A 225643-nucleotide genomic window follows, 5' to 3' on the forward strand; every position below is an offset into this window, starting at 1 on the left:
AGACCGCTTGCGCGACCCAGGGCGCGAAGCGCGGGACGAAGTACTCCTCGTACCCGGCGGCGGCCTCGTCCCAGGCGCGGGCGAGCCGGGCGAGGCGTTCGGCGTTGTCCGACATAGTCATCGAGCGTACCGGCCGCGCAGCAGCGCCGGGCCCGCCCTGGTTCGGGCTATTCGATGAGGAGCACGGTCTTGCCGCGGGCTTTGCCCGCCATCAAGCGCGCCAGGGCGTCCGCGGCCTCCTCGAGCGGGACTGCGAAGTCGATGCGCAGCCGCAGCTGCCCCAGCTCGACCGCCTCGGCGAGGGACTTGAGCGTCGCCGGCCGGGCGTTCGCGTAGAGGTTCGCGCCGCGCAGGCCGAGCGTGGCGAGCACTTCGTCGTCGACCGCGCCGTTGGAGGAGACGATCACCCCGTTCGGCTTGAGCAGCGCCGCGATCGGCTCGATCTCGCCGGGACCGGAGATGAGGTCCACGATGGCGTCGATCCCGTCGGGGTGGGCGCGGCGCACCTGGTCGGCAGCAGGCCCCTGAGTGAAGTCGACGGTCTCGGCCGCGCCGAGCTCGCGCAGGTACCCCGCGGTGTCGGGGTCGGTGGTGCCGATGACCCGCACGCCTTGCGCGGCGGCGAGCTGCACGGCCGCCTGGCCGACACCGCCCGAAGCGCCGTTGACGAGCAGCGTGCAGCCGGGGCCGATCCCGGTGCCCTCCACGAAGTCGTGCGCCGCGGCGCCCGCGGTCGGCAGTGCGGCGGCGGTGTCGAACGGGAGCCCCGCGGGCATCCGGGCGAGCTTGGCGGCCTTGGCGACCGCGTACTCGGCGTAGGAGCCGCGACCGTGCTGCACGTCCATGAACTGGCCGAAGACCCGCTCGCCGGGCGCGAAGTCCGCGCCTTCGCCGACCCGCTCCACCGTGCCGGCGCCGTCCGACCCGAGCACGAGCGGGAAGACGTGCTCGACCGAACCCCGCATCGCGCCTTCGACCACCTTCCAGTCGAAGGGGTTCACCCCGGCCGCGGCGAGGCGCACGAGCACTTCGCCGGGGCCCGGTTCGGGAACGGGAAGCTCGACCAGCCTCGGCTCGGTATCGAAATCGGTGACTACGACGGCACGCATGGACATCCCTTCGGTTCGGCCCGAAACCGCACCGGCCACCGGCGCGGTCCAGGCGGTTCAGGTTTGCGCGCGGGGCCTCGTACACCGCATCTCAGGTACTCTGCTCCCTGGCTCTACACAATAGAGTCCCGCGCCCTGCCCATAGGCCGCAAACCCCGCAAACCCGATCCTGCCCGGAGGAGTTCCCCATGCGCCCATGGATGAACCGCGCCGTGCGCCGCGGGCGCATTCACGGCCGCCTCATGCTGGTCCTCATCGCGGTCGCCGTCCTCGCCTCCGCCGCCGCGATCTGGCAGTTCAGCGCGCTCCGCGACGACCACGACCCCGACCTCGCCCGGTTCGACGACGAGACGACCACCACCGAGGACGCCGCGCCCGTCGCCGAGACCCCTGCGAGCAGCGCCCCGGCGCCGGCCTCCCCCACCGTCTCGGCCTCGCCCTCCGAAGCGGCGTCGAGCAGCGCGGCCGCGAGCGAACCGGCGGCGACCACGGAAGCGGTCCTCAGCGGCCCGCAGTGCACGGCCTCGCTGACGCTCGACAACGAGTGGGACGAGTCGGTCTCGGTCACCGTGACCATCGCCAACACCGGCACCGACCCGGTCGACGGGTGGGAGGTCCTGATCGGGATCGAGCACCTGAGCGTGACCGCGACCTGGGGGCTCGCCCACATCGAGGGCGAGCGCTACGGCGACATCCTGCTCAACGCGGCCCTCGACGCGGGCGACAGCGTCGACGCGAGCTTCCAGGCCGACGTGCAGGGGCGCTACGAGATCCCGGCGACGGTGCCCTGCACGCCGGTCTGATCGTTCATCCGATGTGGATGGTCGCGCGGTGGTGGACCGGGAAGTTCACCGAGTTCGCGATGAAGCAGTCCTTGTTCGCGTCGTGGTGGAGCTCCAGCGCGCGGTCGGCCTTCTGCGGGTCGGCGATCGTCACGACCGGGGCGAGTGTCACCTCGGCGAAGCGCCCACCGTGCCCGTCCTCGACCATGGTGCCGGTCGCGGTGTCCTCGTAGGCGGTGACGACGAGGCGCTCGCGGGCGCACAGCGACAGGTACGTGAGCATGTGGCAGTCGGCGAGGCTCGCCACCAGCAGCTCCTCGGGGTTCCAGCGCTCGGGCTGGCCGCGGAACGCAGGGTCGGCGCTGGCCTGGATCACGGGCTTGCCGGCGGCGGCGAGGTCGTGGTCGCGCCCGTAGGCGCGGTAGTTCGCGGTGCCTTCGCCGGTGTTGCCGGTCCAGCGCATCGTGATCTCGTAGTGGTGCTCGCGGCCGCTCATGGCGGGCTCCTTCCGGTGCGGGGTCGGGGGCGTGGCCGAAATCGTAACCGAGGCGCCAGCAGCACGGTCTCGCCTTCGGGGAGCCGCGGCCACCAGTGGTGGTAGCGGGAGTAGGCGTCGGGGTCGCGGTCGGCGAGGAACGCAGTGAGCGCTGCGGCTTCGGCGGCGAGCCCGGTCCAGTCGTCGCCGGTGAGGGGCCGGAACGCGGTCGCCTCGATGCCGGCGGGGGTGGTGCGCCAGACGCCGGCGGCGCGGCCGTCGACGAGGATCATCGGGAGGACGTCGCCGTTGCTGCGGATCACGGTGGTGCGGAGGTCGGCGGGGATGGTGCGGCTGCGGTCGTGGTGGGCGAGGAAGACGTTGTCCCACATGGCCATCAGGCGCGGCGGCGCGGGGGTCTCGGGGTCGGGAATCGCGGCTTCGGGGAGGTCGTAGAGCACGTCCCCGGCATGCCCGGTGCCGTTCGGTCCGGTGTGTTCGTTGAGGCGGTCGCCGAGGGCTTTGACGGCCTGCTTGACCCTGGCGCGCTGGACCATCGCGAACTGGGCGATGTCGGGGATCGAGGCGGGGCCGAACCCGGCGAGGTAGCGCAGGATGAGGCCCGCGAGGGCGGTGTCGGCGGCGTCCCGGTCGCCGAGGGCGGGTCGGTCGGGTGGGGCGAGGTAGGCGACCTTCTCGTTGAACTGCCAGGGGCCGCCGAGCGGGACGCGCAGGAGCGGCGCGTACTGGCGGATGCCGGGCCAGGCGGCCTTCGCGGTGTCGGGGCCGAGCCGTTCGGCGAGCAGTGCTTCGCAGTCGCGGGCCGTGCGGGGCTCGGTGGCGAAGGCGAGGAGGTCGGCGGCGTGCCGGGCGGCCTCGGCCGCGGTGATGCCGGCTTCGACGATACGGCTGCCGAGTTTCGCGGCGTAGAGGGACGGTTCGGTGGCTTCGCGGAACGGCCGGTAGTCGGCGGCGGCGACGGCGTGCAGGGTCATGCGGACGGGGTTGCCGCGCACGAGGTCGTACGCGGTGAAGGCGACGTCGAGGTCGGCCGGGTCGAAATCCGCGACGCGGTTCCACAGTCCGATGTAGGGGGACGCGGGCGACTGGGCCTGGACGGCGACGGCGGCGCGGACGGCGTCCACGACGCGGTCCGGCTTGCGGCGCAGGAGGGACTGCCGGTCGAGGGTGGCGCGGTTGAGGTGGTCGGCGGTGAGCTGCATGGCCGTTAGCGTCGCAGGTGGCCGCGGGAAGGCCGCACGGGCGTCCCGGCACGGTTCGGCCCCGGCCGCTCGTGCGGCCGGGGCGGTGGGACTCGCAAGGTGCGTGGGCGCGTCGGGGCCGGTTCCTGGTGGGCCGGCCCCGGCGCCTCCGCGGGGATCAGGCTTTCTCGAGGAAGGCGACGCAGGAGTCGAGCAGCATCTGGCTGCCCTCCTTGGCCATGTCGTGCTCCTCCTTGCTGGCGCAGTGCTGCGAGATGGTGAGGCGGGTGCGGTCCCCGCCGAGGTCGACCAGGTCGAGGCGCATGACCTCTTCGCCGCCGCCGGGGGTGTCCATGCCCATCACGAGCAGTTCGTTCTCCACGACCTCGATGTAGCGGCCGGTGATCGGGAACTCCTGGCCGTCGGGGGTGACGACGGTGGAGGTGTAGCGGCCGTTCGGGGTCGGGTCGATCGAGACCGAGCCCGGCTTCGAGTAGCTCCACACCTCGTAGGGGGCGTCTTCGGTCCAGGCGGCCCAGACGGCGCCGATGGGGGCGGCGGCTTCGGCGGTGAGGGTGTAGGAGTTGGCGTTCTCGTCGGTGCTCATGTCGGGGTTCTCCTCAGTCGGTGTCGTTCGGTGTATGCCCGTAGAGACGCCGCTGCCGCGCCGGATTCATCGCCGCCGCGAAGAATAATTCCCGCGGCCGGGGCCGGAGCGCCTCAGGGGCCGTGCGCCCGAAGCGAACTCCGTGCACGCGGGGACTCGGCGGCGAGATATAACTGAGCCCTCAGCGAGGATCGAGGAGCACCCATGCCAGACCTGCACGTCGTCCTCGGCGCCACCGGCGCCATCGGCCGGTCCCTCGTCGCCGAGCTCACCGCCCGCGGCCACGACGTGCGCGCCGTCAGCCGCACTGCCGAAGGACCGCACAGCTTCCGGGCGGACATCACCACCGCCGAGGGCGCCGTCGCGGCCTGCGCGGGCGCGGCCGTGGTCTACCAGTGCGCGCAGCCGCCGTACACCCGGTGGGCCGAGGAGTTCGTCGGCCTCACCGACACCGTCCTCACCGCCGCCGAAAAGGCCGAGGCGCGGCTCGTCATGGCCGACAACCTGTACATGTACGGGCCCGTCGAAGCGGCCCTCCACGAGGACCTGCCGAACGCCGCCGCGTTCCCGAAGGGCCGGACCCGCGCCCGGGTCGCCGAGATGATCCTCAACGCCCACAAGGAGGGCCGGGTCAGGGCGAGCCTCGGGCGCGCCTCCGACTACTTCGGTCCCGGCGGCGTGAACACCATCCTCGGACCCCAGATCTTCGCCGCCGCCATCGCCGGGAAGACCGCCCGCTGGGTCGGCGAACCGGACGAGCCGCACACCGTCGCCTACCTGCCCGACATCGCCGCCGGACTCGCCACCCTCGGCGAGCACCCGAAGGCCGACGGGTACGCGTGGCACCTGCCGGTCGCGCCGCCCGTCACCGGCACCGAGTTCCTCGAGCTCGTCTGGCAGGCCGCCGGCGGGAGGCCGAAGAGCGCTTCGCTCGGCCGCGGCATGCAGCGCCTCATCGGCGCGTTCAACCCGGTCGTCAAAGACCTCGGCGAGACCTGGTACCAGCGCGACCGCGCCTGGATCGTCGACGACACCGCGTTCCGCGCCTCCTTCCCCGAGCACGTCAGGGTCACCCCGCTCGACCAGGCGATCGCCACCACCGTGGCGTGGTTCAAGCAGCACGCCTGATTCCCCCGAAAACGCCTCAGACCGCCTGAACCCCTCCGTAGACTGCGCACACTCACCGTCTGCATTGGAGGCGTCATGACGCAGGAGTACGGACCGGGCGCGCCGGTCGACATGCCCAGGGAGATGAACGGGCTCGCCATCGGCGCGTTCGTGCTCTCCATCGTCGGGCTGTGCAGCCCGCTCGGCATCCTCGCGCTCATCCTCGGCTACGTCGCGAAGAGCCAGATCAAGTCCCGCAACAACTCCGGCAGCGGCCTCGCCACCACGGCGATCATCCTCGGCTGGATCTCCATCCTCGCGGTCGTCGCGTTCATCGTGGCGCTGGCGGTCGGCGGCTGGGACACCTGGACGGACCGCATGGACGAGTACAAGAACGACTACAACAACTGATCTGGCGCGACCGCACCGACGCGACGAACAGAAGAGGTCCACTTGCAGGCCAGACGCACTCTCGCCCGAGCCGCCGCAACCGCCCTCACGGCCGCCGCCGCGGTCGTCTGGGCACCGCACGCCGCCACCGCCGAACCGCCGCAGTACCGGGCCGACCAGATCGCCCAGCGCGAGCCCGCCGACATCACGCTCGCCGCAGGCCGGGCGCAGACGGTCGCACACGCGGGGGCGGCGTTCATCAAGGTCCGAGTCGACCAGGTCGAGCTCGGCCCGCAGGACGCGATCACCGTCGCCGGCCCGGACGGCACGGAGTCCTATGAGTACGGTGCCGCCGATGTCGAGGACGGCGGGCTGTGGGCGCTCTCGGTCGAGGGCGACGCCGCGGAGGTCCTGCTCCATGACGCCGAGGACGGCACGGCCGCATCGGCGCGCGTCGCCGAGTACTCGCGCGGGCTCAACGAGACCGAGCTCGCGAGCCGCCCGGGCGAGGCCCGGGCGGAGAGCGTCTGCGGACGGGACGATTCGCGCAACGCCGTGTGCTACAAGGAGACCGACCCGGTCGCGTACGGTGCGAGCCGTTCGGTCGCGCGCCTCATCATCGGCGGCGAGTCGTACTGCACCGGCTGGATCGCCGCCGAGGACCGGCTCCTCACCAACCAGCACTGCTTCACTTCAAGCGCTCAGGCGCGTGTGACCGAGGTGCAGTTCGGGTACGAGTGCATCAGGTGCGCGGGCGGCGCGACCCGGATCCCGGTCAAGGTAAGCGGGGCCGAGGTCCTCGCGACCGACTGGGAGCTGGACTTCACGCTGTTCACCGTGGCCGATCCGGCCTGGATCGCGCACCTGCCCGCGCTGGAGGTCAGCCCGGCCCCGGTCGGGCTGCACGACAAGATCTACATTCCCGAGCACCCGGGCGGCGGGCCGCTGCGGATCGCGTCCGCCAGCTCGTCCGAGCCCGCCGGGCTCGGCGCGAACTGCCTGGTCGGCGACGCGCGCAGCGGCGGGCGCGGCCAGGACACGGACTTCGCGTACCTGTGCGACACCGAGGGCGGGGCGTCGGGGTCGCCGGTGATCAGCCGCTCGACCGGCCGGGTCGTGGGCCTCCACCACTTCGGAGGGTGCCCGAACCAGGCCGTGCGGATGGACCTGATCTACCCGCTGATAGCGCCCTACCTGATCTGATAGGAGCCGGACGTGAGCGAGGAGACGAGCGAGGCGACCACCGCTGAGGAGGTCGCAGCCGAGCCCGAGCCGCAGCGGCGCAAGGGCGTGCGCCACGTGGTCCGCTGGGTCCTGGCCCTCCTCGCGTGCGTGCTCGCCGTCGTGGCCGTCACCGGTTCGGTGGCGGCCTACTATGCGCGGCTCGAGCTGCTCGACACCGACCGGTTCACCGAGCGGACCGCGGTGATCGCCGAGGACGAGCAGGTGCAGGCCGGGATCGCGGCGCTGATCGCCAGGGAGATCGAGCAGGCGCTGGACGTCGAGCGGATCTCGGCGGAGGCGAACGCGTGGATCGGCAGCGAGGCGGCTCCGGCACTGGTGGAGTCGCTGGTGGCCTCGGCGGTGGAGACCCTGCAGGGCTACATACAGAACGAGGTCGACACGTTCGTGGCGAGCCCGCAGTTCCTCGAGGTCTGGGACGCGTCCGTGCGCGAGGCGCACAGTTCGCTCGTCTCGGCGCTCGAAGGCGAGAACGCGGGCTCGATCCAGGCGGAGGGGAACACCCTCACGCTCGACCTGGGGAGGGTCGTGCAGATCGTCAAGGAGCGCATGGTCGAGGCCGATGTGGCGCTCGCCGAGGACATCCCGGCGGTCGAGGCCGAGTACGTGCTGCTCGACTCCGAGCAGGTGCCGGAGCTGCAGCGCACGGTCGACCGGTTGGACTGGGCGGCCACCTGGCTGCCGTGGATCGCGTTGGGCCTCTTGCTGATCGCGCTGATCCTCATGCCGCGCCGCTGGGTGGGGGTGCTCGTGGTGGGCGCGCTCGGCGCGGTGCTGGCGGGTGCGGCGCTGTGGGCGGTCGCCGAGGGGCGGCCGGTCTTCATCGAGAACGCCGGCGATGCGGCGTTCGCGCCGATCACCTACGACGCCTTCACGAGCGGGCTCCGCGCCACGTACACGCTGATGCTGTGGGTCGGAGTGGCGCTGGCAGTGGTGGCGCTCGTGGTGCTGCTCCTGCGCCGCAGGCGTGCGGCGGTGTAGTACTTCGTAGGCCGCGCCCCCTCGCCCTGGATTGCAGGGCGAGGGGGCGCGGCCGCATCGTTCGTTAAGCGGGGCTGCACTTCGGGGTGATGCCGAACTTGTAGCCCTTCGCGGCCAGCTGCGGCAGCGCGATCTCCAGCGCCTCCACGGTCTGCGAGCGGTCGCCGCCGCCGTCGTGCATCAGCACCACGTCGCCGGGGGTGGCGCCGAGCAGGACGTCGACGATCGCATCGACGCCCGGACGGGACCAGTCACGGGTGTCCTCGTTCCACATCTGCCGCTGGAGTCCGGCGGCGGTGATCGCCTGGTTCACGGTGGTGTTGTGGGCCCCGTACGGCGGGCGGAAGCAGTTCACTTCGGCGCCGAAGCTCTCCAGGAGCGTCTGGGAGCGGCCGATCTGCTCGTCCATCTGCGCGCGGGTCAGGGTGGTCATGTCGGGGTGGTTCCAGGTGTGGTTGCCGAGCGTGTGGCCGGCCGCCAGGACCGCGCGGACGCGGGCGGGGTCGCGCTGGGCGTTCTGGCCGATCATGAAGAACGTCGCCTTGGCGTTGTTCTGCTCGAGGACCTCGAGGATCTGGTCGGTGTAGATGCCGTTAGTGCCGTCGTCGAAGGTGAGGAAGATCTGGCCGTTCCAGGGGTCGTCCGCCGCGACGGCCGCCGGGGCGCTCGGTGCGGTGTCCTGGGCGTTCGCCGCGTTCGCCGCGTTGGCCGGGGCGGTGAGGAAGAGGGAGGCGACGACCGCAGCAGCTGCGGTCACCATGAGGTGAAGACGTTTCATCCCCACATCGTGGCGGGTCTCGCTTTGTCGCGCAACGAGGGAGTTCTCACGAAAGTCGCTTGTGTACCGGGACAACCAACGGGCGGGGCCGGAGCGTATCAGGCCCCGGGGAGCTCGCCGCCCCGCTCGGCCGCGGCGGCGACGGCGGCCCTGATCGCCTCGTCCACATGCGACTCGTCGAGGGAGGCGAGCGCGGCCTCGGTGGTGCCGCCGGGCGTGGCGATCCGCTCCATGAGCGCGGCGGGCGGCTCGTCCGACTCCTGCAGGTGCAGGCACGCGCCGAGGAGCATCTGGTCGACCAGGACGCGGGCGTCGACCGGGTCCATGCCGCCGTCGACCGCGGCGTTCGTCATCGAGTCGGCGAGGTAGTACAGGAACGCGGGACCCGAACCGCCAACGGCCGTAATGAGATCCATCATGGACTCGTCGGCGATCACGGTGACCCCGATGCGGTCGAACAGGTCCTCGATCTCGGTCAGGTCGGTGCCTTCGGGCGCGGCCAACGCGGTGGCCGCCCGGCGGGCGCGGGCGGCGATGTTGGTCATGGCGCGGACGGCCGTGATGCCGGCGGGGAGGCGCTCGGTGAGCTTGGCGAGGGGGACGCCGGCGGCGAGGGAGACGACGATCGCGTCCGGTTCGAGGGAGGGGCCGATCGCGGAGAGGAGGGGCCCGACCGCGACGGGCGGGACGGCGATGAGCACGACGTCGGCTTCGGCGACGGCGCTCGGGTTGTCGGTGCCGACCTCGACGCCGTACGCGTCGGCGAGCCGGGCGGCGCGCTCGGCGGGGAGGGCGGTGGCCCAGATCTGGGCGGGGGGCAGACCGGAGTCGATGAGCCCGGCGAGGACCGCCTCGCCGAGATGGCCGACGCCGAGCAGCGCGATGTCCATGTCCTCACCTCCGTGTCAGCGCTCCACAGTCCGCAATCTACGGGCCGGGTCTCCCGGGTACCGGGAATCAGGGGAAATGCCGCTTATGCGGCATTCTTGCTGCGCTTGCCATCCGTACATCTGTGCTATTGGCGAGGCTACCGAGCCGTGGAGGCGCGCCCTTCGCGGCGCTCCCGATCCGTGAGTTCGCACTCTCGGCGACGCGGGCTGTCAGCGGACGGTGCCGTCAGTCCGCCTCCGGGTTGAGGACCTGGAAGAGCAGGTGGTCCTGCCACCTCCCGGCGATCTTGAGGTAGGCGGGGGCCATGCCGATCGGCTCGAAGCCGTTGCGCTGCAAGACCCTTTGTGAGGCGTGGTTGTCGATGAGGGTTTCGGCCTGCACCCGGTGGAGGCCGAGGACGTCGAACGCGATCCCCTTGGCGAGCCGCACAGCCTCGGTCGCCACGCCGCGCCCGGCCGCGGCCTTCGCGACCCAGTAGCCGACGCTGCACGAGCGGAAGTAGGGGCCGCGCACGATCGAGTTGAGGAAGATCTGGCCGACGACGCGGCCGTCGTCCTCGATCGCGTAGGTGAGCCCGATGCCCGCATCGGCGCGGGCGAACGCGGCCTCGATCTCCGTGCGCACGCCCGCGGTGGTGAACGCGGCCTCGCCGCGGTCCGGTTCCCAGGGCGCGAGGTAGTCGCGGCCGTCGCGCCGCAGCGCCGCGATCGGCTCCGCGTCCTTGAGCGCTATGGGGCGAATGGTGATCATGCCTTGATTCTGCCGGGTCGGGAGCGCGCCAGGGGTACAGGTGCGCATATCGACCGTCCCCGATGGGAGCGCGGTTGCGGCATACTGTTCTGCATCCTCTCCGGATCCACCCTCGGACGACACGGCAACGGAGCCGCCAGTGCCCGCAGCAGAACCCGACCGGACCGAACCCGACGAGACCTCTGAAGCACCGCAACAGGACTCCTCCGACGCGAAGGGCGAGGCCGCGCCCGACGAGGGCGCCATCGCGCGGGCGGTGACCGACGCACTGCGGCGGGCCGCGCCCGCGATCACCGGCATCGGCGTGCTCCTGCTCTGCCTCGAACTGGCCATCGGGGCGGTCCCGCCGCCCTGGCGGACCGCGCTCATCATCGTCGGCATCGCGCTCGCGGCGGGCTCCTGGCTGTGGGACCTGCTCTATCCGAGCGACGGGAAGCGGCGCCGGATGATCGCCGCGATCGTCGGCGTCAGCGTGTTCTTCCTGGTGCTCGGCTACATCCTGCGCCCGGTGGTGCACCGGATGCACCAGGAGCTGCTCGTCGACTGCGCCGACCCTGTCGAGCTCACCGTGCTGACGCCGGTGGACGGCGCCGCCGGGTTCGGGCAGGCCATCGCGGAGTTCAACCGCGCGAACGTGGACGGGAACCGGTGCCGCAAGGCCAACGTGACCGCCTACAGCGCGCCGTGGCCGCAGGTCGAGCAGGCGATGGAGCAGGGCTGGGAGTCGCCCGGTGAGGGCGGCGAGGAGTCCGGGCCGTTCGCCTCGCTGCGCGATGTGGGGCCGCGCCCGCATTTCTGGATCGCCGAATCGCAGACCCAGGTCGACCTCGCGTACGAGGCGCTCGACGCCTCCGAGCTCACCTACGAGGTCTTCCAGACCGACGACGCCGAGCCGATCGGCCGCACCCCGCTGGTGCTGGCCGTGCCCGACACGGTGCTCGAGCAGGGCTTCAACGGTGGCGCGCAGATCACCGACCGGTCGCTGCCGGACCTCATCGCCGAACTCGGCGAGGGCCACGACACCCCGGTGCTCAGGTCCGACCCGGCCGTGACCACCTCGGGCCTGCTGTTCCTGCGGGCGCTGTACGGCCCTGACGCCGAGCCCGGCGGCGTCGGCGCACGCATGGAGAACCTGCTCGCCGATGCGGCTTCGGCCACGGGCATCGCCTTGTCCCCCAGTGATACCGACCTGCTGTGCGACCTCACGCTGGCCCAGGGGGTGAACCCCGACGCGGCGGTGCTCACCACCGAAGTCGCGCTCGCCCGCTACAACGAGGGCCACTCGCTGGGCGACGACTGCGCGCTCACCGAGAGCGGCCGCTCCGGGCTCGCCCCGGTCTACGGCGGCCACTTCGGCTCGCTCGACTACCAGGGCGTGCGCCTCGACTGGAGCGGCGACCCCATGGACGAGGAGCGCGCGGCCGTCGCCGAGGACCTCCAGGACTGGCTCGCGGGCGGGAGCGACGGCTGGAACCCCACGCAGATGGGCATGCGCAACGAGCACTACGACGGCGGCGCGATCGAGGGCGGCAACCAGTTTGACACGGCGTTCGAGGTCGAGGCCGATCCGATCAGCTCCGGCGAGTTCACCGCGCTGCGGGGCGTGTACGGCCAGAACCGGCCCCCCACGACCGTGCTGCTCGCCATCGACCACTCGGCCACCATGGACGCGCCCGTGAGCGGCGGGCGGACCCGCTTCGAGCTCGCGACCGACGGCGTCGCGACCGCCCTGCAGTACCTCGGCGCCAACGATGAGGACCAGGCGGCACTGTGGACGTTCCCGGGCCCCGGCAGCGATTCGCACGGCGTCGTGTTCGGCATGACCTCCGACCCCGGCGGCGACGTGGCGGGGATGCTCGCCGCCACCGAGACCAGTGCGGGCGTCGACCTGCACCAGACCGTGGTCGACGGCGTCGCGGAACTCGAGGCCGCCGGCAATGCGGAGGGCGCCAACGCGATGGTGGTGCTCACCGACGGGGACGACCCCGACACCTCATCGACCACAGTGGAGCAAGTGCGGGCGGCGCTCGCCGAGTCGCAGGCGCGCCTCTACCTGATCGCGGTGGGCGACGTCTCCTGCCGGTCAGCCGCCTTCACCGACCTCGTCGTGGACTCGCGCGTCACCTGCCTGGAAGCCGAGGAGGAGCGGATCACGGTGACCTTCGACAGCCTGTTCAACCAGTTGTGGAGCGGCAATGCCTGAGAAGAAGCTGCGCCGCAAGATGGCCCGCCGCACCGTCCTCGAGGCGATCGGCGGGTTCGTCGCCGCCGGCGCGATCGGCGGCGCCTACCTGCTCGGCGAGCGGGACCCCGACAGGGAGTGGGAGGAGGTCGGCGACCGGCCGCTGCAGCTCTGGGCCTCCCGGGACGCGACCGCCAACGGCCAGCGCCGGCTCCTCATCGACCAGTGGAACGCCTGGCACGGCGCGCACCCCGTGGAGATGGTGGAGCTGCCGCCCATCGCCGACCTGCAGTACAGCGCGATCCACGCCGCGCTCCAGGCCGAGGACCAGGACGTGGACATCGTGGACCTCGACGTGCCGTGGATCGCCGAGTTCGCCGCGGCGGGCCGCCTCGAAGCCGTCGACGACCCCGACACGGACGGATTCCTCAAGCGGCCCTTGGAGGCCGGGCGATTCGACGGCGAACTGTACGCGCTGCCGTTCAACACCAACGTGGGCATGCTCTACTACCGCCGGGGCGGCGAGACCGACCTCGCGAACGGGATCCTCACCCCCGCCGACGCGGAGCGACTGCGCACCTGGGACGACCTGGCCGACGCCATCGGGGGGATCCTCGCCGAGGAGAACGCCTTCGAGGGCGGCATCGCCATGCAGCTGGCGTCCTATGAGGGCTTCACCGTCAACGTCTGGGAGTACCTGCTGGCCAACGGCATCGAGGTCGAGGACGGCACCGGCATGATCGACTTCGGCGGACGCGAGGCACACGGCCTGCTCCGCGACCTCGCCCGGGACCTCCACGAAGAGGTGCAGCCGGGCAAGTACCTCATCCTGCCGGAGGCACTGCAGCACAACGAGGACGAGTCGCTCGCCGCGTTCCAGGCGGGCCGGACCCCGTTCCTGCGGCACTGGCCGCAGGCGGTCCGGACACTGGAGCAGTGCGGGGCGTTCGCGGCCGCGGCCTCGCCCGTCGCGTTCGAGGTCGGCGTCGTGCCGATGCCCGGCGGGGTGCTCGGCGGCGGGAGCCTCGCGGTGAGCGCGTACTCCAAGCGCAAAAATGTCTCCCGCGCGCTGATCGAGTTCCTGACCGGCCCGACGAGCCAGCAGCTCCTGTTCGAGCGCGGCGGCTTCGCGGCCACCCGGCCGGAGCCGTACTTCGACGCGATCGCCCAGCTCAGGAACGGGATCCCGGCCGCGGGCAGCGACTGCGAGTCCGTGGGCGGCCCCCGGAGCGAGGCCGCCGCGATGTACGCGGCGCTCACCGGCGAGGGCCCGGGCCAGCGGCCCGAGGTGCGGCGCTACACGCAGTTCAGCCGCGCGTTCCGCGATGAGCTGCACCCCAAGCTCGGCCAGGACGCCTCCCCCGATCTGGACGGCCTCGCCTCACTGCTCGACAAGGCCATCGAAGGCAAGTGAGCGCCGGGTGCGGCACGCAGCGCCCGACAACGCGGGAGAGCGTCCTTCCGGATTCGCCGAACAGGCCGCAGATCGGCGTTCAGGGCCGCAGGTCGAGCGTGAACCAGTCGAGGACCCGGCCATCGGGTTCGCTGCGGCGCTGCAGGAATGCAAAGCCCGCCCGGGCGGCGACCGCCGCCGAGCGGAGGTTCGCCGGCTCGCAGCGGATCACCGCCTCGGTGCAGCCGATCGCGGCCGCGTACGAGCAGGCGAGGCCCACCGCGCGGGTCGCCAGGCCCCGGCCGCGCCACTGCGCGTAGAGCCCGTACGCCAGGTTGGCCTGGCCCTCGCGCAGGTAGTACTGGCCGGTCTGGACGTCCACGGTCCCGGCGAGCGCGAACTCCGGGCCCACGCGGATGCCGAAGTTGTGGAACGGCCCGCCCTCGCGCCACCAGCGGGCGCAGCAGTCCAGGTAGTCGCGCAGGCCCTCCGGGGTGGCGGGATCGCCGCTGAGCCAGCGCACCAGCTCCTCGTCCTCCCCCGCGTAATGGGCCGCGAAGTCGCCGGGCCCGAGCGGGAGGAGCGTGACCGTGCCGTCGGTGAGCGCCTCGTGCATGCCCCCAGCCTCGCGCACACCGCGCCCTGCCGCAACGGATTCAACGGGTGCGGCGCAGCGCCAACCAGCCGAGGACCGCGACCAGGAGCAGGGCGGCCGTGTTGTGCGCGTACTTCGCGAACGGATCGACCTCGCCGATCGGCGTCGCCAGGAACCCCGTGAGCGCCTGGCAGAGCAGCGCGCCGACCGCGAGCGCGGTCACCTGGCGGCGGCCCCACGCGGTCGAACGCGCGAAGTAGGCGATGCCGAAGCCCATGGCGCACAACACGGCCGCGGTGACCGCGACCCAGGCCCAGGTCTCGGACAGCCCGATCGTGAACACCGTGATCGCCGATGCCGCGATCAGCGCCCACAAGGGAGGGACGCGGCGTTCGACGCGGACGGCCTTCCTGCGGCCGAAGAGGAACGCGAGCGCGATGAGCACCACCGCCACCGCGCCGGCACCGGCGAGCTGGCCGGCCGAGGCGTGGTCGGTCTCGGTCCGGTAGTGCCAGTCGAGGACCACCCAGGCCCCGGCCAGGTACAGCAGCATGGTGACGACCAGCCCGAACGGCCGCAGCCACGGGCGGTCGGCCGACCGCGAGCCGAGCCCTTCGACGAGCGCGATCGGGGCGGCGAAGCTCATGATCATGTGCCCGAGCACGAACGTCAGCGCGGTCGAGGCCGCGAATCCGAACCCGGGAATCCAGGTCGGCCCGACCAGCTCCTGCCAGTAGTCGATGCCGCGGTAGTCCTGGGAGAACATCGACTGGTCGATGATCCCGGCCTGCACGACGCCGAGCGCCGCCGCGATCGCGAGCACACCGCCCCAGCCGAGCCCGAAGCGGCGCGCGGCCTCGCGCAGGAGCACCGCCGGGGCCCCGTAGAGCGGGATGAAGACGATGAGGCCGGCCAGCAGTGCGAGGACGTTCCCGGTGGTGTCGTCGTAGCCGACCAGGCTCTCGGCCGCGATCGGCGAGAACACGAGCAGCGCGAGCACCAAGAGCAGCCGCACCCGGCCGACCCGTTGCGGCGCATGGAGGGAGGTGGTGGTTTCCATGCCTCGACGCTAAGCGCCGGAGCGGGCCCGGCGCATCGGCTCTCGGTCGCGAAAGGCCCGTCCAAGGCATCGCGCCGCGGGTCCGGGCCGCGACCGAGGGACCTTCCGGGCCGACGAAAGTATCGGATCGGGCGGCGGTGCTCGCCGCGCGGGCGCGGGGCGGATAGGTTCGGGCCCATGAGCGGCGAGAGAGCGAGACGCGGCGCGCGCGGTGTGGCGGTGGACCTGGGCGTGTTCGCCATCGGCGTGTTCGCCTACCTGTTCATCGCCGGAGAGCGCTTGGCCTCTGAGATGCCCTCGCCCCCTTGGCTGTTCGACGTCGACATGGCCACCGGGCTGCTGGCGCTGCCGCTGCTGTGGATGCGGCGGCGCTGGCCGACGCAGGCGGCCGTGCCGCTCATCCTCGCCTCGACGTACTCCGAGACCATCGCGTTCCCGCTGCTGGTGATGCTCTACGCGGTGGTCGTGCGCCGGCCACTGCGCACCGCGGCGTGGGTGTACGCCGGGTCGATGGCGTCGGCGGCCGTGTACATGACGCTCAGGCCCGAGGAGCTGGGCCTGGGGGCGTCGATCGCCTTGGGGGTGTCGCTGCACGCCGCCGTCGCCGGATGGGGCCTGTTCTCCCGCTACCGGCGGCAGTTGGAAGCCCGTGCGGCCCAGGCGGAGCAGGACGAGCGCGAGCGGGCCCGCCAGCGGGCGCGCGACGAGCTCGCGCGCGAGCTGCACGACATGCTCGGGCACCGGCTCTCGCTGCTGAGCCTGCACGCGGGCGGCATGGAGTACCGGCCCGACGCCCCGCCCGAGGAGCTGGCCCGCGCGGCCGGGGTCGTGCGCGAGCAGTCGCAGCTGGCGATGCGTGACCTCAGGGAGATCATCGCGATCCTGCGCGCCCCGATCGGCGAGCTGCCGCAGCCGCGCATGTCGGACCTGCGCGAGCTCGTGGAGGAGGCCCGGCCCGCGATGCGGATCGAACTGGCCGAGGACGTGGACGGCGACGTGCCCGAGCGCTCCGGGCGCACCGCCTACCGGATCGTGCAGGAGGCGCTCACCAACGCCCGCAAGCACGCCGAGGACGCACCGGTCATGATCACTGTGGAGGGACGGGCCGAGGACGGGCTCAGCGTCACCGTCGTCAACGGGCCGGGCCGCGACAGCGGGCCCGCCTCCGGATCCGGCCACGGCCTCATCGGCCTCGAGGAGCGGGCCGCGCTTGCGGGCGGGCGGCTCGAGTACGGGTCGACGGCCGACGGCGGCTGGCGGGTGCACGCGTGGCTACCCTGGACCGCATGAGTGAGCTGCCCGTGAAGATCCTGGTCGTGGACGACGATCCCCTGGTGCGCGCCGGACTGCGGATGATCCTCGGCGGCGCCGGGGACCTCGACGTGGTCGGCGAGGCCGGCAGCGGCACCGAGGTGCCTGAGCTGGTGGCGCGGTTGCGTCCGGACGTGGTGCTCATGGACCTGCACATGCCCGGTGTGGACGGTCTGACCGCGACCGAGCGGCTGCGGGCCGCACCGAACGCGCCGGAGGTCCTGGTGCTCACCGCGTTCGAGGCGGACGGGCACGTGCAGCGGGCGCTGCGCGCCGGGGCGGGCGGGTTCCTGCTCAAGGACACGCCGCCGGCCGCGATCGTGGCCGCGGTGCGGCGCGTCGCGGCCGGGGAGCCGGTGCTCTCGCCCGAGGTGACGCGGCGGCTGATCGGCATCGTCGCGGGCGGCGCTCCCGCGGACCGTCGCACTGAGGCCCGGGAGCGCTTGGGCGCGTTGAACAACCGCGAGACCGAGGTCGCCGTGGAGGTCGGCCGGGGCAGCTCGAACGCGGAGATCGCGGCGGCGCTGCACCTGAGCGTGCCCACGGTGAAGACGCACGTCTCGGCCGCGCTGAGCAAGCTGGGGCTCAACAACCGGGTGCAGCTGGCGCTGCTGGTCAACGACGCGGGGCTCGCGGACTAAGACGGCCCGCAGACGGCACAGCGGTCTAGGGACGGCGAGCGGGTCTAGCGACGGCGCAGCCGCACCGCGAGGAACGACGGGCGCACGCTCAGCTTCGCGAACGCCTCAGGGTCGATCGCCTCGAGTTCGGGGACCGGGCGGGGCTCGACGAGCCGCTCGAGGGTGAAGCCCGCGTCGAGCAGTTCGCCCAGGAGCGCTTCGACCGTCATGCGCTGGAAGTGGATCGGCGGCACGCCGTCGCGTACGTGCAGGTCGACCCATGACTCCGAGAAGTACGAGTCGCCGAAGTGCTTCCAGTCGGCCGCCGGGTGCGTGGTCGAGACCAGGAACCGCCCGCCGGGCTTAAGGACGCGGAAGACCTCGGCGAGCAGCCCGGCGCGGTCGCGCAGATGGTGGATGACGAGCGCGCACAGGACCATGTCGAACGAGGCGTCCGCGGCGAAGTCGAGCGGCAGCTCCAGGTCGTGGCGGCGCAGCTCGGCCCGCTCCCCCGCCCGCTCCTTCGCGTGGGCGAGCAGTTCGGCGCTGCCTTCCACGCCCACGACCGCCGCACCGCGCTCGAGCAGCGCCTCCGCGTACAGGCCTGCGCCGCAGCCGAGGTCGAGGACCCGCTGCCCGCTGACGTCCCCGGCGAGGTCGAGCATCGCGGGCCGGTCGATGTAGGCGTTGTACGCGCCGGTGGCGGCGTGTGCGGCGAAGGCGTCGCCGAGCGCGCCGTGATAAGCGGTGTCCCGGGGCATCGGCACAGTATTCCGGGACGGAAGCCGCCGCGCCACTGCTTTCGGGCCGGTCGATCCTCGCGGATCGACCGGCCCTGGTGCGCGGCGCGCCGAGCAGTGCGGACCGGCGCGCCGGGATCACATCAGGATTCGCTGCTGTACCAGATGGTGCAGTCCCATCCGTTCGCGGAGTCCCAGCAGAGGGACCACCTGAACGTGTGGTTCTCCGGGAAGTCCTTGTTGCAGTAGGTCCAGGCCTTGGCCTTCCCGAGGGTGTCGATGCACTCCCCCGAGCGGGTGCCGTCCTGGTCGTACCAGCGGAGCTTGACGCCGTAGCCGTTGGCGATGTTGTCCTTGACCCACAGGTCGTCGCCGTTGGACTGGAAGCAGCCGTCGACGTTCGGGGTGTAGCGGCGGTCGGTGCAGGAACCGGTCCAGTCGGCGTCCACGGCGTAGTTGATCTCAGAGGCGGCCGCCGCCGGGGAGGCGATCCCCAGGACGGCGAGGAGTGAGACGGCGAGCGCGGCCATGACGGCGGCGATTCGACTTCGCAACATTGCGTTCCTTTCTTGACTAAGGCTCCCACTCCGTTCGACTACGGAGTGAGGTGTCGCAGACACACTGCGCAGCAGGGGGATCCGCGTCACACGACGTTGCCGCACTGAGAACGCGCACACGTGTATCGGAGGTTGCCGCGCTGCCGAATATTTTGGTAACGATCCCACGGTGCGCGAGCCTTTAAGAAAGTCCCCTTGACTCCGGGCCTCCGGACTGCTGGAATACATGGCGTTGAAACTTCCATGGAAAGTAGCCCCAAAATGACTGAAACTTTCAGCGACGATCGGATCAGGCAGCACCGGAGCGCCGACGCGCACGTCACGATCACCCTCGACGGCGAGCCGCTCGCCGGGCGCGAGGTCCGGCTCGAGCAGACCCGGCACCGGTTCCTGTTCGGCTGCACCGGGTTCGAGCTGATGGACCACGCCAACGGCACCTCCGCGGACCCCGAGGCCGACGCCCGGAACGCCGAGCTGTGGGAGGGCCTGTTCAACTTCGCCACGCTGCCGTTCTACTGGGGCCGCTTCGAGCCCGAGCGCGGCAAGCCCGCCACCGAGCCGCTCCGCAAGGCCGCGCAGTGGTTCGCCGACCGCGGCCACCCGGTCAAGGGGCACCCGCTCGCGTGGCACACCGTCAGCGCCCCATGGCTGCTCGACCTCGAGAACGAGGAGATCGCCCGCGTCCAGGTCGAGCGCATCAAGCGCGAGGTCGGCGATTTCGCCGGCGTCATCGACATGTGGGACGTCATCAACGAGGTCGTCATCATGCCGATCTTCGACAAGTACGACAACGGCATCACCCGCATCTGCCGCGACATCGGCCGCATCCCCATGGTGCGCATGGTCTTCGACGCCGCCCGCGAGGCCGGGCCGAACGCGGTGCTGCTGCTCAACGACTTCGACATGTCCGCGGCCTACGAATGCCTCATCGAGGGCGTCCTCGAAGCGGGCGTCAAGATCGACGCGCTCGGCCTCCAGAGCCACATGCACCAGGGCTACTGGGGCGAGGAGAAGACCGAGGCGATCCTGGACCGGTTCTCCCGCTACGGGCTGCCGATCCACTTCACCGAGACCACCATCCTCTCCGGCGAGCCCATGCCGCCCGAGATCGAGGACCTGAACGACCACGTCGTCGACTCCTGGCCCTCGACGCCCGAAGGCGAAGCCCGGCAGGCCGACGAGATCGAGCGGCACTACCGGACGCTGCTCGCGCATCCTTCGGTCGAGGCGGTCACCTACTGGGGCATGTTCGACAAGGGCATGTGGCTCGGCGCCCCAGGCGGCTTCGTGCGCCTCGACGGCACCCCCAAGCCCTCGTACGACCGGCTGCACCACCTCGTCAACGAGGAGTGGGGCACCCCCGCCACCACCCTCGCCACGGACCACGAAGGCCGCCTGCGCTTCAACGGCTTCCTCGGCGACTACCGCATCGCGGCCGAAGGGCGCGAGGCCGCGTTCAAGTTGGAGGAGAAGGGCACTGCGAACCTGACCGTCGCGTTGGGTTAGGCGTGCCACCCGCCCCGCGACACGACGCCCTGAGCGGCGCTCGGCGGACCCGTTCGGGACCGGCGAGCGCCGCGATCACTTGGACCCGTTCACCGTTCCCCGGCTGCCGTCGCCGACCGAACCGACGTTGGCGCTCGAGCCGGCGCCCGAGGCGCCGGTCTGGAGCTTGCCGTAGTTGATGACGCCGTTGTTCACGATGGTGTTGGCGCGCTCGTCGAGCTCGCTGACGTCCACATTGTTCGCGCGCAGGTAGTCCAGGAGGGCGTCGAGGATCTGGCGTTCCAGGATCTCGATGTACTTGACCGAGTCGCGGTACTGGAAGTAGTTCTGCTCGACGATGTCCGTGCCGAACTCGCGCACGCTCGCGAGCGCGCCGTGGTCGCCGGCGCCCAGCTTCACGCCGCTCCTCGTGGCACCCGAGGTGCTGCGCCCGAGTTCGCGAATCATGTCGAACGGACTGCGCAGCAACTCGAACGGCAGGGCGGCGATGCCGCGCACGACCGCGAGGAACATCGCCCGCTCCTTGGAGCTGCCGCTGCCGAACACGTGGTACCGCTCCGGCGTCGGGGGGAGCACGCAACTGGTGAACTCGACGTAGAGCGTCTCGCCCTGCAGAGCGCAGTGGAGGAACACGGTGGTGATCAGCTCGCCGCCCCACGAGTCGATCGTGCACCGCAGGTAGTGCCGCACCGGCGTCGTCGGATCGGCCTGGACCTGCTCGACGGTCGCGAAGGGGTAGCCCGAGTGCAGCAGCTCGTGGGCGTGGAACACCGGTGTGGCGGTGTCCCTGCCGGACACGTAGACGTGGTCGCCCAGCGCGAGGCCCGGCAGCCGCCTCGTGATCGGCGAGTCCGCACCGAGCTGCTCGATCCGGGCTTTGACGGTGCGGCCGAGTCCGACCGGATCGATCGTCATCGCCGTCCCTCCCCCGGCCGGCGCGTCGGCCGGGCGCAGCGTCATCGCCAGCTGCCAGGTGGCGAGCGGTATCCCGGCGCCGACGAACGGTGCTCGGCTGGAGTGGTACGTGACCACGGGCGAGCGCTGCGCCATGCCGATGAACCCGGTCCGGGCGTCGACCGGCCCGGCCGGTTCGAGCTCTTCAGGGATGGACATGAGGCTGTGGGCGCGCAACGCGCCGCAGGTCGCCGGAACTGCGGCGATGAGGAACAGGCAGAAGACGAACACCCCCGGCCCGGAGGAGCCCGAGTCTGCGGCGGCCACCGAGGCGCTGCCGGGCCGGTCCTCCTGCACGGCGAGGCCGCCGTTGACCCCGCTCAGCAGCGACTCGGCAAGGAGTGAGTTGAGGTACATGGTGAAGAGGAGCAGGGCCACCAGGACCGCCACCGCGAAGGCGCCGACGCGCACCCAGTTGACCTTGGTGACCACGGCGGCCGAGATCGTGCCCGTCGGCATGGGCGACCGGGCTTCCGCGAGGAGCACGGGCAGGCCGATCAGCGCCCAGATGCACAGCGCGAAGGCCAGGAAGAACCAAATCCAGAAGCCCATGCAGAGCAGGACCAGGAGGATCGCGGCGAGGATGCCCTGCTGGGCGAGGTCGATTGAACGGGCCCTCTTGATGTGCCGCAGGATGGGTACCGCGTCGGTGCCGGGGTTCGGGGCGACGGCCCGGTCGGGGCGGTCGTACACCTCGTCCAGCACCGCGTTGCGAAAGTACCGGTCGAGGTAGGCGGCGGCGCAGAGGTGCTGGGTCGCGGAGTTCTTGCGGGCGGGCTGGCGGGGCGGTACGGCGGTCTGCTGCGGGGGCGGTCCGGGCGGAACGGTGTCGGGCGGCGCTAGTGCCTGGATCGGCCCGGACTGGTGCGGCGGCTGGGGAGTCGGCGGTGTCGACATTGGGGGGTGTCGCCTTTCTCTGCGGGGCGGGGCGGGATCACGTCCGGTATTCGATGTCGATGCGGCCGTGGGCGTTGTCGCCCATGGCGGCCACGTTGGCGTTCGCGCCGTTGCCGACCGCTCCTATGTAGGTGTTGCTGACGCCGCCGGCGAGGCGGCGGATGTCGGCGTGCTTCGGCTTGGAGTGGGCGATGAGGGCGAGGGCGAACGCGGCGGCGTTGCGGGCGGCGAGGGGTTGGCGGAGCTTGTCCGCCTCCTTCGTCTTGTCGCCCAGGAGATCGGAGATGCCGCGGACGACCGTGGCGTCGACGGTCCGGCGGCGGTCGGCGGCGGCCATGGCGCCGTAGCTCTCGGTGTCGACGGCCTGGGCGTCGCCGCTGTGGCGCCGGAGGTGCTCGGCGGCGGCCGAGGCGTTGCCGGTGACCACTTTGGATCCGGAGGCGATGGGGCGGTGGAAGACCCGCGGGCGGGCGTCCAGTGGCCCGGCCCAGGCCGCGTCCTCCGCGAGGAGCTGGGCTCGCTGGTGGAGCGGGAACGAGGTGGAGAGGGACTCGGGGCGAGGGAGCGTCCCGGCGTCGGTGTCCTCGCCGACCTCGTAGCCGTAGACCTTGGTGGCGGCGACGACGTCGCCGATGCGGGCGTCGCGCAGGCCCCCGGCGATGCCGCAGAGGACGAGGATCTGGGGGCGCCAGGCGGCGAGGGCGTGCTCGACGGAGGCGGCGGCGCGCTCGTTGCCGCGGCCGGTCATGGCGAGGACGAGCCGCCAGATCCCTTTGGGCCCTTCGTACTCGGTCTCGCGGTACTGGTGGCCGTCGAGTTCGCGGTCGGTGAACTCGTGCCCGGCGAGGAGGTCGAGCACTGCGCGGCGCTCGAGGTCGATCGGGGTGCAGAGGACGGCGGTCGGCAGGTCGGTCATGGCGCCTCCAAAGAGGTGGCGGGGGCCGCACGGGGCCTGATCGGCGCGGCGGCCTTGCTCGGATCAGTTATTGTTGATACAACAACAAGAGCGAGCGTATATCGCCGCGCCAGTAATTGTCAAGACGTCAATAAGGGGACCACCTTGAGCGACAGCACGATTCCGGGCAGCTTCGTGGCCGCCGACGTGGCGATCCTGACGATCCGCGACGGCGCGCTCTCGGTCCTCCTCATCAGGCGGGCCAACGAGCCGTTCCAGGGGCGGCTCGCGCTGCCGGGCGGGTTCGTCGAGGCCGACGAGACCGTCGAGCAGGCGGCCGCCCGGGAGCTGTTCGAGGAGACCGGGGTCCCCAAGTCCGCCTCGCGCCTGAGCAACATCGGCGTCTACTCGCTGCCCGACCGGGACCCGCGGCGGCGCGTCATCAGCGTCGCCTTCGCGGCCCTCGTCCCGAACCCCGGGCCCGACCGCCCCGGCGGCGACGCGGCCTCGACCCAGTGGCTGCCGGTCGACCGGGCGCTCAAGGAGCCCCTGGCGTTCGACCACGTCCAGATCCTCGAGCACGCGGCCGCCCACGCCCGGCGGCAGCTCGAGTACACGACCGACGCGACCGCCTTCTGCGACACCGAGTTCACCGTCGCCGAACTGCGCCGCGTCTACGAGATCGTCTGGGAGACCAAACTGGACCCCGGCAACTTCCACCGCAAGGTCACCCGCATCGACGGGTTCCTCGAGCCCACCGGCGAGACGACCACCCGCGACGGCGGCCGGCCCGCCGCGCTCTACACGGCGGGCAGCCTCAAACGGCTCCCGCTGCCACTCGCCGCCGGACGCTGATCACTTGCGCGGCAAGGACTCCGCGTAGGCGAGACCGCGCTCGATCCAAGGGCGCAGCAGGTCCGGCGAGGAGCAGGTCGCCGCGTCGAGGCGGATCCAACCCCGCATCGGGCTGCCCTTCATGACCATCTCCTGCGCGCCGGGCTCGCGCAGCAGGTCCTCGTACTCGTCCCTGTCGACGCGGACCATCGCCTCGCCGTCGCCGAGCGCGGCGGCGGCCATGTTGCCGTGCGCGAGCCACGCCAGCCCGCCGAACATCTTCTTCTCCGTCACGTACGGCCGGTTGTCCATGATCTCGCGCACCCGGTCCGCCAGCGCCTCGTCGTAAGCCATGCGGCCAGGCTGCCACAGGCCACCGACAATCGCCGGGAAACCTACGGGGCCTCGCGGATCCACACGGCCATGGTGCCCTTGCCGCGGTTCGCCCAGGCGTAGTACGGGACGGTGCGGATGGCGGTGGGCTCGGCCGCCGTGGGCCGGCTGCTGTAGAGGCCGTCCGCGGCGGGGCCGTCGACGAGGCCTTCGGCGATGACCGCGTCCTGTCCGTCGGCGTGCTCGGTGCGCAGTGCGCCGCCGCGGGCGATGACGAGGCGCGGCACGGGCGCGGCGTTGTCGATCTCCTCGACGCAGTGGACGATCGGGCCGCGCTGGATCGCGACCTTGCCGTGGGCGGCGGTGACGCGGGGGTCGGCGCGGACCAGGACGGGGGCCATCGGCAGCGTGAGTTCGACGCGGTCGCCCCGGGTCCAGGTCCGCTCGACGACCGCGTAGCCGCGTTCGGTCCGGTAGCCGGCGGGTTCGCCGTTGACGTGCACTGCGGCTCCGGGAGCCCATGCGGGCAGGCGCAGGCGCAGCGCCATGTGCAGGGGCGCTTCGGCTTCGGTGATGCGGAGGGTGATGTTCCCGTCCCAGGGGTAGTCGCTCTCCTGGGTCACGGTGACGCGCCGGCCGGCGTGGGCGAGGCGGGCGCTGCCGGTGACGTAGAGGTTCACGTAGAGGCCGTCGGTGTCGGCGACGTACACGTACTGCTCGAGGGAGGTGAGGAGGCGGGCGAGGTTGGGCGGGCAGCAGGCGCAGTCGAACCAGTCGCTGCGTTCGACGGTGCCGTCGCTGGCGAGGGGGTTGCCGTAGAAGTACTTGGTGCCGTCGGCGGAGGCGCCGGAGAGGACGCCGTTGTAGAGGGCGCGTTCGAGGACGTCGACGTACTCGGCCTCGCCGGTGAGGACCATCATGCGGTGGGCCCAGAGGACGAGGCCGATGGCGGCGCAGGTCTCGGCGTAGCCGGTGTGGTCGGGGAGGTCGTAGGGCTTGCCGAAGCCCTCGATGGAGGGGTCGGCGCCGATGCCGCCGGTGACGTAGAGCTTGGTGGTGACGAGGTCGTCCCAGAGGCGTTCGCAGGCGTCGCGCAGGCCCTGGTCGCCGAGTTCGAGGGCGAGGTCGGCCATGGCGCTGTACTGGTACATGGCGCGGACGGCGTGGCCGACGGCCTCGGTCTGCTCGCGCACGGGGGCGTGGGACTGGTTGTACTCGCGGTCGCGGCGGCTGGTGCGGACGTAGGCGCCGCCGGGGCTCCAGTGGCCGCCGAAGTAGCCGGTGTCGCCGCGGCGCTCGGCTTCGGCGTCGAAGTAGAACGGGGCCCGGCCGCGGTTGTCGGTGAGGAGGAGCGCGAGGTCGAGGTAGCGGCGTTCGCCGGTGGCGCGGTGGAGCTTGACGAGGGCGAGTTCGATCTCCTGGTGGCCGTCGTAGCCGCCTTCGCAGAGGCCGCCGGGGCCGAACTCGCGTGCGATGAGGTCGGCGTAGCGGCGCACGATGCCGAGGAGGGTGGTCTTGCCGGTGGCCTCGTAGTGGGCGACGCCGGCTTCGATGAGGTGCCCGGCGCAGTAGAGCTCGTGCGCGTCGCGCAGGTCGGTGAAGCGCTTCCCGGGTTTGACGGCGGTGAAGTAGTTGTTGAGGTAGCCGTCCTCCTGTTGGGCTCCGGCGAGGAGCTCGATCGCCTTGTCAAGGGCCGCATCGAGTTCGGGGTGGTCTCCGGTGGCGAGGACGTAGCTGGCGGCCTCGATCCACTTGGCGACGTCGGACTCCCAGAAGATGGGGAAGCGCTCGCGGTCGTCGCCGTCGTGGCTGCGGGGCTCCAGGAGCAGGGCCGCGAACTGGCCGCCTTCGCGCAGGCGGGTCTCCTGGTGGGGGATGGTGCGGGTGCGCACGGTCTCGCGGCGCGGGGACCAGAACTCGTCGGCGATCGCGACGTCGGCGAGGTGGAGGGAGGTCCGGTGCGGAGCGGGCATGGCGGTTCCTTCAGGGGTAGGAGAACGAAGGGGACGGAAAAGGTTTTCGGTCAGGCTACCCGGGGCCGTCGTTTACCGGTACATGGGTCTCATGCTGCGGAACGCCCCCTCGCCGATGACCCTCCGAAAACGTTTCCGAAACCAGGTGGTGATGCGCAGTCCGGTGCGCAATCCGAGAGCGCTCCTTCATTTTCCGTTCACTTACGGTTGGCGAGCGGGGTACCCGTGGCGCATAGCCTCCGGAATCGGAACGCGTCGATCCGCCGCCCCGAACCGCGCATCGGCGATCCTGTTCCGGACGTACTGCCATAGGAGTCCCAAATGAATCGTCGTGACGCCGCCATGCGGCGCAAGCTGCCGCTGCTGTCCGACCACATCGGCGGCCGGTCGCAGCTGACCTGCCTCTACCGCTGCGGCGACGCCTGCAGCCACCCCGTGCCGAACACCTCGGACAACCCCTACATGGGCGACCTCATCGCCTCGGCCGTCTCGCGCCGCTCCCTGTTCAAGGCCGGTGTCGTCGTGACCGCGGGCGCCGGCGCCGCGGGGGCGCTCGGCAACGCCGCCTACGCCTCCGAGAGCGAGGCGCAGGCCTCCGCGTTCTGGGGCTCGGTGCCGCGCGGCCTGCGCTTCGACGCCGTCGCGCCGAACACCGAAGACGCCGTCGTCATCCCCGACGGGTACGAGCAGCAGGTCGTGATCCGCTGGGGCGACCCGATCCTCGACGACGTCAACGAGTTCGACCCCGAGGGCCAGACCCCCGAGGACGCGGCCGGCCAGTTCGGCTACAACTGCGACTTCCTCGCCCTGCTCGACCTCCCGGGCGAGCGGCGCACCAAGGTGCTCGTGGCCAACCACGAGTACACCAGCGAAGAGATGATGCACTACGGCTACGACTCGGCCGCGCCCACGCGCGAGCAGGTCGAGATCGGCTGGGCCTCGCACGGCCTCTCCGTCGTGGTCCTCAAGGAGGACAAGCGCTCCGGCGACCTCACCCCGGTCGTGGGCCACGAGCTCAACCGCCGCATCACCGCCACCTCCGAGTTCGTCCTCTCCGGACCCGCGGCCGGCAGCGACCTGCTGAAGACCACCGCCGACGCCGAGGGCGCGCTCGCGCTGGGCACCCTGAACAACTGCGCCGGCGGCGTCACCCCCTGGGGCACCATCCTCTCCGGCGAGGAGAACTTCAACCAGTACTTCGCGAACGCCGGGCAGGTCGCGGACCCGACCGCGAAGGCCCGCCTCGCGCGCTACGGCCTCAGCGGCAACGCCAGCGAGCGCAAGTGGGAGCAGTACGACCCGCGCTTCGACGTGCTCCAGGAGCCCAACGAGCCCAACCGCTTCGGCTGGATCGTCGAGCTCGACCCGTACGACCCCGACTGGACCCCGCGCAAGCGCACCGCCCTGGGCCGCTTCAAGCACGAGGGCGCCGGACCGCGCGTGGACCGCCAGGGCCGCGTGGTCGTGTACATGGGCGACGACGAGCGCTTCGACTACATGTACAAGTTCGTCTCCAAGCACAAGATGAAGTCCGGCTCCAGCCGCAGCGCGCGCGAGCACAACCGCAAGCTCCTCGACGAGGGCACGCTCTACGTCGCGAAGTTCACCGGGGACAGCCCGGCCGAGGAGTTCGACGGCAGCGGCGCGCTCCCCGAGGACGGCGCGTTCGACGGCTCCGGCGAGTGGATCAAGCTCGCCAGCGGCGACAAGTCCTTCGTGGACGGCATGACCGCCGAAGAGGTTTACGTGTTCACCCGCCTCGCGGGCGACAAGGTCGGCGCGACCAAGATGGACCGCCCCGAGGACGTCGAGGTGAACCCGAAGACCGGCAAGGTCTACGCGGCCCTCACCAACAACACCCAGCGCGGCACCAGCGGCAAGGCCGCGGCCGACGAGGCCAACCCGCGCAACGGCAACAAGCACGGCCACGTGCTCGAGCTGGAGGAGCGGCACGGCGACGTCGCGGCCGTCAAGTTCGGCTGGAAGCTGCTGCTCGTCTGCGGCGACCCCGAGGACCCGAGCACGTACTTCGCGGGTTACCCGAAGGACAAGGTCAGCCCCATCTCGTGCCCGGACAACGTCGCGTTCGACCCGCAGGGCAACCTGTGGATCTCCACCGACGGCAACGCCCTCGGCACCAACGACGGCCTCTTCGGCGTCTCGCTCACCGGCGCGACCCGCGGCCTGACCAAGCAGTTCCTCACCGTGCCGATCGGCGCGGAGACCTGCGGCCCGGTCATCCAGGACCGCCACATCCTGGTCGCCGTGCAGCACCCGGGCGAGATCGACGGCGCGAGCGCCGAGACCCCCGCCTCGCAGTGGCCCGACGGCCCGGACGGGGCCCTCCCCCGCCCGTCCGTCGTGAACGTGGTGAAGGACCGCTTCGGCAGCATCGGCTGCTAAGCGACGCAACGCAAGACGGGGCGACCAGCGATGGTCGCCCCGTTGTCGTGCGCGGCTTGTTCGGCTGTCGTGCGCGCTCAGGAGCTGCGGCCGTGGACGACCAGGGCCCAGGCGAGGGCCAGGAGCGAGCAGAGCGCCGCCACGCCGCGCACCGTGTTCCAGGCGATCCAACGGGACTCGATGCTCGCGCGCAGCGCGGCCGGGTCGCCGATCGCGGCCGGGTCGCCCGCGGCTTCGAGGCGGTCGTTCATCGGCACGTTCACCGCGATGGTCCCGATGAACATGACCAGGGCCAGCACGAGGGCGAGCAGGATCCACAGGGACGCGGCGCGGTCCCCGGAGAACCAGTTCAGGGCCAGGGCCGCGCCGGTGAAGAGCACCGAACCGAGGAACGCGGTCATGAACCAGCCGTTGAGGATCACCTTGTTGATCTGCTGCATCGCGGTGATCCAGCCGCGGTCGTCGAGGACCTTCAGGCCGGGCATCACCGCGTACGAGAACCCGGTGAAGAGCCCGGCCATGAGGCCGACGCTGAGGACGGAGGCGAGGAGCGCGAGGAGTTGGAGGAGTCGCACGGGGGCTACGCCTTTCGGTAGGTCTGGATCACCGCGCCCGAATCGAAGGCGCGGTTCCCCGTGAGCCTAAAGGCCGCCGGCGCGAAGGCTCCGGCGAACATCGGGATGCCGCCGCCGAAGAGCACCGGGTAGCGCTTGACGATGATCTGGTCGATCTCCGACATCAGCGCCGAGGCGAGGTTCGCGCCGCCGCAGAGCCAGATGCCCTTGCCTTCGCGCGCTTTGAGTACGCGCACGAGCTCGAGCGGGTCGCCGGCGACGAAGTTGACGTCCTTGTCGGTGCCGGCGTCGAGGCTGCGGGTGAAGACGTACTGCTCGAGGTGCGCGTACGGGCTCGTGACGCCCACGGCGAGGCCGGGATCGTAAGTGCGCCTGCCCATGAGGAGGGTGTCGAAGTGGGTGTTCGGCGCGTCGGCGATGCCGAGCGCAGGGCGGATGTGGGTCGGGACGGTCTCGGGCCATTCCTCTTTGATGGCCTCGTGGACGTCGGCGAACGCCATGAGCGGTTCGACCTCGTCGTTCGGGCCGGCGATGTAGCCGTCGAGTGACGTGCCGATGTAGTAGGTCAGTTCGCGGTTCTGCTCGCGCATGCACACTCCGTTTGAAGTACTATGGTTGAAGTGGTTTGAACTTACCACTACACATGAAGTGGTGTCAACCGAAGGAGCGGACCAATGCGCGAGAATCCCGAGCGCCGCACGGCCCTGATCGACGCCGCCATCGAAGTCCTCGCAGATCAAGGGGCGCGAGGGCTCACGTTCCGGGCCGTCGACACGCAGGCGGGTGTGCCGATCGGCACAGCCTCGAACTACTTCCCCAACCGCGATGCGCTCCTGATGCAGGCGGGCCAGCGGGTGTTCCAGCGGCTCGACCCCGGCCCCGCGATCGTGGGCGAGGCGCTCGCGCTGCCGCGCACCCGCGCGTCCGTCGACCGCCTCATGCACGAGATGGTCGAGCGGATCACCGAGTTCCGCTCCGGGTACCTGGCGATGCTGGAGCTGCGGCTCGAGGCCACGCGCCGCCCCGAGCTGCGCGAGGTGCTCACCAAGCAGATCCGCGACAACGTGCAGGAGAACATCGACTTCCACCTGGCCTCGGGCATGCCCGGGGACGCGGACACCGTCGTGATGCTCTACCTCGCGCTGAGCTGGCTCATCCTGGAGCGGCTGACGCTCCCGGACGTGTTCGGCGAGGACCGCGCGGCGGCGCTCATCTCCGCGGCGGTCGACCAGATCGTGCCGCCGCAGTAGGCGGCGTCAGTCCAGCTCCTCCAAGGAGATGTGGGAGCCGTCCGCCCGCTCGTCGCGACCGGTGACCTTGAAGCGGCTGCTCTTGTCGAAGACGACCTCCTGCTGCCACTCCATCTTGGAGTACTTCGTCATGTTGCGCCCGCTCGCGCCGTCGATCGTGAAGAAGGCGCCCTTGTCCTTGAAGAAGGTGCCCGCCACGCCCTCGTCCTTCGAGGTGCTGAGGAAGCCCTTCTCCTCCACCACGTCGCCGACCTTGTACCGGTCCAGGAACGGGCCGCCCGCGGTGCCCCGGTAGGTCGTCCCGGGGTGGACCGGCAGCTTCTCCAAGGCGCTGGAGAGCTTGGCGGCGTCCGCGTCGAGCTCGTCCCGCTGCCGCTGCGACTTGGCGAAGGACGGGTCCCGCAGGTGCTTGTTGATCTCGTCGAACCGCTCGGTCGAGTACTTGCCGATGGCCCCGTGGTCGGTGGCGGTGAACGGCTTGAGGTGCCCGGGGCCGAGCCCCTGGGCCTGGCGCATGCTCCGGCTGCTGTCGACGAGCGTGCCCACGATCCCCGAGCCGCCCCCGCCCTTGGTCTTCTTGGGCATGCGGGGCTAGTCCTGCTCGGGCGGGTCGACGGTGACGCGGCCTTCGCGGATGTCCTCGATCCGGCGGCGCTCCTCGCGGGTGAGCCGGTGGACCGGCGTCCCGTCCTCGTTGAAGCCGAGCGGCTGGGCGTACTTCCAGGCCCGGTCCGGGTCGACCTCCTTGGGCTCGGAGGCCTGCTCCTGCTCGAGGAAGTCGCGGACCCACGCGGGGGGCTCGTCCTCGGCGCCCTGCTCGCGGGGCTGGTCGCTCATCACTGCTCCTTCATGTCGATGAACAGGCGTCCGCCGTGCTCGACGCGGTTCGTCACTTCGTAGCGGGTGCCCCGGTCGAAGGCGACCTCTTCCTCACCCGGGAAATCCGTGTAGTCCTCGATGTAGCGGCCGTTCTTGCCGTCGATCTTAAAGATAGCGCCGTTCGGACCGGCGAATCCCTGGGCGACGCCGGGGTCCTTGGACGAGCTGGAGAACGCCGGCTCCTCGACGACCTCGCCCACCCTGTACCGGTCCAGGAACGGGCCCCGGCCGGTGCCCCGGTAGGTCGTGCCGGGGTCGGGCGGCAGGTGCGAGAGGCCCTGCGAGATCCAGTCGGCCTGGCGGTCGAACTCGGCCCGCTTCGCCGGGTCGGTGACGCTGGAGGGGTCGCGCAGGTAGTTGTTCAAGGGGCGGTAGGCGTCCGTGGTGTAGAAGTGGACGGCCTTCTCGTCGTCCTTGGTGAACGGCGGCCTCGTCGGCGGGGGCGTGGGGGTCGGCGTCGGTGCGGGCACCGCCCGCGCGCCGGGGAGGGTGCCGCCCGGCGGGAACGTCCGCGGGTTGCTCAGCACCCCGGAGACGAGCCGCGCGCCCGCCGCGCCGGCGCCGGGCGTGCGCCTAGCCATTGAGGACCCGGTTGACCGCCATGTCCATCAGCTGCTCGATGATCGTGCCCACGATCTTCTTGAAGATCGGGATCTGCGCCAGCGAGGCCCCGAAGGTCACGGCCGCGAACGCGATCGCCTGCGCGATCTGGATCGCCAGGATCACGAGCTGCACGATGATCTGGATCTTGAGGGCGAGCACCAGGCCCGCGCCGACGGTGAGGCCGATGTTGATCACATTGGACGGATCACCGGCGTCGGCGAGGTTGCGCACGGCCGCCTCCTCACCGTCCCAGCGGGTCTGGAAGGCGTCGATGTCCGCGCCGCTGTTGTGCTCCGGCAGCGTCCGCGCCGCCTGGTCGAGCTGCGCGATGAGCGGTTCGAGCTCGTCGGCCATCGCGGTCCACTCCCCCGCCAGGCGGAACAGCGACTCCTCGTCCGATTCGGGCCAGGTCGAGCCGGTGATGGCGCTGAAGAGCCCCGCGACCTCAGGGGGCAGGTCGAGTCCCATGTCCGTAATGCCTTTCGCCGCAGCGGTAGAGGGGTGGGCCGGTCACTTGCCGAGTTCGCCGAGCAGCTGGTCGAAGATCTTGCCGATCTCCTCGTCGTTCGCCGCGTGCCCGTCGGCCATCTCCCGGATGTTCAGGCCGAACTGGGCGATCTCGTCGATGTTGGTGGTGAAGCACTCGTTGAGGGCCCCGGTGCAGGCCTCGTGGGCGACGCCCAGCAGCGAGCCGATCTCGTCGCCGCCGAACGCGTCCGCGTACTCGGCGACCTTGCCGTTGAACTTGTCGATGAGCGCCTGGATCTGCTCCTTGACCGCGTCCATGTCCGCGGCCGACCGGTGCATCAGCTCCGGGGTGAGGTCGAGCCCGGCCACGGTCAGGAGGCCCGGTTCTGCAGCTTGGCCATCGTCTCGCTGATCTGCTGGCTCATCGCCGCGAAGTTGCGCAGCGAGCGGTCCTGCATCTCCGCGAACCGCTCGTTGATCGCGTTGAGGTCGGGCACCGGCTCGTCCGTCACCGTGTGCTCGCGGTGCTTGTCGAGCGCCTCGTTGACCAGCCGCATGAGTTCGGGGCCGAGGTCGTCGGAGCCGTCGCGGATCGCCCTGGCGCTCACCATGAGCTCCGAGAGGCGCCCGTCCGGGCCGACGGTGATGCGGATGCGGCCCTTCTCGTTCTCCACGGTGACGGGTTCGGGCGGGCCGACCTGGGTCTGGGCGGCGGCGCTCAACTCGGCGCGCGCGGCCGCCAGCTGCTCGGCGATCTTGTCCTCACTGAACAATTGGGACTCCGGCTTCTCTTGCGGTTACTGTTGCGTTGGAATGGCTTGCAGCGGTAGGGGCTACGCGTAGGGGTCTTCTTCCTCGTCCTCGGGACCGCCGCCCCAGACGTCCTCGTCCTCGGCGATCCAGAACTGGCGCTCCATCTCCTTGTCGTCACCGCCCGGACGCTGGCCGCCGCCCGCGACGCCGGGGGCCATCATGCCGCCCGCGCCCGCCGCACCGCGGCCGCCCGCCCCTGCGCCGGCCGCACCGGCACCCGCACCGCCTGCGCCGATGCCGCCGCCCAGGCCGCGACCGCCGCCGGTCCCTGAGCCGAGGCCGCTGCCCCGGCCGCCCGTGGAGCCCGGAGGCGCGCCGCCGCCGCTGGTGCCGCCCAAGCCCTTGCCGGTGAGGCCGCCCGAGGAGCGGCCCGAGTCGAGCTTGCGGGGACCGGTGCCGCCCGTGTTCGGATTGAGTCCCGTGCCGCGGCCGGAGTCCAGCTTGCGCGGTCCCGAGGAGCGCGGCGGCGTGATGCCGCGCGTCCCGCTCGGCGCCGGGGTCGCCATCGGGGGCGGAAGGTGGCTGCTGCCAGGGCCGAGCCCGCTGCCGCCACCGATACTGCTGGGCGGCAGGCCGGTCGGTCCGCCGCCGGCGAGACCGCCCGAGACGTCGTCAGGGTCGGTGGTCGAGTTCCAGGGGTTGTCGTCGAGCCCTTCGAGGCCCGTGCCGCCCGTGTAATCGCCCGGCGGGGCGCCGCCGCCGTTCGGGCCGAAACCGTTGCCGCCCAGGGAGTCGAGGCCGCCGCCGCCGTTGTAGCCCGCGGGGAGGTTCGTGCCGCTCCCGGTGAGGTCGTCGGGGTCGGTGGCCTTGAACGGGTTCTCGTCGTTCAGCGAGCTCAGGTCGCCGGCGCCGTTGACGCCGCCGGGCGGGTTCCCGCCGCCGTTGAAGCCGTTGCCGCCCAGCCCGTTGCCGTTGAGACCGTTCTCGTTCAGGCCGTTCGCGTCCGGGCCGGTGCCCAGCGAGTGCAGGGTCCCGGGCGGGGCCTGGTCGTCGATCCCCGCGCCATTGAGGTCCGGCATGCCGCCGCCGTCCCCCGTGTCGAGCTCCGGCGGGTCGAACTTGTCGGTCTCGCCGTCGTTGAACGTGGTCTGCTCGCCCTTGCGCACGTCCGGCGCGATCTCCTGGACATGGGCCTCGACGTTCGCGTGCCGCTCGGTCACCTCTTCGTTGACCCGCGCGGCCTCCTCTTCAAGCTGGTCGGAGCCCTTCGCGCCCAAGGAGATCAGGCGCTCGTCGGCGTACTCGTCGGCCTTCTTGCGGGCCAGCTCCTCGCCTTTGAGACCGTCCACCTCGTACTCGGGGTTGGCGTTGACGTACTCGATCCACCGGTTGTAGGTGGTCTCGCGGCCCTCCTGGACCTCGTCGATCACCGTCGGGTCGAAGCCCGCGAGCTCGACCGCCTTCGCGATCTCGTCGTTCTTGTGGATCTCGCAGTTCTTGAAGAACGGCGGTCGAATGTGGATCTGGTGCGAGCCGCAGCTGGTGCCCTGCATGTAGAACTTCGGCGCGGGGTAGACGCACGAGGTGCCGCCCTGCTGCTCGAAGATCTCGGCCTGCTTGTCGTCGAGCAGCTTGACCACGCCGCCGTTGCCGTCCTCGCCCGCGATGTCGCCGCTCACCGTCTTGCAGTTCTTGAGGACGGTCTCCGCCTGCTCCTCGAAGGCGTCGAAGTCGTCGCCCTTCCAGAAGCCCGAGAGGCTCGCCAGGCCCTCCTTGAGCTTCGGCGCGATCGACGCGAACGCCTCCTGGAACTCGACCCACTCGTCGCGGATCGTGTCGAGCGCGTAGTCCGCCTCGGGCTGCGGCCGGATCGAGGCGACCATGCTCTGGATCGTCTTGCCCTCGGGGAGCATCATCGTGCCCTCGCGCGAGGCCTTGAGGCTGTCGATCTGGGTCGCCACGGGCACCGCCGACATGAGCTTCACCCAGGCCGGCTCGGCCGGGTCCTCGACGGCGTTGGTGCACGCGTCATGGCTGCACTGCGGGGCCACTTTGAGATCGTTCTGCGCGGTCGTGAAGTCCGCGCTGCTCTGGCCTTCGTTGAGCTTCCCGTAGTCGGTGCGCTCGAATTGGTCCTCTTCGGACATTGGCGGCTACTCGCTCTCTGCCTCAGGGTTCAGGTGTGGGCTGGGGGCGCGGCGCGCTAGAGCAGGCCGGCATAGCCGTCCATCTCGTCCGCGGAGGTCGAGTCGGCCTCCTCGGCGAGGTCGGCGGAGTCGTTGAGGGTCTTGATCATCCCGTGCAGCGCCTCGCGGAGGTCCTGCAGATTGTCCCAAGTGGTCTGATGGAACGCCTGGTAGCCGGTGCGCGCGGTCGCGGAGGCGTCGAGCTGCCCGAACGCGGGCAGGAGGCCGAGGCGCTGGCCGTGCTCCATCCGGGGGATGAGGGATTCGAGGTGGTCCAGCTGCTCGCGGACGAGGGTGCGGTACTCCTCGAGCGCTTCGGTGTCGATTACTCGTTCGGCCATGAGGTCGCCTATCCGTTGGTGAGCGGCGCTCGGTCCCGGTGCCGGGGCAGTGAGCGCTCTCTGGGGCGCACACCCGCTGAGCGGGACTCGGCTGGCGCGCGCGAGGAGCGGAGATGGCGTCAATGATAAGCACACCTTCCCGAATCCCGATGTTCGGCACCGGTCGCACCGAATGTACGTGATCGGATGCATACCAACGGGTTTCGATGTCCTCTGCGTGACTGAGCTGCAGGGACGCCGAGCCGCCCCCCGCTGTGGAGCGGGCGGCGGCGCCGGGAACCGGAAGGGGTGCTTACGGATTCGTTATGCGAAGTTCACATTTGAACGAGTTCGGTTCATCACTGGTTCACTGCTTCACCGCGCCCGCGACGAGACCGGACTGCCAGTACCGCTGCAGGAACAGGAAGGCGATCACCAGCGGGATGATCGACAGCAGCGAACCGGTGATCACCAGCGGGATCAGGTCGCCGCTCGCGCCGCCCGCCGCCGCGGCCTGGCCCTGCCAGCGCGCCAGGCCCACCGTGATCGGGTACAGCTCAGGGTCGTTCAGCATGATCAGCGGCAGGAAGTAGTTGTTCCAGGTGTGCACCAGGGCGAACAGCAGGACCGTGGCGAAGCCGGGCGCGAGGAGGCGCAGCACCACTTGGAAGAAGATCCGCAGTTCGCTCGCGCCGTCGATGCGGGCGGCCTCCAGGAGGCTGTCGGGCACCGCGGCCTCCACATAGACCCGCATGAGGAGGAGTCCGAACGGGTTCACCAGGGAGGGCAGGATGATCGCCCAGGGCGTGTCCGCCAGGCCGATCTCGCTGAAGACCAGGTAGGTCGGGATCGCGAGCGCGGTGGTGGGGACCATGACCGCGCCGAGCACGATCAGGAACATGGTGCGGTTGCCTTTGAAGCGGTACTTGGAGAACCCGTACCCGGCGAGGGCGGCCAGGAGCGCGCCGCCGCCCGCGGCGGTGACCGCGTACAGGAGCGTGTTCCACAGCCAGCGGAGGAAGACGCCGTCGTCCTGGGTCAGCGTGAGCTTGATGTTCTCGAAGAGGTGGAAGTCGCCGGAGAACCAGAGGCCGAAGGTGGAGAACAGGTCCTGGCTGGTCTTGCTGGAGGCGACGACGAGCCAGAACAGCGGCAGGAGGAAGTAGGCCGCGGCGGCGATCATCCCGATGGTGAGGATGGTGCTGCGCGGGGGCTTGCGGCGGCGCGGCTTGGTTGCGGTGGTGGTCATCGCCGGCTCCTGCGGTTGGTGGCGAACATGAACGCGTACGAGCCGACGAGGATGACCAGGCCGAGCACGAATGAGACGGCGGCGGCGTAGTTGTACTCCTGGCCGACGAACGCGAGGTTGTAGGCGTACAGGTTGGGCGTGTAGGCGGCGTCGATCACGGTGGGCGCCAAGGACTGCATGAGCTGCGGTTCGTTGAACAGCTGGAAGCTGCCGATGATGGAGAAGATCATGCAGACGGCGAGCGCGGATCGGAGCGCCGGGATCTTGATGCTCCAGGCGATCCGCCACTGCCCGGCGCCGTCGACGGCGGCGGCCTCGTAGATGTCGGTGGGCACCGAGCGCAGGGCCGCGAAGAGGATCACCATGTTGTAGCCGGTGAACTCCCAGAACACGATGTTGGCGAGCGAGCCGAGCATGAGGTCGGGCCCGAGGAAGTCGGGGGCGCTCATGCCGATCTTCTCGGCGAGCTGCGCGAAGGGCCCGAAGTCGGGTCCGTACAGGAAGCCCCACATGAGGGTCGCGATGACGCCGGGCACGGCGTAGGGCACGAAGATCCCGAGCCGGGTGGTCCGCTTGAGTCGGACGAGGCCGGTGTCGAGCGCGAGCGCGAAGGCGAGCGCGGCGACGAGCATGATCGGCACCTGGATGACGAAGAAGAGGCAGACGCGGCCGATGCCGGTCCACAGCTGCTCGTCGCCGAAGGCGCGGGTGTAGTTCTCGAGGCCGACGAAGACGTTGCCGCCCACGAGCTGCTCGCGGAAGAGGCTGAAGTAGGCGGCGTAGAGGAGCGGGACGAGGAACATCAGGAGGAACACGATCATGAACGGGGCCACGAACATGTATCCGGCGAGGACGCGCCTGCGGGTGCCCTGCTGCCTGCGGGTGGGGGTGCGGGTCTCGGTCGTCGCGGTCATGGCTTCCTCACCGTGAATCCCTGGTACTTCGCGTACTCTTCGGTGCGCTGCTGCCACGCCTCCATGGCGGCGACGGCGTCGGTCTTCTCGGCCACGGCCGTGCCGACGGTGGCGGTGAAGTCGGCGTAGACCTTGTCCTGGAACGGGGCCCACTGGAAGTCGGGGGCGACGGTGGTGCCGATCTCGGCGAAGAGGCCGTTCACTTCCTGGCCGCCGTAGAAGTCGAGCTGCTGGCCGGTGAAGGCGGGGTCCTCGAGGATCGCCTTGGTGGGCGGGTAGAGGAACTGCTCGTTCGCCATGGTCTCGGTCGACTTCGGGTCGGTGTTGATGAACTGGGCGAAGACGGCGGCGGCGATCGGGTTGCGGGTGGTGGCCATGACCGCGGAGGTCGAGCCGCCCCAGTTGGAGGAGACCTGCCGGTCCGCGTCCCATTGCGGGAGCGGGGCGACGCGCCAGAGTCCGGCGGTGGAGGCCGCGGCGGACTGGAGGAAGGTCGGGGCCCAGGCGGGGGCGATCCAGGTGGCGTACTTGCCTTTGTTGAGGGCCTGGTACCACTGGTCGTTGAAGTCGGCGTCGACCGCGATGAGGTCCTGTTCGGACAGGTCGCCCCAGTAGCGGGCCACCTGCTCGGCCTCGGGCGAGGTGAGGTCGACGTTGAGATCGGGGCCTTCGGAGCCGCCGAACGGGTCGGCGCCGGCCTGCCAGAGCATCGCGGCGAAGAACGCGCCCTGGGAGGGCGCGAAGTTCGTCAGGTACACCTCGGGGTCGGCCGCGTGCAGGCGCTGCGCGGCGGCGGCGAAGTCGTCCCAGGTCGCGGGCACTTCGATGCCGTGCGCTTGGAAGATGTCCTCGCGGTAGAGCATGCCCATGGGGCCGGTGTCCTGCGGGATGGCCCAGACCTCGCCGTTGGTGCCGCTGACCTGCGACCACGCGAACTCGACGAACTGGTCGCCGATCTCGGAGGCGCCGTACGGGCCGAGGTCGAGCAGGTCGCCGGTGATGACGAACGACGGGATCATCTGGTATTCGAGCTGGGCCACGTCGGGGGCGCCGTTCCCGGCGCGCAGCGCGGTGCGCAGCTTCGCGTAGTGCGGGTTGCCCTGGCCGGCGTTGACGACGTCGACGGTGATCGCGGGGTAGGCGTTCTGGAAGAGCGCGACCTCCTTCTCGATGCCCGGCACCCAGGTCCAGAAGTTCAGTTCGGTCGGCGTCTGCATCGCCGCGTCGATCTCGGCCTGTGTCACGCTCTTCGGCGGGTCCACAGTGTGCCTGCCGCAGGCCGCGAGCGCCAGCGGGCTCGCCAACGCGGCCGCGAGGCCGGTCCTGCGACTGAAACGGGGAATCATCCGGATCGGTCCTTTCCTGTTGCGCGCCATTGCGAATCAGGATTCGTCCTATGGCGCTACGGCTGGGAGAGGGGTGTCGCGGTGGAGAGGGGCGGTGCGGTCGAGGAGCGGACGACGAGTCGGCGGCGCGGTGCGGCCGCCTTCGCCTCGGGTTCCGGCCCGGCGGCGCCGGGCAGGAGCCGCATGAGGACGTCGAGGGCGTGGGTCGCATCGCCTTCGAAGTCCTGCTGGACGGTGGTCAGCGGGGGTGAGAGGTAGGCCGCGGCGGGGATGTCGTCGAAGCCGACGAGCGAGACGTCCTCGGGGACGCGGCGCCCGGCCTCGTGCAGCGCCCCGGCGAGGCCGATCGCGGTGTCGTCGTTGGCGCAGAACACGGCCGTGGCCTCGGGCGGCAGGGCGAGGCCGGCGGTGTAGCCGCCGCTGGGCGTCCAGTCGCCCTCCAGGTGCGGGGGCGGTTCGATGCCGCGGGCGCGGTGGGCCTCGGCCCAGCCTTCGAGGCGTTCGCGGGCCTCCCACCAGTCGAGCGGCCCGGCAACGTGCCAGACCCGCTCGTGGCCGAGGTCGAGCAGGTGCTCGACGGCTTCGCGGCAGGACGCGGCGGTGCGGCCGCGGGCGAGGGCCACCTGCTCGGCGGGGAGGTCGGCGGCCTGGCCGAGGCTCACGATCGGCACGCCGGGGTCGGGGCGCAGGTGCTGGCCCTCGTCGATGGGCTCGGAGAGGATGACGCCGTCCACGCCTTGGGCGAGCAGCCAGTCGATCGAGTCCTGGATCGCCTCCGGTTGGCCCTCAGGGGTGTTGGCGACCATGAAGGAGAGTCCGGCGGCGCGGGTGGCGCGCTCCAGTGCCACGAGCATGGAGGCAGGGCCGTAGAGGGCGGAGCCGAGCGAGACGACGCCGATGCGCTTGAAGCGGCCGGTGATGAGGGCGCGGGCGGCGGTGTTGGGCCGGAAGCCGAGTTCGGCGGCGGCCTGGAGGACCTTCTCGCGCAGCGCTTCGCTGACGTACCGCTCGTTGTTGACGACGCGGGAGACGGTCTTCTGCGAGACCCCGGCCAAGCGCGCCACATCGGTCATGCCGGGCGGTCGGCGCCGGGCATCGTCGGAGGTCGCATGGGCGGTCATAGGGCTCCAGAATCAATGCTGACTACGTTGTCAGGCGTAACCTACGCCTCGCTCTGGAGCCCTGTCAAGTGAACGGTCCGCCGAGCCGGTCAGATAGTACCCACCAGTGCCGCCAGCGCGCCGTCACGTGCGAATACCGGGATCACGTCGATCGGCGCGGGGGCGTCGATCCACTGCCCGCCCTCGTGCACCGCTCCAGAGTGGAGGTCGGTCCAGGACGCGCCCGCGGGGAGGTAGACGCGGCGGCTCGTCGCCTGCGGCTCGATCACCGGGGCCACGAGCACGTCGGGCCCGAACATGTACTGGTCGGCCAGGTCCCAGCAGACCGCGTCCTGCGGGAACTCGTGGAACATGCCGCGCATGACCGGCTGCCCGGCGGTGTGGGCCTCGTCCATGAGGCGGCGGGTGTACGGGCGCAGGGCCTCGCGGAGCTGCACGTAGCGGACCAGGATCGCGTAGACGTCCTCGCCGAAGCTCCACAGCTCGTTCGGCGCGCCCGAGTTGTTGCGCGGCGAGCCGTCGGCGGCCAGGACCCGCTCGCTCGGCTGGCGGTCGCCGTGCATGCGCATGACCGGGCAGAACGCGCCGAACTGGAACCAGCGGACCAACAGCTCCCGGAACCCCGGATCTTCGATGTTCCCGCCCCCGAAGCCGCCGATGTCGGTGGTGAACCAGGGGATCCCGGCGACGCCCATGTGGACGCCGGCGGTGATCTGGCGGCGGAAGTCGGCCCAGTCGGAGTGGATGTCGCCCGACCACACGAGCGCGCCGTAGCGCTGGCTGCCGGCCCAGGCGCAGCGCACCAGGTTGACGATCTCCTCTTGCCCTGCGGCCCTTTGGCCCTCGAAGAGCATGCGGGAGAACGCCTGCGGGTAGACGTTGCCGACCTCGAGGTTCGGGCCCGCGTGGTAGCGGTAGTTGTCGAAGTCGTAGACCCCGTACTCCGGTTCGGCCTCGTCGAGCCAGAACACTTTGATGCCCAGGTCGTGGTAGTTGCGTTTGAGGATCTGCCAGGCCTGCTCGCGGGTGCGGGGGTTCGTCGTGTCCAGGAACATGCTCGGCCCCTGGAAGCTCATCTGGACGCCGTGGCCGCGCTCGGTGCGGACGAGGAGGTTCTCCTTCTTGAACGCGGCGAAGTTCTCGGACTCGGTCGAGACCTGCGGCCAGACCGAGACCATGAGCTCGACGCCCATCTCCTGGAGCTCTTGCACCATCGCGGCCGGGTCGGGCCAGAACTCCTCTTCGAAGCGGAAGTCGCCCATCTTCGGCCAGTGGAAGAAGTCCGCGACGATCACGTCGAGCGGCAGGCCGCGGCGCTGGTGCTCGCGGGCGACCTCGAGGAGCTGCTCCTGGTTCCAGTACCGCAGCTTGCACTGCCAGTACCCGAGCCCGTATTCGGGCATGACGGGCGCGTGGCCGGTGGCGTTCGCGTAGGCGGCGCTGATCTTCGCGGGAGTGTCGCCGGCGGTGATCCAGTAGTCGAGCTGCTGCGTGGACTCGGCGATCCACTCGGTGCGGTTGGCGGCGAAGGTCGCCGTGCCGATCGCGGGGTTGTGCCAGAAGAACCCGTATCCGGCGCTGGACTGGACGAACGGCACGCTCGCCTGCGAGTTGCGGTGCGCCAGTTCGAAGGTGGAGCCCTTGATGTCGAGGATGTCCTGCTGGTACTGGCCCATGCCGTACAGCTGCTCCCCCGCCGGCGGCTCGAACGCGGCGCGGAGGCGGTGGGAGCCGCCGGCCAGCGGCCGGAACTCGCGGGCGGTGAGCTTGAGCGCCCCGCCGTCGGGGATCTCGCGCAGCAGCGTGCGGCCTGCGGCGTCTTGGAACTCGAGGGTGCACCGGTGGATCGCGTACTCGGTCTGCCAGTCCCAGCCGGCCCACGCGCGCATCACGACGGTGATCGCGCCGTTGACGATCGTCGCGGTGTCGCCGTCCACGGTGATCTCGACGTCGACCGGTTCGGGCTCGAGCAGCGCGAAGTCGGTGTCGATCACGTCCCCGGCGGGGTTGCTGCGCACTCGCAGCGAGTCGCGGCCCCAGGCCTGCACGAGGAGGGTCTCGCCGTCGCCGCGCCAGATGACGGCGTCCTTCGACGTCGCGAACGTGTTCATCCGGTTCACTCTCTTTCAGGGGGTCGGCGGTTCGCGACGAACGTCAGCGAACCGGTTCGCTGCAGATCTTGCCAAGAGCTCGGCCCGGCGTCAAGGCCGGTTCACGCGTTGGGAAGGACGCTCGAACGGCCGTCGAGCCGCGGCACGATGAGCCGCTTCCGCGCAGGCGCGCCCGGCGCCTCGATCCGCTGGCACAGCACGTCGACGGCCGCTTCTGCCACGGCCGCGGGGTCGGATTCGACCGCGGTGTAGGAGAGGACGTACAGCCGCGCGAGCTCGGCCGAGTGCAGCGAGACCACGCTCAGGTCGCCGGGCACCTCGAGGCGGAGGTCGCCGAGGACGAACGGCAGCATGGCGACGGCCGCGTCGTTGTGGATGAGCAGGGTCTTCGGCAGCGCCGGGTCCCGCAGCGCGGTGCGCAGCGTCGCACGCACCTGCTCGGGCCCCACGGGGACCGGGACGGGCACGAGCCGCAGCCCCCGGTCGGCCGCGCGGCGCAGCGCCGCCCGCTCGAAGCGGGTCGCGTACGTGGAGCCGGACTCGTACAGCTCCTCGGGCCAGCGCACGAACATCGCGTCCCGGTGGCCGGCGTCGGCGAGGTGGTCCACGAGGAGGTTCGCGGCGGCGGCGAAATCGAGGTCGACGGCGTCGATGCCGCGCGGGTCCTCGGGGTTGCCCACGAGCACCGCCGGGTAGCCGGAGCGGCTGATCGGCTCCAGGCGCGGGTCGCCGTCGAGCACGTTGAGGAGGATGAGGCCGTCCACCTGGCGGCCCGCGATGACCCGCCGGACCGCTTCGGCCCCATCGGGTTCGGTGAGGAGCATGACCGCGTAGCCGCGTTCGCGCGCGGCGTCCGAGAAGGCCACGAGGTAGGTCGCGAGCGCTGGGCTGAACTCGGCTTCGTGGAAGCGGACGACGACGCCGAAGGTCATGGTCCGGGAGGTCGCGAGCGCGCGGGCGCCGCTGTTGACCGAGTACTCGAGCTTGGCGATGGCCGCTTCGATGCGGGCGCGGGTCTGGGGGGTCACGAACTTGCGCCCTGTCAGGACGGACGAGACGGTGCTGCGCGAGACGCCGGCCTCGCGCGCGACGTCGCCGATCGTCGCCACACCGGCTCCTCTCACTGCGTTCCTTCGCTGGTCTGTCTGGGCGAGTGTATCGGCTCGCCTGGTCGGGGCGGGGGTGTCGGCGGCGGCCGAGGGAGGCTCGGCCGCCGCCGGTCATTCAGTCGGACAGCGGGGTGAGGGTGATCCGGTCGAGGTTCGGCGCGTACTGCGAGCGCAGCAGGACGCCGGGCCAGGCGTCGGAGCTGTAGCTGACCCCGTCGAACTGCGGTTTCTCCTCGCCGCTGACGCCGATCTCGTTCACCCCCTCCTCGAGTTCGACGACTACGGTGAGCTCCCAGAAGTTGTTCTCGTGGAACGAGTGCGGGAAGATCACGCGGATCGGCTCGGCCCCGTTGACGGAGACGAGCGCGTAGCGGGCCACCGGGTCGGGGTTGTAGTGCGTCGCCGGCGACTGCTCCTCATTGGAGTAGCGGAAGGTCAGCGCGTACGTCCCGGCCTCGGGGACCTCGACGGCGTCGAAGGTGAGCGTGTTGCCGTTGCCCGGTTCCCCGCCGATGCCGGTGACGGCCTGCCCGCCGGAGGCGAGGGACAGGTCGGTGGCGGTGGCCGTCCCGGCGAGTACACCGTCCTCGGCTTCGTAGGCGACCGATTCGAGCGCGTCGGACGGCACGACGGTGAGGCGGTCCACCTGGAGCCGCTTGGCGCCCTCGACGACGATCTTGTTGACGCCGCCGAGGAGGAACGCGTTCACGGTGCCGTCCTTGGCCGTGGTGACGCTCTCGCCGTTGACCTCCAGCCGCACTTTGCCGCTGCGGAGGGTGTCGACGTCGAGGAGCGCCGCGGCGTCGGCGGGCGAGTAGACCCAGAAGGTCGCGGTGCCGCCCTTCGGGATCGCGGCGCCGCTGACGTCGCCGTAGACCGGGGTCGCCCCTTCGAGTTCGGCGTACTCGGCCTCGTACACGTCGGCCGTGTGCGCCGGGTTCGGGAGCGAGAGGTCGATCTTGTCGATGAGCACGTCGCCGCTGATCGTGCCGCTGCCGTCGAGGCTCTCGGTGGCCAGGGTGATCACGTGCTCCCCGGCGGTGAGCTCCACTGTGGTGTCAGCGTGGTCCCACACGACCCACTTGTAGCCCAATGGCAGGAAGACCTCCTGCTCCGCTGCGCCGTCGACGCTGAGGAACATGTTGGTCGGGCCTTGGGCCTGCACCTCCGGGTCGGTGTTGAGCGAGCTGGCGAAGACGCTGAGGTCGTACTCGCCGTCCTCGGGGACGTTCACGGTGAACTGGAGCCCGTTGTCGGTGCCGGTGCGCATGCCGCCGACGTTGTAGCCGCCGGAGGTGTAGAACTTCGCGACGTTCGCGGGCGAGCCCTCGGGGCCGTTGACGTTGAGGCCGGTGCCCTGGAACTCGGCGTCCTCGGCCTCATAGGTGGCCTCCCAGGCGGCGCGCGGCTCGGCGGTGCCGCCCGTGTCGGCGCCCGGGGTCACGATGACCTCGTAGGAGGACTCGGCGTCGAGCTCGGGCAGGTCGCCCGCGCCGAAGTGCACGGCCGCATCGGCGGCGGGCACGTCGAGTTCCATGATCGTCTCCGGTTGGGCGCTGTCGCCGATCTGGCCGCTCCAGCCGATCTCGCGCACGGCCACATGCACGGTCTCGCCGAAAACGCTCGTGGGGACGTTGTCGAGCCGCAGCGTGTAGTCGCCGCCCGCGCCGCCGAGGAGCACGCGGCTCTGCCGCAGGTCCTCGTCGAGCGTCGCGACGCCTTGGAGCGTGTAGCTCTGGCCCGGGTGCGGCGGCGTGACCTCCACAGTGGTCCCGCTCATCTGGCTGTAGGCGTTGAGGAGCCACCACTGGCCGTTGGCGCGGTTGGCCTGCACGGCGGAGTCGGAGAGGTTGCCGTCGATGTTCCAGTACGCGATGTCGCCGTACACCTTCTTGTCCTCGAGCGCGGAGATCCACTGGATCATCTGGCCCGGAACGGAGGTGTGGTAGTTGAAGGCGTACTCGGTGATGTTGATCGGGAGCTCGGTGCCCTCGAGTTCAGTACCGGCGAAGAGCTCGGTCTCCCAGGCGCGGTAGCGGTCCACATTGGCGCGGATCTTGGCGGGGTCGGAGAGTTCGTGCCACACCACGGTGTCAGGGACCGTGCCCGCTGCGATGGTGTGCGCCATGAAGCCCTTGACCTGGTTGTACAGGACGCTGGTGTTGGGTCCGCCGATGCGGGCGTCCGGCAGCACGTCGTGGATCACGGCGTAGGCGCGGTCCCAGGCCGCGAAGAAGTCGTCGGGGTCGTTGAGCCAGCTGGTGCCGTTGTAGCTCCACTGGCCGGTGCCGAACATGTTGCCCTCGGGCTCGTTGTACGGCATGAACACCACATTGGACTGCTGCTCGGCGGGAAGGGTCGCGACCTGCTCGGCCTGCAGCTTCAGCTTCTCCATGTAGATGTCGAGTTTCTCCTCCGGGGTGTCGCCCGGCCACTGGTACGGGAAGCCGCGGTGGATGTCGGTCATGTAGATGTACACGTCGCCGTTGGAGGCCTCGACCAGCGGGCCGAGCACTTCGAGCGCGTCCGCGCCCGGGTGCTGCGGGCCGTCCTGGGCCTTCGTGGCCACGGTGGTGAGGTCGATGCCGTCGATGAGGTTCGCGGACGGCAGGCCCTCGTCGTACAGGCCGTACAGCGTGCCGGAGGCCCCGCCGAGGAAATCGCCCGTGGGACTGCCGAGGTCCACGGTGATGGCGTTCTCGATCACCTCCACAGTGGCCGATACGGCGAGATCGTGTCCGATGACCTTGCCGGACACGGTGAACGTGCCGGGCTCGCCGTACTGCTCGGCCGGGATGTCGTCCCAGTCGATGCCCACGTTGCGGCCGATGCCGTCGCTGAACGCGGCCGGGGCCGCGGCGGGCAGTTCGGGCGCTTCGCCGACCACGGTGCGGGCCTCGAACGAGTCCTGCTGCAGCCCTTCGATGACGGGCAGCTCACCGCCGTAGAGCTCGGCGACCTGCGCCGCGTCGAGCGCGAGGTCGTACACCTGGAACTCGTCGATCGCGCCGTCGAAGAACGGGTGCCCGGACCAGAACGCCTTGCCGAGGAAGCCGGAGGTCGCGCCGTTCGGGTCGTGCATGACCGCGTCGAGGTCGAGCTGCGCCTTCGTACGGCCCACTTCGACACCGTTGAGGTAGTAGACGATCGCCTCGCCGTCGATGGCGGTCACCGCCTGGACCCACTCCCCCGTCGGAAGCTTGCCGGTGCCGTCCACGCCGACCTCGCTGCCGCCGTTCACCGGCTTGATCGAGGAGCGGTTGGTGCCGGGGCCCTGGTAGGAGGGGGTCAGGAAGGTGGCGCTGGCGTTGTCCTTGCCGAGGTTGTACGCCCACTGGAAGTCGGCGCCGCCGTCCCAGCGGAGCCAGGCGGCGATCGTCATCGCGTCGCGGCCCTCGAAGAGCCCGTGCGGCACCTCCACATAGGGCGCGGTGGTCGAGTTCGACGCGCCGCCGGTGAGGTCGAGCGCGGCGGTGCCGTCGGCCCGGCCGGGCACAGAAGGCGCCTGCGCGGGGTTGACGACGGTGCCGTCGAGGCCCGAGGGCGACAGGTCGTCCACGATGCCGTTCGCGACCTGCCCCTCCTCGAACGAATAGGAGAGGATCAGGTGCTCGTCCAGGGGATTCGCGGCGGCCGGCACGGCCGCGAGGGGCACTATGGCGATCGCGGCGAGGGCACTCGCCGTGCGCCACAGGGGTGTGCGGGACTTCATGTCGCCTCACTCTCGTCATTGAGAAGGCCGCCGGAGGGATGCGTTCCAGCGAACCGGTTCGCTCACACCGTACCGAGGATGAGCACCACTTGGCAAGAGCCTGGAGAACCGGTTCGCTGACGACTGCGCGGTGCGCCTCGCGGCGGTGCGGCGAAACCGGGCTCCGCCGACCATTGGGCCCCGCCCCGACCGGGTAGCCACCTGCCGAGACCCGCAGGCAAAGGATTGAAGGAGACCGTGCGCCCCATCGACCGGATCTACGCCGCCGCGTTCGTCGTCGCATGGAGCGGCGGCTTCATCGGCATCGAGCTCGGCACCCGCCACGGCTCCGCCTTGAGCCTCCTCACCTGGCGGTTCCTCGTGCTCGCCGTGCCCTCACTCCTCTGGCTGGTACTGCGGCGGGTGCGCTGCGACCGACGCGTCCTCGGCGCGCACTTCGCCATCGGCACGCTCGCGCAGGTCGGCTACCTCAGCGGCGTCGCCCTCGCCGCGCAGTTCGGCGTCGCACCCGGCGTCGTCTCCCTCATCGCGGGCATGCAGCCGATCGTCATGGCCGTGGCCGCCGCACTGCTGCTCGACGAGACCATCCGCCGCCTGCAGATCGTCGGCCTCGGCATCGGCTTCGCCGGCGTCGCACTCGTCGTCTCAGCGGACGGCTTCAACAGCACGGCTCCACTCTGGGCGTTCACGCTGCCGCTCCTGGCCGTGCTCAGCCTGGTCGCGGCCACGGTCATCGAACGCCGCGTCAAGCCGCAAGGGCTCGGCCCGATCGATGCGCTGGCGGTCCAGTTCCTGTTCGCCGCAGTCGTCTTCACCCTCGCCTCGGCCATCGGCGGCGACCTCGCGCCGTCACCGGCCCCCGGTTTCTGGGCGGGCGTCATCTGGACCGTCGTCCTCGCCGGGATCGGCGGATACGGCCTCTACTGGGTCGTGGTCCGCCGCAGCGGCGCCACGACCGCCTCGAGCCTGCTCTACCTGACGCCGCCGACGACCATGCTGTGGGCGTGGCTGATGTTCGGCGACCGTCTGGCGCTCACCTCCTGGATCGGCCTCGCGGTCGCCGCGGTCGGCGTGCTCCTGGCGCTCGACCGCGGCCGGGCCGACTCCCGCGAGGAGGGCCCGACCGGTCGTTCGCCCGATCGCGCCGCCGTCAGGTGAGCCGGAACGTGGCGGCCGAACGCTCCTGCGCGGTGGTCGCCGGCAGGATGTTGGCCAGACCGCCCGAGGCGCGGATGAACCGGCCCGGGAAGTTGTACGACTCGAACGACTCCGCGGCGGCGTCGGCCAGGCCGTCGCGCTGGTGGAAGCTCGCGTCCGCCTTGAACACCGCGGAGCCGTCGTCGGCCTCGACCCACAGCTCGTAGTTGCGGTGCCGCAGGTACCTGCCAGGGAAGTTCGCCGACTCCAGCGACACGGTCCCCGAACCGGTGCGGCCCGGCACGATCCGGAACTGCGAGTCGGCGAGCATCGCCACTGAGGTGCCCGCCCGGACCCGGTAGTCGTAGTGGTTCAGGTACGCCCCGGCCTGGCCGTGCAGCGCGAAGCGGTACGGGGTCGCGCCCGCCGCGACCGGGATGCCGAAGTCCGGCGTGCCGTCCGAGCGCCAGTAGACCTTCTGGATCCTGGTGTGCCGGTTGGGATCGTAGAGCGGGTCGCCGCTGATGGCCTTGTAGGGCCGGGCGTGGTAGACGAGGATGTCGCTCTGCCCGTCCTCGGAGACGGTCCAGCAGTTGTGGCCCGGGCCGTACTGGCTCGTCGCGTCGCTGCTGCGCAGCACCGGCTGCGAGTTCTTGGTCCACGAGGAGGCGCTGAGCAGGTTCGCGCCCGAGGAGGCGGTGAGGAGCCCGACCGCGTAGTTCGCGTCCGTGGCGCTGGCGGAGAACGTCATGAAGATCCGCCCGTTGCGGGCGATGACGGCTGGGCCCTCGTTCACCTTGTGCCCGATGGTCTCCCACGCGAGCGTCGGCTTGCTGATGCGCACCGGCGTGCCGGTGATGGTCCACGGGTTGGTCATCGCGGCCAGGTACAGGCTGGTGCCCGAGCCCAGTTCGGGGTCGCTCTGCGCCCAGCAGAGGAAGCGGGTCGAGCCCTGGGTGAACGTGGTCGCGTCGAGCGAGAACGAGTCGCGCGGCGTGACGATGCGGCCCTTCTCGGTCCAGGTGCCGCTCATCGGGTTCGCGCTCGCGTTCTCGAGCACGTACATGCGGATCGCCCACACGTCGTCGGTGCGCCCGGCGGCGAAGTAGATGTACCACTTGCCGTTCACGTGGTGGATCTCCGGCGCCCAGATGTGCGCGCCCATCTCGCCGCTGGCGTGCTTGGTCCAGATGGTGGCCTCGGCGGCGGTCGCGAGGCCCTGGAGGGTGGTCGCGCGGCGCATGATGATGCGGTCGTAAGCCGGGACGCTGGCGGTGAAGTAGTAGTACCCGTCGGTGTGGCGCCAGATGTGCGGGTCGGCGCGCTGCTGGATGAGCGGGTTGACGTACCGGACGCCGGGGGTGTCGGCGGCCTGGGCCGCGCCGGCGGCGAACCCGACGCCGGCGCTGGACGCGGCGGCGACCCCGGCGGCCTGGAAGAGCCGGCGACGACTGATCGGCGGGAACTGCATGGCGAACTCCTCGAGGGGGAGACCACATGTTGTGATCGATAACAATCCTGCAGTCAGCGTATGCAGACATCCCTCGAAAGTCAACGATATCGATCCACCAATATCGACAACCGCAAATGTCCGGTGCCTCCGGAGAGGCACCGGACACGGCTACCAGCGGTGGTGGACCTGCGCGCGGATCTTCGCGTCGTACAGCTCGCGCACGGCGGCCAGTGTCGACTCCGGCAGCGCCGCGAGGTCGGCCGCGGCGGCGTTCGCCTTGGCCTGCTCGGGATTCCGCGCACCGGGGATCACGGTGGAAACGCCCGGCTGCTGGATGAGCCAGCGCAGGGCGGTCTGCGCCGCGGTCGCGCCTTCCGGCGCAAGGTCCGCGAACTCGGCGGCGGCTTCGACGCCAGTCGCGTAGTCGACCCCGGAGAAGGTCTCGCCCTGGTCGAAGGCCTCGCCGTGCTGGTTGTAGGTGCGGTGGTCGTTCGCGGCGAACACGGTCTCCCGCGTGTACTTGCCCGAGAGGAGGCCCGACGCGAGCGGCACGCGCGCGATGATCCCGACGCCGGCCGCCGCCGCTGCGGGCAGGACCGCTTCAAGGGGCTTGAGCCGGAACGGGTTCAGGATGATCTGCACGCTCGCGGTGCCCGGCCGCGCGATCGCGGTCAGGGCCTCGTCGCAGGTTTCGACGCTCACCCCGTAGGCCGCGATCCGGTCCTCTTCCACGAGGGTGTCGAGCGCGTCGAAGACCGCGTCCGAGGCGTACACGGCCGTGGGCGGGCAGTGGAGCTGGACCAAGTCGAGCCGGTCGACGCCGAGGTTGGCGCGCGACCGGTCGGTCCAGGCCCGGAAGTTGTCGAGGGTGTAGAGCGCGGGGTCGAGGTCGACGCGGCGGCCCATCTTGGTGGCCACCAGGACCCCGGCGTCCGGCCGTTCCTTGAGGAAGCGCCCGATGAGCTGCTCCGAGCGCCCGTCGCCGTACACGTCGGCGGTGTCGAAGAAGGTCACGCCCGCTTCGACGGCCGCGTCGAGGACGGCGAGCGCGTCGGCTTCCCGCACCTCGCCCCAGTCGGCCCCCAGCTGCCAGGTGCCGAGCCCGACCACCGACACCCGCTGGCCGCTCCTGCCGAAAGCGCGCTGCTCCATCGGTCCCCCAAAAAACATCATTCGTCGCGTATCTCGCGGGGCAAGTCTAGGGAGGCGTGCCGGGACGCGGCCAACGGCCTCGGTCAGTTCACGGTGTCCGCGACCTGCACGTCGAGGGAGTACTCGGTGCCGTCGACGGTCTCGAAGGTCACGGTGGTGTCGATCTCCGAGCCGGTCGAGGGATCGGTGAGCAGGCAGGTGACCGACTCCCCCTCGACGACTTCGATGTCCTCTTCGCCGCAGTCGATCTCGGGGCGCTGGCCCACCTGCTCCTCGAGCGCGTCCTCGGCGCCGCGCCCGCCGGTATAGTTCCGTGCGTGCGCTATTTTGTTCAGTTTCCTGCCGGGACCGGCGAATTGGTCGCCGAGTCGATCGGTTCGTACGTCGACCGGCCGGAGATCGTCTACGCCGACGACAGTTCGCTGATCTTCGAGTCGGACACGCCGTATGCGCAAGTGGTGCAGATGCCGTTCGTGAAGAACTCGTTCACGGTGATCGCCGATGTCGTTCGGCGCGACATCGATGCGGGCGTCTTGGAACTGGCGGACAGCCTCCGCGATGACGGGCTCGCCAGCCACGCGGACACGTTCCGGGTGATGTTCCATGTGGACGGTGCGCTCATTCCGGTCAGTCCGCGGGCCAAGCGCGCACTCGAGACGGAGATCAGTGACGCATCGGGCCAGCGCATGGTCGGGCGCGGCTCCGGCGAGGAGTACTGGGTGGTCGGGAGGACCGACTTCGAGTACCTGATGCTGTGCCGGCGCCATATCCGGAGCAAGCGCGCGGAGAAGGCGGCGGGTGCGATCTCGCACGAGTTGTCGTCACTGCTCATCGCGGCGTCGAAGCCGCGGCCCGATGACGTGTTCCTCGATCCGTTCGCGGGTTCGGGCTCGTTCACGAATGCGCGGATGTCGTTCCCGGCGAAGCGCATCGTCTATTCGGATGCCGATCTGGCGCGGCTGCGCGACGATTTCCCGGCTGCGATCCGCGATGGCGGCGCGGTCGAATTCCTCGCCGATGACGCATTGGCGCTCGCGTCCTTCCAGGACCATGAAGTGGACGTGATCGTCACCGATCCGCCGTGGGGCGAGTACGAGGAACTGCCGCTGGCGCTGCCCGAGTTCCTCGACGCCATGGCGCGGTCGTTCGACCGGGTGCTCGAGCCGGGCAGCGGGCGTTTCGTGATCCTCATCGCGCGCATGGCGGCCGAAGAGGCCCAGAAGGCCCTGACCGCCAACCGCCTCGCCGTCGGCTCGGTGCACGAGATCCTGGTGAACGGCCACCCCGCGACGGTGCTCGTGGGCGGCCGCGCAGCGGCGTGAGGCCCGGAGTTCCGCACGCAACGATTCGGGGCCCTGCGCCTGGACGAATGTCCAGGCCAGGGCCCCGCGCGCGTGTCAGGGTCAGGCGCTGGCGGCGTCCTGGACCTCGCCGATGAGCTCCTCGACGATGTCCTCCAGGAACAGCACGCCCGTGGCCGAACCGTCCGCGCCCGTCACGCGGGCCACGTGGGCGCCCTCGGCGCGGATCTGCGCCAGGCCGTCCTCGAGCTCGGCGGCCCCGGCCACCACGGGCAGGTCGCGCAGCCGCTCAGCGGGGATCGGCGCGTCGAGCTCGTCGGGTCCGGTCAGGTCGAGCACGTCCTTGAGGTGCAGGTACGCGCGCGGCGTCCCGTCGGGGTCCTCGATGACGTAACGGGAGAACCCGTTCGCGGAGACCGCGATCTGCACGTCGCGCGGCGTCGGCCGGGGCGGCAGCGTCACGATCTCGTCCAAGGGGACCTCGACGTCGGCCACGGTCTTCTCGGTGAACTCGAACGCGGCCGTCAGCGTCCCCGAGTCGTCCACGAGGGTGCCCTCGCGCTGGGACGCCTCGACGATGGTGGCGACCTCGTCGATCGTGTAGGCGCTCTGGGCCTCGTCCTTCGGCTCGACCCGGAACAGCCGCAGTGCGCCGTTCGCGATCGCGTTCAGCGACCAGATGATCGGGCGCACGACGCGGGAGACGAACACCAGCGGCGGCGCCAGGATCAGCGCCGCCCGGTCGGGGACGGAGAACGCCAGGTTCTTCGGGATCATCTCGCCGAAGACGACATGGAGGAACGTCACCAGCAGCAGCGCCACCGCGAACGCGATCCCCGTGACGGCGGCCGGGGTCAGCCCGGTCCAGCCCAGCGGGTACTCGAGCAGGTGGTGGATGGCCGGTTCGGAGACGTTGAGGATCACCAGCGAGCACACGGTGATGCCCAGCTGGCTCGTGGCCAGCATCAGCGTCGCGTGCTCCATGGCCCACAGGGTCGTCTTCGCGGCGCGGCTGCCCTCGGCGGCGCGCGGCTCGATCTGCGAGCGGCGCGCCGAGATGACGGCGAACTCCGCGCCGACGAAGAAGGCGTTGGCGGCCAGGAGGACCACCAGCCAGACCAGTCCGGGAACGTACTCGCTCATCGACCGGCCTCCTGCTCGAACGTCTCCATGATGCGCTCACGCGTCCCGCCGAAGGCCGGGTCGGTGGCCTTGTCGTCGGGCAGGTAGCGCAGGCGCTCGATGCGCGAACCGGTGAGCCGGTCCACCCGGAGCCGGCCGCGGTCGATGCGGACCTCCTCGCCGGGAGCGGGGATCCGCTCGAGCGCGTCGAGGACGTAGCCCGCGACGGTCTCGTAGTCCTCGCCTTCGGGGATGCGCACGCCCGCGCGCTCCCACAGTTCGTCGGGGCGCAGCGAGCCCGCGATGAGGATCGAGTCGGCCTGCTTGAGGACCTGCCGCTGGATCTTGTCGTGCTCGTCCTGGACCTCGCCGAGCAGTTCCTCCACGAGGTCTTCGAGGGTGACGATGCCGGCGGTCCCGCCGTGCTCGTCGATGACGACCGCGATCTGGAAGCCCCGCCCGCGCAGCGTGCCGAGCAGCGACCCGACACCGGCGGCCTCGGGGACCTTCAGCGGCTCGGACATCAGCTCCGTCACCGGAACCGATCCGCGCCGGTCGAACTCGACGCCGTACGCGGACTTCACGTGGACCACGCCGACCACGTCGTCGACGTCCTCACCGAGGACCGGGAACCGGGAATGGCCGGTCCGGGCCGCTTCGGCGATCACGTCTGCGGCGGTCGCGTCCCGCTCCAGCGTCGTCGTCCGCACGCGCGGGGTCATGACCTCTTCGGCGGTGTGCGTCGAGAACGTGAGCGTCCTGTGCAGGATCGCCGCGTCGTCGCGGTCGAGCGAGCCCTCGGTGGCCGAGCGCCGGATCAGGAAGCTGAGCTCCTCGGCGCTGCGGGCCCCGGAGAGCTCCTCCTTCGGCTCGATGCCCATCGCGCGGATCGTGCGGTTCGCGGTGCCGTTGAACAGCACGATGATCGGTTTGAACACGAAGGTGAACCCGATCTGGAACGGCACCACGAGCTTCGCGGTCGCCAGCGGCACCGCCAGCGCGAAGTTCTTGGGGACCAGCTCGCCGAGGATCATCGAGAACAGCGTCGCCACGGTGATCGAGACGATCGCGCCGACCGCGGGCACCGCGGTCTCGGCGATGCCGAGGCCGAGGAGCGGGTCGCGCAGCAGCGAACTGATCGCCGGCTCGAACGTGTAGCCCGCGAGCAGGGTGGTGAGGGTGATGCCCAGCTGGGCAGAGGAGAGGTGGGTGGAGGTGACTTTGAGGGCCTTGATCGTGGGCTGCAGGCCCTTCTCGCCCTGGTCGCGCCGGCGCTCCAGTTCAGGCCGGTCGAGGTTGACCAGGGCGAACTCGGAGGCGACGAACAGGCCGGTGCCTACCGTCAGGATGACACCCGCGAGGATGCCCCAGACTTCGGTGTTCAACGCTCACCTCGCTGCGGCGTAGCGGAGACCGGCGGCGGCCGCTCCGAGGTGAGCCAGGGTTTATGACTGGGAGAATCGTCCATGCGGACGAGGATAGCGGCATCGGGACATCACCGCTCAGCGTAGGTGTCCGAATCACAACCCGAATCCGGTTCCCGCGCCTGCACTGCTCTCGAGGCGTCGCCGAGCCACCTGACCGCTCGCGGCCGGCCCGGGACCGCGTCGCGGAGTCCCGGGCCGGCCGCGTCGCCCGCTACTTCCCGATGCGGCTGAAGTTCAACGTGTTCATCCACGGCAGGTAGTCCTTGAACGCGTCTTCGACGCGTTCGGGGGTCAGCCCGTAGTCCCGCAGGGAGTACTCGTGCTTGCGGTCGCGGGCCGGGTTGCGGAGGACCCCGGTGAGGCGTTCGCCGTCCTGCTGCGTCCATGTGAGGCCGAGCCGGTCGTACAGTTCGGGGATCACCCGGGTCGGGTCGGAGACCAGCTGGAAGTACGGCACGTCGATGACGTCGCCCAAGCGCCGCTGCCGGAACGCGCGGCCGGCGGCGACGGTCTGCGGCAGCACGTCGAGCACGAGGTTCCCGATCGCCTCCCGGTCGGGCCTGGTCACGAACAGAGACTGGCACAGGTCGGCGAGCGAGCAGGTCGAGCCGATGACGGTGGCCGGGTCGCGGTGCGTCCAGACGATCCGCGCTCCGGGGAAGACCTCCCGGATGGTCGGCAGCTGGCCGAGGTCCATGGGGTACTTCAGGACCCAGCGCTTGCGCTCCCGCCCGTACTGGAGCACCTGCAGGGCCATCCGCAGGTACTCGTAGTCCGGGGTGGTGTCGCGGGCGGCGAACCATTCCTGGTAGTCGGGCATGGGCGCGTGGAACAGCACGTGGTAGAGCCCGTGCGGGAGCAGGAACATGGACTCCTCGGGCCGCTCCGGGTCGACCGGATGCACGTGCCCGAAGTCGGGGGCGTACTTCGTCGCCTGGAACTGCTTCTTCGCGGCCCGGACGATCCGCGCCGTGTCCTCCACGGGCAGTTCGAGGTCGGTGTGGACCATCTCCCACAGGAGGGGCCCGCGGCATTCGGGTGCGGCCGCGAGGATCTGGTGCGCGAGCGTGGTCGCCGTCCGCGGCAGGCCGACGACGAAGATCGGCTCTGTGATCCGCTCCCTGCCGATCTCGGGGTTGCGGCGGTGCAGCTCCCGGATGCGCAGCCGGTTCACCAAGCGCGCCTTCGCATCGAGGATCGACGTCATCCAACCGACCGGGGCCAGCCCGGGGACGCGCGCGGCGCACGAGATCAAGTACCGGAAGTCGGCGATCCACGCCTGGTCGTCCGCGTCGGCGTGCAGTCCGGCCGCGTCCTGCGCTTCCTGGACGGCTTTCGCCCAAGCCCGCTCGGGGTCTCTCGCGCCTCGGGTCATGGGCTTCAGGGCCGTGTTGATGACGCGCAATCGGGCAGTGGTGCGGGAACGGTGCATGACAGGACCTCCATAGGGGGTGCGGACCGCCGACCGCACACAATGGCCGGCGCTCCGAGGTTGATGCCGCGGCGAACGCCAAGGCGCCCATAGGTGCCGCGCTCCCATCCTGTCAGATGCCCACGGACCGCATCATCTGCTGAACGACGGTTCCCACGCGGACCGGCCCGCGCGCATGTTCAGGAAGTGGAGTGCCGGTTCGGGCGGCATTCGCCGGACCCCGTGGGGACGGTCGCGTCGATACCATCGAGACCATGCCCGAAGCGATCGAACGGTTGAATCAGGAACTGGCCGAAGCGAGAGAGCTGCTGCACCGCAAGCGGCACCACGAGCAGGTGCTGGCCCGGACCGAGCAGCAGGTGGCGTCCGCCGAAGCGGCGCTGCGGCTCGCCGAAGAGCGAGCGGCCGTCGAGCAGAAGGACGTCGACGAACTGGAGCGGGTGTCCTTCAAAGCATTGTGGGCCACGATCCTCAACTCCCGGGAGGAGCGGCTCGACGTCGAGCGGGCCGAGGCGGCGGCAGCGCAGATCCGAGTGGAGCAGGAGCGGGCCCGGGTCCGCTGGCTCGTCCAGGACCGGGCGTCGCTCGAGACCGCCGGAGCCGAATTCGCGACCGCGGAGGAGCGGTACCGCGAACTGCTGGCGGACAAGGAACGGGCCGTGCTCACGCTCGGCCTGCCCGCGGGCGGCGAACTTGAGGAGATCGCGGACCAGACGGCCGACCTGCGCGCCGAGCGGCGCGAACTCAATGAGGCCTGCAACGCCGGGCGGCAGGCGCTGGAACGGGTCAACGAGATCAGGCGCCTGCTCAGCAGCGCCGGCAGCGCCTCCGGCTGGGACCTCCTCGGCGGCGGCGAGCTGGTCAGCCAGTACAAGTACGACAAGCTCGACTCAGCGGGCCGCGCCGTCGCCTACGCGCAGCATGCGCTCGACGCGTTCAGCCGCGAACTGACCGACGTCGGCGTCGAGCAGCGCCACCGCGCCCCCGCGATCCCGAACAACTGGCTGACCGACGTCCTGTTCGACAACATCCTGACCGACGCAGTGCGCAACGGACAGATCCGCGACGCCACCCACCAGTTCAGCGCCATCCGCGACTCGGTCCAATCGACGATCCGATACCTGCGCGAACGGGACGCGGAAGCCGAGCGCAGACTCGTCCACCTGCAAACCCGCAGAGAAGCACTGCTCGTCGAGAACTGATCCGCCCTCGGCGTGCCCGACCTCGAACGGCCGTAAGCCTGCAGCCGTGACCGATGACCTTCCATCGCTGGCGCACCGGTGTCAGACTTGACATTCCCCGGGGGTCTTCCCAGCCCCGTTCCTGCGCTGAGGAGCGTCATGGTTTCGATCGGTCAGGTTCGCGATGATCTCCACTTCAACCTGCCTCGGCTGGTGCTCGAGCACGGCGTCCCGGGTGCTTCGGTCGCCGTCGGTGTCGGCGATGCGGTGGTGGAAGCCGCGTCCGGCGTCGTGAACACGCGGACCCGTGTCCCGGTCGCCCCGGACTCGGTGTTCCAGATCCAATCAATCACCAAGGTCTGGACCGCGACCCTGATCATGCAGTTGTTCGACGAGGGCCTGGTGGCCCTCGACGATTCCGTGCGGGCACACCTCCCCGAATTCCGCACCGCCGACCCCGACTCGAGCGCGTCGATCACGATCCGGCACCTCCTCACGCATACCGGCGGCTTCGAGGGCGATCTCTGGAAGGCGACGACCACCGGCGACGACGCCCTGCAGCGCCTCGTCGAGGACTGCGTCCCCGAACTGCCGCAGTCCGAGGCTCCGGGTACCCGCTACTCCTACTGCAGCGCAGGCATGGCGGTGCTCGGCAGGATCGTCGAGATCAAGCGTCGGATGCCGTTCGCCGCCGCGGTCCGCTCGTACCTGGCCGTCCCGCTCGGCCTCGAGGAGATCGCGTTCAACGCCGACGAAGCGCTCGGCTTCAGCACGGCCATGGGTCACCTGCCCCAGGGAGACCGGGGCATGCGGCCGCTGCCGGTCTGGGCGACCTTCCCCGAGTCCAACGCGCCGGCGGGAAGCCATCTGGCCATGTCCGCCCGGGCCCTCCTCGCATTCGGCCGCATGCATCTCGCGGACGGCCTGGCCCCGGACGGGACACGCGTGCTGACGGAGGCCTCCGCGAAGGCGATGCGCAGCCCGGAGACCGGCATCCCCGCTTCCGGCCCCGACCCGAGGCATATCGGCCTGGTCTGGGAGCTCGGCCACGGCGGCACGATCGTCGGCCACGCCGGCGGCACGTTCGGCATCGCCTCGCTCCTGATGCTGCTCCCCGCTCAAGGCGTGTCGATCGCGCTCTTGACCAACGGCGGCGACTTCAACGGTCTCTTCCGAGACCTCGTCGACCCCTGGATCCAAGCCGCCGCGGGTGTCTCGACAGCCCCGTCTACCCCCGCTCCGGACTCGGGCGGCCCCGGTGCGGATGCCGCCCGGTACATCGGCGACTACGGCACGCGCAACCAGCTCTCGACGGTGTCGATCGGTGATGACGGCCGTCTGGAGCTCTCTTACACGGCCACGTGCGAGGGCGCCGAAAGGTTCGCGAAAGCGGGAATCCCGCCGGGCCCCTTCACGTCCGAAATCCGCCGAGTCGAAGGCGACCTCTTCGCCTCGGTCGGCCCCGGCGAGACCATCGGCGGCTACACCGAGTTCCTGGACTCGGACGAAGCAGGCCGGGCGCGCTTCATGCACACGGGAGGCCGCTCAATCCCCCGGCTGCCTTGACTTAGGCGGGGGCCTCGCTGGGAACCACCTATGCGAGACGGAAACAGTCAGGCACGATCTCTCGCGCCAAAGGACCCCGCGCCGAACGGCAGCGGGGCTCTTGGTGATTCGAGTGTCACTACTACTTGTACGCCGTGCCGCTGGGCGAACCGGACGACGGCGTCCTGCGCATCCGATCCTTCGGGAGCGGGGCCGGGCCCCTCACCCGCGCGATCAAGCACGTCTCGCTCCTTGGCGGATCCGGTCCCGTCGAATGGGAGCAGACCACCGACGGCCTCGTGGTCCACGCCGGTCGTGCGGCGGTCATCAAGGTCGCCCTCGAATCCGAAGCCGTGCAGGGACACTGGGACATCTTCTAGCCCGCAGTGCAACGCCGTCCGCTGGACCAGATGTCGCTCGTCCAGTTGCCTGACACGACTCGCTACGCCGAGGAGCCGCGTACCGGCCCGCGGGACGACCGGTCCAGCAACTTCGTCACCAGCTCCCGCAGGATCAGCCGTTCAACGGGAGTGAGCGGGTCGAGCAGGTCCGCGGTGATCTGCGGGACGTGCGCCTCCAGCGCCCGGTGCAGCAGCTCTCGGCCCTTCGCGGTGGGCTCGAGCAGGGACGCCCGGCGATCATCGGGATGCGGTTCGCGCTGCAGCAGACCGGACTCCTCCATCCGTGCGATCAAGCGGGTCAAGCCGCCGGAGGTGAAGGAGAGGTCTTCGGCGAGGCGGGCATTGGTGGTCCGGCCGTCCGGATGCCGGGCCAGCCGCAGCAGGACCTCGAACTCGTTCCCGGCGAGACCGGAGGCCGCCTCGATGACCCGATCGGACCTGGCGTCGACCACGCCCATCAGTCGCAGGAGGTCGCCGAACAGGACGACGGCCTCGTCGTCGACGCGGTTCTCTGAGCCCGTTTCATCAACCATAAAGCTGACTATACAGCAAACCAGATCAACCAGTCCCTCGTCAATCATGCATGATATGGATCATTTGCAACGAAACACGCCTTGAATACTGCTGCCGCGGCAGCTAATGTCAGGCCCTGTCAAGGCACGCGACAGCATGAAGGAGAAGCGGTCATGAAACTCGGTCGACGTCACCTGCTCACCGGCGGCACGCTCGCGGCAGCGGGGATCGCCATGGGCAGCACCCCCGCGCATGCCGCGCCGGGATCGTCCCCCCGCGAGGAGACCAGGAGCCTCGAAGAGCTCCACCAGGAAGCCCTCGCCGAGGGCGGCAGCCTCACCGTCTACGCCGGCGGCGACACCGCTCAGCAGCAGGACGGCAACAAGGCGGCGTTCGAAGCCGCGTTCCCCGGCGTCACCGCCACCATGGTCGTGGACTACAGCAAGTTCCACGACGCGCGCATCGACCAGCAGCTCGCGACCGGCACGCTCGTCCCCGACGTCGCCCAGCTCCAGACCCTCCAGGACTTCGAACGCTGGAAGGACGAGGGCGTCCTGCTGCACTACAAGCCCGCAGGGTTCTCCAAGGTCCACAAGGACTTCAAGGACCGGCACGGCGCCTGGACCGGCATCTTCGTCGACGCCTTCTCCACCATCTACAACGCCGACGAAGTCGGCTCGCGGCCGCCCACCACCGCCGCGGACCTGCTCGACGAGCAGTGGCAGGGCCGTATCGTCTCGACCTACCCCAACGATGACGACGCGGTGCTCTACCTCTACAAGCTCATCGTCGACCAGTACGGGTGGGAGTGGCTCGCCGCGTTCCTGGAGCAGAACGTCGCCTGGGTGCGCGGAACGCAGGAGCCGGCCGACCAGGTCGAGGCCGGCGCTGCGGTGATCGCGCTGGGCACGGACGGGATGCTCACGCCCGCCGAAGGAGTGAAGACCCGCTTCGTCCTGCCCGAGAGCGACCCGTTCATGGCCTGGGCCCAGCGCGCCGCGATCTTCGCCGACGCCCCGCACCCGGCCGCCGCCAAGCTCTACCTCAACTGGTGGCTCGCGAAGCAGACCCAGGCCGACTTCTACATGTGGTCGGTCCGCACCGACGTCGCACCGCACGAGGGCTACCGCCCGATCTGGGAGTACCCGAACGCGAACCTCGACGGCTTCGCCGAGTTCATGGACGACCGGGCCGCCGTCGAGCGCTTCCGCCAGCAGATCACGCTCTACATCGGCGAAGTCGAAGGCGCACCCTCACCCGGCTGGCTCGGCCTCCACCCCGGCCGCTGACAGGGAAAGGTGCGAGTCCCGGACGCGCAAGGGGGTATTGAAGACGATCGTGCCGAGGGGTCCTGGTTCACCGAGACCAGCGAAAGCTGGTCAGGCAAGCCTTCCACCTTGAGAAGGCCCACCTGACCACCAATTTTGCGTCGAGCTAATACTCGCCACTCTGAACACGCCACCGCAGGTAGACGGCTTGCTCGGGCGCCTGTCGGGCCCGCTGCCAAGCGATGACGGGACTTCGGGCCCTTCTTGGCGCTCGGGCGCGGGAGCCGAGTACCTCATCGAAGTCCGTCCCGGACGGAAAGCCCGCCCGCTTCGGACACGGTCTTGGCACATCGGATCGAAACGATCAGCAACCCGATGACCACGAGCCATGTCGCGGTCAGGAAGGCGGGCGCGGTCAGCGGGATTCGAGGATCGCCAAGTCGCGCAGGGCAAAGCGGCGGTGCTCGCAGTGCTCGTTGAGCACCACCCGAAGGCACCTGCCGACCGGCAGGGTCTTCACTCCCCAGGTCGGGGCCGGTTCGGCGGTGACAAGCCGTTCGGACTCCGTGTCGGTCAGCCCCTCGACCGCGTCGCGCATCATCGCCGCCCGACCGGCGCGGACCTCCACGATCTCGCCCCAGGATGGCCGCGCATCGGGGTCGAGGCCGATCTCGCGGGCCGCGTCGGTCGGATAGTCGCCCGTCGGCAGCCCGATCCGATGGAACGGCCGGACCTCGCCCCTTGCCATGCGCCCCACCCAGATGTCGGTGGCGAAGATCAGGTGGCGCAGCGTCTCGGCGAAGGACCACTCACCGTCCACCCGCTCATTTCGAACCGCCTCCGGCAGCCGCTCGGCGCGGGCGATCGCCTCCTCCCAGAGTCGCTCCAAGATCATCCACATCGATCGGAAATCCTCCGGCGCCCGCGCCGCCCGCAGCGGCACCCGTTCGGGATGACGCCGGTCGAGTTCCTCTCGCACGAAGTCGGTGACGTCGACGTCGTTGACCACGAATCGATCGATCTCGCCGGCGTGGCCCGAGACGCGCAGTTCAGGGATCGCCGAACCGGTGATGCGGACCTGACTCAGATCGCAGTCGCGGAACACCGCCCCCGACAGGTCGACGGACTGGAAGACCGCGCCGCGAAAGGCATCAGTGTGCTCGAATCTCGCTGTCATCACGCCATCCTCGCAGGCCCCACCGACAATCCGTTCCAGCTCGATCAGGATGCTCGCGGGCGCCCTCACGGTTCCGGGCCACCGCGTACGCGGACCGTCGACGGCGAAGGCGTCGACCAGGCTCACTTCCGAAGACCAAACGGCGCTGACCGGACAGAACCTTCCAATGCTGCCCGGCCACCGCCGTTCACATCTATTCACAACCGGTCACACGCGTTCACACGCGGTCACAAGTCGGGACGACAGGATTTGAACCTGCGACCCCCCACTCCCAAAGCGGGTGCGCTACCAAGCTGCGCCACGTCCCGAACACCGCCGAAGCGGCCTCAGCCAGGGTACAGCACTACCGCCGCAAAACGCCGCCAGGTATTCGCTCCCTCTCTCACCGCTCACTGGACCGGGACGGCAACCTGACCAGTGCAAACCCGGCCGGCGGCGAAGCCGCTTCCGAGCGCGCGGCCGTCCGGGGGGCGGCTTGCGGTCGGATTATGCGGGGCCGTCGGCGGGGATGCCTTCGATGCGTCCGCGGTAGGGGTGCGTGCGCCGCCACTGCGTTTCCCAGAGCACGAGGTCGGCGAGGTGTTCGGGCAGGTCGGGCCGGTACACGCGGATCGCGTCCGGGTTGCCGGGGACGGTGACGATGTACCGCCAGAGGGACTCGATCGCGTCCTTCGCCTCCGCGAAGTCGTAGGCGGTGGCGCGGTCCGCGAGGTACCGGTGCGCGACCGTGACGTTCTCGGGGGCGAACTCGACGTCGTAGCCTTCGCCCTCGAAGTGCTCGCGCCGCTTCTCGCCCGATTCGACGTCCGCTATGGACATGAGTGCGTTGAGACACCCGAAGTAGTTGCGGCCCAGGTCGAAGCTCAACCAGGTGCCGAGCTCCCGGTCGTGGTCGGGCCGGTGGCCGGTGTAGCCGATCCCGCCTTCGCGCTTCGTATAGAAGTCCATGTCGTCACCCTACTTCGCTATTGTTCATCGACCCAGGCTGGGAATCCGTGGCCGATCTTGCCGGTCGCCGGGTCCCAGAACCCGTTGATCTTGACGCCGTCGTACTCCCCGCTCCACGTGCCGTCGTCGTTCTTCGTCCCGTTCTTGAACGCTGAGGAGGTCGCGTCGTCGATCTTCCGAGGCCCCCAGGTGTCGGGGAAGAACGCGGACTTGCCGTTGCCGTTCTTCGGCACCCAGGTGGGCGGCGGCTTGCTGTTCTGGAATTCCGGAGTGCCCTCGTAGACACCGTTGGGGTGCCGCTTGGTGATGGTCGTGCGGCGGCCGGGGAGGTCGTGGCCGCCGGGCCGGTGGTGGTACCCGGTGCCGCGCTTCTGGAAGTCGGGCGGCTGGTTCCTCCTCGCGACGTTGTAGGTCTTGACCTCGCCGCGCATCTGGTGCCGGAGCGACCGGCCGTTCATGCGGTGCGCCTGCCCCTTGCGGGTCTTCTTCTCTTTGAGGTAGTCGAGCGCCTTCTTGATGAGGCCGTTGTGCTTGCCGCTCATCAGCCCTCCAGGATCTGGGTCAGGGCCGCTTCGATCGCCCAGCCGATGGCCTCTTTCGCGGCCTGCTTGATGGCGACTACGGCCACGCCGCCGAGGCCGCCGCTCGCGACCGCCGCGGCGATGGCGGCCGCGATCGCGTACGCGGTGGCCACGAGTTCCGCGATGATGTACAGCTTCAACCCGATGACGATGTTCGCGCAGATCTGCAGCGCCGAGCCGGTCATGGCGGCGGCGGTGGCACCTTCGGGAAGGGATTTCGGCGGGTTGTCCTCGCCCTCCCACCAGGTCTTGAACGCATCGATGTCCTTGCCGCTGTTCGCGCTCCAGACTCCTGCCGCGCTGAGGTCGACCTGTACGGCGTGGAGTGAGAGTTCGAGGCCGAGGCTCGACCAGGCGCTGCCGAGTTCGGCGATCTTGTCCTCGTCGGCGGTGGGGAACTCGAACCCGAGTTCACTGAGGAGGCCGCGCAGGCCCTCGGGCAGGGTGATGGTCATCAGCCGCCGCCCGTCTCGTCGCCGATGCGACCGAAGTCGCGCTTGGCGGCGTCGTCGGCGTCGCGCCACTGCTGCGCGAAGTCCTTCAGGTCGCCTCCGGCGGACTGGACTTCGTAGGCGGCCACGTAGAGCACGTCCAGGGCGGTTTCGAGAACTTCGCCATGGTGCTCCTCCATGAGCCGGCCGATCTCCCCGTTCCCGAAGCAGCCGTGCACGCTTTCGGCTTTGTCGCTGAGCTTGTCGACGGAGGCGGCGACCGCTTCGCCGAGTTCCATGAGCCGCTGCCCTTGGCCCTCGAGCGTGTCGGGGTCGTTTGCGACGGTCACGGCGTCACCGCGCCGAGGGGTGCTGGAGGCTCATGACCGAGTCGAGCACCTGCTGGAATGCCTGCCTGCCTTGGGTGCTGACGCGCGCGAACTCCTCGGCGACGGTCGCAGGTTCGACCGGGGCGGCGGTCGTCATCGAGTGGCGCAGGCGGTGCAGTGCCTCGTTCGCGGCACGGCCGATCTCCCGGCCGACAGCGTCGGCGCCGCGCTGGAGGACGCGTGGATCGCGGAGCTCGACCTTGATGAAGCCGGGCGGGGCGGCGATGACGCGAACGCCCCCGTCGAACCCTTCCACGGCGACCGGCGGGACGTTCGCGCCTTGGCCGGCGCGCTGCGCCATGCCGGCGGCCTGGTCGACGACATTGGCGAGGTTTTCAAGGGACCGTTGCGGATCGGTCATGGGCGTCTCCCTGGATCGGCCTCCGCCCAAAGGCGAAGGTGCGGTCTCGTTGGGAGACAGAGTGACCGGGCACGCTCTGGATTCGCTCTAAATCCGTCCTGAGACGGATCCGCGGCCTAGAGTTGCGACCGCTACGACCGAGCTGTTGCGCGATGGCCCGCGGCGCGCTTTACCGCTCGTGCGGTGGTGATGATCGAGGGAGCGGTCTCGGGGTCGAAGGGATCCTCGTTCCAGGTGCCGAAGCGCTGCTCGACAGTGAAGCCCGCCGCGGCGAGATGGCGGTCCAGGGCTTCAGGGCCGATGAATCGCAAGCTGCAGGAGGCCACGAGCGGCTGCTCCCAGTACGCGGCCTCGAACATCGCTTTGAGCGCGACGACGCCGTGCTCGTCGGGTTCGCCGGCTTCCTGGTAGATGCGCATGGGTTCTCCGAGCGGGTCCACGATCGCGAAGGGAAGCTCGGGGTTCCAGGTGCGCCATGCCTCCGCGACCGGGTTGCGGGTGTCGAAGACGAAGCGCCCGTCGTCGACGAGGGCGCGACGGATCGCAGCGAGTGAGGCGCGTGTCGTCTCGTCGTCGAGCAGGCACTGAAAGGCATTGCCGCTCATGATCGCCAGGTCGAATTCGCCCTTCCATGGCGCTTCGGCGGCCGGAGCGAGCCGCCATTCGGCGGCATCGGACTCGCGGGCCTGATCGAGCATGGCCGGGTCGGGGTCGAGGCCGCACAGACGCCCGGTGTGCCCTTCGGCGCGGGCGCGGCGCAGGATCGTTCCGGTGCCGCAACCGACGTCGAGCACGTTCGCAGCGCCCATGACGAAGTCGAGATAGAAGGCTTCGCTGGCGCCCCAGGTGTTGAGGTGATCGTAGAGCAGCGCATCCAGGGTCTCCCCGTCGACGGAACGAGGGTCGTACGCGAGTGCCATCGCGCCAGTATGACCAGTCCTTCCTTGTGCCGCAACGGCAATTGCTCAAACACTGCCGCCTGAAGGCGCCCGTCAGTCCTGCCAGTAGAAGAGCAGGGTGCGAACGTCAAGCGGCGCTCGATCACCGAAGTAGTAGACGCAGAGCCCGGTAACGGTGATCGAGCCGAGGTCCGAATCGATCCAGCGGAAGCCGGCCGCTTCGAGTGCGCCGCGCGCGACCGCATTCTCGTCGTCGCCGGTGACGAATCGACCGAGGGTGCTGACCCAGACGCTCCCGCCCCGATGCCCGATCAAGTGGTACGTGCCGCCGCCTTGGCCGGCCTCCTCGCCGCACGAGACCGGCGGCTCCGGTTCGAGGTCCGCCGACGCGAGCGCGGTCGTCGCGCGTCGAAGTTGGTCGTCCTCGTCAGGGGGCAGCACCGGCTCGACGCAGATCGCTTCGAGGCGCCAACGCGGGTCGGTCCGTGCCTTGCTGTAGGGCACGTACTCGCGCACGATCGCGCTGCGGACCTCCTCGTCGATGCCGCTGACTTCGACACGAGGCCGTCCCATCGAGTCGTAGACCGCCCGAATCTCGGGGAGGCCGCCGCCGAGGCGGTGCAGCGCGCACGCGGCCCACAGCTTCGCCTCGGTCGTCGGCGCTCGTTCGAGATAGGCGCGGACCTGCTCCGCGTCGTCGACGAGGGAATAGGCGAGGTGCGCGACGCCGACATCGAGGTCCGCGAACGCTTCGGTCACATCGCCCCCGCCACGATGCCGCAGGCGCACGCGGAACGCGCGGTCTTCGGGCCGTTCGTCACCGAGGTCAGCGAGGACGGCGTCCCTCCCGTACCGCGCCACGAGCGCGTTCAGCCCGACCTCTGCGACCGCTCGGCGATGCGGCCACGGATCGTTCGCAAGCGTCACCAATTCGGGTGCGGCCGTTCGATCGCCGAGCACACCGCGGCCTTTCAGGATCGCCTCGGGCATCCGGTACGACTTCTCGGCCTTGCGGTCCTCGTGCCGCAGCCATGGCAGCAGCTCCTGTCGATCCCCGAGGAGGTCGAGGAGGGCGATGCGCACCTCGGTGACGTCATCGGGATCGCGGATGCGCTCCATCAACTCGGGTGCGAGCGCTGACGGAACGCGTCCTGCGAGCGCGAACACGCAGGGCCTGCGTCGCCACCACGGGTGCGCCTTGTCGGACACGTACCGGGCGAGCTCGTCGGCGTCGACCTTGAGCAGGCCGGCGCTGTCGGCCTGTCCTGCGGTCGGGATCAGCACATCGATGGACTCCACACCCACGGATGTTAGTGCTGCCCCGGCGGGCCGTCCGGGGTCAGCGGTCGATCGTCGCGGGCTCTCTCGATGCCTTGACGAGGTTGGGGGCCATGAGGCGCAGGTCGAAGCGGCTCCACAGTGCCCGCTGCACGAGGAGCGTTCCGATGCCGGCGACGACCAGGCCGGCGAGGTTGACGCCGAGCTGGATGAGCGACGAGCCGACCTCGTTCCAGTGGGCCAGGGCGATCGCGACGGCGATGTTGCCGGCCGCGGGGACCGTCGTGACCGAGATGAACACGCCGACCAGGGCCTGGGACTTGCGTGCGGTCATCGACAGGATCCCCGCGACGCCGGCGAGCACCGCCACGATGAACGACCACCGGTCGGGGTGGACGATGAAGCTCGTCAGCGGCCGGTTGTCGAGCATGGACGGTTCGATCCATCCGACCAGGCGGCTCACCAGCGCGCACGCCAAGGTGACTGCGATCGCCATGGCGAAGCCGACCACGAGGGTGCGCGCGGCCCGCCCGATCTGCGTCAGGTCGCGTCGGATGACGCCGAAGCAGCACGCCGCGACCGGGCCGAAGTCGGGGCCGAGGACCATGGCGCCGACGATGAGGATCGGCTGGTCCAGCAGTGCGCCGATCGCCGCGATCTGGACCGCCAGCGCCAGGAATACGAGGTACGACCAGGTCAGGCGGGTCTCGGCGGCGGTGCGGGAGGCCAGTTCCTCCCAGATGACGGCGTCCTCGGAGTGCCCGGGGGCGGCCTCTTTCGCCTGGTCGGCGGCGGCCGAGATCGACAGGTCGATCTCCTCGACGGTGATGCCGCCTGATTCCTTGAGCCCCAGGTCCCGAAGGTCGGCGAGTACTTCGTTCGCGCCTTCGCGGGCCAGGTCGAACTCGACGCAGTCGCCCGCCGGGTCGACCGCCGCGCCGGGTAGGCGGACCACGTTCGCGACCGCGGTGCATTCCACGGCGATGCGGACGACTGCATCGGTCAGTGCGACCGGGGTGATGACGCGGACATGGAGCACGACGGGAATTCTGCCTCACGCGTTCCACCGCCGCCACGGCCGTTGGCGCGCAGTGCCGTGCGGCGGTGCCCCCGCGCCGCTTCGTCGTCCACAACCGGCGGATACCGCCGCGGCCCAGGCGCAGAACCCGTACCGTGGTTTCCGGGCATCCGGCCTGGTCGGGCGGGGTGCGTGAAACGTCCGGGTCGCGATGTGGCCCGGATCAGCGAAGCAAGAGGAGGCGATGTCGTGAGCGATGTTGTGGATCTGATCATGGCCGACCACCGCGAGGTGGAGCGGCTGTTCGGCGAGCTCAAGGAGTTCCCAGAGAAGCGGCCGCTGGTGCTGCCGGTGCTCTCGGCCCTGTTGACGGCGCACAGCCGCGCGGAGGAGGCCGAGGTCTACCCGGTCGCCAGGGACGAGGCGGGCGAGACCGAGGAGGTCGCGCACTCGCAGGAGGAGCACGAGCAGGCGGAGGAGATCCTGGTGCGCCTGAACGAGGCCGACCCGCAGTCCCCCGAGTTCGACACGGTGCTGCAGGAGCTGGTCGACGCCGTGACCCACCACGTCGAGGAGGAGGAGTCGAACGTGCTGCCGGGCATGCAGACCGGCCTCGACGACACGCGCCGCCTGGAGCTGGGCACCGCGTTCGCCGCCTCCCGGGCCGCGCACCTGGGCGACCAGCCCGGGATGGCGAGCCGCAAGGAGCTCGAGATGCAGGCGCGCAACATGAACGTGAGCGGCGCGTCCGAGATGAACAAGGCCCGCTTGGCCGAAGAGGTCAAGAAGAAGGCCAGGTCTTGACCGAAGCGATGTGGGGCGGGCCGACGCCGTGACGAACGAATCGATGCGGCAGCGCTGGTCCGAAGCGGCCGGCGGGTGGGTGGCGAACGAGGCGGTCTTCGATGCGGTGTTCGCGCCGGTGACCGCGGCGATCCTCGAACGGGCCGAGCCGGCGGCCGGGCACCGGGTGCTCGACGTGGGCTGCGGGAGCGGGACACTCCTCGCCGCGTGCGCCGCCGCAGGGGCCGCTGTGGTCGGCGTGGACGTCGCCGAGGGCATGGCCGAAGCGGCGCGCCGGCGCGTCCCGGAGGCGACCGTGCTCGTCGCCGACGCGCAGACGACCGACCTGCTCGACGCGGTGCCGGGCGCGCCGTTCGACCGGGTCGTCTCCCGGTTCGGCGTCATGTTCTTCGAGGACCCGGTGGCCGCGTTCGCGAACGTCCGCAGCGCGGCCGCCCCCGGGGCGCGGCTCGTGTTCGCCTGCTGGCGAAGCGAAGCCGAGAACCCGGTGTTCAGCCTCGGCACGACGGTCCTGGCGGACCGGCTCTACCCGCAGCCGGAGCCGGTCGAGCCGGGAGCGCCCGGCCCCACCGCGTTCGCCGAGCGCGACCGCCTCGCCGCGGTGCTCGCCGGGGCGGGGTGGGACCGGGTGCGGATCGACCCGTTCGACTTCGTGTTCGACTTCGGTTTCGACGGCACCGACGGCGTCGAGGAGCGGCTCGCGATGATCACGGCCGGCGGCACCGGCCGCCTCGCCCAGGAGCAGCTCGAGCCGCGTCTCGGCGCCGAGGGCTGGGAGTCCGTTCTGGACGAGGTCCGCGCGGAACTGCGCCGTCACCTCGTGGACGGCGTCCTGCGGTTTCCCGGTGCGGTCTGGCTCGTCACCGCCGCATCGCCCTGACGGCCGGTCACCGACACCGCGATCCCGGGCCGCCTCCCCAGCGCCGTCGTCGAGGAGGCTCGCGTCAGGCGTGCCAGGAGGCGCCGACGTACTCCGCGCTGGTGTACACACTGAGCGCGAGCGTTCGGACCATTGTGGACGGATGGGCGCGGAGGCGGCGAAGGAGCTCGCGCCAGGGGTCGGACCATTCGCTTTCGGACGCGGCGCTTTCGATGGCGGTGGCGGCGATGACGGCCGCGTAGCGGTCGTCGAGGTCGACCAGGGCGGTGACGAACGGGAGGGCGTCCGGGACGACCTCGTAGAGCATCCGCTGGTCGATGGCGTCGCCGATGAGCTTGGCCTCGACCGGGTCCTGGATGCGGGCGGTCAACGCGCGCAACGCCTCCGGGGCCGGGTTCCAGTCGAGGGTCCGGGCCAGGAGCCGAGTGCCGAGGTCGTGGGGAAGGCGGTCGGCGACCGCCGCGGCCACCGCGGCCGGGATCAGCGGCCGGTCGTACTCGGGGGCGAGGCTGGTGACGATGCGCTCGAAGCGCTGGCGGACCGGGAGGTCGCGGTCCTTCTCGGCGTTGGGCTGCTCCTCCGCTTGCGCGTCGAGGAGGCCGACGGTGCGCAGCAGCGGTTCGACGTCGCCTCCGGCGGCGGCGATCGCGCAGAGCGCGTTCATGGCGGCGGCCCAGACATCGCCCGAGTCCAGGTCCGCGGCGAAGTCGACCAGTGCGTCTGCGGCTTCCTTGGCGTGGCCGGCCCAGCGGGCGAGGCCGTCCGAGCCGGCCACTTGCAGGCGCGGGTCGTCGTCGGCCGCGGCCGTGGTGAGCAGTTCGATGTAGCGGGTACTGAACGGGGCCGGCACCTGGTCGGGGCCGAGGGCGAGCACCGAGGCCCTGACGTCCGGGCCGAAGCGGGCCGTGTCCTCGACGAGGGCCTGCGCCCACGGCTCGGCGAGGCGGTCGGCCGCCACCGCTGCGGCGGCTTCGCGGACGCTCGGGTGCAGGGCGGCGTCGGCCCACAGCTGCCGGAGGAGGTCGTCACCGCCCGGGACGCGGTAGCGGGACAGGACGCGGACGGCCTGCTTGCGGGCGGTGACCTTCGGCGCGTTCAGGAGCCGCGCCGCGGAGGCGGCGATCGCCTCGGGCCGGGAGATCTGGGCGAGCCGCTCCATGAGGGCGGCGGCCACGGCCGCGTCGTCCCCGTCGAGGTGGGCCGGCAGGGTCTCCCAGGCGTCGTCCACCGGGGTGACGCGGTGCAGCGCGGAGACGGCGACGGCCCGCAGCTGCGCGTTGTCGCCGCTGAGGAAGGGCGCCAGCGTCGCGAGCGGTAGCCCCGGCACTTGCGCGAGCACCCGGAGCGCGTCGACGCGTGCGTGGTCCTTGCGGCGGTCGTCGGCGGCGATTCGGCGCAGCGCCTCCTGGTAGGCGGCTTGGACGGCGGGCGGCCACTGGCCGAGCAGCTGCGGGTTCCAGCGCCGGAGCAGCTGCTGGAGCGCGGCCGGGGAGGGTTCGCCGATCGCCGCGAGCCAGGCGGGGAGGAGGTCGCAGCGGTCGACGGCGAGGGCGGCGAAGAGCTCGGGCCGGGACGGGTGGTCCGCGGCGAGCTCGGCGAGCCGGTCGTGGCGGCCGCGATTGATGCCGGTCAGGAGGATCATCGCCTGATTGACGTGGGAGGCGGTGCGGGATTGCAAGGCGCGGCGGAGGATCGGTTCGAGTGCCGGGGCGTCGCCGAGGCGGCGGCCGAGGGCGCCGGCGAGGGCCAGTGCCGTGCCGTATTCGTGCACGTCCGCTTGCACTGCGAGCGCGGGTGCGACGCGCTGGGCCAGCGCGACGGCGATGCGGCGCGGAAGCCTGCGGAGCAGGTTGGTGAGTCCCCATCCCGGCGTCTCGGTACTGAGGCGGTCGAGTCGGCACTCCCCGTGGGCGATGAGTTCGGGGCGTTTCGCGCTCAGGCCGGCGAGGATGAGGTGGCCGGTCAGGTTGAGCAGTTCGGCGACGGTGCCCGTCGATCGCGCCGGGGAGGCGAGGCAGGCGTCGCTGAACGCATCGAGCGCCGCGAGTGCGTCCGGGGTCCAGTCCCGCGGGCGGATCGCTTTGAGGCCCAGGAGGATCCGCTCGTGGATGACGCCCTGGTCCTTGGCGGCGCGGGTGAGGAGCGCGAACAGGTCGGCGACGGCCGCGGGATCGCGGCGCATCGCCGCAGCTTGGACGAGGTGCCCGTAGGCGCGGGCGCGCGCGTCGGCGTCGGAGCGGCGGGTGGCGGCGGCGAGGTCGTCGCGGATCTCGTCGAGGGGCAGGTGGGCGCGGACGCGCTCGCGGCGGGCGGCGTCGCCCGAGACGCGCCGCTCGCCGAGGAGCCGCCGGGCGGCCTCGGTTCGGGCGGGGTGCGGCAGGAGGTCGAGGACGGTCTCGTCGTCGAGGTGGAGGCCGGCGGCGCGGACGGCGGCGATGAGTTCGAGGCGCCGTGAGGGCGGGGTGCGGCGCAGCAGCCGGGGCGTTGCGGAGGCGTCGCCGCTCTGGCGCAGCAGGGCGGCGATCCGGGCCGGGGGTTCGGCGGCGATCCGCCGGATGAGCGCGGGCGTCCTGACGACGGCGTTGAGCAGTGACTCGCGCCCTGGGGCGAGCAGGTGGGCCCAGGTGCGTTCGGGGTCGGCGGCGAGCAGGGTCGTCATGCAGGAGAGGACGATCCGGTCGGTCACCGCGGGCGCCGGGTGCCGTTCGAGGAGGTCGAGCCAGGCCGCGGGCGCCTGCTTGATCGCGTCGCTCAGGGCGGTCAGGTGGCGGCGCCACCAGTCGGCCCATTGCGCGGGCGAGCGCTCGGCGAGCGCGGCCGCGGCGTAGGCGGTGAACTCCTCGTTGTGGTGCTTGGCGAACGTGGACCAGGAGTCGACGTGCGGTGCGAGGACGGCGAGTTCGGCGGCGACGGTCGCAGGTGAGCACGCCGAGAGCAGCTTCGCGGCCTCTCGGGGGCCGTAGCGGTCGTTGATGACGGGCAGCAGGCGGTCGGCCAGGTCCTCGTCGCGGTGCTTGCGCAGCGCGCCGTAGGCGGTGAGGCGGACCGCCTTGGACTGGCCGGGCAGCGCAGCTTCGATCGCGGACGCGAGGCGGCCGTGATCGGCGGCGACGGTGAACGCGGGTCCGGCGATGCCGGCGTCGGGGTGGTCGAGCAGGGCCTGGAGATGGTCGACCGCGTCGGTGAAACGGGCGAAGGTGAGTGACAGGCGGGCGCCGAACAGGCTGTGGGCGGTCAGATCCGCGAGCAGGCCGGGGAGGGCGGGGTCGCGGCGGTGGGTGTTGAGGCGCCAGAGCAGCCGGGTGCGGTCGCCCACAGGCAGGGTGTCGGCGATGGCGAGCAGTTCGGCCGCGGAGGGAAGCGACGTCGGGGTGTCCATGCGGTGCTCCAGGTTCGAGGTCCAGCGCGGTGCCGGGTCATCGTTGCACAGTGCCCGGGTGCGCGCCCGCGGTCGCCGACCGCATCGGGGACTTACGTTGTACGGTACGTTCGGCGGGAAGGAGTGGGGCTATGGCGGGCAAGCGCGCGGCGGGGCCGCAGGTCGGGTTGAGCCGGGAGCGGGTGCTGCGGCGGGCGGTGGCGATCGCCGACGAGCGCGGCCTGGCGGCGCTGACGATGCGCAGCCTCGCCGAGGCGCTCGGGGTCGAGGCGATGTCGCTGTACCACCATGTGGCCAATAAGGAAGCGGTGCTCGACGGGCTGGTCGAGGTCGTCATGGCCGAGATCGAGCAGGCCGTGGCCGGTCTCGACGCGCCGGAGCCCGGGGACGACTGGCGGACGGCGATGCGGATGCGGGTGCTCGCGGCCCGCGAGGTGCTGGTGCGCCACCCGTGGGCGCCGCACGTGTTCGAGACGCGGACCGGCACGAGCCTGGCGGTGGCGCGGTACTTCGACGGGGTGCTCGGACTGATGCGGCGCGGCGGGTTCAGCTACGAGCTGGGCCATCGCGCCTTGCACGCCTTGGGGAGCCGGGCGCTGGGGTTCTCGCAGGAGCTGTTCCAGCCCGACGGGATGGAGGCCCCCGAGGAGGCGCTCGCGGCGATGGCCGAGCAGGTGCCGCACCTGGTGGCGATGATCGCGGACGCGTCGCACGGCGGCGCGGTGCTCGGCTGGTGCGATTACCAGGCCGAGTTCGAGTTCGGCCTGGACCTGATCCTGGACGGCCTGGAGCGGTTGCGCACCGCCGTCTAAGGCCGGTTTTCTCCCTGTTCACACTGGTGGGCACCGCACCGCGCTTGACAGCCTTACAAGGTAAGTCTATGGTGACTTACAACGTAAGACTGCGAAGGAGTCGCCATGAGAGCCGTCGTCCAAGAACGCTACGGACCGCCCGCGGAAGTGCTCGAGCTCAAGGAGATCGACCGGCCGGCGCCGGGCCCGGGCGAGGTGCTCGTCCGCGTGCGCGCCAGCAGCGTCAACACCCCGGACTGGATCGCGGTCACCGGCGTGCCGTACGTGCTGCGGCTCCAAGGCCGCGTGCAGCGTGCTGCGAACGTCGTGCGCGGCACCGATGTCGCGGGCGTCGTGGAGGAGGTCGGCGGGGAGGTCGCGGATTTCGGCGTCGGCGACCGGGCGTTCGGATCACTGTGGACGAGCCGGTTCGTGACGGCCGGGGCGTTCGCCGAGTACGCCGTCGTACCGGCCGATCAGCTCGCGCCGATCCCGGCCGGTGTGAGGTTCGAGGAGGCGGCGGCCGCGGTCATGTCGGGCGTGACCGCGCTGTGCGCCATGCGGGACACCGTGAACGTCCGCAAAGGCATGAAGGTGCTCGTGAACGGCGCTTCCGGCGGCGTGGGGACCTTCGCGGTCCAGCTCGCCGCGCACTTCGGCGCCGAGGTCACCGGCGTCTGCGGGACCGCGAACGCTGCGATGGTGCGCGAGCTCGGTGCGCACCACGTCATCGACTACACCCGAGTCGATTTCACCGAAGGGAGCGAACGCTACGACGTCATCCTCGACAACGTCCTGAACCACCCCCCGAGCCGCACCGCCCGTGCGCTGGCCCCGGGAGGGGTGCTCATCCCCAACAGCGTCGGGAACGGCGGCGGCCTGCTCGCCGGGCTCGGGCGCATGGCCCGCGCGAGGCTCCTGGGATCGCTGCGCCGGGTCGACGTGCGCTTCTCCCCCTCGGAAGCGAACCGCGAGAACCTTGCGGCCGTAGGCGAACTGCTGGAATCAGGGGCGATCAAGGCGGTGATCGACCGCGTGTACCCGCTCGAGGAGACGGCGCAGGCCGTGGCGCACATGCTCGGCCACCACGCGCGCGGCAACATCGTCATCAGCGTGCCCGACCGGCCCCGGACACCATGAAAGCCGCTGTCCTTCAAAGAAGGGCAGCGGCTTCGTGTTTAAGAGCTGTGGAGGCTAGAGCGCGCGCAGGTTAGCGGCCTGCGGACCCTTGTTGCCCTGCTCGATGTCGAACTCGACGCGCTGGTTCTCTTCGAGCGACTTGTAGCCGTTGCCGGTGATCGCGGAGAAGTGAACGAAGATGTCGGGGCCGTCGCCCTCCGGAGCGATGAAGCCGAAGCCCTTCTCCGAGTTGAACCACTTAACGGTGCCTTGCGCCATGCTTAAATATCCTTGGTGTTGATGCTCAGACCGACGGTTTGCAGTGCGGGTTCTGACGCCCGAAGTGCTCCACCGCCATGCGGTCTGATATTGCCGCCATTGCTGGCGCTTCACCACTTCGATTCGCATTGCTGTGAATCGAGGTGACCCCTGGACACTACAGCACTCCCGCCTGATTGCACCGGGCCCGCGCGGAAATTCTTCTCGCATTTGACTGTTTGTCCGTCAATGTCCCGGGATTTTGCGCAGATTGGTGCCGAAGGTCATGACTCAGGGGCCCGAATGCGCGCGTCGGCGGCACCGCTACGGAGCGGTGAGGAAGGTCTCGATCACGCGGGCGACGCCGTCGTCGTCATTCGATCCGCAGCGGTCCGTGGCGGCCGCGGCCGCCTCGGGATGGGCGCCGGCGACGGCGTAGGAGCGGCCGGCCCAGCGCAGCATCGGGACGTCGTTGGGCATGTCCCCGAACGCGGCCACATCGGCCGGACCGAGGCCGTATGCGGCGCACCAGGCGGCGAGCGCGGTGGACTTCGAGACGTCGGCGGCGGTGATCTCCAGGAGGCCTTCGCCTCCCGAGTGGGAGAGGTGGACGCCGGGGAGCGCGATGGTGCGGGCGGCGGCGAGCATCGCCTCCGCGCGCCTGTCGGGGTCGTGCACGAGGAGCTTGACGATCTGGTCGGCGGCGGTGAAGACCTCGTCGAAGGTGTCGACGAAGCGGCGCACGTCGCCGACGGTGTCCACTTTGCGGTATCCCGGCTCGGCGACCACTGCGAAGCCGGTCTCGACCGCGACTTTGGCTCCCGGGAGTGCGGCGCGGAGCGTCTTCGCCACGGCCGCAGCGGTTTCGCCGTCGAGCGTGCGGGCGGTCCCGATCTCGCGGCGCGTGAGGTCGTAGACGACCGCCCCGTTCGCGCAGATCGCCGCGTCGAGGCAGGCGGCGAGTTCGGGCCACTCGTCGAAGACCCGTGGCGGGCGGGCGGTGACCGCGAGGACGGCGATCCCCTGGGTTCGGGCGGCTTGCAGGGCGAGGCGGGAGCGTTCGGTGAGGACGCGGCCGGTGGCCAGGAGGGTGCCGTCCAGATCCGTGGCGATGACGCGGGGAGGGTTCACCACGCCAGTCTTGCAGGGGGCGTTGCAGGGCCGGGGCCCGATCGCCGTGCGGGGCGATCGGGCCCACGTGCCGCTACGGACGGTTGTCGTCCGGGCGGGCCCGGTCGTTGTCGCGTTTGAGCGGCAGCGCCGCCGACGTGCCGAGGCGCTGCCGCAGCTCGGAGAGGCCCTTGAGGGTGATGCGCAGCTGCGGTGCGTCCAGGAGGAGCTCGCCGGTGCGCGGGTGGTGGTGGGACTGCGGGATCTCGGTGAGCCAGCCGGCGTCGACGGCGGACTGGCGGGCGCGCCAGGCGTGGTCGCGCCGTTGCCGGTACGCCCAGTGGAGATCGCCGAGTGTCCTGAACAGACGGTTCTGGCCGAGGTCGATGGCCGGGTCCCGGGATAGGATCTTCGCCGCGTCGGCGGCGGAGAACGTGCCGCGCGCGGAGGCGAGGCGGTGCCAGGACTCGGCGGCGGGCGCCAAGACCTCGAGGTGCGATTCGGCGGTGTCGGCGCGGTCGGCCTCCTCCAGCACCATGAGGGCGAGGTCGCGGTTGGTGAGACCGCGGGGGTAGCGGTGCGCAGTGCGCGGGCTTGGGGTGATGTTCATGCATCCACTCCGTTCGTCGTGCTCTAGGTACGACTCTAGACGGGGGGTACGACATTTCCTCCCGCGCGCGAAGTAGGGGATGCACAGGTCAACGGCGGATTTTCGGGCCGGTCAGAGACCCGCCAGATAGGACTCGAGGGTCGCGGCGTACGCGGCCGGGTCCTCGTTCCAGGACGCGGTGTGGCCCGAGGCGGTCTCCATGACGGTGGTCTGCGCGGGGTCGAGCATCTCGGCGAAGTCGAGGGTCGCGGTGTGATCGACCGTGGCGTCGGCGGTGTCCACGTAGAGCAGGACCGGCAGGTCGAAGTCGTCCGCGAAGTTGCGCTGGTCGAGGTCGTCGAAGTCGATGTCGGCGCGGAATTCGACGATGCGCTTGGCGGCCCAGGTGATCGGGGGGATGACGTCGCGGTCGGCGGCCTGCATGTCGAGGGTCGAGTTCCAGTCCATGACGGGCGAGTCGAAGACGAGGCCCTTGACCACGCCGGGATCGTCGAGGTGGCGGTAGGCGGTGGCGACGACCGCGCCGCCCATGGACCAGCCGTGCAGGATCACGGACTCCGCGCCGTTGGCGAGCGCGTAGTCGACGGCGGCGATCACGTCCTCGCTCTCGTGCGCGCCGAGCGCGTGCATCCCGTTGGGGGCCTTGGGCGCGCCTTCGTCGTTGCGGTAGGTGACGGCGAGGACGGGGTAGCCTTCGGCGGCGTAGAGCCCGACGCCGCGCAGGGTCTCGGCCGGGGCGGCGTTGCGGCCGTGGACGGTGATGACCCAGGTGCCGGCGTTGGGCGAGGCGGGGTCGCTCGGCACGTGCCAGGCGGGCATGTCGCCCAGGTCGGCCGGGACCGCGACGTCCTCGAATTCGAGGCCGAGACCGGTGGCGGGGTCGTCGCGGAAGGTCCACTTGTCGATGCGGGCCCGCGTGCCCGCGGCGAGGTCGCCGAAGAGGACCGCGTCGACCGCGCGGGTCACCGTCGCGTCGTCGCTGGCGAGGACGTCGCCGAGCACCGCTTGGCCGTCAGCCCACTGGAGCCCCCAGGTGCCGGGCCGCGCGGAGGCCTCGGTGAGCGGGAGGGTCACCGTGGCGCCGTCGGCGGCGACGACCTCGAGCCCGTACGGGTCCTCCTCGTGCGAGACGTTGATGACCTCGCCGGAGAAGTACCAGCCGGCCGCGCCGAGCCCGCCGAGGGCGAGCACGAGCAGCGCGGCGAGCGTGATGACGACCGGGCGCAGCCAGCGCCGCTTGCGAGCCGGAGCGTCGGTTTCCAGGGTGGTCTTCACGTGGCGTCCTCGGAGGTCAACGGGAGGGTGATCGCTCGATCCTAGTGCGCGCCCGCTCGAGTCGCCTCGCACGAGGGTGCTAGTCCGCCAGGGTGAGGAGGCGTTCGCGGGCGTCGTGCGCGGAGGCGGCGTGCGCGTCGATGTCGGCCCACGGGTCGGTCTTGCGGGCGAGGCGCCGGCGCATGGACGCGGGGCTCTGGCCGTTCGGGGTCGCGCGGCCGAGCTCGCCCCAGTCCAGCGGCGTGGCGACGGGCGCGCCGGGGCGGGCGCGGAGCGAGTACGGGCAGACGAACGTCTGGCCGTAGGCGTTGCGGTTGGTGTCCAGGAAGATCCGGTCGCCGCGCTGCGCCTTGCGCTGGGCGGTGGTGAGGCGGTCGGGGTCGGCGGCCGCGAGGCGGTCGGCGAGGTCGGCGGCGAACTCGCGCACGGTGTCGAAGTCGGCGGAGCGGTCGAGCGGGGCGGCCACGTGGAAGCCGCGCCCGCCGGTGGCCTGCACGAACGGCGTCAGACCGACCTCGGCGTAGAGGTCGCGGGCCCGGCGGGCGACCTCGCGCAGGGTCGCGACCGCGGTGCCCTCGGGCGGGTCGAGGTCGATGACGAGCCGGTCGGGATGATCCGGTTTATCCACTGTAGATAGCCAGACGTGGAACTCGATGGCGGCCTGGTTCGCCAGGTAGACCAGGCTCGCCTCGTCGGCGCACACGACGTAGTCGACCGTGCCCTCCTCCGCGTGCATCGTCTCGGTCCGGATCCAGTCCGGGAAGTAGTCGGAGGCGTGCTTCTGGAAGAACCCGCCCGCGCCGATGCCGTCGGGGAAGCGCCGCAGCGTCAGCGGCCGATCGGCCAGGTGCGGGAGCATCGCCGCCGCGACCGCACGGTAGTGCCCGACCATGTCGCCCTTGCTCACGTGGTCGTCCGGGAACAGCTCCTTCTCGACCTTGGAGAGCTTGAGGTCATGGCCGTTGATCTGCATCGTCTGCGTCGACATCCGCGGGAGGTACCCGCGGCGGGACGCCCGGAAACCGTCAGGCGGGGAGCGTGAGCGTGTTGCACCAGCCGCCGTCAGGGGTCGCGGCCCAGGTCAGCGTGCCGCCGAGGAGCGTTGCGCGCTGGTGGAGGCCGAGGAGGCCGTGCCGGGAGCTCGGCAGCGGCACCGTGGTCCGGGTGGGCGCGGTGCTGGTGACCGTCAGGGTGACGCCGCCGTTCTCGTGGACGAGCACGACTTCCGCGCTCGCGCCCGGGGCGTGCTTGCGGACGTTCGTCAGCGACTCCTGCACCGTGCGGTAGATCGCCCGCTCGACGGGCGGGTCGAGGTCCGGGTGCGGGCCGATGCGCAGGCCGGCCTCGATGCCGCTGCCGGCGACGAGGTCCGCGAGCTGCGCGAGCGTGGGCTGCGGGGCGAGGTCCGTGGGGCCCGAGCCGCCCGCGCGGAGCACGTTCACCATGTGCCGCAACTCGTCCAGAGTGCGCACGCTCAGCATGCGGATCGTCCCGGCCGCCTCCTTCGCCTCCGCGTCGGCAGTACTCACTTGGAGCGCTCCGGCCCGGACCGCGATCAGGCTGACCTGGTGCGACACCACATCGTGCATCTCGCGGGCGAGCTGCGCGCGCTCTTCGGAGAGCACCTTCTGCGTCGCCATCAGCTGCTCGTGCTCGCGCGCCTCGGTGATCTCCACCAGCCGCGCCGAGAGCTCCCGGCGGACCTGCACGAACTGGCCGAGGAACGCCGCCGCGGCTGCCGGGGCCAGCGCGTACGCCGCGTCCGCGAGGATCCAAGAGTCCAGCGGGTACTCCGAGCCCTCCCCGACCGGCCAGATCATGCAGGTCGCCAGGACCGCGGTTGCGACGACGAGCAGCCGGCGCCGGTGCGTGCTGGTCGCGAGCGTGAACAGGGCGATGAGCGGGGCCGCGGCCGGCCCGATGAACAGACCGACCGGCAGCGTCGCGAGGAACACCGCCATGGGCCACCGGCGGCGCAGCAGCAGCGCGAGGACGCCCGCGCCCACGAGCCACACGTCCCAGGTCCGCTCGACCCACAAGAAGACGAACCAGACGTCGAGGGCGCTCACCGCGACGAGCACCGCATCGGTCAGCCACGGGCGCCACCAGCGCCGCAGCCGGTTCACCGGCGGTCCCGCAGGAGACCGGCGCGCTCGGCCGCCAGCGCGGCCTGGACCCGCCCGGAGACCTGGAGCTTGGTGAGGATCGCGCTCACGTGGTCCTTCACGGTGCCCACACCCAGGTACAGCCTGGCGGCGATCTCGCCGTTCGAGAGGCCGTCGGCGAGCAGGACCAGGATCTCGCGTTCGCGGGCGCTCAGGCGCTCGACGAGGCCGCCCGCCGGGGCGCGCCCGGCCAGGTAGCCGTCGACGACCGTGGAGGTGACCTTCGGGGAGAGGACCACACCGTCGGCCGCGAGCGTGCGCACCTGCAGTGCGAGGTGCTCGGGGTCGGTGTCCTTGAGGAGGAACCCGGCCGCGCCCATGCGCAGCGCGGCGGCCACGTACTCGTCCGTGTCGAAGGTCGTGAGCATCGCGACGACCGGCGGCCGGGGCAGCGCGCGGAGGCGTTCGAGCACCGTGAGGCCGTCCACGTCCGGCATGCGGATGTCGAGCAGCACGATGTCCGGGTGCAGCCGCCCGACCTCGGCCAGCGCCTGGCGGCCCGAGACCGCCCCCACCACCTCGATGTCGCCGGCGGCGTTGAGGATGTGCTGGAAGCCGGTCCGGATGAGCGCCTCGTCGTCGACCACCAGTACCCGGATCATGCGTGCGGCCTCCTCGTAACGGTGTTCCTGACGATTGGTAGCACGTCCACGCCACTCCCCGCCGCACCTGACGCGGCAGGTGTGGGCAAGACCCGCCGATCGGCGGGGGCGTTCCGGCCGGACGGCGGATCGGTTGCCGCCCGGCGGCGGGTCGACGACCGCGCATCGCCGGATGGGAAGCGGCCCCGCGCCACCGCACGCTGGCGTCATGAGCAATGTCATCGACTTCAAGCCGCGCGAACTCGCGGCCGAACCGGAGGCCCCGCCCGCCCGGGACGCGTCCCTGGGCCGCCTCCTCGGCATCGACGCCGCCCGCGCCCTGGCCGTGTTCGGCATGTACTACGCGCATGTGGGGCCCTTTCCCAACGAGACGGGCACGTGGAAGAGCTTCCTCATGGAGATTCCCCACGGGCGCTCCTCGGCGCTGTTCGCGACCCTCGCCGGACTCTCGCTCGTCCTCCTCGCGGGCGGCAGCCGCCCCAAGACCGGCAGGCCGATGCGGCAGACCGTGGTGCGGATCGCCATCCGCTCGGTGCTGCTCCTGGCGCTCGGCTCCTGGCTGGTCTCGCTCGGCACTTCGATCGTGGTGATCCTGGCGTACTACGGCCTGTTCTTCCTGCTCGCGCTGCCGTTCATCAAACTGCGGGCGCGCACGCTCGCGATCATCGCCGTCGTCGTCGGCATCGGCGGTCCGGTCCTCATCCAGTGGCTGTGGACCGTGGACACCGGCTGGATGGACGCGTTCGACGCGAAGGACCCGCTCGCGATGTGGAGCGGCGAAGGCCTCACCGCGCTGCTGTTCAACGGGACGTACCCCGGGCTCGCGTGGATGGCGTACGTGTTCGCGGGCATGGCGATCGGCAAGCTCGACCTCACCAGGCTCGCGATCCAGGTGCGGCTCTTGATCATCGGCCCGGCGCTGGCCCTTCTCGGCTACGGCGGCGCGTGGCTCATCGGGAAGGCCCTGCCCTCGGCCGGGACCGCGGCCGACTCCTCGGTCGCCGACGCGAGCTGGAAGCAGTTCGACCAGGCCATGTCGAAGGCGCTGGAGGGCACGGACTCCGCGAACTGGGGCAAGGAGGAGTGGAAGGCGTTCGACGCCGAGCACGCCTCGATCTGGGAGCTCGCGCCCGTCGACAAGACCACGGGCGGCGGCGGGGGCGGCTTCGACTGGACGAGCCTGGTGTCGGCGAGCCCGCACTCGAACATGCCGCTCGAGCTGGCCGGGAACATCGGCGTCGCATGCACCGTGATCGCCGGGCTCGTGTTCCTGCTGGGCCGCTTCGCCAAGCTGCGCTTCTGGTTCGCGCCGCTCATCGCGGTCGGCTCCATGTCGCTCACCGCGTACGTCGCGCACATCGCGGCCGTCTGGTACCTCGTCGACCACCCCGCCAACGGGGTCGGCTACGCGACCGGCTGGCGCATGTGGGCGGTCTTCGTCGTCACCATGCTGATCTTCGCCCCGATCTGGAAGCGGTTCCTCAAACGCGGCCCGCTCGAATACCCGATGTACTGGGCGACCCTGCCCGCAAAGCTCGTCAAATAGGGCACACGAACCGGGAACCGCGGACCGGCCCGACCGGGGGGTTAAGGCCGGTCCGCGGTTCCCCCTCCCCTAGCGGGCGCTGCGCGATGGCGTTGCGGCTGTGATAACTCCGGCCCACGGCCACTGCACCACGTCGAGTTGTGGGTCCCCGACCTCGCCCTGGCGAAGCGCCAGAGCGCTGGTCGGCCGCATGGTTCGCGAGGTCAATCGGTGAGCTTCGGGTGGCCGGTTCCGGCGAAGACGAGCCAGACCGTGCGGGAGTCGTCGTCGATGAGGTACCACAGCCTGCCGCCGCCGGTGACCTCGTACTGCCAGCGCTCGCAAACGACCCCTTTGCAGGTTCCCGTTCCGAGCTCGCCCTTGAGCCTGTGCTGTCTCGTCGGGTTCGTCTTGGAGCGCGGATCCGTGCGGAGCACGTCCCACGCGCGGCGCAGGTTGGCGCTCACCTGCCGCTCCAGATCCTCCCAACCCTTTACCGCAGCGGCGTCGGCAAATCGAAGGTCGTACTCGTGCTCGGTCGGAGGCGGGGCGATGCGGTCTCCTCGTTTCGGGCTCAAGCCGACTCCTTCGGCTTCGCGATGCGGCCGAAATCGCTGCCGGGATCGGCAGTCACCTGCTTGTAAAGCTCCATGTCGGAGTGGATCTCCGCTGAGTGCCGCCATTGTTCGAGCAGCACGGCTATCGGCCCGAGATTGCGCAGCGAGGCCGAGCCCTGGGCGACCTCGATGAGCTCGGCGAGCAGCTGGTCGCGGTCCGCTTCCGGCAGGAACGTCGACCACGGCAACGCCTCCGGCAGTACCCGCCGGATCGCGTCGGACTCACCGGCCCTCGCGAGTCCGGCCAGCAGCCGCGATGTGAAGTCGATGACCGTCGCGTCCCGATCCGTCTGATCGGCTCGGACGAGTGCGAGGTCGTCTGCCCCGCGTCGGCGCAGCAGGATTGCCCGAACGGCATCGAGACGGGCGGCGGTGGCGGCGGGCTGATGGAGGAACTCCGAGAACGGCATCTCGTCGTACAGTGCTGACATACTTCCACGGTACCGTGGAAGTCGGCCAGATTACAATCGGCCGAGTCGATTCATCGACCGCCCTCGGGCGCGCTGCGGCTGGAGGCAGAACGGGAGCCGCACTACGTTGGGAAGCCGCCGCCATGGTCATCGCGCTCGTCGCCGTCACGCTCGTCAACATCCTGTTCAATGCGGTCGAGTCCGTCGCGAACTTCATGAAGGCCGATTGGGTGAAGGCCAATTCGCATGCGGTCGGGGTGCCCGACTCGATGCTGCCGTTCCTCGGCTTCGTCAAGGGCGCGGCCGCGGTCGGGCTCGCGGTCGGGTTGTTCTGGCGGCCTTTGGGAATTGCCGCAGGCGTGGGGCTCGTGGTGTTCTTCGTCCTGGCGACGGCACTCCATATCCGCAATCGGGTCTTCCACAACTTCTACGGCCCGCTGCTGTTCCTGGCGTTGAGCATTGCGGTGCTGTGGCTGATGATCGTCGCCTGAGCACGGAAGCGGTCGGCGGGACCTCGCGGTCCCGCCGACCTGGTGGGTCAGATAATGGAGTCAGTCGAGGCCGGCGGCGATGGCGCTGACGAGTTGGCCGTTGCTGGTGTCGCCGGAGAGCTCCCAGGCGAAGGCGCCGCCGAGGCCCTGGCTGTTGGCCCAGGCCGTCTTCGTCGCGATCGTGGCCGGGGTGTCGTAGCTCCACCATTCGCCGTTGCAGTAGGCGTAAGCGGTGCCGGCGACGGTTCCCGTTGCGGGGCATTCGTTCACGAGGACCTTGTAGTCCTCGATGCCGGCTTCGTAGGTGCCCGGGGCCGGGCCGGTAGCCGTGCCTCCCGGCGTCGACTGCGTGACGCCGGTCCAGCCTCTGCCGTAGTAGCCGAAGCCGAGCAGCAGCTTCTCGGAGGGGATGCCGAGCGATTTGAGCTTGGCGATGGCGGTGGCGCCGTCGAAGCCCGCGATCGGCTGGCCGCTGTAGCTGTTGAGCGGCGCGTTCGGTGCGGTGGGGCCGTCCTTGTCCCAGGCGCCGAAGTAGTCGTAGGTCATGACCATGTAGAAGTCGACGTACTGCGCGGCCTTGCCGTAGCCGCCGAGGTCGATCTTGCCGCCCGCGGTGCCGTCGCCGGTGATCGCAGAGGTGACCAGTTCGTTCCCGAACTTGGTCCGCAAGGCGCTCATGAGGTTCGGGTACGCGTTCGTGCCGCTGGTGTCGCAGGTCAGGCCGCAGGAGTTCGGGTACTCCCAGTCGATGTCGATGCCGTCGAACACGCCGTTCCAGCGCGGGTCGTGCAGCAGGTTGTAGCAGGACTCGGCGAACGCCGCCGGGTTCTGCGCGGCCTGGCCGAACCCGCCGGAGTACGTCCAGCCGCCGAAGGACCAGAGGATCTGCAGGTCCGGGTACATCTGCTTGAGCTTCTTGAGCTGGTTGAAGTTGCCGCGGAGGGGCTGGTCCCAGGTGTCGGCCTTGCCGTCGACCGACTGGTCGGCCGTGTAGGCCTTGTCGATCGCCGCGTACGAGTCGTCCATCGTGCACTGGCCGTTCTTGACGTTGCCGAACGCGTACACGATGTGGGTGAGGTCCTCGGCCGAGCCGGAGGAGACGATGTTCTTGACGTGGTAGTTGCGTCCGTACACGCCCCACTCGGTGAAGTAGGCCGCGTTGATCTTGCCGCCGCCGCCGGGGTTGCCGGTGGGGGTCTCGGTGGGTTCGCCGGTGGGGGTCTGGGTCTGGGTGGGGTTCGTGTCGCCGCCGCAGGGGCCCTTGGACTCCCAGACGCCCCATTCGCCGGTGGTGCCGGGGGTCTCGTTGGTCGTCCACCACTTGGCGCGGTACTCGGTGCCGTTGTGGCTGGCGGTGTCGCCGCCGACGTAGACCTTCGAAGCGGACCAGGCGGGCGAGCAGGCGATCGCGGCGGAGGCCGAGAAGGGGTTGGCGACGATGTAGATCGCGCCGGCGGTCATCACGGCCAGGGCCGCGGTGAGCGCTGCGATCATCCGTCTTGTTTTCAGTCGCCTCAATGTTCCTCCCAAAAGTAAAGAGACTTAACTGATAGGTATCTTTATTTTTACGGGAACGCGGATTGAAGTCAAGGATTTACATCGAAAAATTTCAATGGCCCGGTAGGTCTGAAATGGGAGCGTTCTATTGCCACGCAGAGCGACGACCGCCTCAACACTTTCGCGTTGCGCGGCCCCGCTACAGTGGTCTGCGAAGGCAGGCAGGGCCAGAGGGGCGGGACCTTCGCGGCGGCACTCGCGAGTCGAGAGCGGACGCGGCGGCACCGCCCCTCACTCGTCCCATTCTCGTCCCATTGCGGAACGAAGTACCGATGACGTTGGGCGGCTTGGCCTCAGAGCCAGCCGTTGCGCCGGAAGCCGCGGTACAGCAGCACGCAGACCACGACCATCAGCACCAGCGAGAGCGGGTACCCGACCGCCCAGTGGAGCTCGGGCATGTCATCGAAGTTCATCCCGTAGATCCCCGCGATGATGGTGGGCGCGATGGCGATCGCCGCCCACGCCGAGATCTTCTTCGTGTCCTCGTTCTGCCAGGTGCCGATCTGTCCCTGGTGGGCGGTGAGCACGGTCGTCAGCAGGCTCATGCACGTCTCGATCGCGGCGTCCACGCGGATGAGGTGCGCGGCGACCGCGCCGAAGCCCTGGTGCTGCAGGACGCCCGCACCGCCGTGCCGCTGCTTGAGCGAGCGCGCGAAGGGCACGAGCGGACTCACCGCGTTCTGGAACTCCAGCGTCTCGCGGATGAGGAAGTAGATCTCCTGGTTGCGGTCCACGCGCTCACCGGAGAAGATCGCGCGCTCGAGATCGCTCACGTCGTCGGCGAGGTCCTCGACCGCGCCGTCGTACTGCTCCACGATCGCGTCGAAGAGTGCGTGGACGACGCCGGAGAGGCCCTGGGCACGGAAGTCGGGATCGGCGGCGAGGCGGTGGCGAACGGCCGGAACGGGATCGACCACGCCGCGGCGCACGGTGACCAGCGAGCGGCCGTCGGTGTAGCAGGCGAGGTCCCCGGTCTCGACCTGCCGGGTCGCCTCGATGTACCAGACGGTCTTGACGAGGACGAACACGGCGCCGTCGACGGTCTCGACCTTCGGGCGGCGGTGGGTCGTGTGCGCGGGGTCGGTGCTGAAGCGGTCGAGGCCGAGGGCGTCGAGTGCGGTCGCGAGGAGTTCGGGGGTCGGCGCGTCGAGCTCGACCCAGACGAACGCGCCCTCGGCGGCTGCGACCGCCCGGAGATCGTCGCCGGTGCCGCGCCGGTCCTCGGCCCCACCGGGACCGATCACCGTGTAGTCGATCATCCGCACCTCCGAATTTCGGCTTTCGGCGCGAGCCCGTCCCGCATCCGCACACCGCCCCTCGCTCAGGACTCGTACACGATCCGGTGCGCCGCATCATGTGCGCGACGGGTGAGCTTGCGGTAGTGGTTGAGGAACCGCTCAGTGTCCTCGCCGAAACCGAGGGTCTGCGCCAGCGCCGCCAGCTCGGGGCCCGACCGCGGCAGGTCGTCGCGCGGGACGCCGCGAGCGAGCGTCATGTCGTTGCGCACCCGCGACACGAACTCCCAGCCCTCGCGCAGCGCCGCCAGGTCGTCGCGGCTCAGATACCCGGCCGCCGCCGCGGCCTCCAGCGCCGGCACCGTGCGCGTCGTGTGCAGGGTGACGTCGTCGCCGTGCTCGAGCTGCAGCAGCTGCGCGGTCCACTCGATGTCGACCAGTCCACCGCGACCGAGTTTGGTGTGGCCGTTCGGGTCCGCGCCGCGCGGCAGCCGCTCGGAGTCGACGCGGGCCTTCACGCGCCGGAACTCGATCCGCTCGGCCTCGGTGAGTCCGCCGGGCCGGTACCGCACGCCGTCAGCGAACGCGGTCCACGCCTCGCACAGCTCCGGGTCGCCCGCCACGGGCCGCGCGCGCAGCAGCGCCTGGCGCTCCCACAGCCGCGCCCGGTCGGTGTAATACCGCTGGTAGGCGGCGAAACTGGGCGCGATCGAGCCGCCTTTGCCCTCAGGCCGCAGGTCGAGGTCGAGCTGCAGTGGAGGGTCGGCGGTCGGGGCCGCGAGGAGCGTGCGCACCGATTCGACGATCTTGGTGGCGGCCTTGCGCCCGGCGTCGCCGTCGCCGGTGTGGACGAACACGACGTCGGCGTCGGAGCCGAAGCCGGTCTCGCGTCCTCCCAAGCGGCCCATGCCGATCACACTGATGGGCGGCGCGTCGGGAACGCCGCGGGAGGCGATGTGGAGGGCCGCGTCGAGCACGGCGTCGGTGAGGTCGGAGAGCGCGAGGCCCACGGCCTGGTCGTCGAGGAGTCCGAGGAGGTCGGCGGCGGCGATGCGGATGAGTTCGCGGCGGCGGATCGCGCGCACCGCGCCGATCGCGGCGGCGGGCTCGGCGTGCCGGGCGGCGGCCTGGCTCATGCCCATCGTGAGCTCGGCGCGCGAGCGCGGTGTGAGGTCGGCGTTGTCCGAGAGGTACCGGAGCGATTGCGGCACGTGGAGCAGCAGACTTGTGAAGTAGCGGGAGGTGCCGAGGAGCCGGGCGAGGCGCACCGCCGCCGGGCCGCCGTCGCGCAGGAGCCGCAGGTACCAAGGGGTGGAGCCGAGCTTGTCGGAGACCTGCCGGTACGCGAGGAGCCCGCGGTCGGGCTCGGGCGAGTCGGCGAGCTCGTGGAGCACCACGGGCAGGAGGGCCTTCTGCACTGTGGCCGTGCGGGAGACGCCGGCGGTGAGCTTCTTGATGTGCGTGAGCGCGCTCGCGGGGTCGTTGAAGCCGAGCACGGCCAGGCGCGAAGCGGCCTCGGACTCGGTCATGCGCAGCTCGAGCGTGGGCACGCGCGTCACGGCGTCGAGCAGCGGCTTGTAGAGGAGCTTCTCGTGCAGGCGCCGCGCGGTGGTCGCGTGGCCGCGCCAAGCGGTGTGGAAGGCCTCGTCGGTCTTGTAGCCGAGGGTGCGGGCGAGGTGGTGGAGGGGTTCGCCGCCTTCGGGGACGCGGTGGGTGCGCAGCAGGCGCTGGAGCTGCAGCCGGTGCTCGACGGTGCGCAGGAAGACGTACGTGTCGGCGAGTTCGTCGCCGTCGCGGCGCGACAGGAAGCCCGCGGCCACAAGGACTTCCAAGGCCTCCAATGTGGAGCGCACGCGGAGGGTCGCGTCGCCGCGGCCGTGCACGAGCTGGAGCAGCTGCACCGCGAACTCGATGTCGCGCAGCCCGCCGGGGCCGAGTTTGATCTCATAGCGCCGTTCGGCGCGCGGCACGGACTCGGCGACCTTGCGGCGCATGTCGCGGATGTCGGCCACGACGCCGGGCCGGTCGGCCGCACCCCAGATGAACGGCTGCACCGCGGCGAGCCAGTCGAGCCCGAGCTGCAGGTCCCCCGCCGCGGGCCGGGCCTTCAAGAGCGCCTGGAACTCCCAGGTGCGGGCCCAGTCCTTGAGGTACGCGAGGTACGCGTCTATCGAGCGCACGAGCGCGCCGTGGCGGCCCTCGGGCCGCAGCCCGGCGTCGACGGGCCAGGTCGCGGGCCCCACGATCTGGATCATGCGGGCGGCCTGGCGGGTGGCGAGGTCGAGGTCGCCGTCGGCGACGAACACGACGTCCACATCGGAGACGTAGTTGAGTTCTTCAGCGCCGGTCTTGCCCATGGCGATGACCGCGAGCCGGGTCTCGCCGGGCAGGTCCTCGCGGGCGAGTTCCAGGCCCCGGGCCAGGACCGCGTCGGCCAAGCGGGACAAGGCGGCCGAGGTGGCGCGCAGGTCCCACTGGCCAGTGAGGTCGCGTGCGGCGATCCGCAGCAGGTTCGCCTTCCACGCGGCGTTGAGCTCGAACGGGCCCGCGTCCCGCAGGCGGGCGAGCCCGGTGTCCTCGTCCTCGGTGAGCGCGGACTCGGTCTCGGGGTGGGCGCGCATGAAGTCGCCCAGCGCGTTGCTCGCCTCGACGACGGCGAGGCGGGCCGCATCGGCCCCGGTGCTCTTCTCCGGCTCAGGCATCGAGGACCGGCAGCGCCTTCCGCCCGCCCGCGGCGACGCGCGCGAAGCGCTGCAGGATGGGCTTCCAGGTGGCGACGATGTGCTCGTCCACGTCGGCGGCCTTGGCGAGCGCGGCGTCGTCGAAGGCGCCGAACCCGGCGAGCTGCTCGGGCGTGAACTCGAAGTGGGACTGGATGCCCCAGGCGGTCTCGCGGATGCGGAAGACCTCAAGGGCCCCTTGCGGGGAGGCCGCGAGGAGCGTCGCCTCGGGCGGGAGTTCGACGAGTTCCTGGCGGCGCCAGCGGATCACGTCGAGGGTCATCGGCGAGGGGCCGAAGATGAGGTCGCGTCCGGCGGCGTCGCGCTTGGCGAGCATCCGCGGCCCGAACGGCTCGTCCCGGTCTTCGACCGTGCCGCCGAAGGCGGCGGCGAGCATCCGCGCGGAGGAGCAGATGGCCAGCAGCGGCGTGGTGTCGGCGACGGCGGTCTCCAGGAGCCCGGTGAGGTCGTCGGCCCAGTCCTTGCCGCGCCCGCCCCCGAGGGCGATGAGGGCGTCGTGCCCTCCGGCGGAGTTCGGTACGGCCTCACCGAGGTGGGGCCGTACCGTGTCGAACTCCATGCCTGCTTCGGCGAGCCAGGAGGCGGCCCGTCCGAGGCCTTGCGCGGGGTCGTTCTCGATGACGAGTGCGGTTCTGCCGAGTGCGGTGGTCACTCCCCCATGCTAATCGGTCACAGGTTGATGTACCGCTTGCGCTCGAACGCCGTCACCTGGGTGCGGTAGTCCTCCCACTCCTGGCGCTTGTTCTTCAGGAAGTAGTCGAACACGTGCTCGCCCAGGACCTCGGCGACGAGGTCGGAGGACTCCATCTTGTCGAGGGCCTCGGAGAGGTTGCCCGGGAGCGGCTGGTAGCCGGCGGCGATGCGCTCGGCGCTGGTGAGCGCGGAGACGTCGTCCTCGGTGCCCGGGGGCAGCTCGTAGCCCTCTTCGATGCCCTTCAGGCCGGCGCCGAGGAGCACGGCGTAGGCGAGGTACGGGTTGGTCGCGGAGTCGAGCGAGCGGATCTCGACGCGGGCCGAGTTCGGCTTGCCGTAGGCCGGGACGCGCACGAGCGCGGAGCGGTTGGCCTTCCCCCAGGAGACGTACGAGGGCGCCTCGGAGATCTGGCCCGGCTGCGGGCTGGTGAACAGCCGCTTGTACGAGTTGACCCACTGGTTGGTGATCGCGGTGAACTCGGGCGCGTGGCGCAGGAGCCCGGCGATGAAGGCCTTGGCGGTCTTGGAGAGCCGCTGCTCGTCGCCCGGGTCGTGGAAGGCGTTGTCCTCGCCTTCGAAGAGCGAGAGGTGGCTGTGCATGCCGGAGCCGGGCTGCGTGTTGTACGGCTTGGGCATGAAGGAGGCGGTCACGCCGGAGGTCAGCGCGACCTCCTTGATGGTGTGCCGGAACGTCATGATGTTGTCGGCGGTGGTGAGCGCGTCGGCGTAGCGCAGGTCGATCTCCTGCTGGCCGGGGGCGACCTCGTGGTGGGAGAACTCGACGGAGATGCCGATGCGCTCGAGGGCGAGGATCGCCTGGCGGCGGAAGTCGCGGGCCACCGAGTGCGTGGTGTGGTCGAAGTAGCCGCCGTCGTCTACGGGCTCGGGCTTGTCGCCGGTCTCCGGGAAGATGTCCTTGAACAGGAAGAACTCGATCTCGGGGTGCACGTAGAACGTGAACCCGCGGTCAGCGGCCTTGGAGAGCGCGCGGCGCAGCACGTGGCGCGGGTCGGCCCAGGACGGTGCGCCTTCGGGGGTGAGGATGTCGCAGAACATGCGGGCGGACTCGCCGATGCCGCGGCCCTCGAACGGGAAGACCTGGAACGTGGTCGGGTCGGGCATGGCGACCATGTCCGACTCGTAGACGCGAGCGAAGCCCTCGATGGCGGAGCCGTCGAAGCCGATGCCCTCGTCGAAGGCGGATTCGAGCTCGGCGGGGGCGACGCTCACCGATTTGAGCGTGCCGAGGACGTCCGTGAACCACAGCCGCACGAAGCGGATGTCGCGTTCTTCGAGCGTGCGAAGCACGAACTCCTTCTGGCGTTCCATGGTGTGTCCTCCTAGGTCCTGGGGCCGCAATTGTCTCACCTGTTTATGTCATCGACGTTAACCGGCCTTGGCGTGCTTGCGAGGCCGAACTGAATGTGGTAGATGGCGCCCGAACGTGAGCCTGGGTACATTAGGGGGCATGTTCGCAGGCGAGATCAAAGAGTTGTGGCGCTACCCCGTGAAGGGTCTGCGGGGCGAATCGCTCCGGTCGGCCGTGGTCGACTTCGACGGGCTCGCGGGCGACCGCACGCTCGGGCTGTTCGAGCCTGGATCGGACAAGGCCGTGTGGGGCGGCAGCCACCCGAAGATGATGGGCTGGGAGGCCGCCTGGCCGGCGCAGTGCGGCTGCGCCGACGCGGTGTCGGGCGAGCCGGTGCTGTACGAGCCGGGCGGGGCGGCCTGGGGCGCGGAGGAGTCCGGGCTGCCGGCGCGGCTGGCCGAGACGATCGACGCCGAGAAGGGCGTCGAGCTGCGGAAGGTCGAGGGCGCTGCCGGGCGCATCCTGGTGATCTTCGAGGCCAGCGTGCGCAGGCTGAGCGAGCAGCTGGGCCGCGAGGTCGAGGCCGCACGGTTCAGGCCGAACGTGGTCGTGGACGCGGACCTGGAGCCGTACGCCGAGTACGGGATCGAGCCGGGGACCGCGATCCGCTTGGGCGGCCACGAGTTCACGCTGCAGAAGCCGTGCGAGCGGTGCGTGCTCCCGAGCTGGGACCCCCACGGCGCCAACGTGCGCGACAAGGAGCTGCACAAGTTCATCATCAGCGAGCTCGACAACCACTTCGGGATCTACCTGCGCGTCGGCGACCCGGTGACGGTCAAGGTCGGCGACGCGGTCGCCGCCTGAAAGCACCCCCGGAACAGTAGGACGCCCTGAGCCGGGGATCGGTCGGCTCAGGGCGCATTCCCAGCATAAAGCGTGGGTGCGACAACCTGGGTTCACGCGGTTCGTTCAGTGACCCAGCGGTGGATGAAGGGGTACAGCTCCTCAAGGGACGCCGCGGACACCGTGGCCCGCGGCCAGGGGCGCCCGTAGTGGTCGATGTACGCGGTCGCGCAGCCGCGGTCGGCGGCGGGGGCGAGGTCGTTGCGGGGGATGTCGCCGATGCTCAGCAGCGCTTCGGCCGGGCGCTCCTCGAGCAGCTCGTCGATGATCGAGTCCATGCTCTCGGGCTTGCCCGCGTCCCCGATCACGTGGTCGAACAGGCCGTCCAGGCCCAGGCGTTCGAGCGCGGGCTCGAGGCTCGAGGCGGGCGCGTTGGTCGCCAGCGCCACTTCGATGCCGCGCGGCAGGCTCCAGATGAACTCCGGGAAGCCCTTGGGGGCCCAGATGTCGAACTCGCCGGCGGCCATGCGCTTGCGGGTCTCGGCGTACGCCTCGGCGCGGATCAGGTCGTCGACGCCGTACTCGCCTGCGAGGCGGCGCACCGCGTTGTCGGCGTCGTAGGCGTCGAAAGTGGAGGCGGTGGTGGGCTTGCCGGCGCAGAATGCCGCGTGCGCGGCCAGGAAGGCGCGCTCGTCGGCGGCGTCGAGGTTGGAGGCGACGAGACGGGCGTAATGGGTCGCGTGCTCGTAGCCGAGCCGCACGGTGCCGTCGTAGTCGAACAGCAGGATGGCGTCGTTCACGTACTGAGACGCTACGCGAAAGGTCGCCTCGCCCGAAGGGCAAGGCGACCAGACTCACGACTTATTCGAAGCTGTGGGCCTTCGTGGGGAACTCGCCGGCCCGCACCTCGTCGGCGAAGGCCTTGGCGGCGTTCTGGAGGACGTCGGCGACCACCGCGTAGCGCTTGACGAACCGCTGCGGGCGGCCGCGGCGGAGCCCGGCCATGTCCTGCCAGACAAGGACCTGCGCGTCCGTGTCCGGCCCGGCGCCGATGCCGACCGTGGGGATGGGCAGCTGCTTTGTGATCTCGGCGGCGACTGCGGCGGTGACCATCTCGAGGACCACGGCGAACGCGCCGGCTTCGGCCACGGCGTGCGCGTCGGCTTCGACTTCCGCGGCTTGGGCGTCCCGGCCCTGGACGCGGTAGCCGCCGACGGCGTGCTCGCTCTGCGGGGTGAACCCGATGTGGCCCATGACGGGGATGCCCGCGTTGGTGAGGGCCCGGATCTGCTCGGCCATGCGGCGGCCGCCTTCGAGTTTGACCGCGTGGGCGCCGGCCTTCATGAACCGCACGGCGGTCTCGAGGGCCTGGGTCGGTCCGGCCTCGTAGGAGCCGAACGGGAGGTCGGCGATGACGAGGGTCCGCTGGGTCGAGCGGGCGACGGCCGCGACCAGCGGTACGAGCTCGTCAACGGATACCTGGAGGGTCGTCTCGTAGCCGTAGACGTTGTTGGCGGCCGAGTCGCCGACGAGCAGGGCCGGGATGCCGGCCTCGTCGAAGAGGGCGGCCGTGTACTGGTCGTAGGAGGTGAGCATCGCCCACTTCTCACCGCGCTCTTTGGCTTCGATGAGGTGGCGGGTGCGGACGCGCTTGACGTTCTTGCCCGGCCCGTAGAGGCTCGGGATCTCGTCGGCGCTGCCGTTGCTGAGGGAAGTGTTCGAGGTTGACGTCATCGTCGTTGCTCCAGAATCTCCTCGTGGCCGGCCGCGCCGGTCCCCGGGCATTACCGATCCAAACTAACGCTCATCGATGTCCTTGTCATCCGGCGAAGCGCTTGCTGTGACAAATCACCCGGGCCGCGGGGCCCGGGTGATCTGCGCACCAGGGCTTTCCTCAGATGGGCTTCCCTCGGAAGTGGTTGGTGATAGGCAGGCGCCGGTCCCGGCCGAAGGACTTGACGGTGATCTTGGTGCCGGGCGCGGACTGGCGGCGCTTGTACTCGGCGCGGTCCACGAGGCCGGCGATGCGCTCGACGACGTCGGCCGGGTAGCCCTGCTCGACGAGGTCCTCGCGGCCGGCGTCGCCGTCGACGTAGCCGACGAGGATGCCGTCGAGGACCGCGTACTCGGGCAGGGAGTCGGAGTCGAGCTGGTCGGGGCGCAGCTCGGCGCTCGGCGGCTTCATGATGATGTTCTCGGGGATCGGCTCGGTCTCGCCGAGGCTGCGGGCCTTCTCGTTGCGCCAGTTCGCGAGCTCGTAGACGAGGGTCTTGAGCACGTCCTTGATCGGCGCGAAGCCGCCGCAGGAGTCGCCGTACAGGGTCGAGTAGCCCACCGCGTACTCGCTCTTGTTGCCGGCCGCGAGCACGAGGTGCCCGTGCTGGTTCGACAGGGACATCCAGATGACGCCGCGCACGCGGGCCTGGAGGTTCTCCAAAGCGAGCCCCGAGACGGCGATCTCGGCGAGGTAGGCGTCCACGATCGGCTGGATCGGTTCGACGGTGTGGTGGAGGCCGCAGCGCTCGGCGAGGTCGGCGGCGTCGTCGAGCGAGTGCTGCGTGGAGTACTGGCTGGGGTTGGCGACGGTGTAGACGCGGTCGCCGCCGATCGCGTCCCGGGCCAGGACGGCGGTGACCGCCGAGTCGATGCCGCCGGAGAGGCCGAGCAGCACTGACGGGAAGCCGTTCTTCTCGACGTAGTCGTGGAGGCCCAGGCGCAGGGCCTCCCAGACCTCCTCGTGGCGGCTCAGCTCGGGCGCGAACGACGGCTCGATGCGCGTCTCCACGGCCGCGGGCTCCTCGGAGAGGACGTGGAGCGACGCGCTCATCAGCGACGCGGAGTGGTTCGCGATGTCGCGGCCCTCGGCGGCGGCGCACTCGACGTCGGTGACGAGCAGTTCCGAGGTGAAGCGGCGGGCGCTGGACAGGATCGAGCCGTCTGCGGCGACGACCGTCGATCCGCCGTCGAAGACCAGGTCGTCCTGGCCTCCCACGGTGTTGAGGTACGCGATCGGTGCGCCGACCTCGGCCGCCCGGCCGCGCACGACCGCGAGGCGCCGCTCGTGCTTGCCCTGCTCGTACGGCGAGGCGTTGATGTTCACCACGAGTCCGGCGCCGGCCTCCGCGGCGACCGCGAACGGCACGCCGCCCCACACGTCCTCGCAGACGGTGAACGCCACATCCACCCCTCCGATGCGCGCGAGGTGCAGTTCGTGGCCCGCGACGAACCAACGGTCCTCGTCGAAGACCCCGTAGTTAGGGAGGTGGTGCTTGTAGTAGCGGAACAGGACCTTGCCGTCCTGAAGCAGCGCCAGGGCGTTGCGGATGCCGTGACCTGTGGCGGAACCGATGGGTCCGTCCGCGTCCAGATATCCGACGGCGACGGGCAGCGATCCGTTCCCGTCCGCGGCGAGTTCTTCGGCGAGTCGGAGCAGGCGCTCGCGGCTGGCTTCCACGAAGGAGTGGCGCAGCGCGAGGTCCTCGACCGGGTAGCCGGTGAGGGACTGCTCGCCGGTGGCGAGCAGGTGCGCCCCGGCGGCCGTGGCTGCGGAGGCGGCACGGCGGACGAGGTCGGCATTGTGGTCGAGGTCGCCCACGATGGGGTTGTCCTGGGCGAGTGCGATTCGGAGCGTCGGCATGGGCCTATTCTTCCGCGTCCGCGCGCCCGCCGTCACCGGAGTTCCGGGAAGTGGTCCGGATCAGAGCGAACGCCACAGCAGTACGGCCGAGAGCACCAGGCCGTAGACCACGATCGCGATCCGCAGCGGCCGCTCGGGGATCTTCTGGAACACGCGCGCGCCGATGTACCCGCCGATGAACGTGGCGGGCACGAGCACGCCGATCGCCCACCAGGCCACATCGGCCCAGATGCCGTACATGACGCTGGTGACGACGCCGACGAGCATCGTGCAGAAGTTCTTCAGCGCGCCCACGCGGGCGAGCTTCTCGGAGACGCCCATCGCGATCACGGCGATGAGGATCAGCCCCAGCGCGGCGTTGAAGTAGGAGCCGTAGAGGCATCCGGCGAACACGCCGATGTGGAGGACCACCGGGTGGAGGTCGCGGCCGCCGTTGAGCTTGGTCACCTTCCGGTTGACCCACGGGCCGACCGCCATGAGCAGGGTCGCCGCGAGCACCAGGTACGGCACGATCGCTTCGAACACCGAGTGCGGCGTGTTCAGCAGGAGCAGCGCGCCGCAGACCGACGCGACGAGCGCGGTGGGGATCAGGAGCAGCGCCCGGCGGTGCTGGCCGCGGAGGTTCTCGCGCGAGCCCACCGCGGCGGCCGCGTAGGCGGGCGCGACGGCGATGCCGTTCGTGGCGTTCGCCTGGAGCGGCGGCACCCCCACGGCCATCAGGGTCGGGTACGTGATGAGCGAGCCGCCCCCGGCCACGGCGTTGAGGCCGCCGCCGACGAGTCCGGCGAGCAGCAGAGCGGAGACCTGGAGCAGATTCATGGCTCCGGCAGCGTACGCTTGAACGCTGGAACGAGTCGGCCAGGCGGTCGCGGCGGATGCGGGAGACCACATCCGGCGAGGAACGTCCGGGCTCCACAGGGCAGGGTGGTTGCTAACGGCAACCCGGGGCGACCCGCGGGACAGTGCCACAGAAAGCAGACCGCCGGCTTCGGCCGGTAAGGGTGAAACGGTGGTGTAAGAGACCACCAGCGCCGCCGGTGACGGCGGCGGCTCGGTAAACCCCACCCGGAGCAAGGTCAAAAGGAGCCGCGAGGCTCTGCGTGAAGGTTCGAGGGCGGCCCGCCCGAGCTCGCGAGAGCGCCTTCACGGGTAGACCGCTCGAGCGCGCCGGCGACGGCGCGCCTAGATGGATGGCCGCTCAATGACAGAACCCGGCGTATCGGTCGGCTCGTTCCCCAGCATCAAAAGCAAGAAGGGTGTTCACCTGCGAATACACAGGCGAACACCCTCCATGTTGGATTAAATGCCGTTCTCCGGGGCGCGCTCGGGGCGCGGGGCGCTCCAGGCTTCATCAAGCAGATGCCGGGCCCGGTCGCGGCTGTTCGGCATCAAGTGCCCGTACACCCGGAGCGTGAAGCCGGGATCTTTGTGACCGAGGAATTCGGCGAGGGCCCGGATGTTGCCGCCGTTCTCCAGGATCGTGCTCGCGTAGTAGTGCCGGAGCGCATGTGTCCCGGTGCTCTGCTCGGGCCCGAACGCCGTCGTCCCGATTCCCTTGCGCCAAGCGCCCGGCTCATACATGAACGTGCTGCGGTGGATGGCGGCCTTCCGGATGTTCGTGAACACGAGGTTGAACGTCACCTCCTCCCCGTCGAGTTCTCCCCACGGAAGCGTCACCGGCTCCGGCGGGAACTGCTCCAGGTGCGCCCGGAGCGCTTCGGCGACGAATCGCGGCAGCGGGACCACCCGCGTCGAGTCCCGCTTCGGCGGGGCGAAGAGCCGTTTCGAGCTGAGCAGCTTCACCTGGCGCCGGAGGTGGATCTCCTCTGCGTCGAAGTCGATGTCCTCAACCGCGAGGCCGAAGATCTCGCCGATGCGAAAGCCGCAGCCCGCACCGACGGGCACCATGGCCTGATAGCGCGGGGCGAGCTTCGACTGCACCGAATCGAGCTGCGCCCGGTTCCACGGGACCACGAGCCGGTTCGCCGCCCGCGGCTTCTTCAGGCTCTTCGCCTGGCACGGATTCGAGCGGATCAGCTTGTCATCGACCGCCGCGTCGAACATCGAATTTACGTAGACGAAGAGCACCGCCTTGGTGGATTCCTCGAGCGCGAGGCTAGCGAGCCAGGTGCGAATCGTGCTGGTCAGGCACGCCTCGAGCGGGCGCCCGGTGAAGTAGGGAATGAAGTGCTTTCCCAGTTGCCGGCTGACCTGCTCTTTCGTCGCCGAGTCGCCGCCGAGGCCCTTGAGCCATTCCTTGGTGAAGGCGCCCGTGTCGGTCTTCCCGGCATCCGGGTCGATGTAGGTGTTCTCCCGAAGATCCTGCTTGATCCGGTCGAGCTTGTTGTCGGCGTCGCCCTTCTTCTCGAAGGATTCAGAACACCACTTCCCACTCGGATCAGTCCAGCGGGCGCGCCATCGGTGGCCCTTCCCGTGGCGATCGGTCTTCACGCGTTCCCGCTTACCGTCGACTACGACGACCTTCATCCACCGATCTTCGACATAGGCACGCACTAGGCCACCTCCCCGCCGCAGTCCTCAAACCACTTCACGACGTGACGCGGGTGGTAGCGGAGGTGCTTGCCCATCCTTGCGGCCTTGGGACCGGTCTTGCGCTTGCGCCAGGTCCGCAGCGTCTCGACGGGGATGTTCAGGAACTCCGCGACCTGCTCGATCGTCCACATCGGTTCCATTACCGCGTCTCCTGGTTTCTGTTGTGGCGGTTGAGTTTTCGATCAAGTAGGGATTCAGCGATGGCTTGGGCGTACTCGCGTTCGGCGTCGGTGTCGTGGCCGAAGCCGACCGCTTCCCAGTCGTTGACGATCAGCACGTCGTCCTCGGCGACCTCGAGCGCGGCGAGGGTTTCGGCGAGGCGGTAGCGAGCGCGGATGTTCCGCAGCTCCCCGAGCGTGGTCGACCAGGCGCGGGATTTGGTGAGGAAGTGGCCGCGGAAGCCGAGCATGTGCGCCCAGCGGCGCAGGTTGAGATCGGCATAGGCTTCGAGGCCGCCGAGCTCCCAGGCGGTGCGCATCATGGCCTTGTGGTGCGCCGAGACCGTGAGGTGGTCGATGTCCTCTTCGCTGCGGATCTTCCGGTCGGGCCCGTCGTGGGCGCCGGTTGACTTGGTGGCGTACTTGGCGATGTAGGAGGCCAGCCGCGAGGACTTGATGTCGGCCTCCTCCCCCACTTCCCCGGTGCCGGCCGCGGCGGCGGTGATGTCACGCAGGTCGAGCTGCGAGCCGAACCGCAGTTCCAGCACCTCACCGTCACGGCGCGGCACCTCCAGCACGACCGATGCAACGGCGGCGCGGATCGCGTCAGCGAGGCGTTCCTTTGTGGCCCAAGCGGGTGCGCGGGTGGCGGCACCCTCGGGACCGTCGAGCCGGATCGCGGCGTGGAAATGGACGAGGCCGCGTCGCTGGTATTCAGCGACCTTGGCGTAGGAGAGCCGGGCGGCGTCTTTGAACTCCGCGACCTTCAGGCCCGCCGCGTGGGCGAGCTGGCGGCGCAGGGCGATCGTGAACCGGTGCCACAGCTTCCCCGCGTGCGCCTGCCACAGCACTGCGGCCTCATAGTCGTAAGCGCCGAGGTCAATGGCCTGCCCGAGGCGCGTGTCAGCCTCCTTGTGCCACTCTCCGCAGGAGCACGGCCGGGTGAGACGGCCACCGGCGCCGACGATGCGGGAGTGGACTGGCCCGAACGAGGGCGGGGTGAGTGTCGCGAAGTAGCGGGGCCGGTCGGCGACCTCAGGTGTGATGCCTTTTGAGGCGTCGCCGTCGAGCCCGGCGCGGATGAGGTGAAACGCGTCCTCGGCGTACCACTGCGCGCAGGCCGGGCAGAGCGCTTCGCGGCGGGTCCCGCACGGCACCCAAACCGAACCCACGGTGTCTTTGAGGATCGCGCCGGTGGTCTTGTGGGTGATGGTCGAGGAGCCGCGCAGCTTGACGGGTGCGGCGCAGCCGTGGACGGACTTGACTTTGGTCTTCCAGAGGCGAAAGCCCGGTCGGGTGACGAGGGCGCGGAGCCCGGCGTCGGGATCGGTAGGCTTCATGGTGAGATTCCTGCTTTCTTCTAGCGGAGAGCACAAAGCCCGGACCAGCTGCGAACTGGTCCGGGCTTTCGCGTACTCAGGATCGGATTCGTTTGGCGTCCTAGGCGGTGCCGGTCTGGCGGTACTGGGTGACGCGAGCCTCGATGGGGGCGATCGCGCCGGAGTATTCGAGGTGGGCGCGGATGAGTTCGGCGGCGAGCGTGCCGTGGATGGTTCCGGTCGGGGAGATCGGGAGGATGATCGTGATCGGGTTGACGACCGGGAAGTCGGCGATGGTGGCGGTGTCGCCGCCGTTGTAGGTGATGGTGGCGTACTCGCCTTCGGCGATCGTGGCTTCGGCCTCGGGGCTGTCGGTGCTCAGGAAGCGGTAGTCGTCGGCTTCGAAGTCGTCGCGGATCGCTTCGCGCAGGTCGGCGAGACCGGTGTAGATCACGGGGTAGTACATGGTGGATGCCTTTCGTTGCGTTGGTTGGGAAATGGGCCGGGTGGGAGCGGGTCAGTGGTGCTCCCGCCCGGCGGTTCGGTCTACGCTGGGGCGTTGGCGGCGGCGTAGTACTTGGCGGCCTGCTCGGCCATGGCGGCGGGCAGGTTGATGACGGCTTGCACGTCGGCGGCGGTGATGGCGCGGCCGGCGTCGGCGAGTGCAGCGGCCCGGGTCTCGAGCTGTTGGAGCATCGGCGCCGGGAGCTTCGGCGGCCGGACCGTGGCCGGCGGCGTCGGTGAAGTCGAGGCGGCGACGGGCGGCAGGCCCGGTGAGGGTGGTGCCGGGGACCGGTCGAAGTCGGTTTCGAAGTCCGCGACCGTGACTGGCGAGGAGACCGGAGCCGGGGTCGGCTTGGCCGGGACCTCGCGTGCGGCCTGCTGCTCGGCTTCGGCGTTGAGGGCGGCGATCTGGGCAAGGACCTTGGCGCGCGCCTGTGCGAACCGGTCTTGGACGACGGGCATGACCTCGGCGAGGCAGAACACCAGGCCCGGGAAGGCGACGTGCAAGACCTTCTCCACCGTCGTGCCGTCGAGGGAGGAGAGCACGTTCATCGCGAGCGTCGATCCGAGCAGCGCCCACTTGGTGAAGGAGACCCAGTTCGAGTCGATAGCGATGCCGCGCATGAGCATGGCCGCCTCCCACCGCAGCACGGTGATGAGCATTCCGGCGAGAGCCGGTTCGACCGCCCACGCGCCCCACCACATCGGGTCACTGACGTGCAGGCCCTCGGCGATGAAGTCGTGGACACCGACCGTGGTGTAGCCGAGCCCGACCGCCAGGAAGAACCACAGGGACCCCGTGATCGAGGCCCGGAACCGGTCGAGCTCCACGATCTTCAGGTACGGGTCGTCAGCGATCCGGTGGACTTGGCGCGCCTCCCCGACCTTCTTACGGAGCTTCGCGACCTTCTTCGCCTCCTCTTCGCCGCGATCGGGCGACTTCTCTTGTCTTGCAACCATTCTTGTTTCCTCCCTTCAGGATTGATTTCAGGTCAGGCGACGAGGCGCAGGTGCGATCCGCCCTGCTCGTCGTGGCCGTCGCGTTCGGCGAGCACGTGCTTGACGAGGCCTTCGAGATCGGCGTCGGTGGCGTAGGCGGCCCGGACCCGCAGCGGTGTGCGGGTGCGCTCGGCGACTTTGAAGCCGATACCAGCCGTGGCCGGGATGTTGGGGATCTCGTCAGCGAGCGCCCCGCGCATCCGGGCGCCATCGCCCAAGACCATCTCGGGGTGGACAGCGGCAGTGACCCGCAGGCAGATCCGGAGCGTGAACAGGTCGCGGACCGGCACGGTGTCTTTCGTGGGTTCCTGGACCGCGCCCCACATCAGGTGTCCGGTCGCGCGGCCTTGGGAGCCGACGAGGGCCATGCCCTGGCGGTTGCGCATCATGCGCGTGCGGTCGGAGCCGTAGGCTAGGACCGCGCCCAGCTCATCCACGATTAGGATGTTCAGCGGCGTCTCGACCGAGGGCGTGAACTTCCTCAGCCCCTGCTCGTGCAGCTTTGCCTGCGTGGCCTGCTGGTCTTCCAGGAACTCAGAGACGACCAAGGCCGACTCTTCTTCGCCGGAGGCGTAGCGGTGGGCGATCGGGGCGGCGGCGTTCAGCTCGACCTGCTTGGGGTCGCACAGCCACAGCCGGACCGAGCCCTCGGCGATCATCGGCGCGAGGGTGAACAGCGGCGCCCACAGCACCGAGTTCTTCCCCGAACCAGTCGCGCCCGAGACCAGCATGTGCTTATCGGACATGTCCTCGGTCCACTCGCGGCCGAACTCGTCGTACCCGAAGGGGACGGCCGACAGGTCGACCTCTTCGACCGTCGCCGGGATCTCGGGCGCCGGGATCGTGTACGTGAAGGGCTCGCGCCGTTGGATGATCAGGGCGATCTTGCGCGGGGCGAGCTTTTCAACGGTGACTCGCTCGGCGTTGAAGCAGGCGGCCAGGACCTCGGCGGCGTCCATCCAGTGCTTCACCGTCTGGCCCTTGAGGATCCGGATCCAGACCGTCTCGACAGCCGAGGAGTACGACCGCAGCCGCAGAATTCGAGGGACGAGGAGTTCGCCGGTCGAGGGGTGCTCGCGTACCAGGTTTGCCTCACGCATATTCCTTCGCCAGGCCGGGCCGGTGTAGGTGGCCGAGAGCCACCGGCGCCGCAGATTCCGCAGATGCGGCAGCACGAGCTGGTCGAAGGAGTCCGGGTGTGCCCGGCTCCAAGCGATCGCAGCAGCCAGCCCGCTCCCAGCGGCGGCGGCCGTGATCTCCGGGGCGGTGATGCCCACGTATCCCAGTGCCGGCACGCCGGTCGTGACGAGCGGGTGGCGGGCAGCCCAGGCGGCGGCGCGCCACTCCAGACCAGTCTTGCGTTTGGACTTCGAGTGGTTTTCGGACATGACAAGTACCTCCCACCTATCGGCGTGAATCGTTGAGCGGCTTAGTGATTGATGTGCTTCGACGGATGTGACCGCCCCCTCGGACCCCGTGTCCCGAGGGAGGATCAGACCGGCCGAAGCGGGCCTAGAGCAGACCGAACAGGTCCTCCCCGTCCGGAGTGAAGCGGGCCGCTTCATCGAGCAGGACCGCCAGCACCGCCGCCGAGGAGGCGAAGCGCGTGTGCGCGGCGTTAAGGCCCAGCCCCTTGTCAGGGACCTTCTTCATCGCGTCGCGCAGGTTCGACATGGCGATGTCCATGCTCATGTTGATCTCTTCGACCTTGTTCCTGGTCAGCATGCGTTGTCTCCCTTGATGTCTCGGAGCCTTAGAGGCTCCACTCCCAGGTCTTGAGCTTCGATTCGTGGCGGACGATCGCGACCCGCAAGCTCGCGAGGTCGGCGTAGGTGTCAGCGAGGGCCTTCTTCAGGACCTCCTTCTCCACGGCCTGCCAAGCCCCCGAGGAGCCCTCCGGGACATAGTCGGTGACGGCCTTCTCGGCGTCCTCCAGAACGAAACGGACCCCGTCGAGGTTGCCCATGAGGGCTTCGTACTTCTTCGCGGACCGGGCGTTGATCCCGAACCAGTCGATCTTCTCCATCGGCGTTGACCTCCAGATGTGTTGGTGCCCAAGCAGATCACCGGGCGGTGACCACAAACCCCCACCGGCCCGTGTCCCGGGTTGATGGGGGAATGACGCCACCGATCAGCGTCTAGGCGCGGAAGATGAACCGCGCCCACGCCCGGCGGATGAACCAGACGTTCAGCAGGAGCGAACCCAGCAGCGCCAGCATCAGCACTATGAACATCAGTTCCACTCACTCTCACCTCCTCTCGTTTCCGTTGGGGCCGTTCACATTGACCAGCCCTGGACCAGCTTCGGGATGCCGTCGGCGTCGTAGGCGTCGACGTAGCCCCAGACGGTGAACCGCTGCCCGAATTTCAGGCAGTCGGCTTGGATCTTCACTTCCCCGGTACCGGCGGGTTCGGCCTCGACCGTCCCGTCACCGCAGATCTCAGCCCACTCGCAGACCGAGTAGCGGACCATCGCCAGCAGATAGCCCCTAGGGCATCCGTAGGCCCACCGCCACTCAGAAGGCAGCGGCAGACCCGGGCACTCGCGGGCGAAGAAGTCGTTCAACTGGTGCGTGGCGAACTGGTCCGCCTCGTTCCGGCCGGGCCGGTTGCGTTCTTGCTTGATGAGGCTCGACATCCGCGATTCGGCGTCGGCCCATGCCTTCACTTCTCTTTTCTCCTTGGCATGCAACGTTTCTCGCATCGCATTAGCTCCTTTCGGGATTGACGGAAGGCTTAGAGCAGCCCGGAGGGGTTGAGCCGGAACCACGGTTCGACATCGTGTTGATCAGCGACGCATTCGACGTGGACGACATGGCCGGCCAGCCGATGCCGGGCGTACAGGACGACTTCCGGGGGCGGGGCGAACTCGAAACCCGGGTCGGCGCCGGTGGCGTCGCACCAGTCGGCGAAGTCCCGCACCGCGCCGAAGCCTTCGAAGACCCCGGTCAGCTCGCGACCGGCGATCCACCGCGGTTGCACCGTCCCGGCAGGCAGTACCTCGGCGAGGGCCTGTCGGAACAGCGCATCCACGGCGTGCGGTTCTCGCGAGGCCGCGACTCTGGCGACCTCGGCGGCGAGCACGTTCGCCGTCACAGCCCGTGAGCCTCGATATCTTCCTGGGAGGCGAAGGCGCAGAGGTAGACCTTGATGCCCTGGATCTCGATGATCGTGAAGACCTTCGAGTCGCCGCTGTAGTACGAACCGGCGTCGTGGTCGATCTCGATCTCTCCGCCGTATTGATCGGCGAACTCCCGCAGGTCCCGGAACGAGTCGAGTGTGCCCTTCAGCTCGAACTGGCCGAAGTAGTAGTTCGGTTCGACCAAGCCCAGCTGGTTCAACTGGCGGTTGACGCGAGCCCGTGCTTCACCTTCGAACGGATTGAAGTCCCGCATTGCTTTCTCCTTATCCGGTGACCCGCACATCGACGTTCGACGTGCACAAACCTCCACGGAGTCGCAGCTCCTTCCTTGTGCCCGTGGAGGAATGAACCCGGCGACCGCGACACGATGTGTCTATTGCGGACGGCGAGTCAGCCCGGAAAAAGGCAAGCTCAAACACACTGTTGAATTCAGAAACAACTCGCCAGCGAAGGGAACCGTGCGACATCCCGTCAGCACCGAACGCACCTCACCGGCCCCGTGCCCTTACCGGACTCAAACCGGCCGCCCCGTCAAAACCCGGGGAGGGCTACCAGGCAGCGCCAGCTACCGAGATCAGCCGTTGGCGGGCACGAGGCCCTGTGCGCGGAACTTGAGCCCGACGAAGCGGTCGCCCTTGCCGGAGGTGAAGTCGGTCAGCGAGACCGTGGCGCGGTCGAGCTGCACGTAGGTGCCCTCCTCGAACTCCTGCTCTGGCTCGCGGGTGAACTCGACCTTGATCTCCTCACCCTTCGCGCGCTTCCCGTGCGGGCCGGCTTCGCGGGGCTTGGCGAACAGCGAGACCACCCAGATCGGGTCATCGGTGCCATAGACGGTCGCGACCCGGGAGACGCCGGAGTCGTCGGTGAAGGACTTGATCTCGGGCAGCTCGGTGACCATGAGCTTGTAGCCCTCAAGGTTGCAAGGAATGTTCTGCATGTGAGTGACCTCTTTCCGTAGCTCCGCGGGACCACCCCTGGAGCGAAACCGGGATCGGTGATCCCAGCGGGTCAAATCTGGACTAAGCCAGTTTGGCTTAAGCCAGTTATATCACACACGATCTGGGCGGCGCAAGCATCTGGCTCAAGCCAGTTGAGATATGCTGGCTAGCGAGGTGAAAGAGATGAACGAAGAAGTGCCACAAGCAGCAGAAACGACAACCGAAGCCGTGGAGCAGGACCTGCCCCCGCGCCGTGTCATGGCGAACAAGCTCCGGGCCGACATCCTGAACGGAGAGCTCCCGCCGGGCAGCCCTCTGCCGTCTCAGCGAGAACTGGCCGAGAAGTACGGCGTTGCCCGCAACACCGCAGCCGAGGCCGTCAAGATTCTGGAGTCCGAGGGCCTGATCGAGAGCCGGAACCGGGCACGCCCGAAGGTCCGCGAGCGGCGCCGGCTGCTGCGCCTGGGTGCCGAGCGGTACTCCAACCGCCTCCGGAACGAGACGGGCCTGTCGCCCTTCCGCGCCGAAGTCGAGAAGCAGGGCAAGACCGCGCGGGTCAACTGCACGTCAATCGAGCGCGTACCGGCACCCGAGGAGATCGCCGAGCGCCTCGACCTCCCCGCCGACGACGACACCGTGGTCCGCCGCGAGAACTGGTACTTCGCCGACGACGAGCCAGTGCAGGTCGGCATCACCTACATCCCCTGGGCGATCGCCGAGGGAACGGTGCTCGCCGACTCCCCCAACATGGGAAAGGGCAGCCTGTACGGCCGCTTCGAGGACCGAGGGCACCGCATCACGTGGATCCGCGAGGAGATCGGCTCTCGGATGCCGACCCCCGGGGAAACCAAGGGTCTCGCGATTCCTGCCGGCGTCCCCGTCATCGACGTCATCCACACCGGCATCGACCAGGACGAGAAGCCCTTCGAGGTCACCACGTTCACCATGCGCGCCGACCTGAACGGCCTGGACTACCGCATCCACATCGAGGACTGAATGAGCCCACGCCTCGCAGGGACCGCCCGCGTCGCGGCCCTCGCACTCCTCTGGGGCTCCGGCTTCCTCTGGATCAAGATCGGCCTCGAGGGCTTCACCCCCATCCAGATCACCCTCTTCCGGATGGCACTCGGGGCCGCGGTCCTCCTCGTGATCCTCCGACTCAGCGGCCTGAGCCTGCCCCGCGACCGCAAGACCTGGGGACACCTCACCGTCGCCGCGTTCTTCGGCAACGCCCTCCCCTACCTGCTCTTCGGCATCGGCGAACAGACCGTCTCCTCAGCAACCGCCGGCGTCATCAACGCGAGCACCCCGCTCTGGACCGTCCTCATCACGGTCCTCGCCTACCGCAACGGGACCGCAGCACGACGAAACGCCTGGAGCCTCATCATCGGCTTCGCAGGCGTTCTACTGATCTTCTCCCCCTGGAACCACACCTCAGAGATAGCAAGCTGGGGAGGCCTCGCCTGCCTCGGCGCCGCAGCCTCCTACGGCATCAGCTATGTCTATATCGGCAAGTTCCTAGTAAGACAAGAGCTCGGCGTTCTCCGTATGGCGACCGGACAACTCATCAGTGCCACGGCCTTGACCCTTGCAATGGTCCCTCTTTTCAACTGGTCGCAGTCGACCTGGGAGATAGGCCCGGTCCTTGCGGTTCTTGTCCTCGGCACACTCGGCACCGGCATCGCATACATCCTGAACTACCGGATTATCACCGATGACGGTCCAACCGCAGCTTCAATCACGGTCTACCTACTTCCGGTCGTGGCAGTCATGCTCGGGGTGTCAGTGCTCGGCGAGAGACTAGAATTTCATGCCACCGCTGGAACAGTTCTAGTGTTGCTAGCGGCGCGCCTTCGAAGATCCGACCAATGATGATCAATCGGCGTCGAAGTGAAGACACGATCAATCCGGAAATGCCAAACGAACTTACCGATCGGCATTGAGCCGATTCTTTCTTCGTCGAACTATCCTAATCAACACAAACGATATGAGCACGAATACGGTAGCGCCGGAATTAAAGCCGATCATGTAAGTTAGCGCAGGCTCGGCAGTTGAGAAATCTGTGCGAAAAATGAGTAGACCCACGCTTATCACAAGAATGGCCAGAACATAAGGTTGACGCCTGCGACGCGCTTGTCTCTCGCGCTCATCTTTAGAGGCTAGGACTATCGAATTTTGATGCACCTTAACATCAATAAGATGATCAGAGAAACTTGGCGGATTTCGGGGGTGTCCTTCAGTCAGGAAAAGATATTCGAAACTCTCACCGCGCTTGATCAGGTCCGGGCCGATCTCCACGCGACTGCCATCATATATCTTAGGAGCCATACCCTTGCGATCTATTTCCTCACCCGCGTAGGCGGTAACTACGCCGTCAAGATTTACATAGATTCCTCGATCGTCATCGAAATCCGAGCTTGAAATATCTTGCGTTCCTGTATTTTGAATTCGAAATATCGATATGTGCGGGCTTTCAATTTCTTTTTCCTGAAAATGCACCGAGACGTCGCCCTTGCCCAACTGGGCCTTCAGCAGCGATGTCGGATGCATAATGAAGTCAATGTACAGCTCTTTTTTAGCTCCCCTCAACTGCTTCCATGCGATATAAGCGGCAATAATTGCCGCAATTGTCGAAATAACTGTCAATACGACTACAGCAACTTCCATTTAACGCCTCCGTTCAACGCGCCAGCTGCATCGAGATTTTATCAAATCATCCATCAACTTAGCTAGATGCTCCACCCCTTGTTCCGGCTGGACCAGAGTTTCGCTTGATATAGAAATCAAGTTGAGGACCATTTGCCCGTTCCCCGAAGGTCTACGTATGCGACTTGTCCTTACCTTCGCGCGCTTGTTCAGACTTTCTATACGTCATCAAGGGGCGCGCAAGCGCGCCCTGGCGCTCGCCGCTCGCCGCCGCCCGGGGGCCCGCCTCCGGCACCCCAGTCGTCGGCGGCGTCGGCGCCAGCGAGGACGACCAAATGAAGAACGGCCGGCATGCAGCAGGACGCGGGGCCGGGTGGGCGCAGGGGCGCCAGGGCAGCGACGAGGAGACCGTAGGGAGCGCGGCCCGCAGGCGGCTGTTCAGCGAGCGTCGAAGCCGACGTAGCCCCGTTCACCGTCTCAGGCGAGGTCGACACGGACGTAGTCCGCCGCCATCGTGGAAGCGGGCCGTGGCGGTCGGCGGCACCACCCTAGGATCAGATCGGGCTACTTGCCGCCGCAAGCGTCGGCTGCGGCAAGGTGACGAGTCGGCTGTGGTCCGGGCTGCCCCGGGGCGCATTCGGGGCGCAGGGGCGCGCTGGGGGCTCGCGGGAGTGACTTGCACCGGCCGACAATGACTAACAACGACTAAGTGTTTTGCCTGGTCATCCATCACGGACCAGGATCTACCTGCTCGTTCGAAAATGAGGCGCTGATACCCGGCGTATCGGTCGGCTCGTTCCCCAGCATCAAAAGCAAGAAGGGTGTTCACCTGCGAATACACAGGCAAACACCCTCCTCATTAGATCTGAGCTCACCCTCTGGGCCGTGGCGGGGCCGTCAGCCGCCCCAAGCGTCATCGAGGATCTGACGGGCCCGGCGATCACCGGCCACGGCACATCGAGCCTCAGCCATACCATGTGTGCCATGGCAATCAGTGTCCGAGTCCGGACAAACACAGGAGAAACCGAAGGCACCTCTACACACAAAGCGCTCAATGCCTTGTGCGAGCTGGCTTCGACCAAGAAGCTTTCCCTGCTCGGCTGCGTCGACCCGTACGACGACACCACCTTCAACCGGGCACAGCTCAAGTTGCTCATCCCTGAGCTGGAGGCCCTGGCAGAGGACTCCAATGGTGACGTAGCGGACGCGGCGCGCGAACTCCTTGCGCTGACCGCCCTTGTCGATCGCAAACCCCACCGGTACCTCATCTTCATCGGGGACTGATCCCACGGGGCCATCTGGAGGCCGTTCCTGGGCCGTTCCGGGCCGGGGGCCGTCTCTGGGCCGTCATAGGGCCACCGCTATCCACGAACGTTCACTCGGAGCACCCTGGCTAAATTGCTGGTAGACGCGCTGTTGTGTCATCTGATCTGCGATGGCGTGAAACGGCGCACGCTAACCGGCGTATCGGTCGGCTCGTTCCCTTCGCTTCGCGGCATGATGGCCGCATGCACCTCTCCTCGGCCACGTCTCCCGGCGGTAGTGCGCCGAATGAGGACCACTTCCTGACCTCGAGTCGGTGGGCGCTGGTGCTCGACGGGATCACCCGGTATCCGGACGACGGGTGCGCCCATGACGTGCCGTGGTTCGTGAAGCGGCTGGGGGCGGGCGTCGAGCATCGGATCGGGTCGCCGGAGATCGGATTGCCGCGGGTGCTCGCCGACGCGATCGCGGGCACGGCGCAGGAGCATCTCGAGTCCGGGACCTGCGATCTGTCCAATCCGGTGACTCCCGGAGCGACCGTGGGGATGGTCCGGCGCGAGGGCGGTCGGCTCTCCTGGCTGCTGCTCGGCGACTGCACGGTGGCGTGGCGCGACCGCAGCGGACGGGTCGGATTTCGATCGGACGACAGGTTGGCGCGTCTCGCCGGTGTGCCGGCCGTTTCGGTGGGCGGGGTGCGGCGCTGGCCGGTCGCGTATGTCGAGTCGGTACGGAATCGGGACGAAGGGTACTGGGTGGCGGCCGCCGACGCGAGGGCTGCTTCGCAGGCGCTCACCGGGGTGCTGCGACTCGATGCCGTCGCGGAGGTGCTGCTGTGCACCGACGGCCTGACCAGGCTCGTCGACCGGTACGGGTACTCGTGGCCGGAGCTGTTCGAGCGGGTCGGAGAGGTCGGTGTCGACGGATTGATCGGCCTGGTCCGGGAGCACGGCGAGCGCGACGCGCGGTTTCCTCCCGAGGCGAAGCGGCATGACGACGCCACCGTGGTGCACCTGCGGTTCTAGTCCGCGAGCGGCCCGAGCTTGTAGTGGGCCAGGAGCTTCGCGGTCGCGCGGGTCATCTCGGGGAGGTCGTCGACCGGGTGCCAGCCGGCGTCCCAGACTTCGTGGCCGTCGACGAGGATCTGCGTGGTCTCGGGGTCGCGTTCCAGGTGGAAGACGTTGTCGACCCAGCGGCCGGAGGTGTGGACCACCGCGCACGGGTTCGCCGGGATGAGCTCGTCGAGGTCGGCTTCGATGCCGGTCTCCTCGGCGAGTTCGCGGCGGGCCCCTTCGATGGGCTGCTCGCGGCGGTTGAGCAGGCCCGCGGGGAGCGTCCAGCGCTTCCCCGGGGGCTGGCGAAGCATGAGGAGGCGGTCGCGGTCGGCGTCCATGACGAGGACGACGGAGCCGAGCGTGTAGGTGGGCGTGGCGATCCGCACGATCCGGCGCCGCATCGGGTGCGGCAGGTTGTAGAACACCACTCCGGCGAGGCGCCGCAGCAGCGGCGCCTTCCGGCGCTGCACAGAGGGAGTCACCGCCACACCCTACCCACAGGGCCGGAGCGCCCTGCACGACGGCGTCGCGCGGCCTGAGGGGGTTGCCAAGGGCGCAAAGCAAAGAGGCCCGGAGCCGAAGCTCCGGGCCTCTCGTGTGCTTGGGCTACTGCGGGCCGAGCTTGCGGGTGCCCGTGTAGTACTCGAACGTCAGGCCGCCGACGGCGAGGAGGATCGCGACGCAGCCCGCGACCAGCATCCAAGGAAGCCAGAACACGACGCCGATGCCGGCGAACACGGCGGTCAGGGCCAGCCCCAGCGGCCAGTACGACCCGGGGCTGAAGAAGCCGACCTCGCCCGAGACGTCGGAGATCTCGCCGTCGGGGCGGTCCTCCGGGCGCGGGTCGATGCGGCGGGAGATCACCCAGAACACCAGCCAGATCATGCCGGTGAGCAGACCGGAGAAGATGAGGCCGAGGAAGCCGACCCACTCGATCTCGCCCGGCGTGCCGTATGCGGGGTTCTCGTTGTACCAGGTCCAGTATCCGTAGATGGCCGCGAACACGAACATCGAGACCATCACGATGAGGAACAGGCGGTTCTCAGTCTTCACAGCTCTCCCCTAGCTCGCTTCGCCAGTGGCCTGGTCGGTGTCGAACGGGTGGGTCGTGGTCGCGTACGGCTCCTGGCCGATCAGCTCGAGCGCCTCGGGCGTCGACAGGCCATCGACGCGGGCGTTCACGAACGTCTCGTAGTCCTCCGGCGAGACGACGCGCATCTCGAAGTTCATGAAGGCGTGGTAGGCGCCGCAGAGCTCGGCGCAGCGGCCGACGAAGGTGCCCTCCGACTCGAAGTCGACCTCCCACCGAGTGGCATGGTCGTCCCCGCCGGGGAGCAAGTCGCGCTTGAAGAGCATGTCGGGGACCCAGAAGGAGTGGATGACGTCCTCGGCCTGGCCGACGAAGCGCACGTCCTCCTGGTTCGGGACCACGATGATCGGGATGTAGTCCGAATCGCCGGTCTCGGTGACGGCCTGGCCGTCGGCGCCGAGCAGCGGCTCGCACTCCTCGTCGGAGTACGTGAACTGCCAGTTCCACTTGAATGCGGTGACGTTCGTGCAGTTCGAGGGCTCGTCGCTCATCTCGGTGACGTTGTCCTGCACGACCACGGTGTAGTAGAACAGGACGCCGATGAGCACGAACGGCAGCGCCGTGAAGGTGAGCTCGGCGGGCAGGTTGTACTTGGTCTGGCGCGGCAGCTCGGTGTCGGTGTCCTTCTTCTTGTAGGCGGCGATGCACCAGAAGGTCAGGCCCCACACGATGACGCCGACCGCGAGGGCCGCGACGGTGGAGCCGATCCACAGATCGAACATCTGCTCGGACTGGGACGTGGGGCGCGTGCGCGGCCAGCCCAGGTAGAACGCGTCGTCAAGGCTGCACCCCGCGAGCACGATCGGGAGCAGCGCGGCGATCCCGGTGAGACCTATCGCGCGGCGGGCTCGGCCGCGACGTTCTCGGGACGGTTTTCCGACCACCTGTCTCATGCCTTTCTCAGCGCTCGGCTCCGCGTCCGCCGCCGGGCGGGCGGCAAGGCGCAGATCTTGACGGCAAGAGCCTACTGCTTGGCCCGCGCCCGCGAGTGCAAGGGGTTGGGTTCGCGGCGAGATGTCTTCTACATTTGACAGGTGACCGACACCTACTTCGACGGCGCGACCGCGCAGCCGCCCCATCCGGCGGCCCGTGACGCTTATGCTGCGGCTTTGTCGGAGGGCTGGGCGGGCCCGGGCAGACTGTACACATTGGGCCGACGGTCGCGGATGCTGCTGGACGCCGCGCGCCAGTCGGCCGCCGCCTCCCTGGGCGTGACCCCTGATGAGGTCACTTTCACATCGAGTGGGACACAGGCCGTGCACGCGGGCGTACTCGGCGTCATCGCCGCCCGGAGCGAGCCGGGGCCGCTGGTGCACAGCGCCGTGGAGCACTCGTCGGTCCTGCACGCCGCCGCATGGCACGAACGTTCGGGAGGGACCGCCGTCGCGGTGCCGGTGGACCGCCTCGGCCGCGTCGACGCCGATCCTCTGGCGGCCGCCGCTCAAACCGGCGCAGCCGAGGACGCCTCGGTGCTCGTCGTGCAGAGCGCGAACCACGAGGTCGGGACCCGGCAGCCGATCGCGGCCATCGCTTCGCACAGCGAGGGCGTGCCGCTGGTGTGCGACGCGGCGGCGAGCCTGCCGTGGGAGCCGGTGCCCGAGGGCTGGTCGGTGCTGGCGGCGAGCGCCCGGAAGTGGGGCGGGCTGGCCGGGGCCGGGATTCTGGTGGTGCGCAGGGGGACGCGCTGGCGCAATCCGTTCCCCGGGGAGGACTCCTCGATCCGGGAGGCGATCGGCGAGGTCGACGTGCCGGCGGCGGTGGCCGCGGCGGCGTCGCTGCGGGCGGTGACCGCGGAGCGCGAGGAGCTGTCGAAGCGGGTGCGGGCGATGACGGAGCGGATCAGGGAGCACATCGTCGCCACGGTCCCCGAGGTGGAGCTGCCGGGCGACCCGGTGGACCGGCTGCCGCACATCGTCACGTTCTCGTGCCTGGGGGTGGACGGCGAAGTGCTGCTGACGGAGTTGAACCGGGCCGGGTTCGCGGTGTCGTCGGGTTCGGCGTGCGCGTCGACGCGGCTGCGGCCTTCGCATGTGCTGCAGGCGATGGGCGTGCTCAGCCACGGGAACGTGCGGGTGTCGCTGCACCGGGAGACCACCGAGGACGAGGTTGACCGGTTCCTGGAGGTGCTGCCGGGCATCGTGGAGGGCATCCGGCGGCTGTCGCGGTAGGCCGGCGCGCGGCGCGTTCGGGCTTGCGCGCCTTCGGTTCCGAGCGGTGTCCGGACCTTGGTCCTAAGACGATCGGGATCACGGGGCGACCCTGGCCGCGTCCTATTGCACAAGACTTGCAACTGTGAAACTGTGGCGACAACATTCGTACTGCCGAGAGTGAAAGAGGCGACGATGACCGTCTACACGCTGCCCGACCTGCCCTACGACTACGGTTCGCTCGAGCCGCACATCAACGGGCACATCCTCGAGCTGCACCACGACAAGCACCACGCCGCGTACGTCAAGGGCGCGAACGACATGCTCGAGCGCATCGACGAGGCCCGCGACAAGGGCGACTTCTCCGGCATCGTGGGCCTGGAGAAGACGCTCGCGTTCAACGTCTCCGGGCACGTGCTGCACTCCCTCTACTGGGAGAACATGAGCCCCGAGGGCGGCGGCCGGCCCGAGGGCGAGCTGGCCGCGGCGATCGACGAGTACTTCGGCTCGTTCGAGGGCTTCCACGGGCAGCTCTCGGCCGCGACCACGCTCGTGCAGGGCTCGGGCTGGGGCGTGCTCTCCTACGAGCCGACCTCGAAGCGGCTCATCGTGGAGCAGGTCTACGACCACCACGGGAACGTCGCGCAGTCCTCGGTCCCGCTGCTGGCGTTCGACGCCTGGGAGCACGCGTACTACCTGCAGTACAAGAACGTCCGCCCCGACTTCGTGAAGGCGATGTGGGAGGTCGTGAACTGGCAGGACGTGGCGGCGCGCTACGCCGCGGCCACAGCCGCCTGAACCACCGGTCCGCGGCGGCCGGCGGGCCGCCGCGGACCGGCTCGCCGCGCACGAACGGGGTTGCCGCCCAAGGCCGGCGCTGGCAGGATTCGGGCCATGCCGATCCCCTCGCGCCAGATCCGCGCCGTCTTCGACGCGGAGACGATCACCGTCTACCAGGCCTACTCCCCCGCCATCGCCGAACCGGCGCTCGCAGCGCAGACGTTCGTGGCGCCGTTCAAGCGCGAGCGCATGACCTGGATCAAGCCGTCGTTCCTGTGGATGATGTACCGCTGCGGCTGGGCCTCGAAGCCCGGTCAGGAACGCGTCCTCGCGGTGCGGATCACGCGCGAGGGCTTCGCTTGGGCCCTGGCGCATTCGTGCGGCAGCCATCCTGCCGAAGGCGAGGCGGTGGAGGACTGGAAGGCCCGGCTCGCCGCCGCGCCGGTACGCGTCCAGTGGGACCCTGAGCGCGGGCCCGGCCTGGAGCGGTTGGAGCACCGCTCGATCCAGATCGGCATGTCCGGCGAGGCCGTGGACCGCTATACCGGCCAATGGATCACCGCGATCGAGGACGTCACCGATCTCGCTGCGCGCATCGGCGCGGCGGTCGCCGCCGGACGCGGCGACGAGGCGCGGGACCTGCTGCCGGTCGAGCGGGCCTATCCGCTGACCGACGCGCTCGCCGCGGCCGCGGGCGCGTCTCAGGCGAGGCCGTAAGCATCCAATATGGAGTCGAGCATGGCCTCCTGGACCTCGGCGCTGTAGGCCTCCGGATCGAAGCAGGCGAGCTGGGCCGCGCCTTCGGTCGCGCTCACCAGCGTGAAGGCGACCGTGTCGACGCGGGCCGCGGGCCAGGCCGGGGCACTGGCCGCGACCAGTCGCCTCACGCGCTCACGCCAGGCGCGGTTGTTCTTGCGGTGCAAGGCGATCAGCTCTTCGTCGCCGACGGAGGCGGCCAGGAAGCCCATCCAGACCAGCGCCTCCTGGGCCGAGTCCTCGTTCAGCGCCATGCCCTGGGCGAGGATCGCGCGCAGTGCCGCGCGGGGCGTTTCAGCCTCGGCTTCGAGGCGTTCGACGCGCGCCCGCGTCCGGGCGTGCAGCAGGTCCCGGGCGTGCGCGAGGAGCGCCTTGCGGCCGGGGAACCGGTGCATCACGAGGCCCGTGGTGCAGCCCGCCTCGGCCGCGACGGCGCGGATCGTCAGGTGCTCGATCCCCTTGCCCGCCAGGATGCTCCAGACCGCCCTCGAGATCCGCTCCTGCTGCTCTCCGTGATCCGCCCTGCGTGCGATGGCCCGCTCCCCTCATAGTCGCGACGACTGCTGTCGTAACAAGTGTTACCGTAACATCTGTTACGACGATTTCGACGACGAGGACCCCGCCATGCCGACCACCGCCACCTGGACCATCGAAGCCCGCGACTGGGACGACCCGCAGGGCGCGAGCCTGCGCACGGCCCAGCGCGCCGAACTCGACGAGCGCTACGGCTGCGACGACCACGAGCCGGGCCCCCTGCCGTCCGCCGCCGACGTCTCGGTGTTCCTCATGGCCTTCGACCCCGACGGCGAGGCCATCGGGTGCGGCGCGCTCCGCGAGCTCGACGCCGCGTCTGCCGAGGTCAAGCGCATGTACGTGGTCCCCGAGTCGCGCGGCTCCGGCGTGGCCGCGGCGCTCCTCGCCGCGCTGGAGGACGCCGCGCGCGAACGCGGCTGGACCACCGTGAAGCTCGAGACCGGTGCGGCCCAGCCCGACGCGATCCGCTTCTACGAGCGCGAGGGCTACCACCGGATTCCCCGCTTCGGCCACTACATCGACTGGGACATCTCGGTCTGCTACGCCAAGTCCCTCGCATAGAAGTCCGCGGACCGCAGGCAACCCGGCCGCGGTTTCCCGCGTATTCCTCTCACACCCTGCCCTCGAGAGGAACCCCGATGCGACGGTCCCCCATCACACCGTTGAGGACCGCGGCCGGAGCGGCCGCACTGCTCACGTCCCTCGCGGCCCTGAGCGCCTGCACGGAGGACGCGCCCGAGCAGGAACAGCCGGAGGAGGAGGCGAGGGTCGACCTCGTCGCGCTGCTCGACGAGAGCGACCGGCTCGCCAAGGAGCTGTACGAGATCGAACCGGAGGTCACCCGGACCTGCCTCGAGGACGCAGGGTTCTCGGTGCACGACGAGACGGCGCTGCACCAGGTCATGGTGATCGGCGTCGACGAAGCCGGGCCCCAGGAGCACTACTACGCCTTCCAGGACTGGCTCCCCGAGTCCGAAACGGCCGCCGAATGGGGCTTCGGGCAGTGGATCTGGGAGACCGGCGACGACGACCTGATCACGGAATACCACGAGCTCCGGTACCCCGACGAGCCCGAGGTCGTGGAGGAGCAGCCGCCGGACAACTCGGCGTTCGAGGCGCTCGACGTCGAGGACCAGATCGCCTGGTACACGGCGTTCATGGGCGAGGAGCGGATGACGTACGAGGACCGCGCCTGGATGCTGCAGCACCCGGACGCCTCCCAGGAGGAGCTCGACGAGCGCCGCTCCGCGATCGAACCCGCTGAGGACGAGGGCTCCGTCGAGGGCGACATGGAGATCATCCCGCCCAAGCCCGGCGGCTGCGAACTGTCCACCATCGAGGCGCTGTACGGCGAACCACAGCTGGTCGAGGAGGAGATGGAGGAGGGCGTCGAACCGGGCCTGGCGATCTACACGTGGAAGTACCGCCCGGAGGAGCCCGCGGTCCCGCCGACCGATCTCGCGTTCATCGAAGCGGAGACCCGGGAGGCCTCGGACGCGTTCCTGACCTGCGCCACCGAGCGCGGGTTCGGCGGATGGGAGTTCCAGGACGGGACCTGGCTGCCGCTGCCGCAGTACTTCACCGAGATCTACATGGGCGAGGCCTACGAGCCGCTCGAAGGACCGGGCGACGAGGTCGCCGCGCCCATGCCGGAGGCGCCCGCCGACCTCCCCGAAGACTTCGAAGGCAAGAAGGCGTACGAGATCGAGATGGCCGTCGCGTTCGCCGAATGCGCCGACGAGGTCCAATACCGCGAAGCGGTCATGGCCGCGGTCGACGCAGAGGAGCTCGCGGCCTATACGGCGATCGAGACCGAGCTCTACGCCTACCAGGACGGCCTCCGCGAAGCATTGAAGACCGCACAGGACCTCCTCCAAGCCTGAGTGCCGGGAAGCGTCTCAGCGAGGCAGCAGGTCGCGCATCCATAGAGCCGCAAAGCGCCGCAGTCGAACGCGCCGCTCGGATCCCGTCGCAGTTCAAGCGGGTGCGAAGACGAGGCGCAGGCGATCCGCATCGAGTTCGGTGATCCGGACGCGCACCGGAGTCCCCTCCGCCCATCGGGCCGTGGCCGCCCGCCGGGCCGCGAGCGCCTCGGACGGGACCAGCCCCTCGATGCATTCCCCGACGACCACGAACACACCGATCGGGGCGACCGAGGTGACCGTGCCGGTGACGGCATCGCCCACGCGCCCGTTGAAATCACGCCACGGATCGTGAATCGCGGACCAGTCGAGCGCGACGACGATCTGCGTGTTGTGGTCGCGATGCTGGCGCACTCGACCGCTGATCCGGGTCCCGACCTCCGGCAGCCCGTGCCTGCGGCACCGCGCACCCGCGATGTCGGCGAAGCCGTGCGCTTCCGGATCGCCGTCCAGGTCGAGGAACACACCGAACCGCTCGCGGCGGTACACCCGGCCGGACACCGCCGCCCCGCAAGGGAACGCCTGCACCGACGAAGCCCAGGACCGCTCAGCGCGCGCAGTCCGGGACCGGTACTCGTTCGACCCGCCCGGTTCGCTCATGGCTCGATCATCCCATCCCGCTCCCGAATGTCAGCCACCGAAGGCGGCCTCCACGGCTTCGAGATTCCTTGTCCACCAGGTGATGAGGCGGTGATCTCTGAAGAAGAGGTCGTCGCAGCCGGAATCGCCTCGGCCGTAGTGAAAGTCGAGTTGCCAGCAGTGCGCGAGGATCTTCCACCAGCGCAGGCGGGCGGCGGCGACCAGGTCGCCCGTGTCGATAGAGCGGACGCTCCGGTAGCCGGTGAGGAACGCACCGATCTTAGGCAGGTCGATCCGCGCGTCGGGCGTGCAGAACTGGTAGGCCGCGGCGCGAACGAGTTCTTCCGCGAAGGAGCCGACGCGGACGCGGTTCCAGTCGATGACGGCCTTGATGCGGTCACCGGACCAGACGAGATTGAAGTTCTGGCAGTCGCCGTGGGTCCAGCCTCCGGGGCCGGTCGTGGAGCCGGTTTCCGGGCGGAGGCCGGCGTGGGCGGCGATCAGCTCGATGCGGTCACGGAGAACCGGGACGGCGGCGCGGTCGAACGGGTCCCGGCCTGCGATGGCGAGTCCGAGGAAACGTTCGGTCTCAGCGATCGCGGCTCCGGGATCGGGAACGCCGGCTGCGACCGGCTGCGGCACAGGGAGTCCGAGTGCCGAGTCGGCGAGGGCCTCGTGGATACGGGCGATCACGGCGCCCATGTGCTCGGCTTGGGCGAAGGTCATCTCCGCGCCGGGATGGGTGCCGTCGACCCATGTGCAGAGGTAGTACGCATTGCCCTCCGTCTCGTGGACGAGCTCGCCCGTCGAAGTCGCGAGCGGCCTCGCGATCGGGACACCCGCCTCGGCGACGCGGTCGAGCAGGCCGAGATTGCGGCGGACCACAGCCGGGTCGCGGTCCGTGAGGTGCTTGAGGGCGAACCGGCCGCGGTCGGCCTCGACGAACCAGTTCCGGTTCATCCGGCCGTCCGGAAGATGGCGGACCTCGCGGAGGCCGCCCAGTCGGTACGCGGCGGCCAGCGCCTCGAGATCGGCGGGCGGAGCCTTGCTCAGCGGCCGCGAGTCAAGTGTCACCACCGGAGGCTAGCGGTACCCGCAGACGCGCCGCCGATGACGGCGGCTTCACCGTGCCCGTCAGCCACTGAGCCGCTGCGGTACGCGGTCCCTCGCGGCATGCGGGAGGTCCGCCGCTTACGGTGGCCGATGGTGTTGGCGTGCAAAGCAAATGCGGCAGTCGGAGGCGGGTGAGGGCCGCCTCCGACGACCGCCGGATCCGGCTATTTCACGGCGTGCGTGACGTCCCTTTCCTCGGCGTAGAAGCAGGCCGTCGGGTGCGTGCCCTGGTCCCCCGCCTCGAGGGTCGGCACCTCCTCGGCGCAGTGGTCCGTGGCCTTCCAGCAGCGGGTGCGGAAGCGGCAGCCCGAGGGCGGGTTGATCGGCGACGGGACGTCGCCCTGGAGGATGATCTCCTCGCGCCGGCCGCGCAGGTCCGGGTCGGGGACGGGGACCGCCGAGAGGAGCGCCTGCGTGTACGGGTGCCGGGGATGGTCGTAGATCTCGCCGCCCGTGCCGCGCTCGACCACCTTGCCGAGGTACATGACCGCGACCTCGTCGGCGATGTGGCGCACCACCGACAGGTCGTGCGCGATGAACACGTACGCCAGACCCAGCTCGTCCTGCAGGCGCTCCAGGAGGTTGATGACCTGGCCCTGGATCGACACGTCGAGGGCGCTCACCGGCTCGTCGCAGACGAGCACCTGCGGGCGCAGCGCCAGGGCGCGGGCGATGCCGATGCGCTGGCGCTGGCCGCCGGAGAACTGGTGCGGGTAGCGGTTGACATGGTCGGGGCTGAGGCCGACCATGTCGAGCAGCTCCTTGACCTCGTTGGCGCGCCGCTGCTTGCCGACGACCTCCGGGTGGATCTCGAACGGCTCGCCCACGATGTCGCCCACCGTCATCCGCGGGTTGAGCGAGGTGTACGGGTCCTGGAAGACGAGCTGGATGTCCCGGCGGAACGGCCGCATCCGCCGCGCCGAGAGACCGCCGATCTCCTTGCCCTGCAGCTTGATCGAACCCGAGGTGGGAGTCTCGAGGCCGACCAGGAGCTTCGCCAGGGTGGACTTGCCGCAGCCGGACTCGCCGACCACGCCCAGCGTCTTGCCCGGGTAGAGCCGCAGGTCCACGCCGTCGACGGCCTGCACACGGCCCACGGTGCGCTTGACGACGATGCCCCGCTGGATCGGGAAGTGCTTCACCAGGTCCGTCGCCTCGAGGATCGGTTCGGTGCTCGTGCTCGCCTGGCCGAGTTCAGCGTTCATCGGTGTAGACCTCCTCGGCGAAGTGGCAGCGGCTGCCGTGGCCGGACGCGGGTTCGAGCCAGGGCGGGACGGCCTCGGCGCACTTGTCCTCGGCGGCGAAGCAGCGCGGGTGGAACGGGCAGCCGCTCGGCAGGTTCGCCGGGTTCGGCGGCAGGCCGCGGATGACCTCGAGCTCCTGGCCGATCGTGTCGACGCGCGGGATCGCGCGCAGCAGGGCCTTCGTGTACGGGTGGGCGGGGCGCTTGAACGCGTCGCGGATGCCGGCGCGCTCGACCACCTCCCCGGCGTACATGACCGCGACCTCGTCGGCGACGTCCGCGACCACCCCGAGGTCGTGGGTGATGAGGATCAGCCCCATGTGGCGCTCGGCCTGGATCCGCTTGAGCAGCCGCATGATCTGGGCCTGGACCGTGACGTCGAGGGCCGTCGTGGGCTCGTCGGCGATGAGCACCTCGGGGTCGAGGGCCAGCGCCATGGCGATCATGACGCGCTGGCGCATGCCGCCGGAGAACTGGTGCGGGTAGTGGCCCGCCCGGTTCTTCGCGTCGGGGATGCCCACTTGGTCGAGCAGCTCGATCGCCTTGAGTTTGGCCTCTTTTCGGCTGGTGCCGCGGTGGACGCGGAAGAGCTCGCCGATCTGGAATCCGACCGACCACAGCGGGTTGAGGGCCGAGAGGGCGTCCTGGAAGACGATGGCGATGTGGTTGCCGCGCACGGTCCTGCGCGTCTCCTCGTCCTGTTCGAGGAGGTCGACGCCGTGGAGCAGGACGCGGCCGCCGGTGATGTGGCCGGGCGGGGTGTCGAGGATGCCCGTGATCGCCTGGGAGGTCACGGACTTGCCCGAGCCGGACTCGCCGACGACGGCGAGGGTGCGGCCTTGTTCAAGAGTGAAGCTCGCGCTGCGGACGGCGGGGATTCGCTTGCCGCGCACTTGGAACTCGACGCGGAGTTCCTCCACTTCGAGCAGCGGGGCGTTCAGGTCGGCGCCCGGCAGGGTGTCGCCGACGACGCGCATGGGGGAGACCATCGCTCTCTCACCTCAGCTTCGGGTCGAGGGCGTCGCGCAGGGCGTCGCCGAAGGTCGCGAATGCGAACACGGTCAGGATGAGCAGGGCCAGCGGCCAGGCGAAGAGGTAGACGTAGCCGCCTCCGGCCCATTCGGTGCCCTTGGAGAGGAGCACGCCCCAGCTGGTGGCGGGCGGTTGGACGCCGATGCCGAGGACGGCCAGGGCCGCCTCGGTGACGATGATGCCGCCGATGGTGGTCGGCACGATGGCCGTCACCGGGACGATCGCGTTGGGCAGGATGTGCTTGAACATGATCCGCCGGTCCGATGCCCCGAGGCATTTCGCGGCGACCACGTAGTCGAGGTTCTTCGACTCCAGCGTCGCGGCCCTGGTGTAGCGGCAGAACTCCATCCAGCCGAACAGGGTCAGCGCGAGCGTCGGCGCGGCGATGGTCTCGAAGAGGTTGTCGGCCGAGACGCGCCCGCGGAAGAGGCTGAGGATCAGCATGGCGCCCATGAGCATCGGGATGACGATGAAGACGTCGAGGCCGCGGGAGATGATCCCGTCGGTCCAGCCGCCGTAGTACCCGGCGTAGATGCCGAGCACCAGTCCGAGGAGCGCCGAGACGATGATGACGCTGAGCGCCAGCGTGATCGTGGGCCGGGTGCCGTGGACGAGGGTGGCGGCGAAGTCGCAGCCGAACGCGTCGGTCCCCAGTGGATGGTCACCGGTGAACCAGGTGGAGGGCCGTTCCTTGGCCTCGCGGCCGATGCAGGTGGTCGGGTCCTTGTCGGTGAACAGGCCCGGGAAGGCCGCCATCGTGAACACGAGCAGCAGCACCAGGGTGGCGATGATGACGTCGGGCCGCTTGCGCATGGTGCGGAAGGCGTCCGACCACAGGGTCGCCTGCCGTTCGGCGGTCGGGGTGGGGGCGGTCAGCTCACTCATAGCGGATCCTCGGGTCGAACGCGGCGTAGAGGAGGTCGACGATCACGCTCACGAAGACCACCACCACGGCCGAGACGGAGAGGCCGACGATCACCAGGTTGGCCTCCTGGCGCTGGACGGCCTCGAAGATCATGCGGCCCATGCCCGGGATGCCCATGACCCCTTCGGTGAGGACGGCCCCGGAGAGCATGAACGCGAACAGGAAGCCGATGCCGGTGATGATCGGGATCATCGAGTTGCGGATGACGTGCACGATCGTTATGCGCATCGGCCTGAGGCCCTTGGCCTTCGCGGTGCGCACGAAGTCCGAGCCGAGGTTCTCCAGCTGGGCGGCGCGGATGAGTCGGGTCATGGTCGCCAGGCCGACGGTCCCGACGATGATGCCCGGGACGATGATCGTGATCCAGGGGTAGTCGGGGTTGTAGTTGGGTCTGAACACCTGGCCCATGAATGACTCGGTGCCCCAGATGCCTCTGGCCCAGCGGGTGAGCGGGACCGCCACGATGTACACGTAGGACAGCAGGATGAGGAACACCGGCACCGAGTCGGCCAGGATGGTGGTGCCGCGCACGGTGTGGTCGATGAACCGGCCGCGGTGGCGGGCGGCCCAGGTGCCGAGCACCATCGAGACGATGACGAGGGTGAGCGTCGCGAACACGAAGAGCCGCAGCGTGTTCGGGATGTAGATGCCGAGCAGCTGCGCGACGTCGCGGTTGCCGTTGAGGGTGGTGCCCAGGTCGCCGGTGACGTACTGCTGGAGGCGGTCGGCGAACGGCACCAGGCAGGGGTCGCCGACGCGTTCGTAGCACTTGTTGTCGAGGCCGTAGAGGCGTTCGACCTGCGCGAGCATCGCCGCGTCGGGGGTGCGTTCGCCGCCGAAGAACAGGGTGGCGGGGTTGCCGCGGATCTGGACCGAGAGCGCCATCAGGTAGTGCAGCAGGAAGAGCACGATGCCGAGGGTGAGCAGCGCCTGGAGCAGACGGCGGATGACATAGCGTCCCATGGGTGGGTTATCCGTTCTGAGGACGCGGGCGGGCCGTTGCCGGCCCGCCCGCTGTCGCTGGTCGCCTGTTTACTTGACCGTGACTTCGCGCAGTTCGCAGTCGCCGCCCGGGCCCGAATAGATCGGGTGGACGTAGACGTTCTCGAGACGGTCGGTGTAGAAGTAGTTGAACTTCTCACCGAAGACCGGGGCGCTCGGCATGTCCGCGGCGAGGATCGCCTCGGCCTCCTGGTAGAGCGCGACGGCCTCGTCGAGGGTCGCTGCGGCACCGGCCGCGGCGATCTTGGCGTCGTATTCGGGGTTCTCGTAGCCCATGTCGTTCACGGAGGCGCCGCCGCCGTAGATCGGCTCGAGGTAGTTCTCGTTCAGGTTGTAGTCGGGGCTCCAGCCGTTGCGGAAGGGGCCGTCGAGCTGGTGGCCTTCGCGGGCGGGCAGGTAGTCCGTCCACTCCATCGTCACGAGCTCGTACTCGATCCCGAGCGACTGCGAGATCGAGTCGCCGATGGCGCGGAAGATGTCGACGTTGTCGTTCGCGTCGTTGACCCAGATCTTGAGCTTCTCGCCCTCGGGCCAGCCGCCGGCCTGCGCCAGCAGGTCCTTCGCGCCTTCAGGGTCGTACGTGCAGTACTCGCCGCAGGTGCCCTGCCCACCGCCGAGGATCGAGGCCGGGACGAAGGTGTCGAGCGGGTAGAAGCGCTCAGGGCCGACGACGTTGAGCACGCCTTCGCGGTCGATGGCCATCGAGATGGCGCGGCGCAGGTTGACGTCCTGGTACTTCGCGTCGTACAGCGGGAACGAGAGCATCAGGATGCTCGGGTCCTCCTGCTGGATGAGCCGGGTGGTGAGGTCCTCGTCGGCCATCGCGTTCTGGTAGTCCGCCGCGGTCGGGCGGCAGACGTCGATGTCGCCGGTGAGGAAGTCCGCCCAGCAGTCGTCGCCGGCGAGGTAGACCTTCCAGTTGACGCCGTCGATCTGCGCGGGCATGTCGCCCTGGTAGTCCTCCCAGCGGACCACGCTGCCGCCGGCCTCGATGTCGTAGGGCTCTTCGAACATGAAGGGGCCGTTGCCGATCGGCTTCGCCTCGCAGGCCTCGAGGTCATCGAGGCACTCCTGGGCGATCGGGTAGAACGCCTCGTAGCCGAGCATCGTCGGGAAGCCGAGGAACGGCGCGGAGAGCTTGACCTCGAGGGTGAGGTCGTCGATCGCGGTGAGGCCGGAGAGGTGGGTGGTCTCGACCGGGTCGTACTCGGGGACCTCCGGGTCGGCCCACGTGTCCTCGGGCTTCGGCTCGGGGTTCATCGCGTCGTAGCCTTCGACCGTCGCGAAGAAGTAGTTGAGCGGCAGCACGTTAGGGGCGTACGCGGTGCGGTCCCAGGAGCGGATGAACGCCTCGGCGTTCACCGGCTCGCCGTTGTGGAAGGTCAGGCCTTCCTTGATCTTGATCGTCCAGGTCTGGTTGTCGGGCGAGGAGACCTCCTCGGCCGCCAGGTTCTCGGGCTCGCCGGTCTCGCGGTTGTAGTAGACCAGGCCGTCGTAGACGTTCTTGATGATCCGGAAGCCTTCGGACTCACCGGAACCGCCCGGAATGAGACTGCGTACGTCGCCGATCTGCATGTTCACGATCGCGTCGCCGCCGCCTCCGCCGCCGACGTCCCCTTCGTCTCCGGCACAGGCGGCGGTCGCCGCCGTCATTCCGACGGCGGCGAGCGCGGCCACCGTCATTCGCATTCGTTTCACGAGGGTCTCCAGAGAGTGAGTGGGTCGTGGGATAACTCACACCATGGCGCACAACACTTTCAAAAGATAGGGTGCGTTGTGAAATCGTTACCGTGCAGACGGTTCGCAGAGACCTTGGGCTGCAATCATTTCGTCCGTATTGCCTGCGGAATCCCAATTAGTGAGACGCAGGTTTCCGATGGGCACCCAAGAGGCGCTTGGGATCGCCGGCGCGAGAATCCGCTCAGCGCTGGAGGATCGGTCAGCGCGCGCAGGCCATTCGGGCTTTGCGGGTCAATCCGGCAGCAGGTACGCGGAGGCCTCGGCGGCAGCGGCCGGACCGTAGGACTGCTCCAGCCGGTGCACGAACTCGACCGGGTTCAGCGCATAGCCTTGCGGCCCCACGGATTCCAGAGCGAGCGCGGTCATCTGCGAGCCGACCTCGGCGGAGCGGCGCAGGCCCATCCCCCAGCCCAGTCCGGCCAGGAGGCCGGCGGTGAAGGCGTCGCCCGCACCGGCGGGGTCGATGATCTCGCGGGCGCGCGGGAACGGCACGCGGATGCGTTCGATGTCGTGGCCGGCGATCTCGACGCCGTCCTGGTCGAGCGTGGTCACGCGGACGCGCACCCGCTCCAGGATCTCGTCGTCGCTCAGCCCGGTGGTGGCCTGGAGCAGTTCGTACCGGTCCTGGCTCGTGACGAGGAACTTGGCGCCGGTCAGGAACTCGACGGCATCGTCGCCCTCGAGCTCGCCGGGGTCGGCGCTGAACTCGAGGCCGAGGTCGCGGCACTGGTCGGCGTAGGCGTGCATGGCCTTGGCCTCGCCAGGTCCGATGTGGACGAGACGGAGGGTGCCGCCGCGCTCCATGACCTCGATGAGGTCGAGTTCTTCGCCGTCGATCACGACCGGCGCTTGGCCGAGCCGGTTCATGCCGTGGCCGACCGTTTCAGCGGTCGCTCCGGTGACGGCGGTCTTCAAGCCTTGCACGACAAGTGGCACTGCGATTGTCCTCGTTCAGTCGGGGACGCGGTGATGCGAATGAATGGAAGCGCGCGATGCGCTTCCGCGGCGCGCTGTACAGATCGGGCGGTGGGGCCCGTGGTGGGAGCCGCCAGCCTAACGCATGGCTCAGCCCGGCCGATCCGGAGATCGACCGGGCTGGAGGCGTTTCCCCGTCGATCCCTCTAGTGGAACGAGTCGCCGCAGGCGCAGGAGCCTTGGGCGTTCGGGTTGTCGATGGTGAAGCCCTGGGCGTCGATGCGGTCGGCGAAGTCGATGCTCGCACCGATGAGGTAGGGGACGCTCATCTTGTCGACCACGACGCCGAAGCCCTCGTAGTCCTGGACGGTGTCGCCCTCGCGCACGTCGGTGTCGAAGAACAGGCCGTAGCGCAGGCCGGAGCAGCCGCCGGGGCTGACCTCCACGCGCAGGCGCAGGCCTTCCTCGCCCTCCTGCTGGATCAGGGCTTTCACCTTGGTGGCGGCCGCTTCGGTGAGCACGACGCCGACCTTGGCGGCGCTGTCCTTGGCGTCGTTCGCCTGCTCGGTGTCGGCCTGCTGGGTGGCGCTCACTGGCAACTCCCTCGTGTGTGTGCGAGATCCAAGTCGATCGGGTCTCTTCGACAGGTCAACAGTACCCAACAGGTGGAGCCCCGTCGTTATTCCGGAGGTCACATACCCGTGGGTGTGATATCCGCTGATGACCAGTCCTCGACCGTACCTACTCCTGCCATGCCGTCGCCACTTTCTCGGCGAGTGAGGTGAGTCCCGCTGCGGGTGCGGCCATGGCGGCCTCGGGGCTGCCGAGGAGTGCGGTGACCGAGTGGACGCCCGCGAGGTCGGGGTGCGAGTCGAGGTCGGAGCGGCCGGCGAGGACCAGGCAGGGCGTGCCGTGGGCGCTCGCGCCGGAGGCCACTTCGGCGGCGAGCTTGCCGCGCAGGCTCTGGGCGTCGAAGGAGCCCTCGCCGGTGATGACGAGGTCGGCTTCGGCGATCTGTGCGTCGAGGCCGACGGCGTCGCAGGTGAGGCGGGCGCCGGATTCGCGGTGCCCGCCGAGCAGGAAGAACGCGAAGCCGAGGCCGCCGGCGGCGCCGGCGCCGGGCAGCTCCGAGGCGCCGACCGGGCCGAGGGTGCGTTCGGCGAGCTCGGCGAAGGAGGAGAGGGACATCTCCAGGAACGGCAGCGCGTTGCCGCTGGCGCCCTTCTGCGGGCCGAACATGTAGGTCGCGCCGTGCGGGCCCAGGAGCGGGGAGTCGACGTCGGTGGCGGCGATGAACTCGACGCCGCGGGTGCGGGCGTGGCCTTCGATGGCGGCGCAGGCCGAGAGGACGCCGCCGCCGTAGGGCAGGGCGGCGCCGGTCGAGTCGAGGAGGGTGAGGCCGAGGGCGGTGAGCATGCCGGCTCCGGCGTCGTTGGTGGCCGAGCCGCCGAGGCCGACGACGATGCGGCGCGCGCCGTGGTCGACGGCGTCGGCGACGATGAGGCCGAGGCCGTAGGTGGTGGTGCGGCGCGGGTCGCGTTCGGCGGGTTCGAGGAGGTGGAGGCCGCACGCGGCGGCGGACTCGATGTAGGCGGTCTCGCCCTCGCGCAGGTAGTCGGCCTTGACCGGGCGGCCGAGGGGGTCGCAGGTCGCGACGGTCCGCCGGACCGCACCGGGGAGGGCGTGGGCGAGGACGTCGACGAAACCGGGGCCGCCGTCGGCCAGCGGCAGCGTGACCGCGGTGTCGCCCGGGCGGGCCCGCAGCCAGCCGGCGGCGACGGCGTCGGCGGCTTCGGCGGCGCTCATGGTGCCGGCGAACTTGTCGGGAGCTATGAGGATGCGCACACCTTGAGCCTAGTGGATGCCCGGAAGCTGCGTGTAACCGCTTGCCGACCACCAGGGGAGCCCACCCTGTGGACGGCTTGTCCGCATGGCGGATTCAGGGAGTCCGAAGAGGCCGCGAAAAGGTCTAACATTGCCGCCATGACGGGCTTCAACGAACCTGCTTCCACTCAGACCGCGCTCCTGCTCCTGGGACGCGGCACCGACTCCGGCTCCGAACGCGGCGTCGACTGCCCCGGTGAACTGCCCGCGCCCTCCGACCCCGACCTGGTCGAGCGCGCCCGCGCCGCCAAGGAGGCCCTCGGCGGCAACGTCTTCATCCTGGGCCACCACTACCAGCGCGACGAGGTGATCCAGTTCGCCGACGTCACCGGCGACTCGTTCAAGCTCGCCCAGCAGGCCGCCGCGCGGCCTGACGCCGAGTACATCCTGTTCTGCGGCGTGCACTTCATGGCCGAGAGCGCCGACATCCTCACCGGCGACCACCAGCAGGTCATCCTGCCCGACCTCGCCGCCGGCTGCTCGATGGCCGACATGGCCACCGCCTCGCAGGTCGAGCAGTGCTGGGAGGACCTCAAGCGCATCGGCATCGCCGACACCACCGTGCCCGTGACGTACATGAACTCCACGGCCGCGATCAAGGGCTTCGTGGGCCGCGAAGGCGGCATCGTGTGCACCTCCTCGAACGCCGAGCGTGCACTGCGCTGGGCCTACGAGCAGGGCGAGAAGGTCCTGTTCCTGCCCGACCAGCACCTGGGCCGGAACACGATGGTGCGCGAGATGGGCTACACGCTCGAGGACTGCGTGCTCTACAACCCGCACAAGCCCAACGGCGGCCTCACCGACGAGGAGCTGCGGGACGCCAAGATCATCCTGTGGAAGGGCCACTGCTCGGTCCACGGGCGCTTCACCCTCGAGACGGTGGAGGAGATGCGCCGCCTCGACCCCGAGGTCAACATCCTCGTCCACCCCGAGTGCAAGCACGAGGTCGTCGAGGCCGCCGACTACGTGGGCTCGACCGAGTACATCATCAGGAAGCTCGAGGCGGCCGAGCCCGGCTCGTCCTGGGCCATCGGCACCGAGCTGAACCTGGTGCGGCGCTTGGCGAACCAGTTCCCGGACAAGAAGATCTCGTTCCTGGACAAGACGGTCTGCTACTGCTCGACCATGAACCGGATCGACCTGCCGCACCTGGTGTGGGCGCTGGAGGAGCTGGTGGCCGGGCGGGTGCCGAACACCATCACCGTCGACCCCGCGACCGCCGGGTACGCCCGGGAGGCGCTGGACCGGATGCTCGCGCTGCCGTAGAACCGGCCCGCTCACTGCAACCGCCCACGCGGGTCGCGGCGTGTCCCTACAGGGGCGCGCGGCGGCCCGCGCAGGCGTTTGCGGCGCACGTTCGCCCGTTCGGTTCCAGGTGCGCATGATCACCGTGGGTTATGCCGCTACCTGGGCGTTTTACCCGTGGCCGTTCCGTTATCGTTGGTCCGCCGAGATGATTGGCGGGTGAACGCGCACCCGACGATCGGCTCGCGGTTCCCGGCCTCGTCCCACAGAACTCCACCCATCGAGGAGACCTCTTGAGCAGCACCGACGCCACCCCCGAAAACGAAGACATGCTGATCGTCCACGGCGGCACCCCGCTCGAAGGCGAGGTCCACGTCCGCGGGGCGAAGAACCTCGTCTCGAAGGCCATGGTCGCCGCCCTGCTGGGCACGTCCCCTTCGGTGCTGCGCTCGGTGCCCGCCATCCGCGACGTCGAAGTCGTGACGGGCCTGCTCCGCGTCCACGGCGTCGACGTCGAACTCGACGGCGACACGCTCTACATGGACCCCACCTCGGTCGAGTCCGCCGGCGTCGAGGAGATCAACGTCCACGCCGGGACCAGCCGCATCCCGATCCTCCTGTGCGGTCCCCTCCTGCACCGCCTCGGCCGCGCCTTCATCCCCGACCTCGGCGGATGCAACATCGGCGGCCGCCCCATCGACTTCCACCTCGACGCGCTCCGCAAGTTCGGCGCGGTCGTCGAGAAGAGCGCCGACGGCACGCACCTCTCGGCGCCCAACGGCCTCCACGGCATCCGCTACGAGCTCGAGTTCCCGTCCGTCGGCGCCACCGAGCAGGTGCTGCTCACCGCCGTGATGGCCAAGGGCACCACCGAGCTGCGCAACGCCGCCATCGAGCCGGAGATCGTCGACCTCATCTGCATCCTGCAGAAGATGGGCGCGATCATCAAGGTCCACACCAACCGCGTGATCGAGATCGTGGGCGTGGACGAGCTCAAGGGCTACTCGCACCGGGCCCTGCCCGACCGCATCGAGGCCGCGTCATGGGCCTCGGCGGCGCTCGCCACCCAGGGCAGCGTGTTCGTGCGCGGCGCGCAGCAGGCCGACATGATGACGTTCCTCAACGTGTTCCGCTCGATCGGCGGCGCGTACGAGGTGGACGACGACCCGATCGAGGGCGGCATCCGCTTCTGGCACCCGGGCACCCCGCTCAAGCCGGTCGCGCTCGAGACCGACGTGCACCCCGGGCTCATGACCGACTGGCAGCAGCCGATCGTGGTGGCGCTCACCCAGGCCGACGGCCTGTCGATCATGCACGAGACCGTGTACGAGAACCGCTTCGGCTACACCTCCGAGCTGCGCCGCATGGGCGCCAACATCGAGCTGTACTCCGACTGCCTGGGCGGCACCCCGTGCCGCTGGGGCCGCCGCAACTTCCTGCACTCGGCCGTCATCGCCGGGCCCTCGAAGCTGCACGCCGCCGACCTCCAGATCCCCGACCTGCGCGCCGGGTTCAGCCACCTCATCGCCGCCATGGCCGCCGAGGGCACCTCGCGCGTCTACGGCGTCGACCGCTACATCACGCGCGGCTACGAGAACTTCGAGGCGAAGCTCCTCGGGCTCGGCGCGAAGATCGAACGCCCGACGTCGGCGCTCGCCGACCACCGCTGAACATCACCCGGGACGCAGGCGGGCCGCGGCTGAGCAGCGGCGGCACCGCCTGCGCCGCGGGAGTGCGGCGTCGCTACCCGCAACTGAGCGGCAGCGGCCCGAAACCGCGTAGGTATGCTTGGGGAGCAGCATCCCGCAGCGAGTCGAGGAAGGCCTTACGTCCGTGGCGAAGAAGTCCGTGCAGGCGGAGACACCTGCCCCCGAGGAAACCCAACCGGCTTCCGCCACCGACAAGAAGGGGAAGGCCACTCCCAAGCGGCCCAACCAGTCCAAGGCGCGCCCCCCGGTCAACCCCCCGCTGACCGCGAAGGAGAAGCGCGAGGCCCAGAAGAAGGCCGGCCCGCTCACCAAAGAGCAGAAGAAGCAGGCGAAGGACGACATCCGCGCCGAGCGCGCCCGCATCGCCGAAGGCCAGTGGAAGGGCGACCCGCTCTTCGACAAGTACCACCTGCCGCGCGACCGCGGCGCCGAGCGGCTGCTCGTGCGCGACATCGTGGACTCCCGCTGGTCCGTGGGCCAGTACTACATGTTCGGCGCGTTCGCGATCCTCATCCTCTCGACGTCCGGCTCCGTGCAGCTCCAGAGCTACCTGTTCATCGCGCTCATCGCGCTGACGGCCGTCATCGTGCTCGAATCGGTGCTGCTGGCGCGCCGCGTCAAGCGGATCGTGTTCAAGCGCTTCCCGAAGACCGAGCAGCGCAAGGGCGGCCTGTACTGGTACGCGATCCAGCGAAGCATCATGCCGCGCTCGATGCGCAGCCCGCGTCCGCGCATGAGCTACAAGGCGAAGGAAGACGACCTCGGCAAGGTCGTCAAGTAGGCCGTCCCGCCCTTTTTGCACCGGTCCGACCCGGGATCGTTCTGCTGTCGTTCCCGGGTCTCCCATGGCTTACCCTCGAATTGTCGTAGCCCTCTCTGACCCCGGAAAGTAGTCAACGTGGTGGATGTCGCGGCGGACTTGCGGGCGGGGCTGTTCCGCGCCCTCGGCCCACTCGATCGCGCCACCATGCGGCACGCGATCGCCGACACCGTCGCCCTCCAGCAGATCCGCGAAGAAGCCACCATGCGCCTCGCCCGCGCCGCGGCCGAGGCCGACCAGTCCCGGCTGCTCGGCGTGCGCGCCGTCATCCTGCGCGTGCTCGGCGACTTCGACGGCGCCGAAGTGGACGCCGCGGCGGCCGTCAAGTACGCCGAGGCCGTCGGCGCCGACCTGCTCCTGGCCCCCGCGCGGGCCCGACTGGCGCAGGTGCTGCGCGTGCGCGGCCGCTACGAGGAGGCCGACCAGCTGTTCGCGCTCGCCGAGGCCGGCGAGCTGCCGCGGACCCTCACGGGGGCCGTGCGGGCCTACGCGGGGCTCTCGTGCATCGCCCAGGGCCGCATCACCGAGTCGCTCATCCACGTGCAGCGCGCCTCCGAGCAGAACCCGCACGGGTTCGTCATGCAGATCGTGGAGACCGCGCTCTCGCTCATCGAGGAGCACGCCGCGAAGGCCGGGTTCGGGCCGCCGCCGCGCGGCTGGCCCGAACGCGCCGGGCACCCCGCGCCCGACCGGTTCCAGGACCCGCAGACCGGCCGCTTCGGGTACCTCGGCGTCGACGGGCGGCCCGTGGTGCAGGCCGCGTTCAGCCAGGCCGGGGACTTCCGCGGCGGTGTGGCCGCGGTGTGCCAGGCCGACTGGGGCGCGATCGACCGCACCGGCACCGTCGTCGTCCCGATGCTCTACAACTCCATGGAGACCCCCACCGCCGACGGGCGCACCGTGATCGGGTTCGTGAACGGCGTCGCCGTCGCCTCCCAGCGCGGGCGCGTGCTCGTCGTGCACAAGTCCGGGCGCGTGGTCGTGCCCCCGCGGTACCAGCGCGTCGAGGTCCACCCGTCCGGGTTCCTCGCCTCCGACGGGTACTCGTGGGGCGCACTCGGCTTGGACGGCAACGAGATCGTGCCGCTGCGGGTCGACCGGGCCGAGGCGCTGCGCACGCTGGACGCGGCCGTCTCGATCGACGACGGGCCGCTCTGAGCGCACGGTTCGTTCACCTCACGTACGACGCCTGAGCCGTTGACGCTAGCCGCACGGCAGGTAATCTCTTGGCATGGAGTTTCGTCATCTCGGCCGCTCAGGCCTCGTCATTTCCGAACTCGTCTACGGCAACTGGATCACCCACGGCGGCCAGGTGGAAGAGGACGCCGCCGTCGCGTGCGTGAACGCCGCCCTCGACGCCGGCATCACCACGTTCGACACCGCCGACGTCTACGCGCAGGGCGCCGCTGAGGAGGTCCTCGGCCGCGCGCTGAAGGACCAGCGCCGCGACGGCCTGGAGATCTTCACCAAGGTGTACTGGCCGATGGGCCCGGGCAAGAACGACCGGGGCCTCTCGACCAAGCACATCAAGGAGTCCATCGACAACTCCCTGCGCCGCCTGCAGACCGACCGCGTCGAGCTGTACCAGGCCCACCGCTGGGACGTCGAGACGCCGCTGGAGGAGACCATGCAGGCGTTCGCCGACGTGGTGCACTCGGGCAAGGCCCACTACATCGGCGTCTCCGAGTGGACCGCCGACCAGATCCGCGCCGGCGCCGAGCTCGCCAAGGAGCTGAAGATCCAGCTCGTGTCGAGCCAGCCCCAGTACTCGGCCCTGTGGCGGGTCATCGAGGCCGAGGTCATCCCGGCCTCCGAGGAGCTGGGGATCGGGCAGATCGTCTGGTCGCCGCTGGCGCAGGGCATCCTCACCGGCAAGTACAAGCCGGGCCAGGACGCCCCCGCGGGCTCGCGCGGCGCGGACCCGAAGTTCGGGCGCTTCGTGGAGCAGTGGCTCAACGACGACGTGCTCGAGCGCGTCCAGCAGCTCGGCCCGCTGGCCGAGGAGCAGGGCCTCACCATCGCGCAGCTGAGCCTGGCTTGGGTGCTGCAGCACACCAACGTCTCGGCCGCGATCATCGGCGCCACCCGTCCCGAGCAGGTCGTCGAGAACGTCAAGGCCGTCGGCGTCAAGCTCCCCGAAGAGGTCTACGCCAAGATCAACGACATCCTCGCGCCGGTCGCCGTGACCGACCCGAAGGAGACCACGGCGCCGAACCCGCGCGCCTGAACCGCATAGGATATATCCTATAGGATTCCACCGACCCTATAGGATATATCCTATCGGATCTGCTCGTGCCGGGCGGACGCCGCGAACGCGAGCGCCCGGGCGACGAGCTCCGGATCGGCCGCATCGAACCATTCGATGCGGCCGTCCCTTTTGAACCAGGAGCGCTGGCGGCGCACGAAGCGGCGCGTGCCCTGCGCGGTGAGGCGGAAGGCCTCGGCCTCGTCGTACTCCCCCGCGAAATGCGCGAGCACCTGCTGGTAGCCGAGGGCGCGGGACGCGGTGCGGCCCTCGCGCAGGCCCTGGCGCTCGAGCGCGCGGACCTCGTCGAGGAGCCCGGCGTCCCACATGCGCTGGACCCGCCGCTCGACCCGCTCGTCCAAGACCGGCGTGTCGAGGTCGACGCCGATGCGGACGGCCGCGAAATGGGCCTTGGGCACCGGCAGGCTCGCAGTGAAGGAACCCGTGAGCTCCACGACTTCGAGGGCGCGCACGACCCGGCGGCCGTTCGACGGCAGGATCGCCTTCGCGGCCGCGGCGTCGAGGGCTTTCAGCCGTTCCCAGAGCGCGGCGGAGCCCTCGCGTTCCAGATCGGCCTCGAGTCGGGCCCGAATCTCGGGGTCGGTGCCGGGGAACTCCATCTCGTCGAGTGCGGCCTGCACGTACAGGCCGGAGCCGCCCACGAGGACCGGACGCCTGCCCCGGGCCCGGATGTCCGTTATGGCCTCCCGGGCGAGCCGCTGGTAACTGGCCACATCCGCGGGTTCGGTCACATCGAGGACGTCGAAGACATGATGCGGCACACCGCGCTTCTCGGCCTCGGTGATCTTCGCGGTGCCGATGTCCATGCCCCGGTAGAGCTGCATCGAGTCGGCGTTCACCACCTCGCCGCCCAGCGCTTCGGCGAGCGCCACCGACAGCGCGGTCTTGCCCGCTGCGGTGGGCCCTACGACGGCGATCACCGGCGGCTGTAGGGTGGGTATGCCGCCAGCGTGCGTTGCAGAGCCCAACTGAACGACCCCTTCGGTTCGTGCGGCGACCACCCGGCTGGCGGCTACCCGTCAACCACCGTAAGGTACGGGAAGTACGTCCCTAAGTTCGTGTGAAGGATTTGAGATTACCGCGATGAGTGACCTCGGAGACTGGACCAGCTTCGGCCGCGTTGACGCCGACGGCACGGTCTATGTGAAAACCTCCTCCGGCGAGCGCGCGGTCGGCTCGTGGCAGGCCGGCTCCACCGAGGAGGGCCTCGCGCACTTCGCGCGCAAGTACGCCGACCTCGTGGTCGAAGTCGATCTCATCGCCGCCCGCCTGAACTCGGAGTCCGCCGACGTCGAGCAGGCCGCCTCGCAGCTCCGCAAGCTGCGGGAGGGCCTCGACACCGCGGCCGTGGTCGGGGACGTCGACGCCCTCGCCACCCGCCTCGACGGCCTCTCGAAGCACGCCGAGGACAAGCTCGGCGAGTTCAAGGCCGCGAAGGACGCCGAGCGCGCCGAAGCGGTCGCCGCCAAGGAGGCCCTCGTGGCCGAGGCGGAGGAGCTCGCGGCGAAGGACAGCCACTGGAAGGCCTCGGGCGCCCGCTTCTCGGAGATCATCGAGGAGTGGAAGGCGATCCACGGGGTCGACCGGAAGACCGACCAGAAGCTCTGGCGCCGGTTCTCTTCGGCGCGCGACACGTTCACGCGCCACCGCGGCGCGTACTTCTCGCAGCTCGACGCCGAGCGCAAGGTGATCGGGCAGAAGAAGGAAGAGCTCATCGCCCGCGCCGAGGCGCTGTCGACCTCGACCGACTGGGGACCGACCGCCGACGCGCTCAAGGGCCTCATGGCCGAGTGGAAGGACGCCGGGCGACTGGCGCCCGACGCCGAGCAGAAGGCCTGGAAGCGGTTCCGCGCCGCGCAGGACGTGTTCTTCAACGCCCGCTCCGAGGTCTTCTCGGCCCGCGACGCGGAGCTCGAGGCCAACCAGGCCGCGAAGGAAGAACTCCTGAAGCAGGCCGAGGCGCTCGACATCGAGAAGGACCCCAAGGCCGCGCAGAACGCGTTCCGCGAGCTGCAGGCCGGCTGGCACGACATCGGTGCGGTCCCCCGCAAGAACCAGGCCAAGCTGCAGCGGCGCCTGCGCAACGTCGAGGACAAGCTCCGCGACGCGCTGGACACCGCCTGGCGCAAGGTCCCGGTCGAGAAGAACCCGCTGCTGCTCCAGATGCGCCAGCAGGTCGCCGAGGCCGAGGAGAAGCTGGAACGCGCGAAGGCCGACGGGAACGCGAGCCGCATCAAGAAGGCGGAAGCCGACCTGGCCAGCAAGAAGCAGTTCCTTCAGCTTGCTGAAGGAACCCAGTAGCGCAGCTTGGAGCTTGCGGAAAGAACCCAGTAGCGCAGCCTTCAGCTTGCCGAAGGAACCCAGTAAGCGAAACCTGCCGTTGGCCCGGGGTTCGCGGAAACGCATGAGCGCGTTCGCGGACCGATCGGGATAATGGGACAGGGCTACGACGGCGTGGACCGATCCGGTTCACGCCGTTCGCTTTGCCCGAGGCCGCTTCCCCGCGCATCCCAAGGAAGGCAGACGCACATGGTTCTTGAGAACAACCCCCTGGAGACGCTCCCCCCGCAGTTCGTCCCCACCGAGAACGTGTTCAACCTCCGCGACGTGGGCGGCTGGACCGGCCTGGGCGGCAAGAAGGTGAAGACCGGGCAGGTCTTCCGCTCCGACAACTTCGGCAACGCCTCCGAATCCGACATCGAGCACGTCGTACACCACCTCGGCGTGAAGCACGTGATCGACCTGCGCCGGGCCGAGGAGTGGGACGAGTCCGGCCGGTTCCCGGAGACCGACGGCGTCGAGTTCCACCACTTCGAGATGCTCCACATCAAGTGGGAGCAGATCGGGCTGCGGCCGAACGGGCTCACCGACGAGGCCGAGGTCATCGACTTCCTGCGGCACCGCTACACCGGGATGATGGAGTCCGGATACCACTCCGTACGCGATTCGCTCGAGGTCATCGCCGGCGGGGAACCGGTGGTGTTCCACTGCATGGCCGGAAAGGACCGCACCGGTATCGTCGCGGCGGTGCTGCTCTCGATCCTCGGCGTCGCTGACGAGGACATCGCCGCCGACTACGCGCTCACGCGCCACGGCTCGGCGCGCTGGCGCGCCTGGCGCGACCGGCAGTTCGGCAAGCCCGAGGTCGAAGGCGGCCTGGACGTCCCGATCGAGGCGATGCTCCAGACGATCGACGAGATCAACGCCCGCTTCGGCTCCATGGAGGAGTACGCCGCGGCCACAGGCTTCAAGGGCGCAGACGCCCTGCGCGACCTGCTGCTCGAATAAGCGTCCCCCTCGCGGAGCCCGCCGGGGCGCCTGTCGGCGATCGGTCACCTACCGGTCGGCAGGTGAAATTCGATTGCCCTGTGTCGTACCCTGCTCGTACGGTGGTCCGGTGGGCTCAGAGCGGTTGAAAACTCCAGAACTGTCCGAAACAGACGATCTCGAGCCGCAGCGTTCGGCACCCGAGCGGAAGTCCGCTCTGACCAACCTGTGGCGCATCAAGAAGTACCTGTACCCCTACCGGTACCGGCTGGCACTGCTGTGGACGATGGTGCTGCTGAACATCGCCTCCGGCCTGGCCATTCCACCGCTGGTCGGCAGGGCCATCGACGGCCCGATCGCCGAGCGGGACATGCGGGGCCTGTGGGTCATCGTCGGCGTCATCGCCGCCCTTGGCGCCGCCGACGCGATCCTCCAGCTCGCCCGCCGCTACATGCAGACCACGACCGCGATGGCGATCGAGGCGGACATGCGGGCCGGCCTCTACGAGCACCTCCAGCGCCTCCACACCGGCTTCCACGACCGCTGGCAGACCGGGCAGCTCCTCGCCCGCGTCACCTCCGACCTCGGCATGATCCGGCGGTTCTTCGCCGGCGGCCTCGTCTTCGCGATCACCTCGATCGGCATGATCGTGATCATCCTGGGCCAGCTGCTGTTCATCGAATGGCGCCTCGCCCTCATCGTCGCGGCCTCGGCCGTGCCGCTGTTCCTCATCGGCCGCAAGTTCTTCAGGGGCTACCTGCCCGCCGCCAGGTCCGAGCAGGACCAGTCCGGCGAGGTCTCCAGCGCCGCAGAAGAATCCGCGCTCGGCATCCGGGCCATCAAGGCCCTCGGACGCGGCCCCCTCATGGCCGCGCGCTTCGAGAAGGAGGCCGCCGAACTGCGCGACAGGGGCATCCGCAAGAGCCTCATCGCGTCCCGCTCATGGTCGGGATACGACGCGATCGCCACCGCCGCCATCGGCGCAGTCCTGGTCTTCGGGTCCGTCATGGTCGCCGAAGGACGGATGACCGTAGGCGACCTGACCGCGTTCGTCATGCTGCAACTGGCGCTGCTGTGGCCCATCGAGGCCTCCGGCTGGGTCATGGCCCACGGCAACGAGGCCATGACCGCCGCCGACCGCGTCTACGAAGTGCTCGACACCGAACCGGCCATCAAGGACCGTCCCGGCGCGAAGGCCATCGACCGCAGCGAAGTGCGCGGCGAACTCGTCTTCGAAGACGTGCGCTTCGGCTACGACGACTCGCGCGACATCCTGCGCGGCGTCAACCTCCGGGTCAAGCCCGGCGAGACCGTCGCGATCGCGGGCAAGACCGGCTCGGGCAAGTCGACCCTCGTGTCGCTGCCCTCACGCCTCAACGACCCCACCGGCGGCCGCATCCTCCTGGACGGCACCGACATCCGCGACCTGCGGCTCGCGAACCTCCGCTCGGTCGTGACCACCGCATTCGAAGAGGCCACCCTGTTCTCGATGAGCGTCCGCGAGAACCTGGCGCTCGGCCGCCCCGACGCCGACGAGGCCGACCTCCTCGAAGCCCTCCGGGTCGCACAGGCCGAATTCGTGCACGACCTGCCGTACGGCCTCGACACCCGCATCGGCGAGCAGGGCCTCTCGCTCTCCGGCGGCCAGCGCCAGCGCCTCGCGCTCGCCCGCGCCGTGGTCGTGCGCCCGGCGGTGCTGGTGCTCGACGACCCGCTGTCGGCGCTCGACGTGCACACCGAAGAGCTCGTGGAGAAGGCGCTGGCGCAGGTGCTGCGGGAGACGACGGCGCTCGTCGTGGTCCACCGGCCGTCGACGGTGGCGCTCGCCGACCGGGTGGCCCTGCTGCACGAGGGCCGGATCGCGGCCTTCGGGAAGCACTCCGAGCTGATGGCCCAGAGCCCTGAGTACGTGAACGTGCTCTCGGCGGAGTCCGAGGAGATGGCGGCGTGACCGAGACTGAGAAACCGGCCGACAAGACCGCAGAGCAGACCGCTGACAAGCACGTCTCGTGGCGGGGCCAGGCCGAGTCGGCCGAGGCCGACCGCACGAGCGCCGAAGTGGACGACGCGGCGTCGATCAAGGAGCTGCGGAGCCAGTCGCGCCGGCTCCTGGGCTCGATGATCCGGCCGCATAAGAAGGCGATCGGGTTCCTCTGCGCGATCCTGCTGGTGCAGAACTTCACGAGCATGGCCACGCCGCTGCTGGTCATGTTCGGGATCGACAACGCGATCCCGGCGATCAGCGAGCGCGGCGACTACTCGGTGCTGATAGGCATCGCGGTCGCGTTCGCGGTCGTCTCGGTCCTCAAGTACGTGTGCGTGCGGCTGTACATCGCGCAGTCGGCGAAGGTCGGCAACGCGATGCTGTTCGCGCTGCGCAACCGGGTGTTCCGCAAGTTCCAGGAGCTCTCGGTGTCGTTCCACGAGCGGTTCACGTCCGGCCGCGTGACCGCCCGGCAGAGCTCCGACATGGAGTCGATCCGGGAGATGACCGAGAACGGCGTCGACGACCTGGTGCTCGCCGGACTCAACGTCATCACGATCACCGTCGTCATGCTGGTGCTCGACCCGCGGCTGGCAGCGGTCACGCTGCTCACGTTCCCGCTGATGATCCTCCTGGGCCGCTGGTTCAACCGGGTGTCGACGCTGGCGTACCGGCGGGCGCGCGAGACCGTGGCCCTCCTCATCGTCTACTTCGTGGAGTCGATGGGCGGGGTGCGCGCGGTGCAGGCGTACCGGCGCGAAGAGCGCGACCGGGAGCTGTTCGCCGGGCTCAACACCGACAACCGCTTCGCGCAGGCCAAGGGGCACCAGCAGAACGCGTTCATGTCCGGCGGGATGCGCGGCATCGGGCACCTCGCCACTGTGGTGGTGCTGGTGTTCGGCGGCTGGCAGGTCATGCAGGGCAACACCGAGGTCGGCGTGCTGGCGGCGTTCCTGCTGTACATGAAGCGGTTCTTCGACCCGCTGAACGAGCTGGTGCAGTTCTACAACGTGCTGCAGTCGGCGACCTCAGCGCTCGAGAAGATCTCCGGGGTGCTGGACGAAGAGGTGGAAGTGGGCGAACCGGAGGAGCCGCGCGCCATCGAGCGGCCCCGCGGCGAGCTCCGCTTCGACAACGTGCGGTTCCAGTACCGGGAGGACCAGGTGGTGCTGCCGGGGCTGGACCTGCGCATCCCGGGCGGCCAGACCACGGCGCTCGTGGGGGCCACGGGCGCGGGCAAGACGACGATCGCGAAGCTGGTGAGCCGCTTCTACGACCCGAAGGGCGGCACGGTCTCGCTCGACGGCGTGGACCTGCGCGACCTCACGGAGCGGGACCTGCGCGAGCACATCGTGATGATCACGCAGGAGAACTTCCTGTTCAACGGCACGATCGCCGAGAACATCGAGCTCGGCAAGCCGGGAGCGAGCCGGGAGCGGATCGTCGAGGCGGCCAAGGTCGTGGGCGCCCACGAGTTCATCGAGGCGCTCCCGGAGGGGTACGACACGCACGTGCGTAAGCGCGGCGGCCGGCTCTCGGCCGGCCAGCGCCAGCTCGTGGTGTTCGCGCGGGCGTTCCTCGCCGACCCGCGGGTGCTGATCCTCGACGAGGCGACCTCTTCGCTCGACATCCCGTCAGAGCGGCTGGTGCAGCGCGCACTGCGCACGATCCTGGCCGACCGGACGGCGATCATCATCGCCCACCGCCTGTCCACAGTAGAGATCGCCGATCGGGTGCTCGTGCTCGAACACGGCCGCATCATCGAGGACGGCCACCCGAACGAGCTCATCGACCACGGCGGCGAATACGCCACCCTGCACCGCCAGTGGGAGGACAGCCTGGTGTGAATCCCCCGGCGGGCCGGTCCCGCCCGGGATATTCCCCTCGCCGGGAAGAGCGTCGATGATCACGCACGGCGGCGAACCGGAATGACCGGAGCAAGGCGAAGGTTTGACCTGCAGTAACAGTGAATCCCCCAGCGAGCCTCGGAATGCCTTGGCCCGCAAACAGAAAGCCAGGTACGCCATGTTCGCCCTCACCTTCTCCGCCTACGGACCCTCCGATGTGCTCGCCGTGACCGACGTGCCGGAGCCGCACGCCGGCCCGGGCCAGATCCGCATCAAGGTCCGCACCGCGGCCGTCAACCCGATCGACTGGAAGATCCGGGCCGGATACCTCCAGGACCTCTTCCCGGTCGAATTCCCCGGCATTCCCGGATGGGACTCGGCCGGCGTGGTCGACGAAGTCGGCGAGGGCGTCACGAGCGTCAAGGTCGGTGACGAGGTCATCGGTTACGGGCCGACCTCACAGGCCGAGTACACCGTCGTGGACCACTTCACGCCGAAGCCCGCAGCGATGAGCTGGGAACTCGCGGCGGCCCTGCCGACCGCCGCGGAGACCGCCGTGCGCTCGTTGGAACTGCTGGACCTCGCCGCCGGGCAGACCGTGGTGATCGACGGCGCGGCCGGATCCGTGGGCAGCGCCGCGGCGCAGTTCGCGGTCGCCAAGGGCCTCACGGTCATCGGCACCGCGAGCGAAGGCAACCACGAGTACCTGCGTTCGCTCGGCGTGCAGCCCACGCTGTACGGCGAGGGCTTGGCCGAGCGGGTGGCGGCGCTGGCGCCGGAGGGCGTGCACGGCGCGATCGACGCGGCCGGTGCCGGTTCGCTTCCCGAGCTGGCCGCGATCACCGGCGACCCGAAGCAGGTCGTGACGATCGCCGACTTCTCCGGCTCAGTGCCCGAGGCGCAGGTGACGGTGAGGGCGAGTGCGTTCCACGCTCTCGCCGAGGCCACCGCGCTCTTCGAGGCCGGCAAGTTCGACCTGCGCATCGACTCCGTGCACGAACTCGCGGACGCGGCGAAAGCCCAGGACGCGAGCCAGACCGGCCACGCTGCGGGCAAGCTCATCCTGAACATCGCCGCGAACTAGGGCCGAAGCTCAAGGCGGGCGGCGCATTGCGCCGCCCGCCTTCAGCATGCTCGGAGTTATCCACAGGCTGGAAACTCGTTGTCGCCAACCGGGACCAACGCGTGACAGCATTGGCATATGCGCCAGATGAACTGCACCACCAGCCTTGATACCGCCACTGCGGCCATGCTCCACAAGGCCGCATCCGGTACGGAAGCGGCTGCGCCGAAAGTTATCCACAGGCAGAAACTTTCTGTTGCCGACCGGCTACAGCATGTGTCAGCCTTGATACAAAAACGCTACTTGGCCTTGCGGGATGGTGGCGACATAGAGGGATTCGCGAACGCCACCATACCGAGACCGCGCGCGGGAACCCACCCGCGCGCGGTCCCCGCACAGGCCACACCGCCTCCGCGGAGGCCACACGGGCGGCCGGGCACACCAGCCCGGCCGCCCATAATGCTCTACGGTCGAAAGCCGCTCACCATCGATGCCGCCGCCCTGCACACCCGTCGATCGCACGAGACGACTTCCCAAGCGCCCATCTGCGAGTGCAGCGCCAGGCATTGCCTAGCTCACGCCACAAAGGCAGCTTGGAGGCAACTCGACGCGACCGCAATGATCGGCTGCTTGCGATCTCGAATCGTGCCGGAGCAATTCATTCGGCCACAGTGGCCGCAGTGATGAGGTAGTAGTCGATCCAGCCGTTCTCGTAGCAGCGCAGCCAGTTGCGGCCCCACGAGTCACGATGCTCGGTCTGGGCGACCCACTGGTCGAATTGGCGCCAGACGTGCTCTCCGATCGGGGTCAACGTGACTTCGGTGAATCCTGCTCGGGTCAGCTCTGCGGCGAGCTCCCCCACCGGGCGCACGACGTCGACGCCGGAGGCCACGGTCTCGATCAGGTCGGCGACCGGTGCGGTGTCGGCGCCGTCGGGTGCGAAGAACGTCGCGGCGGCGAAGCGCCCGCCGGCTTTGAGGACTCGGTGCGCCTCGCTGGCCACCGAGGCGAGGTCGTCGACGTGCTGGAGCATCTCGACCGCGTAGACCCCGTCGAAGGTGCCGTCTCCCCAAGGGATCTCGGTGACTGAGCCCCGGTGGTACGAGAGCCGCCCGCGCAGGGCCTCGAGCGACTCGGCGTTGGCTTTCGCGGCTCGGGCGAGCTGCGCGGGCGACCGGTCGAGGCCAGTGACGCTCACGTCGAACTCGCGGGCGACGAGCGCGGCCCCGACGCCGATGCCCGATCCGAGTTCCAGGAGCTGTGCTCCTGCTTGCGGTTCGAGCCGCGCGACGACCTGCCGGTACAGCTCGGCTTGGCTGGCGGTCCGCTCCTCCACGGTGATCTCGCGGTCCGGCTCGAGCGCACCCCAGTAGCCGTAGTTGATGAACGATCCCGAGAAGATCGTGAAGGAGCCAAGGTCGAGCTCCCCGTACATGAAATCGCGCTGCGCCTGCACTTCGGTGTCCCGTTCCATACCAACCGATTCTGGCACGAACCGCGCGGATTCGCGCGCGCGGTTCAAGCGCCGTCAGCCGCCCGCTTCTCGATCAGGGCGGCCAGGGCGGCGGCAGTACGGGCGACGGTGCGGTCGGCGTCGGCGGCGAGGCCGCGCAGCAGTGTGAGAGCGAGGGCGTCCGGCATTTCGGCGAGGGCCTGGACCAGGCGCATCCGCACGGCGTGGTCCGCGGAGGGCGCGGTGAGTTCGGCTGCCAGCGCTTCCTGGATCGGTGCCGCGAGTTCCGGGTCGCGCGCCAGGGCCCCGAGCACTTCGGCCGCTTCCACATCATTGACGCCTGTGACGATCACGGCGATGAGGGCCGGGATCGATTCGGGTCTGCCGCGTGCGCCCAGTGCCAGGGCGGCGCGCCCCCGGGCGTGCGGGTCGGGGTCGGCGAGGGCGTCGGTGAGGATTTCGGCCGATTCGTCGCCGGGGATCTCGGCGAGCATCTGCACGGCGCGGCGGCGGACTTCGACGTCGCTGCTCGCGAGGCCGGGGGCGAGGTTCGCGACCGCGTCGGTGCCGGCTCGTGCGAGGGCCCAGCGCAGGGCTCCGGCGACGTGTGGGTCGGTTTCGGTGAGGACGGCTTGGGCCAAGACGGGGGCCGGCAGGTCGGATCGGGGGGCGAGGATGGCCTGCTGTCGTCTTGCGGCGCTTGGTGAACTGAGGCCGCGGAGGAGTTCGACGATGCGCAGGGCCCCTTCCCAGCCGGTGGGCTCGGTTGCGTCGACCGCGCGGAGGCGCTTGAGGAGTTCCTGTTCGCGGGCGAGGCGGTGCTCGGTCTCCTGGATGAGGTCGCCGATGAGGTCGGAGGGGGTGAACCCTGGGTCGTCGAGGACCTGGCCGATCTGGCGGAGCGAGAGGCCGAGGGTTCGCAGGCTCTCGACGTGGAAGATCCGCTGGATGTCCGTGTCGGCGTATTCGCGGTAGCCGCCGGTGGTGCGGCCGGTGGGTCGCACGAGCCCGAGTGATTCGTAGTGTCTGAGCATTCGGGCGCTGACGCCGGAGCGGCGTGCGACCTCACCGATCAGCATCGTGTTCAGTCCTGTCGTTCGTTGCCGAGGGCGTAGATCCGTTTCGCTTCCTTGACGGCGGGTTCGAATGCGGCGTCGGGGTCGTGCAGGAGTTTTTCGGTGGCGGCGGCGTGGGCTGCGATGACGGGGTCGTCGCTGGTCAGGGCGCGTTGGAGGATCGGTTCGATGACGGTGCCGAGCGCGATCAGGGCGCGGCTGAGGCTGCGTTGGATTTCGCGCCCGCCGCGGCCGAGCTGGGTTGCGAGGGTTTCGGCGAGTTCTCGTTCGTGTCCTTCGGGGACGACGGCTTCGGCGGCGCGCCAGGCGGCGCGGGCGACTTCGTCGTCGGGGTCGCGGAGCAGTTCGGGTGTCATTGCGGGCCAGGCGCGGGGGTCGCCGATCTTGGACAGGGTGTGCAGGGCTTGGCTTCGGGCTTGTGACTCGTTTGATGCGAGTTCGTTGAGGAGTCGTGGGACGGTGAGGTCGGTGGGGAGTCGGGTCAGGGCCCAGGTGAGCATGTCGCGTACGTAGAAGTCGGGTTCGGTGCCGCAGCGGGCGACGAGGGCGTCGAGCAGCGCGGGGTGCGGGTCGGTGCCGATGGTGAGCGCGGCTTTGAGCCGTGTGGACGGGGCGTCGGCGGCCAGGGCGGCGATGAGCTGGGTTGTCGCGTGTTCCGTGTTGATGGGAACCACCTCCTGGCACCAGTGAACGCCTTGACACTGTGTCAATGTCAAGTATCGGGTGGCGCGGGTGTCAGACGAGGGAGAAGCCGCGGAGTTCGGCGACGGCGGCTTGTTCTTTGTCGCGGGAGGCGAATGCGTAGGGTTCGCTGCCGGCGAGGTCGGGGAGGAGGAGTGTGGCGGTGGCGATGTGCCAGGCGTCCATGGCGCGGATGCCGTGGGTTGCGACGATTTCGAAGGCTTCGCCTTCGACCTGGTCTTGCGGGGCGGAGATGACGGTGATGGGGCCGTCGGGGCCGGTGTCGGCGCGCCAGATGTCGAGCAGTTGGTCTTTGTCGCGGCGTTTGGCGCGGGCGGTGCGGACGAGGGCCCCGGCGACTTCGATGCGGGTCCATGAGCCGGTGACGACGAGGATTTCGGGGTCGCGCAGGAGCTTGAGGGCTTCGGCGTGGCCGCGTTCGTCGGGCAGGTATGAGCGGGCGAGCACCGACGAGTCGGCGTAGACGATCACAGGAGTCGGTCCCGGTCTTCTTCGAGTATCTGGTCGAGGATGGGGCCGACGCCGCGCATCGAGTCGAGTACGCGGGTGCGGAGCGATTCGACGTCGCGGACGGGGGTCGGTTCTTTGGCGACTTTGAGCGGTGGGGCGAGCATGCCGAGGGCGGCGGCCTTGGCTCGGACTTTCTCGGTCGCGGTGCGGCCGTCCTGCTCGCCGATGACGGAGAGGATCTCGTTCGCGATCGCGTTGACCGAGCGGTGTTCTCGTTTCGCCCGCTCGGTGAGGCGGGCGTGGAGGTCGTCGTCGACGCGGAGTAGGAGCTGCTTCATACCTCGATGATAGCACTCAAGGTGGAGTGATATCAGCAGGCGCAGCCAGGGGTTTCAGCCTTCGGCAGGGGCTTCCGGCCGATGCTCGGCATGCCGAGGCTGACGCCGGGGAGTTTGGTGGCCTTGCCTGCGGCCCAGGCGTCGCCGGCCTTCGTCGCGCGGTGGGTGAGGATCTGGCCGTCCGCGACGAGGTGGTGGGGGGCGCCGTAGGTGATGACGGTGGTGATGACGTCGCCGGGGCGGACGCCTTCGGCGTTGCCGGTGGGGTCGGTCTCGCTCGGTGTGACGTTGAAGTGGACGAGGCGGCCGTCGCGGGCGCGGCCGGAGAGTCGGCCGGTGGCGGCGTCTTTGCGGCCGTCGCCGACGGTGACGAGGACTTCGACTTCGGTGCCCTCGAGTTTGCGGTTCTCCTCCCAGGAGACACGTTCCTGCAGGGCGACCAGGCGCTCGTAGCGTTCTTGGACGACGGCTTTGGGGATCTGGTCCTCCATGGTCGCGGCGGGGGTGCCGGGGCGGATGGAGTACTGGAAGGTGAAGGCGCTGGAGAAGCGGGCCTGTTCGACGACGTCGAGGGTGGCCTGGAAGTCCTCCTCGGTCTCGCCGGGGAAGCCGACGATGATGTCGGTGGTGATGGCCGCGTCGGGCATGGCCTCGCGGACGTCGGCGATGATCTGCAGGTACTTCTCGGAGCGGTAGGAGCGGCGCATGTCCTTGAGCACCTTGTCCGAGCCGGACTGGAGGGGCATGTGGAGCGAGTGGCAGACGTTCGGGGTCTCGCTCATCGCCGCGATGACGTCGTGCGTGAAGTTCTTCGGGTGCGGGCTGGTGAAGCGCACGCGTTCGAGGCCTTCGATGGCGCCGCAGGCGCGCAGGAGCTTGCCGAAGGCGAGCTTGTCGCCGAACTCGACGCCGTAGGTGTTGACGTTCTGGCCCAGGAGCGTGACTTCGGAGACGCCTTCGTCGACCAGGGCCTGGACTTCGGCGAGGATCTCGCCGGGGCGGCGGTCCTTCTCTTTGCCGCGCAGGCTCGGCACGATGCAGAACGTGCAGGTGTTGTTGCAGCCCACGGAGATCGAGACCCAGCCGGAGTAGGTGGAGTCGCGCTTGGTGGGGAGGGCGGAGGGGAACGTCTCGAGGGTCTCGAGGATCTCGACCTCGGCCTCCTGGTTGTGGCGGGCGCGTTCCAGGAGGACCGGCAGTGAGCCGATGTTGTGGGTGCCGAACACGGCGTCGACCCAGGGGGCGCGCTTGACGATCTCGCCGCGGTCCTTCTGGGCGAGGCAGCCGCCGACGGCGATCTGCATGTCGGGGTTCGCGCGCTTGGCGGGGGCGAGGTGGCTGAGGTTGCCGTAGAGCTTGTTGTCGGCGTTCTCGCGCACCGCGCAGGTATTGAACACGACGAGGTCGGGGGCGGCGTCGGCGGCGACCGGGACGTACCCGGCCTCCTCGAGCAGGCCCCCGATGCGCTCGGAGTCGTGCACGTTCATCTGACAGCCGTACGTCTTCACCTGGTACGTCTTCACCGCTTGGTCAACCACCCTCCCAGGATAGACGCGAGTCACGTCACAGCCCGAGGGCCGGGAACCACTTGGGTCCCGGCCCTCCCGGAATCACCGCGCCTGCGGGGTGAGCGGCGGGTTGAGGCGGGCGAAGCCCTCCTGGACCTCGTAGGGGTAGTACGGGTAGGGAGCGGTGCGGCCGCTGGCCTTGTCGAGGCGCGCGACCTGGTCGGTGGTGAGCTCCCAGCCGATCGCGCCGAGGTTGTCCTGGAGCTGGCGCTCGTTGCGGGCGCCGATGATGACGGACGCGACGGTGGGGCGGCGCAGGAGCCAGTTGAGGGCGATCTGCGGGATGGTCCGGCCGGTCTCCTCGCTCAGTGCCGCGAGGACGTCGACCACGTCGTAGAGGAGTTCGTCGGCGACGGGAGGCCCCCATTGGGCGGTCTCGTGGAGGCGGCTGCCTGCGGGGAGCGGCTGCCCGCGGCGGATCTTGCCGGTGAGGCGGCCCCAGCCGAGCGGGCTCCAGACGACGGCGCCGACGCCCTGGTCGTGGCCGAGCGGCATGAGCTCCCACTCGTAGTCGCGGCCGACGAGCGAGTAGTACACCTGGTGGGCCGCATAGCGGGTCCAGCCGTGCGCGTCGGCGGCGGCGAGGGACTTCATGAGCTGCCAGCCCGCGAAGTTCGAGACGCCGATGTAGCGGAGCTTGCCGGTCTTCACGAGGTCGTCGAGGGCGCTCACGGTCTCCTCGACGGGCGTGCCCGCGTCGAACGCGTGGAGCTGGAAGAGGTCGATGTGGTCGGTGCCGAGGCGCGTGAGGGCGGCCTCGACGGCGGCGATGAGCCGGGCGCGGCCGGTGCCGGCGTCCTGCGGCCCCTCCCCCGTCGGCAGGCCCGCCTTGGTGGAGATGAGGGCCCGGTCCCGGCGGCCCTTGAGGGCTTGGCCGAGGACCCGCTCGGATTCGCCGTCGGAGTAGACGTCGGCCGAGTCGAACATGGTGACGCCCGCGTCGAGCGCCATGTCGACCATGCGGCGGGCCTGGTCGGCGCCGGTGTCGCCCCAGGCGCTGAAGAGCGGGCCGCGCCCGCCGAAGGTGCCCGCGCCGAAGCTGAGGGCGGGGACGTGGAGGCCTGACGCGCCGAGCCTGCGGTATTCCATGATGCAACCCTTCTAATGGTCCTAGAGTTCCGTTAAGAACTTCGACTAAGCTAGCCCACGAAGCATCATTAACGCAACTGGAGTCCCGTTATGAGTGACGAGCGTCCCGATCCCGGCACCGTCCGCCCCGGCGGCCGGACCGCGAAGGTCCGCGAGGCCGTGCTCCGCGCCGCCGGCGACGCCCTGGCCGAAGACGGCTTCGACCGGCTCGACCTCGCCGAGATCGCCCGCCGCGCCGGCGTCGGCAAGACCACGGTCTACCGCCGCTGGGGCACCGTCCCCGGACTCGTGGCGGACCTGCTGACCGAGATGGCCGAAGACTCCTTGCCGCGCAGCGAGACCGGCTCGCTCCTGGGCGACCTCACGGCGCAGGCCCGCCTCGTCCAGTCCACACTGAGCGACCCGCGGCAAGGCCCGCTCTTCAAGGCCCTCATCACCGCCGCCGCCTGCGACCCCCAGACCGCCGAGGCCTTGCACCGCTTCTACCGCATCCGCACCGAGGAATGGGCGCCCTGCGTCACCGCCGCCATCGAACGCGGCGAGATCCCCGCAGGCACCGACCCGACCGAGGTCATCCGCGCCGTCTCCGCGCCCCTCTACTACCGCCTCCTCATCGGCGGCGACCCCGTCGACCGGGCCAGCGCCGACCGCGCCGCGAAGGCGGCGGCGACCGCCGCCCGAGCAGGCGCCTTCACCGCCTGACCCCGCCCACGCAAAAGGCCGGGAACCGCAGTGCGGTTCCCGGCCTCTCGGTGATCTTGGGCTGCTAACAGCGCATGAGCTCGCGCTTAATGCTTAAGCGGTCTCGGTGACCTTGCGCTGCACCCAGCGGCAGAACGAAACCTGCGCATCTATGCAGAGCTGTCCGACGGCGGTCTCAAGACTGCGATGTCGGTCCGGACGAAGTCTTCACCGACGCAAAGGATCGGGCGGTCGAGCTCGGCGGCGACGCCATAGACGATGCAGTCGCCGAAGTTCAGCTTGGCGGGATGCCGCCCGTTGCCGAATCGGCGCCACGATTCGAGCGCCCGCTCGGCGGCGCTCGCGGTGACCTCGACGATCTCGATTTCAGCGTCGCGGAGGAACCGAGCGGCGGCCCCCGTACCGAGCAGCCCAAAGCGGGATTCGAGGACCATGCCGAGTTCAAGATAAGTCGCCGCAGGCATCACCGCGGCGGTCGTCTGTGCAAGCGTTTCCGCCAGCCAGTCGGCACCAGGCTCGTCACTCAGGACCGCAACGACGGCCGACGTGTCAACGACGATGTAGTCGGTTTCGGTCACGCGGGCAAGCCGTCCTCGTCGTAGCCGATGATCTCGTCAGCAGAGCGCGCGTCCAAGACCGGCAAGGACCGCAGTTCGGCGCGCAGCGCGTCCAAGCGATGACGGATGCGCCGAGTCCGGGAACCGCGAGCCTGTCGGTCCAACCGCTCCCGGATCGCCGTCTCCACGGCCTCTGTCAGGGATTCGCCGGTAGCCGCGACCAGCTCGCGCGCGAGCTGGTCGGCCGCCGGACTCTTGATACTCAATGCCATGTCTGCAATTCTATCGCAGATTCTAGAAATCTAGAATCGACGCGCCCAGCCCTCGGACCCTGAAAACCGAAGGCCGGGAACCGCTACGCAGTTCCCGGCCTTTCAGGCAAATACGCCCAATTAGGCAGTTTCTGTAATTTTGCGCTGCACCCAGGGCATCAGCGCGCGCATCTTGGCGCCGGTCTCTTCGATCTTGTGGTCGGCCTGCTCCTGCTGGAGCTTCTTGTAGTTCTCGCGCTTCTCGGACTCCGCGACCCATTCCTTGGCGAAGGTGCCGTCCTGAATCTCGGTGAGGATGCGCTTCATCTCGGCCTTGGTGTCGGCGTTGACGACGCGCGGTCCGCGGGTGAGGCCGCCGTACTCGGCGGTGTCCGAGACGGAGTACCACATGTTGGCGATGCCGCCCTCGTAGATCATGTCCACGATGAGCTTGAGCTCGTGCAGGCACTCGAAGTACGCGGCCTCGGGGGCGTAGCCCGCCTCGACCAGGGTCTCGAAGCCGGCCTTGATGAGTTCGGCGGCGCCGCCGCAGAGCACGGCCTGCTCGCCGAACAGGTCGGTCTCGGTCTCCTCCTTGAAGGTGGTCTTCAGGACGCCCGCGCGGGTGCCGCCGATCGCCTTCGCGTAGGAGAGGGCGACGGCCTGGGTGTCGCCGGACGGGTCCTGCTCGACCGCGACGAGCGCGGGGACGCCCTTGCCGTCCACGAACTGGCGGCGGACCATGTGGCCCGGGCCCTTCGGGGCGACCATGGCGACGTTGACGTCCGCGGGGGCCTGGATCAGGTCGTAGCGGATGTTGAAGCCGTGGCCGAAGAACAGGCTGTTCCCGGCGGACAGGTTCGGGGCGATCTCCTCGGCGTACAGCTTGGCCTGCGCCGTGTCCGGGACGAGGATCATGATGACGTCGGCCCATTCGGCCGCCGCGGCCGGGGTGAGCACCTTCAGGCCCGCCTCCTCGGCCTTCGGGCGGGACTTGGAGCCCTCCTGCAGACCGATGACGACCTCGACACCGGAGTCGCGGAGGCTCAGCGAGTGGGCGTGGCCCTGGGAGCCGTAGCCGAGGACGGCGACCTTCTTGCCCTGGATGAGGGCCAGATCGGCGTCGTCGTCGTAGAACACTTCAGCGGACATGTACTGCTTCCTTCGTTACTAGCTGTTCGGAGAGACGTAGCGCGACAGCGACGCCATCGACTTGGCGCCGCGGCCGAGCGCGACCGTCCCCGACTGGACGAGCTCCTTGATCCCGAACGGCTCGAGGACTTCCAGGAACGCCTCGATCTTGTCGGAGTTCCCGGTGACCTCGAAGGTGACCGTGTCGGGTGTGACGTCGACCGAGCGGGCTTTGAACAGCTCGGCGGCGGCGATGACCTGGCCGCGGGTGGCGGCGTCGGCGCGGACCTTCACCAGCAGCAGTTCGCGCTGCACGGAGGAGCCCGCTTCCAGTTCCACGATCTTCAGGACGTGGATGAGCTTGTTGAGCTGCTTGGTGACCTGCTCCAGCGAGCCCGCCTCGACGTCGACCACGATGGTGATGCGGCTGACGCCGGGGTGCTCGGTCTCGCCGACGGCGAGGGAGTCGATGTTGAAGCCGCGCCTGGCGAACAGGGCGGCCACGCGGGCGAGGACGCCGGCCTTGTTCTCCACGAGGACCGAAAGGGTGTGGACGCTCACTAGATCGCTCCCTCGTCGTCGAAGTTGGGCCGCACGTCGCGCGCGTAGAGGATCTCGTCGTTGGAGACCCCGGCCGGGACCATCGGCCACACCATGGCGTCGGGGCCGACGGTGAAGTCGACCACGACGGGTCGGTCGTTGATCGCGTTGGCCTGCTTGATGATGTCGTCCACCTCATCGACGTGGTCGGCGCGCAGGCCGACGCAGCCGAGGGCTTCGGCGAGCTTCACGAAGTCCGGGACCCGCGGCGAGGCCTCGGAGTGGTGCGTGGACAGGTTCGTCTGCGAGTAGCGCTTGTCGTAGAACAGCGTCTGCCACTGGCGGACCATGCCCAGGTTGCCGTTGTTGATGACGGCGACCTTGATCGGGATGCCCTCGATCGCGCAGGTCGCGAGCTCCTGGTTGGTCATCTGGAAGCAGCCGTCGCCGTCCACGGCCCACACGGTGCGGTCCATGCGGCCGAGCTTGGCGCCCATGGCCGCCGGGACCGCGAAGCCCATGGTGCCCAGGCCGCCGGAGTTGAGGAACGTGCCCGGCCGCTCGTACTTGATGAACTGCGAGGCCCACATCTGGTGCTGGCCGACGCCGGTGGTCCACAGTGTGTCCTCGGGTGCGAGCGCGCCGAGGCGCTCGATCACGTACTGCGGGGAGGTGAGGCCGTCGTCGATGTCGGCGTAGCCGAGCGGGTAGCGGCCGCGCAGGTCGTCGAGGGTCTCCCACCAGACCTTCAGGCGCTCCTTGCCGGGGTCGGTGTAGACCTCGATCATGGCGGCGATGGCGGCCTTGCAGTCGCCCACGATCGGGACGTCGGCCTCGCGGTTCTTGCCGATCTCGGCGGGGTCGATGTCGACGTGGACGACTTTCGCCTCGGGCGCGAAGGACGAGAGCTTGCCGGTGACGCGGTCGTCGAAGCGGGCGCCGAGGGAGACCAGCAGGTCCGACTTCTGGAGGGCGTGCACCGCGGGGACGGTGCCGTGCATGCCGGGCATGCCCAGGTGCTGCGGGTGCGAGTCGGGGAAGGCGCCGCGGGCCATCAGGGTGGTGACAACGGGCGCGCCGGTGAGCTCGGCCAGTTCCAGCAGTTCGGCGTGCGCGCCGGACTTGATGACGCCGCCGCCGACGTAGAGCACGGGGCGCTTGGCCTCACTGATGAGCGCGGCGGCCTCGCGGATCTGCTTGCCGTGCGGCTGCGTCGTGGGACGGTAGCCCGGCAGGTCCATTTTGGGCGGCCACACGAAGGGGGCGTGGGCGTTGAGGATGTCCTTGGGGATGTCGACGAGGACCGGGCCGGGGCGCCCGGAGGCGGCCACGTAGAAGGCCTCGGCGAGGACGCGCGGGATGTCCGCGGCGTCGGTGACCAGGTAGGAGTGCTTGGTGATCGGCATGGTGATGCCGACGATGTCGGCCTCCTGGAAGGCGTCGGTGCCGATCGCGAAGGAGGCGACCTGGCCGGTGATGGCCACGATCGGGACGGAGTCCATGTGGGCGTCGGCGAGCGGGGTCACCAGGTTGGTGGCGCCGGGGCCGGAGGTGGCCATGCACACGCCGACTTTGCCGGTGGCGAGGGCGTAACCCTGGGCGGCGTGGCCGGCGCCCTGCTCGTGCCGGACGAGGACGTGGCGCACCTGCTCGGAGTCGAAGAGCGGGTCGTAGGCGGGGAGGATCGCGCCGCCCGGAATGCCGAAGACGGCCTCGACCTCGAGCTCCTCGAGCGCGCGGACGACGGCCTGCGCGCCGGTGAGGACGGGTGCGGCGCTGGACGCGCCGATCGGAGGAGCCGGCTTGGGGGCCTTCGGCCTCGCAGGCTGAGCTTTGGCAGCCTGCGGCCCAGGCTTCGGTGCCTTCACTGGTGTGCTCATGTCCTTCGTCCAATAGGGAGATGTGGCTGGTTCGACATGTGGCGTCGTTCCCCGGGCAGAAAAAATCGCCCGCGTGCTAGACGCACGGGGCGAGCGCACCGTCGGAGAACGACGGTGCGCTAGATAAGTACTACGACGAGCGGCCGCGCGGCGGGCGCGGTCGCGATGCTCTGGTCGTAGTTCTGCTTCGGCACGCTCCCCAGGATGCACGATTCCGGCCCGTGAGTCAACTTTTCTCAGACTCCGGGACGTCGTTGGGCGTGTCGCCGGACGCCCCGGCACCGCCGGGGGCGGACACGGGCTCGATCACGTCAGGCGGATCACCCGGCGCGGGCAGCGCCGGCGGCAGGGCCCGCGGGTCGTCGGCGAGCCAGCGCGTGAGGTCGTCCGGTTCCATCGGCTTGGCGAGGAGGTAGCCCTGCACGAGCGGCGCCTGGGCGGCGATCATGGCGTTGAGCTGGGTGTCGGTCTCGACGCCTTCGGCGATGACCTCCATGCCGAGGATGCGGCCGAGGGCGACGGTGATGGCGGCGAGGGGGCCGACGCCGCCGTCGTCCTTGGCGATGAGGTCGCGGTCGATCTTGATGATGTCGACCGGGAGGCGTTCGAGTTGGCCGAGGGAGGAGTAGCCGGAGCCGAAGTCGTCCAGGGCGATGCGCACGCCGGCGCCGCGGAGGGCGCTGAGCTGGGCGACGAGGGTGTTCATCTGGTGGGAGAAGTCGTGTTCGGTCACTTCGAGGACGAGGCGGCGGGCGGGGACGCCGGCGGCGATGAGCGCGGTGTTGACCTCGGTGGCGAACAGGTGGGTGTGGAGTTCCTTGACGGAGACGTTGACGGAGATCCAGGTTCTGATGCCGGCGGCGGCCCAGGTGGCGAGTTGTTCGGCGGCGCGGTTGACGGCCCAGACGGCGAGGTCCTGGGTGAGGCCGGATTCGGTGGCGGCGGGGATGAACTCGCCGGGGCTGACGTGGCCGAGGCGGGGGTGGTGCCAGCGCATGAGGGCTTCGGCGCCGACGATGGAGCGGTCGGCGGTGGCGAACACGGGTTGGTAGACCAGGCGCAGTTCGTCGCGGCGGATGGCGCCGCGGAGCTCTTGGGTGAGTTCGTTCTTGCGGCGTACTTTGCGGTCGAATTCGGCGTCGTAGGTGGCGTAGCGGTTCTTTCCGGCCTGTTTGGCGGCGCGGAGGGCGAGGTCGGCGTTGCGGAGGAGGATCTCGGGGTCGCCGAAGCCTTCGGCGGCGGTGGCGATGCCGACGGAGCCGGTGGTGAAGACGGTGGACTCGTCGTGGAAGTCGTAGGGTTCGCCGAGGCGGGCGACGAGGGCTTTGGCGGTGGCGACGGCTTCGGACCAGCTGGCGCGCAGGAGGATCGCGAATTCGTCGCCGCCGAGGCGGGCGCCGACGTCGGTGGGGCGCAGGAGTTCTTTGATGCGGCGGGAGACTTCGACGAGGAGTTCGTCGCCGAAGTCGTGGCCGCGGGTGTCGTTGACGTTCTTGAAGCCGTCGAGGTCGAGGAGGAGGAGCGCGGTCTGGTGCTCTTCGGCGCTCACGCCGTCTTCGAGGCTCTGGAGGAGCGCGCGGCGGTTCGCGAGGCCGGTGAGCGGGTCGGTGTAGGCCATGCGGGCGAGTTCGGTCTCGAGGCTGCGGCGCGCGCCTACGTCCTCTACGCGGGCCACCAGGCCCCGTACTTGGGGTTTGCCGCGGAGGTCGGTGACGATGGTCTCGGTGTGGCGCCAGCGGCGGGCGGAGTCGCGGACGCGGATGCTGAGGGAGACGTGGCGGGTGTGGCTGATGCCGTCCAGGAGGGTGCGGAGGTCTTCTTCGGCGGTGCGGCGGTCGTCCATGTGGACGAGGTCGAGGAAGGAGGCGCCGACGCAGCTGCCGGAGTCGGTGGCGGGGCGCCAGGCGGAGTCCTCGGGGTGCCAGGTGACGGTGAGGTCGGGGTCGAGGACGAGGACGGTGTCGGAGGCGACGCCTACGATGGCGGAGAGCTTGCGGTGGCGGGCGGCGGCCTCGCCGGTGACGCGGCGGACGTCGAAGTAGGTGAGGACGAGGCGTGCGGCGAGGGCTCCGGCAGCGGCGAGGGCGAGGAGTGCGGCGTCGAGGGGGAGGGGGCCGACGTGGCCGCCGTTGAAGAGGACTGCGGCGGCGGCGATGGCGGCGGCGCTGGCCATGACGGTGTAGTGGACGCCGGGGTAGTTGGGTTTGTCGACGGGGGCGGGTTTCTGGGTGCGGGCGAGGTAGGTGACGCCGAGGAGGGCGGCGCAGGTGGCGACCCAGGCGACGGACCACCAGAGGATGCGTTCGTCGGGGCGGTCCCACTGCCAGGTCATGTAGGTGGCCATGGCGGTGAGGTGCACGGCGAAGACGGCCATGTAGGCGAGGGCGTGGCGGCGGCGCCAGCGTTGGATGCGGAAGGTGGTGGTGACGCCGACGCCGAGCATGACGACGCCCATCATGGCGGGGATGACGATGGCGAGGTCGCCGTCGGCGAGGTGGCCGCGGTACTTCTCGAAGAGGGGCCGGAAGGCGAGCAGCCAGACGGCGAAGAGGAAGCAGAGGCCGACGAACGCGCCGTCGACGAGGCGGCGCTGGACGGCCTGCGGGTCCCAGCCGCTGTCGGGGAGGCGCAGCAGCGCGAGGGACCAGATGACGACGGCGGTGCTGAAGCCGAGGCCGGCGGCGAGCGGGGCGCCGCTGCCGGGGAGCCAGCAGGCGGCGGCGATGCCGGCGGCGACGGCTTGGATGCCGGCGGCCATGAGCTGGTAGGTGACGCGGCGGGCGGGCGCGATGCGTCCGGCGGCGCGCCACATGAGGAGTCCGGCGCAGGCCGCGCCGATGCTGCCGAGGACGGCGGCGGAAGCGGGGTCGATGCGCGGGAAGGCCGAGTGGACGCCGACGACGACGGCGGCGGTGAGGACGGAGCACCACACTGCGGCGGTCGCGAACCACGACAGCAGCTGCCGCACGCGGCGGGGGGTTGGCGCCATCCACTGTCCCAATCGTAGGAAACCTCGTGCTTAACAGGATGCCGCATCGGCGTACCGATCCGTATCGGGCCCTCCGCAAGTGCCTGCGGGGGTGCCGTGCGGGGATACGGGAGTCCGACTTCGCCGGGAACGGGGCTTACGGCCGTGCGGTGCAGGTGGCAGGGGCGGGAGTCGGCTGATGGGGGCCGGCCGTCCCGGGGGGCCGGGACGGCCGGGGCGCCGGGCTCCCCCGGCGCGGCCGCTATGCGGTGAGCGCGTTCGGTCCGGGTCCGCTGAGCGCGTTCGGGGTGGTCCCGGCGGGCAGGGTTTCGCGGAGTTGTTCGAGGGCGCGGCGGGCGGCGAGGCCGTTCTCGGTCTCGGCGCGCTCCTGGTTCTCGGCGTCCTTGCGGGCCTTGGCGAGTGCGGCGCGGGTCTCGGCGAGCTGCTCGTCGCGGCGGTGCTGGTTCGTGCGGGCTTTGGCGGCGTCGCTGCGGTACTTCGCGATCGGGATGATCACGGCGAGGACGAAGAGGACGGCGAGGAACCACTGCCCGAAGGCGACCATGAGCACGCCGAGGAGGGCGAGCGCGGCCCCAATGGCGGTGGCGACGGGTTTGGACGGTGCGGCGGCGGCGAAGGCGCGTTCGATGCGGCGTTCGACGGCGGCGAACTGGTCGGGGTCGTGGCCGTCGCGGGTGACCTCGATGTACTCGCCGCGGCGGCGCACGGTGACGGTGGCCTTCGCGGGGGTGCCGAGGGAGGCTTCGATCCGGTCGAGCCGCTCGCGGAGCACCGGCGCGGCGAGGCCGAGGGCCAAGCGGCGCAGCGGCATCGGGGCTTCGGGGTCGAAGAGGTCGCGGCGGACGAGGTCGGCGACGGTCCCGGCCGGGTCGGTCCAGGAGTGCCGTGCGCCTTCGCGCCCTTCGGCAGACGGGTGGAGACCGGCCATCTCGCGGACGAGCGGCAGCTCCCCCTCGCTCGGCTCCTCGATGAGTTCCTGGAGGTAGGAGCGCCAGACGGCGTCGTCGTAGCGCGGTTCGGCGGCGGCGTCCTCGCGCGCCGCGTCGCCGAGGCGCGCGGTGCCGGTGCCACCGCCCGAGGCCCCGTCGACATCGAGGAGCGCGGCTGTGCCGGCGATGTCGGCGGCGGCGCGACCGGGCTCGCCGAGGCGCAGCGCGCCACTCCCGGTACCGTCCCCGGCCGCAGTGCCGGGCGCCGCGTCGCCGACGGTCGCGCCGTCAACGTTCGCCTCGCCGGCCCGCTCCTCCGGCCCGGCGACCGCCGTGAAGTGCGCTGCAAGCGCCGCGAGGGAGGCCGGCCGGGAGCCGCCGAACCCCCCGATCGCCTCGTCCCAGGCGGCCAGCGCCGCCTCGTCGAGCGCACCGGGGTCGAAGCGTTCGCGCAGGAGCGACGCGAGCTGCGCCTCGGCTCCCGGCCCGAAGGCGCCGAGGGCCGCCTGCTCCCACAGGGTCCGCCAGCCGCGGGCGACCTGGCCCGGTTCGACCACGCCGAGGTCGGCGGGCTCGCTGAGCAGGCGCAGCACGGCCGCGTCGGTGAACACGGGCTGGTCGAAGCAGCGGCCGACGGCGAGGCCGAACAGTTCGGCCCGGACCGCGTCGCGCTCGCGCGCGGCTTCGAGGCCGGTCTTCAAGTCGGCGAACGCGTTCCCGCCGGTCCCCTGCCCCGGGAACCGGTCCCGCACCACCAGCGGCAGGACGGCCGCCGCGGCGGGCGGCAGCCAGTACCCGGGGACGTCGTCGATGCCGCGCAGGACCGGCATGCGGCCCGCGGCGAGGGCCCGCACGGTGTTGCGGATCTCCTTGCGCGCCTGGTACTCGTCGAATTCGAGCAGTTGGAAGCGCAGCTCGGTCCAGCGCAGGACCGTGTCGAGCCGCGAGTGCATTTCGGAGGCCGCCGTGGAGATCTTCTCGGCGAGTTTGGCCTCGCCGGCGCGGCGTTCGCGTTCGAGCCGGCGGGTGTGCGCCCGCTGCTGCTCGATGGCGTCCATCTGGGCGCGCTCGCGCCCGGCGTCGGTCCAGTACCAGGTCGACATGGTGTCGCCGGAGTAGGAGTGGTCGTTGGACGAGTAGCCGTCGCTCATGGGGCGCTCCGGGGGTGAGGGGGCGTGGGCGGAGTTCATTGTGCCCGGGACACGCCAACGGCGGGGTCCCGCCGCGTTGCCGCGGGCGGGGCCCCGCCGTCGATGCGCTAGTTGACCTTGCGGACCGCGCCGTCGCTGGCCGGGGTGGCCATCGCGGCGTACGCCTGGAGGGCGCGGGAGACCACGCGGTCGCGGTTCACCGGGGTGTAGGGCTGCTCGCGCTTCTCTTGGGCCACACGGCGTTCGGCGAGGACCGAGTCCTCGACCTTCAGCTCCAGTCTCCGGGCCGGGATGTCGATCTCGATGAGGTCGCCGTTCTCGACCAGGGCGATGAGGCCTTCACCGGCGGCTTCGGGGCTGACGTGGCCGATCGAGAGGCCGGAGGTGCCGCCCGAGAAGCGGCCGTCGGTGATGAGCGCGCACTTGCGGCCCAGGCCGCGGCCCTTGAGGAACGAGGTCGGGTAGAGCATCTCCTGCATGCCGGGGCCGCCCTTGGGGCCTTCGTAGCGGATGACGACGACCTCGCCCTCCTTCACGGACTTGTCGAGGATGCCCTGCACCGCGTCGTCCTGCGACTCGAAGACGTGCGCGGGGCCGGTGAACGTCCAGTTCTCCTCGGGCACGCCCGCGACCTTGACGACGCAGCCGTCCACGGCGAGGTTGCCGAACAGCACGGCCAGGCCGCCGTCCTTGGTGTAGGCGTGCTCGACGGAGCGGATGCAGCCGTCCTCGGCGTCCGTGTCCAGGCTCTTCCACCGGTTCGCGGTCGAGAAGGCCTGCGTGGTCCGGACGTTGCCGGGCGCGGCGTGGTACAGCTCGATCGCCTCGGGGGCCGGGTGCTCGGCGCGGATGTCCCACTTGCCGAGCCACTCGGCCATAGACGGCGAGTGGACGGTGTGCACGTTGTCGTTGAGCAGGCCGCCGCGGTACAGCTCGCCGAGGATCGCGGGGATGCCGCCGGCGCGGTGCACGTCCTCCATGTGGTACTTCGGCGAGTTCGGGGCGACCTTGGCCAGGCACGGGACGCGGCGGGAGATCGCGTCGATGTCGGCGACCTTGAAGTCCAGCTCGGCCTCGCGGGCGGCCGCGAGCAGGTGCAGGATCGTGTTGGTGGAGCCGCCCATGGCCACGTCGAGCGCCATGGCGTTCTCGAAGGCCTCGCGGGTGGCGATCCGGCGCGGCAGGGCCGACTCGTCGTCGTGCTCGTAGTAGCGGCGCGCCAGGTCCATCACGACGCGGCCGGCCTCGGTGAAGAGGTCGCGGCGGGCCTCGTGGGTGGCGAGGGTGGAGCCGTTGCCCGGCAGCGACAGCCCCATGGCCTCGGTGAGGCAGTTCATGGAGTTCGCGGTGAACATGCCCGAACAGGAACCGCAGGTGGGGCAGGCGTCCTCTTCCATCCGCAGGAGCTGCGCGTCCGAGACGCTGTCGTCGGCGGCGGCGACCATCGGGTCGACGAGGTCGAGCTTCTGGGTGACGATGCCGTCCTTGTCGACGGTCTTGCCGGCCTCCATCGGGCCGCCCGAGACGAAGACGACCGGGATGTTCAGGCGCAGCGCGGCCATGAGCATGCCGGGGGTGATCTTGTCGCAGTTGGAGATGCACACGAGGGCGTCGGCGCAGTGCGCGTTGACCATGTACTCGACGGAGTCGGCGATGATCTCGCGGCTGGGCAGCGAGTAGAGCATGCCCCCGTGGCCCATGGCGATGCCGTCGTCGACGGCGATCGTGTGGAACTCCTTAGAGACGCCCCCGGCCTCGGCGATGGCCTCGGCGACGATGTCGCCCATGTTCTTGAGGTGCACGTGCCCGGGAACGAACTGCGTGTACGAGTTGGCGATGGCCACGATCGGCTTGCCGAAATCGGAGTCGGTCATGCCCGTTGCGCGCCAGAGCGCGCGGGCGCCCGCCATCTGGCGGCCGTGAGTGGAAGTGCGTGAACGTAGCGCTGGCATGGATCAAGTCTGCCACGTCCTGCATGACGGGACGATGCGCCCGGACCTTAGGACTGCCTAAGGTTTGGGCAGGTGGTGGCGGTCAGAAGGTGCGGATGACTGAACCGACGATCAGGTTCCCAGGGCACGGCCCGTGCCGGCGGGAGTCCTCCCCCGCCGGGTTGTCGCTGAGGAGGAAGTAGTGGCCCGGCGGCACGGGCTCGCCCGAGCCGGGCATGGGCTCGCCCGGCCCGGCCGTGATGCGCTTCACCCACCAGGGTGATTTGGCACGTTTCAGCTCCGCCCAGCCGAGCTGCGGGTCGGGTGCGGCCACCACCACGATGTCGCCGGTGCCGATCCGGCGCGTGCGCTTGGCGAGCACTTCGTCGCCGTCGTGCAGCGCCGGCTCCATCGACGCGCCCTCGATCTTGACCAGCACCCAGCGGCGGCGCAGCTGCCGCACCGACTCGGCCGTGAGCACGACCGAGGCGATGAGCGCCAGGACGAAGACCCAGTCAGAAGAGGTCATCGATCCCGCCGTCTTCGGCCTCCTCGGGCCGCTTCTTGCGGAAGCGCTCGAACACCGAGAACGAGGTCAGGCCCAGGGCGGCCATCACGACGAGCACGCCGTAGACCAGGCCGAGGACCACCGCGATGACGACGACGAGGTTGATCGTCACCCAGGCGGCCCCGATGCCGCCCACATTGTCCACATTGGTGGGATCCATCGCCGGCCCCTACGGGAGGTCGTTGATGATGTCGGTGATGGTGCGGCGCCTGCCCGTGAAGAACGGGGTCTCCTCGCGCACGTGGCGGCGGGCGCCGGAGGCGCGCAGCTCGCGCATGAGGTCGACGATCCGGTGCAGCTCGTCGGCCTCGAACGCCAGGATCCACTCGTAGTCGCCGAGCGAGAACGCCGGGACGGTGTTCGCCCGCACGTCCGGGTAGTCGCGGGCCATCTGGCCGTGCTCGCGCAGCAGGTCGCGGCGCTCCTCGTCCGGGAGGAGGTACCACTCGTAGGACCGCACGAACGGGTACACGGAGACGTAGCCCTTCGGGTCCTCGGTGAGAAACGCCGGCAGGTGGCTCCGGTTGAACTCGGCGGGGCGGTGCAGGGCCATGTTCGACCACACCGGCGCGAGGTGGCGGCCGAGGGCCGAGCGGCGGAAGTCCGCGTACGCCTTCTGGAGCTGATCGCTCGACTCGGCGTGCCACCACACCATGAGGTCGGCGTCGGCGCGCATCCCGGTGAGGTCGTAGGTCCCGCGCACCGTGACGCCGTGGTCCCCGCAGTGCTTCGCGAAGAACGACTCGGTGTCGCTGGCGAGGTCCTGCCGGATCGAGGGCATGGGCTCCTCGACGCGGAACACCGACCACAGCGTGTACCGGACGGTCTCGTTCAATTCCTTGATGCGCTGCGCGTTCGGGTTGTTCCCGTGGCGTTCGGTCACGTTGGGGCCCTTCTAGTTCGAGTCGAGCGGTGCACTCACGTACGGTTCGCGGGCGTCACCGAGGCTGCGATCGTATCGGCCGCGCGCTGCCCCGACGCGATGCACGCCGCGATGCCGACGCCGTCGACCGCGGCACCCGCGATCGCGATGTTCCGGTGCGCCCCGAGGGCTTCGCGCGCGGCGGCGACGCGGGCGACGTGGCCGGGCGCGTACTGCGGGAGCGCGCCGCCCCACCGGTCGACGCGCTGCTCGACCGGGTCGGGCAGGCGCATGCCGAGGTGCTCGCCGAGCTCGCGCAGGGCGGTCTTGGCGAGGGTGGCGTCGTCGTACTGGAGCAGGGCCTCCTCGCCGAGGCGGCCCATGGAGACCCGCACGATCTGGCGGCGGCGGCCCAGGTGCGGCCACTTCTTGCTGGCGAACGTGGCGGCCTTGACCGTCTTGCCCTCCGATGCGGGCGTGAGGAACCCGGAGCGCTCGGGCAGGTCCAACCGGTCGAACGCGAACGCCGCCAAGGCGACCGAGGCGTAGGCGACGCCCGAGAGGACGGCCGCCGCCTGCGGTTCGACGTCGCGCAGGAGCACGGCCGCAGGCGACGCTGGGACGGCGAGGATCACGGCGTCCGCCTTGATCTTGATCGGATCGGGCACCGGCCCGGCGATCACCTCCCAGCCGTACGGGGTCTGGCGCAGCTCGCGCACGGTCATGCCCAGGCGGATCTCGGCGCGGGCCGTCGCGGACGTGGCCGTGACGAGCCGCTCGAGGCCGCCGTCGATGGTGGCGAACACGGGCTTGCGGGGCCCCTCGCTCGTGTTCTGCAGGCGCGGCGAAGCCGCTCCGGTTCGGGGAGCGGCGTCGCCTGCGGCGCCGGCGGGCGTGGGTCGCTTGATCTCGTTCACCGCGTCCGTAAGGCGCGCATGGCGTTCGAGGGCGTCGGCGAGCTGCGGCATGACGGCGCGCACGGAGAGCCGGTCGACGTCGCCGGCGTAGACGCCGCCGAGCATCGGGGCCACGAGCCGGTCCAGGACCTCGTCGCCGAGGCGCGAGCGGACCAGTTCGCCCACGGACATGTCCGCGCCGGGCTCGAGGATCGGCAGCCCGTTGTCCGGGCGTTCCTTGGCGTTCGCGACGGCCGCGACGTCCGCAGGGTCGCCGGGGATGCCCATCATGTGCCCGGCCGGGAAGTCGAGCAGTTCGCCGCCGAGGCTCAACGCGGGCTTCGCGTCCGAGGGGTACACGATCGCGTCGCCCAGGCCCACGGCCTCGGCGAGCCCGATCGCCTCGGGCCGGGCGGCCAGCAGCGATTCGGCACCGGTCTCGACCGGGCGCCCGGCGAAGTCGACGGTGTGGATCTTGCCGCCCAGGCGCATCGCCTGCTCGGCCACGATGATCTCGGCGTCCGGGCCGAGACGCTCGCGCAGGCGGTGCGCGGCGGCCAGGCCGGTGATGCCGCCGCCGACGATGAGCACCCGGGTCCGACCGGGCGTGCCGGTGACGCGGGCGGGCGTCATCGGGCTCATCGGGCGGTGACCTCGTGCACCCGGTCCACCACGAGCTTCAGCTTCGCCGGATCGGAGTCGGGGAGGACCCCGTGGCCGAGGTTGAAGATGTGGCCCTTGGCGCCCTCGGCGGCCGCGAGCACGGCGTCGGTCTCGGCGAGGAGCGCGTCGTCATCGGCGAGGACCACCGCCGGGTCGAGGTTGCCCTGGAGGACCTTGTCCGGCAGGCGCTTCGCGGCCTGATCGAGCGGGATGCGGAAGTCGATGCCGCTGACCTCGGCCCCGGTCTCGGTCATGGCCTCGAGCAGGTGCCCGGTGCCGACCCCGAAGTGGATGCGCGGCACCGAGTCCGCGACGCCCGCCAGCGCGGCGGTGGAGTGCGGCAGCGCGAAGCGGCGGTAGTCGGCCTCCGAGAGCGCGCCGGCCCAGGAATCGAACAGCTGCACGGCCTGCGCGCCGGCCTCGACCTGGACGCGGAGGAACTCGCCGCAGATGGCGGCGAGGCGCGAGGCGATGCCGTGCCAGACCTCGGGGCGGGACTTCATGAGCGCCTTGGTCTTCGCGTGGTCGCGGCTGGGGCCGCCCTCGATGAGGTAGGACGCGAGGGTGAAGGGGGCTCCGGCGAAGCCGATGAGCGGGGTGTCGCCCAGTTCCTTGACGAGCAGTCCGATGGCCTCGGTGATGTAGGGGACGTCGCACGGGTCGAGGTTGCGCAGGCGCCTGACGTCGTCCTCGGTGCGGAAGGGTTCGGCGACGACGGGGCCGGTGCCGGGGACGATCTTCACGTCGACGCCGATGGCCGCGAGCGGCACGACGATGTCGGAGAAGAAGATCGCGGCGTCCACGCCGTAGCGGCGCACCGGCTGCACGGTGATCTCGGCGACGAGTTCGGGGGTGCTGCACGCTTCGAGCATCGTGGTGCCCGCGCGCGCCGCTTTGTACTCGGGCAGCGAGCGCCCGGCCTGGCGCATGAACCAGACGGGCGTGTGGCTCGGTGCTTCGCCGCGGCAGGCCGCGAGGAACGGGGACGCTGTGGGAACCGCTGCTGCGTTGGACACGATGCAATCCTTTCACGCCGATCGCACGCCCGCCCGCAGCGGCGAGTGCGATGTGGCCCGCATCGGCGCGGACGCGTCGGGTGCGGTGCCGCTGCGATGTGCCCCGCACCCGCGGTGGTGCTGTGGCGGGTGCCCCTGCACCTGGCCGTCCATCATGGAGGGCAAATAGGGTGATTGGGCCACTATCGGGTGGAAATCGGTCTCCAGTGCGGCGGGGCAGTAGCGGCCGCAGGTTACCTGGCCGTACGGTGAACGGGTGACCGATCCCCAGCCCGAGCCCGAAGCCGAACTCCTCACCGAGCCGCGAGAAGGCATGCCGCCGCTCATCCAGACCTCCGCCGAACTGGCCGAGGCCGCTGAGCGGCTCGAGGCCGGGTCCGGTCCCATCGCCATCGACACCGAGCGCGCCTCCGGCTTCCGCTACTCGGGTCGCGCCTACCTCATCCAGCTGCGCCGCGCCGGCGCCGGCTCGGTCCTGGTCGACCCCATCCCGATCGAGGACCTCGCGCCGCTGCGCCGCGCCCTGACCGGCCCCGAGTGGATCCTGCACGCCGCCAGCCAGGACCTGCCGTGCCTCGAGGAGCTCGAGCTGCGGCCCGCGAAGCTGTTCGACACCGAGCTGGCCGCGCGCCTGTGCAACTTCGAGAAGGTCGGGCTGGCCTCGATCACGGAGCAGCTGCTGGGTTACCGGTTGGAGAAGCAGCATTCGGCGGCCGACTGGTCCTCGCGCCCGCTCCCCCACGACTGGCTGGTCTACGCGGCCCTCGACGTGGAGCTGCTGACGGAGCTGCGCGGCAAGCTCGCGGCCGAGCTCGCCAGGCAGGGCAAGTCCGCGTGGGCCGAGGCGGAGTTCGAGCACGTGCGCCTCGCCGGCCCGCCGAAGCCCCGCAAGGAGCCGTGGCGGCGCACCAGCGGCATCCACAAGGTGCGCGGCGCCAAGGCCCTCGGCCGCGTGCGCGCGGTGTGGGAGGCCCGGGACAACCTGGCCCGCAAGCTCGACCGCGCGCCCGGGAAGGTCCTGCCGGACGCGGCGATCGTCGAGGCCGCGACCGCCGACCCGACCGACTTCGCCGAGCTGATGAGCCTGCCCGGGTTCCGGCGGCGCGGCGGGCGCACGAACGCGCGCCTGTGGCTCGCGGCCCTCGCCGACGCGCGCACCGTGCCGAACGACGAGCTGCCGTCCACGACCCCGCCGCAGGACGGCCCGCCCGCGACGCACCGCTGGGCCGACCGCGACCCGGTCGCGGCCGAACGCCTCGCCGCCGCCCGCGAGGTCGTCGCCGAAGTCGCCGAGAAGCACAACCTCCCGGCCGAGAACCTCATCGCGCCCGCGCTCGTGCGCGGCCTGGCCTGGGAGCCCCCGAAGCGGGTCACGGAGCAGCACATCCGCACCGTCCTCGCCGAGAGCGGCGCCCGCGAGTGGCAGATCGAGCTCCTCGCCGAGGGCCTCGCGAAGGCCCTCAACGCCTGACGGCCCGCTCCCGACCCGCTTCGCGCGGGCCGTTCGGGGTGCCCGCAGCCTGCGTTCATGCACTGTTCGCCCGCCTCTCGGCACTAGGCTGGGTGGGGCCGTGACACTGAACTTACTTGCGGGTAACATTCTCTGTGACGTTGCACTCTCAACGACGCTGCATACCCAAAGGAGGGGCTGGCGTGAACGACACCATCCGCGATGTCGTCTTCGTCGACGGGGTTCGCACCCCGTTCGGCAAGGCGGGCAAACTCTTCGAAGAGACCCGCGCTGACGACATGATCATCCGCTGCATCAGGTCGCTGCTGCGCCGCAATCCGGGGCTGCCGCCTGAGCGAGTAGACGAAGTGGCCCTCGCGGCCACCACGCAGATCGGCGACCAGGGCCTCACGCTCGGCCGCACCGCCGCACTCCTGGCCGGACTGCCGAAATCGGTGCCCGGCTACTCGATCGACCGCATGTGCGCGGGCGCGATGACGGCGGTGACCAGCGTGTCCTCCGCGATCGCGGCCCGCCAGTACGACATCGCCATCGCCGGCGGCGTCGAGTCGATGTCGAACCACCCCATGGGCGAAGGCGTGGACCCCAATCCGCGCATCATCGCCGAGAAGCTGGTCGACCCCGAGGCGCTCAACATGGGCAACACGGCCGAGAACCTGCACGACCTCTACCCGCACATCACCAAGGAGCGGGCCGACGCCTACGCCGTGGGCACCCAGCAGCGCTACGCCGCCGCCGTGGAGCGCCTGAGCGCGGACGTCACCACGATGGCCGCGCGCTCGGTCGACGAGGGCTGGACCGTCGCCACGGCCGACGAGCTGCCGCGCCCGGGCACCACGCTGGAAGGGCTCGCGTCCCTGCGGACGCCGTTCCGCCCGCACGGCCGCGTCACCGCCGGCACCTCCGCGCCGCTCACGGACGGCGCCACCGCGTGCCTCCTGGCCGACGCCGAGACCGCCGCCGAACTCGGGCTGCCCGTCGCCATGAAGATGGTCGGCTACGCCTTCGCCGGCGTCGACCCCGAGACCATGGGCTCGGGCCCGATCCCGGCCACCGAGAAGGCCCTCGCCCGCGCCGGACTGTCCATCGAGGACATCGGCCTGTTCGAGATCAACGAGGCCTTCGCCGTCCAGGTCCTCGCGTTCCTGGACCACTTCAAGATCGCCGACGACGACCCGCGCGTCAACCCGTGGGGCGGCGCCATCGCCATGGGCCACCCGCTGGCCTCCTCGGGCGTGCGCCTCATGACGCAGCTCGCCCGCGAGTTCGCCGTGCACCCCGAGGTGCGCTACGGCATCACCACCATGTGCGTCGGCCTCGGCCAGGGCGGCACGGTCATCTGGGAGAACCCGAACTTCAAGGGGGCCAAGTAATGTACGCGACACCGCTCGACCTTCCCGATTTCGCGGAAGAGGTCGTCACCGAGGCCCGCGTCCGGTACCTGGAACCGCGCGGGCTCGGCGGCAAGGCCGCGATCATCACGCTCGACAACGGCTACGACCACACCAAGCCCAGCTCCTTCGGGCCCGGCGGACTCAAGAACCTGTGGCACGCACTGGACGAGGTCGAAGCAGCCGAGGACGTCAAGCTCATCGCCGTCACCGGGAAGCCGTTCATCTTCCTGGCCGGGGCCGACATCAAGCTCATGCCGAGCCTGGAGTCCCGCGAGCAGGGGCTGATGCTGGCCCAGGCCGGGCACTCGCTGTACAAGCGGCTCAAGGACTCCGCGGTCCCCACGTTCGCGTTCATCAACGGCGTCGCCCTCGGCGGCGGCTTCGAGCTCGCGCTGCACTGCCACTACCGCACCGTGAGCACCACCGCGAACGGCCTCGGCCTGCCCGAGGTCTCGATCGGGCTCATCCCCGGCTGGGGCGGCTCGCAGATCCTGCCGAACCTCATCGGGATCGAGAAGGCCGCGCAGGTCATCGTCGGGAACCCGCTGAACCAGAACAAGATGCTGCGCGGCACGGACCTCGTGCCGCTGGGCATCGCGGACGCGCAGTTCGAAGGCGCGGACTTCCTGGAGGAGTCGCTCGAGTGGGCCGTCAAGGTGGTCTCCGGAGAGACCACTGTGGAGCGCCCCGAGGTCGACCGGTCCGTGTGGCCGGCGGTCATGGCCGGGGCTCGGCAGCTCGTGGACGAGAAGGTCCACAATGCCTCCGCCGCGGCCGTGCGCGCCCTGGACCTCCTGGAGCTGGCGCAGACCGCCACCTTCGAGGAGGGCTCGCTCGCCGAGGACGAGGCGCTGGCAGACCTGGAGGCCGCGCCGCAGTTCCAGTCGAGCATCTACGCGTTCAACCTGGTCCGGGCCCTGGGCAAGCGCCCCGAGGGCGCACCGAGCCCGGGCCTGGCGAAGGAGATCGGCAAGGTCGGCGTCGTCGGCGCCGGGCTCATGGCCGGCCAGATCGCGCTCATGTTCGCGCGGCGCCTCGAAGTGCCCGTCGTGATGACGGACCTCGACGAGGAGCGGGCCCAGAAGGGCCTGGCGTACGTGCGGTCCGAGATCGACAAGCTCGAGGCGAAGGGCCGCACGTCCAAGCTCAAGGCTGCGAAGCTCCGCTCGCTCGTGTCGGCCAGCGCGGACAAGTCCGTGTACGCCGACTGCGACCTGGTGATCGAGGCGGTCTTCGAGGAGCTGGGCGTCAAGCAGGCGGTGTTCGCGGAGATCGAGCCGATCATCGCGCCGGAATGCCTGCTGGTCACGAACACGTCGGGGCTGTCGGTCACGGCGATGGGCGCGAAGCTGGCCCGGCCCGAGCGCCTGGTGGGCATGCACTTCTTCAACCCGGTGGCGGTGATGCCGCTGGTGGAGGTCATCGCGACCGACAAGACCGACGACGAGACGCTGGCGACGGCGTACGCGGTGGCGAAGAAGTTGAAGAAGACCGCGGTGGGCTCGGCCGACCGGCCGGCGTTCATCGTGAACCGGCTGCTGGGCCGGATGCTCGCGGAGGTCACTGGCGCGGTCGACGCGGGGACGCCGATCGAGGTCGCGGACGTGGCGCTCGACGAGCTGGGCCTGCCGATGCGGCCGTTCGCGCTGCTGGAGCTCGTGGGCCTGCGGGTGGCGTGGCACCTGTGCCAGCACCTGAACGAGGACCTGGGGCCGCGGTTCCCGGCGTCGCAGAACCTGCGGCGCATGGCCGAGGCGGACTTCCCGGTGTTCGACGCTGCGGCGAAGGGCAAGGGGCGGCTCACCGATGCGGCGAAGGGCCTGATCGAGCTGGGCGGCGAGGCGTCTTCGGCCGAGGAGGTCAAGGAGCGGGTGCTCAAGGGCCTGGCCGAGGAGGTGCGGTTCATGCTCGACGAGGGCGTGGTGCCGTCGCCGAAGCAGGTGGACCTGGCCATGATCATGGGCGCGGGCTTCCCGTTCTGGCTGGGCGGGCTGACGCCGTACCTGGACCGCGAGGGGATTTCGACCGCCGTGTCCGGGTCTCCGTTCGCGGCAAACGCTTAGGTGGCCGCAGTCACGTTATCTTTGCGCCGAGCCCCGACTCATCCGTTCGGTTGAGTCGGGGCTCGTACCGTGTCCGGAGGGGGTGCATGGGCACCCCGGATGTGCTCGTACACATGTGGCGATAGGGTCGGTACCGGGCATTTGCCGTGACCGTAACTTACTCGCCAGTAAGCTCGCGGCTCCTTTGGAAAACGCTGAGCCAAGCGGTTTTGGCCTGGTTGTTATCGCTCCTACGGTTGCCCGGTGCATTTTGCCAAGATCATGGAAGGCGTGACCGGCACGGTCCGGAGCGCCGCAGCCGGGGTCTCCCACCGGTTCAGCAAATTCTTCACCAACAGCGAGGGCGAGCACCACAAGGTCCGCCGCCTCGCCGTCGTCGGCATCGCAGCCGCCGTCTTCACCGGCTCCGGCGCCACCGCCGCGTGGGCCATCAGCAACACCGAGGAGCCCGTCACCGAGACCGCCGTCGAGGCGCCCGCGGAGACCACCGAAGCCCCCGCCACCACTGAGGCTCCGGCCCCGGCGGCCACCGAGGCCCCCGCGCCCACCGAAGCGGCCACCACCGAGGAGCCCGCTCCGGCGCCGGTCCCCGAGAAGGAGCCCGCCGGCCCCGTCGACATCGACGTCAGCGACCTCGACGACGAGCAGGAGGCCAACGCGGTCACCATCATCGAGACCGGCAAGGAGCTCGGCTTCGACGAGCAGGGCTGGGCCGTCGCCCTCGCCACCGCGATGCAGGAGGCGAAGCTCTACAACGCCGCCTCCGAGGCCGTCCCGGAGAGCTTCGAGTACACCGACTCCGAGGTCACCTACTCCGACCACGACTCGGTCGGCCTGTTCCAGCAGCGCACCTCGATGGGCTGGGGCTCGATCGAAGAGCTGATGGACCCGGCGACCTCCGCGAGCAAGTTCTACAACACGCTCGCCGACGTGGACGGCTGGGAGAGCATGTCGATCGCCTCGGCCGCGCAGGCCGTTCAGGTCTCGGCCTTCCCGGACTACTACGCCCAGTGGGAGGGCCTCGCCCGGGACATCATCGACGCTTACCAGAGCGCCGCTTAAGACTTATCCCTCCTCCCGATGGAACGGGGCCCCGCTGCTGCGACCAGAGCCAATTTACGGCTCGCAAGCGTCGCCGAGGGGGTCCCGTTCCTCATTTTCGCCCCGGTGACCGTTTAGAGGAATCCACGAAATATCGGAGCCGTGACCGGAACGCGGATCCGCAGGGTTGTGCAGGCCCCACAAAATGTGTCCGTTTAGTCCGTTTCACGGTTTGACAGCGCTTCGACACTGAGCGTATGAACCGAACCGACACTCCTCGGCCCGGCGTCGAAGGCCCGCTGCCCCACCCCGGACCTCCCAGCGCCGACACCCCGCCCGCCGAGCGCGCCGAACGGCGCGCCGAGCTCACCACCAAATCCGTCCAGATCGTCCTGCTGTGCCTCGGCGGGCTGCTCCTGACCGCCGGCATCATCGTCTTCACCGCAGTGGCCTGGCGCCAGCTCGGCGACGGCGGCCGCCTCACCATCCTCGCCGGGGCCACCGGCCTGCTGCTCGCCGTGCCGCCGGCGCTCACGAGGTTCCGCCTCTGGGCCACCGCCGAGACCCTGGCCGCCACCGCGACCCTCGCACTGTGGTGCTCGGCCCTCGCCGGGTACTACCTGTACCTGCCCGGCGGCACCGGCCTCACCGCCGTCGCGGTCGCCCGCTGGACCGCGCTCGTGCTCGCCGCCGCGATCCTCTACCGCATCGCGACCCGCGTCAGCGCCCCCGCCTGGGCCCTGCTGCCGCCGGCCGCCACCGGCGCGGCCTTCGCCGCGTTCGGCGACGCCGTCGAAGCCGCACTGCACATGGGGCTCATCGGCGCGGTGCTCGCCGGCGCGGCCTGGACCGTGAAGGCCGCCCCGACCCGCCACACCGCCTCCGACCAGTGGTCGGCCCGCGTGCTCCTCGCCGCCGGGATCACCACCGTGTTCCTCGCGGGCCTCCGTACCGCCTTCGGCCTCGACACCGCGCTGCTGCCCGCCGTGGCCGCCGTCGCGAGCCTGCTCGCCGCCACCGCCCTGCTCGCCCACACGCACGCCCACGCCGCCGGAGCCTCCCGGCCGGCGGTCCTCGTCCTCGGCCTGACCGGCGCCGCGCTCGTCGTCACCGCCTGGATCCTCGCCTTCCGCGCGGAGGAGCCGCTGCTGGCCGTGCCCGCCTTCGCGCTCGCCATCACCGCGATCGTCGCGTTCGCATCCTGGAGCGACCAGTCCGAGGACGTCGCCTGGATCGCCCCCACGGCGGCGTCCGCCACCGTCATCACCGCCCTCGCCTCACTCGGCGCAGTCGTCACCGACGCCTACACGCTCACCGCCTACGCCGGGGCGACCGCGCTCGCCCTCGCGGTCGCACTGTGCTTCCCGGCCCCGCTGGCGCAGGCCATGCGCAACTCGGCCGCCGCAGTCGGCGCCGGTGTCCTCACCTGGTGCGCGGCCCTGAGCCTCACGGCCTTCCCGGTCGCGTTCGGCGCCGAGCCGATCGACGCCCTGCGCTGGGAGATCCCAGCGATCGCCGCCGCCTGCGCCCTCGGCGCCACCGTCGTCCGTACGGGCTGGAAACGCGACTTCCTCGCCGTCGTCGCCGCCATTGCCGCGCTCGGCGCGGGCGGACTCCTGGACCGCCCGTGGGCGCCCACTGCGTCCTTCGCGGTCGCCACGATCGCGACGCTCCTCGTCGCCTTCACCTCGCCGGGACCGCGCCGCCGCATCACCGCATGGATCATGGCGCACCTGTGGATCGCCGCGACCGCCTTCGCCGCCACCTACGACCGGGCGCTCAACGATGTCGACGCCCAGCCCGCGTTCATGGCCGCCGCGATCTGCGCCTCGGCGCTGCTCGCCGCACTCCACGCCAAGCCCCCGGCCGCGGTCCTCGTGCGCACCACCGCCCGCATCAGCGCGCACGCCGTCACGATCGTGTACCTGGTCTGGCTCACCGCCGGCGCCGTCGCCAACGGCGTCCAGCTCTACGCGCCCTTGGCATTCCTCGCCTACGCGGTCGCGCTCGCCGTCGCCGCACTCGCCGACCGGCCCAACCGCTTGGGCCACGTCCTCGGCTCCTGCACGGCCGCCACCGGCGCGCAGCTCCTGCTCACCGCCTACAGCGGCGCCGCCACACTCGAGTACTACACGGCCCCGCCCGCCGCGCTGCTGCTCGGCGTCGGCCTCTGGCTCCTGCGTCGCGACCCCGCCAACGGCTCATGGGCCGCGCTCGCACCCGCGCTCGTGCTCGGCTTCGGACCCTCGCTGGTCCTCGCCCTCGGCCCGGACGGCGAACCCTGGCGGCGCATCGCCGTCGGCACGGCAGCCCTCGCGGTGCTGCTGCTCGCGGCCAACCGGCGCTGGCAGGCCCCGCTCGTCATCGCCTCGGTAGTGCTCACCGCGCTGGCGGTCAACGAGATCGTCCTCGTGTGGAGCCTGGTACCGAAGTGGGCGCCGCTGTCAGTAGGCGGCGCGATCCTCATCGCCGCCGGAGCGACCCTCGAGCAGCGCCGCCGCGACCTGGCGCGCCTCAGCCGCTCCCTCAAAGCGATGCGCTGAACCAGCGCGATGCGATCGCGGGCCCGGCCGCTGCAGAGCGGCCGGGCCCGCGGTGCATCGGGATTCGAGCCCGGGCGGCTTCGCTCACCGCAGCGCATGCGAGCCCGAGGTCGCGTTCACCACCGGTTCCGGGGCCTTTGCCCGCGCCGCGCCGCACCTTCGGCGCACGGCCGCCCGCGCGGCGGCATCACCGCGTTCCAGAGCGACCGCCGAGACGCGCATGCCGAGCGCCACCGCAAGCGAGCTCGACGAGTCGCCCGTTCGGTCGCGCGGTCGACCGAATCGCCTCCTGCGCGGTTCACGTTGCCGCGCTTCGGGGTCGAGGAACGGAAGGCAGGGAGCCGAGACGACCGGACCGCCGGGAGCGATCCGTTTAGAGGAATCCTGACAGAATGCACACGGAAGCGGGGCCCGCACGCAGTGCCCGTTGTGGCAGGTCTACAAACCGCGTCCGTTTTGCCCGAATCCGTAGTTGACAGGACCAGCACACTGTGCACATGAACACGTACAACTGCCCACGATGCGGCGGCGCCTCCACGGTCGAGCGGTGCCCGACGTGCGGGCGCGGACCCGAACCGCTGCTCGCGCGGCTCGGCGAACTCGACGCCGTACTCGCCGCGATGCCCGCCACCCTCCAGAGCCGCGCGGCCGTCGAGGCCGAGCGCGTCAGTGTGCTCAACGGTCTCACCGAGGTCGCCGCCCGCTACCTCGCCGAGGCCGAGAGCCGGACCCGCACCGCCCCGACACCGCAGGCTCCGGTCGCCCCGACCCCGCAAGCACCGGTCACCTCGGCACCGCCGACCCCGGCCGGCGCGGCCGCCCCCCAAGCGCCCGCCACCCCGCCCGCAGGCGCACCGCAGGTCCCGCCCGCGCCGCTCCCGCGGTACCCGCAGCCGCACACCCCGCCCGGCGGCGCGCTCCGGCCGCCGCGCGAACGCGGCGAGGTCGGCTCCAAGACCGTCCAGACCGTGCTCCTGAGCCTCGGCGGGCTCCTCGTCGCCGCCGCGCTCATCATCTTCACCGCCGTCGCCTGGCGCAACATGGGCAACAGCGGCCGGGCCGGGGTCCTCGGCGGCGTCACGCTCCTGCTCCTCGCGGTCCCCTTCGCGTTCAAGCGCTTCCGCCTGTGGGCCACCGCCGAGACCTTCGGGGCCCTCGCCGCGCTCGCCCTCTGGTGCACCACGCTCGCCGGGTACTACCTGTACCGGCCGCCGGGCGCCGACTTCGGCCCCGAGACCGTCGGCGCCTGGACCGCCGGCGTGCTCGTCGTGCTCGCCGCCTACCGGGCGTTCGCCTGCCTCACCGCGACGAGCTGGGCCATGCTGCCCCTCGCCGCGATCGGCCTGGCGTACGCCGCCGCGAGCGACCTCGCCCTCGCCGTGACCCTCATGCTCGCCCTCGCCCTCGCCCTCGGCGCCACCGCCTGGATCACCGCGAAGCGCCCGAGCCACTACGAACGCTCGGACGTGTGGGCCTCCCGGTTCCTCACCTGCGCCGCCGTCATCGCCGCCTGCTCGGCGGGCCTGCGCGCGGCCTTCGGCCTCGCCGACCCCGTCGTGCCGCCCGTCGCCGCCGCCGTCGCACTGCTGGCCGCCGCCAACCTCATCGGCGTCCACCTCGCGCGGCGCCTCGGCGTCTCGCTCACCACCATGCTGGTCGCCGCCTCCGCGAGCGGCTCGCTCGTGCTGTGCGCGTGGGTGCTCTCGGTCCGGGCCGGCACGCCCGAACTCGTGATCCCCTCGCTCACGCTGGCCGCCGCCGCGTTCATCCCCTTCGCCGACCTCCGCAAACGCAGGAGCGTCTGGCCGCTGGCCTCGGCCGCGACGGCCGGGCTCGCCTCCCTCGCCGCGTTCGCCATCGTCGCCTTCGGCGCGCCCGACCTGAGCGCGTACTTCGTCGCGTTCCTCGCCGCCCGCCTCGCCGCGCCGGTGGTCGCGGCGCCGCTCGGCAAGGCTCTGCGCACCGCGTCCTATCTGATCGGCGCGGGCACCGCCGTCGTCGCCGGATTCTCGGCGCTCGCCGGGGTGTACCTCCTGGTCACCTACGCCCCCAGCACCGACATGCACCTCGAAGTGCCGATCGTGCTGGTGGCCCTGGCCGCCGCGGCGGTCCTGCTGCCCGCACGGTTCCGCGTCAACGCCGCCGCGCTCGCCCTCAGCCTCGCGATCCAATCGACCGCGGTCCTGGTGTGGACGGAGGACACGACGCGGTTCGACGCGCTGCCCACGCTCAGCCTCATGCTGTGCAGCCTGATCGCGCTGACGTCGGCGCTGGCGTCGGGCACGGTCGCCGGCCGGTGCACCGGCTGGTCCTCGCTGGCGCTGTGGGTCCTGCTCGCCTCGATCGCGGCGGGCAGCAGCGAGACGATGTCGCCCGCCGAGGACAGCTGGATTCCGTTCTGGCTCACCGTCGCGGCCGCCGTGATGCTCGTCGTCGCAGCGGGCGCGCCGCGCCGCACCCGGCCCGACCGGGTGCTCGCGGCGGTCCTCGCCCACGTCCTGGCCGGGATCTCCGTGTTCTTCGGCCTGCTCACGAGCATCTCGTTCGGCTCCGACGGCCTCGAGGGGTTCCCGGCAGCCCAGTTCGGGGTGTACACGCTGGCGCTCATCGGGGTGGCGATCATGGCGCCGGTCCGCACGTGGGGCTACGCGATCGCGGCCCTGTGCACCGGCACCGTGGGATGGTGGCTGATGCTGGCCGCGGTGGAGGTCGACATCCTGGAGTGCTTCACCGCGCCGCCCGCCGCCGTCGTGTTCCTCATCGGACTGTGGCGGCTCGAGAAACGGCCTGAAGCCGGGTCGTGGTCGACGCTGGCGCTGCCGATCCTCGTCGGTATCGGCCCGAGCCTGCTCCTGGCCCTGGACGACGGCGACGAGCTGCGGCGCGTCGGCGTCGGCGCCGCCGCGATCGCGGTGATCATCGCCGGGCTCGTGCGCCGCTGGCAGGCACCGCTCGTGCTCGGCTCGATCGTGGTGGCGGTCATGGTCGTCAACGAGCTGCTGCTCCTGCGCGGCAGCATCCCGGTGTGGATCCCGCCCGCGATCGGCGGCGCGATCCTCATCACCGTCGGCGCGACGTTCGAGCGCCGCCGCCGCGACCTGCGCCGCCTCAGGGACGGTCTGAAGTCGATGCGCTGAGCGAACCGCGAGCGGCCGGTCCTGCGGGGCCGGCCGTTCCGCGCGTTGCCATCCCAAACCCCCACCCACCCCGGGGAACATAGCGCCATCCTCCCGCCCGGGTCCGACAAGAACCGGGCCCGGCCGCCGCGCTGTCGCCCGAACGAGTGAAGCGGGGCGCGATCGGCTTCAGCACGAATCGACGCGACGCGGCGGGATCGGCTTCGGCGGAACCTCAACGGCGCGGCGGGTCCGTTCGGCCCCGCCGCGGCGCTGGTCGCTTTAGTGGTGGTGCCCTTCGGCTTCGCCGCGGCGGTGGACTTCGGCGGCGAGGCGCTCACTGATCAGTGCCGGGGTCAGACCGAGGTCGGCGAGGAGCTGCGCGCGGGTGCCGTGCGGGTGCCAGCCGCGCTCGACCGCGAAGTCCACGAGCGGCGTCTCGTCGCCCGAGTCGCGCAGCGACTGCGCGAGCGCGTCGCCGAAACCGCCGGTGCGGATGCCGTCCTCCAGCGTCGCCACCAGCGGGTACTGGCCCGCGAGCTTCACGAGCGCGTCCGGCACCGGCGAGATCCAGCGCGGGTCGACCACGGTGGCGCGGATCCCCTGCGCCGCAAGGAGTTCGGCGACCTCGAGCGCGATGGCGGCGAACGAGCCGCAGGCGACGATGAGCAGTTCGTCGTCCTCGTGCTTGACGAGCAGGTCGAGTCCTTCATGGACTTCGACCGCCTCGATGTCGTCCTCGGGGATGGCCCCGGTGGGGAAGCGCAGCATCGTCGGGCCGTCGTCGACCGACAGCGCCTCGGCGAGCTCTTCGCGCAGCGACGCGGCGTCGCGCGGCGCGGCGATGCGCAGGCCCGGCACCACGCGGAAGATCGAGGTGTCCCAGATGCCGTAGTGGCTCGGCCCGTCCGGGCCGGTGATGCCGGCGCGGTCGAGCACGAACGTCACCGGCAGCTTGTGCATGGCGACGTCGAGCACGGTCTGGTCGAACGCGCGGTTCATGAACGTGGAGTACACCGCCACGACCGGGTGCATGCCGTTCATCGCCAGGCCCGCGGCCGAGGTGACCGCGTGCTGCTCGGCGATGCCGACGTCGAAGACCCGCTCAGGGTGGCGCTTCATGAGCTTGTCGACCCCGGTGGGGCCGGGCATCGCGGCGGTGATCGCCACGACCTCGGGGCGCAGGTTCGCCTGCGCCACAAGCTCATCGGCGAACACGCCGGTCCACCGGCGCTTGGAGGCGTTGAGCGGTTCGCCGGTGATCGGGTCGAACGCGGCGGAGGGCGCGTGCATCTGCTCGGCCTCGTCGGCGCGGGCGGGGGCCCAGCCGTGGCCCTTCTGGGTGAGGGCGTGGACGATCACGGGCCCGCCGAAGCGCTTGGCGCGGTCGAGGGCCTCGGTGAGCTCGGCGATGTCGTGGCCGTCGACGGGGCCGACGTACTTGATGCCGAGGTCGGAGAACATCCCCTGCGGCGCAAGGGCGTCCTTGAGGCCGGTCTTGGCGGCGTGGAGGCCCTGGAAGGCGGCGCGGCCGAACACGGGGATGCGTTCGACGAGCTCCTGGATCTTCTTGAGCGTCGGCTCGTAGCCGGGGTTGAGCCGCAGGCCGGCGAGGCGCTTGGCGAGGCCTCCGACCGTGGGGGCGTAGGAGCGGCCGTTGTCGTTGACGACGATCACGAGCTTGAGGTCGTCGCGGGCGGCGATGTTGTTGAGCGCCTCCCAGCACATGCCTCCGGTGAGCGCGCCGTCGCCGACCAGGGCCACCACGTGGCGGTCGGAGCCGGTGAGCGCGTGGGCCTTCGCGAGGCCGTCGGCGTACGACAGGGAGGTCGAGGCGTGGGAGTTCTCGACGAGGTCGTGCGGGGACTCGGCCTGGCTGGGGTAGCCGGTGAGGCCGCCGCGCCCGCGCAGGCCGCCGAACTGGCCGGCCCGGCCCGTGAGCGCCTTGTGGACGTACGACTGGTGGCCGGTGTCGAAGACGATCTGGTCGTGCGGGGAGTCGAAGACCCGGTGGATCGCCATGGTCAGCTCGACGACGCCGAGGTTGGGGCCGATGTGACCGCCCGTGCGGGCGACCGCGTCGATGAGGAAGGCGCGGAGCTCCTCGGCGAGCTGCGGCAGCTCGTCCTCGTCCAGCGACTTGAAATCGGCCAGCCTGCCGATGCCGGACAGCAGCGGGCCCATCTCGCCCTCGAGGTGCGTACTCATAAGGGGGAAGTCTATCGGTGGCGCGGTGCGGGCGGTAGCTGCGCGACTGCGGCTGGGACGAGTCTCATGGGCCTGCGCCGGACGTGATCCAGGCGGCAGCGAGGGGGAAGCGGCATCACGGTTCGCGCGATCGGCGGTGACGGGGAGGGCCCGCGTTCGATCCCGATCGGGTGCACGGGAGATTCATCCGTACGAGGGACAGCTGCGCACACTCATGGCTCGCAGGCTTCGCCAAGAGAGGCCCTACTGTCGGAAAGCAGTCACTCCCCGAAAGGGACACGCCGGGGTAAAACCGGGCCGGTCCGTGATCTAAATGTGATCATCCCAACATGGACCTCATCGACCTGCACCAGAACACGGAATGGCCCGCGCGCCTCGACCAGGTGTTGAGCTCCTCCCCGGTGGACTGGGCCGACCGGCGCGAGAGCGTCCAGGCCGCGGCCCCGCCCGGGCTGGCGCGACTCCAGCGCATGTCGGCCGTGCCGCGGTTCGACCTCGACGCGGTGGACCCGGAGGTCTACGAGGGCATCCTGGAGGACGCGCTCGTCGCCGCCGCGCGCGGCGGCGCGGTCTACACCGAGCTGCGGCTGCCGCAGGAGTCGGTGGTGTATCCGCAGTTCATGGAGCGGTTCTCGGCCGCGTGCGAGCGCGTGTCCGCGTCGTTCCCGGGCTTCAGCGCGGGCGCGGTGCTGAGCATGAACCTGTGGGACCCGATGCTGCGGGAGCTGTGCGACGCGTTCGGGGACGCGGCGGCGGCGGGCCTGGCGGGCATCGAGATCATCTACGTTCCGTATGCGGCCGAAGCGGACTGGACGCGCGGGCGGATCGTGGCCGAGGCGGCGGGCGCGGCCGGCCTGGGAGTGACGGTGCCGGCGGGGGCATTCAACGCCTCGAACCTGGCGTCGCTGGCGGAGATCGAGCAGGTCGGGCGGATCGGCCACGCGGTGGGCGCGGCGAGCGACCCGGGGATCATGCGGCTGCTGGCCGAGCGCGGCGTGACCGTGGAGGTGTGCCTGACCTCGGCGGTCGTCCTCGGCATGGTGGCGAAGCTCGAGGACCACCCGCTGCCGCGGTTCCTGGAGGCGGGCATGGCGGTCGTGCTGGGCACGGATTCGCCGATGCGGATGGGCACGAGCATCGCGGGCGAGTACGAGAAGGCGCGGGCGCTGGGGCTGAGCGAGACGGACCTGGCGGTCATGACGGCTCGGGCGAAGGCGGCCCGGCTCTGAGGTCCCCGACGACGGCCGCCACTTCGTCGAACGGTCACGAATAGGCCTCAGCTTGGTCTCCCGCAGGCGTCAATTCTTCAGAACATCAGATTGTAGACAATCGAACCAGCCTTCTTTAGACATCCAGCATCGAGGCGTTGAGCTGCGGAAACGCAGCGACCCAACGTCCCGTGTCGGCCTTCTCACGCAGTGCTCGGGTTGAAAAAACACAGGCGTTGACTAGTGTTTCACCGGTTCCCGCCCCCAACCGGAACCCCCTGCTGCGAAAGGACGAGATGTCAGCGATAGCAGTTGATTCCCTGTACAAGGTCTTCGGCAAAGGCGCCCGAAGCGCCGTCGCCCAGCTGAAGAGCGGCACCCCGCGCGACCAGTTGACGGCCAAGCACTGGACCGCCGCGGTGATCGACCACAACTGGTCGATCGAGCCCGGCGAGATCTTCGTCGTCATGGGCCTCTCCGGCTCCGGCAAGTCGACGCTCATCCGGATGCTCAACGGGCTCATCAAGCCCACGTCCGGCACGATCCGCATCGGCGGCGTCGAGCTCGGCTCGCTCTCCAAGCGGGAGCTGCGGCGCCTGCGCAGCGAGAAGATCAGCATGGTCTTCCAGCACTTCGCGCTGCTGCCCCACCGCACGGTCGTCGAGAACGTCGCGTTCGGCCTGGAGATCAAGGGCCTCGGCAAGCCCGAGCGACTGGAGCGCGCCAGGGAGGCCGTCGAGCTCGTCGGCCTCGCCGGCCACGAGGACAAGCTCCCCGCCCAGCTCTCCGGCGGCATGAAGCAGCGCGTCGGCCTCGCCCGCGCGCTCGCCGCCGACACCGAGATCCTGCTCATGGACGAGGCCTTCAGCGCCCTGGACCCGCTCATCCGCCAGGAGATGCAGGACCAGCTCCTCGACCTGCAGTCGAAGCTCGGCAAGACCATCGTGTTCATCACCCACGACCTCAACGAGGCCATGCGGATCGGCGACCGGATCGCCATCTGCGACGGCGAGGTCAAGCAGCTGGGCACCGCCGAGGACATCCTCATGCACCCGGCCGACGAGTACGTCGCCGAGTTCACCGCCGACGTGGACCGCACCCGCGTGCTCACCGCCGAGGCCGTCATGGAGCCGTGCGGGACCCGGGACACCAGCGCGTTCCCGAAGGTGGAGTCGGACGTGCCCGTGAACGAGCTGTACGCGCCGGTCCTGAACTCCAAGGCCCCCTTGCTGGTCGTGGACGACAACGCCGATCCGCTCGGGGTGGTCACGCCCCGGTCCATCATCAAGTCGCTGTCCTACGACCCCGCCGCCGACCACGGCACCGCGATCGAAGAGGAGCGCCAGCCCGCATGATCGAGTACCTCCGCAACTGGCTCTGGACGTACATCTGGAAGCCCCTGCCCGACATGCCGTTCGGCGACTGGATGGAGTCGTTCATCCGCTGGGCGAGGGACGCGTGGGCCGCCGGGTTCGACGCCGTCGACACCGGGCTCGAGTTCCTGTACCTGCACCTCGCGGACGGTTTGCTATGGCTCCCTTCGGGAGTGATGGTGCTGCTGTTCGCCGCCCTGGCGTGGGCCGCGAAGGGCTGGAAGCTCGGCGTGGGCATCGGCCTGGGCATGTTCGTCGTCGCGTGGACCCCGTACTGGGAGGAGACGATGCAGACGCTGTCGATGGTCCTCGTCTCGGCCGCGATCGCGATCCTGCTGGCGATCCCGCTGGGCATCGCCGCCGCCGAGAGCAAGGCGGTCTCGGCGATCGCGCGGCCGGTGCTCGACTTCATGCAGACGCTGCCGGCGTTCGTGTACCTCATCCCGGTCGTGATGCTGTTCAGCGTCGGCGTGGTGCCCGGGATCATCGCGACGATCATCTTCGCGATGCCGCCGGGCGTGCGCCTCACCGAACTCGGTCTGCGCCAGGTGGACGGCGAGGTCGTGGAGGCCGGGCAGGCCTTCGGGGCCTCCCCCGCGCGCATCCTCGCGCGCATCAAGCTGCCGCTGGCGCTGCCGACGATCATGGCCGGGCTCAACCAGGTCATCATGCTCGCACTGTCCATGGTGGTCATCGCGGGCCTGGTGGGCGGCGGCGGCCTCGGCTCGGTCATCTCCGGGTCCTTGGGCCGCTTGGACATCGCCGCGGGCTTCAACGCCGGCCTGGCCGTGGTGCTCCTGGCGATCCTGCTCGACCGCGTGACGCAGGGCCTGTCCGACCGCACCCCGGTCGCGCGGGCCGCGAAGCTCGCCCACTGACCCAGAACGCACACCCATGGCGCGCGCCCCCGCGCCGGAGAGAAGGAACCATGCAACGACGTTCGATCATGAAGGGCGCCATCGCCACCGGCGCCATCGTCCCGCTGACGCTCGCAGGCTGCTCCGTCGAGGAGGAGCCCGGCGACGCCTCAGGCGAGGGCGTCGACTTCGGCCTGCCCAAGGGCGAAGGCGAGATCACTATCGGCTACATCAACTGGGACGAGGCGGTCGTCGCCACCGAGCTGTGGCGCCAGGCGCTCACGGCCTCGGGCTACACCGTGACGACCCAGGAGTTCACCGAGGTCGGTCCGTTGTTCGAGGGCCTGTCCTCGGGCGACCTCGACGTGTTCCTCGACGGCTGGCTGCCGATCACGCACCAGACGTACATGGAGACCTACGGCTCCCAGCTCGAGCAGCTGGGCACTTGGAACGAGAACGCGGCGCTCACCGTCGCCGTCCCGGCCTATGTGGACGTCGAGTCGCTGGCCGACCTCAACGCGAACGCGGACCTCTTCGGCGGCAGGATCGTCGGCATCGAGGCCAGCGCGGGGCTGACCGAGGCGGTGCAGAACAGCGCGATCCCCACGTACGGGATCACCGACCTGACGTTGGAGACCTCGTCGACGACGGCGATGCTGACCGAGCTCGACAGCGCGATCGCGGCCGAGGAGCCGATCGTGGTGACGCTGTGGCAGCCGCACTGGGCGTATGCGAAGTACGACCTGAAGAACCTGGCGGACCCCGAGTTGACCCTGGGTGAGGCCGAGACGATCAACACGTTGGCGCGCTTGGGCTTCAGCGAGGAGTTCGCCGATGTGGCGGAGGCCCTGGGCACGTTCGCGATGAGCGACGAGCAGCTGGCGGGCCTGGAGAACACGGTGTTCTCGGAGCACGAGGGCGATGTGCAGGCGGGCGTGACGGCTTGGCTGAAGGACAACGCGTTCTCGGATCTCGTCGCTTAGCGCGACGCGAGCCACCCCTTGCGGACCGCGCCGGGCGCGGGTCGGTGCCGGGGCTCGTCGCCCCGCGGCAGGAACGAGGACTCAGCCGACCTCCAGCGCCGTCCCCGCCCGTGTGCGTCGGCCGCCGCCCCCACAGGCGGCGGTCTCGGTGCGGGACCGGAGTCCCCGGTCCCGCACCGTTCAGTATGCAAGTGCGCGTAGCGCTTTGCGATTGTCCGATTACGTAGGAAAATCTGGAAATATGCGTTTTGGCATTGAAGTTTGTTTATGCCGCGTTTAGACTGGCCAGCGGCGGGAGTGCCCCGGCACCGCCCGCCGATCACCCGCGGTGGCATTCCCCGGCATCGCACACCGCATGGCGCATCGGAGCACCATGTACACAGAGGACGCGAATCAGGCAGGGCGCCCGACGCTCGAGCGGCGGCGGCTCATCAAGGGCGCGATCGCGGCGGGCGGCCTCGCCGCCGCCGGAGCCGGCGGGCTCGGCATCGCCGCGGCACAGGAGGACGAGGCCGCCGTGCAGGCCACCCACCCCGGCCTGCTCCACACCCAGGCCGACTTCGACCGCATGAAGGCCAAGGTCGACGCCGGGCTGGAGCCCTGGGTCTCGGGCTGGAACCGGCTCACCGCGAACAGCCACTCCCAGTCCACTTGGGCCGCAAGGCCCACGACCGTGATCATCCGCGGCGGCGACGGGCAGAACTACCCGCAGCTCTACAACGACATCCACGCGGCCTACCAGAACGCGCTGCGCTGGAAGGTCTCCGGCGTCACCGCGCACCGCGACAAGGCCGTCCAGATCCTCAACGCCTGGTCGGGCACCCTGCAGGAGGTGACCGGCAACGCCGACCGCTTCCTGGCGGCCGGGATCTACGGCTACCAGTTCTGCGCGGCGGCCGACATCGTGCGCGGTGCCGCGGGCTTCGACCTCGGTAGGTTCCAGGACATGATGACGGCGGTCTTCCTGCCGTTGAACGAATCGTTCCTCACCAACCACAACGACGCGTGCATCACCAACTACTGGGCCAACTGGGACCTCTGCAACATCGCGAGCAAGCTCGCCATCGGCCTCATCTGCGACGACACCGCCCTCACCGACGAGGCGATCGACTACTTCTGGAACGGCGAGGGCAACGGCTCCATCGGGAACGCGATCCCGTTCGTCCACGGCGGCGGGCTCGCGCAGTGGCAGGAGTCCGGGCGCGACCAGGGGCACTCGATCATGGGCATCGGCCTCATGGCGACGATCATGGAGATGGCCTGGAACCAGGGCGTCGACCTGTACGGGGCCAACGGCAACGCCTTCGCGAAGGCCGCCGAGTACGTGGCGCGGTACAACTCCGGGCACGACGACCTGCCGTTCACCAAGTACTCGTGGGGCACCGGCCAGAACTGCGCGTACCGGGAGCACACGGTGATGGGCGCGGGCGGGCGCGGGCAGGCACGGCCGGTGTGGGAGATGGTGTTCCACCACTACACCTCGCGCCGGGGGTTCGCGCTGCCGAACGTCAGCGCCCTCGCGGGGGCCAACAGCCCCGAGGGCGGCGGCGGTGACTACGGCCCCAACTCCGGCGGGTTCGACACGCTCGGCTTCGGCACCCTCGCCCACGTGCGCCTCACGTGGGACGAGATCCCGGATGACCTGAAGCCGCTCGGCTGAGCCAGGCCAAGACCTGCCGGGAAGCGCCCGGCGGGACCGCGATGCGGTCGCTGGGCGCTTCCGGCCGACAGCGAGGGGGCTGGCCGCCCGCTTCGACAGAATCCTATAGGATATATCCTATGTGATGACCGGAGTCGGGCGAAAACGCGTGCGCGACTCATGCGCAAGTGCTAATATGTCAGTGCGCTTTGCGGGCCGCCCCCCTCGCCGAGCGCCCGACGACCCTGCACGCCTCCCACGCGCGACCGCCGAACCCGCGCTCGGCGGTCGCGTCGCGTCCTCCACTCGAGCCCGCCGTACCCCACCGCGTTGCGCCCCACCGCTACCATCTGCGGAGACCCGCCCCCAACGGCAGGCCGCAACGCGCCATCCCCGGCCCGCCGTCGAGCGCTAGGAGACCACTTGTTCGGCATGCTCGCGCCCTGCCCCTCCCGCACCCCCGACGACCTCAAACCCCGCTGGATGGGGCATTTCTGCGGCCTGTGCCTCGAACTGCGCGACGACGCGGGCCAGTTCGCGCGCCTCACCACCAACTACGACGCCCTGGCCCTCTCCGTGCTCGTCGAAGCCCAGCAGGGCGACGACGCCGACAGCCGCAACGCCGGCCCCTGCGCCCTGCGCGGCATGCGGCGCCAGCGCATCGCCACGGGCGGCGGCCCCCGCCTCGCCGCGACCGCCTCGCTGCTCCTCGCCTCGGCCAAGATCCGCGACCACGTGGAGGACGGCGACGGCCTCGCCGCGAAGCCGGGCGCGCGCGGCATCGCCGGCCTGACCGCCGACCGCTTGCGCGCCAAGGCCGCCGCCATCGGCGAGTCGATCGAGCTCGACACCGCGCCGCTGTTCGCCATGATCGAGGGACAGCGCGCGGTCGAGGCCGGCTCCGGGCCGGGCACGCCGCTCACTGCCGTCACCGCGCCGACCGAGGCGGCCACCGCCGAGCTGTTCGCGCACGCGGCGTTCATCGGCGGGCGGCCGGAGAACGCCGCGGCGTTCCGCACCGCGGGGGCGGCGTTCGGCCGACTCGCGCACCTGCTCGACGCCGCGGACGACTTCGAGGAGGACGCCGAGCGCGGCGCGTGGAACCCGCTGGCCGCCACCGGTTCAAGGATCGAGGACGCGCGTTCGCTCGCGAAGGGCGCGCTGTCCGACATGAAGCGCGCCTTGGACTCGGCCGTGATCATCGACGCGACGCTGACCGAGCTGCTGCTGGACCGCTATGCGCGCCATGCGTTCACGAAGACGTTCGGCGCGACCTGCTCGACGCATCAGGCCTCGCATGAGACCGCGGAACGGCGCGGGTACCGGGAGCGGCGCGACTACCGCCGCGACCGCCGCTATGAGCGCCGGAGCCGCTACGACCACGGCCACTACCGCCCCGAGCCGCGGAACTTCTTCGCGGGCCTGTGCGCGTTCACGGTGCTGTGCTGCACCTGCCAGATGTGCTGCCGCGAGGAGTACGAGGGGCCCTGGTCGCGGCTGCGCCGCGAGGGCTGCTGCCACAAGTGCGAATGCTGCGACTGCTGCCCTTGCGACGGCGACTGCTGCGGGTGCGGTTGCGACTGACCCCTTCGTTCTTGCGGCGCGGTGCTACTGCGGGGGCTGGGGCCAGCCTCGGGGTGCGGTCGGGCCCTGCGAGGCCGGCGGCGGTTGGAGCGGCGGGCGGTACGCGCCCGGTCTCGGCGCAGCCTGCGAGCCGCCGACCGGCGGAGCGGGCGGGGGCGACACGGGCGGGCCGAGGGGCGGCTGCGGCGCGGCGTCCCTCCACTGCGGAGGCGGCGGCTGGTAGCCGGGGAACACCTGGTCGTCGGCGGCGGGGCGCTCCTCGGCCGCCTTGGCGGACCGGTTGCCGGGGGTCTCGCGGAGCCACACGCCCACCGGCTTGGTGAAGACCAGGACGAGTACGCCGAGCACCGCGATGACCTGCACGATCGCGAACGGCACTTTGAACGCGCCGATGAAGCCGAACAGGGCGACGAAGCCGAGGCATCCGAGTCCGATGTAGAAGAGTTTGCGGGGGTTGTCGAAGCCGAAGCGGCCCACGCGCTCTCGCGCGATCGCCCAGACGAGGACGAGGGTCGCCACGACGACGAGTACGCCGAACACGAGGGTGAGCACGAGTCCCGCGCCCGTGCCGAAGAACCCGGCGATCGCGGCCGAGAAGCCGAGCGAGATCAGCATGAGCAGCACGGCGGCGGCCAGGTAGATCCACAGCAGCTGCAGCATCCACGTGACCTGCTTGGGGCGGCCTTCCATCGGCAGGATGCCCCAGCGCTGCCAGAACGTGGGCGCGGGCGGCAGCACCGGGCCGGTCGGCTGCCCGGGCGTGAAGGTCCCGTAAGGGTCGTGGGGTCGGTACTGGAAGGACGGCGATCCGGGTCCGCTCTGCTGTGGATTCGGCTCGCTGGCGGGCCCGGTTGCGTAGGGAGGGTTGGTCATCGATCGGCTCCGAGGACTGGGGTCGGGTGCGGCCATCAAGTTATCGCAGCACCGCCCGTGACGCGGCCCCCGGTCAGTAGTCGACGAGTTCGAACAGGGCGATCGTCTCGAAGTGCTGCGTCATCGGGAACGCGTCGAAGGCGCGGATGCGGGTGATCTCGTAGCCCTCGATCGCGAGGTCCTTGGCGTCGCGGGCCAGCGCGCCGGCGTCGCAGGCGATGTAGCAGATCGCGCGCGGGCGCGCTTCGCCGAGGGCCACGACGACTTCGGGGCCCGCGCCGCTGCGCGGCGGGTCGAGCACGACGAGGTCGACCGAGCCGAGGTTGGGCGTGATCGAGGCGACGTCGTCCTCGATGGCTCCGGCGTTCTTCCAGGCGCTCAGGTTCGGGGCGGTGCGGGAGGACCTCGCGTTCTCAACGGCCACAACGCGTCCGGTGTCGCCGACGGCTTCGGCGAGGCCCGCAGCGAAGATCCCGGCCCCGGCGTACAGGTCCCAGGCGGACTCGCCTTCGCGCGGGTTCAGGAACTCGAGGGCGCAGGCGAGGAACGCGGGCGCGGCGGCCGGGTGGACCTGCCAGAAGCCGTCGAAGTCGATCGCGTACTCGTTGCCGCCGACGCTCTGGTGCACGACCTTGGGGCCGCTCTTGTGGTGCGGGCGGGCGGTGCGGCGCAGCTGCGTGTAGACGGCGAGCTCGTCGTCCTGGGAGTCGACGACGCCGACGGCGCCCATGCCCTCCCAGGTCTTGGTGAGGATGTCGGACTCGCGGATGCGCTCGGTGGCGATGATGCACTCGTCGATGTGCACGAGGTCGTGCGACTTGTGGACGCGCAGGCCGGGCCTGCCGTCCTCGTCCACGGCGTACTGCATGCGGGTGCGCCAGCCGAGCGCGCCCTCGTCCCAGGGCAGCTCCTCGACCTCGACGCCCTCGAGCTTGGCGGGATCGACGCCGCCGATGCGGGTGAGCTGGTCGAACAGGACCTTCGCTTTGAGGCGGCGCTGCGCCTCGGGCGTGACGTGCTGGAAGTCGCAGCCGCCGCACTTGCCGGGACCGGCGTAGGGGCAGGGGGGTTCGACGCGGTCGGGCGAGGCCTCGATGACCTCGACGGCGTCGGCGAACGCGAACTTCTTCTTGCGCTCGTTCACCTCGATGCGGACGGTCTCGCCGGGCAGGGCGTGCCGCACGAAGTAGACCTCGCCGTCGACGCGGGCCACGCAGTGGCCTCCGGCGGCGACGTCCCCAACGGTGACGATCATCGTCCTCATCCCCCTGCTCAATGCTTCAGCGGCCCGTACCGGGCCGCACGCCAGGGTACAGGTGAACGCGAGACGCCGGGACGGCCCTGCGGCGGCGCGCGTCACTCCTAGCTCGTCGTTTGGTCTGCATCAGGGAATACCGCGGTCACGTCATTTGTGAACCCGGCGCAGCGGCGGCGGCTCGGTGCTCTCGCCGAGGATCCACGGCACGATGCAGACCATGACGCCCGGCTCGTACTTGAGCTGGCGGCGGATCGCCTTCGTCGTCTGGTTGTGGAGCAGGGTCGTGGACCAGTTGAAGTAGCCGCGCGAGAGCCGCCCGGGCTGCGGGCCCTGCCCGACGACGTACTCGGGCAGGTAGACCGTGACGACATCGCGCGGCGCGTCGCGGCGCAGGGCCTTCACGTAGTCGACGATCGGGCCGGTGATCTCGCGGTACGGGGAGTCGACGACGGTGAGCGGGATCTTGATGCCGCGCCGCTCCCATTCGGCCAGGAGCTGGCGGGAGGCGGCGGCGTCGACGTTCACCGAGAGGCCGGTGATCGTGTCGGGCCGCGTGGCCTTCGCGTAGGAGAGCATCCGCATGAGCGGCAGGTTGACACTGGAGACGAGCACGATCGCGTGGTTGCGCGCGGGCAGGCGCGGCTTGCCCGGCGGCAGCTCGATCTCGTCGCGCACGGCCGCGTAGTGCTGCGCGATGAAGCGCATGAGGACGTAGCAGCCGCCGATGATGAGCACGGCGATCCAGCCGCCGCGCCGGTAGTCGGTGAGCGCCACGATCACCAGCACGACCCCGCACGCCAGCGCCGCGAGCAGCGCCGTGGCCAGGGCGCGGCGGGCCCGGGAGCGGCGGCCGGCGTCGCGTTCGATGCCGAGGACGCGCCGCCAGTGGCGGACCATCGCGGCGTTCGCCAGGACCATCGAGAGGAAGACGCCGACGATGTACAGGCCCATGAGCTCGAAGGTGCGGCCGCCGAAGAGGACGACGAGGAGCGCGGCGGCGACGGCGAGGATGAGGATGCCGTTGGAGTAGACGAGCCGGTCGCCGCGCTTGTGGAGCTGGCGGGGCAGGAGCGAGTCCTCGGCGAAGACCGAGGCGAGCTGCGGGAAGCCCACGAACGCGGTGTTCGCGGCGAGGAGGAGGACCCCGGCGGTGGCGAGCATGATCGGGGTGACGGCCGCGGGCGAGGCGTTGAAGACCGTGTCGGCGAGCTGGGCGAGGAGCGGGTACTGGAGGTAGCCGGTGCCGGGTTCGGCGGAGGTCTGGGCGCCGAGCAGGTAGGCGAGGATCACGACGCCGGTGAAGAGCGCGAGCGTGGCGCCGCCGACGGCGGTGATCGCGGCGGCCGCATTGCGTCCGCGGGGGGGCCGGAAGAAGCGGACGCGGGTCGTGAACGTCTCGATGCCGGTGACCGCCACCGAACCCGCGGCGAAGGCCCTGGCGCACAGGATGAACAGGGCCGCGGAGGTCCACTCCCGGTCCTCGGCGATCGTGGTGCTCGCGCTCGCGGCGGCGAGGTCCTCCCCCGCCCCGATGCGCAGGAACCCGGCGATGAGCAGCGCGGCCACGCCCGCGACGAACGCGACGGTGACGGCGGCGGCGAAGCGGCCGGAGACCCGCAGGCCGCGCAGGTTGAACGCGGCCAGGAGCACGATCGCGCCTGCGGCGGCCCATTCGCGCCATGGGCGCAGGCCGGGCATGAGCACGTCGAGGGCGGCGACGGCCGCGGAGACCGAGACGGCCACGGTGAGGATGTAGTCGAGGACGAGCGCGGCGGCGGCGAGGCGGCCCGCGCCGGGCCCGAAGTTCGCGGCGACCACCCGGTAGTCGCCGCCGCCGCCCGGGTAGGCCTGCACGGTGTACCGGTAGGAGGCGATGACGGTGACCATGACCGCGGCGACGGCGAGGCCGGTCCACACCGAGTACGCGTAGGCGGCGGTCCCGGCGACGCCGAGGACGAGGAACACCTGCTCGGGGGCGTAGGCGAGCGAGGAGATGGGGTTGACCGCGAGCAGGGGGATGGCGTACCGCTTGGACAGGGCCAGCGAGGGCGGGCGCTGCCCGGAGGCGAACGGCTCGCCCACGAGCAGCCGCTTGAAGACGGACAAGGACCGGGTCACAACCTTCGACCTTACCGGCCGGGGCGCGCCCGCAGGACCACCGCTCCGGGACCCGCCCCGCCCGGGTCCCGGCGGGACGGGCCTGGAGCCTGCCCGGTGCATCCGGGTGCGGCGATATCCGGGCGCAATGCCGGTTGACGACGGCTCGCAAGCTCACCGAGGCAGCGGTGGGGCCCCTGCACACCCGGTTCAAATGCAGAGGCCCCGGCAACGCGGCGGGCGGGCGATCGGACAGGCCTAGGGCCTGTCCTGTGAATCAGGGAGCGGCGGTATCCGAGTCCATTCGTTCGGTCGCAAGGCGGAGGGGCGTCTGCATACCGGTGTTGTATGCAGACGCCCCGACAACGCAGCGAGCGGGCGAATGGGCCGGATAACGACCGGTCTGATTCACAGGACAGGCCCTAGTCGGCCACGGCGGCTTCGATCGTCAGGGTTCCGGCGTCGGCGTCGAGCACGGCCTGCGTGCCGAGCGGCATCACGCGCGGGTCGAGGCCGTGGCCGACCTTGAGGCCGCCGAGGACCGGGATGCCGAGCCCGCCGAGGCGGTCCATGAGGGTCTCGTTCATGGTCCATTCGCCCGGCTTGTACTCGTCGTGCTCGTCGGGCGTGAACTGGCCGACGGCGATCCCGGCGAGGCCGTCGAGGTGCCCGGCGCGCAGGTAGCGGGTGAGCATCCCGTCGATCCGGTAGCGGGCCTCGTCGGTGTCCTCGATGAAGAGGATCGCGCCGTCGCTGTCGGGCAGGTGGCCGTCGTCGGGTTCGGCGTCGAGCAGGGAGAGGTTGCCGCCGTAGAGCGGCCCCGAAGCGGTGCCCGAGACCGTGACGGCGGCCGTGGGCTCGAGCGGGTCGCGGGTGAGGACGACGGGGTCGGTGGTCATGAGGGCCGTGCGCAGCGACTCGGTGGTCGCCGCGGTGTTGTTGGAGGACCAGGCGACCATCGGCGAATGCAGGCTCGCGAGCCCGGTGTGGTGGCGTACGGCCAGGTGCAGCGCGGTGATGTCGGAGTACCCGACGATGAGCTTCGGGTGCCGCTTCAGGCCTTTGAAGCTCACTTCGTCGATGATGCGGGTGGTCCCGTAGCCGCCGCGGGCGGTCATGACCGCCTTGGCCTCCTTGTGGTCGAGCGCGTACTGCAGGTCGGCGAGGCGGTCCTCGTCGGGCGCGGAGAGCCATCCGTACGTGTCGAGCGCGTGCTCGGTCAGCTCCACGCGCAGCCCGAAGCCTTCGAGGATCGCGATGCCCCTGGCGACGGCCGCGGCGGTGGTGGGACCGCCCGGGGCGGGGACGACGACGAGGTCGCCCGGTTCGAGCACGGCGGGCTTGCGGGCCTTGGCGGCGGCGGCCGGCGAGGCCTGCGCCGTAGCGACCACGGCGCCGGCGGCCACTGCGCCGATGAGGGCGCGCCGGGAGAGGGAGGGGCGGGAGTCGTTGCGCATCGGAGGGCTCCTTCGTAATCGTCTGCTTACCGGACTAGACGCTTTGGACGGTCGGTTGCATGCATCCCCGGGCGGAGTTTCTCGGTGTTCACCCGACTGAAGCGTCCGGCCCGAGGCGTCGCGGGCGGCGCGGTATGGTCACGGGACCAGTGTCGGAGCGGGAGGTGGAGCCGGGTGCATGTGGTGATCATGGGCTGCGGCCGCGTGGGTTCGTCCCTGGCGCGGAGCCTGGTGGAGCGCGGGCACACGATCGGGATCATCGACCAGAACCCGAAGGCCTTCCGCCGCCTGGGCCCCGACTTCGACGAGACGACGGTCCGCGGCGTCGGCTTCGACCGCGAGGTCCTCGCGAAGGCCGGCATCAACCGGGCGGACGCGTTCGTCTCGGTCTCCTCGGGCGACAACTCGAACATCATCGCCGCGCGGGTCGCCCGCGAGAACTACGGCGTCCCCAACGTCATCGCCCGCATCTACGACCCCCAGCGCGCCAGTGTCTATGAGCGCCTTGGCATCCCGACCGTCGCGACCGTGCGGTGGACGGCCGACCGGCTGCTGCGCCACCTCCTGCCGGAGGACCAGGAACCGCTGTGGCGCGACCCCACCGCGACCCTCTCGATGGTGGAGATCCTCTGCGACGAGGCCTGGTACGGCACCGCGCTGGCGCATCTCGAGCACGCCACCGGCCACCGGGTCGCGTACATCACCCGCTTCGGGCGGGCGACCCTGCCGACCCCCTCCACCGTGCTGCAGGACGGCGACCAGGTGTTCATGCTCGTCGCCGACGGCGACGAGGGCCGCATCCGCGAGATCGCGGGCGCCGCCCCGCAGGGAGGTGCCGCATGAGGGTCGCCATCGCCGGGGCCGGGAACGTCGGCCGGTCGATCGCCGCGGAGCTGGTCGGCAACGGCCACCAGGTGCTCCTCATCGAACGCGACCCCGATTCGATGCGGCCCGAGCGGGTCCCCGAGGCCGAGTGGCTGCTCGCGGACGCGTGCGAGCTCGAGAATCTGCGCCAGGCGCACCTCGAAGGCTGCGACGTGGCCGTGGCCGCCACGGGCGACGACAAGGTGAACCTCGTGGTGAGCCTCCTGTCGAAGACCGAGTTCGCGGTGCCGCGCGTGGTCGCGCGCGTCAACCGCGCCGAGAACGAGTGGCTGTTCAATGAGGAGTGGGGCGTCGACGTCTCGGTCTCCAAGCCGCGGCTGCTCGCCGCGCTCGTGGAAGAGGCCGTCAGCGTCGGCGACCTGGTGCGGCTCATGACCTTCCGCCAGTCGCAGGCGAACCTGGTCGAGATCACGCTGCCGCTGGACGCCCCGCACGTGGGCAGCCGCGTGGCCGACGTGCCGCTGCCGCACGACGTGGCGCTCGTGGCGATCATCCGCGGCCGCCGCGTCATCGCGCCCAGCGCCGAGGACACCCTCGAGTCCGGCGACGAGCTCGTGTTCGTGTGCAATGAGGACTCCGAGGAGTCGACCCGCTCGGTCATCCTCGGCAAGCGCCGCTGACAGCGGCCCCTGCGACAATCGGGCGCTTGTGGACTTTACAGGCGGCCCCCCGTCAAGATACATTGATGTTTATCAATTCCTCTTGATTGGGAGCGCTACCATGTTCAATCTCACGCGACATCGCCTCAGGAAGGTGATCGTCATCCTCGCTGCGCTGGCCGCGGCGGCCGTCTCCGCGTTCGTCTTCATCCAGCCGGCCGCCAGCCACGGCACCGCCACCAGCCCGCCCTCGCGGCAGTACAGCTGCTGGGAGCGGTGGGGCGACGACCACCTCAATCCCAACATGGCCGCCACCGACCCCATGTGCGCGCAGGCCTGGCAGGCCAACCCCAACACCATGTGGAACTGGAACGGCCTCCTGCGGGAAGGCATGGCGGGGCAGCACGAGACGCGCATCCCCGACAACCAGCTCTGCTCCGGCGGGCGCGCCGAAGGCGGCCGCTACAACTCCCTCGACGTCGCCGGCGCCTGGCACACGACGCCGCTCGAGAACAACTTCACGCTGCACTACGAGGACACCGCCGTCCACGGCGGCGACTACTACTGGGTGTACGTGTCCAAGCAGGGGTACGACGCGACGACCGACTCACTCGACTGGGCCGACCTCGAACGGGTCGCCTCGACGGGCGTGTACGAGCCGGGCGAGGCCGTCGACATCCCCGTGAGCGCCCCCGGGCGCACCGGACGGCACGTCGTCTACGTGGTCTGGCAGGCCAGTCACATCGACCAGGCCTTCTACTCCTGCTCGGACGTGTGGTTCGGCGGAGGCGGCCCCACCGAGGAGCCGACCGACCCGACCAGCGAACCGACCGAGGAGCCCACCACGGGCGGCCCCGCGGAGGACCTCGCCTGCGCGGCCAGCGCCTCGATCAACAGCTGGAACACCGGGGCCACGGTCACCGTCACGGTGTCGAACACCGGCACGCGCACGGTGAACTCGTGGATGCTCCACTGGGCGTGGGCGAACTCGGGCGTCACGGTGAGCAACATGTGGAGCGCCGAACACTCCACGATGGGCGGTATGCAGATGGCCGCACCGGTCTCCTGGAACCAGACCATCGCTCCGGGAGGTTCAGTGTCCTTCGGCTTCAACGTGAACGGCTCGCTGAGCGCGATGCCGGAGATCGACTGCCTGCCCAGTTAGGACGCGGGCACCGCAGCGCGGCCCCGGCTCCAGCGGCCGGGGCCGCGTTCGCGTGCGCGGCGGTATTCGTCGGGTCGATCGTCGAAAATTCGGCAACCGGTGTTTACAAGGGGCTTTCCAAACAGATACATTGAAGGTCCTCAATGTTCCTATCATCCTGGGAGCGCTTTCATGTTGCACTTCAAAGCCATCGGCGGCCACCCCGCCGACCGCACGGACGGCAGGCAGCGGCGGCGTCGCCTGCGCAGCCTCATCGTCGCCATCGCCGCGATCCTCGCGGCCGGGACCGCGGCGATCGTGTTCGTCCAGCCCGCCTCCAGCCACGGCACGTCCATCGCCCAGCCCTCGCGCCACTACGGCTGCTGGGAGCGCTGGGGCTCGGACTTCCAGAACCCGGACATGGCCCAAGAGGACCCCATGTGCTGGGCCGCCTGGCAGAACGACACCAACGCCATGTGGAACTGGAACGGCCTCTACCGCGAGCAGGTCGGCGGGAACCACCAGGGCGTCATCCCCGACAACCAGCTGTGCTCCGGCGGCAGGACGGGCGGCACCCGGTATGCGCCCCTTGACGACCCGGGCCCCTGGAAGACCACGCCGGTGAACTCGAACTTCACGTTCACCAACTGGGACCAGGCGAACCACGGCGCGGACTACTACCGCATCTACGTCACGAAGCAGGGGTACGACGCCCGGACCGACGCGCTCGACTGGGCCGACCTCGAACTCGTGAAGGAGACGCCGAGGATCCTCCCCGGGGTGGGCCGCGCACCCGCCACCGGCGGCGGCACCCTCGTCGACATCCCCGTCAGCGCGCCCGGTCGCACCGGCCACCACGTCGTGTACATGATCTGGCAGGCCAGCCACTTCGACCAGTCCTTCTACTCCTGCTCGGACGTGTGGTTCGGCGCGGGCGGCCCGACCGAGGGGCCGACCGACCCGACCAGCGAGCCGACCGAAGGCCCGACCAGCAGCGACCCGACCGGGGAGCCCACCACGGGCGGCCCCGCCGGGTACGCGTGCAACGCGACGGCCACGGTCAACAGCTGGGGCTCGGGCGCCACGGTCACGGTGAAGATCGCCAACACCGGGACGCAGGCCATCCACAACTGGATGCTGCACTGGCAGTGGCCCAGCGGCGTGACGCTCAGCAACATCTGGAACGCCACGCACTCCACCATGGGCACCATGGAGATGGCCGCACCGGTCGACTGGAACAAGGCGATCCCGGTCGGCGGCTCCGTCGAGTTCGGACTCAACGTGTCCGGGTCGCTCGCGAGCGCGCCCGCGTTCGACTGCCTGCCGAGTTAAAGCGAAGGCGCGGCGCACCAGCGCCGCGCCTTCCCAAACCGTGCCTATGCCGCGCTGGGCGCGGCGGCCTCGACGGCCTTCATCCTGCGGCGGACCGCCCAGATCGTGAAGGCCGTCAACGCGATCGTGACGGGCCAGCCGCCGAAGAGCGTCACCAGGCCCAGCGCGTTGTCCGCGTCCAGGTAGTACAGCCAGATGCGGGCCGCGTTCTTGACGATGAAGACGACGCCCCACAGGATCGTGATCCGGCTCAGGATGTCGACGAGCGGCTTGTTCTCGCGCCATTCCTTCTTGCCGCCCTGGGCGACCACGGCGTAGATCCAGCCGATGATCGGGTGGCGCACCAGCGCCGAGACGATGAGCAGCACGCCGTAGACCGAGCCCTGGATGATCCCGGGCAGGTAGAAGTTGCGGGCGTCAGTCGACCGCCAGGCGAGGAACGCGCCGAGCGCGATGCCGAAGAGGCCGTTGAGCGCGTGCCGCATCGACTCCTTGCGGGCGGCGCGGAAGCCGGCGATCGCCAGCGCGCTCGCGGCGGAGATGATGATGGCCCACTGGAGCCCGCTCAAGGGCCCCATCTGGTCGGGCAGGAGCGGGTTGAGCACCACGAACAGGGTGATCGGGACCGCGGCCTCCACGACGCCCTTGACGCCGCCGAGCTGCTGCGAGAGCTGCTCGGTGAAGGGCGGCAGGTCGTCGTCCGGCTCGCGGCGCTCGGCGGCCTCGCGGACCTCGGTCGCGGCCTGTTCCGGCTCGATGTCGTGGTCGTGGGCCGGCGTCTCGGTGCTCAATGCGGGCCTTCCAGGTCGTGTGGCTGGTCCGCGCTCAGGGGCGCAGTTCGTAGGTCGGGTTGTAGACGGCGAGGCGGCCGTCGGCCAGCTGGGCCACGCGGCCGCGGGCGACGAGCCTGGTCCCGGCCTCAAGGCCCACGATACGCCGTCGGCCCATCCAGACCAATGCGACCTGACCGGTGCCGTCGAAGAGTTCGGCTTCCACAGAAGGGGATCGGCCGTCGGTGCGGAGCACCACGGTGCGCAGGCGGCCGGCGAGCACGGCGAGCTGCCGCGGCTCGAGCGACTCGATGGGGGTCGTGTCGGGGTCCGATTCGCGGCGGATCTCGTCGGCGAACAGCTCCTGGGAGGGCGCGGCCATCCGCTTGAGCCAGCGCTTCACCTTCCCGCCCTCGCCCGGGTCGGCCCGCGAGGTGCCGATCGTCCCGGCCCTTACCGCTTGGGGCGCGGGGACGGTTTGCGGCGGACCTGCGGGCGAGGGGTGTCGCCGGCCGCGATGATGGCGCGGCTGCCGTCGCCGCCTTCGGCCTTGCGCTGCGCGATGCGCGCGGCGGCCTCCTCGGCCATCTTCGGCGGGAGCTTGAGCGGGAGCGGCTCGCGCACCGGCATGGCGGTGGAGCCGCGGTCGATCACGAGCAGGCGCAGGGCCTCGTCGAGTTCGGGGGCGGCGGCCTCGTCGAGGGCGCGCTGGCCCTGGAAGGTGGCCTGCACGAACCAGCGGGGGCCGTCGATGCCGCAGAAGCGCACCGAGTTGGTGCCCTTCTTGGTGGTGACCTTGGCGATGAGTTCGGTGCCCCAGCGGCCCTCGACCTGCTCGACCTGGCCGCCCTGGCCGGTGACCTGGGCGGTGAGGTCGCTGCGGACCTCGTCCCAGATGCCTTCGCTGCGGGGTGCGGCGCGCACGAGCAGCTGGAGCGCGGAGGAGCCGGTGGTGAGCAGGACCTGGCTGATGTTGCCCTTGGCGTCGGTCTGGGCCTGGAAGCCCACGCCCTTGGGGACGGGGAGTCGGATCGCTCCCAGGTCGATGCGGCGGACGTCGTCGTCGGGGGCGTCGGCGACGTCGAAGGGGCCTTCGGTGGCCTCGTGCTCGAAGGTCTCCCCGCTCTCGGCCAGGGAGTCGAGGACGGCGCCCTCGGCGGGGCGCTGCTTCTTCGACTTTCGCCGCTTAAACACGTTCGCTCTCCTCTGCAAGTCGGCGGTGCCCGCCGGTGGAACCGTGGCCGTTCGCGCCGCGCTGCGTCGGCGCGAAGTCGTCGACCTCGGTGAAACGGGCTCGCACAACCGGTTGGACTACCAATTGTGCGACACGGTCTCCGCGTTCGATGACGGCGGTCCGGTCCGGGTCGAGGTTCACGAGGTTGATCTTGATCTCACCGCGGTAGCCGGCGTCGATCGTGCCGGGCGCGTTGACGATGGTGACGCCGAGCCGGTGGGCGAGTCCGGAGCGCGGATTCGTGTATCCCACGTGCCCTTCGGGGATCGCGACGGCGACGCCGGTGCCGATGAGGGCCCGCTGCCCGGGGGCCAGCGCGACGCTCTCGGCGGCGAAGAGGTCCGCGCCCGCGTCGCCCGGATGGGCGTAGGCGGGGATCGGCAGGTCGGGGTCGAGCCGCCGGATGGCGACCGGCACTTCGGCGGTCATCGTCGTCGGGTTCCTCTCACTCGCAGAAGCACGCCGCGGTGGGCGTCGTACTGACGGGGTTATGGTCTCAGATATGAGGAGTGGGGAACGGTACGCCGAGCGCATGGGTCTGCCACCGGCGGGTTGGCTGGCCGTGATCGTGGTGGCGGTGCTGGCCGGGGCGTTGTCCAACTTCGGCGACATGCGCTGGTGGCGGGTGTCCGCGAGCGTCGCGCTCATGGTCGCGGTGGTCGCCGGGGCGTGGTGGCTGGGCCGCCTGCGCGTGAGCGTCGCCGTGTCCGGCGGCGAGGTGTGGCTCCATGTGGACGACGCGAAGCTGCCGATGTCGGCCGTGGCCGAGGTGCAGGTGCTGGAGCCGGTCGCGTACTCGGATGCGCTGGGCGTGGCCCAGCATCCGCTGGCGTTCGCGGTGCAGCGGCCGTGGATCGACCGCGGGCTGCGGATCGTCCTGGACGACCCCGCGGACCCGACGCCCTACTGGATCGTCGCCTCGCGGCGTCCCGAGCGGCTCAAGGCCGCCCTGACGGCCGCGCGGGAGTCCGTGGAGGCCTAGGGCCCCTGACGGGGGCCACTCGGGGTCCGGACAAGCGAGACGGCCCGCAGGAGGCATCCTGCGAGCCGTGCGCTATCCGAGGGGCACTGTGTTCCTGCCGCACCGTGGTTCAGTCTTCGTGTTCGATCTGCGCAGTCGTTGGAACTGCACCGTCGAGCCGCATGGGCTCGACCGCTACGCGCAGTCCTTGCAGATCGGCTGCCCGTTCTTCTCCTTGGCGAACTGGCTGCGGTGGTGGACCAGGAAGCAGCTGGAGCATCGGAACTCGTCCTGCTGCATCGGCAGGACCTTCACCGAGAGCTCCTCGTCGCCCAAGTCGGCGCCGGGCAGCTCGAAGTTCTCCGCGACCTCGGCCTCGTCGACGTCCACCGACCCCGATTGATCGGTGCGGCCCTTCGCAAGGGCGTCAATGCCGTCGGTCCCGGCGGTCTCTTCCTTGTCGCGGCGCGGGGCGTCGTAGTCGGTTGCCATCGTTTTCCACTCCCATTGGTTTCTCTTGCGGCTCCGGATCCGAGCGCGGCGGGTTGCCGCTGGAGTGTTCGGGTGACACAGCGGCCCGGCTCGGGTCCTGGCGGGTTCGGTTCCGTCCCTGCAGGCGGCGTACCTTACCGCGTGCAGTCCATTCCTATACACGATGCCCCTGGGTTTTTCATCCCCATTGTGGCGAGGAACACTTCTGTGTCGAGCGCGGCGAGTGTACCGCCTCTCGCCCACGGAGCGGACCTGCGCACGATAGCCTTTCGCATGGCAACGTTTGCGGGCCGTCGGCTCGTCTAAGTGCCGACATTCGTTGGCACTTTTTGGAGATTCGGGGAGGCAGCCGTGCGTATCGCTCGTATCCGCGCTTTGACGGTCCTATGCGCATTGGCACTGGTGGCGGGCCTGATCACGGTTTGGGCCATACGCAACGACTCGCAGACGTCCGCGAGCGGCGACTGCCCGCCCGGCGCCGTCGAGATCAAGACCGCCCCGATCCCCAAGCCCGAGGAGATCGAACTGGTCGTCCTCAACGGCACCGACCGGGACGGCCTGGCCGACCAGGCCGCCGCGCAGCTCGAGGACCGCGGGTTCATCGTCACCGAGACGGGGGACGCCGACGAGGACTACGACGGCACCGCGCTCGTGTACTACGGCCCTGACCAGTACGCGGCCGGCGTCCACGCCCACGCGTACTTCTACCAAGGGCACGACGCGTTCGACATCGACTGGGACAAGCCGATCACCGTCGTCCTCGGCGACGACTTCGCGGAGGTGCGCTCCGCGTCCGATGCGCGCCAGTCATTCGCGCAAGGCGGCATCGGCGAGGCACCCGAGGGCACCTGCACGGTAGAATAGAGCGCCGTCACACCCCACGTGCTGCGACACATTGACACTGAAAATGCGGAAACACAGCTCGAAACGGCACCACGGACGGGCCGCAGGCGAATTTCGGCGCTACAATTCACGCCTGCCCGGTCGTTGTGCCGACCTGGGCTGCCGACCCAATATCCAATGCTCACCCGCTATGGAGCCCGGCTGCGCCGTGCCCGCCATTGCCTCGGAAGGTTGCTCGTGACTGACGCACGTCCCACCGGCACAGACGTCAATTCCCTGACCGACTCGTTGCTCGCTCTGGCCCGAGAGAGCAACGGGCAGCTGACGTCCGCGACGGTCGCCCAGGTTCTGGAGTCGGTGCAGGCCTCCCCCGCCGAAGGCAAGAAGGTGCTCCGCGCCTTGGCCGAGGCCGAGGTCACCGTGGTGGTGGACGGCTCGGCCTCCACGCGCAAGCGCGTCCCCGCCGCCCGCACCGCCACCTCCTCCCGGACCACCACCGCGAAGGCCGCCAAGAAGACCACGGTGAAGAAGACCGCGGTCAAGAAGGCCGCCGCCGCCCCCGCCGAAGCATCGGACGAGGAACCGGCGGTCAAGAAGGCCGCCAAGAAGACCGTTAAGAAGGCCGTCGCGAAGAAGGCGACGAAGAAGGCCGCAGTGAAGAAGCCAGTCGACGGCGAAGAGCCCGACGAGGCCGACCTCGCAGCGGCCGACGAGGACGCGCTCGCCGAAGCCGCCGCCGCCGCGCCCGCCAAGAAGGCGACCCGCAAGAAGGCCGCGAAGAAGGCCGCCACCCGCGGGAAGTCCAAGAAGGACGGCGAAGACGACGAAGAGGGCGACGACTTCGAGTGGGACGAGGAGGACTCGGAGGCGCTCAAGCAGGCCCGCAAGGACGCCGAGATGACCGCCTCGGCCGACTCCGTCCGCGCCTACCTCAAGCAGATCGGCAAGGTGCCGCTCCTCAACGCGGCCCAGGAGGTCGAGCTCGCCAAGCGCATCGAGGCCGGCCTGTACGCCGTCGAACGCCTCAAGCTGCTCCGCGAGGCCGGCGAGGAGATCCCCACGCAGATGCGCCGGGACCTCGAGTGGATCGTCCGCGACGGCGACCGCGCCAAGGACCACCTCCTCGAAGCGAACCTCCGCCTCGTCGTATCGCTCGCCAAGCGCTACACCGGCCGCGGCATGGCGTTCCTGGACCTGATCCAGGAGGGCAACCTCGGTCTCATCCGCGCCGTCGAGAAGTTCGACTACACCAAGGGCTACAAGTTCTCCACGTACGCCACCTGGTGGATCCGGCAGGCGATCACCCGGGCCATGGCCGACCAGGCGCGGACCATCCGCATACCAGTCCACATGGTCGAGGTCATCAACAAGCTCGGCCGCATACAGCGTGAGCTGCTCCAGGACCTGGGCCGCGAGCCCAGCCCGGACGAACTCGCCAAGGAGATGGACATCTCCCCGGAGAAGGTCCTCGAGATCCAGCAGTACGCGCGCGAGCCGATCAGCCTCGACCAGACCATCGGCGACGAGGGCGACAGCCAGCTCGGCGACTTCATCGAGGACTCCGAGGCCATCGTGGCCGTCGACGCGGTCTCCTTCTCGCTCCTCCAGGGCCAGCTCCAGCAGGTGCTGCAGACCCTCTCCGAGCGCGAGGCGGGCGTCGTCCGGCTCCGGTTCGGCCTCACCGACGGCCAGCCGCGCACCCTCGACGAGATCGGCCAGGTCTACGGGGTCACCCGTGAACGCATCCGCCAGATCGAGTCGAAGACCATGTCGAAGCTGCGGCACCCGTCGCGTTCGCAGGTCCTGCGCGACTACCTCGACTAGCCGAAACCACGCCCGTTTCGCTCCCGGCGTAATGGAACCCGAAGGCACAGCACGGCTCCGAGCTGCGGTGTATCACCCGAACGGGTGGGTACCTTACTCTCGTGCCGGGTTGTCGATCGCCGTTCCGTGGGCTACGGTGTGGAACAACCATCGGACCGGCGGCACCGAGTGAGCCCAGTCTCAGTCGGGAACTGTCGGGAAGAGGGAGTACAGTGCAGGCGTTGAACGGAACGAGCCGGTCAACAGGCCGACTTTAGAGATCCATTGCTGTGCAAGTGCACAGCGAAACCGAACGCAGCGGAGGACCTGGTATGACATCCACCCTGACGCCCCCGCCCCAGACGGAGGAACGTCCGATCGCGGGCGAGCGCTGCGATCGGTGTAGCGCCGCGGCAAAGCTTCGTGTGACCCTGGCCGAAGGCGGCGACCTCGTCTTCTGCGGCCACCACGCGAACCAGTTCGCCGAGAAGCTCGTGCCGATCGCCATCGACTTCACCGCCGACCCCGAATTCGAGTGGCGCGGCACCGACCTCATGGCCTCGCAGAACTAGCGCGCATCAGGCTTGAACGACGGGCCCGAGTGGAAATCCACTCGGGCCCCGATTCGTTGGCAATAAGGAAAGGGACCGCCCGCGGGCGGTCCCTTTCCCATTGCAGCTCGCCGACTCGCAGCGGTTCCGGTTTATATGGTGCCCCTGGTTACAGCGAGCGGATCACCGCGATCCGCTCCTCCAACTGCTCGATCGTCGCCTGCGCACTCGGCGGGCCGCCGCACTTCGCGCGGAGCATCGCGTGGATCTTGCCGTGCGGCTCGTTCGTCGCGAACGAACGCGCGCCCACGAGCGCATTCAACTGCTTGCGCAGCTTCAAACGCTTCTGCGCATTCGTCATCGCGGGCTCGGCCGCCGGCCGCTCCACCGTCTCAGTGCGGGTCCCGGACTTCTGCTTCGCCATCTGCTCGCGCTGGCGCTTCTGCAGCAGCAGATGCACCTGCTCCTGCGTCAGCAGGCCCGGCAGGCCCAGGTACTCCTGCTCCTCGGCACTGCCGGCCTCCACGGGGAGGCCGAACGAGCCGCCGTCGAAGATCACCTGGTCCAGCTCCGCGTTCGACTCCAGGGTCTCGCGCTGGCCGCCGAGTTCGGTGCCCTCGTTGAGGACCCGCTGCGCCTGCTCCAGCAGCAGTTCGGGGTCCTCGTCCTGCGACTTGGGCTTGATCACATGGTCGCGGTCGGCCTCGAGGTTCTCCGCGAGGCTCAGCAGCGGGATCACGCTCGGCAGGAACACCGAGGCGGTCTCGCCGGGGCGGCGCGACCGCACGAAGCGGCCGATGGCCTGCGCGAAGTACAGCGGCGTGTGCGCGTTCGTGGCGTAGACCCCGACCGCCAGGCGCGGGATGTCCACGCCCTCGGAGACCATGCGGACGGCCACGAGCCATTCCTCATTGGAGTCCGCGAACTTGGCGATCTTGTCCGAGGACCCCGCGTCGTCCGAGAGGACGATCGCGGCGCTCTTCCCGGTGACGCGCTTGAGAATGCCCGCGTAGGCGCGGGCGCTGTTCTGGTCCGAGGCGATGATGAGCCCGCCCGCGTCGGGGATGCCCGCCGCGCGCAGCGACGAGAGCCGCCGGTCGGCGGCCCTGATGACCTGCTTGATCCACTCCCCTTCGGGGTCCAGCGCCGTGCGCCACGCCTGGCTCGTGAGGTCCTTCGTGAGCGGCTGCCCGAGCCGCACCGCCAGCTCGTCCCCCGCGCTCGTGCGCCACTTCGCCTGGCCCGAGTAGGCCATGAACATGACCGGGCGCACGACGCCGTCGGCGAGCGCGTCCCGGTAGCCGTAGAGCGCGTCGGCCCGCGAGCGCTTGACGCCGTCGGCCTCCTCGTCGTACTCGACGAAGGGGATCGGGTTGTCGTCGCTGCGGAACGGGGTGCCGGTGAGGCACAGGCGGCGCTCGGCCTCGTCGAAGGCGGTCTGGACGCCCTCGCCCCAGGTGCGGGCGTCGCCGGCGTGGTGGATCTCGTCGAGGATGACGAGAGTGCGGCGCGCGAGCGTGCGGCGGCGGTGCACGGCGGGGTCGGCGCCGATCTGCGCGTACGTGACGACGACGCCGTGGAAGTCTGAGGCACTGTGGACGGACGAGTTGCGGAAGGCCGGGTCGAGCTGGATGCCGAAGCGTGCCGCCGCGCCGGACCACTGGGTCTTGAGGTGCTCGGTGGGGGCGACCACGGTGACCGTGTCGACGGTGCCGTCCGCGAGCAGGTCGTAGGCGATGCGCAGGGCGAACGTGGTCTTGCCGGCCCCGGGCGTCGCTACGGCGAGGAAGTCCCGCGATTGACCCCGGTGGTAGGCGACCATGGCCTTGCGCTGCCAGACCCGAAGCGAGGGAAGCATTTCGGGTGGGGCGGCCGGGATCATGCGGGCTCCTCTCGGACGGTGGCGGACCGGGTTGATTTTAGGCCGCGGGGAAAGTCGCGGTGCCCGCTTGCCGACCGCGAATTGGCAAAGTCACGGCGCCCGCCCGCGAGCCGTGCGACGGGCCGGTCACGGCGGCTGCTCGCGGCCGCACTGCGGCGCTGCTTCGTTCACCGCTCCAGCAGGATCGTGTTGGGGCCGACGTTGACGCTGCGCACGAGCATCATCGCGCCGAACACGCCGGTCTCGACGCGGGCGCCGAGGCCGCGGAGGTGGGCGGCGACCGCCTCGACCAGGGGCTCGGCGATGGGCCCGGGCGCGGCGGCGTTCCAGGACGGACGGCGGCCCTTGCGGGTGTCGGCGTAGAGCGTGAACTGGCTGACCAGCAGGATCGGAGCGTCCAGATCGGACGCCGAGAGCTCGTCCCGCATGATCCTCAGGTTCCAGATCTTCTCGGCGATCCACGCGACTTCGGCGGGACCATCCGTGTGGGTGACGCCGACGAGCACGAGGAGGCCCTCCCCGATCGAGCCGACGCTCTCGCCATGGACGGTGACTTCCGCTTCGCTGACGGTCTGCACGACTGCTTTCATGCCCCAGATCCTGCCGCACCGGCCAGGCGTAGGCTCGAAGGGTGGCAAGGCGTGAGAAGGCGACCAGCATCACCGATGCGGCGATGTCCCTCGATGAGGAGCGGCGGTACCGGACGATCCGGTACGTCGTGATGATGTCGATCCGGGCGGTGCTGGTCATCGTGCTCGGCATCCTGGTGATGAACGAGGCGCCCCTGCTGTGGCTCTGGCTCGCGCTCGGCGTGGCCGGGATGGCGCTGCTCCCCTGGCTGGCGGTGCTCCTGGCGAACGACCGCCTCGTGCGCAAGCCCGGCATGTTCACGAAGCACCAGCGGCAGGCGAAAACGCTCGAAGCGCCCGAGCACCGCATGATCGACTCGGAATAGAGACGTTTCCTCGACCATGCCGGATTGCGAGCTTCGCCGAGGCCGCTTGCGGGTCGTACATTCGTAGAGCAAGATTGACGGGATCTTGCGCGCTAATGAGGAGTGAGTTGCAGTGAGCGAACTTCCCACCACCGGAGGCTCCGACGGAGTCGGCGGTTCCGGCTCGACCCTTCTGGAAGAGCAGACGAAGACCAACCCGAACTACGTGTTCGAGGACGGCGACGACGAGCGCTTCTCGCACTACGTGCCGAAGGACAAGCTCATGGCCGCGATGGTCGACGGCATCCCGGTGAAGGCGCTGTGCGGGAAGATGTGGGTGCCCACGCGCGACCCCGACCGCTTCCCGGTCTGCCAGAACTGCAAGGACATCTACGCCAAGATGAAGGGCTGAGGCTGCAGCGCGGCTCTCACCTTTGCGAAGAACCGCGGTGTGACCGGGTCCTGCCTGCTATAACGCACGGGTGGAGCCTAGTGAATTCGACCCGACCGCGCTGATGCTGGTCGCCGAGCTCGTCGGCACCGCGGTCTTCGCCGCCTCCGGCGCGAGCGCCGCGGTCGGCAAGCGGCTGGACCTGTTCGGCGTGGTCGTCATCGGCGTCCTCTGCGCCCTCGGCGGGGGCGCGCTGCGCGACGTGCTCATCGACGCGAAGCCGCTGCTGCTCACCGACTGGCGCTACCCGCTCGTTGCGCTCGGCGCCTCCCTGTTCGTGTTCTGGTTCCACCCCGCGCTCTCACGCATGCGCACCACGATGCTGGTGCTCGACGCCGCCGGGCTCGCGCTGTTCACCGTGGTCGGGACCCAGAAGGGGCTCGACTACGGTTTCGCCGTGTACGCGGCTTGCATCGTGGGAGTACTCTCCGGAATCGGCGGGGGCATCCTGCGGGACGTCCTGAGCCAGGAGATCCCGGCGGTGCTCCGCGAGGACTTCTACGCGATGGCCGCGGCGATCGGCGCGGTGATCGTGGCGGTCGGGGCCCGGTGGGAGTCGGTGATCGGGCACTGGACGCTCGCGCTGACGGCCATCGCGGTCATCTTCGTTGTACGGCTGGTGGCCATCAGGTATCGGTGGGAAGCCCCCAAACCGAAAATCTGATCGTGTCTCCCGAGTTCGTGCCACCCTTCGCCCTGGGGGATCTGAATCCCCGGAATCCGCTGCAAGCTGGTACTCCGAAGCCCGGTGCCCACCGGGTATGGCGCGATTCAACCCACGCGCCGAGGGTCTGCAGCGAAAGGCGAATTCGATGGCACCTGTCGACAGCATCCGCCAGCGTCCGGCGAGGCGACCGGCGCAGCGCGCGACCGAATACTCCGGCGACCCCGTTCGCGCCTATCTGAACGGCATCGGCAAGCACCGGCTGCTCACCGCCTCCGAGGAGGTCGAGTGCGCCACGGCGATCGAGGCCGGCCTCATGGCCGAGTGCCGCATCAGCGAGGTCACCGACCCCGACTACCGCTCGGACCTGGCCCGCATCGCGGCCGAGGGCCGCGCCGCCAAGCAGCGCATGCTCGAGTCGAACCTGCGCCTCGTGGTCTCCGTCGCCAAGCGCTACTCCGGCGCCGGCCTGAGCCTGCTCGACCTCATCCAGGAGGGCAACCTCGGCCTCATCCGCGCCGTCGAGAAGTTCGACTACCAGAAGGGCTACAAGTTCTCCACGTACGCCACCTGGTGGATCCGGCAGGCCATCAACCGCGCCGTCACCGACCAGTCCCGCACGATCCGCGTCCCCGCGCACACCGTGGACCAGATCAAGCGGATGAACCGGGTCCGCCAGGACCTCATGGTCGAGCTGGGCCGCGAGCCCCGCTACGAGGAGATCGCCGCGGAGCTCGACGTCACCCCCGGCAAGGTCCTCGAGCTCATGTCGTACGACCGCGAGCCGGTGAGCCTGGACCAGACCGTGGGCGAGGACGACTCGACCGCGCTGGGCGACCTCGTGGCGCACCTGCCCCGCGAGCGCGGCAGCGACGACGCCGTGTCGTACGCGCTGCTGCGCCGCCACATCGCGAACGTGCTGGCCTCGCTGCCCGAGCGGGAACAAACCGTGCTGCGGCTGCGTTTCGGCATTGACGACGGCCGTCAGCGCACCCTCGAAGAGGTCTCTGCGGACTTCGGGCTCTCGCGCGAGCGGGTCCGCCAGATCGAGAAGAACGCGCTGCACCGCCTGCGTCAGCCCGACTACGCCGGGCGCCTCGCCGAGTATGTGGCGTGATCGACCTTCACGGTCCGGTGCTCCGTGCCGCTTTGGGGTGTGAGCGCCCCGTACGTCCGGATGGCTGATGGGTGGAGTGTCGCTCGCGACGTATACCATTGGTGGTGACAGGGGGTCTGGCGGCTACTCGACCCACCCCGCTCGGTGCCCTGCGGGCGGACAAAGTGAAGGAACGAAGCTGTGACCACGGACCTCGTCGACACCACTGAGATGTACCTGCGCACGATCCTCGAGCTCGAGGAGGAGGGCGTCCCGGCGCTGCGCGCCCGGATCGCCGAACGGCTCGAGCAGAGCGGCCCGACGGTCTCGCAGACCGTGGGCCGGATGCAGCGCCACGGCCTGCTCAACGTCAAGAGCGACCGGCACCTGGAGCTCACCGAGGAGGGCCGCCGGCAGGCGGTCGCGGTGATGCGCAAGCACCGGCTCGCCGAGCGCCTCCTGGTCGACGTCATCGGCATGTCCTATGTGGAGGCCCATGAGGAGGCCTGCAAGTGGGAGCACGTCATGAGCGACTCGGTGGAGAAGCGCGTGTACGAGCTGCTCGAGCACCCCACCCGCTCCCCTTACGGCAACATGATCCCCGGGCTCGTCGAACTCGACGCCTCCGCGGTGGCGGTGGCCCGCGAGACCGATGAGCGCCCGCTGAGCGTCGTCTCCCCCGGCTCCAAGGTGCGCGTGACGCGCCTGTGCGAATCGGCCCAGACCCACCCGGAGCTGCTGGCCTCCCTGCACGAGGCGGGCGTGGACCCGGGCGCCGAGGTCGCGATCGACCGCCTCGACGGCGAGGTCGCGGTGACCTCGGTCTCGGACACGATCCGGCTCTCGACCGACGACGCCGCGAAGATCTTCGCGACCCCCGCCGAGTAGTTCACCGAGGCGCTTGCGCGCCTTGGAAATCCGCGCTTTCGCGTCTTGACCCAAGTGCTACCGGAGAGTAGTCTGAGCAAAGCGTTGCAAACGTTTCCAATTCATCCCACACGGGTTGACCACTGGAAACGGCTGCGCCCGAGAACTGCACTCCGCACCTGAGCGCCCTCCTCGCACCCCCGGCGAGGAGGGCGCTCACTATGCGGCGAACGCAGCACAGGCCGCCCGGATCACTCCGGGCGGCCTGTGCTGCGTGCTGCGGCTAGCCTGCGGCTTCGGCGTGCGCGGCCGCGATGCCCTGGGCGAGCTCGGTGAAGCCCGCGACGAGGTCGTTCACGACGGCCGGATCCGTGCCCACGGGCGTCGTGTAGCGCATCTCGAAGATCGTGCCGGCGTCGTACCAGCCCATCTCCAGGGCCGGGCCCGCGCCGGTGTCCTCGGTGTGGACGATCCAGTAGGCGGCCTCGCCGAGGCCGTCGATCTCCTCGGTGCCGTCGGCGAGCTCTTCCTTGTACACGTCGACGGTCGCCTCGACCGGAATGACGTAGTAGGTGAGGTCGGGGTAGGCGGCCTCGCCGGTCTGCACCGCGCAGCTGGTCTGCGCCGGGGCGTCGTCGCCGGCTTCCTCGCCCGGACCGCCCGAGGCGAAGCGGAAGTGCAAGCCGGTGATGGAGTTCAGCAGCTCGCCGTCGATGAGCGGGCAGGCGCCCCCGGCGTCGGCCAGGTCGAGCTCGACCGGTTCGGTCGGGGCCGGCGCCTCGCTGGACTCGTTCGCGGCGGAGTCCGCCGGCTCCTCCCCCGAAGGGGTGCGGTCATCACTGCAGGCGGCCAGCGCCAGCAGGAACGCGGCGGGGATCGCGATCAGCGCGCGCTTCATCGTGCCTCTCCCTGCGTCGGCGACGCCTGCGAGCCGTCGATCGGGACTGTTGCAACGTCGCCGCCGCGCGAGACCCAGTCGCTCCAGGAGCCGATGTACACCGGCGGCGTGGGCAGGCCCGCGGCGGTGACGGCGAGCGCGGTGCGCGCCGCGCCCACGCCGGAGCCGCAGTAGTAGGCCGCTTCCGGATGGGACGCATAGCGTTCGCGCAGCCGCTCGGTGTCGGCCAGGTCATCCTCGCCGAGGAAGAGGTTGATCGCGCCGGGCACGTGGCCGGCGACCGGGTCGATCGGTTCCACGTCACCGCGGTAGCGCTCGGGGGCGCGCACGTCGACCAGCTCGCGGGTGGCGGCCCATTCGGCGGCGGACGCGGCGTCGAGCACCGGGAGGTGCCCGGGACGGACGTGGACGGTGCCGGGCTTGGGGTCCGGGGCCTGGGTCTCGAGCGGGAGTCCGGCTCCGGTCCAGGCCTTGATGCCGCCTTGGAGGACTTGGACGCGCTCGAGTCCGGCCCAGCGCAGCGTCCACCAGGTGCGGGCGGCCGCCATGCCGTCGCCGTCGTCGTAGACGAGGACATGCGAGTCGTCGTCGATGCCGGCGGCCCGCAGGACCGCTTGCAGCGCTTCGGGTTCGGGGAGCGGGTGACGGCCGCCGACCTCGCGGACGGGGCCGCAGACGTCCCGGTCGAAGTCGAGCCGGACCGCGCCGGGCAGGTGCCCTGCGGCGTAGTCGGCGTCCCGCGAAGGTCCCCCGAGCGTCCAGCGGACGTCGAGCCGGACCGATTCGTGCAGTTCAGCGGCCGCCTCGGCGCCGATCAATGGCCTCATGACCCCAGATTAACGGAGGTGCGCGTTGGGCCGTTCGGCCGCGTCCGCGAATTCGGGCATCACGGCCACAACCACGCCGTTCTCCCGCAGGATCGCGTCGCCGCCGGGCGCGTCGACGAAGTTCAGGGGCTCGCCGAGGGCGTACACGACACGGGCGACGCCGGCGTTGAGGAGCAGGCGGGCGCACGGGTCGGGCCTGGAGGCGCGGTGCCCGCACGGTTCCATGGAGGAGTAGGCGGTCGCGCCGCGCGCGGCGTCGCCGGCGTGGCGGAGGGCGACCTCCTCGGCGTGGTCGTTCGGCTCCTCGGCACGCGAGTAGCCTTCGCCGACGACCCGTCCGCCTGCGACGATCACGGCGCCGACACTGAAGGCGGTGGTGGACGGCGGGCAGCGTTCGGCCAGTTCGACGGCGCGCGCCATCCAGCGGGCGTCGTCCTCTGTGGATTGCTCTGCGGCGTTCGGCACCGCCTTACCGTACCTTTGCGGGATCCGGCCCGGACGCCACGAGACGGTAGTCACCGGTCCTTGCCGGGGGCCGATACCATGTGGGAGTCCCCCGACACTCCAGCCACGTCAGACGTGCGCGCGGCGAACGATTCCAGAGGCCCGCGGGTCGCCGATCAAGTGAGGTGCAGTAGTTGTCCGTCCAGTCCCCTCCCGCTCCGACGCAGGCGCCCAGCGCACCTGCCGCCACCGGGCAGCGACGGTTCGACCGCGTGCTGGCCGCACTGCGGTTCACCCCCGGGCAGCTGCGCGGCGTGCTCGCCGTGGTCGCCGCGCTCATCCTCGGCGCCGGCATCACCGGCATGACCGCGATCATCGCGAAGTCGGCCGTCATCGAAGAGACCACCAGCCAGTCCGGGCGGCTCTCCGTGGCCGCCCTGTCGCTGTACCAGGCGCTCTCGCAGGCCGACGCCACCGCCGCGTCCTCGTACCTGACGGCGGGCACGCCCTCGGACGAGATGAACGAGACCTACCGCGAGGCGATGCGCGACGCCACCGTCGCACTCGCAACGGCCGCAGGGGAAGTGAAGACTCCCGCCGACACCGCGCTGGTCGCCGAGCTCAATGCGCGCATGCCGGTGTACACCGGGCTGGTGGAGACCGCGCGGACCTTCAACCGCCTCGGTGAGCCCGTCGGCGCGACCTACCAGGAGCAGGCCTCCACGCTCATGCGCGAGGAGATGCTGCCCAAGGCGCACGACCTCCAGGAGAACTCGCTCGGGCAGCTGAACGAGTCGCGCGCGGACGCCGCGGCGTTCCCGTGGGCCGCCGCCGCGCTCGCCGCCGCCGCGCTCGGCACGCTCGTGTGGGCCCAGATGTGGCTCTCGCGCAAGACCAACCGCGTGTTCAACCTCGGGCTCGTCGGCAGCACCGTGCTGCTCGTCGGGTTCGCCGGCTGGCTCACCCTGGCCTCGCTGGCGTCCGCCAGCCACACCAACAAGTCCCATGAGGACGGTTCGGCGCCGCTCGAGCTGCTCGCCGAAGCCGAGATCACCGCCCAGCAGGCGCGCGCCGAGGAGTCGCTCGTGCTCATCGCCCGCGGCGAGGACCAGGCGGCCGCCGACCGCTTCGAGGAGCACTTCAAGGCCCTCACCGACGAGGGCGCACTGCTCGACCGGCTCGACGAGGCGTTCGCGGGCGACACCGAGCTCTCCGCGAACATCGACACCGCCCGCGAGGCCGCCGAGACCTGGCGGGCCGGGCACGACGAGGTCGTCAAGCTCGCCCAGGGCGGACAGTACAACGACGCGGTCGCGCTCGTCGTCGGCGAGAGCGACACCAGCCTGTGGACGTCCTTCACGACCCTCAACGACGCATTGACCGAAGCGACCGACGTCAGCGCCGAACGCTTCGCCGAGGCCACCTACGACGCCCAGCGGTCCCTCTCGGGCGCCGCGGCCGGGCTCGCGGCCCTCGCGCTCGGCGCGCTCATCAGTGCCGCGGTCGGCATCCAGCTTCGAGTGGCGGAGTACTACGCATGATTCGACACCACCTCCGGCTCGCGGCCGCCGCCGCGGCCTGCCTCGTCCTCGCCGCCTGCTCGCAGCCGGCCGACATGGGGCCGCCGCAGGTCGACGTCCCCACGCCGCTGCCTGCCGGGATCGACTTCTCCCCCGAGATCGAGACCGAACCGGTGGACGAGAGCTGCTCGCCGCTCGCGTCCTACAACCCCGGCACGACCACCGTCGAACAGGCCGTGGCCGGCCTCGACAACCAGGACCAGATCACCATCGGCGTCAGCCAGTCCACGAACCTGATGGGCTACATCGAGCCCGAGACGAACACCCCCGCCGGCTTCGACATCGACATCGCCACCGCGATCGCCCACTCGATCCTGGGCCCCGACGCGACCATCCGCTGGGTCCCGATGACCTCCGGGGAACGCGAAGACGCCGTCAACAGCGACCGGGTCGACATGGTCGTGCGGACCATGACCATGAACTGCAAGCGCTGGGCCAACGTCGAGTTCTCCGCCGAGTACTTCCACGCCGGCCAGCGCCTCCTCGTGCCGACGGCCTCGGAGATCACGGGCCTCGCCGACCTCGCCGACGACCACCTCGTGTGCACCGGCGACGGCTCCACCTCCGTGCGGACCATCGCCGAGCAGTCCGCGGCCCAGGCCGTCACCGTGCCCGACTTCAACGACTGCCTGGTCCTGCTCCAGCAGGGCACGGTCGACGCCATCACCTCGGACGACACGATCCTCGCGGGCATGGCCGCCCAGGACCCGACCCTCGAGGTCGTGGGCGAGGCGTTCTCCCAGGAGCCCTACGGCATCGCGTTCCAGAAGGGCAACACCGACCTCGCCCGCTACGTCAACGGCGCCCTCGCCCAGATCATCGCGGACGGCACCTGGCAGACCGCCTACGACAAGTGGCTCAAAGGGCCGCTGGGCGTCCCCGGCGTCCCGCCGAGCCCCCAGTACCGGGATTAAGGAAGCGACATGAGCGACCAGCAGCCGCCTCCAGAGCACACCCAGCGGTACCTTCCGGGCGCGTACCAGCCCGAGGACGAGGCCACCGACACCGTCAGCATCCGCAAGCGGCTCAACACGCCGCCCGCGGTGCCGCCCCAGCCGGGCTTCGCGCCCGCGCCCCTCGGCCCGCCCGGGACCAACGCGGTCCCGCCGCAGCCCATGGCCGCACCCCTCGCGCCGAACTCGGCGCCGCCGATGCACGTGCCCGTCGCACCCCCGATCTCACCGCCGCTGCCGCAGCCCGGCACGCAGGGCATGGTGCCCGCCGGCGTCGTGCACTCCCCGCCCCCGGCCCCCTACCGGGCCCCCGCCGCGCCGCTGCCGCAGCCGATCACCGGCCCCGTCACCCGCTCCACCACAACGAGCGCCCGCCAGCGCGGCGGCCTCTCCGACATGCCGCCAGTGCCGCCCCGCGACCCCGCCGAAGCGGTCATGGAGCACCCGCAGGTGCCCGAGCACAAGCGGTTCTGCTCCTCCTGCGGCAAGCCCGTGGGCCGGCCCCAGGCCGGGCGCGCGGGCCGCGTCGAGGGCTACTGCGCGCACTGCCGCACCCGGTACTGGTTCACGCCCGCGCTCAGCCCCGGCGACATCCTCTCCGACCGCTACGAGGTGCTCGGCGCGATCGCCCACGGCGGCCTCGGCTGGATCTACCTCGCCAACGACAAGAACTTCGCCGACGACCTGACCCAGCGCTGGGTCGTCATCAAGGGCCTCATCAACACCTCCGACGAGGACGCGATCGAGGCCGCGATCAACGAGCGGCGCTTCCTCGTCGGCATCGACCACCCCAACGTCGTCGACATCCACGACTTCGTGACCGCCGCCGACCCGCGCTCGGGCCAGCTCCAGTCCTACATCGTCATGGAGTACCTGGCCGGGAAGTCACTGCGGGACATCAGGGACGCGGTCGACGAGAACGGCGAGCGCCACCCGCTGCCCCTGGAGCAGGTGCTCACCTACACCGCCGAGCTGCTGCCCGCGTTCAGCTACCTGCACGACCGGGGCCTCTTGTTCTGCGACTTCAAGCCGGACAACATGATCCACGTCGAGACCTGGCTCAAGCTCATCGACCTCGGCGCGGTGCGCCACGTCGAGGACATGGAGTCGGCGATCTACGGCACCCCCGGGTACTCGGTGCCGAACGACGAGATCCTCTCCGTGGGCCCGTCCGTGACCTCGGACCTGTACACGATCGGCCGCTCGATGGCCGTGCTCGCGCTCGACTTCAAAGGCTTCACCAGCACCTACCGCGACAAGCTGCCCCCGGCCGCCGAAGCGCCCGTGTTCAACGAGTTCGGGTCGTTCCACCGGCTGCTGCTGCGGGCCACGAACGCCGAGCCGCGCTCGCGGTTCCAGGACGCCGACGAGATGCGCACCCAGGTGCGCGGCGTCCTCCACGAAGTGCAGTCGGTGCAGAAGGGCGAGCCGCGGTTCGAGCCGTCGACCCTGTTCAGCGGCGAGCAGGCCGTGTTCGGCGAACCCGACGTGGAGTACGACATCCACGCCGTGGGCGACCCGTTCGACGTCGCGCACGCCCTGCCCACGCCGATGGTCGACCTCGCCGACCCGATGGCCGCGTTCATGGCCACGCTGCAGGCCACCGACGCCGCCGGCATCCTCGCCGAGCTCAACGCCGCACCCGTGCAGAGCCCCGAGGTGCAGCTGCGGCGCGTGCGCACGCTCGTCAACGCCGGGGACCTGCACCAGGCCAACGCCGCGCTCGACCAGTTCGCGCAGCGCGAGGGCAACACCTGGCAGGTCACGTGGCTGCGCGGCACGATCTCGCTGCTCGCAGCCGACTTCCACACGGCCGCAGCGCATTTCGACGCGGTCTACTCGCACCTCCCCGGAGAGCTGGCCCCGCGCCTGGCGCTGGCGGCGTGCGCGGAGATGGCCGGCCGGCGCGACCTCGCCCTGCCGCACTACACGCGGATCTGGACCTGCGACCACCGGTTCGTCTCGGCCGCGTACGGCCGGGCGCGCCTGCTCGACCTGGAGGGCAACTCGACGGAGGCGATCTCGACGCTGCACCAGGTCCCGAAGACCTCGGCGCAGTACGGGATTGCGCAGACCGCGGCGATCCAGACCGCGCTGCACTCGCGCACGTCGCCGCCGTCGCTGCTCGACCTGCACCACATGGCCGGGCGGCTCGACGAGCTGAAGCTCGAGCCGCGGCGCCGGCACCTCGTGTCGACCCGCATCCTCCACCTGGCGCTGGACACGGTGCTGCGCACCGGGCCCGCGCACGAGCCGCGCGTGTTCGGCGCGCAGCCGGAGGAGCGCGAGCTGCGCCTGGCGCTGGAGCGGACCTACCGTGACCTCGCCCACGCCTGCACCCGCAGGGAGGACCAGGTGTACTACTTCGACCTGGCGAACGAACACCGCCCCCGCACGATGCTGTAGCGAAGGAGCCCTATGCAGCCCTCACCCACTCTGGGCGCCGCGAAGCGTTGCACCGCTTGCGGTCTCCCCGCCGACATCGGTCGCTACTGCGAGGATTGCGGCGGCGACCTGGAGGAGTTCGCGGTCCCGGCCGAGGAGGCCCCGTGGCTCTCCTCCGTCGCCGCCGAGGAGAACACCGACCACCCGGGCGGCTCCGACGACCACACCTCGTTCCAGCTGCCCGGCATCGGCGCGGCGACCGACGTGGGCCACCGGCACCACTACAACCAGGACTCGATCGCGATCGCGGTCGCCGACGACGGGCGCAAGATCGCGGTCGTCTGCGACGGCGTCTCGGGCGCGTCCGACTCCGAGCGGGCGTCACTCGCAGGAGTGGAAGCGGCGGTGACGGAGATCCGCGCGGCGCTCGGCGAAGGCCTCACCGCGGAGGACGCGTCGCGCCGCGGGGTGGGCGCGGCCCACTCGGCGGTGGCCGCGGTCGGGAAGCAGTACCCGAACTCGCCGCCGTCCTCCACGTACGTCTCGGCCGTGATCGAGGGGAACCAGGCGATCCTGTGCTGGGTGGGCGATTCGCGAGCGTACTGGGCCGGCGAGAAGGAGGCGAGATGCCTCACGGTGGACGACACGATCCAGGCCCGCCTGGAGTACCAGGGGGTCGATCCGGCGGACGAGCGGTACAAGAATCCGTACGCCAAAGCCCTGCTCGCGTGGCTCGGCGCGGACGCGCCGAGCCTCAACCCGAACCTCCTCCGGGTGGAATTGGGCGGGGGCCATGTCGTAGTGTGCAGCGATGGTCTGTCGCGCTATTTCAATGACGATCACGACCTTCTGCCACTGCCGGACGGCAGCGTTGGCGACAAGGCGGTAGCGTTGACACGACAAGCGCTCGCCAACGGCGGGCACGACAACATCAGTGTCGCGGTGGTGGAACTCGAATCCCCCGGTTCGGTCCAAGCGGACGGTCATGCGCAGGAGCATGCCGGCCAGGACGCAACGAACCAGGGCGACGGGTCCGCCGCGCCGCCTGGTGTCGTCAGCGAGGCCGAGTACACCCAAATGCTTGGAGGGGGACGACCTTGACCTACCAGCCGACCTACGGCGGTGCCCCACAGCCGGGCGGGTACCAGTGCGCCTGCGGGGCCTTCCCGCAAGCCCAGTTCTGCGAGCAGTGCGGAACGCCCAACCCGGCGTGGCAGCAAGGCCAGCCCCCGCAGTCGCCGGCCTTCGGCCAGGGCTACGCCCCGAACGACCCTTACGGCCAGCCGCAGCAGCAGGACCCTTACGGTCAGCAGCCCGGTTACGGCCAGCAGGACCCGTACGGCCAGCCCCAGCAGCAGGACCCCTACGGGCAGCCGCAGCAGGGCTACGGCCAGCAGGACCCCTACGGGCAGCCCTCGCAGCCGCAGGACCCTTACGCTCAGCCTCAGCAGGGCTACGGGCAGCAGGACCCTTACGGCCAGCAGCAGCCGCAGCAGGGGTACGGCCAGGACCCGTACGGGCAGCCGTCCCAGCCGCAGCAGGACCCTTACGGGCAGCCGCAGCAGGGGTACGGCCAGCAGGACCCATACGGCCAGCCGCAGCAGCAGGACCCTTACGGTCAGCAGCCCGGTTACGGGCAGCAGGACCCGTACGGCCAGCCCCAGCAGCAGGACCCCTACGGGCAGCCGCAGCAGGGCTACGGCCAGGACCCTTACGCGCAGCAGGCGTACGGCGCCGCGCCGACCTCGGCCCCGCCCGGACCGCCTCCGGGCGTCCCGGCCGCGCCGTTCGGCGCCCCGACCTCCGCGCCGCCCGCAACGGCGACCGGCGGGTTCTCCATGCCGGACGCGCAGCCGAGCGACCTCGCCTCGAACTACGCCCCGCCCGGCCAGGCGGCCACCCGCTGGGGTGTCGCCGTCACCGCCGACCAGGGCTACTTCAACAAGGTCGCGGCCTCTGACGGGGCCTCGCAGCTGCAGTACCCGTCGTTCGCGAAGCCGCGCCGGTTCCCGCTCGACAAGCCGGACCTCACGATCGGCCGCTACAGCGCCAAGCGCGGCGTCACCCCGGACATCGACCTGTCCGGCGACGTGGCCGACCCGGGCGTGAGCGCGCAGCACGCGAAGCTGTTCTCCAAGCCCGACGGCTCCTGGACGATCATGGACGTCGGCTCCTCGAACGGCACGTTCCTCAACGGCTCCGACGAGCCGCTGGCGCCGAACGTGGAGTTCCCGGTGACCGACGGGACCTACATCAACATCGGCGCGTGGACGCGCCTGACGGTCCACTACGAGGGTTAAGACGCAACGGGAAAGGCCGGGTCCGATGGACCCGGCCTTTGCTCGTACCGCCTACTCGCCTTTCAAGCGGTGCCCCTTCAAGAAGTCCCTGACCCGGAAGACGACCGCCGGGTTCATCAGGACCTTGCGGTGGCCCAGGCCCGTGGTCGCCATGAGTTCGGCGTTCGGCCATGCGTCCGCGAGGGCCTTGCCGTGGCGGAACGGGTTGGGCCGGTCGCCCTGGTCGTGCACGATGAGCACCGGCGCGTCGAGCTCGACGCCGCGCAGTGAGAAGTCGTCGAGCTTGACCCCGGACTTGGCCTCCCCGAGCGGCACGAGCCGCTCGAAGATGCGGGGTCCGACCGGCACGATCGCGCCGATCGTGTCGCGGAAGCCCTCCTGGCCGCCGATGAACGGCGCGAGCATCGCGAACCGCACCTCGGCCGTGTCGACGCCGCTCTGGAGCAGCCCGTGCACCGAGCTGAGCGCGCCCATCGAGTGGGCCACCACGCCGTAGGGCGTGCCGAACTTCTCCAGGACCACGTTCATCGCCTCGATGAGGTGCAGGCCGTTCGCGTGCCGCTCGCCCCAGGGCCCGGCCCCGGCGTTGCCGTGGCTCGGCGCGTCGAACGCGACGACGCGGAAGCCGGAGGCCACCAGGTTCGCCGCGATGAACTTGAAGTCGCCGGTGGAGCCGCCCCAGCCGTGCACGAGGTACACGAGGGGACCCTCGCCCCAGTCGTAGCCCCACAGGTTCGAGCCGAGGCATTCGAGCTCGAACACGTGCGCACCGGCGGGAGCCTCGCCGCGCAGGCGCTTCTCCGGGCCGGCCGGGAGCCGGAACCACAGCTCGCACAGGACCTTCGCGGCCCGCATGGGAGCCATGCGCTCGGCGGCGGTGAAACCGGAGCGCACATACCAAGGAGCACGAACGGTCGTGCTTTTCTTCTTCGCCACGGGGGCAGTGGACGCCATGAGCGCGGACCTTCCTGGTTAACTCTGGAGACTGTCGAGCAGTCGGTTGAACGCCGTCCACGCGCGGTCGGCGGCGTCGGGATAGGACAGGATGCGGCTCATCCAGTTGTAGGACAACAGGATGCCGAACACCTCCTGCGCCACCTGGAAGACGTCGGTGTCTTCGGGGAACTCGCCCTGAGCGACCGCCGTGGAGGCGATCCGGGCGAGGGACTCGAGCAGTTCGCGCTGCTCCGAGGCCATGAAGTCGTGCAGCGGCCCCGGCAGGTCGTCGAACTCGGCCGCGGCCGCCAGGAACAGGCAGCCGCCCGGATGCGAGTACCACTGCATCCAGTACTCGACGATGGCCTGCAGGCGGGTGATCCCCCGCGGCTTCGCGAGCGCGGGCCGGATCACCTCGTCGATGAACTGCTCGCCGTTGCGCTCCATGCAGGCCAGCTGGAGCGCCTCCTTCGACTTGAAGTGGGCGTACAGGCCCGATTTCGACATGTCCGCCGCCGCGGCCAGCGAGCCGATGGTCAGCCCGGAGAGCCCCGAGTAGCGGGCCATCCGGACCGCTTCGTCGAGGATCGCCTGCCTCGTCATTTCGCCTTTGCGCACGACCTAAAAATAGCACGATCGTGCTGGAAACTCTACGGACAAGCGCTAGGGGTGTTGGAGCAGTCCCGGCGAGTCGGTATCCGAGTCCATTCGTTCGGTCGCAAGACGGAGGGGCCTTCGCATACCGGTGTTGTATGCGAAGGCCCCGACAACGCAGCGAGCGGGCGAATGGGCCGGATAGCGGCCGGCGGGGCTGCTCCAACACCCCTAGACGTCGCACTCGCTCGCCTCGCCGGTGTACGAGAACGTCACCGCGACCTCCTCGGACAGCGCCTGGGTCGTCCCGGGCTCGGGCGACTGCCCGATGACCTCGCAGTCCTCGTGCGACCAGTCGAAGACGCCGCGCTCCTCCCCCGACTGCTCGACGCCCGCGAAGCCGGCCTGCTCCACGGCCTGGGCCGCCTCGGCGGTGGACAGGCCCATCACGTCCGGCACGGAACCGGTCGGCGCACTCTCGGTCGTCGGCTGCGAGTCCTCGGTCGGGTCCTCGTCCGCGCCCTGGTCCTCGGTGTCCTCCACGGTCTCCTCCGGGGTGGGCGACTCCGACGGGCTCGGGCTCGCCTCCGACGGCGACTCGCTCACTTCCGGGGAGGCAGTCGCGCTCGTTTCTGAAGTCGTTGCGGCGGACGCGCTCTCATCGATGGCAGCGTCATCCTCAGTGGACTCCCCGTCGCCGAGCTGGGATCCGAACGCGGCGCCCGCGCCGACGACGACCAGCAGTGCGGCGGCCACCACCACCGCGCGCTTCTGGCCTCCGCGACGCTTCGGCGGCTCCTGCTCCTCGACGAACGGCAGCTCCCGCGTCGCCACGGGCGGCGCCTCGGCGGCGAGGACCTTCGCCTGCGGCGCGGCGAGCACCGGTTCGAGGCCGAACCGGCGGCGCAGCGTCATGGCCGCGAGCGGCGTGCGGGACGCGCCGCCCGCCATGAGCAGGCCCGCGAGCTCGGCGGGGTGGACGCCCGCCTCGGCGAGGGTCTCCTCCATGACGTCCGCGGTCGTCACGACCAGCTCCTCGACGCGCGACTCGAACTCCTCGCGCGTCAACGGCATCTTGATGTCCGCCGCGGGCAGCGTGATCACCGTGAAGTCGCTTCCGGACAACTGCTCGCGCGCCTGCGTGATCTTCTCCAGCAGCTGCGCGCGCAGCTGCCGGTCGGCCGGTTCGGCCGGGTCGGCGATGCGGGACCAGAGGCGGACGCCGGCGTCGGGATGGCGGCCTGAAAGGTAGGCCAGGATCAGGCCGTCGAACTCGGCGCCGCCGATCGGCTCGGAGCGCTCGGCGACGACGACGAACCTGCCCTCGATACGGCGGACGACGGCGGCGTTGAACGAGGATCGGCCGAGGCGGTAGACCGCGAAGGCGGCACCGGAGGCGAGGGGCACTCCGGTCGAACTGCTGAGACTTGCCGCGGCGGCCCCGGGGTCGATCCGGACCGATGCGGCCGGGGGGACGTTCTGCATAGCGCCGAGTCTATGACCGACGTATCGAGCGGCTTCGACCCGTCTTGATCTGTTTTGAGGCACTTACGCTGCGCGATCAAAACTTTCGGTGCCCGGCGAAGCGCGCGGCGGGCAACGGCGAAGCGGGGCCGGGAGTCGCACTCCCGGCCCCGCTTCGATCTCCGTTCGCTAGCTGCAGCCGCTCGTGGCGCCGCAGCCTTCGCAGGCGTAGCAGGAGCCGGCCGGGCGCATCTTCGTGCCGCAGTTCATGCACAGCGGCGCGTCGGCGCTGCGGGCCTGGGCCGAGTTGAGGATGTCCTGGCGGGACTTCTTCGTCTCGATCTGCACCCGCTCCGTGACGGCCTCCTCGATCGGCGCCGAGGCGCGCAGCGCCTCGAGGTCGACCTCGTGGACCTTCGCGGGGTCTTCGCCGTTGACCTCGGCGGTGCGCTCGGCGGTGGTGAGGATGCCGAGCGCCGCGCGGTCCTCGTACGGCAGGTAGTCCAGCGCGAGGCGCCGGAAGATGTAGTCCACCAGCGACGAGGCCATGCGGATGTCCGGGTCGTCGGTCATCCCCGCGGGCTCGAAGCGCATGTTGGTGAACTTCTCGACGTACTTCTCAAGCGGCACACCGTACTGCAGCGCGATCGAGATCGACACCGACAGCGCGTCCATGACGCCCGCGAGGGTCGAGCCCTGCTTCGACATCTTCAGGAAGACCTCGCCGAGCCCGTCGTCCGGGTAGGACGAGGAGGTCATGTACCCCTCCGCGCCACCCACGCTGAACGAGATGGTCTGCGACGGGCGCTTCTTGGGAAGCTTCCGGCGGACCGGCCCGTGGGCTGCGACGGTCTCGACGACCTTCTCCACGGCTTCCTCGACGGCCTTGTCGATCTCCTTCTTCTTCGCGGAGAGCGGCTGGCCGACCTTGCAGTTGTCGCGGTACACCGCGAGGGCCTTGAGGCCGAGCTTCCATCCCTGGAAGTACACCTCTTCGATGTCCTCGACGGTGGCCGTCTCGGGCAGGTTGACGGTCTTGGAGACCGACCCGCTCAGGAACGGCTGCACAGCGGCCATCATGTTGACATGCCCCATCGGCGAGATCGACCGCTCGCCCATGGCGCAGTCGAACACCGGGTAGTGCGCCTCGGCCAGATGCGGGGCGCCGACGACATAGCCGTGCTCGGCGATGTACTCGACGATCTCCTCGCGCTGCTCCTCGCCGTACCCGAGGTTCGCCAGCGCGCGCGGCACGGTCTGGTTGACGATCTCCATCGAACCGCCGCCGACGAGCTTCTTGTGCTTGACGAGCGCGAGGTCGGGCTCGATGCCCGTGGTGTCGCAGTCCATCATGAACGAGATGGTGCCGGTGGGGGCGAGTACCGAGGCCTGCGCGTTGCGCCAGCCGTTGACGGCGCCGATCTCGTTGCCCTTGGCCCATTCGGCCTTGGCGGCGTCCAGGACGGTGGCGTCCACATCGCCGAAGGTGCGGACCTCGTCCGCGGCGGCGGCGTGCTTGTGCATGACCCGCTGGTGCGGTTCGGCGTTGAGCTCGTACCCGGCGTAAGGGCCGACGACGCCCGCGAGTTCCGCGGAACGGCGGTAGGAGACGCCGGTCATCAACGCGGTGATCGCGGCGGCCAGGGCCCGGCCGTCCTCGGAGTCATAAGCGTGGCCCGAGGCCATGAGCAGCGCGCCCAGGTTCGAGTAGCCGATGCCGAGCTGGCGGAAGTCGCGGGTGGTCTGCCCGATCTTCTCGGTCGGGAAGTCCGCGAACGAGATCGAGATCTCCATGGCGGTGATGACGAACTCCACGGTCTTCACGAACCGCTCGACGTCGAACGACCCGTCTTCGCCGAGGAACTTCATGAGGTTCAGACTCGCGAGGTTGCACGACGAGTCGTCCAGGTGGAGGTACTCGGAACAGGGGTTAGAGGCACTGATTCGTCCGGATTTGGGCGACGTGTGCCAGTCCTGGATCGTGCCGTCGTACTGGATGCCGGGATCGGCGCAATCCCAAGCGGCTTGGGCCATCTTGCGGAAGATCTCGCGGGCGTCGCGGCGCGAGATCTCCTCGCCGGTCGTGCGGGCGATGAGCGGGTAATCAGTGCCCTGCTCGTACGCCTTCATGAACTCGTCGGTGACGCGCACCGAGTTGTTGGCGTTCTGGTACTGGACCGAGAACATGTCCTCGCCGCCGAGGTCGACGTCGAAGCCGGCGTCGCGCAGGGCGCGGATCTTGTCCTCCTCGCGGGCCTTCGTGTCGATGAACGCCTCGACATCGGGGTGGTCGACGTCGAGGATGACCATCTTGGCGGCCCGGCGGGTCGCGCCGCCGGACTTGATCGTGCCCGCAGAGGCGTCGGCGCCGCGCATGAAGCTGATCGGGCCGGAGGCGTTGCCGCCGGAGGAGAGCAGTTCCGCGGAGGACCGGATGCGGGAGAGGTTGATCCCGGCGCCGGAGCCGCCCTTGAAGATCATCCCCTCTTCCTTGTACCAGTCGAGGATCGACTCCATCGTGTCGTCGACGCTGAGGATGAAGCACGCGGAGACCTGCTGCGGCGCAGCGGTTCCGACGTTGAACCAGACGGGCGAGTTGAAGCTGAAGTACTGGTGGAGGAGGAGCCAGGTGAGCTCGTCGGCGAAGATCTGGGCGTCCTCGGCGGTGGCGAAGTAGCCGTGCTTCTCGCCGGCGGCCTGGTAGGCCTGCACGACGCGGTCGATGACCTGCTTGAGGCTGCTTTCGCGCTGCGGGGTGCCGACGGCGCCGCGGAAGTACTTCGAGGTGACGATCTGGGTGGCGTTGATGCTCCAGAACTCGGGGAACTCGACGCCGCGCTGCTCGAAGTTGATCGAGCCGTCGCGCCAGTTCGTCATGACGACGTCGCGGGACTCCCACTTGACTTCGTCGTACGGGTGCACTCCCGGCGTCGTGAAGACGCGCTCGACTTTGAGGCCGTCGGTCTTCGGCGGCTTCGTCGCGGTGGCTGTGGCTTTCGTGGTCTTCGGCATGTTCCTCGCCCCTGTCTGCTCATGCCTGGTCATGGGAATCGGATGGGTGTCGTTGCTGTGGGGGTGCGGCCGCCGGCTCAGCCGGTGCTGTTGCGGGCGGCGTGCTCTTCGCGCAGTTGCGCGATGGCGGCCTCGAAGTCCTCGAGGGATTCGAAGTCCTGGTAGACGCTGGCGAAGCGGAGGTAGGCGACCTCGTCGAGCCGGCGGAGCGGCTTGAGGATCGCCAGGCCCACTTCGTGGGCGGGGACCTCGGCCACGCCCTTGGAGCGGATCTCGTCTTCGACGGCCTGGGCCAGCTTGGCCACGTCGTCGGCGTCGACCGGGCGGCCCTGGCAGGCCTTGAGGACGCCGGAGGCGACCTTCCCGCGGCTGAAGGGCTCGGTCGCGCCGCTGCGCTTGACGACTGCGAGGATGGACTCCTCGACGGTGGTGAAGCGCTTCTCGCACTGCTGGCAGACCCGGCGGCGGCGGATGATCTTCCCGTCCTCGGCCTCGCGGGAATCGACTACGCGGCTGTCGGGATGGCGACAGTACGGGCAACGCATCGATAGTCTCCTTACGTAAGCCATCGTCTCGCCGGCTTCGGCGGCATCCGCGAGCCGTAGATTGGTACGTCTCGGCGGTGCTGAGGGTTCCATCGCGACGTGCCGTGCCGGGTGCCGCGCCGGGAGGGACAGTCTGCCCCTCGCCGCTGCGGTAGGTGCGGAAACCCCAACACCTAGTGAGAGACGATACAACAAACCACAAGATCTTGTGTCAAGAATAGCGCAGATGCGTCGCTGGACGACGGCGGAGTTCGGGGGCGGGCTCCACTGAACCAGCGGTCGCCGGGCTCTCGTTCACCCGTACGGGTGAACCTGGGCCAAAACACACTCAGAGCAGCGCGGCGACACGCCGGTGTCGCACGAATGTTTGACTTGACACAGCACCTGAGTTACATTGTCGGAATCAGACATACCGTCCCATTTGTCTAACGGGAGCCTCCTGTGGCTAGCGAGACCACAACAGCCCGACCGAAAACGCGCAAGCTCACGCGTCGGCAGCAGCAAGTCCTCGAGTACATCGAGGAGTTCATCAACAACAAGGGGTACCCGCCCAGCGTCCGGGAGATCGGCGCCGAAGTCGGGCTCGCCTCGGCCTCGTCGGTCGCCTATCAGATGAAGCAGCTCG

The 225643-nt window shown here is 70.0% G+C and carries 213 protein-coding genes, 1 tRNA gene and 1 other RNA gene (2 of these 215 only partly in view); 78 read left to right on the forward strand and 137 right to left on the reverse strand.

Annotated features, from left to right (window positions below; genetic code table 11):
- A protein-coding gene (locus tag AB0I03_RS01990) for a class I SAM-dependent methyltransferase (protein ID WP_360404882.1) crosses the window boundary here: on the reverse strand, positions 1 to 115 show its 5' portion. Its footprint begins 683 nt before the window's first position; the window shows 115 of its 798 coding nt (coding positions 1-115); the start codon lies at positions 113 to 115; the stop codon falls past the left edge of the window.
- Positions 116 to 167: 52 nt separating this feature from the next.
- Entirely contained in the window at positions 168 to 1109 is a 942-nt protein-coding gene (locus AB0I03_RS01995; protein WP_360404885.1) for an NADP-dependent oxidoreductase, read from the reverse strand.
- Positions 1110 to 1297: 188 nt separating this feature from the next.
- On the opposite strand from AB0I03_RS01995, the gene AB0I03_RS02000 reads away from it, so the two are divergent.
- Complete coding sequence (locus AB0I03_RS02000; RefSeq protein WP_360404888.1) at positions 1298 to 1912, forward strand: cellulose binding domain-containing protein; 615 nt, start codon at positions 1298 to 1300, stop codon at positions 1910 to 1912.
- Between the two features lie 4 nt (positions 1913 to 1916).
- Here AB0I03_RS02000 and AB0I03_RS02005 read toward each other — a convergent pair whose 3' ends face one another.
- From AB0I03_RS02005 to AB0I03_RS02015, 3 genes are all read right to left on the reverse strand, one after another.
- On the reverse strand, positions 1917 to 2387 hold the full coding sequence (locus AB0I03_RS02005; protein WP_360404891.1) for an OsmC family protein: 471 nt from the start codon (positions 2385 to 2387) through the stop codon (positions 1917 to 1919).
- A complete protein-coding gene (locus AB0I03_RS02010) occupies positions 2384 to 3589 on the reverse strand; it encodes a winged helix DNA-binding domain-containing protein (protein WP_360404894.1) in 1206 nt (401 codons plus the stop codon). Before AB0I03_RS02010 ends, AB0I03_RS02005 begins: the two co-directional genes overlap by 4 nt.
- Before the next feature lie 157 nt (positions 3590 to 3746).
- Positions 3747 to 4175 (reverse strand): SRPBCC domain-containing protein, encoded by a 429-nt coding sequence (locus AB0I03_RS02015; protein WP_360404897.1) that lies wholly within the window; start codon positions 4173 to 4175, stop codon positions 3747 to 3749.
- Positions 4176 to 4379: 204 nt separating this feature from the next.
- On the opposite strand from AB0I03_RS02015, the gene AB0I03_RS02020 reads away from it, so the two are divergent.
- The 4 genes from AB0I03_RS02020 (at position 4380) to AB0I03_RS02035 (ending at position 7895) form a co-directional block, all read left to right on the forward strand.
- Positions 4380 to 5303: an NAD-dependent epimerase/dehydratase family protein gene (locus AB0I03_RS02020; protein ID WP_360404900.1), complete on the forward strand. Its 924-nt coding sequence runs from the start codon at positions 4380 to 4382 to the stop codon at positions 5301 to 5303.
- Positions 5304 to 5378: 75 nt separating this feature from the next.
- Entirely contained in the window at positions 5379 to 5693 is a 315-nt protein-coding gene (locus tag AB0I03_RS02025) for a DUF4190 domain-containing protein (protein WP_360404903.1), read from the forward strand.
- 42 nt (positions 5694 to 5735) lie between these two features.
- Positions 5736 to 6875 carry a serine protease gene (locus AB0I03_RS02030; RefSeq protein ID WP_360404906.1) on the forward strand — a complete coding sequence of 380 codons (1140 nt, stop codon included), beginning with the start codon at positions 5736 to 5738 and terminating at the stop codon, positions 6873 to 6875.
- Positions 6876 to 6887: 12 nt separating this feature from the next.
- Positions 6888 to 7895, forward strand: a complete 1008-nt coding sequence (locus tag AB0I03_RS02035) for a hypothetical protein (RefSeq protein WP_360404909.1) — start codon at positions 6888 to 6890, stop codon at positions 7893 to 7895.
- Positions 7896 to 7959: 64 nt separating this feature from the next.
- Here the strand turns inward: AB0I03_RS02035 and AB0I03_RS02040 are convergent, their stop codons facing one another.
- The 3 genes from AB0I03_RS02040 to AB0I03_RS02050 form a co-directional block, all read right to left on the reverse strand.
- Entirely contained in the window at positions 7960 to 8673 is a 714-nt protein-coding gene (locus tag AB0I03_RS02040) for a polysaccharide deacetylase family protein (RefSeq protein WP_360404912.1), read from the reverse strand.
- Between the two features lie 98 nt (positions 8674 to 8771).
- On the reverse strand, positions 8772 to 9563 hold the full coding sequence (gene proC / locus AB0I03_RS02045; protein WP_360404915.1) for a pyrroline-5-carboxylate reductase: 792 nt from the start codon (positions 9561 to 9563) through the stop codon (positions 8772 to 8774).
- A gap of 226 nt (positions 9564 to 9789) precedes the next feature.
- Positions 9790 to 10314 (reverse strand): GNAT family protein, encoded by a 525-nt coding sequence (locus AB0I03_RS02050; protein WP_360404918.1) that lies wholly within the window; start codon positions 10312 to 10314, stop codon positions 9790 to 9792.
- Positions 10315 to 10453: 139 nt separating this feature from the next.
- Between AB0I03_RS02050 and AB0I03_RS02055 the strand changes: the two genes are divergently transcribed.
- Positions 10454 to 12517 carry a vWA domain-containing protein gene (locus AB0I03_RS02055; protein WP_360404921.1) on the forward strand — a complete coding sequence of 688 codons (2064 nt, stop codon included), beginning with the start codon at positions 10454 to 10456 and terminating at the stop codon, positions 12515 to 12517.
- Positions 12510 to 13910 carry an extracellular solute-binding protein gene (locus tag AB0I03_RS02060; protein ID WP_360404924.1) on the forward strand — a complete coding sequence of 467 codons (1401 nt, stop codon included), beginning with the start codon at positions 12510 to 12512 and terminating at the stop codon, positions 13908 to 13910. The genes AB0I03_RS02055 and AB0I03_RS02060 overlap by 8 nt, the downstream gene beginning before the upstream one ends.
- Positions 13911 to 13989: 79 nt before the next feature.
- Here AB0I03_RS02060 and AB0I03_RS02065 read toward each other — a convergent pair whose 3' ends face one another.
- Positions 13990 to 14505, reverse strand: a complete 516-nt coding sequence (locus AB0I03_RS02065; protein ID WP_360404927.1) for a GNAT family N-acetyltransferase — start codon at positions 14503 to 14505, stop codon at positions 13990 to 13992.
- Positions 14506 to 14545: 40 nt separating this feature from the next.
- Positions 14546 to 15544: a hypothetical protein gene (locus AB0I03_RS02070; RefSeq protein ID WP_360404930.1), complete on the reverse strand. Its 999-nt coding sequence runs from the start codon at positions 15542 to 15544 to the stop codon at positions 14546 to 14548.
- A gap of 177 nt (positions 15545 to 15721) precedes the next feature.
- Between AB0I03_RS02070 and AB0I03_RS02075 the strand changes: the two genes are divergently transcribed.
- Both AB0I03_RS02075 and AB0I03_RS02080 read left to right on the forward strand, forming a co-directional pair.
- The gene (locus AB0I03_RS02075; protein ID WP_360404933.1) at positions 15722 to 16834 is read left to right on the forward strand and encodes a histidine kinase; all 1113 of its coding nucleotides are present in this window, start codon (positions 15722 to 15724) and stop codon (positions 16832 to 16834) included.
- Positions 16831 to 17496: a response regulator transcription factor gene (locus tag AB0I03_RS02080; RefSeq protein WP_360404936.1), complete on the forward strand. Its 666-nt coding sequence runs from the start codon at positions 16831 to 16833 to the stop codon at positions 17494 to 17496. The genes AB0I03_RS02075 and AB0I03_RS02080 overlap by 4 nt, the downstream gene beginning before the upstream one ends.
- A gap of 44 nt (positions 17497 to 17540) precedes the next feature.
- Here the strand turns inward: AB0I03_RS02080 and AB0I03_RS02085 are convergent, their stop codons facing one another.
- Entirely contained in the window at positions 17541 to 18236 is a 696-nt protein-coding gene (locus tag AB0I03_RS02085) for a methyltransferase domain-containing protein (RefSeq protein ID WP_360404939.1), read from the reverse strand.
- Between the two features lie 122 nt (positions 18237 to 18358).
- Positions 18359 to 18772 carry a hypothetical protein gene (locus tag AB0I03_RS02090; RefSeq protein WP_360404942.1) on the reverse strand — a complete coding sequence of 138 codons (414 nt, stop codon included), beginning with the start codon at positions 18770 to 18772 and terminating at the stop codon, positions 18359 to 18361.
- A 261-nt stretch (positions 18773 to 19033) separates the two neighbouring features.
- Here AB0I03_RS02090 and AB0I03_RS02095 point away from each other — a divergent pair, with 261 nt between their 5' ends.
- Positions 19034 to 20278, forward strand: a complete 1245-nt coding sequence (locus tag AB0I03_RS02095) for an endo-1,4-beta-xylanase (RefSeq protein ID WP_360404945.1) — start codon at positions 19034 to 19036, stop codon at positions 20276 to 20278.
- A 75-nt stretch (positions 20279 to 20353) separates the two neighbouring features.
- Here the strand turns inward: AB0I03_RS02095 and AB0I03_RS02100 are convergent, their stop codons facing one another.
- Positions 20354 to 22129 (reverse strand): hypothetical protein, encoded by a 1776-nt coding sequence (locus AB0I03_RS02100; protein WP_360404948.1) that lies wholly within the window; start codon positions 22127 to 22129, stop codon positions 20354 to 20356.
- Positions 22130 to 22166: 37 nt separating this feature from the next.
- Entirely contained in the window at positions 22167 to 23045 is an 879-nt protein-coding gene (locus AB0I03_RS02105) for a phosphorylase (protein WP_360404951.1), read from the reverse strand.
- Positions 23046 to 23189: 144 nt separating this feature from the next.
- On the opposite strand from AB0I03_RS02105, the gene AB0I03_RS02110 reads away from it, so the two are divergent.
- Positions 23190 to 23879, forward strand: a complete 690-nt coding sequence (locus tag AB0I03_RS02110; protein ID WP_360404954.1) for an NUDIX domain-containing protein — start codon at positions 23190 to 23192, stop codon at positions 23877 to 23879.
- On the opposite strand, the gene AB0I03_RS02115 is transcribed toward AB0I03_RS02110, so the two are convergent.
- A complete protein-coding gene (locus tag AB0I03_RS02115; RefSeq protein ID WP_360404957.1) occupies positions 23880 to 24212 on the reverse strand; it encodes a TfoX/Sxy family protein in 333 nt (110 codons plus the stop codon).
- A gap of 41 nt (positions 24213 to 24253) precedes the next feature.
- Entirely contained in the window at positions 24254 to 26164 is a 1911-nt protein-coding gene (locus AB0I03_RS02120; protein WP_360404960.1) for a beta-L-arabinofuranosidase domain-containing protein, read from the reverse strand.
- Positions 26165 to 26506: 342 nt separating this feature from the next.
- Between AB0I03_RS02120 and AB0I03_RS02125 the strand changes: the two genes are divergently transcribed.
- Positions 26507 to 28567, forward strand: coding sequence for a PhoX family phosphatase (locus AB0I03_RS02125; RefSeq protein WP_360405903.1), 2061 nt, complete (start codon positions 26507 to 26509; stop codon positions 28565 to 28567).
- 77 nt (positions 28568 to 28644) lie between these two features.
- Here the strand turns inward: AB0I03_RS02125 and AB0I03_RS02130 are convergent, their stop codons facing one another.
- Together AB0I03_RS02130 and AB0I03_RS02135 are read right to left on the reverse strand one after the other, a co-directional pair.
- On the reverse strand, positions 28645 to 29142 hold the full coding sequence (locus AB0I03_RS02130; RefSeq protein WP_360404963.1) for an anthrone oxygenase family protein: 498 nt from the start codon (positions 29140 to 29142) through the stop codon (positions 28645 to 28647).
- Between the two features lie 5 nt (positions 29143 to 29147).
- Positions 29148 to 29732 carry a dihydrofolate reductase family protein gene (locus AB0I03_RS02135; protein WP_360404966.1) on the reverse strand — a complete coding sequence of 195 codons (585 nt, stop codon included), beginning with the start codon at positions 29730 to 29732 and terminating at the stop codon, positions 29148 to 29150.
- A gap of 84 nt (positions 29733 to 29816) precedes the next feature.
- Here AB0I03_RS02135 and AB0I03_RS02140 point away from each other — a divergent pair, with 84 nt between their 5' ends.
- Positions 29817 to 30392, forward strand: coding sequence for a TetR family transcriptional regulator (locus AB0I03_RS02140; RefSeq protein WP_360404969.1), 576 nt, complete (start codon positions 29817 to 29819; stop codon positions 30390 to 30392).
- A 6-nt stretch (positions 30393 to 30398) separates the two neighbouring features.
- Here the strand turns inward: AB0I03_RS02140 and AB0I03_RS02145 are convergent, their stop codons facing one another.
- The 15 genes from AB0I03_RS02145 to AB0I03_RS02215 all read right to left on the reverse strand — a co-directional run bounded on the left by AB0I03_RS02145 (position 30399) and on the right by AB0I03_RS02215 (position 47163).
- Positions 30399 to 30977, reverse strand: a complete 579-nt coding sequence (locus AB0I03_RS02145) for an ADP-ribosyltransferase (RefSeq protein WP_360404972.1) — start codon at positions 30975 to 30977, stop codon at positions 30399 to 30401.
- Positions 30978 to 30983: 6 nt separating this feature from the next.
- Positions 30984 to 31229 (reverse strand): hypothetical protein, encoded by a 246-nt coding sequence (locus AB0I03_RS02150; protein ID WP_360404975.1) that lies wholly within the window; start codon positions 31227 to 31229, stop codon positions 30984 to 30986.
- Positions 31229 to 31852: an ADP-ribosyltransferase gene (locus tag AB0I03_RS02155; protein ID WP_360404978.1), complete on the reverse strand. Its 624-nt coding sequence runs from the start codon at positions 31850 to 31852 to the stop codon at positions 31229 to 31231. Before AB0I03_RS02155 ends, AB0I03_RS02150 begins: the two co-directional genes overlap by 1 nt.
- On the reverse strand, positions 31845 to 32342 hold the full coding sequence (locus AB0I03_RS02160; protein ID WP_360404981.1) for a hypothetical protein: 498 nt from the start codon (positions 32340 to 32342) through the stop codon (positions 31845 to 31847). Before AB0I03_RS02160 ends, AB0I03_RS02155 begins: the two co-directional genes overlap by 8 nt.
- 42 nt (positions 32343 to 32384) lie before the next feature.
- Entirely contained in the window at positions 32385 to 32711 is a 327-nt protein-coding gene (locus tag AB0I03_RS02165) for a hypothetical protein (RefSeq protein WP_360404984.1), read from the reverse strand.
- Between the two features lie 2 nt (positions 32712 to 32713).
- Positions 32714 to 33115, reverse strand: a complete 402-nt coding sequence (locus AB0I03_RS02170) for a hypothetical protein (RefSeq protein WP_360404986.1) — start codon at positions 33113 to 33115, stop codon at positions 32714 to 32716.
- A 60-nt stretch (positions 33116 to 33175) separates the two neighbouring features.
- Positions 33176 to 35242: a hypothetical protein gene (locus AB0I03_RS02175; RefSeq protein ID WP_360404988.1), complete on the reverse strand. Its 2067-nt coding sequence runs from the start codon at positions 35240 to 35242 to the stop codon at positions 33176 to 33178.
- Between the two features lie 56 nt (positions 35243 to 35298).
- Positions 35299 to 35622, reverse strand: a complete 324-nt coding sequence (locus AB0I03_RS02180) for a hypothetical protein (RefSeq protein ID WP_360404990.1) — start codon at positions 35620 to 35622, stop codon at positions 35299 to 35301.
- 346 nt (positions 35623 to 35968) lie between these two features.
- Positions 35969 to 36850: a carbohydrate ABC transporter permease gene (locus tag AB0I03_RS02185; protein ID WP_360404993.1), complete on the reverse strand. Its 882-nt coding sequence runs from the start codon at positions 36848 to 36850 to the stop codon at positions 35969 to 35971.
- Positions 36847 to 37764: a sugar ABC transporter permease gene (locus AB0I03_RS02190; RefSeq protein WP_360404996.1), complete on the reverse strand. Its 918-nt coding sequence runs from the start codon at positions 37762 to 37764 to the stop codon at positions 36847 to 36849. Before AB0I03_RS02190 ends, AB0I03_RS02185 begins: the two co-directional genes overlap by 4 nt.
- Positions 37761 to 39110 carry an extracellular solute-binding protein gene (locus tag AB0I03_RS02195; RefSeq protein ID WP_360404999.1) on the reverse strand — a complete coding sequence of 450 codons (1350 nt, stop codon included), beginning with the start codon at positions 39108 to 39110 and terminating at the stop codon, positions 37761 to 37763. The genes AB0I03_RS02190 and AB0I03_RS02195 overlap by 4 nt, the downstream gene beginning before the upstream one ends.
- 56 nt (positions 39111 to 39166) lie before the next feature.
- Positions 39167 to 40231, reverse strand: a complete 1065-nt coding sequence (locus AB0I03_RS02200; protein WP_360405002.1) for a LacI family DNA-binding transcriptional regulator — start codon at positions 40229 to 40231, stop codon at positions 39167 to 39169.
- A gap of 89 nt (positions 40232 to 40320) precedes the next feature.
- On the reverse strand, positions 40321 to 42342 hold the full coding sequence (locus AB0I03_RS02205) for a TIM-barrel domain-containing protein (RefSeq protein WP_360405005.1): 2022 nt from the start codon (positions 42340 to 42342) through the stop codon (positions 40321 to 40323).
- Positions 42343 to 42443: 101 nt separating this feature from the next.
- Entirely contained in the window at positions 42444 to 43451 is a 1008-nt protein-coding gene (locus AB0I03_RS02210) for a LacI family DNA-binding transcriptional regulator (protein ID WP_360405008.1), read from the reverse strand.
- A 115-nt stretch (positions 43452 to 43566) separates the two neighbouring features.
- Entirely contained in the window at positions 43567 to 47163 is a 3597-nt protein-coding gene (locus AB0I03_RS02215) for a LamG-like jellyroll fold domain-containing protein (RefSeq protein ID WP_360405011.1), read from the reverse strand.
- 237 nt (positions 47164 to 47400) lie between these two features.
- Between AB0I03_RS02215 and AB0I03_RS02220 the strand changes: the two genes are divergently transcribed.
- Entirely contained in the window at positions 47401 to 48321 is a 921-nt protein-coding gene (locus AB0I03_RS02220; protein WP_360405014.1) for a DMT family transporter, read from the forward strand.
- On the opposite strand, the gene AB0I03_RS02225 is transcribed toward AB0I03_RS02220, so the two are convergent.
- The 3 genes from AB0I03_RS02225 to AB0I03_RS02235 all read right to left on the reverse strand — a co-directional run bounded on the left by AB0I03_RS02225 (position 48314) and on the right by AB0I03_RS02235 (position 51171).
- Positions 48314 to 49771 (reverse strand): family 43 glycosylhydrolase, encoded by a 1458-nt coding sequence (locus AB0I03_RS02225; RefSeq protein ID WP_360405017.1) that lies wholly within the window; start codon positions 49769 to 49771, stop codon positions 48314 to 48316. The genes AB0I03_RS02220 and AB0I03_RS02225 overlap by 8 nt on opposite strands.
- 150 nt (positions 49772 to 49921) lie before the next feature.
- Positions 49922 to 50905, reverse strand: coding sequence for an aldo/keto reductase (locus tag AB0I03_RS02230; protein WP_360405020.1), 984 nt, complete (start codon positions 50903 to 50905; stop codon positions 49922 to 49924).
- An 83-nt stretch (positions 50906 to 50988) separates the two neighbouring features.
- Positions 50989 to 51171, reverse strand: a complete 183-nt coding sequence (locus AB0I03_RS02235) for a hypothetical protein (RefSeq protein WP_360405023.1) — start codon at positions 51169 to 51171, stop codon at positions 50989 to 50991.
- Positions 51172 to 51396: 225 nt separating this feature from the next.
- On the opposite strand from AB0I03_RS02235, the gene AB0I03_RS02240 reads away from it, so the two are divergent.
- Positions 51397 to 52227 (forward strand): hypothetical protein, encoded by an 831-nt coding sequence (locus tag AB0I03_RS02240; RefSeq protein WP_360405026.1) that lies wholly within the window; start codon positions 51397 to 51399, stop codon positions 52225 to 52227.
- An 81-nt stretch (positions 52228 to 52308) separates the two neighbouring features.
- On the opposite strand, the gene AB0I03_RS02245 is transcribed toward AB0I03_RS02240, so the two are convergent.
- The 3 genes from AB0I03_RS02245 to AB0I03_RS02255 all read right to left on the reverse strand — a co-directional run bounded on the left by AB0I03_RS02245 (position 52309) and on the right by AB0I03_RS02255 (position 56187).
- The gene (locus tag AB0I03_RS02245) at positions 52309 to 53349 is read right to left on the reverse strand and encodes a hemolysin family protein (protein ID WP_360405029.1); all 1041 of its coding nucleotides are present in this window, start codon (positions 53347 to 53349) and stop codon (positions 52309 to 52311) included.
- Positions 53346 to 54713 carry a hemolysin family protein gene (locus AB0I03_RS02250; protein ID WP_360405032.1) on the reverse strand — a complete coding sequence of 456 codons (1368 nt, stop codon included), beginning with the start codon at positions 54711 to 54713 and terminating at the stop codon, positions 53346 to 53348. The genes AB0I03_RS02245 and AB0I03_RS02250 overlap by 4 nt, the downstream gene beginning before the upstream one ends.
- A 253-nt stretch (positions 54714 to 54966) precedes the next feature.
- Positions 54967 to 56187, reverse strand: coding sequence for a sulfotransferase (locus tag AB0I03_RS02255; protein WP_360405035.1), 1221 nt, complete (start codon positions 56185 to 56187; stop codon positions 54967 to 54969).
- Between the two features lie 254 nt (positions 56188 to 56441).
- On the opposite strand from AB0I03_RS02255, the gene AB0I03_RS02260 reads away from it, so the two are divergent.
- The 3 genes from AB0I03_RS02260 to AB0I03_RS02270 all read left to right on the forward strand — a co-directional run bounded on the left by AB0I03_RS02260 (position 56442) and on the right by AB0I03_RS02270 (position 59293).
- Complete coding sequence (locus tag AB0I03_RS02260) at positions 56442 to 57389, forward strand: hypothetical protein (RefSeq protein ID WP_360405038.1); 948 nt, start codon at positions 56442 to 56444, stop codon at positions 57387 to 57389.
- A 138-nt stretch (positions 57390 to 57527) separates the two neighbouring features.
- A complete protein-coding gene (locus tag AB0I03_RS02265; RefSeq protein ID WP_360405040.1) occupies positions 57528 to 58934 on the forward strand; it encodes a serine hydrolase domain-containing protein in 1407 nt (468 codons plus the stop codon).
- A gap of 125 nt (positions 58935 to 59059) precedes the next feature.
- Positions 59060 to 59293, forward strand: a complete 234-nt coding sequence (locus AB0I03_RS02270) for a hypothetical protein (protein ID WP_360405043.1) — start codon at positions 59060 to 59062, stop codon at positions 59291 to 59293.
- Between the two features lie 62 nt (positions 59294 to 59355).
- Here AB0I03_RS02270 and AB0I03_RS02275 read toward each other — a convergent pair whose 3' ends face one another.
- Positions 59356 to 59847 (reverse strand): MarR family transcriptional regulator, encoded by a 492-nt coding sequence (locus tag AB0I03_RS02275; protein WP_360405046.1) that lies wholly within the window; start codon positions 59845 to 59847, stop codon positions 59356 to 59358.
- A 153-nt stretch (positions 59848 to 60000) separates the two neighbouring features.
- Here AB0I03_RS02275 and AB0I03_RS02280 point away from each other — a divergent pair, with 153 nt between their 5' ends.
- Positions 60001 to 61116, forward strand: a complete 1116-nt coding sequence (locus tag AB0I03_RS02280; protein WP_360405049.1) for an extracellular solute-binding protein — start codon at positions 60001 to 60003, stop codon at positions 61114 to 61116.
- 394 nt (positions 61117 to 61510) lie between these two features.
- Here AB0I03_RS02280 and AB0I03_RS02285 read toward each other — a convergent pair whose 3' ends face one another.
- The 10 genes from AB0I03_RS02285 to AB0I03_RS02330 form a co-directional block, all read right to left on the reverse strand.
- Entirely contained in the window at positions 61511 to 62398 is an 888-nt protein-coding gene (locus AB0I03_RS02285) for a DinB family protein (protein WP_360405052.1), read from the reverse strand.
- Positions 62399 to 62506: 108 nt separating this feature from the next.
- Positions 62507 to 62580 (reverse strand) — tRNA-Pro (locus AB0I03_RS02290).
- Positions 62581 to 62758: 178 nt separating this feature from the next.
- Entirely contained in the window at positions 62759 to 63220 is a 462-nt protein-coding gene (locus AB0I03_RS02295) for a hypothetical protein (RefSeq protein WP_360405055.1), read from the reverse strand.
- Between the two features lie 17 nt (positions 63221 to 63237).
- Positions 63238 to 63762 carry an EndoU domain-containing protein gene (locus AB0I03_RS02300; RefSeq protein WP_360405058.1) on the reverse strand — a complete coding sequence of 175 codons (525 nt, stop codon included), beginning with the start codon at positions 63760 to 63762 and terminating at the stop codon, positions 63238 to 63240.
- A complete protein-coding gene (locus AB0I03_RS02305; RefSeq protein ID WP_360405061.1) occupies positions 63762 to 64256 on the reverse strand; it encodes a hypothetical protein in 495 nt (164 codons plus the stop codon). The genes AB0I03_RS02300 and AB0I03_RS02305 overlap by 1 nt, the downstream gene beginning before the upstream one ends.
- On the reverse strand, positions 64256 to 64582 hold the full coding sequence (locus tag AB0I03_RS02310) for a hypothetical protein (protein WP_360405064.1): 327 nt from the start codon (positions 64580 to 64582) through the stop codon (positions 64256 to 64258). The genes AB0I03_RS02305 and AB0I03_RS02310 overlap by 1 nt, the downstream gene beginning before the upstream one ends.
- 4 nt (positions 64583 to 64586) lie before the next feature.
- Positions 64587 to 64982 (reverse strand): hypothetical protein, encoded by a 396-nt coding sequence (locus tag AB0I03_RS02315; RefSeq protein WP_360405067.1) that lies wholly within the window; start codon positions 64980 to 64982, stop codon positions 64587 to 64589.
- Between the two features lie 131 nt (positions 64983 to 65113).
- Positions 65114 to 65902: a class I SAM-dependent methyltransferase gene (locus AB0I03_RS02320; RefSeq protein WP_360405070.1), complete on the reverse strand. Its 789-nt coding sequence runs from the start codon at positions 65900 to 65902 to the stop codon at positions 65114 to 65116.
- Between the two features lie 72 nt (positions 65903 to 65974).
- Positions 65975 to 67180 (reverse strand): hypothetical protein, encoded by a 1206-nt coding sequence (locus tag AB0I03_RS02325; protein ID WP_360405075.1) that lies wholly within the window; start codon positions 67178 to 67180, stop codon positions 65975 to 65977.
- A 40-nt stretch (positions 67181 to 67220) separates the two neighbouring features.
- The gene (locus AB0I03_RS02330) at positions 67221 to 68198 is read right to left on the reverse strand and encodes a DUF389 domain-containing protein (protein ID WP_360405078.1); all 978 of its coding nucleotides are present in this window, start codon (positions 68196 to 68198) and stop codon (positions 67221 to 67223) included.
- A gap of 228 nt (positions 68199 to 68426) precedes the next feature.
- On the opposite strand from AB0I03_RS02330, the gene AB0I03_RS02335 reads away from it, so the two are divergent.
- The gene (locus tag AB0I03_RS02335) at positions 68427 to 68981 is read left to right on the forward strand and encodes a hemerythrin domain-containing protein (protein ID WP_360405081.1); all 555 of its coding nucleotides are present in this window, start codon (positions 68427 to 68429) and stop codon (positions 68979 to 68981) included.
- A 28-nt stretch (positions 68982 to 69009) separates the two neighbouring features.
- A complete protein-coding gene (locus AB0I03_RS02340; RefSeq protein WP_360405084.1) occupies positions 69010 to 69861 on the forward strand; it encodes a methyltransferase domain-containing protein in 852 nt (283 codons plus the stop codon).
- 64 nt (positions 69862 to 69925) lie between these two features.
- Here AB0I03_RS02340 and AB0I03_RS02345 read toward each other — a convergent pair whose 3' ends face one another.
- Entirely contained in the window at positions 69926 to 73240 is a 3315-nt protein-coding gene (locus AB0I03_RS02345) for a hypothetical protein (RefSeq protein ID WP_360405087.1), read from the reverse strand.
- 131 nt (positions 73241 to 73371) lie between these two features.
- Between AB0I03_RS02345 and AB0I03_RS02350 the strand changes: the two genes are divergently transcribed.
- Together AB0I03_RS02350 and AB0I03_RS02355 are read left to right on the forward strand one after the other, a co-directional pair.
- The gene (locus AB0I03_RS02350) at positions 73372 to 74052 is read left to right on the forward strand and encodes a TetR/AcrR family transcriptional regulator C-terminal domain-containing protein (RefSeq protein WP_360405090.1); all 681 of its coding nucleotides are present in this window, start codon (positions 73372 to 73374) and stop codon (positions 74050 to 74052) included.
- A gap of 105 nt (positions 74053 to 74157) precedes the next feature.
- Positions 74158 to 75171, forward strand: coding sequence for an NAD(P)-dependent alcohol dehydrogenase (locus AB0I03_RS02355; RefSeq protein ID WP_360405093.1), 1014 nt, complete (start codon positions 74158 to 74160; stop codon positions 75169 to 75171).
- Between the two features lie 54 nt (positions 75172 to 75225).
- Here the strand turns inward: AB0I03_RS02355 and AB0I03_RS02360 are convergent, their stop codons facing one another.
- From AB0I03_RS02360 to AB0I03_RS02390, 7 genes are all read right to left on the reverse strand, one after another.
- Positions 75226 to 75429, reverse strand: a complete 204-nt coding sequence (locus AB0I03_RS02360) for a cold-shock protein (protein ID WP_205324737.1) — start codon at positions 75427 to 75429, stop codon at positions 75226 to 75228.
- A 303-nt stretch (positions 75430 to 75732) separates the two neighbouring features.
- The gene (locus tag AB0I03_RS02365; RefSeq protein WP_360405097.1) at positions 75733 to 76539 is read right to left on the reverse strand and encodes an HAD family hydrolase; all 807 of its coding nucleotides are present in this window, start codon (positions 76537 to 76539) and stop codon (positions 75733 to 75735) included.
- A gap of 73 nt (positions 76540 to 76612) precedes the next feature.
- Positions 76613 to 77128, reverse strand: a complete 516-nt coding sequence (locus AB0I03_RS02370) for a phage antirepressor KilAC domain-containing protein (protein WP_360405100.1) — start codon at positions 77126 to 77128, stop codon at positions 76613 to 76615.
- A 111-nt stretch (positions 77129 to 77239) separates the two neighbouring features.
- The gene (locus tag AB0I03_RS02375; RefSeq protein WP_360405103.1) at positions 77240 to 78403 is read right to left on the reverse strand and encodes an alpha/beta fold hydrolase; all 1164 of its coding nucleotides are present in this window, start codon (positions 78401 to 78403) and stop codon (positions 77240 to 77242) included.
- Between the two features lie 79 nt (positions 78404 to 78482).
- Entirely contained in the window at positions 78483 to 79391 is a 909-nt protein-coding gene (gene ligD / locus AB0I03_RS02380) for a non-homologous end-joining DNA ligase (protein WP_360405106.1), read from the reverse strand.
- A 37-nt stretch (positions 79392 to 79428) separates the two neighbouring features.
- A complete protein-coding gene (locus AB0I03_RS02385) occupies positions 79429 to 80529 on the reverse strand; it encodes a histidine kinase (protein ID WP_360405109.1) in 1101 nt (366 codons plus the stop codon).
- Entirely contained in the window at positions 80526 to 81170 is a 645-nt protein-coding gene (locus tag AB0I03_RS02390) for a response regulator transcription factor (RefSeq protein ID WP_360405112.1), read from the reverse strand. Before AB0I03_RS02390 ends, AB0I03_RS02385 begins: the two co-directional genes overlap by 4 nt.
- 208 nt (positions 81171 to 81378) lie before the next feature.
- Here AB0I03_RS02390 and AB0I03_RS02395 point away from each other — a divergent pair, with 208 nt between their 5' ends.
- Positions 81379 to 82716, forward strand: a complete 1338-nt coding sequence (locus AB0I03_RS02395; RefSeq protein ID WP_360405115.1) for a heparan-alpha-glucosaminide N-acetyltransferase domain-containing protein — start codon at positions 81379 to 81381, stop codon at positions 82714 to 82716.
- A 203-nt stretch (positions 82717 to 82919) separates the two neighbouring features.
- On the opposite strand, the gene AB0I03_RS02400 is transcribed toward AB0I03_RS02395, so the two are convergent.
- Both AB0I03_RS02400 and AB0I03_RS02405 read right to left on the reverse strand, forming a co-directional pair.
- Entirely contained in the window at positions 82920 to 83273 is a 354-nt protein-coding gene (locus AB0I03_RS02400) for a hypothetical protein (RefSeq protein WP_360405118.1), read from the reverse strand.
- A complete protein-coding gene (locus AB0I03_RS02405; RefSeq protein ID WP_360405120.1) occupies positions 83270 to 83743 on the reverse strand; it encodes a hypothetical protein in 474 nt (157 codons plus the stop codon). The genes AB0I03_RS02400 and AB0I03_RS02405 overlap by 4 nt, the downstream gene beginning before the upstream one ends.
- A 122-nt stretch (positions 83744 to 83865) precedes the next feature.
- Here AB0I03_RS02405 and AB0I03_RS02410 point away from each other — a divergent pair, with 122 nt between their 5' ends.
- Entirely contained in the window at positions 83866 to 84213 is a 348-nt protein-coding gene (locus tag AB0I03_RS02410) for a DoxX family protein (protein WP_360405123.1), read from the forward strand.
- A 60-nt stretch (positions 84214 to 84273) separates the two neighbouring features.
- Here AB0I03_RS02410 and AB0I03_RS02415 read toward each other — a convergent pair whose 3' ends face one another.
- From AB0I03_RS02415 to glnA, 5 genes are all read right to left on the reverse strand, one after another.
- Positions 84274 to 85707 (reverse strand): glycosyl hydrolase family 18 protein, encoded by a 1434-nt coding sequence (locus AB0I03_RS02415; RefSeq protein WP_360405126.1) that lies wholly within the window; start codon positions 85705 to 85707, stop codon positions 84274 to 84276.
- A gap of 356 nt (positions 85708 to 86063) precedes the next feature.
- The gene (locus AB0I03_RS02420; protein ID WP_360405129.1) at positions 86064 to 87029 is read right to left on the reverse strand and encodes a CorA family divalent cation transporter; all 966 of its coding nucleotides are present in this window, start codon (positions 87027 to 87029) and stop codon (positions 86064 to 86066) included.
- Between the two features lie 62 nt (positions 87030 to 87091).
- Positions 87092 to 89707: a bifunctional [glutamine synthetase] adenylyltransferase/[glutamine synthetase]-adenylyl-L-tyrosine phosphorylase gene (locus tag AB0I03_RS02425; protein WP_360405132.1), complete on the reverse strand. Its 2616-nt coding sequence runs from the start codon at positions 89705 to 89707 to the stop codon at positions 87092 to 87094.
- Positions 89700 to 90398 (reverse strand): type 1 glutamine amidotransferase, encoded by a 699-nt coding sequence (locus AB0I03_RS02430; protein WP_360405135.1) that lies wholly within the window; start codon positions 90396 to 90398, stop codon positions 89700 to 89702. Before AB0I03_RS02430 ends, AB0I03_RS02425 begins: the two co-directional genes overlap by 8 nt.
- A gap of 17 nt (positions 90399 to 90415) precedes the next feature.
- Entirely contained in the window at positions 90416 to 91768 is a 1353-nt protein-coding gene (glnA, locus tag AB0I03_RS02435; protein WP_270117384.1) for a type I glutamate--ammonia ligase, read from the reverse strand.
- Positions 91769 to 91907: 139 nt separating this feature from the next.
- Here glnA and AB0I03_RS02440 point away from each other — a divergent pair, with 139 nt between their 5' ends.
- Complete coding sequence (locus AB0I03_RS02440; RefSeq protein ID WP_360405138.1) at positions 91908 to 92612, forward strand: MOSC domain-containing protein; 705 nt, start codon at positions 91908 to 91910, stop codon at positions 92610 to 92612.
- A 92-nt stretch (positions 92613 to 92704) separates the two neighbouring features.
- Here AB0I03_RS02440 and AB0I03_RS02445 read toward each other — a convergent pair whose 3' ends face one another.
- The 4 genes from AB0I03_RS02445 to AB0I03_RS02460 all read right to left on the reverse strand — a co-directional run bounded on the left by AB0I03_RS02445 (position 92705) and on the right by AB0I03_RS02460 (position 97047).
- A complete protein-coding gene (locus tag AB0I03_RS02445) occupies positions 92705 to 93391 on the reverse strand; it encodes an HAD family hydrolase (protein ID WP_360405141.1) in 687 nt (228 codons plus the stop codon).
- A gap of 61 nt (positions 93392 to 93452) precedes the next feature.
- On the reverse strand, positions 93453 to 94325 hold the full coding sequence (panB, locus tag AB0I03_RS02450) for a 3-methyl-2-oxobutanoate hydroxymethyltransferase (RefSeq protein ID WP_360405144.1): 873 nt from the start codon (positions 94323 to 94325) through the stop codon (positions 93453 to 93455).
- 160 nt (positions 94326 to 94485) lie between these two features.
- A complete protein-coding gene (locus AB0I03_RS02455; protein WP_360405147.1) occupies positions 94486 to 96228 on the reverse strand; it encodes an NAD+ synthase in 1743 nt (580 codons plus the stop codon).
- A 60-nt stretch (positions 96229 to 96288) separates the two neighbouring features.
- Positions 96289 to 97047, reverse strand: coding sequence for a sulfite exporter TauE/SafE family protein (locus tag AB0I03_RS02460; RefSeq protein ID WP_360405149.1), 759 nt, complete (start codon positions 97045 to 97047; stop codon positions 96289 to 96291).
- A gap of 31 nt (positions 97048 to 97078) precedes the next feature.
- Between AB0I03_RS02460 and rnpB the strand changes: the two genes are divergently transcribed.
- Positions 97079 to 97463: RNase P RNA component class A (gene rnpB, locus AB0I03_RS02465), an RNA gene on the forward strand.
- 64 nt (positions 97464 to 97527) lie between these two features.
- On the opposite strand, the gene AB0I03_RS02470 is transcribed toward rnpB, so the two are convergent.
- From AB0I03_RS02470 to AB0I03_RS02525, 12 genes are all read right to left on the reverse strand, one after another.
- Positions 97528 to 98715, reverse strand: coding sequence for a site-specific integrase (locus AB0I03_RS02470; RefSeq protein WP_360405152.1), 1188 nt, complete (start codon positions 98713 to 98715; stop codon positions 97528 to 97530).
- A 26-nt stretch (positions 98716 to 98741) separates the two neighbouring features.
- Entirely contained in the window at positions 98742 to 98921 is a 180-nt protein-coding gene (locus AB0I03_RS02475; protein WP_360405155.1) for a helix-turn-helix domain-containing protein, read from the reverse strand.
- Positions 98921 to 100279 carry a replication initiator gene (locus tag AB0I03_RS02480; protein ID WP_360405158.1) on the reverse strand — a complete coding sequence of 453 codons (1359 nt, stop codon included), beginning with the start codon at positions 100277 to 100279 and terminating at the stop codon, positions 98921 to 98923. Before AB0I03_RS02480 ends, AB0I03_RS02475 begins: the two co-directional genes overlap by 1 nt.
- A 100-nt stretch (positions 100280 to 100379) precedes the next feature.
- Positions 100380 to 100724, reverse strand: coding sequence for a hypothetical protein (locus tag AB0I03_RS02485; protein ID WP_360405161.1), 345 nt, complete (start codon positions 100722 to 100724; stop codon positions 100380 to 100382).
- Positions 100725 to 100804: 80 nt separating this feature from the next.
- Positions 100805 to 101722: a hypothetical protein gene (locus AB0I03_RS02490; RefSeq protein WP_360405164.1), complete on the reverse strand. Its 918-nt coding sequence runs from the start codon at positions 101720 to 101722 to the stop codon at positions 100805 to 100807.
- Between the two features lie 32 nt (positions 101723 to 101754).
- Complete coding sequence (locus AB0I03_RS02495) at positions 101755 to 103149, reverse strand: FtsK/SpoIIIE domain-containing protein (protein ID WP_360405167.1); 1395 nt, start codon at positions 103147 to 103149, stop codon at positions 101755 to 101757.
- A 124-nt stretch (positions 103150 to 103273) separates the two neighbouring features.
- On the reverse strand, positions 103274 to 103486 hold the full coding sequence (locus tag AB0I03_RS02500; RefSeq protein WP_360405170.1) for a hypothetical protein: 213 nt from the start codon (positions 103484 to 103486) through the stop codon (positions 103274 to 103276).
- A gap of 28 nt (positions 103487 to 103514) precedes the next feature.
- Complete coding sequence (locus AB0I03_RS02505; RefSeq protein WP_360405173.1) at positions 103515 to 103787, reverse strand: hypothetical protein; 273 nt, start codon at positions 103785 to 103787, stop codon at positions 103515 to 103517.
- 252 nt (positions 103788 to 104039) lie between these two features.
- Positions 104040 to 104465 carry a hypothetical protein gene (locus AB0I03_RS02510; RefSeq protein WP_360405176.1) on the reverse strand — a complete coding sequence of 142 codons (426 nt, stop codon included), beginning with the start codon at positions 104463 to 104465 and terminating at the stop codon, positions 104040 to 104042.
- 32 nt (positions 104466 to 104497) lie between these two features.
- Entirely contained in the window at positions 104498 to 104857 is a 360-nt protein-coding gene (locus tag AB0I03_RS02515; protein WP_360405179.1) for a hypothetical protein, read from the reverse strand.
- Entirely contained in the window at positions 104854 to 105156 is a 303-nt protein-coding gene (locus tag AB0I03_RS02520) for a hypothetical protein (protein ID WP_360405181.1), read from the reverse strand. Before AB0I03_RS02520 ends, AB0I03_RS02515 begins: the two co-directional genes overlap by 4 nt.
- Before the next feature lie 321 nt (positions 105157 to 105477).
- Positions 105478 to 105840 carry a hypothetical protein gene (locus AB0I03_RS02525; RefSeq protein WP_270117408.1) on the reverse strand — a complete coding sequence of 121 codons (363 nt, stop codon included), beginning with the start codon at positions 105838 to 105840 and terminating at the stop codon, positions 105478 to 105480.
- A gap of 184 nt (positions 105841 to 106024) precedes the next feature.
- Here AB0I03_RS02525 and AB0I03_RS02530 point away from each other — a divergent pair, with 184 nt between their 5' ends.
- Both AB0I03_RS02530 and AB0I03_RS02535 read left to right on the forward strand, forming a co-directional pair.
- A complete protein-coding gene (locus AB0I03_RS02530; protein ID WP_360405184.1) occupies positions 106025 to 106837 on the forward strand; it encodes a GntR family transcriptional regulator in 813 nt (270 codons plus the stop codon).
- Positions 106838 to 107713, forward strand: a complete 876-nt coding sequence (locus AB0I03_RS02535) for a DMT family transporter (RefSeq protein WP_360405187.1) — start codon at positions 106838 to 106840, stop codon at positions 107711 to 107713.
- 54 nt (positions 107714 to 107767) lie between these two features.
- Here AB0I03_RS02535 and AB0I03_RS02540 read toward each other — a convergent pair whose 3' ends face one another.
- Positions 107768 to 108508 carry a hypothetical protein gene (locus tag AB0I03_RS02540; protein ID WP_360405190.1) on the reverse strand — a complete coding sequence of 247 codons (741 nt, stop codon included), beginning with the start codon at positions 108506 to 108508 and terminating at the stop codon, positions 107768 to 107770.
- 963 nt (positions 108509 to 109471) lie between these two features.
- Between AB0I03_RS02540 and AB0I03_RS02545 the strand changes: the two genes are divergently transcribed.
- Both AB0I03_RS02545 and AB0I03_RS02550 read left to right on the forward strand, forming a co-directional pair.
- Positions 109472 to 109771 (forward strand): hypothetical protein, encoded by a 300-nt coding sequence (locus AB0I03_RS02545; protein ID WP_360405193.1) that lies wholly within the window; start codon positions 109472 to 109474, stop codon positions 109769 to 109771.
- A gap of 224 nt (positions 109772 to 109995) precedes the next feature.
- Positions 109996 to 110772: a hypothetical protein gene (locus AB0I03_RS02550; protein WP_360405196.1), complete on the forward strand. Its 777-nt coding sequence runs from the start codon at positions 109996 to 109998 to the stop codon at positions 110770 to 110772.
- Here AB0I03_RS02550 and AB0I03_RS02555 read toward each other — a convergent pair.
- From AB0I03_RS02555 to AB0I03_RS02565, 3 genes are all read right to left on the reverse strand, one after another.
- The gene (locus tag AB0I03_RS02555; RefSeq protein ID WP_360405906.1) at positions 110769 to 111203 is read right to left on the reverse strand and encodes an NUDIX domain-containing protein; all 435 of its coding nucleotides are present in this window, start codon (positions 111201 to 111203) and stop codon (positions 110769 to 110771) included. The genes AB0I03_RS02550 and AB0I03_RS02555 overlap by 4 nt on opposite strands.
- A gap of 205 nt (positions 111204 to 111408) precedes the next feature.
- Complete coding sequence (locus AB0I03_RS02560; protein ID WP_360405199.1) at positions 111409 to 111855, reverse strand: cytochrome c oxidase subunit 4; 447 nt, start codon at positions 111853 to 111855, stop codon at positions 111409 to 111411.
- Between the two features lie 9 nt (positions 111856 to 111864).
- A complete protein-coding gene (locus AB0I03_RS02565) occupies positions 111865 to 112785 on the reverse strand; it encodes a cytochrome c oxidase subunit II (protein WP_360405201.1) in 921 nt (306 codons plus the stop codon).
- Positions 112786 to 112926: 141 nt separating this feature from the next.
- Here AB0I03_RS02565 and AB0I03_RS02570 point away from each other — a divergent pair, with 141 nt between their 5' ends.
- From AB0I03_RS02570 to AB0I03_RS02580, 3 genes are all read left to right on the forward strand, one after another.
- Positions 112927 to 114060 (forward strand): aminotransferase class V-fold PLP-dependent enzyme, encoded by a 1134-nt coding sequence (locus AB0I03_RS02570; protein WP_360405204.1) that lies wholly within the window; start codon positions 112927 to 112929, stop codon positions 114058 to 114060.
- A 174-nt stretch (positions 114061 to 114234) separates the two neighbouring features.
- Entirely contained in the window at positions 114235 to 114837 is a 603-nt protein-coding gene (locus AB0I03_RS02575) for a superoxide dismutase (RefSeq protein WP_360405207.1), read from the forward strand.
- A 96-nt stretch (positions 114838 to 114933) separates the two neighbouring features.
- Positions 114934 to 115536: a DUF4291 domain-containing protein gene (locus AB0I03_RS02580; RefSeq protein ID WP_360405210.1), complete on the forward strand. Its 603-nt coding sequence runs from the start codon at positions 114934 to 114936 to the stop codon at positions 115534 to 115536.
- Here the strand turns inward: AB0I03_RS02580 and AB0I03_RS02585 are convergent.
- On the reverse strand, positions 115521 to 116108 hold the full coding sequence (locus tag AB0I03_RS02585) for a TetR/AcrR family transcriptional regulator (protein WP_360405909.1): 588 nt from the start codon (positions 116106 to 116108) through the stop codon (positions 115521 to 115523). The two genes, AB0I03_RS02580 and AB0I03_RS02585, sit on opposite strands and share 16 nt — an antisense overlap.
- A gap of 91 nt (positions 116109 to 116199) precedes the next feature.
- Between AB0I03_RS02585 and AB0I03_RS02590 the strand changes: the two genes are divergently transcribed.
- Positions 116200 to 116670 carry a GNAT family N-acetyltransferase gene (locus AB0I03_RS02590; RefSeq protein ID WP_360405213.1) on the forward strand — a complete coding sequence of 157 codons (471 nt, stop codon included), beginning with the start codon at positions 116200 to 116202 and terminating at the stop codon, positions 116668 to 116670.
- 77 nt (positions 116671 to 116747) lie between these two features.
- Positions 116748 to 117992: a hypothetical protein gene (locus AB0I03_RS02595; protein ID WP_360405216.1), complete on the forward strand. Its 1245-nt coding sequence runs from the start codon at positions 116748 to 116750 to the stop codon at positions 117990 to 117992.
- Positions 117993 to 118085: 93 nt separating this feature from the next.
- On the opposite strand, the gene AB0I03_RS02600 is transcribed toward AB0I03_RS02595, so the two are convergent.
- The 10 genes from AB0I03_RS02600 to AB0I03_RS02645 form a co-directional block, all read right to left on the reverse strand.
- Positions 118086 to 118520 (reverse strand): S1 RNA-binding domain-containing protein, encoded by a 435-nt coding sequence (locus AB0I03_RS02600; RefSeq protein ID WP_360405219.1) that lies wholly within the window; start codon positions 118518 to 118520, stop codon positions 118086 to 118088.
- Between the two features lie 141 nt (positions 118521 to 118661).
- The gene (locus tag AB0I03_RS02605) at positions 118662 to 119684 is read right to left on the reverse strand and encodes a phosphotransferase (protein ID WP_360405222.1); all 1023 of its coding nucleotides are present in this window, start codon (positions 119682 to 119684) and stop codon (positions 118662 to 118664) included.
- A 203-nt stretch (positions 119685 to 119887) separates the two neighbouring features.
- Positions 119888 to 120928, reverse strand: coding sequence for a dipeptide ABC transporter ATP-binding protein (locus tag AB0I03_RS02610; protein ID WP_360405225.1), 1041 nt, complete (start codon positions 120926 to 120928; stop codon positions 119888 to 119890).
- The gene (locus AB0I03_RS02615) at positions 120918 to 121955 is read right to left on the reverse strand and encodes an ABC transporter ATP-binding protein (protein WP_360405228.1); all 1038 of its coding nucleotides are present in this window, start codon (positions 121953 to 121955) and stop codon (positions 120918 to 120920) included. Before AB0I03_RS02615 ends, AB0I03_RS02610 begins: the two co-directional genes overlap by 11 nt.
- Positions 121956 to 121962: 7 nt before the next feature.
- The gene (locus AB0I03_RS02620) at positions 121963 to 122883 is read right to left on the reverse strand and encodes an ABC transporter permease (RefSeq protein ID WP_360405231.1); all 921 of its coding nucleotides are present in this window, start codon (positions 122881 to 122883) and stop codon (positions 121963 to 121965) included.
- A complete protein-coding gene (locus AB0I03_RS02625) occupies positions 122876 to 123886 on the reverse strand; it encodes an ABC transporter permease (RefSeq protein WP_360405234.1) in 1011 nt (336 codons plus the stop codon). The genes AB0I03_RS02620 and AB0I03_RS02625 overlap by 8 nt, the downstream gene beginning before the upstream one ends.
- Before the next feature lie 69 nt (positions 123887 to 123955).
- A complete protein-coding gene (locus AB0I03_RS02630; protein WP_360405912.1) occupies positions 123956 to 125614 on the reverse strand; it encodes an ABC transporter substrate-binding protein in 1659 nt (552 codons plus the stop codon).
- A gap of 282 nt (positions 125615 to 125896) precedes the next feature.
- The gene (locus tag AB0I03_RS02635; protein WP_360405237.1) at positions 125897 to 126601 is read right to left on the reverse strand and encodes a PfkB family carbohydrate kinase; all 705 of its coding nucleotides are present in this window, start codon (positions 126599 to 126601) and stop codon (positions 125897 to 125899) included.
- Positions 126602 to 126786: 185 nt separating this feature from the next.
- Positions 126787 to 127101 (reverse strand): iron-sulfur cluster insertion protein ErpA, encoded by a 315-nt coding sequence (gene erpA / locus AB0I03_RS02640; RefSeq protein WP_360405915.1) that lies wholly within the window; start codon positions 127099 to 127101, stop codon positions 126787 to 126789.
- A gap of 220 nt (positions 127102 to 127321) precedes the next feature.
- Complete coding sequence (locus tag AB0I03_RS02645) at positions 127322 to 128425, reverse strand: glycerate kinase (RefSeq protein ID WP_360405240.1); 1104 nt, start codon at positions 128423 to 128425, stop codon at positions 127322 to 127324.
- Positions 128426 to 128563: 138 nt separating this feature from the next.
- Between AB0I03_RS02645 and nadA the strand changes: the two genes are divergently transcribed.
- From nadA to AB0I03_RS02670, 5 genes are all read left to right on the forward strand, one after another.
- Positions 128564 to 129730: a quinolinate synthase NadA gene (nadA, locus tag AB0I03_RS02650; RefSeq protein ID WP_360405243.1), complete on the forward strand. Its 1167-nt coding sequence runs from the start codon at positions 128564 to 128566 to the stop codon at positions 129728 to 129730.
- Positions 129731 to 130038: 308 nt separating this feature from the next.
- Complete coding sequence (murA, locus tag AB0I03_RS02655) at positions 130039 to 131379, forward strand: UDP-N-acetylglucosamine 1-carboxyvinyltransferase (RefSeq protein ID WP_360405918.1); 1341 nt, start codon at positions 130039 to 130041, stop codon at positions 131377 to 131379.
- 163 nt (positions 131380 to 131542) lie between these two features.
- Positions 131543 to 132199 (forward strand): DUF3043 domain-containing protein, encoded by a 657-nt coding sequence (locus tag AB0I03_RS02660; protein WP_360405246.1) that lies wholly within the window; start codon positions 131543 to 131545, stop codon positions 132197 to 132199.
- A gap of 117 nt (positions 132200 to 132316) precedes the next feature.
- A complete protein-coding gene (locus tag AB0I03_RS02665) occupies positions 132317 to 133396 on the forward strand; it encodes a WG repeat-containing protein (RefSeq protein ID WP_360405249.1) in 1080 nt (359 codons plus the stop codon).
- A gap of 73 nt (positions 133397 to 133469) precedes the next feature.
- Positions 133470 to 134465 carry an aldo/keto reductase family protein gene (locus AB0I03_RS02670; RefSeq protein ID WP_360405252.1) on the forward strand — a complete coding sequence of 332 codons (996 nt, stop codon included), beginning with the start codon at positions 133470 to 133472 and terminating at the stop codon, positions 134463 to 134465.
- 50 nt (positions 134466 to 134515) lie between these two features.
- Here AB0I03_RS02670 and miaA read toward each other — a convergent pair whose 3' ends face one another.
- Positions 134516 to 135424, reverse strand: a complete 909-nt coding sequence (gene miaA, locus AB0I03_RS02675) for a tRNA (adenosine(37)-N6)-dimethylallyltransferase MiaA (RefSeq protein WP_360405255.1) — start codon at positions 135422 to 135424, stop codon at positions 134516 to 134518.
- A gap of 163 nt (positions 135425 to 135587) precedes the next feature.
- Between miaA and AB0I03_RS02680 the strand changes: the two genes are divergently transcribed.
- The 5 genes from AB0I03_RS02680 to AB0I03_RS02700 all read left to right on the forward strand — a co-directional run bounded on the left by AB0I03_RS02680 (position 135588) and on the right by AB0I03_RS02700 (position 142686).
- Positions 135588 to 136805, forward strand: coding sequence for a DUF349 domain-containing protein (locus tag AB0I03_RS02680; protein ID WP_360405258.1), 1218 nt, complete (start codon positions 135588 to 135590; stop codon positions 136803 to 136805).
- Between the two features lie 228 nt (positions 136806 to 137033).
- Positions 137034 to 137792 (forward strand): tyrosine-protein phosphatase, encoded by a 759-nt coding sequence (locus AB0I03_RS02685; RefSeq protein ID WP_360405261.1) that lies wholly within the window; start codon positions 137034 to 137036, stop codon positions 137790 to 137792.
- A 139-nt stretch (positions 137793 to 137931) separates the two neighbouring features.
- Positions 137932 to 139722 (forward strand): ABC transporter ATP-binding protein, encoded by a 1791-nt coding sequence (locus AB0I03_RS02690; protein WP_360405921.1) that lies wholly within the window; start codon positions 137932 to 137934, stop codon positions 139720 to 139722.
- Positions 139719 to 141602, forward strand: a complete 1884-nt coding sequence (locus AB0I03_RS02695) for an ABC transporter ATP-binding protein (RefSeq protein WP_360405264.1) — start codon at positions 139719 to 139721, stop codon at positions 141600 to 141602. The genes AB0I03_RS02690 and AB0I03_RS02695 overlap by 4 nt, the downstream gene beginning before the upstream one ends.
- Before the next feature lie 178 nt (positions 141603 to 141780).
- Positions 141781 to 142686, forward strand: coding sequence for an NADP-dependent oxidoreductase (locus AB0I03_RS02700; protein ID WP_360405924.1), 906 nt, complete (start codon positions 141781 to 141783; stop codon positions 142684 to 142686).
- A 637-nt stretch (positions 142687 to 143323) separates the two neighbouring features.
- Here the strand turns inward: AB0I03_RS02700 and AB0I03_RS02705 are convergent.
- The 7 genes from AB0I03_RS02705 to AB0I03_RS02735 all read right to left on the reverse strand — a co-directional run bounded on the left by AB0I03_RS02705 (position 143324) and on the right by AB0I03_RS02735 (position 149341).
- Positions 143324 to 144139: a methyltransferase domain-containing protein gene (locus AB0I03_RS02705; RefSeq protein WP_360405267.1), complete on the reverse strand. Its 816-nt coding sequence runs from the start codon at positions 144137 to 144139 to the stop codon at positions 143324 to 143326.
- A gap of 44 nt (positions 144140 to 144183) precedes the next feature.
- A complete protein-coding gene (locus AB0I03_RS02710; RefSeq protein WP_360405270.1) occupies positions 144184 to 145197 on the reverse strand; it encodes a HEAT repeat domain-containing protein in 1014 nt (337 codons plus the stop codon).
- Positions 145198 to 145202: 5 nt separating this feature from the next.
- Positions 145203 to 145868: a HEAT repeat domain-containing protein gene (locus AB0I03_RS02715; protein ID WP_360405273.1), complete on the reverse strand. Its 666-nt coding sequence runs from the start codon at positions 145866 to 145868 to the stop codon at positions 145203 to 145205.
- A 61-nt stretch (positions 145869 to 145929) separates the two neighbouring features.
- On the reverse strand, positions 145930 to 146367 hold the full coding sequence (locus AB0I03_RS02720) for a type II toxin-antitoxin system VapC family toxin (RefSeq protein WP_360405276.1): 438 nt from the start codon (positions 146365 to 146367) through the stop codon (positions 145930 to 145932).
- Complete coding sequence (locus AB0I03_RS02725) at positions 146364 to 146684, reverse strand: toxin-antitoxin system HicB family antitoxin (protein WP_360405279.1); 321 nt, start codon at positions 146682 to 146684, stop codon at positions 146364 to 146366. Before AB0I03_RS02725 ends, AB0I03_RS02720 begins: the two co-directional genes overlap by 4 nt.
- A gap of 32 nt (positions 146685 to 146716) precedes the next feature.
- Positions 146717 to 148222 (reverse strand): tRNA (N6-isopentenyl adenosine(37)-C2)-methylthiotransferase MiaB, encoded by a 1506-nt coding sequence (gene miaB, locus AB0I03_RS02730; RefSeq protein ID WP_360405282.1) that lies wholly within the window; start codon positions 148220 to 148222, stop codon positions 146717 to 146719.
- A gap of 72 nt (positions 148223 to 148294) precedes the next feature.
- Positions 148295 to 149341, reverse strand: coding sequence for an aldo/keto reductase (locus AB0I03_RS02735; RefSeq protein ID WP_360405285.1), 1047 nt, complete (start codon positions 149339 to 149341; stop codon positions 148295 to 148297).
- A gap of 90 nt (positions 149342 to 149431) precedes the next feature.
- Here AB0I03_RS02735 and AB0I03_RS02740 point away from each other — a divergent pair, with 90 nt between their 5' ends.
- On the forward strand, positions 149432 to 150043 hold the full coding sequence (locus AB0I03_RS02740; RefSeq protein WP_360405288.1) for a TetR/AcrR family transcriptional regulator: 612 nt from the start codon (positions 149432 to 149434) through the stop codon (positions 150041 to 150043).
- A 149-nt stretch (positions 150044 to 150192) separates the two neighbouring features.
- On the opposite strand, the gene AB0I03_RS02745 is transcribed toward AB0I03_RS02740, so the two are convergent.
- The 13 genes from AB0I03_RS02745 to hemE all read right to left on the reverse strand — a co-directional run bounded on the left by AB0I03_RS02745 (position 150193) and on the right by hemE (position 165407).
- Positions 150193 to 150621 (reverse strand): type II toxin-antitoxin system VapC family toxin, encoded by a 429-nt coding sequence (locus AB0I03_RS02745; RefSeq protein ID WP_360405291.1) that lies wholly within the window; start codon positions 150619 to 150621, stop codon positions 150193 to 150195.
- Entirely contained in the window at positions 150618 to 150872 is a 255-nt protein-coding gene (locus AB0I03_RS02750; RefSeq protein ID WP_360405294.1) for a type II toxin-antitoxin system VapB family antitoxin, read from the reverse strand. The genes AB0I03_RS02745 and AB0I03_RS02750 overlap by 4 nt, the downstream gene beginning before the upstream one ends.
- Before the next feature lie 120 nt (positions 150873 to 150992).
- Positions 150993 to 152003, reverse strand: coding sequence for a ketol-acid reductoisomerase (gene ilvC / locus AB0I03_RS02755; RefSeq protein ID WP_360405297.1), 1011 nt, complete (start codon positions 152001 to 152003; stop codon positions 150993 to 150995).
- 18 nt (positions 152004 to 152021) lie between these two features.
- The gene (ilvN, locus tag AB0I03_RS02760) at positions 152022 to 152543 is read right to left on the reverse strand and encodes an acetolactate synthase small subunit (RefSeq protein WP_360405300.1); all 522 of its coding nucleotides are present in this window, start codon (positions 152541 to 152543) and stop codon (positions 152022 to 152024) included.
- Positions 152543 to 154402 (reverse strand): acetolactate synthase large subunit, encoded by a 1860-nt coding sequence (locus AB0I03_RS02765; protein WP_360405303.1) that lies wholly within the window; start codon positions 154400 to 154402, stop codon positions 152543 to 152545. Before AB0I03_RS02765 ends, ilvN begins: the two co-directional genes overlap by 1 nt.
- 226 nt (positions 154403 to 154628) lie before the next feature.
- Positions 154629 to 157391 (reverse strand): EAL domain-containing protein, encoded by a 2763-nt coding sequence (locus AB0I03_RS02770; RefSeq protein WP_360405306.1) that lies wholly within the window; start codon positions 157389 to 157391, stop codon positions 154629 to 154631.
- A 241-nt stretch (positions 157392 to 157632) separates the two neighbouring features.
- Complete coding sequence (locus AB0I03_RS02775; RefSeq protein ID WP_360405309.1) at positions 157633 to 159471, reverse strand: hypothetical protein; 1839 nt, start codon at positions 159469 to 159471, stop codon at positions 157633 to 157635.
- Positions 159472 to 159578: 107 nt separating this feature from the next.
- Positions 159579 to 161423: a dihydroxy-acid dehydratase gene (gene ilvD, locus AB0I03_RS02780; protein ID WP_360405312.1), complete on the reverse strand. Its 1845-nt coding sequence runs from the start codon at positions 161421 to 161423 to the stop codon at positions 159579 to 159581.
- 82 nt (positions 161424 to 161505) lie between these two features.
- The gene (locus tag AB0I03_RS02785; RefSeq protein ID WP_360405314.1) at positions 161506 to 161931 is read right to left on the reverse strand and encodes a S24/S26 family peptidase; all 426 of its coding nucleotides are present in this window, start codon (positions 161929 to 161931) and stop codon (positions 161506 to 161508) included.
- Positions 161918 to 162130 carry a hypothetical protein gene (locus AB0I03_RS02790; RefSeq protein WP_360405317.1) on the reverse strand — a complete coding sequence of 71 codons (213 nt, stop codon included), beginning with the start codon at positions 162128 to 162130 and terminating at the stop codon, positions 161918 to 161920. Before AB0I03_RS02790 ends, AB0I03_RS02785 begins: the two co-directional genes overlap by 14 nt.
- A 9-nt stretch (positions 162131 to 162139) precedes the next feature.
- Complete coding sequence (gene hemQ, locus AB0I03_RS02795) at positions 162140 to 162853, reverse strand: hydrogen peroxide-dependent heme synthase (protein WP_360405319.1); 714 nt, start codon at positions 162851 to 162853, stop codon at positions 162140 to 162142.
- A gap of 35 nt (positions 162854 to 162888) precedes the next feature.
- Positions 162889 to 164370, reverse strand: a complete 1482-nt coding sequence (hemG, locus tag AB0I03_RS02800; protein ID WP_360405322.1) for a protoporphyrinogen oxidase — start codon at positions 164368 to 164370, stop codon at positions 162889 to 162891.
- Positions 164367 to 165407: a uroporphyrinogen decarboxylase gene (gene hemE / locus AB0I03_RS02805; protein ID WP_360405325.1), complete on the reverse strand. Its 1041-nt coding sequence runs from the start codon at positions 165405 to 165407 to the stop codon at positions 164367 to 164369. The genes hemG and hemE overlap by 4 nt, the downstream gene beginning before the upstream one ends.
- 313 nt (positions 165408 to 165720) lie before the next feature.
- Here hemE and AB0I03_RS02810 point away from each other — a divergent pair, with 313 nt between their 5' ends.
- From AB0I03_RS02810 to AB0I03_RS02835, 6 genes are all read left to right on the forward strand, one after another.
- On the forward strand, positions 165721 to 166878 hold the full coding sequence (locus tag AB0I03_RS02810; RefSeq protein ID WP_360405927.1) for a ribonuclease D: 1158 nt from the start codon (positions 165721 to 165723) through the stop codon (positions 166876 to 166878).
- Positions 166879 to 167060: 182 nt separating this feature from the next.
- Positions 167061 to 168251, forward strand: coding sequence for a thiolase family protein (locus AB0I03_RS02815; RefSeq protein ID WP_360405328.1), 1191 nt, complete (start codon positions 167061 to 167063; stop codon positions 168249 to 168251).
- Entirely contained in the window at positions 168251 to 170335 is a 2085-nt protein-coding gene (locus tag AB0I03_RS02820; protein WP_360405331.1) for a 3-hydroxyacyl-CoA dehydrogenase NAD-binding domain-containing protein, read from the forward strand. The genes AB0I03_RS02815 and AB0I03_RS02820 overlap by 1 nt, the downstream gene beginning before the upstream one ends.
- A gap of 243 nt (positions 170336 to 170578) precedes the next feature.
- The gene (locus tag AB0I03_RS02825; RefSeq protein ID WP_360405334.1) at positions 170579 to 171397 is read left to right on the forward strand and encodes a hypothetical protein; all 819 of its coding nucleotides are present in this window, start codon (positions 170579 to 170581) and stop codon (positions 171395 to 171397) included.
- Between the two features lie 236 nt (positions 171398 to 171633).
- Positions 171634 to 173919, forward strand: coding sequence for a hypothetical protein (locus tag AB0I03_RS02830; protein WP_360405337.1), 2286 nt, complete (start codon positions 171634 to 171636; stop codon positions 173917 to 173919).
- A gap of 497 nt (positions 173920 to 174416) precedes the next feature.
- On the forward strand, positions 174417 to 177056 hold the full coding sequence (locus tag AB0I03_RS02835) for a hypothetical protein (protein WP_360405340.1): 2640 nt from the start codon (positions 174417 to 174419) through the stop codon (positions 177054 to 177056).
- 261 nt (positions 177057 to 177317) lie between these two features.
- Here the strand turns inward: AB0I03_RS02835 and dxs are convergent, their stop codons facing one another.
- Positions 177318 to 179219: a 1-deoxy-D-xylulose-5-phosphate synthase gene (dxs, locus tag AB0I03_RS02840; RefSeq protein WP_360405930.1), complete on the reverse strand. Its 1902-nt coding sequence runs from the start codon at positions 179217 to 179219 to the stop codon at positions 177318 to 177320.
- A gap of 353 nt (positions 179220 to 179572) precedes the next feature.
- On the opposite strand from dxs, the gene AB0I03_RS02845 reads away from it, so the two are divergent.
- From AB0I03_RS02845 to AB0I03_RS02870, 6 genes are all read left to right on the forward strand, one after another.
- Positions 179573 to 180472: a hypothetical protein gene (locus AB0I03_RS02845; RefSeq protein WP_360405343.1), complete on the forward strand. Its 900-nt coding sequence runs from the start codon at positions 179573 to 179575 to the stop codon at positions 180470 to 180472.
- A gap of 275 nt (positions 180473 to 180747) precedes the next feature.
- Positions 180748 to 181806, forward strand: a complete 1059-nt coding sequence (locus AB0I03_RS02850) for a glycine betaine/L-proline ABC transporter ATP-binding protein (RefSeq protein ID WP_360405346.1) — start codon at positions 180748 to 180750, stop codon at positions 181804 to 181806.
- Positions 181803 to 182702 (forward strand): ABC transporter permease subunit, encoded by a 900-nt coding sequence (locus AB0I03_RS02855; RefSeq protein WP_360405349.1) that lies wholly within the window; start codon positions 181803 to 181805, stop codon positions 182700 to 182702. Before AB0I03_RS02850 ends, AB0I03_RS02855 begins: the two co-directional genes overlap by 4 nt.
- Positions 182703 to 182752: 50 nt before the next feature.
- On the forward strand, positions 182753 to 183664 hold the full coding sequence (locus AB0I03_RS02860; protein ID WP_360405352.1) for a glycine betaine ABC transporter substrate-binding protein: 912 nt from the start codon (positions 182753 to 182755) through the stop codon (positions 183662 to 183664).
- A gap of 373 nt (positions 183665 to 184037) precedes the next feature.
- Positions 184038 to 185324, forward strand: a complete 1287-nt coding sequence (locus AB0I03_RS02865) for an alginate lyase family protein (protein WP_360405355.1) — start codon at positions 184038 to 184040, stop codon at positions 185322 to 185324.
- Positions 185325 to 185735: 411 nt separating this feature from the next.
- Positions 185736 to 186887, forward strand: coding sequence for a DUF5685 family protein (locus tag AB0I03_RS02870; protein ID WP_360405933.1), 1152 nt, complete (start codon positions 185736 to 185738; stop codon positions 186885 to 186887).
- 24 nt (positions 186888 to 186911) lie between these two features.
- On the opposite strand, the gene AB0I03_RS02875 is transcribed toward AB0I03_RS02870, so the two are convergent.
- The 4 genes from AB0I03_RS02875 to AB0I03_RS02890 form a co-directional block, all read right to left on the reverse strand.
- Positions 186912 to 187760, reverse strand: a complete 849-nt coding sequence (locus AB0I03_RS02875; RefSeq protein ID WP_360405358.1) for a hypothetical protein — start codon at positions 187758 to 187760, stop codon at positions 186912 to 186914.
- A gap of 73 nt (positions 187761 to 187833) precedes the next feature.
- Positions 187834 to 189015: a TRAM domain-containing protein gene (locus AB0I03_RS02880; protein WP_360405361.1), complete on the reverse strand. Its 1182-nt coding sequence runs from the start codon at positions 189013 to 189015 to the stop codon at positions 187834 to 187836.
- A 150-nt stretch (positions 189016 to 189165) separates the two neighbouring features.
- A complete protein-coding gene (locus AB0I03_RS02885) occupies positions 189166 to 191136 on the reverse strand; it encodes an amino acid permease (RefSeq protein WP_360405364.1) in 1971 nt (656 codons plus the stop codon).
- A 401-nt stretch (positions 191137 to 191537) separates the two neighbouring features.
- Positions 191538 to 192572 (reverse strand): LD-carboxypeptidase, encoded by a 1035-nt coding sequence (locus tag AB0I03_RS02890; RefSeq protein ID WP_360405367.1) that lies wholly within the window; start codon positions 192570 to 192572, stop codon positions 191538 to 191540.
- Between the two features lie 174 nt (positions 192573 to 192746).
- On the opposite strand from AB0I03_RS02890, the gene AB0I03_RS02895 reads away from it, so the two are divergent.
- From AB0I03_RS02895 to AB0I03_RS02910, 4 genes are all read left to right on the forward strand, one after another.
- Entirely contained in the window at positions 192747 to 193415 is a 669-nt protein-coding gene (locus tag AB0I03_RS02895; protein WP_360405370.1) for a TrkA family potassium uptake protein, read from the forward strand.
- Complete coding sequence (locus AB0I03_RS02900) at positions 193412 to 194077, forward strand: TrkA family potassium uptake protein (protein WP_360405373.1); 666 nt, start codon at positions 193412 to 193414, stop codon at positions 194075 to 194077. The genes AB0I03_RS02895 and AB0I03_RS02900 overlap by 4 nt, the downstream gene beginning before the upstream one ends.
- A 100-nt stretch (positions 194078 to 194177) precedes the next feature.
- Positions 194178 to 195221 (forward strand): lytic polysaccharide monooxygenase, encoded by a 1044-nt coding sequence (locus tag AB0I03_RS02905; RefSeq protein ID WP_360405376.1) that lies wholly within the window; start codon positions 194178 to 194180, stop codon positions 195219 to 195221.
- A 171-nt stretch (positions 195222 to 195392) separates the two neighbouring features.
- Entirely contained in the window at positions 195393 to 196532 is a 1140-nt protein-coding gene (locus AB0I03_RS02910; RefSeq protein ID WP_360405379.1) for a lytic polysaccharide monooxygenase, read from the forward strand.
- A gap of 44 nt (positions 196533 to 196576) precedes the next feature.
- Here AB0I03_RS02910 and AB0I03_RS02915 read toward each other — a convergent pair whose 3' ends face one another.
- Genes AB0I03_RS02915 through dut form a run of 4 tightly spaced genes read right to left on the reverse strand, consistent with a single transcriptional unit; the run spans position 196577 to position 198965 of the window.
- Complete coding sequence (locus AB0I03_RS02915) at positions 196577 to 197323, reverse strand: DUF3159 domain-containing protein (protein WP_360405382.1); 747 nt, start codon at positions 197321 to 197323, stop codon at positions 196577 to 196579.
- 34 nt (positions 197324 to 197357) lie between these two features.
- Positions 197358 to 197705, reverse strand: coding sequence for an OB-fold nucleic acid binding domain-containing protein (locus tag AB0I03_RS02920; RefSeq protein WP_360405385.1), 348 nt, complete (start codon positions 197703 to 197705; stop codon positions 197358 to 197360).
- Between the two features lie 50 nt (positions 197706 to 197755).
- Positions 197756 to 198496, reverse strand: a complete 741-nt coding sequence (locus AB0I03_RS02925) for a DUF3710 domain-containing protein (protein WP_360405388.1) — start codon at positions 198494 to 198496, stop codon at positions 197756 to 197758.
- Positions 198489 to 198965: a dUTP diphosphatase gene (dut, locus tag AB0I03_RS02930; RefSeq protein WP_360405390.1), complete on the reverse strand. Its 477-nt coding sequence runs from the start codon at positions 198963 to 198965 to the stop codon at positions 198489 to 198491. Before dut ends, AB0I03_RS02925 begins: the two co-directional genes overlap by 8 nt.
- Positions 198966 to 199038: 73 nt before the next feature.
- On the opposite strand from dut, the gene AB0I03_RS02935 reads away from it, so the two are divergent.
- Entirely contained in the window at positions 199039 to 199518 is a 480-nt protein-coding gene (locus AB0I03_RS02935) for a DUF3093 domain-containing protein (RefSeq protein ID WP_360405393.1), read from the forward strand.
- A 174-nt stretch (positions 199519 to 199692) separates the two neighbouring features.
- On the opposite strand, the gene AB0I03_RS02940 is transcribed toward AB0I03_RS02935, so the two are convergent.
- Positions 199693 to 199989: a DUF4193 domain-containing protein gene (locus AB0I03_RS02940; RefSeq protein ID WP_270115560.1), complete on the reverse strand. Its 297-nt coding sequence runs from the start codon at positions 199987 to 199989 to the stop codon at positions 199693 to 199695.
- 351 nt (positions 199990 to 200340) lie between these two features.
- Here AB0I03_RS02940 and AB0I03_RS02945 point away from each other — a divergent pair, with 351 nt between their 5' ends.
- From AB0I03_RS02945 to AB0I03_RS02955, 3 genes are all read left to right on the forward strand, one after another.
- A complete protein-coding gene (locus AB0I03_RS02945; RefSeq protein WP_360405396.1) occupies positions 200341 to 200853 on the forward strand; it encodes a LytR C-terminal domain-containing protein in 513 nt (170 codons plus the stop codon).
- A gap of 156 nt (positions 200854 to 201009) precedes the next feature.
- On the forward strand, positions 201010 to 202656 hold the full coding sequence (locus AB0I03_RS02950; RefSeq protein ID WP_360405399.1) for an RNA polymerase sigma factor: 1647 nt from the start codon (positions 201010 to 201012) through the stop codon (positions 202654 to 202656).
- A 311-nt stretch (positions 202657 to 202967) separates the two neighbouring features.
- Complete coding sequence (locus AB0I03_RS02955) at positions 202968 to 203207, forward strand: hypothetical protein (protein WP_030162469.1); 240 nt, start codon at positions 202968 to 202970, stop codon at positions 203205 to 203207.
- Positions 203208 to 203355: 148 nt separating this feature from the next.
- Here the strand turns inward: AB0I03_RS02955 and AB0I03_RS02960 are convergent, their stop codons facing one another.
- Positions 203356 to 205068 (reverse strand): DEAD/DEAH box helicase, encoded by a 1713-nt coding sequence (locus AB0I03_RS02960; protein WP_360405402.1) that lies wholly within the window; start codon positions 205066 to 205068, stop codon positions 203356 to 203358.
- Positions 205069 to 205235: 167 nt separating this feature from the next.
- The gene (dtd, locus tag AB0I03_RS02965) at positions 205236 to 205658 is read right to left on the reverse strand and encodes a D-aminoacyl-tRNA deacylase (protein WP_360405405.1); all 423 of its coding nucleotides are present in this window, start codon (positions 205656 to 205658) and stop codon (positions 205236 to 205238) included.
- 41 nt (positions 205659 to 205699) lie between these two features.
- Between dtd and AB0I03_RS02970 the strand changes: the two genes are divergently transcribed.
- The 5 genes from AB0I03_RS02970 (at position 205700) to AB0I03_RS02990 (ending at position 209101) form a co-directional block, all read left to right on the forward strand.
- On the forward strand, positions 205700 to 206023 hold the full coding sequence (locus AB0I03_RS02970; protein WP_360405408.1) for a DUF3099 domain-containing protein: 324 nt from the start codon (positions 205700 to 205702) through the stop codon (positions 206021 to 206023).
- 112 nt (positions 206024 to 206135) lie between these two features.
- Positions 206136 to 206414 (forward strand): DUF3039 domain-containing protein, encoded by a 279-nt coding sequence (locus AB0I03_RS02975; RefSeq protein ID WP_360405411.1) that lies wholly within the window; start codon positions 206136 to 206138, stop codon positions 206412 to 206414.
- A 70-nt stretch (positions 206415 to 206484) separates the two neighbouring features.
- Positions 206485 to 207117 carry a TRIC cation channel family protein gene (locus AB0I03_RS02980; protein WP_360405414.1) on the forward strand — a complete coding sequence of 211 codons (633 nt, stop codon included), beginning with the start codon at positions 206485 to 206487 and terminating at the stop codon, positions 207115 to 207117.
- 148 nt (positions 207118 to 207265) lie between these two features.
- Positions 207266 to 208234 carry a sigma-70 family RNA polymerase sigma factor gene (locus tag AB0I03_RS02985; RefSeq protein WP_360405417.1) on the forward strand — a complete coding sequence of 323 codons (969 nt, stop codon included), beginning with the start codon at positions 207266 to 207268 and terminating at the stop codon, positions 208232 to 208234.
- 180 nt (positions 208235 to 208414) lie between these two features.
- Positions 208415 to 209101, forward strand: coding sequence for a metal-dependent transcriptional regulator (locus AB0I03_RS02990; protein ID WP_360405420.1), 687 nt, complete (start codon positions 208415 to 208417; stop codon positions 209099 to 209101).
- Positions 209102 to 209363: 262 nt separating this feature from the next.
- Here AB0I03_RS02990 and AB0I03_RS02995 read toward each other — a convergent pair whose 3' ends face one another.
- Genes AB0I03_RS02995 through AB0I03_RS03005 form a run of 3 tightly spaced genes read right to left on the reverse strand, consistent with a single transcriptional unit; the run spans position 209364 to position 211270 of the window.
- The gene (locus tag AB0I03_RS02995; RefSeq protein WP_360405423.1) at positions 209364 to 209978 is read right to left on the reverse strand and encodes a hypothetical protein; all 615 of its coding nucleotides are present in this window, start codon (positions 209976 to 209978) and stop codon (positions 209364 to 209366) included.
- Positions 209975 to 210805 (reverse strand): sulfurtransferase, encoded by an 831-nt coding sequence (locus AB0I03_RS03000; RefSeq protein ID WP_360405426.1) that lies wholly within the window; start codon positions 210803 to 210805, stop codon positions 209975 to 209977. The genes AB0I03_RS02995 and AB0I03_RS03000 overlap by 4 nt, the downstream gene beginning before the upstream one ends.
- A gap of 9 nt (positions 210806 to 210814) precedes the next feature.
- Positions 210815 to 211270, reverse strand: coding sequence for a bifunctional diaminohydroxyphosphoribosylaminopyrimidine deaminase/5-amino-6-(5-phosphoribosylamino)uracil reductase RibD (locus AB0I03_RS03005; protein ID WP_360405429.1), 456 nt, complete (start codon positions 211268 to 211270; stop codon positions 210815 to 210817).
- Positions 211271 to 211443: 173 nt separating this feature from the next.
- Between AB0I03_RS03005 and AB0I03_RS03010 the strand changes: the two genes are divergently transcribed.
- From AB0I03_RS03010 to AB0I03_RS03030, 5 genes are read left to right on the forward strand one after another with little or no spacing between them, the layout of a single operon-like run.
- Positions 211444 to 212790 carry a hypothetical protein gene (locus tag AB0I03_RS03010; RefSeq protein WP_360405432.1) on the forward strand — a complete coding sequence of 449 codons (1347 nt, stop codon included), beginning with the start codon at positions 211444 to 211446 and terminating at the stop codon, positions 212788 to 212790.
- Entirely contained in the window at positions 212787 to 213743 is a 957-nt protein-coding gene (locus AB0I03_RS03015; protein WP_360405435.1) for a glutamate ABC transporter substrate-binding protein, read from the forward strand. Before AB0I03_RS03010 ends, AB0I03_RS03015 begins: the two co-directional genes overlap by 4 nt.
- A 9-nt stretch (positions 213744 to 213752) precedes the next feature.
- Complete coding sequence (locus AB0I03_RS03020; RefSeq protein WP_360405438.1) at positions 213753 to 216188, forward strand: tetratricopeptide repeat protein; 2436 nt, start codon at positions 213753 to 213755, stop codon at positions 216186 to 216188.
- A gap of 12 nt (positions 216189 to 216200) precedes the next feature.
- Entirely contained in the window at positions 216201 to 217268 is a 1068-nt protein-coding gene (locus AB0I03_RS03025; protein WP_360405441.1) for a PP2C family serine/threonine-protein phosphatase, read from the forward strand.
- Positions 217265 to 218467, forward strand: coding sequence for an FHA domain-containing protein (locus tag AB0I03_RS03030; protein WP_360405444.1), 1203 nt, complete (start codon positions 217265 to 217267; stop codon positions 218465 to 218467). The genes AB0I03_RS03025 and AB0I03_RS03030 overlap by 4 nt, the downstream gene beginning before the upstream one ends.
- 51 nt (positions 218468 to 218518) lie before the next feature.
- Here AB0I03_RS03030 and AB0I03_RS03035 read toward each other — a convergent pair whose 3' ends face one another.
- From AB0I03_RS03035 to nrdR, 5 genes are all read right to left on the reverse strand, one after another.
- On the reverse strand, positions 218519 to 219403 hold the full coding sequence (locus AB0I03_RS03035) for an alpha/beta fold hydrolase (protein WP_360405447.1): 885 nt from the start codon (positions 219401 to 219403) through the stop codon (positions 218519 to 218521).
- Positions 219404 to 219439: 36 nt separating this feature from the next.
- Entirely contained in the window at positions 219440 to 220021 is a 582-nt protein-coding gene (locus tag AB0I03_RS03040) for a TetR/AcrR family transcriptional regulator (RefSeq protein ID WP_360405450.1), read from the reverse strand.
- 207 nt (positions 220022 to 220228) lie between these two features.
- Positions 220229 to 221482: an Hsp70 family protein gene (locus AB0I03_RS03045; RefSeq protein WP_360405453.1), complete on the reverse strand. Its 1254-nt coding sequence runs from the start codon at positions 221480 to 221482 to the stop codon at positions 220229 to 220231.
- A gap of 168 nt (positions 221483 to 221650) precedes the next feature.
- Positions 221651 to 224473 (reverse strand): vitamin B12-dependent ribonucleotide reductase, encoded by a 2823-nt coding sequence (locus tag AB0I03_RS03050; protein WP_360405456.1) that lies wholly within the window; start codon positions 224471 to 224473, stop codon positions 221651 to 221653.
- A 77-nt stretch (positions 224474 to 224550) separates the two neighbouring features.
- Positions 224551 to 225018: a transcriptional regulator NrdR gene (gene nrdR / locus AB0I03_RS03055; protein WP_360405459.1), complete on the reverse strand. Its 468-nt coding sequence runs from the start codon at positions 225016 to 225018 to the stop codon at positions 224551 to 224553.
- Between the two features lie 441 nt (positions 225019 to 225459).
- On the opposite strand from nrdR, the gene lexA reads away from it, so the two are divergent.
- Positions 225460 to 225643: the 5' portion of a transcriptional repressor LexA gene (gene lexA, locus AB0I03_RS03060; RefSeq protein ID WP_205324876.1), read on the forward strand. It continues 473 nt past the right edge of the window; the window shows 184 of its 657 coding nt (coding positions 1-184); its start codon is at positions 225460 to 225462; its stop codon lies beyond the right edge, outside the window.

Origin of the sequence: Glycomyces sp. NPDC021274 (assembly GCF_040641195.1) — a bacterium.
Classification (GTDB): domain Bacteria; phylum Actinomycetota; class Actinomycetes; order Mycobacteriales; family Micromonosporaceae; genus Glycomyces.

What these genes read in the sequence shown, in the direction of transcription:
- AB0I03_RS01995 (WP_360404885.1), bottom strand. Translation starts at nt 1,109, where the DNA reads ATGCGTGCCGTCGTAGTCACCGATTTCGATACCGAGCCGAGGCTGGTC.
- AB0I03_RS02000 (WP_360404888.1), top strand. Translation starts at nt 1,298, where the DNA reads ATGCGCCCATGGATGAACCGCGCCGTGCGCCGCGGGCGCATTCACGGC.
- AB0I03_RS02005 (WP_360404891.1), bottom strand. Translation starts at nt 2,387, where the DNA reads ATGAGCGGCCGCGAGCACCACTACGAGATCACGATGCGCTGGACCGGC.
- AB0I03_RS02010 (WP_360404894.1), bottom strand. Translation starts at nt 3,589, where the DNA reads ATGCAGCTCACCGCCGACCACCTCAACCGCGCCACCCTCGACCGGCAG.
- AB0I03_RS02015 (WP_360404897.1), bottom strand. Translation starts at nt 4,175, where the DNA reads ATGAGCACCGACGAGAACGCCAACTCCTACACCCTCACCGCCGAAGCC.
- AB0I03_RS02020 (WP_360404900.1), top strand. Translation starts at nt 4,380, where the DNA reads ATGCCAGACCTGCACGTCGTCCTCGGCGCCACCGGCGCCATCGGCCGG.
- AB0I03_RS02025 (WP_360404903.1), top strand. Translation starts at nt 5,379, where the DNA reads ATGACGCAGGAGTACGGACCGGGCGCGCCGGTCGACATGCCCAGGGAG.
- AB0I03_RS02040 (WP_360404912.1), bottom strand. Translation starts at nt 8,673, where the DNA reads ATGAAACGTCTTCACCTCATGGTGACCGCAGCTGCTGCGGTCGTCGCC.
- proC (WP_360404915.1), bottom strand. Translation starts at nt 9,563, where the DNA reads ATGGACATCGCGCTGCTCGGCGTCGGCCATCTCGGCGAGGCGGTCCTC.
- AB0I03_RS02050 (WP_360404918.1), bottom strand. Translation starts at nt 10,314, where the DNA reads ATGATCACCATTCGCCCCATAGCGCTCAAGGACGCGGAGCCGATCGCG.
- AB0I03_RS02060 (WP_360404924.1), top strand. Translation starts at nt 12,510, where the DNA reads ATGCCTGAGAAGAAGCTGCGCCGCAAGATGGCCCGCCGCACCGTCCTC.
- AB0I03_RS02065 (WP_360404927.1), bottom strand. Translation starts at nt 14,505, where the DNA reads ATGCACGAGGCGCTCACCGACGGCACGGTCACGCTCCTCCCGCTCGGG.
- AB0I03_RS02070 (WP_360404930.1), bottom strand. Translation starts at nt 15,544, where the DNA reads ATGGAAACCACCACCTCCCTCCATGCGCCGCAACGGGTCGGCCGGGTG.
- AB0I03_RS02075 (WP_360404933.1), top strand. Translation starts at nt 15,722, where the DNA reads ATGAGCGGCGAGAGAGCGAGACGCGGCGCGCGCGGTGTGGCGGTGGAC.
- AB0I03_RS02080 (WP_360404936.1), top strand. Translation starts at nt 16,831, where the DNA reads ATGAGTGAGCTGCCCGTGAAGATCCTGGTCGTGGACGACGATCCCCTG.
- AB0I03_RS02085 (WP_360404939.1), bottom strand. Translation starts at nt 18,236, where the DNA reads ATGCCCCGGGACACCGCTTATCACGGCGCGCTCGGCGACGCCTTCGCC.
- AB0I03_RS02090 (WP_360404942.1), bottom strand. Translation starts at nt 18,772, where the DNA reads ATGTTGCGAAGTCGAATCGCCGCCGTCATGGCCGCGCTCGCCGTCTCA.
- AB0I03_RS02095 (WP_360404945.1), top strand. Translation starts at nt 19,034, where the DNA reads ATGACTGAAACTTTCAGCGACGATCGGATCAGGCAGCACCGGAGCGCC.
- AB0I03_RS02100 (WP_360404948.1), bottom strand. Translation starts at nt 22,129, where the DNA reads ATGTCGACACCGCCGACTCCCCAGCCGCCGCACCAGTCCGGGCCGATC.
- AB0I03_RS02105 (WP_360404951.1), bottom strand. Translation starts at nt 23,045, where the DNA reads ATGACCGACCTGCCGACCGCCGTCCTCTGCACCCCGATCGACCTCGAG.
- AB0I03_RS02115 (WP_360404957.1), bottom strand. Translation starts at nt 24,212, where the DNA reads ATGGCTTACGACGAGGCGCTGGCGGACCGGGTGCGCGAGATCATGGAC.
- AB0I03_RS02120 (WP_360404960.1), bottom strand. Translation starts at nt 26,164, where the DNA reads ATGCCCGCTCCGCACCGGACCTCCCTCCACCTCGCCGACGTCGCGATC.
- AB0I03_RS02125 (WP_360405903.1), top strand. Translation starts at nt 26,507, where the DNA reads ATGCGGCGCAAGCTGCCGCTGCTGTCCGACCACATCGGCGGCCGGTCG.
- AB0I03_RS02135 (WP_360404966.1), bottom strand. Translation starts at nt 29,732, where the DNA reads ATGCGCGAGCAGAACCGCGAACTGACCTACTACATCGGCACGTCACTC.
- AB0I03_RS02140 (WP_360404969.1), top strand. Translation starts at nt 29,817, where the DNA reads ATGCGCGAGAATCCCGAGCGCCGCACGGCCCTGATCGACGCCGCCATC.
- AB0I03_RS02145 (WP_360404972.1), bottom strand. Translation starts at nt 30,977, where the DNA reads ATGCCCAAGAAGACCAAGGGCGGGGGCGGCTCGGGGATCGTGGGCACG.
- AB0I03_RS02150 (WP_360404975.1), bottom strand. Translation starts at nt 31,229, where the DNA reads ATGAGCGACCAGCCCCGCGAGCAGGGCGCCGAGGACGAGCCCCCCGCG.
- AB0I03_RS02155 (WP_360404978.1), bottom strand. Translation starts at nt 31,852, where the DNA reads ATGGCTAGGCGCACGCCCGGCGCCGGCGCGGCGGGCGCGCGGCTCGTC.
- AB0I03_RS02160 (WP_360404981.1), bottom strand. Translation starts at nt 32,342, where the DNA reads ATGGGACTCGACCTGCCCCCTGAGGTCGCGGGGCTCTTCAGCGCCATC.
- AB0I03_RS02175 (WP_360404988.1), bottom strand. Translation starts at nt 35,242, where the DNA reads ATGTCCGAAGAGGACCAATTCGAGCGCACCGACTACGGGAAGCTCAAC.
- AB0I03_RS02180 (WP_360404990.1), bottom strand. Translation starts at nt 35,622, where the DNA reads ATGGCCGAACGAGTAATCGACACCGAAGCGCTCGAGGAGTACCGCACC.
- AB0I03_RS02185 (WP_360404993.1), bottom strand. Translation starts at nt 36,850, where the DNA reads ATGACCACCACCGCAACCAAGCCGCGCCGCCGCAAGCCCCCGCGCAGC.
- AB0I03_RS02190 (WP_360404996.1), bottom strand. Translation starts at nt 37,764, where the DNA reads ATGACCGCGACGACCGAGACCCGCACCCCCACCCGCAGGCAGCAGGGC.
- AB0I03_RS02195 (WP_360404999.1), bottom strand. Translation starts at nt 39,110, where the DNA reads ATGATTCCCCGTTTCAGTCGCAGGACCGGCCTCGCGGCCGCGTTGGCG.
- AB0I03_RS02200 (WP_360405002.1), bottom strand. Translation starts at nt 40,231, where the DNA reads ATGACCGCCCATGCGACCTCCGACGATGCCCGGCGCCGACCGCCCGGC.
- AB0I03_RS02205 (WP_360405005.1), bottom strand. Translation starts at nt 42,342, where the DNA reads ATGAACACGTTCGCGACGTCGAAGGACGCCGTCATCTGGCGCGGCGAC.
- AB0I03_RS02215 (WP_360405011.1), bottom strand. Translation starts at nt 47,163, where the DNA reads ATGAAGTCCCGCACACCCCTGTGGCGCACGGCGAGTGCCCTCGCCGCG.
- AB0I03_RS02225 (WP_360405017.1), bottom strand. Translation starts at nt 49,771, where the DNA reads ATGCAGTTCCCGCCGATCAGTCGTCGCCGGCTCTTCCAGGCCGCCGGG.
- AB0I03_RS02230 (WP_360405020.1), bottom strand. Translation starts at nt 50,905, where the DNA reads ATGGAGCAGCGCGCTTTCGGCAGGAGCGGCCAGCGGGTGTCGGTGGTC.
- AB0I03_RS02245 (WP_360405029.1), bottom strand. Translation starts at nt 53,349, where the DNA reads ATGAGCGAGTACGTTCCCGGACTGGTCTGGCTGGTGGTCCTCCTGGCC.
- AB0I03_RS02255 (WP_360405035.1), bottom strand. Translation starts at nt 56,187, where the DNA reads ATGCACCGTTCCCGCACCACTGCCCGATTGCGCGTCATCAACACGGCC.
- AB0I03_RS02260 (WP_360405038.1), top strand. Translation starts at nt 56,442, where the DNA reads ATGCCCGAAGCGATCGAACGGTTGAATCAGGAACTGGCCGAAGCGAGA.
- AB0I03_RS02265 (WP_360405040.1), top strand. Translation starts at nt 57,528, where the DNA reads ATGGTTTCGATCGGTCAGGTTCGCGATGATCTCCACTTCAACCTGCCT.
- AB0I03_RS02275 (WP_360405046.1), bottom strand. Translation starts at nt 59,847, where the DNA reads ATGGTTGATGAAACGGGCTCAGAGAACCGCGTCGACGACGAGGCCGTC.
- AB0I03_RS02280 (WP_360405049.1), top strand. Translation starts at nt 60,001, where the DNA reads ATGAAACTCGGTCGACGTCACCTGCTCACCGGCGGCACGCTCGCGGCA.
- AB0I03_RS02295 (WP_360405055.1), bottom strand. Translation starts at nt 63,220, where the DNA reads ATGGACTTCTATACGAAGCGCGAAGGCGGGATCGGCTACACCGGCCAC.
- AB0I03_RS02300 (WP_360405058.1), bottom strand. Translation starts at nt 63,762, where the DNA reads ATGAGCGGCAAGCACAACGGCCTCATCAAGAAGGCGCTCGACTACCTC.
- AB0I03_RS02305 (WP_360405061.1), bottom strand. Translation starts at nt 64,256, where the DNA reads ATGACCATCACCCTGCCCGAGGGCCTGCGCGGCCTCCTCAGTGAACTC.
- AB0I03_RS02315 (WP_360405067.1), bottom strand. Translation starts at nt 64,982, where the DNA reads ATGACCGATCCGCAACGGTCCCTTGAAAACCTCGCCAATGTCGTCGAC.
- AB0I03_RS02320 (WP_360405070.1), bottom strand. Translation starts at nt 65,902, where the DNA reads ATGGCACTCGCGTACGACCCTCGTTCCGTCGACGGGGAGACCCTGGAT.
- AB0I03_RS02345 (WP_360405087.1), bottom strand. Translation starts at nt 73,240, where the DNA reads ATGGACACCCCGACGTCGCTTCCCTCCGCGGCCGAACTGCTCGCCATC.
- AB0I03_RS02350 (WP_360405090.1), top strand. Translation starts at nt 73,372, where the DNA reads ATGGCGGGCAAGCGCGCGGCGGGGCCGCAGGTCGGGTTGAGCCGGGAG.
- AB0I03_RS02355 (WP_360405093.1), top strand. Translation starts at nt 74,158, where the DNA reads ATGAGAGCCGTCGTCCAAGAACGCTACGGACCGCCCGCGGAAGTGCTC.
- AB0I03_RS02360 (WP_205324737.1), bottom strand. Translation starts at nt 75,429, where the DNA reads ATGGCGCAAGGCACCGTTAAGTGGTTCAACTCGGAGAAGGGCTTCGGC.
- AB0I03_RS02370 (WP_360405100.1), bottom strand. Translation starts at nt 77,128, where the DNA reads ATGAACATCACCCCAAGCCCGCGCACTGCGCACCGCTACCCCCGCGGT.
- ligD (WP_360405106.1), bottom strand. Translation starts at nt 79,391, where the DNA reads ATGTCGACGCAGACGATGCAGATCAACGGCCATGACCTCAAGCTCTCC.
- AB0I03_RS02390 (WP_360405112.1), bottom strand. Translation starts at nt 81,170, where the DNA reads ATGATCCGGGTACTGGTGGTCGACGACGAGGCGCTCATCCGGACCGGC.
- AB0I03_RS02395 (WP_360405115.1), top strand. Translation starts at nt 81,379, where the DNA reads ATGAGCAATGTCATCGACTTCAAGCCGCGCGAACTCGCGGCCGAACCG.
- AB0I03_RS02405 (WP_360405120.1), bottom strand. Translation starts at nt 83,743, where the DNA reads ATGTCAGCACTGTACGACGAGATGCCGTTCTCGGAGTTCCTCCATCAG.
- AB0I03_RS02410 (WP_360405123.1), top strand. Translation starts at nt 83,866, where the DNA reads ATGGTCATCGCGCTCGTCGCCGTCACGCTCGTCAACATCCTGTTCAAT.
- AB0I03_RS02415 (WP_360405126.1), bottom strand. Translation starts at nt 85,707, where the DNA reads ATGATCGCAGCGCTCACCGCGGCCCTGGCCGTGATGACCGCCGGCGCG.
- AB0I03_RS02420 (WP_360405129.1), bottom strand. Translation starts at nt 87,029, where the DNA reads ATGATCGACTACACGGTGATCGGTCCCGGTGGGGCCGAGGACCGGCGC.
- AB0I03_RS02425 (WP_360405132.1), bottom strand. Translation starts at nt 89,707, where the DNA reads ATGCCTGAGCCGGAGAAGAGCACCGGGGCCGATGCGGCCCGCCTCGCC.
- glnA (WP_270117384.1), bottom strand. Translation starts at nt 91,768, where the DNA reads ATGGAACGCCAGAAGGAGTTCGTGCTTCGCACGCTCGAAGAACGCGAC.
- AB0I03_RS02440 (WP_360405138.1), top strand. Translation starts at nt 91,908, where the DNA reads ATGTTCGCAGGCGAGATCAAAGAGTTGTGGCGCTACCCCGTGAAGGGT.
- panB (WP_360405144.1), bottom strand. Translation starts at nt 94,325, where the DNA reads ATGACGTCAACCTCGAACACTTCCCTCAGCAACGGCAGCGCCGACGAG.
- AB0I03_RS02455 (WP_360405147.1), bottom strand. Translation starts at nt 96,228, where the DNA reads ATGCCGACGCTCCGAATCGCACTCGCCCAGGACAACCCCATCGTGGGC.
- AB0I03_RS02460 (WP_360405149.1), bottom strand. Translation starts at nt 97,047, where the DNA reads ATGAATCTGCTCCAGGTCTCCGCTCTGCTGCTCGCCGGACTCGTCGGC.
- AB0I03_RS02470 (WP_360405152.1), bottom strand. Translation starts at nt 98,715, where the DNA reads ATGAAGGTCGTCGTAGTCGACGGTAAGCGGGAACGCGTGAAGACCGAT.
- AB0I03_RS02475 (WP_360405155.1), bottom strand. Translation starts at nt 98,921, where the DNA reads ATGGAACCGATGTGGACGATCGAGCAGGTCGCGGAGTTCCTGAACATC.
- AB0I03_RS02480 (WP_360405158.1), bottom strand. Translation starts at nt 100,279, where the DNA reads ATGAAGCCTACCGATCCCGACGCCGGGCTCCGCGCCCTCGTCACCCGA.
- AB0I03_RS02485 (WP_360405161.1), bottom strand. Translation starts at nt 100,724, where the DNA reads ATGTACTACCCCGTGATCTACACCGGTCTCGCCGACCTGCGCGAAGCG.
- AB0I03_RS02490 (WP_360405164.1), bottom strand. Translation starts at nt 101,722, where the DNA reads ATGGTTGCAAGACAAGAGAAGTCGCCCGATCGCGGCGAAGAGGAGGCG.
- AB0I03_RS02495 (WP_360405167.1), bottom strand. Translation starts at nt 103,149, where the DNA reads ATGTCCGAAAACCACTCGAAGTCCAAACGCAAGACTGGTCTGGAGTGG.
- AB0I03_RS02500 (WP_360405170.1), bottom strand. Translation starts at nt 103,486, where the DNA reads ATGCTGACCAGGAACAAGGTCGAAGAGATCAACATGAGCATGGACATC.
- AB0I03_RS02505 (WP_360405173.1), bottom strand. Translation starts at nt 103,787, where the DNA reads ATGGAGAAGATCGACTGGTTCGGGATCAACGCCCGGTCCGCGAAGAAG.
- AB0I03_RS02510 (WP_360405176.1), bottom strand. Translation starts at nt 104,465, where the DNA reads ATGCGAGAAACGTTGCATGCCAAGGAGAAAAGAGAAGTGAAGGCATGG.
- AB0I03_RS02520 (WP_360405181.1), bottom strand. Translation starts at nt 105,156, where the DNA reads ATGCGGGACTTCAATCCGTTCGAAGGTGAAGCACGGGCTCGCGTCAAC.
- AB0I03_RS02525 (WP_270117408.1), bottom strand. Translation starts at nt 105,840, where the DNA reads ATGCAGAACATTCCTTGCAACCTTGAGGGCTACAAGCTCATGGTCACC.
- AB0I03_RS02530 (WP_360405184.1), top strand. Translation starts at nt 106,025, where the DNA reads ATGAACGAAGAAGTGCCACAAGCAGCAGAAACGACAACCGAAGCCGTG.
- AB0I03_RS02535 (WP_360405187.1), top strand. Translation starts at nt 106,838, where the DNA reads ATGAGCCCACGCCTCGCAGGGACCGCCCGCGTCGCGGCCCTCGCACTC.
- AB0I03_RS02540 (WP_360405190.1), bottom strand. Translation starts at nt 108,508, where the DNA reads ATGGAAGTTGCTGTAGTCGTATTGACAGTTATTTCGACAATTGCGGCA.
- AB0I03_RS02545 (WP_360405193.1), top strand. Translation starts at nt 109,472, where the DNA reads ATGGCAATCAGTGTCCGAGTCCGGACAAACACAGGAGAAACCGAAGGC.
- AB0I03_RS02550 (WP_360405196.1), top strand. Translation starts at nt 109,996, where the DNA reads ATGCACCTCTCCTCGGCCACGTCTCCCGGCGGTAGTGCGCCGAATGAG.
- AB0I03_RS02555 (WP_360405906.1), bottom strand. Translation starts at nt 111,203, where the DNA reads ATGCGGCGCCGGATCGTGCGGATCGCCACGCCCACCTACACGCTCGGC.
- AB0I03_RS02565 (WP_360405201.1), bottom strand. Translation starts at nt 112,785, where the DNA reads ATGAGACAGGTGGTCGGAAAACCGTCCCGAGAACGTCGCGGCCGAGCC.
- AB0I03_RS02575 (WP_360405207.1), top strand. Translation starts at nt 114,235, where the DNA reads ATGACCGTCTACACGCTGCCCGACCTGCCCTACGACTACGGTTCGCTC.
- AB0I03_RS02580 (WP_360405210.1), top strand. Translation starts at nt 114,934, where the DNA reads ATGCCGATCCCCTCGCGCCAGATCCGCGCCGTCTTCGACGCGGAGACG.
- AB0I03_RS02590 (WP_360405213.1), top strand. Translation starts at nt 116,200, where the DNA reads ATGCCGACCACCGCCACCTGGACCATCGAAGCCCGCGACTGGGACGAC.
- AB0I03_RS02595 (WP_360405216.1), top strand. Translation starts at nt 116,748, where the DNA reads ATGCGACGGTCCCCCATCACACCGTTGAGGACCGCGGCCGGAGCGGCC.
- AB0I03_RS02610 (WP_360405225.1), bottom strand. Translation starts at nt 120,928, where the DNA reads ATGAACGCTGAACTCGGCCAGGCGAGCACGAGCACCGAACCGATCCTC.
- AB0I03_RS02615 (WP_360405228.1), bottom strand. Translation starts at nt 121,955, where the DNA reads ATGGTCTCCCCCATGCGCGTCGTCGGCGACACCCTGCCGGGCGCCGAC.
- AB0I03_RS02620 (WP_360405231.1), bottom strand. Translation starts at nt 122,883, where the DNA reads ATGAGTGAGCTGACCGCCCCCACCCCGACCGCCGAACGGCAGGCGACC.
- AB0I03_RS02625 (WP_360405234.1), bottom strand. Translation starts at nt 123,886, where the DNA reads ATGGGACGCTATGTCATCCGCCGTCTGCTCCAGGCGCTGCTCACCCTC.
- AB0I03_RS02630 (WP_360405912.1), bottom strand. Translation starts at nt 125,614, where the DNA reads ATGCGAATGACGGTGGCCGCGCTCGCCGCCGTCGGAATGACGGCGGCG.
- nadA (WP_360405243.1), top strand. Translation starts at nt 128,564, where the DNA reads ATGACGGGCTTCAACGAACCTGCTTCCACTCAGACCGCGCTCCTGCTC.
- murA (WP_360405918.1), top strand. Translation starts at nt 130,039, where the DNA reads ATGCTGATCGTCCACGGCGGCACCCCGCTCGAAGGCGAGGTCCACGTC.
- AB0I03_RS02670 (WP_360405252.1), top strand. Translation starts at nt 133,470, where the DNA reads ATGGAGTTTCGTCATCTCGGCCGCTCAGGCCTCGTCATTTCCGAACTC.
- AB0I03_RS02680 (WP_360405258.1), top strand. Translation starts at nt 135,588, where the DNA reads ATGAGTGACCTCGGAGACTGGACCAGCTTCGGCCGCGTTGACGCCGAC.
- AB0I03_RS02685 (WP_360405261.1), top strand. Translation starts at nt 137,034, where the DNA reads ATGGTTCTTGAGAACAACCCCCTGGAGACGCTCCCCCCGCAGTTCGTC.
- AB0I03_RS02700 (WP_360405924.1), top strand. Translation starts at nt 141,781, where the DNA reads ATGTTCGCCCTCACCTTCTCCGCCTACGGACCCTCCGATGTGCTCGCC.
- AB0I03_RS02705 (WP_360405267.1), bottom strand. Translation starts at nt 144,139, where the DNA reads ATGGAACGGGACACCGAAGTGCAGGCGCAGCGCGATTTCATGTACGGG.
- AB0I03_RS02710 (WP_360405270.1), bottom strand. Translation starts at nt 145,197, where the DNA reads ATGCTGATCGGTGAGGTCGCACGCCGCTCCGGCGTCAGCGCCCGAATG.
- AB0I03_RS02725 (WP_360405279.1), bottom strand. Translation starts at nt 146,684, where the DNA reads ATGAAGCAGCTCCTACTCCGCGTCGACGACGACCTCCACGCCCGCCTC.
- AB0I03_RS02735 (WP_360405285.1), bottom strand. Translation starts at nt 149,341, where the DNA reads ATGGAATACCGCAGGCTCGGCGCGTCAGGCCTCCACGTCCCCGCCCTC.
- AB0I03_RS02740 (WP_360405288.1), top strand. Translation starts at nt 149,432, where the DNA reads ATGAGTGACGAGCGTCCCGATCCCGGCACCGTCCGCCCCGGCGGCCGG.
- AB0I03_RS02750 (WP_360405294.1), bottom strand. Translation starts at nt 150,872, where the DNA reads ATGGCATTGAGTATCAAGAGTCCGGCGGCCGACCAGCTCGCGCGCGAG.
- ilvC (WP_360405297.1), bottom strand. Translation starts at nt 152,003, where the DNA reads ATGTCCGCTGAAGTGTTCTACGACGACGACGCCGATCTGGCCCTCATC.
- AB0I03_RS02765 (WP_360405303.1), bottom strand. Translation starts at nt 154,402, where the DNA reads ATGAGCACACCAGTGAAGGCACCGAAGCCTGGGCCGCAGGCTGCCAAA.
- AB0I03_RS02770 (WP_360405306.1), bottom strand. Translation starts at nt 157,391, where the DNA reads ATGGCGCCAACCCCCCGCCGCGTGCGGCAGCTGCTGTCGTGGTTCGCG.
- AB0I03_RS02775 (WP_360405309.1), bottom strand. Translation starts at nt 159,471, where the DNA reads ATGAGCGACGGCTACTCGTCCAACGACCACTCCTACTCCGGCGACACC.
- ilvD (WP_360405312.1), bottom strand. Translation starts at nt 161,423, where the DNA reads ATGCCAGCGCTACGTTCACGCACTTCCACTCACGGCCGCCAGATGGCG.
- AB0I03_RS02785 (WP_360405314.1), bottom strand. Translation starts at nt 161,931, where the DNA reads ATGACCTCTTCTGACTGGGTCTTCGTCCTGGCGCTCATCGCCTCGGTC.
- AB0I03_RS02790 (WP_360405317.1), bottom strand. Translation starts at nt 162,130, where the DNA reads ATGGATCCCACCAATGTGGACAATGTGGGCGGCATCGGGGCCGCCTGG.
- hemG (WP_360405322.1), bottom strand. Translation starts at nt 164,370, where the DNA reads ATGAGCCCGATGACGCCCGCCCGCGTCACCGGCACGCCCGGTCGGACC.
- AB0I03_RS02810 (WP_360405927.1), top strand. Translation starts at nt 165,721, where the DNA reads ATGCCGCCGCTCATCCAGACCTCCGCCGAACTGGCCGAGGCCGCTGAG.
- AB0I03_RS02820 (WP_360405331.1), top strand. Translation starts at nt 168,251, where the DNA reads ATGTACGCGACACCGCTCGACCTTCCCGATTTCGCGGAAGAGGTCGTC.
- AB0I03_RS02830 (WP_360405337.1), top strand. Translation starts at nt 171,634, where the DNA reads ATGAACCGAACCGACACTCCTCGGCCCGGCGTCGAAGGCCCGCTGCCC.
- AB0I03_RS02835 (WP_360405340.1), top strand. Translation starts at nt 174,417, where the DNA reads ATGAACACGTACAACTGCCCACGATGCGGCGGCGCCTCCACGGTCGAG.
- dxs (WP_360405930.1), bottom strand. Translation starts at nt 179,219, where the DNA reads ATGGGCCCGCTGCTGTCCGGCATCGGCAGGCTGGCCGATTTCAAGTCG.
- AB0I03_RS02845 (WP_360405343.1), top strand. Translation starts at nt 179,573, where the DNA reads ATGGACCTCATCGACCTGCACCAGAACACGGAATGGCCCGCGCGCCTC.
- AB0I03_RS02850 (WP_360405346.1), top strand. Translation starts at nt 180,748, where the DNA reads ATGTCAGCGATAGCAGTTGATTCCCTGTACAAGGTCTTCGGCAAAGGC.
- AB0I03_RS02855 (WP_360405349.1), top strand. Translation starts at nt 181,803, where the DNA reads ATGATCGAGTACCTCCGCAACTGGCTCTGGACGTACATCTGGAAGCCC.
- AB0I03_RS02860 (WP_360405352.1), top strand. Translation starts at nt 182,753, where the DNA reads ATGCAACGACGTTCGATCATGAAGGGCGCCATCGCCACCGGCGCCATC.
- AB0I03_RS02865 (WP_360405355.1), top strand. Translation starts at nt 184,038, where the DNA reads ATGTACACAGAGGACGCGAATCAGGCAGGGCGCCCGACGCTCGAGCGG.
- AB0I03_RS02870 (WP_360405933.1), top strand. Translation starts at nt 185,736, where the DNA reads ATGCTCGCGCCCTGCCCCTCCCGCACCCCCGACGACCTCAAACCCCGC.
- AB0I03_RS02875 (WP_360405358.1), bottom strand. Translation starts at nt 187,760, where the DNA reads ATGACCAACCCTCCCTACGCAACCGGGCCCGCCAGCGAGCCGAATCCA.
- AB0I03_RS02880 (WP_360405361.1), bottom strand. Translation starts at nt 189,015, where the DNA reads ATGATCGTCACCGTTGGGGACGTCGCCGCCGGAGGCCACTGCGTGGCC.
- AB0I03_RS02890 (WP_360405367.1), bottom strand. Translation starts at nt 192,572, where the DNA reads ATGCGCAACGACTCCCGCCCCTCCCTCTCCCGGCGCGCCCTCATCGGC.
- AB0I03_RS02900 (WP_360405373.1), top strand. Translation starts at nt 193,412, where the DNA reads ATGAGGGTCGCCATCGCCGGGGCCGGGAACGTCGGCCGGTCGATCGCC.
- AB0I03_RS02905 (WP_360405376.1), top strand. Translation starts at nt 194,178, where the DNA reads ATGTTCAATCTCACGCGACATCGCCTCAGGAAGGTGATCGTCATCCTC.
- AB0I03_RS02910 (WP_360405379.1), top strand. Translation starts at nt 195,393, where the DNA reads ATGTTGCACTTCAAAGCCATCGGCGGCCACCCCGCCGACCGCACGGAC.
- dut (WP_360405390.1), bottom strand. Translation starts at nt 198,965, where the DNA reads ATGACCGCCGAAGTGCCGGTCGCCATCCGGCGGCTCGACCCCGACCTG.
- AB0I03_RS02935 (WP_360405393.1), top strand. Translation starts at nt 199,039, where the DNA reads ATGAGGAGTGGGGAACGGTACGCCGAGCGCATGGGTCTGCCACCGGCG.
- AB0I03_RS02940 (WP_270115560.1), bottom strand. Translation starts at nt 199,989, where the DNA reads ATGGCAACCGACTACGACGCCCCGCGCCGCGACAAGGAAGAGACCGCC.
- AB0I03_RS02950 (WP_360405399.1), top strand. Translation starts at nt 201,010, where the DNA reads ATGCTCACCCGCTATGGAGCCCGGCTGCGCCGTGCCCGCCATTGCCTC.
- AB0I03_RS02955 (WP_030162469.1), top strand. Translation starts at nt 202,968, where the DNA reads ATGACATCCACCCTGACGCCCCCGCCCCAGACGGAGGAACGTCCGATC.
- AB0I03_RS02960 (WP_360405402.1), bottom strand. Translation starts at nt 205,068, where the DNA reads ATGATCCCGGCCGCCCCACCCGAAATGCTTCCCTCGCTTCGGGTCTGG.
- dtd (WP_360405405.1), bottom strand. Translation starts at nt 205,658, where the DNA reads ATGAAAGCAGTCGTGCAGACCGTCAGCGAAGCGGAAGTCACCGTCCAT.
- AB0I03_RS02985 (WP_360405417.1), top strand. Translation starts at nt 207,266, where the DNA reads ATGGCACCTGTCGACAGCATCCGCCAGCGTCCGGCGAGGCGACCGGCG.
- AB0I03_RS02995 (WP_360405423.1), bottom strand. Translation starts at nt 209,978, where the DNA reads ATGAAGCGCGCGCTGATCGCGATCCCCGCCGCGTTCCTGCTGGCGCTG.
- AB0I03_RS03000 (WP_360405426.1), bottom strand. Translation starts at nt 210,805, where the DNA reads ATGAGGCCATTGATCGGCGCCGAGGCGGCCGCTGAACTGCACGAATCG.
- AB0I03_RS03015 (WP_360405435.1), top strand. Translation starts at nt 212,787, where the DNA reads ATGATTCGACACCACCTCCGGCTCGCGGCCGCCGCCGCGGCCTGCCTC.
- AB0I03_RS03020 (WP_360405438.1), top strand. Translation starts at nt 213,753, where the DNA reads ATGAGCGACCAGCAGCCGCCTCCAGAGCACACCCAGCGGTACCTTCCG.
- AB0I03_RS03025 (WP_360405441.1), top strand. Translation starts at nt 216,201, where the DNA reads ATGCAGCCCTCACCCACTCTGGGCGCCGCGAAGCGTTGCACCGCTTGC.
- AB0I03_RS03045 (WP_360405453.1), bottom strand. Translation starts at nt 221,482, where the DNA reads ATGCAGAACGTCCCCCCGGCCGCATCGGTCCGGATCGACCCCGGGGCC.
- AB0I03_RS03050 (WP_360405456.1), bottom strand. Translation starts at nt 224,473, where the DNA reads ATGCCGAAGACCACGAAAGCCACAGCCACCGCGACGAAGCCGCCGAAG.
- nrdR (WP_360405459.1), bottom strand. Translation starts at nt 225,018, where the DNA reads ATGCGTTGCCCGTACTGTCGCCATCCCGACAGCCGCGTAGTCGATTCC.